215 protein-coding genes, 8 tRNA genes, 3 pseudogenes and 1 riboswitch (2 of these 227 cut by a window edge) are annotated in these 228428 nt (G+C 57.4%); of the genes and pseudogenes, 139 read left to right on the forward strand and 87 right to left on the reverse strand.

Going from position 1 to position 228428, the window contains the following annotated elements:
• From pocR to cobT, 20 genes are all read left to right on the forward strand, one after another.
• On the forward strand, positions 1 to 885 hold the 3' portion of the coding sequence (gene pocR / locus K7H21_RS05170) for a transcriptional regulator PocR (RefSeq protein ID WP_004124495.1). 27 nt of this gene lie to the left of the window's left edge; 885 of the gene's 912 nt are visible here — the last part of the coding sequence; its start codon lies off the left edge, out of view; its stop codon occupies positions 883 to 885.
• A 263-nt stretch (positions 886 to 1148) separates the two neighbouring features.
• Positions 1149 to 1353, forward strand: a riboswitch (cobalamin riboswitch).
• Positions 1354 to 1441: 88 nt separating this feature from the next.
• Positions 1442 to 2821, forward strand: coding sequence for a cobyrinate a,c-diamide synthase (locus K7H21_RS05175; RefSeq protein ID WP_223035639.1), 1380 nt, complete (start codon positions 1442 to 1444; stop codon positions 2819 to 2821).
• Entirely contained in the window at positions 2818 to 3777 is a 960-nt protein-coding gene (cbiB, locus tag K7H21_RS05180; protein WP_142445202.1) for an adenosylcobinamide-phosphate synthase CbiB, read from the forward strand. Before K7H21_RS05175 ends, cbiB begins: the two co-directional genes overlap by 4 nt.
• Positions 3778 to 3787: 10 nt before the next feature.
• Entirely contained in the window at positions 3788 to 4420 is a 633-nt protein-coding gene (locus K7H21_RS05185; protein WP_004124485.1) for a cobalt-precorrin-8 methylmutase, read from the forward strand.
• The gene (gene cbiD, locus K7H21_RS05190) at positions 4417 to 5556 is read left to right on the forward strand and encodes a cobalt-precorrin-5B (C(1))-methyltransferase CbiD (RefSeq protein WP_004124482.1); all 1140 of its coding nucleotides are present in this window, start codon (positions 4417 to 4419) and stop codon (positions 5554 to 5556) included. The genes K7H21_RS05185 and cbiD overlap by 4 nt, the downstream gene beginning before the upstream one ends.
• A complete protein-coding gene (locus K7H21_RS05195; RefSeq protein WP_004124479.1) occupies positions 5550 to 6155 on the forward strand; it encodes a cobalt-precorrin-7 (C(5))-methyltransferase in 606 nt (201 codons plus the stop codon). Before cbiD ends, K7H21_RS05195 begins: the two co-directional genes overlap by 7 nt.
• The gene (locus K7H21_RS05200; RefSeq protein ID WP_004124476.1) at positions 6145 to 6714 is read left to right on the forward strand and encodes a decarboxylating cobalt-precorrin-6B (C(15))-methyltransferase; all 570 of its coding nucleotides are present in this window, start codon (positions 6145 to 6147) and stop codon (positions 6712 to 6714) included. Before K7H21_RS05195 ends, K7H21_RS05200 begins: the two co-directional genes overlap by 11 nt.
• Positions 6707 to 7480 (forward strand): cobalt-precorrin-4 methyltransferase, encoded by a 774-nt coding sequence (locus tag K7H21_RS05205; protein WP_223035640.1) that lies wholly within the window; start codon positions 6707 to 6709, stop codon positions 7478 to 7480. Before K7H21_RS05200 ends, K7H21_RS05205 begins: the two co-directional genes overlap by 8 nt.
• Positions 7461 to 8516, forward strand: a complete 1056-nt coding sequence (gene cbiG / locus K7H21_RS05210; RefSeq protein WP_004124469.1) for a cobalt-precorrin 5A hydrolase — start codon at positions 7461 to 7463, stop codon at positions 8514 to 8516. The genes K7H21_RS05205 and cbiG overlap by 20 nt, the downstream gene beginning before the upstream one ends.
• On the forward strand, positions 8516 to 9241 hold the full coding sequence (locus K7H21_RS05215; RefSeq protein ID WP_004124467.1) for a precorrin-3B C(17)-methyltransferase: 726 nt from the start codon (positions 8516 to 8518) through the stop codon (positions 9239 to 9241). The genes cbiG and K7H21_RS05215 overlap by 1 nt, the downstream gene beginning before the upstream one ends.
• Positions 9238 to 10023, forward strand: coding sequence for a cobalt-precorrin-6A reductase (locus K7H21_RS05220; RefSeq protein ID WP_032741940.1), 786 nt, complete (start codon positions 9238 to 9240; stop codon positions 10021 to 10023). Before K7H21_RS05215 ends, K7H21_RS05220 begins: the two co-directional genes overlap by 4 nt.
• A 10-nt stretch (positions 10024 to 10033) precedes the next feature.
• Positions 10034 to 10828, forward strand: coding sequence for a sirohydrochlorin cobaltochelatase (cbiK, locus tag K7H21_RS05225; protein ID WP_004124462.1), 795 nt, complete (start codon positions 10034 to 10036; stop codon positions 10826 to 10828).
• Positions 10825 to 11538 (forward strand): cobalt-factor II C(20)-methyltransferase, encoded by a 714-nt coding sequence (locus K7H21_RS05230; RefSeq protein ID WP_223035641.1) that lies wholly within the window; start codon positions 10825 to 10827, stop codon positions 11536 to 11538. The genes cbiK and K7H21_RS05230 overlap by 4 nt, the downstream gene beginning before the upstream one ends.
• On the forward strand, positions 11535 to 12272 hold the full coding sequence (gene cbiM, locus K7H21_RS05235; protein ID WP_004124457.1) for a cobalt ECF transporter S component CbiM: 738 nt from the start codon (positions 11535 to 11537) through the stop codon (positions 12270 to 12272). Before K7H21_RS05230 ends, cbiM begins: the two co-directional genes overlap by 4 nt.
• A 1-nt stretch (position 12273) precedes the next feature.
• The gene (locus K7H21_RS05240; protein WP_004124454.1) at positions 12274 to 12555 is read left to right on the forward strand and encodes an energy-coupling factor ABC transporter substrate-binding protein; all 282 of its coding nucleotides are present in this window, start codon (positions 12274 to 12276) and stop codon (positions 12553 to 12555) included.
• Positions 12542 to 13219 carry an energy-coupling factor ABC transporter transmembrane protein gene (locus K7H21_RS05245; protein WP_004124452.1) on the forward strand — a complete coding sequence of 226 codons (678 nt, stop codon included), beginning with the start codon at positions 12542 to 12544 and terminating at the stop codon, positions 13217 to 13219. Before K7H21_RS05240 ends, K7H21_RS05245 begins: the two co-directional genes overlap by 14 nt.
• A gap of 8 nt (positions 13220 to 13227) precedes the next feature.
• Positions 13228 to 14043 (forward strand): energy-coupling factor ABC transporter ATP-binding protein, encoded by an 816-nt coding sequence (locus K7H21_RS05250; protein WP_223035642.1) that lies wholly within the window; start codon positions 13228 to 13230, stop codon positions 14041 to 14043.
• Positions 14040 to 15563, forward strand: a complete 1524-nt coding sequence (locus tag K7H21_RS05255) for a cobyric acid synthase (RefSeq protein WP_049112537.1) — start codon at positions 14040 to 14042, stop codon at positions 15561 to 15563. Before K7H21_RS05250 ends, K7H21_RS05255 begins: the two co-directional genes overlap by 4 nt.
• Positions 15557 to 16102 carry a bifunctional adenosylcobinamide kinase/adenosylcobinamide-phosphate guanylyltransferase gene (cobU, locus tag K7H21_RS05260; RefSeq protein ID WP_004124443.1) on the forward strand — a complete coding sequence of 182 codons (546 nt, stop codon included), beginning with the start codon at positions 15557 to 15559 and terminating at the stop codon, positions 16100 to 16102. Before K7H21_RS05255 ends, cobU begins: the two co-directional genes overlap by 7 nt.
• A gap of 74 nt (positions 16103 to 16176) precedes the next feature.
• Positions 16177 to 17232, forward strand: coding sequence for a nicotinate-nucleotide--dimethylbenzimidazole phosphoribosyltransferase (gene cobT, locus K7H21_RS05265; protein ID WP_223035643.1), 1056 nt, complete (start codon positions 16177 to 16179; stop codon positions 17230 to 17232).
• A gap of 99 nt (positions 17233 to 17331) precedes the next feature.
• Here the strand turns inward: cobT and K7H21_RS05270 are convergent.
• The 3 genes from K7H21_RS05270 to K7H21_RS05280 form a co-directional block, all read right to left on the reverse strand.
• Positions 17332 to 17408 (reverse strand) — tRNA-Met (locus K7H21_RS05270).
• Positions 17409 to 17452: 44 nt separating this feature from the next.
• Positions 17453 to 17529 (reverse strand) — tRNA-Met (locus K7H21_RS05275).
• 47 nt (positions 17530 to 17576) lie between these two features.
• A tRNA-Met gene (locus K7H21_RS05280) sits at positions 17577 to 17653 on the reverse strand.
• A gap of 211 nt (positions 17654 to 17864) precedes the next feature.
• Here K7H21_RS05280 and mltA point away from each other — a divergent pair.
• The gene (gene mltA, locus K7H21_RS05285) at positions 17865 to 18962 is read left to right on the forward strand and encodes a murein transglycosylase A (protein WP_004124438.1); all 1098 of its coding nucleotides are present in this window, start codon (positions 17865 to 17867) and stop codon (positions 18960 to 18962) included.
• A 105-nt stretch (positions 18963 to 19067) separates the two neighbouring features.
• Entirely contained in the window at positions 19068 to 19877 is an 810-nt protein-coding gene (gene tcdA, locus K7H21_RS05290; protein WP_004124436.1) for a tRNA cyclic N6-threonylcarbamoyladenosine(37) synthase TcdA, read from the forward strand.
• Positions 19878 to 19917: 40 nt separating this feature from the next.
• Here the strand turns inward: tcdA and csdE are convergent, their stop codons facing one another.
• Both csdE and csdA read right to left on the reverse strand, forming a co-directional pair.
• A complete protein-coding gene (csdE, locus tag K7H21_RS05295) occupies positions 19918 to 20355 on the reverse strand; it encodes a cysteine desulfurase sulfur acceptor subunit CsdE (RefSeq protein WP_004124433.1) in 438 nt (145 codons plus the stop codon).
• Positions 20355 to 21560, reverse strand: a complete 1206-nt coding sequence (csdA, locus tag K7H21_RS05300) for a cysteine desulfurase CsdA (protein ID WP_123828864.1) — start codon at positions 21558 to 21560, stop codon at positions 20355 to 20357. The genes csdE and csdA overlap by 1 nt, the downstream gene beginning before the upstream one ends.
• 198 nt (positions 21561 to 21758) lie before the next feature.
• Between csdA and K7H21_RS05305 the strand changes: the two genes are divergently transcribed.
• From K7H21_RS05305 to rlmM, 4 genes are all read left to right on the forward strand, one after another.
• Positions 21759 to 21983, forward strand: a complete 225-nt coding sequence (locus tag K7H21_RS05305) for a YgdI/YgdR family lipoprotein (RefSeq protein ID WP_032742197.1) — start codon at positions 21759 to 21761, stop codon at positions 21981 to 21983.
• A gap of 554 nt (positions 21984 to 22537) precedes the next feature.
• Positions 22538 to 23455, forward strand: coding sequence for a glycine cleavage system transcriptional regulator GcvA (gcvA, locus tag K7H21_RS05310; RefSeq protein ID WP_004124422.1), 918 nt, complete (start codon positions 22538 to 22540; stop codon positions 23453 to 23455).
• Between the two features lie 19 nt (positions 23456 to 23474).
• The gene (locus K7H21_RS05315) at positions 23475 to 23870 is read left to right on the forward strand and encodes a DUF423 domain-containing protein (protein WP_004105073.1); all 396 of its coding nucleotides are present in this window, start codon (positions 23475 to 23477) and stop codon (positions 23868 to 23870) included.
• Positions 23863 to 24963 carry a 23S rRNA (cytidine(2498)-2'-O)-methyltransferase RlmM gene (rlmM, locus tag K7H21_RS05320; protein WP_004124420.1) on the forward strand — a complete coding sequence of 367 codons (1101 nt, stop codon included), beginning with the start codon at positions 23863 to 23865 and terminating at the stop codon, positions 24961 to 24963. The genes K7H21_RS05315 and rlmM overlap by 8 nt, the downstream gene beginning before the upstream one ends.
• Positions 24964 to 25169: 206 nt before the next feature.
• On the opposite strand, the gene fucR is transcribed toward rlmM, so the two are convergent.
• The 5 genes from fucR to fucP all read right to left on the reverse strand — a co-directional run bounded on the left by fucR (position 25170) and on the right by fucP (position 30991).
• Positions 25170 to 25880, reverse strand: a complete 711-nt coding sequence (gene fucR, locus K7H21_RS05325; RefSeq protein WP_004124416.1) for an L-fucose operon activator — start codon at positions 25878 to 25880, stop codon at positions 25170 to 25172.
• A 57-nt stretch (positions 25881 to 25937) separates the two neighbouring features.
• Positions 25938 to 26360 (reverse strand): L-fucose mutarotase, encoded by a 423-nt coding sequence (gene fucU / locus K7H21_RS05330; RefSeq protein ID WP_142471577.1) that lies wholly within the window; start codon positions 26358 to 26360, stop codon positions 25938 to 25940.
• 1 nt (position 26361) lies between these two features.
• A complete protein-coding gene (gene fucK / locus K7H21_RS05335; RefSeq protein ID WP_142445198.1) occupies positions 26362 to 27780 on the reverse strand; it encodes an L-fuculokinase in 1419 nt (472 codons plus the stop codon).
• A gap of 93 nt (positions 27781 to 27873) precedes the next feature.
• Positions 27874 to 29649 (reverse strand): L-fucose isomerase, encoded by a 1776-nt coding sequence (gene fucI, locus K7H21_RS05340; RefSeq protein WP_049114096.1) that lies wholly within the window; start codon positions 29647 to 29649, stop codon positions 27874 to 27876.
• Between the two features lie 31 nt (positions 29650 to 29680).
• On the reverse strand, positions 29681 to 30991 hold the full coding sequence (gene fucP, locus K7H21_RS05345) for an L-fucose:H+ symporter permease (RefSeq protein WP_004124401.1): 1311 nt from the start codon (positions 30989 to 30991) through the stop codon (positions 29681 to 29683).
• Positions 30992 to 31550: 559 nt separating this feature from the next.
• On the opposite strand from fucP, the gene fucA reads away from it, so the two are divergent.
• Positions 31551 to 32198: an L-fuculose-phosphate aldolase gene (gene fucA, locus K7H21_RS05350; protein ID WP_004124398.1), complete on the forward strand. Its 648-nt coding sequence runs from the start codon at positions 31551 to 31553 to the stop codon at positions 32196 to 32198.
• 167 nt (positions 32199 to 32365) lie between these two features.
• Here the strand turns inward: fucA and xni are convergent, their stop codons facing one another.
• Positions 32366 to 33121 (reverse strand): flap endonuclease Xni, encoded by a 756-nt coding sequence (xni, locus tag K7H21_RS05355; protein ID WP_004124395.1) that lies wholly within the window; start codon positions 33119 to 33121, stop codon positions 32366 to 32368.
• 97 nt (positions 33122 to 33218) lie between these two features.
• Positions 33219 to 35162, reverse strand: a complete 1944-nt coding sequence (locus K7H21_RS05360) for a sigma-54-dependent Fis family transcriptional regulator (protein ID WP_223035644.1) — start codon at positions 35160 to 35162, stop codon at positions 33219 to 33221.
• A 271-nt stretch (positions 35163 to 35433) separates the two neighbouring features.
• Between K7H21_RS05360 and ssuD the strand changes: the two genes are divergently transcribed.
• The 3 genes from ssuD to K7H21_RS05375 all read left to right on the forward strand — a co-directional run bounded on the left by ssuD (position 35434) and on the right by K7H21_RS05375 (position 39525).
• The gene (gene ssuD / locus K7H21_RS05365; RefSeq protein ID WP_142445196.1) at positions 35434 to 36606 is read left to right on the forward strand and encodes an FMNH2-dependent alkanesulfonate monooxygenase; all 1173 of its coding nucleotides are present in this window, start codon (positions 35434 to 35436) and stop codon (positions 36604 to 36606) included.
• A gap of 41 nt (positions 36607 to 36647) precedes the next feature.
• Positions 36648 to 38045 carry an FAD/NAD(P)-binding protein gene (locus K7H21_RS05370; RefSeq protein WP_195321968.1) on the forward strand — a complete coding sequence of 466 codons (1398 nt, stop codon included), beginning with the start codon at positions 36648 to 36650 and terminating at the stop codon, positions 38043 to 38045.
• A gap of 73 nt (positions 38046 to 38118) precedes the next feature.
• On the forward strand, positions 38119 to 39525 hold the full coding sequence (locus K7H21_RS05375; RefSeq protein ID WP_223035645.1) for an LLM class flavin-dependent oxidoreductase: 1407 nt from the start codon (positions 38119 to 38121) through the stop codon (positions 39523 to 39525).
• A 169-nt stretch (positions 39526 to 39694) separates the two neighbouring features.
• Here K7H21_RS05375 and K7H21_RS05380 read toward each other — a convergent pair whose 3' ends face one another.
• From K7H21_RS05380 to queF, 5 genes are all read right to left on the reverse strand, one after another.
• Positions 39695 to 40636 carry an aliphatic sulfonate ABC transporter substrate-binding protein gene (locus K7H21_RS05380; protein WP_087829876.1) on the reverse strand — a complete coding sequence of 314 codons (942 nt, stop codon included), beginning with the start codon at positions 40634 to 40636 and terminating at the stop codon, positions 39695 to 39697.
• Positions 40637 to 40782: 146 nt separating this feature from the next.
• The gene (locus K7H21_RS05385; protein ID WP_004124379.1) at positions 40783 to 42150 is read right to left on the reverse strand and encodes an L-serine ammonia-lyase; all 1368 of its coding nucleotides are present in this window, start codon (positions 42148 to 42150) and stop codon (positions 40783 to 40785) included.
• A gap of 53 nt (positions 42151 to 42203) precedes the next feature.
• Positions 42204 to 43493 carry an HAAAP family serine/threonine permease gene (locus K7H21_RS05390; RefSeq protein ID WP_004124376.1) on the reverse strand — a complete coding sequence of 430 codons (1290 nt, stop codon included), beginning with the start codon at positions 43491 to 43493 and terminating at the stop codon, positions 42204 to 42206.
• 544 nt (positions 43494 to 44037) lie between these two features.
• Positions 44038 to 45405 (reverse strand): nucleotide 5'-monophosphate nucleosidase PpnN, encoded by a 1368-nt coding sequence (gene ppnN / locus K7H21_RS05395; RefSeq protein ID WP_004124374.1) that lies wholly within the window; start codon positions 45403 to 45405, stop codon positions 44038 to 44040.
• A 111-nt stretch (positions 45406 to 45516) separates the two neighbouring features.
• Positions 45517 to 46362 carry an NADPH-dependent 7-cyano-7-deazaguanine reductase QueF gene (gene queF, locus K7H21_RS05400; protein WP_139529041.1) on the reverse strand — a complete coding sequence of 282 codons (846 nt, stop codon included), beginning with the start codon at positions 46360 to 46362 and terminating at the stop codon, positions 45517 to 45519.
• Positions 46363 to 46431: 69 nt separating this feature from the next.
• On the opposite strand from queF, the gene syd reads away from it, so the two are divergent.
• From syd to K7H21_RS05440, 8 genes are all read left to right on the forward strand, one after another.
• The gene (syd, locus tag K7H21_RS05405) at positions 46432 to 46977 is read left to right on the forward strand and encodes a SecY-interacting protein (RefSeq protein ID WP_004124370.1); all 546 of its coding nucleotides are present in this window, start codon (positions 46432 to 46434) and stop codon (positions 46975 to 46977) included.
• Positions 46978 to 47610: 633 nt separating this feature from the next.
• Positions 47611 to 47940 (forward strand): YqcC family protein, encoded by a 330-nt coding sequence (locus tag K7H21_RS05410; protein ID WP_004124369.1) that lies wholly within the window; start codon positions 47611 to 47613, stop codon positions 47938 to 47940.
• Positions 47940 to 48734, forward strand: a complete 795-nt coding sequence (truC, locus tag K7H21_RS05415; protein ID WP_004853649.1) for a tRNA pseudouridine(65) synthase TruC — start codon at positions 47940 to 47942, stop codon at positions 48732 to 48734. The genes K7H21_RS05410 and truC overlap by 1 nt, the downstream gene beginning before the upstream one ends.
• Before the next feature lie 2 nt (positions 48735 to 48736).
• Positions 48737 to 49180 (forward strand): flavodoxin, encoded by a 444-nt coding sequence (locus K7H21_RS05420; RefSeq protein WP_004124364.1) that lies wholly within the window; start codon positions 48737 to 48739, stop codon positions 49178 to 49180.
• A gap of 485 nt (positions 49181 to 49665) precedes the next feature.
• On the forward strand, positions 49666 to 51024 hold the full coding sequence (gene gudP, locus K7H21_RS05425) for a galactarate/glucarate/glycerate transporter GudP (RefSeq protein ID WP_004124361.1): 1359 nt from the start codon (positions 49666 to 49668) through the stop codon (positions 51022 to 51024).
• A complete protein-coding gene (locus tag K7H21_RS05430) occupies positions 51021 to 52361 on the forward strand; it encodes an enolase C-terminal domain-like protein (protein WP_004124358.1) in 1341 nt (446 codons plus the stop codon). The genes gudP and K7H21_RS05430 overlap by 4 nt, the downstream gene beginning before the upstream one ends.
• Positions 52362 to 52380: 19 nt before the next feature.
• The gene (gene gudD / locus K7H21_RS05435; protein WP_004124355.1) at positions 52381 to 53721 is read left to right on the forward strand and encodes a glucarate dehydratase; all 1341 of its coding nucleotides are present in this window, start codon (positions 52381 to 52383) and stop codon (positions 53719 to 53721) included.
• 71 nt (positions 53722 to 53792) lie between these two features.
• Complete coding sequence (locus K7H21_RS05440) at positions 53793 to 54932, forward strand: glycerate kinase (protein WP_049113325.1); 1140 nt, start codon at positions 53793 to 53795, stop codon at positions 54930 to 54932.
• A gap of 40 nt (positions 54933 to 54972) precedes the next feature.
• Here K7H21_RS05440 and barA read toward each other — a convergent pair whose 3' ends face one another.
• Positions 54973 to 57726 (reverse strand): two-component sensor histidine kinase BarA, encoded by a 2754-nt coding sequence (gene barA, locus K7H21_RS05445; RefSeq protein ID WP_004124345.1) that lies wholly within the window; start codon positions 57724 to 57726, stop codon positions 54973 to 54975.
• Between the two features lie 123 nt (positions 57727 to 57849).
• Here barA and rlmD point away from each other — a divergent pair, with 123 nt between their 5' ends.
• The 5 genes from rlmD to eno all read left to right on the forward strand — a co-directional run bounded on the left by rlmD (position 57850) and on the right by eno (position 65623).
• Positions 57850 to 59193, forward strand: coding sequence for a 23S rRNA (uracil(1939)-C(5))-methyltransferase RlmD (gene rlmD / locus K7H21_RS05450; RefSeq protein ID WP_223035878.1), 1344 nt, complete (start codon positions 57850 to 57852; stop codon positions 59191 to 59193).
• Between the two features lie 97 nt (positions 59194 to 59290).
• A complete protein-coding gene (gene relA / locus K7H21_RS05455; RefSeq protein ID WP_004124338.1) occupies positions 59291 to 61528 on the forward strand; it encodes a GTP diphosphokinase in 2238 nt (745 codons plus the stop codon).
• A 59-nt stretch (positions 61529 to 61587) separates the two neighbouring features.
• A complete protein-coding gene (gene mazG, locus K7H21_RS05460; protein ID WP_004124331.1) occupies positions 61588 to 62379 on the forward strand; it encodes a nucleoside triphosphate pyrophosphohydrolase in 792 nt (263 codons plus the stop codon).
• Between the two features lie 227 nt (positions 62380 to 62606).
• Positions 62607 to 64244, forward strand: a complete 1638-nt coding sequence (gene pyrG, locus K7H21_RS05465; RefSeq protein WP_004124328.1) for a glutamine hydrolyzing CTP synthase — start codon at positions 62607 to 62609, stop codon at positions 64242 to 64244.
• Positions 64245 to 64324: 80 nt separating this feature from the next.
• A complete protein-coding gene (gene eno, locus K7H21_RS05470; protein WP_004124327.1) occupies positions 64325 to 65623 on the forward strand; it encodes a phosphopyruvate hydratase in 1299 nt (432 codons plus the stop codon).
• A 67-nt stretch (positions 65624 to 65690) separates the two neighbouring features.
• On the opposite strand, the gene K7H21_RS05475 is transcribed toward eno, so the two are convergent.
• Positions 65691 to 66800: an SDR family oxidoreductase gene (locus K7H21_RS05475; protein WP_004124324.1), complete on the reverse strand. Its 1110-nt coding sequence runs from the start codon at positions 66798 to 66800 to the stop codon at positions 65691 to 65693.
• A gap of 458 nt (positions 66801 to 67258) precedes the next feature.
• Here K7H21_RS05475 and queE point away from each other — a divergent pair, with 458 nt between their 5' ends.
• Together queE and K7H21_RS05485 are read left to right on the forward strand one after the other, a co-directional pair.
• Positions 67259 to 67930 (forward strand): 7-carboxy-7-deazaguanine synthase QueE, encoded by a 672-nt coding sequence (gene queE / locus K7H21_RS05480; RefSeq protein ID WP_004124321.1) that lies wholly within the window; start codon positions 67259 to 67261, stop codon positions 67928 to 67930.
• Positions 67931 to 68150: 220 nt separating this feature from the next.
• Positions 68151 to 68906 carry an SDR family oxidoreductase gene (locus tag K7H21_RS05485; RefSeq protein WP_228751080.1) on the forward strand — a complete coding sequence of 252 codons (756 nt, stop codon included), beginning with the start codon at positions 68151 to 68153 and terminating at the stop codon, positions 68904 to 68906.
• 112 nt (positions 68907 to 69018) lie between these two features.
• Here K7H21_RS05485 and K7H21_RS05490 read toward each other — a convergent pair.
• From K7H21_RS05490 to queD, 3 genes and pseudogenes are all read right to left on the reverse strand, one after another.
• Positions 69019 to 69486: pseudogene (locus K7H21_RS05490) on the reverse strand (FGGY-family carbohydrate kinase); the annotation flags it as partial.
• Positions 69483 to 69800 (reverse strand): annotated as a pseudogene (locus tag K7H21_RS05495) (FAD-dependent oxidoreductase); the annotation flags it as partial. The pseudogenes K7H21_RS05495 and K7H21_RS05490, both read right to left, overlap by 4 nt.
• A gap of 80 nt (positions 69801 to 69880) precedes the next feature.
• On the reverse strand, positions 69881 to 70243 hold the full coding sequence (queD, locus tag K7H21_RS05500) for a 6-carboxytetrahydropterin synthase QueD (protein ID WP_004853637.1): 363 nt from the start codon (positions 70241 to 70243) through the stop codon (positions 69881 to 69883).
• A gap of 459 nt (positions 70244 to 70702) precedes the next feature.
• On the opposite strand from queD, the gene cysJ reads away from it, so the two are divergent.
• The 8 genes from cysJ (at position 70703) to K7H21_RS05545 (ending at position 82013) form a co-directional block, all read left to right on the forward strand.
• Positions 70703 to 72502, forward strand: a complete 1800-nt coding sequence (gene cysJ, locus K7H21_RS05505) for an NADPH-dependent assimilatory sulfite reductase flavoprotein subunit (RefSeq protein ID WP_004124310.1) — start codon at positions 70703 to 70705, stop codon at positions 72500 to 72502.
• Positions 72502 to 74214: an assimilatory sulfite reductase (NADPH) hemoprotein subunit gene (gene cysI, locus K7H21_RS05510; RefSeq protein WP_004124307.1), complete on the forward strand. Its 1713-nt coding sequence runs from the start codon at positions 72502 to 72504 to the stop codon at positions 74212 to 74214. The genes cysJ and cysI overlap by 1 nt, the downstream gene beginning before the upstream one ends.
• 99 nt (positions 74215 to 74313) lie before the next feature.
• Complete coding sequence (cysH, locus tag K7H21_RS05515) at positions 74314 to 75048, forward strand: phosphoadenosine phosphosulfate reductase (protein ID WP_014226592.1); 735 nt, start codon at positions 74314 to 74316, stop codon at positions 75046 to 75048.
• Positions 75049 to 75760: 712 nt separating this feature from the next.
• On the forward strand, positions 75761 to 76495 hold the full coding sequence (locus K7H21_RS28900) for a hypothetical protein (protein WP_228751066.1): 735 nt from the start codon (positions 75761 to 75763) through the stop codon (positions 76493 to 76495).
• Positions 76496 to 76513: 18 nt separating this feature from the next.
• Positions 76514 to 77662, forward strand: coding sequence for a cysteine desulfurase family protein (locus K7H21_RS05530; RefSeq protein WP_154902712.1), 1149 nt, complete (start codon positions 76514 to 76516; stop codon positions 77660 to 77662).
• On the forward strand, positions 77659 to 78576 hold the full coding sequence (locus K7H21_RS05535) for a DMT family transporter (protein WP_048260287.1): 918 nt from the start codon (positions 77659 to 77661) through the stop codon (positions 78574 to 78576). The genes K7H21_RS05530 and K7H21_RS05535 overlap by 4 nt, the downstream gene beginning before the upstream one ends.
• Before the next feature lie 333 nt (positions 78577 to 78909).
• On the forward strand, positions 78910 to 79431 hold the full coding sequence (locus K7H21_RS05540; protein ID WP_112166465.1) for a DUF3304 domain-containing protein: 522 nt from the start codon (positions 78910 to 78912) through the stop codon (positions 79429 to 79431).
• Between the two features lie 98 nt (positions 79432 to 79529).
• Positions 79530 to 82013: a T6SS phospholipase effector Tle1-like catalytic domain-containing protein gene (locus K7H21_RS05545; RefSeq protein WP_228751067.1), complete on the forward strand. Its 2484-nt coding sequence runs from the start codon at positions 79530 to 79532 to the stop codon at positions 82011 to 82013.
• A gap of 186 nt (positions 82014 to 82199) precedes the next feature.
• Here K7H21_RS05545 and K7H21_RS28905 read toward each other — a convergent pair whose 3' ends face one another.
• The 5 genes from K7H21_RS28905 to K7H21_RS05560 all read right to left on the reverse strand — a co-directional run bounded on the left by K7H21_RS28905 (position 82200) and on the right by K7H21_RS05560 (position 85264).
• Positions 82200 to 82784 (reverse strand): hypothetical protein, encoded by a 585-nt coding sequence (locus tag K7H21_RS28905; RefSeq protein ID WP_224326042.1) that lies wholly within the window; start codon positions 82782 to 82784, stop codon positions 82200 to 82202.
• Between the two features lie 181 nt (positions 82785 to 82965).
• Positions 82966 to 83211, reverse strand: coding sequence for a hypothetical protein (locus tag K7H21_RS28910; RefSeq protein ID WP_224326050.1), 246 nt, complete (start codon positions 83209 to 83211; stop codon positions 82966 to 82968).
• 309 nt (positions 83212 to 83520) lie between these two features.
• Entirely contained in the window at positions 83521 to 83892 is a 372-nt protein-coding gene (locus K7H21_RS28915) for a DUF3142 domain-containing protein (RefSeq protein WP_328592382.1), read from the reverse strand.
• Positions 83862 to 84173 carry a hypothetical protein gene (locus tag K7H21_RS28920; RefSeq protein WP_228751068.1) on the reverse strand — a complete coding sequence of 104 codons (312 nt, stop codon included), beginning with the start codon at positions 84171 to 84173 and terminating at the stop codon, positions 83862 to 83864. Before K7H21_RS28920 ends, K7H21_RS28915 begins: the two co-directional genes overlap by 31 nt.
• 35 nt (positions 84174 to 84208) lie before the next feature.
• A complete protein-coding gene (locus K7H21_RS05560; RefSeq protein ID WP_112166461.1) occupies positions 84209 to 85264 on the reverse strand; it encodes an aminopeptidase in 1056 nt (351 codons plus the stop codon).
• Between the two features lie 246 nt (positions 85265 to 85510).
• Between K7H21_RS05560 and cysG the strand changes: the two genes are divergently transcribed.
• From cysG to rpoS, 13 genes are all read left to right on the forward strand, one after another.
• Entirely contained in the window at positions 85511 to 86917 is a 1407-nt protein-coding gene (gene cysG, locus K7H21_RS05565) for a siroheme synthase CysG (protein WP_176690204.1), read from the forward strand.
• A gap of 9 nt (positions 86918 to 86926) precedes the next feature.
• Entirely contained in the window at positions 86927 to 87835 is a 909-nt protein-coding gene (gene cysD / locus K7H21_RS05570; RefSeq protein WP_004104981.1) for a sulfate adenylyltransferase subunit CysD, read from the forward strand.
• A gap of 9 nt (positions 87836 to 87844) precedes the next feature.
• Positions 87845 to 89272 carry a sulfate adenylyltransferase subunit CysN gene (gene cysN / locus K7H21_RS05575; RefSeq protein ID WP_004124293.1) on the forward strand — a complete coding sequence of 476 codons (1428 nt, stop codon included), beginning with the start codon at positions 87845 to 87847 and terminating at the stop codon, positions 89270 to 89272.
• On the forward strand, positions 89272 to 89877 hold the full coding sequence (gene cysC, locus K7H21_RS05580; RefSeq protein ID WP_004124289.1) for an adenylyl-sulfate kinase: 606 nt from the start codon (positions 89272 to 89274) through the stop codon (positions 89875 to 89877). The genes cysN and cysC overlap by 1 nt, the downstream gene beginning before the upstream one ends.
• Before the next feature lie 53 nt (positions 89878 to 89930).
• Positions 89931 to 90257, forward strand: coding sequence for a DUF3561 family protein (locus K7H21_RS05585; RefSeq protein ID WP_004124286.1), 327 nt, complete (start codon positions 89931 to 89933; stop codon positions 90255 to 90257).
• Between the two features lie 140 nt (positions 90258 to 90397).
• Positions 90398 to 90715 (forward strand): cell division protein FtsB, encoded by a 318-nt coding sequence (gene ftsB, locus K7H21_RS05590; RefSeq protein WP_004124270.1) that lies wholly within the window; start codon positions 90398 to 90400, stop codon positions 90713 to 90715.
• Between the two features lie 19 nt (positions 90716 to 90734).
• Entirely contained in the window at positions 90735 to 91445 is a 711-nt protein-coding gene (gene ispD, locus K7H21_RS05595; protein WP_004124269.1) for a 2-C-methyl-D-erythritol 4-phosphate cytidylyltransferase, read from the forward strand.
• Positions 91445 to 91924 (forward strand): 2-C-methyl-D-erythritol 2,4-cyclodiphosphate synthase, encoded by a 480-nt coding sequence (ispF, locus tag K7H21_RS05600; RefSeq protein ID WP_004124268.1) that lies wholly within the window; start codon positions 91445 to 91447, stop codon positions 91922 to 91924. Before ispD ends, ispF begins: the two co-directional genes overlap by 1 nt.
• Positions 91921 to 92970 carry a tRNA pseudouridine(13) synthase TruD gene (gene truD / locus K7H21_RS05605; protein WP_087829858.1) on the forward strand — a complete coding sequence of 350 codons (1050 nt, stop codon included), beginning with the start codon at positions 91921 to 91923 and terminating at the stop codon, positions 92968 to 92970. Before ispF ends, truD begins: the two co-directional genes overlap by 4 nt.
• The gene (gene surE / locus K7H21_RS05610; protein WP_004124266.1) at positions 92951 to 93712 is read left to right on the forward strand and encodes a 5'/3'-nucleotidase SurE; all 762 of its coding nucleotides are present in this window, start codon (positions 92951 to 92953) and stop codon (positions 93710 to 93712) included. The genes truD and surE overlap by 20 nt, the downstream gene beginning before the upstream one ends.
• Complete coding sequence (locus K7H21_RS05615; RefSeq protein ID WP_004124265.1) at positions 93706 to 94332, forward strand: protein-L-isoaspartate(D-aspartate) O-methyltransferase; 627 nt, start codon at positions 93706 to 93708, stop codon at positions 94330 to 94332. The genes surE and K7H21_RS05615 overlap by 7 nt, the downstream gene beginning before the upstream one ends.
• 122 nt (positions 94333 to 94454) lie before the next feature.
• Positions 94455 to 95573 (forward strand): murein hydrolase activator NlpD, encoded by a 1119-nt coding sequence (nlpD, locus tag K7H21_RS05620; protein ID WP_004124262.1) that lies wholly within the window; start codon positions 94455 to 94457, stop codon positions 95571 to 95573.
• A gap of 158 nt (positions 95574 to 95731) precedes the next feature.
• Positions 95732 to 96724: an RNA polymerase sigma factor RpoS gene (gene rpoS, locus K7H21_RS05625; protein ID WP_004104962.1), complete on the forward strand. Its 993-nt coding sequence runs from the start codon at positions 95732 to 95734 to the stop codon at positions 96722 to 96724.
• A 65-nt stretch (positions 96725 to 96789) separates the two neighbouring features.
• On the opposite strand, the gene K7H21_RS05630 is transcribed toward rpoS, so the two are convergent.
• On the reverse strand, positions 96790 to 97167 hold the full coding sequence (locus tag K7H21_RS05630) for a DUF4440 domain-containing protein (protein ID WP_112166453.1): 378 nt from the start codon (positions 97165 to 97167) through the stop codon (positions 96790 to 96792).
• The gene (locus K7H21_RS05635; protein WP_049115118.1) at positions 97164 to 98378 is read right to left on the reverse strand and encodes an MFS transporter; all 1215 of its coding nucleotides are present in this window, start codon (positions 98376 to 98378) and stop codon (positions 97164 to 97166) included. Before K7H21_RS05635 ends, K7H21_RS05630 begins: the two co-directional genes overlap by 4 nt.
• Before the next feature lie 107 nt (positions 98379 to 98485).
• Here K7H21_RS05635 and K7H21_RS05640 point away from each other — a divergent pair, with 107 nt between their 5' ends.
• Positions 98486 to 99370, forward strand: a complete 885-nt coding sequence (locus K7H21_RS05640; protein WP_223035646.1) for a LysR family transcriptional regulator — start codon at positions 98486 to 98488, stop codon at positions 99368 to 99370.
• Here K7H21_RS05640 and K7H21_RS05645 read toward each other — a convergent pair.
• Positions 99367 to 99786: a MarR family winged helix-turn-helix transcriptional regulator gene (locus tag K7H21_RS05645; RefSeq protein ID WP_004124256.1), complete on the reverse strand. Its 420-nt coding sequence runs from the start codon at positions 99784 to 99786 to the stop codon at positions 99367 to 99369. The two genes, K7H21_RS05640 and K7H21_RS05645, sit on opposite strands and share 4 nt — an antisense overlap.
• Positions 99787 to 99956: 170 nt before the next feature.
• Between K7H21_RS05645 and K7H21_RS05650 the strand changes: the two genes are divergently transcribed.
• The 4 genes from K7H21_RS05650 to K7H21_RS05665 all read left to right on the forward strand — a co-directional run bounded on the left by K7H21_RS05650 (position 99957) and on the right by K7H21_RS05665 (position 102714).
• The gene (locus K7H21_RS05650) at positions 99957 to 100550 is read left to right on the forward strand and encodes a non-oxidative hydroxyarylic acid decarboxylases subunit B (RefSeq protein ID WP_004124253.1); all 594 of its coding nucleotides are present in this window, start codon (positions 99957 to 99959) and stop codon (positions 100548 to 100550) included.
• Positions 100550 to 101977, forward strand: coding sequence for a non-oxidative hydroxyarylic acid decarboxylases subunit C (locus tag K7H21_RS05655; RefSeq protein ID WP_004124250.1), 1428 nt, complete (start codon positions 100550 to 100552; stop codon positions 101975 to 101977). The genes K7H21_RS05650 and K7H21_RS05655 overlap by 1 nt, the downstream gene beginning before the upstream one ends.
• Positions 101978 to 101987: 10 nt before the next feature.
• Complete coding sequence (locus tag K7H21_RS05660; RefSeq protein ID WP_004124248.1) at positions 101988 to 102224, forward strand: non-oxidative hydroxyarylic acid decarboxylases subunit D; 237 nt, start codon at positions 101988 to 101990, stop codon at positions 102222 to 102224.
• Positions 102225 to 102561: 337 nt separating this feature from the next.
• Positions 102562 to 102714 (forward strand): Hok/Gef family protein, encoded by a 153-nt coding sequence (locus tag K7H21_RS05665; RefSeq protein ID WP_032742193.1) that lies wholly within the window; start codon positions 102562 to 102564, stop codon positions 102712 to 102714.
• A 118-nt stretch (positions 102715 to 102832) separates the two neighbouring features.
• Here K7H21_RS05665 and mutS read toward each other — a convergent pair whose 3' ends face one another.
• Complete coding sequence (gene mutS / locus K7H21_RS05670; protein WP_004124242.1) at positions 102833 to 105394, reverse strand: DNA mismatch repair protein MutS; 2562 nt, start codon at positions 105392 to 105394, stop codon at positions 102833 to 102835.
• A gap of 648 nt (positions 105395 to 106042) precedes the next feature.
• On the opposite strand from mutS, the gene K7H21_RS05675 reads away from it, so the two are divergent.
• The 19 genes from K7H21_RS05675 (at position 106043) to K7H21_RS05765 (ending at position 125146) form a co-directional block, all read left to right on the forward strand.
• Positions 106043 to 106582 carry a fimbrial protein gene (locus K7H21_RS05675; RefSeq protein ID WP_004124241.1) on the forward strand — a complete coding sequence of 180 codons (540 nt, stop codon included), beginning with the start codon at positions 106043 to 106045 and terminating at the stop codon, positions 106580 to 106582.
• A gap of 79 nt (positions 106583 to 106661) precedes the next feature.
• On the forward strand, positions 106662 to 107216 hold the full coding sequence (locus K7H21_RS05680) for a fimbrial protein (protein WP_004124239.1): 555 nt from the start codon (positions 106662 to 106664) through the stop codon (positions 107214 to 107216).
• Between the two features lie 75 nt (positions 107217 to 107291).
• Positions 107292 to 109760 carry a fimbria/pilus outer membrane usher protein gene (locus tag K7H21_RS05685; RefSeq protein ID WP_049115116.1) on the forward strand — a complete coding sequence of 823 codons (2469 nt, stop codon included), beginning with the start codon at positions 107292 to 107294 and terminating at the stop codon, positions 109758 to 109760.
• Positions 109761 to 109785: 25 nt separating this feature from the next.
• Complete coding sequence (locus K7H21_RS05690; RefSeq protein ID WP_004124233.1) at positions 109786 to 110529, forward strand: fimbrial biogenesis chaperone; 744 nt, start codon at positions 109786 to 109788, stop codon at positions 110527 to 110529.
• An 18-nt stretch (positions 110530 to 110547) separates the two neighbouring features.
• Entirely contained in the window at positions 110548 to 111177 is a 630-nt protein-coding gene (locus K7H21_RS05695; protein WP_049115114.1) for a fimbrial protein, read from the forward strand.
• On the forward strand, positions 111177 to 112229 hold the full coding sequence (locus tag K7H21_RS05700; protein WP_049115113.1) for a fimbrial protein: 1053 nt from the start codon (positions 111177 to 111179) through the stop codon (positions 112227 to 112229). Before K7H21_RS05695 ends, K7H21_RS05700 begins: the two co-directional genes overlap by 1 nt.
• A 9-nt stretch (positions 112230 to 112238) precedes the next feature.
• Positions 112239 to 112787 (forward strand): fimbrial protein, encoded by a 549-nt coding sequence (locus tag K7H21_RS05705; RefSeq protein WP_049115111.1) that lies wholly within the window; start codon positions 112239 to 112241, stop codon positions 112785 to 112787.
• 22 nt (positions 112788 to 112809) lie between these two features.
• Positions 112810 to 113481: a helix-turn-helix domain-containing protein gene (locus K7H21_RS05710; protein WP_004124220.1), complete on the forward strand. Its 672-nt coding sequence runs from the start codon at positions 112810 to 112812 to the stop codon at positions 113479 to 113481.
• Positions 113482 to 113585: 104 nt separating this feature from the next.
• Positions 113586 to 113795 (forward strand): DUF4762 family protein, encoded by a 210-nt coding sequence (locus K7H21_RS05715; protein ID WP_004124217.1) that lies wholly within the window; start codon positions 113586 to 113588, stop codon positions 113793 to 113795.
• Between the two features lie 70 nt (positions 113796 to 113865).
• Positions 113866 to 114534 (forward strand): DsbA family protein, encoded by a 669-nt coding sequence (locus K7H21_RS05720; RefSeq protein WP_213223134.1) that lies wholly within the window; start codon positions 113866 to 113868, stop codon positions 114532 to 114534.
• A gap of 2 nt (positions 114535 to 114536) precedes the next feature.
• Entirely contained in the window at positions 114537 to 115487 is a 951-nt protein-coding gene (locus tag K7H21_RS05725; protein WP_213223135.1) for a lysophospholipid acyltransferase family protein, read from the forward strand.
• A gap of 9 nt (positions 115488 to 115496) precedes the next feature.
• A complete protein-coding gene (locus K7H21_RS05730) occupies positions 115497 to 117608 on the forward strand; it encodes a peptidase domain-containing ABC transporter (protein WP_142446843.1) in 2112 nt (703 codons plus the stop codon).
• Entirely contained in the window at positions 117605 to 118765 is a 1161-nt protein-coding gene (locus K7H21_RS05735; protein ID WP_004124205.1) for an efflux RND transporter periplasmic adaptor subunit, read from the forward strand. The genes K7H21_RS05730 and K7H21_RS05735 overlap by 4 nt, the downstream gene beginning before the upstream one ends.
• Positions 118765 to 120708 (forward strand): ABC transporter permease, encoded by a 1944-nt coding sequence (locus tag K7H21_RS05740; protein ID WP_004124203.1) that lies wholly within the window; start codon positions 118765 to 118767, stop codon positions 120706 to 120708. Before K7H21_RS05735 ends, K7H21_RS05740 begins: the two co-directional genes overlap by 1 nt.
• Positions 120705 to 122102 carry a TolC family protein gene (locus K7H21_RS05745; protein ID WP_123828878.1) on the forward strand — a complete coding sequence of 466 codons (1398 nt, stop codon included), beginning with the start codon at positions 120705 to 120707 and terminating at the stop codon, positions 122100 to 122102. The genes K7H21_RS05740 and K7H21_RS05745 overlap by 4 nt, the downstream gene beginning before the upstream one ends.
• Positions 122089 to 123342: a beta-ketoacyl-[acyl-carrier-protein] synthase family protein gene (locus K7H21_RS05750; RefSeq protein ID WP_004124198.1), complete on the forward strand. Its 1254-nt coding sequence runs from the start codon at positions 122089 to 122091 to the stop codon at positions 123340 to 123342. Before K7H21_RS05745 ends, K7H21_RS05750 begins: the two co-directional genes overlap by 14 nt.
• Positions 123339 to 124145 carry a MaoC family dehydratase gene (locus K7H21_RS05755; RefSeq protein WP_004124195.1) on the forward strand — a complete coding sequence of 269 codons (807 nt, stop codon included), beginning with the start codon at positions 123339 to 123341 and terminating at the stop codon, positions 124143 to 124145. The genes K7H21_RS05750 and K7H21_RS05755 overlap by 4 nt, the downstream gene beginning before the upstream one ends.
• A 16-nt stretch (positions 124146 to 124161) precedes the next feature.
• Positions 124162 to 124413, forward strand: a complete 252-nt coding sequence (locus K7H21_RS05760; RefSeq protein ID WP_049115106.1) for an acyl carrier protein — start codon at positions 124162 to 124164, stop codon at positions 124411 to 124413.
• Position 124414: 1 nt separating this feature from the next.
• On the forward strand, positions 124415 to 125146 hold the full coding sequence (locus tag K7H21_RS05765; protein ID WP_123828879.1) for an SDR family NAD(P)-dependent oxidoreductase: 732 nt from the start codon (positions 124415 to 124417) through the stop codon (positions 125144 to 125146).
• A gap of 26 nt (positions 125147 to 125172) precedes the next feature.
• Here the strand turns inward: K7H21_RS05765 and K7H21_RS05770 are convergent, their stop codons facing one another.
• Genes K7H21_RS05770 through K7H21_RS05780 form a run of 3 tightly spaced genes read right to left on the reverse strand, consistent with a single transcriptional unit; the run spans position 125173 to position 127625 of the window.
• Entirely contained in the window at positions 125173 to 126438 is a 1266-nt protein-coding gene (locus K7H21_RS05770) for an HD domain-containing protein (protein WP_123828880.1), read from the reverse strand.
• Positions 126404 to 126892 (reverse strand): hypothetical protein, encoded by a 489-nt coding sequence (locus K7H21_RS05775; protein ID WP_004124189.1) that lies wholly within the window; start codon positions 126890 to 126892, stop codon positions 126404 to 126406. The genes K7H21_RS05770 and K7H21_RS05775 overlap by 35 nt, the downstream gene beginning before the upstream one ends.
• A complete protein-coding gene (locus K7H21_RS05780) occupies positions 126885 to 127625 on the reverse strand; it encodes a winged helix-turn-helix domain-containing protein (RefSeq protein ID WP_142469464.1) in 741 nt (246 codons plus the stop codon). Before K7H21_RS05780 ends, K7H21_RS05775 begins: the two co-directional genes overlap by 8 nt.
• 171 nt (positions 127626 to 127796) lie before the next feature.
• Here K7H21_RS05780 and K7H21_RS05785 point away from each other — a divergent pair, with 171 nt between their 5' ends.
• Positions 127797 to 128117 carry a FaeA/PapI family transcriptional regulator gene (locus tag K7H21_RS05785; RefSeq protein ID WP_223035647.1) on the forward strand — a complete coding sequence of 107 codons (321 nt, stop codon included), beginning with the start codon at positions 127797 to 127799 and terminating at the stop codon, positions 128115 to 128117.
• Between the two features lie 762 nt (positions 128118 to 128879).
• Positions 128880 to 130031, forward strand: a complete 1152-nt coding sequence (gene fucO, locus K7H21_RS05790; protein WP_087829831.1) for a lactaldehyde reductase — start codon at positions 128880 to 128882, stop codon at positions 130029 to 130031.
• Positions 130032 to 130142: 111 nt separating this feature from the next.
• Here the strand turns inward: fucO and K7H21_RS05795 are convergent, their stop codons facing one another.
• The 5 genes from K7H21_RS05795 to K7H21_RS05815 all read right to left on the reverse strand — a co-directional run bounded on the left by K7H21_RS05795 (position 130143) and on the right by K7H21_RS05815 (position 136206).
• Positions 130143 to 130922 carry a heme ABC transporter ATP-binding protein gene (locus K7H21_RS05795; protein WP_142445180.1) on the reverse strand — a complete coding sequence of 260 codons (780 nt, stop codon included), beginning with the start codon at positions 130920 to 130922 and terminating at the stop codon, positions 130143 to 130145.
• A complete protein-coding gene (locus K7H21_RS05800; protein WP_139529015.1) occupies positions 130915 to 131910 on the reverse strand; it encodes a FecCD family ABC transporter permease in 996 nt (331 codons plus the stop codon). Before K7H21_RS05800 ends, K7H21_RS05795 begins: the two co-directional genes overlap by 8 nt.
• Positions 131910 to 132728 (reverse strand): heme/hemin ABC transporter substrate-binding protein, encoded by an 819-nt coding sequence (locus tag K7H21_RS05805; protein WP_223035648.1) that lies wholly within the window; start codon positions 132726 to 132728, stop codon positions 131910 to 131912. The genes K7H21_RS05800 and K7H21_RS05805 overlap by 1 nt, the downstream gene beginning before the upstream one ends.
• On the reverse strand, positions 132725 to 133765 hold the full coding sequence (locus K7H21_RS05810) for a hemin-degrading factor (protein ID WP_112166437.1): 1041 nt from the start codon (positions 133763 to 133765) through the stop codon (positions 132725 to 132727). Before K7H21_RS05810 ends, K7H21_RS05805 begins: the two co-directional genes overlap by 4 nt.
• A 71-nt stretch (positions 133766 to 133836) precedes the next feature.
• Positions 133837 to 136206, reverse strand: coding sequence for a TonB-dependent receptor domain-containing protein (locus tag K7H21_RS05815; protein ID WP_112166435.1), 2370 nt, complete (start codon positions 136204 to 136206; stop codon positions 133837 to 133839).
• A 422-nt stretch (positions 136207 to 136628) separates the two neighbouring features.
• Here K7H21_RS05815 and K7H21_RS05820 point away from each other — a divergent pair, with 422 nt between their 5' ends.
• Both K7H21_RS05820 and K7H21_RS05825 read left to right on the forward strand, forming a co-directional pair.
• Complete coding sequence (locus K7H21_RS05820; RefSeq protein WP_004124173.1) at positions 136629 to 136913, forward strand: Rdx family protein; 285 nt, start codon at positions 136629 to 136631, stop codon at positions 136911 to 136913.
• 76 nt (positions 136914 to 136989) lie between these two features.
• On the forward strand, positions 136990 to 137340 hold the full coding sequence (locus tag K7H21_RS05825; protein WP_004124166.1) for a nitrous oxide-stimulated promoter family protein: 351 nt from the start codon (positions 136990 to 136992) through the stop codon (positions 137338 to 137340).
• 65 nt (positions 137341 to 137405) lie between these two features.
• Here K7H21_RS05825 and sitD read toward each other — a convergent pair whose 3' ends face one another.
• The 9 genes from sitD to K7H21_RS05870 form a co-directional block, all read right to left on the reverse strand.
• Positions 137406 to 138260, reverse strand: a complete 855-nt coding sequence (sitD, locus tag K7H21_RS05830; protein WP_049112340.1) for an iron/manganese ABC transporter permease subunit SitD — start codon at positions 138258 to 138260, stop codon at positions 137406 to 137408.
• Positions 138254 to 139102, reverse strand: coding sequence for an iron/manganese ABC transporter permease subunit SitC (sitC, locus tag K7H21_RS05835; RefSeq protein ID WP_004124162.1), 849 nt, complete (start codon positions 139100 to 139102; stop codon positions 138254 to 138256). Before sitC ends, sitD begins: the two co-directional genes overlap by 7 nt.
• On the reverse strand, positions 139099 to 139920 hold the full coding sequence (locus K7H21_RS05840) for a manganese/iron ABC transporter ATP-binding protein (RefSeq protein ID WP_004124160.1): 822 nt from the start codon (positions 139918 to 139920) through the stop codon (positions 139099 to 139101). Before K7H21_RS05840 ends, sitC begins: the two co-directional genes overlap by 4 nt.
• The gene (locus K7H21_RS05845) at positions 139917 to 140834 is read right to left on the reverse strand and encodes a metal ABC transporter substrate-binding protein (RefSeq protein ID WP_195729252.1); all 918 of its coding nucleotides are present in this window, start codon (positions 140832 to 140834) and stop codon (positions 139917 to 139919) included. The genes K7H21_RS05840 and K7H21_RS05845 overlap by 4 nt, the downstream gene beginning before the upstream one ends.
• Before the next feature lie 178 nt (positions 140835 to 141012).
• A complete protein-coding gene (locus K7H21_RS05850; RefSeq protein ID WP_004124158.1) occupies positions 141013 to 141975 on the reverse strand; it encodes a LacI family DNA-binding transcriptional regulator in 963 nt (320 codons plus the stop codon).
• 56 nt (positions 141976 to 142031) lie between these two features.
• The gene (locus K7H21_RS05855; protein ID WP_004124157.1) at positions 142032 to 142946 is read right to left on the reverse strand and encodes an ROK family protein; all 915 of its coding nucleotides are present in this window, start codon (positions 142944 to 142946) and stop codon (positions 142032 to 142034) included.
• A gap of 207 nt (positions 142947 to 143153) precedes the next feature.
• Positions 143154 to 143468 carry a PTS lactose/cellobiose transporter subunit IIA gene (locus K7H21_RS05860; protein ID WP_004104873.1) on the reverse strand — a complete coding sequence of 105 codons (315 nt, stop codon included), beginning with the start codon at positions 143466 to 143468 and terminating at the stop codon, positions 143154 to 143156.
• 23 nt (positions 143469 to 143491) lie between these two features.
• On the reverse strand, positions 143492 to 144814 hold the full coding sequence (locus K7H21_RS05865) for a PTS cellobiose transporter subunit IIC (RefSeq protein ID WP_004134311.1): 1323 nt from the start codon (positions 144812 to 144814) through the stop codon (positions 143492 to 143494).
• 9 nt (positions 144815 to 144823) lie between these two features.
• A complete protein-coding gene (locus tag K7H21_RS05870; protein ID WP_004104871.1) occupies positions 144824 to 145138 on the reverse strand; it encodes a PTS sugar transporter subunit IIB in 315 nt (104 codons plus the stop codon).
• 174 nt (positions 145139 to 145312) lie between these two features.
• Between K7H21_RS05870 and K7H21_RS05875 the strand changes: the two genes are divergently transcribed.
• From K7H21_RS05875 to K7H21_RS05890, 4 genes are all read left to right on the forward strand, one after another.
• The gene (locus K7H21_RS05875; protein WP_049113211.1) at positions 145313 to 146584 is read left to right on the forward strand and encodes a PTS sugar transporter subunit IIC; all 1272 of its coding nucleotides are present in this window, start codon (positions 145313 to 145315) and stop codon (positions 146582 to 146584) included.
• A gap of 223 nt (positions 146585 to 146807) precedes the next feature.
• Positions 146808 to 148145 carry a maltoporin gene (locus tag K7H21_RS05880; RefSeq protein ID WP_004124149.1) on the forward strand — a complete coding sequence of 446 codons (1338 nt, stop codon included), beginning with the start codon at positions 146808 to 146810 and terminating at the stop codon, positions 148143 to 148145.
• 12 nt (positions 148146 to 148157) lie between these two features.
• Positions 148158 to 150353 (forward strand): CBM35 domain-containing protein, encoded by a 2196-nt coding sequence (locus tag K7H21_RS05885; protein WP_142470338.1) that lies wholly within the window; start codon positions 148158 to 148160, stop codon positions 150351 to 150353.
• A gap of 54 nt (positions 150354 to 150407) precedes the next feature.
• A complete protein-coding gene (locus K7H21_RS05890) occupies positions 150408 to 151808 on the forward strand; it encodes a glycoside hydrolase family 1 protein (RefSeq protein ID WP_112167325.1) in 1401 nt (466 codons plus the stop codon).
• A gap of 230 nt (positions 151809 to 152038) precedes the next feature.
• Here K7H21_RS05890 and K7H21_RS05895 read toward each other — a convergent pair whose 3' ends face one another.
• The 7 genes from K7H21_RS05895 to hypA all read right to left on the reverse strand — a co-directional run bounded on the left by K7H21_RS05895 (position 152039) and on the right by hypA (position 159024).
• On the reverse strand, positions 152039 to 152986 hold the full coding sequence (locus K7H21_RS05895; RefSeq protein WP_087829805.1) for an alpha/beta hydrolase: 948 nt from the start codon (positions 152984 to 152986) through the stop codon (positions 152039 to 152041).
• Positions 152987 to 153103: 117 nt separating this feature from the next.
• Positions 153104 to 155176 carry a formate hydrogenlyase transcriptional activator FlhA gene (gene flhA, locus K7H21_RS05900; protein ID WP_004124140.1) on the reverse strand — a complete coding sequence of 691 codons (2073 nt, stop codon included), beginning with the start codon at positions 155174 to 155176 and terminating at the stop codon, positions 153104 to 153106.
• Between the two features lie 231 nt (positions 155177 to 155407).
• Positions 155408 to 156418, reverse strand: a complete 1011-nt coding sequence (hypE, locus tag K7H21_RS05905) for a hydrogenase expression/formation protein HypE (RefSeq protein ID WP_004124137.1) — start codon at positions 156416 to 156418, stop codon at positions 155408 to 155410.
• The gene (gene hypD / locus K7H21_RS05910) at positions 156415 to 157536 is read right to left on the reverse strand and encodes a hydrogenase formation protein HypD (protein ID WP_049113431.1); all 1122 of its coding nucleotides are present in this window, start codon (positions 157534 to 157536) and stop codon (positions 156415 to 156417) included. Before hypD ends, hypE begins: the two co-directional genes overlap by 4 nt.
• Positions 157537 to 157809, reverse strand: a complete 273-nt coding sequence (locus tag K7H21_RS05915; RefSeq protein ID WP_004104861.1) for a HypC/HybG/HupF family hydrogenase formation chaperone — start codon at positions 157807 to 157809, stop codon at positions 157537 to 157539.
• Positions 157800 to 158672 (reverse strand): hydrogenase nickel incorporation protein HypB, encoded by an 873-nt coding sequence (hypB, locus tag K7H21_RS05920; RefSeq protein WP_004124116.1) that lies wholly within the window; start codon positions 158670 to 158672, stop codon positions 157800 to 157802. Before hypB ends, K7H21_RS05915 begins: the two co-directional genes overlap by 10 nt.
• A 7-nt stretch (positions 158673 to 158679) precedes the next feature.
• Positions 158680 to 159024: a hydrogenase maturation nickel metallochaperone HypA gene (gene hypA / locus K7H21_RS05925; protein WP_139529008.1), complete on the reverse strand. Its 345-nt coding sequence runs from the start codon at positions 159022 to 159024 to the stop codon at positions 158680 to 158682.
• 208 nt (positions 159025 to 159232) lie between these two features.
• Here hypA and hycA point away from each other — a divergent pair, with 208 nt between their 5' ends.
• The 9 genes from hycA to hycI all read left to right on the forward strand — a co-directional run bounded on the left by hycA (position 159233) and on the right by hycI (position 167053).
• Complete coding sequence (hycA, locus tag K7H21_RS05930) at positions 159233 to 159682, forward strand: formate hydrogenlyase regulator HycA (RefSeq protein WP_004124100.1); 450 nt, start codon at positions 159233 to 159235, stop codon at positions 159680 to 159682.
• An 82-nt stretch (positions 159683 to 159764) separates the two neighbouring features.
• Positions 159765 to 160373, forward strand: a complete 609-nt coding sequence (locus tag K7H21_RS05935) for a 4Fe-4S dicluster domain-containing protein (RefSeq protein ID WP_004124097.1) — start codon at positions 159765 to 159767, stop codon at positions 160371 to 160373.
• Positions 160370 to 162196: a formate hydrogenlyase subunit 3 gene (gene hycC / locus K7H21_RS05940; protein ID WP_142470336.1), complete on the forward strand. Its 1827-nt coding sequence runs from the start codon at positions 160370 to 160372 to the stop codon at positions 162194 to 162196. The genes K7H21_RS05935 and hycC overlap by 4 nt, the downstream gene beginning before the upstream one ends.
• A gap of 2 nt (positions 162197 to 162198) precedes the next feature.
• Complete coding sequence (locus K7H21_RS05945) at positions 162199 to 163122, forward strand: respiratory chain complex I subunit 1 family protein (protein WP_004124092.1); 924 nt, start codon at positions 162199 to 162201, stop codon at positions 163120 to 163122.
• Between the two features lie 17 nt (positions 163123 to 163139).
• The gene (gene hycE / locus K7H21_RS05950) at positions 163140 to 164849 is read left to right on the forward strand and encodes a formate hydrogenlyase subunit HycE (protein WP_004124089.1); all 1710 of its coding nucleotides are present in this window, start codon (positions 163140 to 163142) and stop codon (positions 164847 to 164849) included.
• A 9-nt stretch (positions 164850 to 164858) separates the two neighbouring features.
• On the forward strand, positions 164859 to 165401 hold the full coding sequence (locus K7H21_RS05955) for a formate hydrogenlyase complex iron-sulfur subunit (RefSeq protein WP_004124086.1): 543 nt from the start codon (positions 164859 to 164861) through the stop codon (positions 165399 to 165401).
• On the forward strand, positions 165401 to 166168 hold the full coding sequence (locus tag K7H21_RS05960; RefSeq protein ID WP_004124084.1) for an NADH-quinone oxidoreductase subunit B family protein: 768 nt from the start codon (positions 165401 to 165403) through the stop codon (positions 166166 to 166168). The genes K7H21_RS05955 and K7H21_RS05960 overlap by 1 nt, the downstream gene beginning before the upstream one ends.
• Positions 166165 to 166575 carry a formate hydrogenlyase maturation HycH family protein gene (locus K7H21_RS05965; protein ID WP_049115891.1) on the forward strand — a complete coding sequence of 137 codons (411 nt, stop codon included), beginning with the start codon at positions 166165 to 166167 and terminating at the stop codon, positions 166573 to 166575. The genes K7H21_RS05960 and K7H21_RS05965 overlap by 4 nt, the downstream gene beginning before the upstream one ends.
• Complete coding sequence (gene hycI, locus K7H21_RS05970) at positions 166568 to 167053, forward strand: hydrogenase maturation peptidase HycI (protein WP_004124080.1); 486 nt, start codon at positions 166568 to 166570, stop codon at positions 167051 to 167053. The genes K7H21_RS05965 and hycI overlap by 8 nt, the downstream gene beginning before the upstream one ends.
• 215 nt (positions 167054 to 167268) lie before the next feature.
• Here hycI and K7H21_RS05975 read toward each other — a convergent pair whose 3' ends face one another.
• Together K7H21_RS05975 and ascF are read right to left on the reverse strand one after the other, a co-directional pair.
• Positions 167269 to 168693 (reverse strand): 6-phospho-beta-glucosidase, encoded by a 1425-nt coding sequence (locus tag K7H21_RS05975; protein ID WP_223035649.1) that lies wholly within the window; start codon positions 168691 to 168693, stop codon positions 167269 to 167271.
• 26 nt (positions 168694 to 168719) lie between these two features.
• Complete coding sequence (gene ascF / locus K7H21_RS05980; RefSeq protein WP_004124072.1) at positions 168720 to 170162, reverse strand: PTS cellobiose/arbutin/salicin transporter subunit IIBC; 1443 nt, start codon at positions 170160 to 170162, stop codon at positions 168720 to 168722.
• A 256-nt stretch (positions 170163 to 170418) separates the two neighbouring features.
• On the opposite strand from ascF, the gene K7H21_RS05985 reads away from it, so the two are divergent.
• The 4 genes from K7H21_RS05985 (at position 170419) to K7H21_RS06000 (ending at position 175351) form a co-directional block, all read left to right on the forward strand.
• A complete protein-coding gene (locus K7H21_RS05985) occupies positions 170419 to 171432 on the forward strand; it encodes a LacI family DNA-binding transcriptional regulator (protein ID WP_004124069.1) in 1014 nt (337 codons plus the stop codon).
• 134 nt (positions 171433 to 171566) lie between these two features.
• Positions 171567 to 172094 (forward strand): electron transport protein HydN, encoded by a 528-nt coding sequence (hydN, locus tag K7H21_RS05990; protein WP_004124065.1) that lies wholly within the window; start codon positions 171567 to 171569, stop codon positions 172092 to 172094.
• Positions 172095 to 172106: 12 nt separating this feature from the next.
• Entirely contained in the window at positions 172107 to 174326 is a 2220-nt protein-coding gene (gene hypF, locus K7H21_RS05995) for a carbamoyltransferase HypF (protein WP_223035650.1), read from the forward strand.
• 11 nt (positions 174327 to 174337) lie between these two features.
• Entirely contained in the window at positions 174338 to 175351 is a 1014-nt protein-coding gene (locus tag K7H21_RS06000) for a HoxN/HupN/NixA family nickel/cobalt transporter (protein WP_139529003.1), read from the forward strand.
• 122 nt (positions 175352 to 175473) lie between these two features.
• Here the strand turns inward: K7H21_RS06000 and norW are convergent, their stop codons facing one another.
• Both norW and norV read right to left on the reverse strand, forming a co-directional pair.
• Positions 175474 to 176607 carry an NADH:flavorubredoxin reductase NorW gene (gene norW / locus K7H21_RS06005; RefSeq protein WP_142446825.1) on the reverse strand — a complete coding sequence of 378 codons (1134 nt, stop codon included), beginning with the start codon at positions 176605 to 176607 and terminating at the stop codon, positions 175474 to 175476.
• Positions 176604 to 178049, reverse strand: coding sequence for an anaerobic nitric oxide reductase flavorubredoxin (norV, locus tag K7H21_RS06010; protein ID WP_004124052.1), 1446 nt, complete (start codon positions 178047 to 178049; stop codon positions 176604 to 176606). Before norV ends, norW begins: the two co-directional genes overlap by 4 nt.
• Before the next feature lie 187 nt (positions 178050 to 178236).
• On the opposite strand from norV, the gene norR reads away from it, so the two are divergent.
• On the forward strand, positions 178237 to 179781 hold the full coding sequence (norR, locus tag K7H21_RS06015; RefSeq protein WP_057173199.1) for a nitric oxide reductase transcriptional regulator NorR: 1545 nt from the start codon (positions 178237 to 178239) through the stop codon (positions 179779 to 179781).
• Here norR and gutQ read toward each other — a convergent pair.
• The 7 genes from gutQ to srlA all read right to left on the reverse strand — a co-directional run bounded on the left by gutQ (position 179744) and on the right by srlA (position 184744).
• Complete coding sequence (gutQ, locus tag K7H21_RS06020) at positions 179744 to 180709, reverse strand: arabinose-5-phosphate isomerase GutQ (RefSeq protein ID WP_004104827.1); 966 nt, start codon at positions 180707 to 180709, stop codon at positions 179744 to 179746. The two genes, norR and gutQ, sit on opposite strands and share 38 nt — an antisense overlap.
• Positions 180702 to 181475, reverse strand: coding sequence for a glucitol operon DNA-binding transcriptional repressor SrlR (gene srlR, locus K7H21_RS06025; RefSeq protein WP_004124044.1), 774 nt, complete (start codon positions 181473 to 181475; stop codon positions 180702 to 180704). Before srlR ends, gutQ begins: the two co-directional genes overlap by 8 nt.
• Before the next feature lie 68 nt (positions 181476 to 181543).
• Positions 181544 to 181903 (reverse strand): transcriptional regulator GutM, encoded by a 360-nt coding sequence (gene gutM / locus K7H21_RS06030; RefSeq protein ID WP_004124041.1) that lies wholly within the window; start codon positions 181901 to 181903, stop codon positions 181544 to 181546.
• A gap of 130 nt (positions 181904 to 182033) precedes the next feature.
• Positions 182034 to 182813 (reverse strand): sorbitol-6-phosphate dehydrogenase, encoded by a 780-nt coding sequence (gene srlD / locus K7H21_RS06035; RefSeq protein ID WP_004124038.1) that lies wholly within the window; start codon positions 182811 to 182813, stop codon positions 182034 to 182036.
• 17 nt (positions 182814 to 182830) lie between these two features.
• A complete protein-coding gene (srlB, locus tag K7H21_RS06040) occupies positions 182831 to 183193 on the reverse strand; it encodes a PTS glucitol/sorbitol transporter subunit IIA (RefSeq protein ID WP_004124022.1) in 363 nt (120 codons plus the stop codon).
• A gap of 13 nt (positions 183194 to 183206) precedes the next feature.
• Positions 183207 to 184184: a PTS glucitol/sorbitol transporter subunit IIB gene (srlE, locus tag K7H21_RS06045; RefSeq protein WP_223035651.1), complete on the reverse strand. Its 978-nt coding sequence runs from the start codon at positions 184182 to 184184 to the stop codon at positions 183207 to 183209.
• Positions 184181 to 184744 carry a PTS glucitol/sorbitol transporter subunit IIC gene (gene srlA, locus K7H21_RS06050; RefSeq protein ID WP_004104818.1) on the reverse strand — a complete coding sequence of 188 codons (564 nt, stop codon included), beginning with the start codon at positions 184742 to 184744 and terminating at the stop codon, positions 184181 to 184183. The genes srlE and srlA overlap by 4 nt, the downstream gene beginning before the upstream one ends.
• A gap of 262 nt (positions 184745 to 185006) precedes the next feature.
• Between srlA and mltB the strand changes: the two genes are divergently transcribed.
• From mltB to K7H21_RS06070, 4 genes are all read left to right on the forward strand, one after another.
• Positions 185007 to 186083 carry a lytic murein transglycosylase B gene (gene mltB / locus K7H21_RS06055; protein ID WP_009651581.1) on the forward strand — a complete coding sequence of 359 codons (1077 nt, stop codon included), beginning with the start codon at positions 185007 to 185009 and terminating at the stop codon, positions 186081 to 186083.
• 203 nt (positions 186084 to 186286) lie between these two features.
• Positions 186287 to 186997, forward strand: coding sequence for a metal ABC transporter ATP-binding protein (locus K7H21_RS06060; protein ID WP_223035652.1), 711 nt, complete (start codon positions 186287 to 186289; stop codon positions 186995 to 186997).
• Positions 186994 to 187857 (forward strand): metal ABC transporter permease, encoded by an 864-nt coding sequence (locus tag K7H21_RS06065; protein WP_004124010.1) that lies wholly within the window; start codon positions 186994 to 186996, stop codon positions 187855 to 187857. The genes K7H21_RS06060 and K7H21_RS06065 overlap by 4 nt, the downstream gene beginning before the upstream one ends.
• Positions 187858 to 187865: 8 nt before the next feature.
• Positions 187866 to 188744: a metal ABC transporter substrate-binding protein gene (locus K7H21_RS06070; protein ID WP_223035880.1), complete on the forward strand. Its 879-nt coding sequence runs from the start codon at positions 187866 to 187868 to the stop codon at positions 188742 to 188744.
• A gap of 38 nt (positions 188745 to 188782) precedes the next feature.
• Here the strand turns inward: K7H21_RS06070 and K7H21_RS06075 are convergent, their stop codons facing one another.
• On the reverse strand, positions 188783 to 189007 hold the full coding sequence (locus K7H21_RS06075) for a hypothetical protein (protein ID WP_004124007.1): 225 nt from the start codon (positions 189005 to 189007) through the stop codon (positions 188783 to 188785).
• 204 nt (positions 189008 to 189211) lie between these two features.
• On the opposite strand from K7H21_RS06075, the gene pncC reads away from it, so the two are divergent.
• The 16 genes from pncC (at position 189212) to K7H21_RS06155 (ending at position 200847) form a co-directional block, all read left to right on the forward strand.
• Positions 189212 to 189709 carry a nicotinamide-nucleotide amidase gene (gene pncC / locus K7H21_RS06080; RefSeq protein ID WP_004124005.1) on the forward strand — a complete coding sequence of 166 codons (498 nt, stop codon included), beginning with the start codon at positions 189212 to 189214 and terminating at the stop codon, positions 189707 to 189709.
• Positions 189710 to 189789: 80 nt separating this feature from the next.
• A complete protein-coding gene (gene recA / locus K7H21_RS06085) occupies positions 189790 to 190848 on the forward strand; it encodes a recombinase RecA (protein WP_004124003.1) in 1059 nt (352 codons plus the stop codon).
• A 70-nt stretch (positions 190849 to 190918) separates the two neighbouring features.
• Positions 190919 to 191419: a recombination regulator RecX gene (gene recX / locus K7H21_RS06090; RefSeq protein WP_004124002.1), complete on the forward strand. Its 501-nt coding sequence runs from the start codon at positions 190919 to 190921 to the stop codon at positions 191417 to 191419.
• A 130-nt stretch (positions 191420 to 191549) separates the two neighbouring features.
• The gene (gene alaS, locus K7H21_RS06095) at positions 191550 to 194177 is read left to right on the forward strand and encodes an alanine--tRNA ligase (protein WP_004124000.1); all 2628 of its coding nucleotides are present in this window, start codon (positions 191550 to 191552) and stop codon (positions 194175 to 194177) included.
• Positions 194178 to 194415: 238 nt separating this feature from the next.
• On the forward strand, positions 194416 to 194601 hold the full coding sequence (csrA, locus tag K7H21_RS06100) for a carbon storage regulator CsrA (RefSeq protein WP_000906486.1): 186 nt from the start codon (positions 194416 to 194418) through the stop codon (positions 194599 to 194601).
• 323 nt (positions 194602 to 194924) lie between these two features.
• A tRNA-Ser gene (locus K7H21_RS06105) sits at positions 194925 to 195017 on the forward strand.
• Between the two features lie 4 nt (positions 195018 to 195021).
• Positions 195022 to 195098 (forward strand) — tRNA-Arg (locus K7H21_RS06110).
• A 194-nt stretch (positions 195099 to 195292) separates the two neighbouring features.
• Positions 195293 to 195369: transfer RNA gene (locus tag K7H21_RS06115), tRNA-Arg, on the forward strand.
• A 192-nt stretch (positions 195370 to 195561) separates the two neighbouring features.
• Positions 195562 to 195638, forward strand: a tRNA-Arg gene (locus K7H21_RS06120).
• 121 nt (positions 195639 to 195759) lie between these two features.
• Positions 195760 to 195836 (forward strand) — tRNA-Arg (locus K7H21_RS06125).
• A gap of 448 nt (positions 195837 to 196284) precedes the next feature.
• Positions 196285 to 196599, forward strand: coding sequence for a BON domain-containing protein (locus K7H21_RS06130; protein WP_004123998.1), 315 nt, complete (start codon positions 196285 to 196287; stop codon positions 196597 to 196599).
• A gap of 127 nt (positions 196600 to 196726) precedes the next feature.
• Positions 196727 to 197293 carry a fructose-1-phosphate/6-phosphogluconate phosphatase gene (yqaB, locus tag K7H21_RS06135; protein WP_004123996.1) on the forward strand — a complete coding sequence of 189 codons (567 nt, stop codon included), beginning with the start codon at positions 196727 to 196729 and terminating at the stop codon, positions 197291 to 197293.
• Positions 197290 to 197718: a YqaA family protein gene (locus K7H21_RS06140; protein ID WP_004123993.1), complete on the forward strand. Its 429-nt coding sequence runs from the start codon at positions 197290 to 197292 to the stop codon at positions 197716 to 197718. Before yqaB ends, K7H21_RS06140 begins: the two co-directional genes overlap by 4 nt.
• 66 nt (positions 197719 to 197784) lie before the next feature.
• Complete coding sequence (gene gshA / locus K7H21_RS06145; protein ID WP_004123989.1) at positions 197785 to 199341, forward strand: glutamate--cysteine ligase; 1557 nt, start codon at positions 197785 to 197787, stop codon at positions 199339 to 199341.
• Positions 199342 to 199506: 165 nt separating this feature from the next.
• Entirely contained in the window at positions 199507 to 200022 is a 516-nt protein-coding gene (gene luxS / locus K7H21_RS06150) for an S-ribosylhomocysteine lyase (protein ID WP_004104795.1), read from the forward strand.
• Positions 200023 to 200079: 57 nt separating this feature from the next.
• The gene (locus tag K7H21_RS06155; protein ID WP_049113236.1) at positions 200080 to 200847 is read left to right on the forward strand and encodes an AraC family transcriptional regulator; all 768 of its coding nucleotides are present in this window, start codon (positions 200080 to 200082) and stop codon (positions 200845 to 200847) included.
• On the opposite strand, the gene leuA is transcribed toward K7H21_RS06155, so the two are convergent.
• From leuA to K7H21_RS06225, 14 genes are all read right to left on the reverse strand, one after another.
• A complete protein-coding gene (leuA, locus tag K7H21_RS06160) occupies positions 200826 to 202502 on the reverse strand; it encodes a 2-isopropylmalate synthase (protein WP_223035653.1) in 1677 nt (558 codons plus the stop codon). The two genes, K7H21_RS06155 and leuA, sit on opposite strands and share 22 nt — an antisense overlap.
• A 143-nt stretch (positions 202503 to 202645) precedes the next feature.
• Positions 202646 to 204184, reverse strand: coding sequence for a multidrug efflux MFS transporter permease subunit EmrB (gene emrB, locus K7H21_RS06165; protein ID WP_004123984.1), 1539 nt, complete (start codon positions 204182 to 204184; stop codon positions 202646 to 202648).
• A 15-nt stretch (positions 204185 to 204199) separates the two neighbouring features.
• Positions 204200 to 205372, reverse strand: coding sequence for a multidrug efflux MFS transporter periplasmic adaptor subunit EmrA (gene emrA, locus K7H21_RS06170; protein WP_004123983.1), 1173 nt, complete (start codon positions 205370 to 205372; stop codon positions 204200 to 204202).
• A 131-nt stretch (positions 205373 to 205503) separates the two neighbouring features.
• The gene (gene mprA / locus K7H21_RS06175) at positions 205504 to 206034 is read right to left on the reverse strand and encodes a transcriptional repressor MprA (RefSeq protein ID WP_004104785.1); all 531 of its coding nucleotides are present in this window, start codon (positions 206032 to 206034) and stop codon (positions 205504 to 205506) included.
• 91 nt (positions 206035 to 206125) lie between these two features.
• Positions 206126 to 206461: an L-valine transporter subunit YgaH gene (ygaH, locus tag K7H21_RS06180; protein WP_004123982.1), complete on the reverse strand. Its 336-nt coding sequence runs from the start codon at positions 206459 to 206461 to the stop codon at positions 206126 to 206128.
• Positions 206451 to 207197, reverse strand: a complete 747-nt coding sequence (locus K7H21_RS06185; RefSeq protein WP_049123156.1) for an AzlC family ABC transporter permease — start codon at positions 207195 to 207197, stop codon at positions 206451 to 206453. The genes ygaH and K7H21_RS06185 overlap by 11 nt, the downstream gene beginning before the upstream one ends.
• 241 nt (positions 207198 to 207438) lie before the next feature.
• Positions 207439 to 208434: a glycine betaine/L-proline ABC transporter substrate-binding protein ProX gene (proX, locus tag K7H21_RS06190; protein WP_014226500.1), complete on the reverse strand. Its 996-nt coding sequence runs from the start codon at positions 208432 to 208434 to the stop codon at positions 207439 to 207441.
• A gap of 62 nt (positions 208435 to 208496) precedes the next feature.
• Complete coding sequence (proW, locus tag K7H21_RS06195; RefSeq protein WP_004123967.1) at positions 208497 to 209561, reverse strand: glycine betaine/L-proline ABC transporter permease ProW; 1065 nt, start codon at positions 209559 to 209561, stop codon at positions 208497 to 208499.
• On the reverse strand, positions 209554 to 210756 hold the full coding sequence (gene proV / locus K7H21_RS06200; protein WP_004123964.1) for a glycine betaine/L-proline ABC transporter ATP-binding protein ProV: 1203 nt from the start codon (positions 210754 to 210756) through the stop codon (positions 209554 to 209556). Before proV ends, proW begins: the two co-directional genes overlap by 8 nt.
• 345 nt (positions 210757 to 211101) lie before the next feature.
• Positions 211102 to 212064 (reverse strand): class 1b ribonucleoside-diphosphate reductase subunit beta, encoded by a 963-nt coding sequence (gene nrdF / locus K7H21_RS06205; protein WP_004123962.1) that lies wholly within the window; start codon positions 212062 to 212064, stop codon positions 211102 to 211104.
• A 10-nt stretch (positions 212065 to 212074) separates the two neighbouring features.
• On the reverse strand, positions 212075 to 214219 hold the full coding sequence (nrdE, locus tag K7H21_RS06210; protein ID WP_223035654.1) for a class 1b ribonucleoside-diphosphate reductase subunit alpha: 2145 nt from the start codon (positions 214217 to 214219) through the stop codon (positions 212075 to 212077).
• The gene (gene nrdI / locus K7H21_RS06215) at positions 214192 to 214602 is read right to left on the reverse strand and encodes a class Ib ribonucleoside-diphosphate reductase assembly flavoprotein NrdI (protein WP_004123956.1); all 411 of its coding nucleotides are present in this window, start codon (positions 214600 to 214602) and stop codon (positions 214192 to 214194) included. The genes nrdE and nrdI overlap by 28 nt, the downstream gene beginning before the upstream one ends.
• Positions 214599 to 214844: a glutaredoxin-like protein NrdH gene (nrdH, locus tag K7H21_RS06220; protein ID WP_004123953.1), complete on the reverse strand. Its 246-nt coding sequence runs from the start codon at positions 214842 to 214844 to the stop codon at positions 214599 to 214601. The genes nrdI and nrdH overlap by 4 nt, the downstream gene beginning before the upstream one ends.
• A gap of 183 nt (positions 214845 to 215027) precedes the next feature.
• Positions 215028 to 215459: a carboxymuconolactone decarboxylase family protein gene (locus K7H21_RS06225; RefSeq protein WP_004123949.1), complete on the reverse strand. Its 432-nt coding sequence runs from the start codon at positions 215457 to 215459 to the stop codon at positions 215028 to 215030.
• Between the two features lie 87 nt (positions 215460 to 215546).
• Between K7H21_RS06225 and pdxR the strand changes: the two genes are divergently transcribed.
• Positions 215547 to 216905 (forward strand): MocR-like pyridoxine biosynthesis transcription factor PdxR, encoded by a 1359-nt coding sequence (gene pdxR / locus K7H21_RS06230; RefSeq protein WP_223035881.1) that lies wholly within the window; start codon positions 215547 to 215549, stop codon positions 216903 to 216905.
• Positions 216906 to 216968: 63 nt separating this feature from the next.
• Here pdxR and K7H21_RS06235 read toward each other — a convergent pair whose 3' ends face one another.
• Positions 216969 to 217295 carry a DUF883 family protein gene (locus tag K7H21_RS06235; RefSeq protein ID WP_004123945.1) on the reverse strand — a complete coding sequence of 109 codons (327 nt, stop codon included), beginning with the start codon at positions 217293 to 217295 and terminating at the stop codon, positions 216969 to 216971.
• Between the two features lie 149 nt (positions 217296 to 217444).
• Between K7H21_RS06235 and K7H21_RS06240 the strand changes: the two genes are divergently transcribed.
• Positions 217445 to 217795, forward strand: a complete 351-nt coding sequence (locus K7H21_RS06240) for a DUF2002 family protein (RefSeq protein WP_004123942.1) — start codon at positions 217445 to 217447, stop codon at positions 217793 to 217795.
• A gap of 41 nt (positions 217796 to 217836) precedes the next feature.
• Here K7H21_RS06240 and alaE read toward each other — a convergent pair.
• A pseudogene (gene alaE, locus K7H21_RS06245) lies at positions 217837 to 218287 on the reverse strand (L-alanine exporter AlaE).
• A gap of 704 nt (positions 218288 to 218991) precedes the next feature.
• Here alaE and stpA point away from each other — a divergent pair.
• Positions 218992 to 219393 carry a DNA-binding protein StpA gene (gene stpA / locus K7H21_RS06250; protein ID WP_004123936.1) on the forward strand — a complete coding sequence of 134 codons (402 nt, stop codon included), beginning with the start codon at positions 218992 to 218994 and terminating at the stop codon, positions 219391 to 219393.
• Positions 219394 to 219439: 46 nt separating this feature from the next.
• Here stpA and K7H21_RS06255 read toward each other — a convergent pair whose 3' ends face one another.
• The 4 genes from K7H21_RS06255 to K7H21_RS06270 all read right to left on the reverse strand — a co-directional run bounded on the left by K7H21_RS06255 (position 219440) and on the right by K7H21_RS06270 (position 222486).
• On the reverse strand, positions 219440 to 219619 hold the full coding sequence (locus tag K7H21_RS06255) for a YodC family protein (protein ID WP_004123934.1): 180 nt from the start codon (positions 219617 to 219619) through the stop codon (positions 219440 to 219442).
• 91 nt (positions 219620 to 219710) lie between these two features.
• Positions 219711 to 220232, reverse strand: a complete 522-nt coding sequence (locus K7H21_RS06260; protein WP_049114730.1) for a rhodanese family protein — start codon at positions 220230 to 220232, stop codon at positions 219711 to 219713.
• A 9-nt stretch (positions 220233 to 220241) separates the two neighbouring features.
• A complete protein-coding gene (locus tag K7H21_RS06265) occupies positions 220242 to 220541 on the reverse strand; it encodes an ArsR/SmtB family transcription factor (RefSeq protein ID WP_049114729.1) in 300 nt (99 codons plus the stop codon).
• A 157-nt stretch (positions 220542 to 220698) separates the two neighbouring features.
• Entirely contained in the window at positions 220699 to 222486 is a 1788-nt protein-coding gene (locus tag K7H21_RS06270) for a sigma-54-dependent Fis family transcriptional regulator (RefSeq protein WP_004123925.1), read from the reverse strand.
• A 250-nt stretch (positions 222487 to 222736) separates the two neighbouring features.
• Between K7H21_RS06270 and exaC the strand changes: the two genes are divergently transcribed.
• The 4 genes from exaC to K7H21_RS06290 form a co-directional block, all read left to right on the forward strand.
• Positions 222737 to 224257, forward strand: coding sequence for an acetaldehyde dehydrogenase ExaC (gene exaC / locus K7H21_RS06275; RefSeq protein ID WP_004123921.1), 1521 nt, complete (start codon positions 222737 to 222739; stop codon positions 224255 to 224257).
• 669 nt (positions 224258 to 224926) lie between these two features.
• Complete coding sequence (locus K7H21_RS06280) at positions 224927 to 225523, forward strand: fimbrial protein (RefSeq protein WP_004123918.1); 597 nt, start codon at positions 224927 to 224929, stop codon at positions 225521 to 225523.
• A gap of 148 nt (positions 225524 to 225671) precedes the next feature.
• Complete coding sequence (locus K7H21_RS06285) at positions 225672 to 226331, forward strand: fimbrial biogenesis chaperone (protein ID WP_004123915.1); 660 nt, start codon at positions 225672 to 225674, stop codon at positions 226329 to 226331.
• Positions 226332 to 226357: 26 nt separating this feature from the next.
• Positions 226358 to 228428: the 5' portion of a fimbria/pilus outer membrane usher protein gene (locus K7H21_RS06290; RefSeq protein WP_004123911.1), read on the forward strand. It continues 464 nt past the right edge of the window; 2071 of the gene's 2535 nt are visible here — the first part of the coding sequence; it begins with the start codon at positions 226358 to 226360; its stop codon lies off the right edge, out of view.

The raw sequence follows: 228428 nt of genomic DNA on the forward strand, positions 1-228428 counted from the left end.
GAACTCATTAATAAAATCGCACAGGATTTTGCGCAGGCCACCAGTCTGGCGGTTGTGGTTGTCAATATTCACGGTGATGAAATATCCGAACTGTTTAATTTCACTCCTTTCTGCCAGCTGATGCGCCAGCATCCCCAGCACAGCACCCGCTGCCGAATGAGCGACCGCTGCGGCGGACTCGAGGCCTCGAAAACCGATGCGCTCTGTATCTACCGCTGCCACGCCGGGTTAACCGATTTTTCCATTCCGCTGGTTATCGCCGGGCACCTTGTGGGCTTCGTGCTTTGTGGCCAGGTGCGCTTAAGCAACGACGTTGAACTGGTGGATATCCTCAACGTTGACGACCGCTGGCAGGCTGACCCCGAGCTGCTTAAAGCGTTCCGCGACGTGCCGGAGATGGACTACTCCAGAGTGATTGCCTCCGCGGATTTACTGAAGCTGATCGTCGAGAATTGCCTGAAAAAGCAGCTTAATTTTGTGGTGATTAAAGACAATCCCCTGCCGCCTGAACCCGCGCGCGCCAGCCGGGCGGTCAGCCCCCACGACAGTAAAATGAAGAAGGCGCTGCGCTACATTGACGCCCATTTATCCGACGAGCTTCGCCTGGAAGACGTCGCCGCCCACGTTTATCTCAGTCCCTACTATTTCAGTAAGCTGTTCAAAAAATATCAGGGAATCGGTTTTAACGCGTGGGTTAACCATCAGCGGATGGTGAGCGCCAAAGAGCTGCTTTGCCACAGCGACTGGAGCATCGCCAGCATTGCGCGGAATTTAGGATTTTCGCAAACCAGCTATTTTTGCAAAGTTTTTCGCCAGGCTTATCAGGTCACTCCGCAGGCCTATCGCCAGCAAATTAACGCCAGATCACAAACTGAGTCAATTTAAATGACAATATTTTGTTATTGCCGATTTTTGATATGCCCTCGTATCTGGCTCATTATAAAATGAAAATATCTCATTCAGAGCAATAAATTGTCATAGCGCAACAAAATAATAATGAGAGAACGATAAGCTGCACCAGTTTTTATTTATTTGATGGGATAGAGTGACAACTGAAATGCTTTTCAGAGCGCTATCGGCGTAATGAAGCAGCCTTTGCAATTAAAGATTAAACACGACGGGAGCCATCCAGCTTCCGTAAGATGTTCCTGAAAGCATTCGAGCCGGGCAGTCCCGCTCGAATCACGACGGACTAAACCGACAGGCGCCAGGGAAGGGGGTGTGAATCCCCCGCAGCCCCCGCTGCTGTGATGCTGACGAACCCATATTTAGCCACTGATCTGCTTACCGGATTGGGAAGGATGGGGGAGGACGACGCTAAGCCAGAAGACCTGCCTGCCGGTAATAATCAACAACTTCGGTGGGAAGTGGGTTGCTCAGATGCGTACAGTCGAAAGACTGGGAATGCACGCAGCCCTACCACCCGGCACAGGATCGGGGTATGGCAGCCAGGCAGCACGCATTTATTCTCGCAGGTACCGGCAGCGGTTGTGGTAAAACCACCGTTACGCTTGGTCTGCTCAGCCTGTTGAAGCAGCGCGGCATGCGGGTGCAGCCGTACAAAGTCGGCCCGGACTACCTCGACACCGGCTGGCACACCGCCGTCAGCGGCGTCGCTTCCTGCAACCTCGATGGCTTTATGCTCCCGGAGCCAGTGCTTAACGCGCTGTTTTGCGAACGGATGCAGCGGGCGGATATCGCGGTCATTGAAGGCGTCATGGGGCTGTATGACGGTTTCGGCGCCGACCCCGACTACTGCAGTACCGCCGCGATGGCCAAACAGCTCGGCTGTCCGGTCATTTTACTGGTAGACGGTAAAGCGGTTTCCACCTCCATCGCCGCCACGGTGATGGGATTTCAGCACTTCGACCCCAGCCTGAATATCGCCGGCGTTATCGTCAATCGCGTCAACAGTGACACCCATTATCAACTTCTCAAAGGCGCCATTGAACGCTACTGCGGGCTGCCGGTGCTCGGCTACGTGCCGCGGGTGGAAGGGGTGGCGTTACCGGAACGCCATCTGGGACTGGTTACCGCCCGCGAGTCGCTGGTTAACCAGCAGCCGTGGCGCGATTTTGCCCACACGCTGGCGCAAACGCTGGATATTGAACGGCTCCTTGCCCTTAGCCAACTCATTACCCTACCCGCCGGGGAGTGGTCCCCGCTGCCGTCGCCCGACGCCGGCGCGGGCCTGACGCTGGCGCTGGCCGACGACGAAGCCTTCAACTTTTACTACCCGGATAACCTCACGCTGCTCGAACGTTGCGGGGTGAATATCGTGCGCTTCAGCCCGCTGCGCGATAGCGAGCTTCCACCGTGCCAGATGATTTGGCTCGGCGGCGGCTATCCGGAAATTCATGCCGCCGCGCTGGCGGCGAACACGCGGATGCTGGCGCAGCTGCAGGAGGCGCACCGGCGCGGGGTGGCGATTTACGCCGAATGCGGCGGCCTGATGTATCTCGGCAGCACTCTTGAAGACGCCAGCGGCGACATCTATCCGATGGCCAACCTTATTCCCGGTCACAGCAAGATGGGCAAACGGCTCACCCGCTTTGGCTACTGTGAGGCGCGGGCGATGCGGCAAACGCTGCTGGCGGCGCCCGGCGAAATCCTGCGCGGGCACGAGTTTCACTACTCGGATTTTACCCCCGAGTCCCCTGCGGTCCTGGCCTGCCGCAAAGTTCGCGACGGCATCACTCTCCAGCAGTGGTCGGGCGGCTGGCAGGTGGGCAACACGTTCGCCAGTTATCTGCACCTGCACTTTGCGCAGCGTCCCATGATGCTTAACCACTGGCTGGCTGCGGCAAGGAGCGCGCTATGACGCTGCTGGCCTGGGGCGTTGCCTGGCTCCTTGATTTTTTCATCGGCGATCCGCAGAGCTGGCCGCACCCGGTGCGCTGGATTGGCAACCTGATCGCCGTCGTTCAGCGCGGCGTGCGTCGCTACTGTCACAGCGATGCGGCCCTGCGCCTCGGCGGCGCGATGATGTGGCTGGTGGTGGTCGGGCTGACGTGGGGCGTCTCCTGGGGCGTGCTGACCCTGGCGCAGGCGATCCATCCGTGGCTTGGCTGGCTCGTTGAAGTATGGATGATTTTCACCGTGCTGGCCGGACGCTGTCTGGCGCAGTCGGCGCGGGATGTCGAGCGTCCGCTGCGCGCGGGCGATCAGGTGGAGAGCCGTATCAAACTGTCGTGGATCGTCGGGCGAGACACGTCGCAGCTTGCGCCGCAGCAGATTAATCGCGCGGTGGTGGAAACCGTCGCGGAGAACACCGTCGACGGCATTATCGCGCCGCTCTTCTTTTTGCTGCTGGGCGGCGCGCCGCTGGCGATGGCCTATAAAGCGGTCAACACCCTGGACTCGATGGTTGGCTATAAGCACGAAAAATATCGTGCCATCGGCATGGTCAGCGCCCGCCTCGATGATGTCGCCAACTTTATCCCCGCCCGCCTGAGCTGGCTGCTTATCAGCCTCGCTGCTCTCCTCTGCGGTGAAGCGGGCGGCCGCGCGTTGCGCATCGGCTGGCGCGACCGCTACAACCACAGCAGCCCGAACTGCGGCTGGTCGGAAGCGGCGGTCGCCGGGGCGCTCGGCATCCGGCTTGGCGGCCCTAACGATTACTTTGGCCAGCGCGTGGAGAAGCCGTGGATCGGCGACGCGACGCGCGATATTTCCGTAGATGATATTTCCCGAACGATTCGACTGATGTGGGTGTCTTCGACCCTGGCGCTGGCGCTGTTTATGGCGGTCCGGTACTGGCTGGTCGGCGCAGCCTGAGGACAAATGAATGCACTATATCCAGCAACCGCAGGCGATTGAGGCGAAAAGCTTCGACATTATTGGCGACATTATTGCGCAGACCCGCCCGGACTACCGCTTTGCCAGCCCGCTGCACGAAGCCATTATCAAGCGGGTGATCCACACCACCGCCGATTTTGACTGGCTGGATATCCTGTGGTTTTCGCCCGACGTGCTTCCGCGCTTAAGCGCCGCCCTGAGCCATCCCTGCACGCTTTATACCGATACCACCATGGCCCTTTCCGGGATCAATAAAACTCTGCTGGCGAAATTCGGCGGCGAGTGCCGCTGCTATATCAGCGATCCGCGGGTGGTGGCGGAGGCCAAAGCGCAGGGGATGACCCGCTCGATGGCGGCGGTCGATATCGCGGTCGCCGAAGAGGGCGAGAAGGTGTTTGTTTTTGGCAATGCGCCCACCGCACTGTTTCGTCTGCTGGAGCATGACGTCGCGGTCAACGGCGTGATCGGCGTGCCGGTCGGTTTCGTCGGCGCGGCGGAGTCGAAAGAGGCCCTGACGCAGAGCGGCCTGCCGGGCATCGCCGCGCTGGGTCGTAAAGGCGGCAGCAACGTCGCCGCCGCCATCGTCAACGCCATTTTGTACCACCTGCAGGGGGCGCGATGAGCGAGCAATCCTTTGACGCCCCGGTGTGGCACAACGGCAAGGCGCTGCGCAAAGGCTATACCACCGGATCCTGCGCGACGGCGGCAGCCAAGGTCGCGGCGCTGATGGTGATGCGCCAGCATCTGATTCATCAGGTCTCCATTGTCACCCCTTCCGGCGTCACCCTGTGCCTTAACGTCGAGTCGCCGCACGTTGAAGGGCAGCAGGCGATCGCCGCCATTCGTAAAGACGGCGGCGACGATGTTGACGCCACCCACGGGATGCTGATTTTTGCCCGCGTGACGCTCGACGATTCCGGCGAGATTATCCTGCGCGGCGGCGAAGGTGTCGGCACGGTCACCCGCAAAGGAATCGGCCTGCCCATCGGCAGCCCGGCGATTAACCGTACCCCGCGCCACACTATTGAGTCGGCGGTGCGCGAAGCGATTGGCCCGTCGCGCGGAGCCGAAGTCGAGATTTTCGCCCCGGAAGGCGAGGCGCGGGCGCAGAAAACCTATAACTCGCGGCTCGGGATCCTGGGCGGTATCTCGATTATCGGCACCACCGGTATCGTGACGCCGATGTCGGAGGAGAGCTGGAAGCGTTCGCTATCGCTGGAGCTGGAAATTAAGCGCGCGGCGGGGCTGGAGCGGGTGGTGCTGGTGCCGGGCAACCACGGCGAGCGCTTCGTCCGCGAGCAGATGGGTATTGATGCGCAGGTGGTGGTCACCATGAGCAACTTCGTCGGCTACATGATTGAAGAGGCCGTGCGCCTCGGGTTCCGCCAGATTGTGCTGATCGGCCACCCTGGCAAGCTGATTAAAGTCGCCGCCGGGATCTTCCACACCCACAGCCATATCGCCGATGCGCGGATGGAAACCCTGGTCGCGCATCTGGCGCTGCTGGGCGCGCCGCTGGCGCTTCTGCAGCTGGTGAGCGAATGCGATACCACCGAAGCGGCGATGGAGCACATCGACGCGTACGGTTTTCAGCATATCTATCACCATCTTGCCGAACGCATCTGCCTGCGGGTGACGCAGATGCTGCGCTTTACCAAAGCGCCGCCCGTCTGCGACGCCATCATGTTCTCCTTTGATAACAAGGTCCTCGGCAGCAATCGGCCGATCGCCGAGATTGCGCGGGAGATGTCATGTTAACGGTCGTTGGCATGGGCCCGTCGGGCCTGCATCTGATGACGCCGGCGGCGCGGGACGCGGTCGCCAGTGCGGACGCGCTGGTGGGCGGCAAGCGGCATTTGCAGCAGTTCCCTGAGTTTGACGGCGAACGGTTTGCGCTGGGGGCCAATATCGCCGAACTGCTGGAATGGCTCGGCGAGCGTGACGCGCAGAAGGTGGTGGTGCTGGCCTCCGGCGACCCGCTGTTTTACGGCATCGGTACGCGGCTGATAGCCCACTTTGGCATCGAGCGCGTGCGCATTATCCCCGGCATCAGCGCGGTGCAGTATCTCTGCGCGAAGGCTGGTATCGATATGAACGATATCTGGCTGACCAGCAGCCACGGGCGGGAGGTCTGTTTTGATGAGCTGGCGCGCCAGCGCAAGGTGGCGATGGTGACCGACGGGCGCTGCGGGCCGCGGGAAATCGCCGCCCAGCTGGCGGCGCGGGGAAAAGGGTATCGCTGGATGGTGATTGGCGAAAATCTGGCGATGGATAACGAGCGGATCCGCTGGCTACCGGTCAGTGAGGTCAACGGTGAATATGAGATGAACGCGGTGGTGATCCTCGATGAAAGATGAGCTTTTTCTGCGCGGCGAGAAGGTGCCGATGACCAAAGAGGCGGTTCGCGCGCTGGCGCTGGCCAAACTTGAACTGCACCGGGCAAGCCACCTGATTGATATCGGCGCCGGTACTGGCAGCGTGTCGATTGAGGCGGCGCTGCAGTACCCCTCGCTGCAGGTAACGGCGATCGAACGCAATCCCGCGGCCCTGCAGCTGCTGGACGAAAACCGCCAGCATTTCGCCTGCGGCAACATTGAGATCCTGCCCGGCGAAGCGCCGATGGTGATGACCGAGCGGGCCGACGCCATATTTATGGGCGGCAGCGGCGGCCGCCTCGACGAGCTTATTGACTGGTCGTGGCAGCAGCTCTACCCCGGCGGTCGTCTGGTGATGACCTTTATCCTCCAGGAGAACCTGAATGCCGCTCTCGACTATCTGCGGCTGAAGGGAATCGAACAGGTTGATTGCCTGCAGCTGAACGTTTCAGCGCTGACCACGCTGGGCAGCGGCCACTATTTCAAACCGAATAATCCCGTTTTTGTTATCGCCTGTCAGAAGGAAGAAAACCATGGCTGAGACATTTGATCCCCGTAGTGTGTGGTTCGTTGGCGCAGGGCCGGGCGATCGTGAACTGATTACCCTCAAGGGGTACCGTTTGCTTCAGCAGGCCCAGGTGGTGATCTACGCCGGGTCGCTGATTAACACCGAGCTGCTGGAGTACTGTCCTCCTGGCACCGAGTGTCACGACAGCGCCGAACTGCATCTGGAGCAAATTCTCGACCTGATGGAAGCCGGGGTTAAAGCCGGGAAAACGGTGGTGCGTTTACAGACCGGAGACGTGTCGCTGTACGGCTCGGTACGCGAGCAGGGCGAAGAGCTGACTAAACGCGGCATCGACTGGCAGGTGGTGCCGGGCGTCAGCGCGTTTCTCGGCGCCGCGGCGGAGCTGGGGGTCGAATACACCGTCCCGGAAGTCTCCCAGAGCCTGATTATTACCCGCCTCGAAGGGCGCACGCCGGTGCCGGAGCGTGAGCAGCTTGAGTCGTTTGCCAGCCACCAGACCTCGATGGCGATTTACCTCTCTGTGCAGCGTATTCATCGGGTGGCGGAGCGCCTGATTGAAGGCGGTTACCCGGCAACCACGCCGGTGGCGGTGATCTATAAAGCGACCTGGCCGGAAAGCCAGACCGTACGCGGCACCCTGGCGGATATCGGCGACAAGGTGCGCGAGGCGGGGATCCGCAAAACGGCGCTCATTCTGGTCGGGAATTTCCTGGGCTCTGAGTATCACTACTCAAAACTCTACGCGGCGGACTTTAGCCATGAATACCGTAAAGCCTGAATCGATTGCGCTTTTCTGCCTGACCCCAGGCGGCGTCCGGCTGGCGAAACGGCTGGCGGCGATGCTGCCGTTAACCTGTTTTACCAGCGAGAAGCTGCTGGAGGAGGGGTTTCTTCCCTTTGAAAACGGTTTTGCCAGCGCCGCGCGCGAGGCCTTCAGCAGCTATTCGGCGCTGATCTTCATCGGCGCCACCGGGATCGCGGTACGCGTGCTGGCCCCGCTGGTGAATGACAAGTTTAGCGACCCGGCGGTGGTGGTGATTGACGAGCGCGGCCAGCACGTTATTAGCCTGCTTTCCGGCCATGCGGGCGGCGCGAATGCCCTGAGCCGCTATCTGGCCGGGATGCTCGGCGCCGACCCGGTGATCACCACCGCCACCGACGTCAACGAGATGGCGGCGCTGGATACCCTGGCGTTCCAGCTTAATGCCCGAATGGTCGACTTCCGCGCGGCGGTGAAAACCGTCAACCAGATGCTGGTCAGCCATCAACGCGTCGGCCTGTGGTGGGACGACGAGCTGGATGAAGACGTCAGCCGCTGCGACCGGCGCGGGTTTATTACCGTGACCGATCTGCACCAGCTTCCCGAGCTGGACGCGCTGGTCTGCGTCACCCTGCGCAACGAACTGCCGGCGATCGACGTGCCGCACTGGAAGCTGGTGCCGCAGCGGGTAGTCGCCGGAATTGGCTGCCGTCGCGATACGCCATTCCCGCTGTTAGCGGCGCTGCTGGCGCGCCAGCTTGAGGCGCAGCGCCTCGATCCGCTGGCGCTGAAAGCCATCGGCAGCGTCACGCTGAAGAAACACGAACAGGGGCTGATTCAGCTGGCCTCCTGCTGCCGCGTGCCGTTTGAAACCTTTACCGCTGATGCGTTGCGCGAGCATGAGCATCACTTTCCCGCTTCATCGTTCGTCAGAAACACCGTCGGCGTGGGGAGCGTATCCGGCCCGGCGGCCTGGCTGCTGAGCCATGGACAACTGTTGGGCGAAACCCTGCGCGAACAGGGCGTCACTATTACTTTGGGAGTTTCACACTGATGTTAAGCGTAATCGGAATCGGCCCTGGCTCGCAGTCCATGATGACCATGGAGGCCATTGAAGCGCTGCAGGCGGCGGAAATCGTCGTTGGCTATAAAACATACACCCACCTGGTGAAAGCCTTTACCGGCGATAAGCAGGTGATCAAAACCGGGATGTGCAAAGAGATTGAGCGCTGCCAAGCGGCGATTGAGCTGGCGCAGGCCGGGCATAACGTGGCGCTGATCAGCAGCGGCGACGCCGGTATTTACGGCATGGCCGGACTGGTGCTTGAACTGGTCAGCAAGCAGAAGCTGGATGTGGAGGTTCGCCTGATCCCGGGGATGACCGCCAGCATCGCCGCCGCCTCGCTGCTGGGCGCGCCGCTGATGCACGACTTCTGCCATATCAGCCTCAGCGACCTGCTGACCCCGTGGCCGGTGATTGAAAAGCGCATTGTCGCCGCCGGGGAAGCCGACTTTGTTATCTGTTTTTACAACCCGCGCAGCCGCGGCCGCGAAGGGCATCTGGCGCGCGCTTTCGAGCTGCTGTCGGCCAGCAAAAGCGCGCAGACCCCGGTGGGGGTAGTGAAGTCCGCCGGACGTAAAAAGCAGGAGAAATGGCTGACCACCCTGGGGGAGATGGATTTTGAACCGGTCGATATGACCAGCCTGGTGATCGTCGGCAACAAAGCGACCTATATCCAGGATGGCCTGATGATCACGCCGCGGGGCTACGTGCTGTGAGCCACGGCGAGGTGCTGGTGATGGGGGGAACCAGCGACGCGCGGGCGCTGTGCCAACAGCTTGACGCGGCGCAGGTTCGCTACACCCTGTCGGTAGCGACGCCGACCGGCCAGCAGCTGGCGGGGGATATTCGCGGCCGGGTGCGCTGCGGGCGTCTTGAGCTGGAGGAGATGATCGCCTGGCTGAAGGCTAACCGGACCCGCTGGGTGATTGATGCTTCGCACCCCTACGCCGAAGCGGTGAGCCGCAATATCGTCCAGGCCTGCGAAACCGCCGGCGTGCTGCTGAGCCGCTATCAGCGCCCTGAGCAGCTGAGCGGCCTGACCCATCCGCTGCTCTATACCGTGGAGAGCGTTGAACAGGCCTGCGAGGTCGCGCGGCGCTTCGGTCCGCGCGTGCTGCTCACAACGGGCAGCAAAGATCTGGCGCGCTGGCGGACGGGATTAGGCGAAAAAACGCTGCTGGCCCGTGTGTTGCCGGTAGCCGATGTCATCGCGCAGTGCGCCGCGCTGGGGTTTGGCGTTGGCGAGATCTTCGCCCTGTGCGGGCCGTTCAGCGCCGAGTTCAACGCCGCTTTCTACCGCCAGTGCCGGGCCGATGTGGTGATCACTAAGGCCTCCGGCGCCGAGGGCGGCTATCAGGAAAAAGTACAACCCTGTCTGGATGCCGGTATCCCCTGCATCGTGATTACGCGCCCGGCGCCGCTGGTGACCGGTGAAGAATTACTGGAAAGTCAGGCTGCCTTTGCCCGGCGCTTAGCGCGCTGGCTGGCCGCTGCTTAAGGAGTCAGAAATGAAAAAAGCGCTTCTGGTGGTCAGTTTTGGCACCAGCTATCCCGACACCTGTGAAAAGAACATCGTCGCCTGCGAGCGCGAGCTGGCGGCCAGCTGCCCGGACCGCGACATGTTTCGCGCCTTTACCTCCGGGATGATTATCCGCAAGCTCAAACAGCGCGACGGTATCGAGATTGATACGCCGCTGCAGGCGTTGCAGAAGCTGGCCGAGCAGGGCTACCAGGATGTGGCGATTCAGTCGCTGCACATTATCAACGGCGATGAGTATGAAAAGATCGTCCGCGAAGTGCAGAGCCTGCGCCCGCTGTTCCTCCGCCTGACGCTGGGGGCGCCGCTGCTGAGCAGCCATAACGATTACGTTCAGCTGATGCAGGCGCTGCGCCAGCAGATGCCGCCGCTTGCCGCCGATGAAACGGTAGTCTTTATGGGCCACGGCGCCAGCCATCACGCTTTCGCCGCCTACGCCTGCCTGGACCATATGATGACGGCGAAGGGATTTCCGGCGCGGGTCGGCGCGGTCGAAAGCTATCCGGAGGTCGATATTCTTATCGACAGCCTGCGCCGGCAGGGGGTGAAGGGCGTGCACCTGATGCCGCTGATGCTGGTGGCCGGCGATCACGCCATTAACGATATGGCCTCGGACGAAGAGGATTCCTGGAAAACGCTGTTCAACGCCGCCGGTATCACGGCGACGCCGTGGCTGAACGGGCTGGGAGAGAATCCGGCGGTGCGCGCGATGTTCGTCGCTCACCTGCAGCAGGCGCTGAGCCTGGCGATGGAGGAGGCGGCATGAGCGGCAAACTGTATGCCCTGAGCACCGGCCCCGGCGCCGCCGATCTGATCACCGTGCGCGCGGCGCGCGTGCTGGGCACGCTGGACATTCTCTACGCGCCCGCCGGACGTAAAGGCGGCGACAGCCTCGCGCTCTCCATCGTGCGTGAATATATCGGCGAGCAGACTGAAGTGCGCTGCTGCCATTTCCCGATGAGCGCCGACAGTGCGGAAAAAGAAGCGGTGTGGGACGAGGTCGCCGCCGCGCTAGTTGAGGAAGTGGCGGCGGGCAAGCAGGTCGGCTTTATTACCCTCGGCGACGCCATGCTGTTCAGCACCTGGGTGTTCTTACTCCAGCGCATCGGCTGCCCGGAGTGGCTGGAGATTGTACCCGGCGTCACCTCTTTCGCCGCCATTGCCGCGCGTTCAAAAACGCCGCTGGCCATGGAGCAGCAGTCGCTGGCGGTGATCTCCTGCACCGCGCCGGAAACGGAAATCGAACAGGCGCTGCGCCGGCATGAAAGCCTGGTGCTGATGAAAGTCTACGGACGCTTTACCCGCATTAAAGCGCTGCTGGCGAAAAATGGCCTGCTGGATGCCGCCCTGATGATGTCCGAAGCCACGCTGCCGGGCGAGCAGTGCTGGCGTCATTTGGCTGAAGTCAGCGACGACCAGCCGCTGCCCTATTTCTCGACCATTCTGGTCAACAAACAGTGGGAGTATGCAGAATGAAACTTGAACAACAGCTAAAACAGCTGTCTTTCAGCGGGTTAGCTGCAGCGCTATTGCTGATAGTGGTGCCCGAAAAGGCTTTCGCGATGCACATCATGGAGGGGTTTTTACCGCCGATGTGGGCCCTGGCGTGGTGGCTGCTGTTTTTACCCTGCCTGTGGTACGGGCTGGTGCGCCTGCGCCGCATCGTGCAGGAAGATAACAACCAGAAGGTGCTGCTGGCGCTGTGCGGGGCGTTTATTTTTGTCCTCTCGGCGCTGAAAATTCCTTCCGTTACCGGCAGCTGCTCGCACCCGACCGGCGTCGGCCTGGCGGTGATTCTCTTCGGGCCTGGCGTGGTGGCGATCCTTGGCGCCATTGTGCTGCTGTTCCAGGCGCTGCTGCTGGCGCACGGCGGGCTGACAACGCTCGGCGCGAACGGCATGTCGATGGCGGTCATCGGGCCGGTGGTCGGCTATATGGTGTGGAAAATGGCCTGCCGCGCGGGCATTCGTCGCGATGTCGGGGTATTTCTCTGCGCCATGCTGGCGGATCTGGTGACTTACTTTGTCACCTCGGTCCAGCTCGGCGTGGCCTTCCCGGATCCGACCGCCGGCGCGACCGGATCGATCGTTAAGTTTATGGGGATCTTCTGCCTGACCCAGATCCCGATCGCCATTGCTGAAGGGCTGTTAACCGTCATGATCTACGACCAGTTGACCAAACGTCAGCTGATTACCGCACAGGGGCATTAACATGAAAAAGACGCTGATATTGTTAGCCATGGTGGTGGCGCTGGTGATCCTACCGTTCTTTATCAATCACGGCGGCGAGTTTGGCGGCTCGGACGGCGAGGCGGAGAGCCAGATTCAGGTGGTCGCGCCGCATTATGAGCCGTGGTTCCAGCCGCTGTATGAACCGGCAAGCGGGGAGATTGAGAGCCTGCTGTTTACGCTCCAGGGCTCGCTTGGCGCGGCGGTGATATTCTATATTCTGGGCTACAGCAAAGGCAGACAGCGCCGTGATGACCGGGTTTGACCGACTTAGCTATCAGAGCCGCTGGTTTCACGTCGCGCCGGAGCGCAAGTTCCTGTTCTGGCTGCTGCTGATGGGACTGGCCTTTACCCTGCCCCCGCTGGGGCAGGGTATCGAAATGGCGTTGATTGCCGCCTTAACCTGCTGGCTGCTGCGGGTCTCGCCGTGGCGCTGGTGCCGCTGGATGGCGCTGCCGTTTGGCTTCCTACTGATCGGCGTGCTGACCATTCTGTTAAGCGTCAGCCGCGATCCGCAGGATCTGCTGGTGAGCCTGCCGCTGGGCAGCGTCTGGCTGGGCATCACGTCGGAGGGGCTGACGACCGCCAATCAGACCTTCTGGCGCAGCCTGGCGGCGCTGGCGTCCACCTTCTGGCTGGTGCTGAATCTGCCGTTCCCGCAGCTTATTGTGCTGCTCAAGCGCGGGCGGGTGCCGCGGCTGCTGACCGAGCAAATCCTGCTGACCTGGCGCTTTATTTTTATTCTGTTAGACGAAGCGCTGGCGATTCACCGTGCGCAAACATTACGTTTTGGCTACCGTAGCGTGCCGAAGGGCTATCGTTCGCTGGCGATGCTTGTAGGGCTGCTGTTTACCCGGGTGATGATCCGCTACCAGCAGATGAGCACAACGCTGGATATCAAATTGTATCAGGGTGATTTTCACCTCTAAGGATAAGTATGCTTGCCACGACCGATCTCTGGTTTCGCTATCAGGACGAGCCGGTGCTGAAGGGGCTGACGCTGGATTTTTCCCATCACGCGGTGACCGGACTGGTGGGGGCGAACGGCTGCGGAAAATCGACGCTGTTTATGAACCTGAGCGGTCTGCTGCGCCCGCAGAGCGGGGCGGTGCTGTGGCAGGGAAATCCGCTGGACTACAGCAAGCGCGGCCTGCTGGCGCTGCGTCAGCAGGTGGCGACCGTTTTCCAGGACCCGGACCAGCAGATTTTCTATACCGATATCGACAGCGATATCGCCTTTAGCCTGCGTAACCTGGGAGTTGCGGAAGAGGAAATTGCCCGCCGGGTGGACGATGCCCTGACTCTCGTCGATGCCCAGGGGTTTCGTCACCAGCCGATTCAGTGCCTGAGCCACGGGCAGAAAAAGCGCGTGGCGATAGCCGGCGCGCTGGTGCTGCAGGCGCGCTATTTACTGCTCGACGAGCCTACGGCAGGGCTCGATCCTTCGGGACGCGCGCAGATGATCGACATCATTAAGCGTATTGCCGATCGGGGCAACCACGTGGCGATCTCCAGCCATGATATCGATCTGATCTATGAAGTCAGTGATGCGGTTTACGTGTTACGCCGCGGCGAAGTGCTGGCGCATGGCGAACCCAGCGAGGTGTTTGCCCGCAGCGAACTGATGGCCCAGGCCGGGCTAACCCAGCCGTGGCTGGTGAAGCTGCACGCGCAGCTCGGGCTGCCGCTGTGTAAAACCGAAGAAGAATTTTTTACGCGGATGCGAAGCAACGCGATGAAGGAGGCGTCATGACGCTGGCAATTATGTTACAGGGCACCGCTTCCGACGTCGGTAAAAGCGTGCTGGTCGCTGGGCTGTGTCGTATTTTTTATCAGGACGGGCAGCGCACCGCGCCGTTTAAATCGCAGAATATGGCGCTCAATTCCGGTATTACGCCGGATGGCAAAGAGATGGGCCGCGCGCAGATTTTCCAGGCCGAAGCGGCGGGGATCGCGCCGGACGTGCGCATGAACCCGGTGCTGCTTAAGCCGACCAGCGACCGCAAAGCGCAGGTGGTGCTGATGGGCAAGGTGGCGACCGATATGGACGCGGTGAGCTATCACGAATACAAGCCGCGCCTGCGCGAACAGATCCTCGCGGTCTATCATAGCCTGGCCGCCGAACATGACGTGCTGGTGCTGGAAGGGGCGGGCAGCCCGGCGGAGATCAACCTGCGCGATCGCGACATCGTCAATATGGGCATGGCCGAGATGGCCCAGTGCCCGGTGATCCTCGTGGCCGATATCGATCGCGGCGGCGTATTCGCCTCTATCTACGGCACCCTCGCGCTGCTGCACGACCACGAGCGCGCGCGGGTCAAAGGGGTGATTATCAATAAATTTCGCGGCGACGTGGCGCTGCTATATTCCGGGATCGAGCAGATAGAAGCGCTCACCGGCGTCCCTGTACTCGGCGTGATGCCGTGGCTGGACGTCGATCTCGAAGATGAGGACGGCGTCGCGCTGCAAAAGGGCAAATATCTGCGCACCGACAGGCGCGACATTGAGATTGCCGTGGTTCAGCTGCCGCACATCGCCAATTTTACCGATTTCAACGCGCTGGCGGCGCAGCCGGACGTCCGCGTCCGCTATGTTCGCCAGCCGCAGGAACTGGCGGGCGTGGATATGGTGATCCTGCCGGGCAGTAAAAATACGCTTGGCGACCTGGGCTGGCTGCGCGAGAGCGGCATGGCGCACGCGGTGCTGCAGGCCCGGCATCGGGGCGTACCGGTGCTGGGGATCTGCGGCGGCTACCAGATGCTCGGCGAAACCATTATCGATGAGGTGGAGTCGGGGCTTGGCACGCAGCCGGGGCTGGGTTTGCTCAATACCGTCACCCACTTTGCGCACAGCAAAACGACCACCCAGGTGAGGGCGACCCTCGCTCCAGGGCTGCCGGCGTGGCTGGCGGCAACGGCGGGGCTGGCCGTACGCGGCTATGAGATCCATATGGGCGAAACTGAGCTGCGCGATGGCTGCCGTTCGCTGATGCAACTCCATAAAAATGGGCTGAGCGTAGCGGACGGCGCGGTCAGTGATGACGGCCTGGCGTTTGGCACCTATCTGCACGGCCTGTTTGATAGCGATGAATTTACCCGCGCGCTGGTTAACGGCCTGCGCCAGCGTAAAGGGCTGGCGGCGCTGGATAGCGATGTCGAATATGCGCAGTATAAATCCCGCCAGTTCGATCTGCTGGCCGACGCGATGCGCCAGCATATCGATATCGAAAAAATCTACGCCATCATGCGTCAACATCAGGAGCCCGTATGCTGACTTTAGTCACCGGCGGGGCGCGCAGCGGTAAAAGCCGTCATGCCGAAGCGCTGATCGCCCATGCGCCGCAGGTACTGTACATCGCTACCTCACAGATCTTTGATGACGAGATGGCGGCGAGGATCCAGCACCACCGCGATGGCAGGCCCGCACACTGGCGCACCGCCGAGCGCTGGCGGCAGCTTGATGAGCTGATAACGCCGGATATCGCCCCGGAAGAGGCGATTTTGCTGGAATGCATTACCACCATGGTGACCAACCTGCTGTTTGCGCTGGGCGGCGACAGCGCGCCGGACGATTGGGATTATGCGGCGATGGAGCGGGCGATCGACGCCGAAATCGACGTCCTGATCGCCGCCTGCCAGCGCTGTCCGGCCCGCGTGGTGCTGGTGACCAACGAAGTGGGAATGGGGATTGTGCCGGAGAATCGTCTGGCCCGCCATTTCCGCGACATCGCCGGGCGCGTCAATCAGCGCCTGGCGGCGGCGGCGGACGAGGTCTGGCTGGTGGTGTCGGGCATTGGTGTGAAAATCAAGTAAATCAGGCGCGCCGTACCGGGCGTTATTCTTCTTGCTGGCTCTGCCCTGAGCCAGCCAACATGACGAGAACCTCTATGCAAAGCTTAACCTCTCTACTGAGTGCGATCCCTGCGCCTGATGAAAAAGCGATGGCGTGCGCCCGGCTTCATATTGATGGTCTGCTGAAGCCGCCCGGAAGCCTTGGACGCCTTGAAGATCTTGCCGTGCAGCTGGCGGGCATGCCTGGCCTTGACGGCGTCCCGCAGGTGAAAAAGAAGGCGTTGCTGGTGATGTGCGCCGACCACGGCGTGTGGGACGAAGGGGTCGCCATCTCGCCAAAAGCGGTGACCGCGATTCAGGCGGCGAATATGACGCTGGGCAAAACCGGCGTTTGCGTACTGGCGGCACAGGCGGGTGCGAAGGTGCACGTGATTGATGTCGGGATCGATGCCGAGCTGATTCCGGGCGTTATCAACATGCGCGTGGCGCGCGGCTGCGGCAATATCGCCGTCGGTCCGGCAATGCGCCGCGGCCAGGCGGAAGAGCTGCTGCTGGAGGTGATGCGCTATACGCGAGGGCTGGCGCAGGATGGCGTCACGCTGTTTGGCGTCGGGGAGCTCGGAATGGCCAATACCACCCCGGCGGCGGCGATTGTCAGCGTTCTGACCGGTAGCGATGCCCAGGAGGTGGTCGGGATTGGCGCTAATCTGCCGTTGGCGAAAGTCGCTAACAAAGTGGAGGTGGTGCGTCGGGCAATTGCCGTCAATCGACCCGACCCGAATGATGGCCTGGATGTACTGGCGAAAGTGGGCGGTTTTGATTTATTGGGGATGACGGGCGTGATGCTGGGCGCGGCCTCCTGCGGCCTGCCGGTGGTGCTCGATGGCTTTCTCTCCTACGCGGCGGCGCTGGCGGCGTGCCGAATTGCGCCGGAAGTGAAACCCTATCTGATCCCGTCCCACTATTCGGCAGAGAAGGGCGCGCGTACGGCGCTGATGCATCTCGAACTGGAGCCCTACCTGAATATGGGAATGCGCCTGGGCGAAGGCAGCGGCGCGGCGCTGGCGATGCCGATCGTTGAAGCAGCCTGCGCGATGTACCACGAGATGGGCATGCTGGCGGCGAGCAATATTGTGTTGCCGAAGGGCTGAGAAAGGGCTGGGGAGCGGCGCTGCGCCGTTCCCTGAATCACATGGAAGATTTTGCGGAACGCAGAAACAAAAAAACACCCTTGAGGGTGTTTATGATGTTGGTTGCGGGGGCCGGATTTGAACCGACGACCTTCGGGTTATGAGCCCGACGAGCTACCAGGCTGCTCCACCCCGCGTCCGTCTTTACTCTTCATCGAGTAAACTTGCATCAGATTTTAATTGGTTGCGGGGGCCGGATTTGAACCGACGACCTTCGGGTTATGAGCCCGACGAGCTACCAGGCTGCTCCACCCCGCGTCCGTCATTACTCTTCCATCGAGTAACGTTACTTCTCTGATTTTAATTGGTTGCGGGGGCCAGATTTGAACTGACGACCTTCGGGTTATGAGCCCGACGAGCTACCAGGCTGCTCCACCCCGCGTCCGTGGAAGCGCACTATACTCCGCTAACGTTTTGATGCAACCCTTTTTGACAGAAATCGTCGATTTTGTAAAAAATGGTGCATACAGAAGCACTTCCCGCTTGTTTTTTGCGCAAAACTGCCTTTGCGGTGCCTAAGCGCATTTCATTAGCCCTGGCGGTTTGTTATCTTCATCACGCACCCGGGCTTAGCAGCATAAAGAAGAGATACCATGAAAGGACGTTGGGCAAAATATGCAGTAACAGGCGCGATGCTGGCAATGCTGGCCGCCTGTTCCTCAAAACCGACCGATCGCGGTCAGCAGTATAATGAAGGTAAACTCACCCAGCCGTTTTCGCTGGTTAACCAACCTGATGCGGTCGGCTCGCCGATTAACGCCGGCGACTTCTCCGAGCAGGTAAGACAGATTCGTAGCGCCTCTCCGCGTCTCTACACCAGCCAGAGCAACGTCTACAATGCGATTCAGGAGTGGCTGCGTTCCGGCGGTGACACTCGCACGCTGAGCCAGTTTGGTATCGACGCCTGGCAGATGCAGGGGACGGATAACTACGGTAACGTTCAGTTTACCGGCTACTACACGCCGGTGGTGCAGGCGCGTCATACTCGCCAGGGCGAGTTCCAGTATCCGATTTACCGGATGCCGCCGAAGCGCGGCAAGCTGCCGTCCCGCGCCAGCATCTACGCCGGCGCTCTGAGCGACAACTACATCCTGGCCTACAGCAACTCGCTGATGGATAATTTCATCATGGACGTGCAGGGTAGCGGCTACATTGACTTTGGCGACGGTTCGCCGCTGAACTTCTTCAGCTATGCCGGGAAAAACGGCTGGCCATATTACAGCATCGGTAAAGTGCTGATCGACCGCGGCGAAGTGAAGCGCGAAGATATGTCGATGCAGGCGATCCGCGAATGGGGCGAAAAGCACAGCGAGGCGGAGGTTCGTGAATTGCTGGAGCAGAACCCGTCGTTCGTCTTCTTTAAACCGCAGTCCTTTGCGCCGGTGAAAGGCGCCAGCGCGGTGCCGCTGATTGGCCGCGCGTCGGTGGCCTCCGACCGTTCCATTGTTCCTGCTGGCACCACGCTGCTGGCGGAAGTGCCGCTGCTGGACAATAACGGTAAGTTCAACGGCCAGTACGAGCTGCGTTTAATGGTGGCCCTCGACGTTGGCGGCGCGATTAAAGGCCAGCACTTCGATATTTACCAGGGCATTGGTCCGGATGCCGGACACCGTGCCGGTTGGTATAACCACTATGGCCGCGTATGGGTGCTGAAAAACGCGCCGGGCGCGGGCAACGTCTTTAGCGGCTAGTACTCACGTTCTTTTCCCCGGTCGCGCTGCGCTTACCGGGGCTACGGTAGCCCGGGTAAGGCGCTTGCGCCGCGGCCCGGGAATATCCACTTATTCTGAGGTTTTATGTCTGTTGTAATCAGCGATGCCTGGCGCCAGCGTTTTGGCGGCACGGCGCGTTTATATGGTGAAAAGGCGCTGCAATGTTTTGCCGATGCGCACGTCTGCGTGGTCGGCATCGGCGGCGTGGGCTCCTGGGCGGCGGAAGCGCTGGCGAGAACCGGGATTGGCGCGATAACCCTCATCGATATGGATGACGTCTGCGTGACCAACACCAACCGCCAGATCCACGCGCTTGGCGGTAACGTTGGCCTGGCGAAAGCCGAGGTGATGGCGGAGCGCATTCGCCTGATCAACCCCGAGTGCCGGGTCACGGTGGTGGACGATTTCATCACCCCGGAAAACGTCGCGGAGTATCTTGGAGTTGGTTTTAGCTACGTGATTGACGCCATCGACAGCGTGCGCCCGAAAGCGGCGCTGATCGCTTACTGTCGTCGCCATAAGGTTCCGCTGGTGACCACCGGCGGCGCGGGCGGGCAAATCGATCCGACGCAAATTCAGGTCGCCGATCTGGCGAAAACCATCCAGGATCCGCTGGCGGCAAAGTTGCGCGAGCGTTTGAAGAGCCAGTTCGGGGTGGTGAAGAACAGCAAAGGTAAGCTCGGCGTGGATTGCGTGTTTTCCACCGAAGCGCTGGTTTATCCGCAGGCGGACGGCAGCGTGTGCGCGATGAAAAGCACCGCTGAGGGGCCGAAGCGAATGGATTGCGCATCCGGTTTTGGCGCCGCGACGATGGTGACTGCGACCTTTGGTTTTGTCGCCGTCTCCCACGCGCTGAAGAAAATGCTGGCGAAGGCGGAGCGGCTGACGGCGTAAATTCCCGGGTCGCGGCGCAGGCGCCGCCCCCGGGATGAGCTTAAACCTCAACCTCGCGGGCGGCGGCGAGTACTGCCTCGCTCAGGGCGCTGAGCCCCTGGCTGCGCGAGGCGCTCAGTTGGCCGCGCATCCCCAGCGCATCAAACAGCGCCAGCGGATCCTGCGCCAGCAGCTCGGCGGCGCTTTTGCCTTCAACGGCGGTCAACAGCACCGCCAGCATGCCGCGCACGATACGGCCTTCGCTATCGCCGAAGAAATGCAGCTTGCCCTCGGCATCGACGGAATAGCCCAGCCAGACGCGGTTTTCACACCCGGCAATCTCTTTGGCCCGCGCTTTCTGGTCGTCCGGCAGGGCGGGAAGCTGCTTGCCCAGTAAAATCAGCTGGCGGTATTTATCCTCCCACTGGCTGAGCGGAGTAAAGGTCTGCCGTAGAAATGCCTCGGTGATGCGGGTTCCAAAAGGGTGAGAAGTCGTCATTAGTCCACCAGAATTTCCAGAGCGCGGTCAACGGCGTGCACCAGCGCGTAAACGTCGTCTTGCGTATTATAAGGCGCGAAGGAGGCCCGCAGCGTGCCGCTGACGCCAAGCGCCGCCAGCAGCGGCTGAGCGCAGTGCTGACCGGCGCGCAGCGCGATACCCGATTCCGCCAGCAGCGTCACCATATCGCTATGGTGAACGCCGTCAAAATCAAACGCCAGCAGGCTGGCGCCCTGGCAGCGGAACGAACGGAATCCCGGACGTTTCGCCAGCTCCTCTTCCGCCAGCGTGGCCAGACTGCGGCACCAGTTTTCCGCCTGCGCGATATCCGTCTCCTCCAGCCACTCCAGCGCCGCGCTCAGGCCAATCACCCCGGCGATATTGGGCGTCCCGGCCTCGAAGCGCCAGGGGGCGGGCTGGGTTTTGAAGCCGTCGAAGGTGACTTCGGTAATCATTTTTCCCCCGCCGAGCCACGGCGACATCTCCGCCAGCCGTTCGCGTTTGCCATACAGCGCGCCGATGCCGGTCGGCCCGTAGAGCTTATGGCCGGAAAAAGCATAAAAGTCGATATCCAGCGCCTGGACGTCCGCCGGGAAATGCACCGCCCCCTGCGCGCCGTCGACCATCACCACCATCCCGGCAGCGCGAGCCTGGCGAATCGCCAGCGCCAGGTCCGGGCAGCCGCCGGTGACGTTGGACATCTGGCCAATCGCCAGCACCCGACTGCGCGGCGTGATGAGCGCGCCAAGCGCCGCTACGTCCGGCAGACGGTTGCCCGCCAGCGGCAGCTTCACCACCCGCGCGCCGGTTTGCTCTGCAACCATTAACCACGGCACCAGGTTAGCGTGATGCTCCGCTTCGCTGACGATAATCTCATCGCCGGGTTTCAGACGCGGGCGCACGTAGCTCTGCGCCACCATATTAATGGCTTCGGTGGTGCCGCGCGTCCAGACGATATCTTCGCCGGATGGGGCATTAAGCAGCGCCGCCACGCGTTCGCGCGCGTTCTCATAGCGTTCGGTTAGCTGCCGGGCGGCGGCGAACTGGCTGCGATGGACGTTGCCGGCGCTAAGGCGATAGAACTGGTCGCTGGCCTCAATGACCGCCAGCGGTTTGAGGGTGGTCGCGGCGCTATCAAGATAGACGCCGGCGTCGGCCAGCGCCGGGAACTGGGCGCGAAATTGGACGGGGTTGAATGCGTTCATGAGATTCCTCGTATCGATATCAGGATCGTCGCGCAAATCGGCGGGTGATACAAGGTTTGTGCTAACGACTGGAATTTTCTGAATATGGCTTCGGGTGGGTAAAAGATAGTTATGCTGAATAGTGTTGGGTTTGCGTTTTAACCTGGTACAGAACGAATCATAAACAGTATAAATAGTCGAAAGGAGAGAAAGATGAAAATGAATAAGACTGCCGCAATTATTACTGCCTGTGTGCTGACCTTTGGCCTGAGCGCCTGCTCCTCTAACTACGTGATGCATACCAACGATGGGCGCACCATCGTGACCGACGGCAAACCGCAAACGGATAATGATACTGGCATGATTTCGTACAAAGATGCCTGGGGTAACAAGCAGCAGATTAACCGTTCTGACGTCAAACAGTTGGGCGAGCTGGATAAGTGATTAGCGTATATACCCTAATTAATTCGCGTTGCAGGAAGGGGGCAAGTGAGCGAACCCCAGGAGCTTAATCGAGTAAGTGACTGGAGTGAACGACAAATCTGCCGGGAGCAGATTTGAACGTCGCTTGCGACGGCCCGCCAGGGTGAGGCCCACGGATCGGCCGAGTAATCCGAGGCCAACGCACATGCAACTTGAAGTATGACGGGTATAGCAGGCAAAAAAAAAGCACCGCGCAGTGCGGTGCTACATTAAATCACTATGGACAGACAGGGTAAATGTACAGGAAGTGAAAAGGGGTAGCTGAGCTACCATGGTCCGCAAACCCGGACCAATTGCAAACACAACAACACAACATCACAACCGTAAGCCAAAAGCTTGTTGGAACACGCATTCCAAAAAAAGCTCTTCGTTCCGGCTCAGGAAGTGCCGCCACTATAGGTATTTGCTGGTAGAAGCTCAACGGACAAATTATAATAGCTCAGATAAAAAAAACTAATAGGTTAACTATTGTTTCCTGTTTGTTAAATTGCCTTAACATCTAAGCCAGAATAACTATGTCCAAGCGTTTGCCACCTCTGAATGCATTACGTGTTTTTGATGCTGCCGCCCGTCATCTTAGCTTCACTCGCGCCGCCGATGAGCTTTTTGTGACCCAGGCCGCAGTCAGCCACCAAATCAAGTCTCTGGAGGATTTCCTCGGCCTCAAGCTGTTCCGTCGACGCAATCGTTCTCTTCTTTTAACGGAGGAGGGGCAGAGCTATTTTCAGGATATCAAAGAGATTTTTTCGCAGCTCACCGAAGCGACCCGCAAGCTTCAGGCGCGAAGCGCAAAAGGGGCTTTAACCGTCAGTATGCTGCCCAGTTTTGCCATTCAGTGGCTGGTGCCGAGACTCACAAGCTTTAACTCAGCTTATCCGGGAATCGACGTCAGAATCCAGGCCGTGGACCGTCAGGAAGATAAGCTAGCCGACGATGTCGACGTGGCGATTTTTTACGGCCGCGGCAACTGGCCGGGGCTACGGGTGGAAAAACTGTACGCCGAATATCTGCTCCCGGTGTGCTCCCCGCTGTTACTCACCGGTGATAAAGCGTTGAAAATGCCTGCCGATCTGGCGCAACATACCCTGCTGCACGACGCTTCCCGCCGCGACTGGCAAACTTATACCCGTCAGTTGGGTCTAAACCATATCAATGTTCAACAGGGACCTATATTTAGCCACAGCGCAATGGTGCTGCAGGCGGCAATCCATGGACAGGGGGTCGCGCTGGCCAACAATGTGATGGCGCAGTCCGAGATTGAGGCAGGCCGTTTGGTCTGTCCGTTTAATGATGTTCTGGTCAGTAAGAATGCGTTTTATCTCGTTTGTCATGACAGTCAGGCAGAACTGGGTAAAATAGCCGCCTTCCGCCAGTGGATTCTGGCAAAAGCGGCTAATGAACAAGAAAAATTTCGCTTTCGTTATGAACAATAAATCATCGTAGGGTAAACACATGACCAGCCGTTTTATGCTGATTTTCGCCGCGATAAGCGGTTTTATCTTTGTGGCTTTGGGCGCTTTTGGCGCGCATGTTTTAAGTAAAACGATGGGCGTTGCGGAAATGGGCTGGATCCACACCGGCCTGCAGTATCAGGCTTTCCATACGCTGGCGATCTTTGGCCTGGCGGTGGCGATGCAGCGCCGGATCAGCATCTGGTTTTACTGGAGCAGCGTCTTTATGGCGCTCGGTACCGTTCTTTTTAGCGGCAGCCTCTACTGTCTGGCGCTCTCGCATTTACGCCTGTGGGCGTTCGTTACGCCGGTCGGGGGCGTCTGCTTCCTCGCCGGTTGGGTATTAATGTTAATTGGTGCAATTCGTCTGAAACGTAAGGGCGTTGTTCATGAATAAAGTTGTCCTCTATTGTCGCCCTGGGTTTGAGAAAGAGTGCGCAGCAGAAATTACCGATAAGGCCTCGCGCCTTGAGGTGTTTGGTTTTGCCCGAGTCAAAGACGACTCCGGCTATGTGATTTTTGAGTGCTATCAGGCCGAAGACGGCGAAAAGCTGGTGCGCGAACTGCCGTTCAGCTCGCTGGTGTTTGCCCGCCAGATGTTTGTGGTTGGCGAACTGCTGCGCGACCTGCCGCCGGAAGACCGTATTTCCCCGATCGTCGGTATGCTGCAGGGCGTGGTGGAGAAGGGCGGCGAGCTGCGCGTGGAAGTGGCCGATACCAACGAAAGCAAAGAGCTGATGAAGTTCTGCCGCAAGTTTACGGTACCGCTGCGCGCGGCGCTGCGCGAAGCGGGCGTGCTGACCAACTATGAAACGCCAAAACGTCCGGTGGTCCACGTGTTCTTTATCGCGCCGGGCTGCTGCTACACCGGCTATTCGTTGTCTAACAACAACTCGCCGTTCTATATGGGCATTCCTCGCCTCAAGTTCCCGTCCGATGCGCCAAGCCGTTCGACTCTCAAGCTGGAAGAGGCGTTTCACGTCTTTATCCCGGCGGATGAGTGGGATGAGCGTCTGGCGAACGGTATGTACGCGGTGGATCTCGGCGCCTGCCCCGGCGGTTGGACCTATCAGCTGGTGAAACGCAATATGTGGGTCTCCTCGGTGGATAACGGCCCCATGGCGCAAAGCCTGATGGATACCGGCCAGGTGACCTGGCTGCGTGAAGATGGCTTCAAGTATCGCCCAACGCGCAGCAACATCTCGTGGATGGTGTGCGATATGGTAGAGAAGCCGGCGAAAGTGGCGGCGCTGATGGCGCAGTGGTTGGTGAACGGCTGGTGCCGGGAAACCATCTTTAACCTGAAGCTGCCGATGAAAAAACGCTACGAAGAGCTATCGCGTAACCTGGCCTATATTCAGGAACAGCTCGACGAGCACGGTATCAACGCGCAGATCCAGGCGCGCCAGCTGTATCACGATCGCGAAGAGGTGACGGTTCACGTTCGCCGCCTGTGGGCTGCCGTCGGCGGTCGCCGCGACGAACGCTAGTTTGCCCGCTTGTAGGCCGGATAGGGCACTAAGAGCCTATCCCATTAGGGCTATTTTGTTTGCCATTTTGAACCTGGGCAGTGCTCAGAATCCTCACGTACTACGTGTACGCTCCGGTTCTTCCGCGCTGTCCGTGTTCAAACTGACTGCACCAATAACGCCTATTGGGATAGGCTCTAAGCCGCTATCCGGCGCTGCCATAGCCGTTATGACTGCGACACGTCCGAAACAATATGCGTCACATCATCCAGATGGCCGATCCGCGCCTCTCCTGAGCGATTAAATTTGCTCTTATCAATCAGCAATAACGATTGCGACGCCCGCTTGAGCAGCAGCGATTTGAACTCGGCGTTCACCGTGTTTGAGTCCCAGAGCGCGCCCTCGCTGTCGATACCCTCGCAGGAAAAAATGAACAGGTCGATCTCCAGCGCTTTGAGCTGTGGGATAAGCGACGCGCTGACGTAGCAGCCGTATTTTCGCTGGAGCGTACCGCCGGAGCAGGTGAGCTGAATGTTCTCTCGCTTGCTGAGCTCCTGGCAAATTGGCTGGCTGTTGGTAAAGACGTGAAGGTCGATATCAGGCAACTGGCGGGCCAGATACCAGCAGGTGGAACTGGCATCAAGGGCGATAACCATCCCCTCTTCTATCCACGCAAGCGCCTCGCGGGCGATATCCGCTTTGTGCGCGTAGTGGCTTTTCAAACGGATATGAAAAGGGTCGCCGCTATCCCGGCTTTGCCGGTGAATGACTTTTGCCCGGCCGTGGTTACGCAGCACTTTTCCCTGGGACTGGAGCTCGCTGAGATCGCGGCGGATGGTTTCTCTGCTGACGTTAAGCTGCAGCGATAAGGCTTCGGTGGTCAGGCTGTTATGGTTAATGAGCAGGTCTAGTATCGCTTGCTGTCGTGCCGCTTTCATTTTTCTCACCCTGGCGTTCGCTGAGCGCCCGCATCAGACGGGCGCTCCGGCATGAGATTACGGCGTTACTCCTTTTTTTAAAAGAATATTCCCGTACTTAGCGCGCTCACCTGTGATAACGATCGCAAAGGCTTTTTGCGCTCGCTCGTAGAAAGCAAAACGGTCGATGCGCGTGATATCCGGGCAGGGCGCGGGGCCGGAAAGCGCCTCGCGGTAGCGGGTTTCCACCTGCGGATCGAGGACGTCGCCGGTCACGGCGGCCATCATTACCAGCGGCGGAGCGTAGCTGTCTAACTCAAACAGCGGAATAATCGCCTGCAGCAGGTCGCTGACCTGCAGGCCGTCGGCGCGAATGACCTGTGGCCCCATGCTGTGCGCCGGGAAGTGGGCATCGGAAAAGACGATCTCATCTCCGTGCCCCATTTCCGCCAGCACTTTCAGTAGCTCCGGCGATATTAACGGGGAAATTGTTTTTAGCATCTCATACTCCCTCAATCAGTTCGGGATCGGTTTGCGGGTAAAAATAGCGATACTGATAGCTCACCTGCGCTCTGGCCTGCTCCGGGCTGCTGAATTCACCGACGCCATACCAGCCAAACATGGCGGCGCCGGCGACGGTGGTTTCGGCGTCATCCAGTACTTTAATCGGGATCTCCAGCCTGTTGGCCTTGATCTGATTCCACAGCGCGTTGCGGCTGCCGCCGCCGACCAGCAGCAGCTCGCTGGCGTTAAAGTGACCGATTTTTTGCAGCGTTTGTAGGTTGTTCGCCAGCTGTTCGGCTAATCCCTCCAGCGCGGCGAGGTAGAAGTGACCGCGAGTGGTATTCAGCGTGATGCCCTGCCAGCCCGCATTTGGGCTGGATAGCAGGTCGCACTGCATCTTCACTTTTTGAGCGCCGGCGGGGAGGGCGCGGGCCTCTTCAATCAACGTTTGCCACGGCGTTTCAGGCGTCCACAGCAGCTGGCGTATCCATTCCAGCACGCCGGAGGCCAGCCACTGCATGCCGGGGTTATAGCGTCCCGGCTGGCTATCCAGCTCGCAGGTGGATCCCGCGTAGTGGCTGAGTAGCGGCGTATTCACCTGAGCGCTGCGCACCATCAGGATTTCCCAGGTGCCGGAAGAGAGCACCGGTTCATCCTGCTCCGCGCCCGCGCCAAACAGCGCGAACTGGGTATCGTGTCCGGCGGAGATAACCGGAATGCCGACGGCTAAACCCAGCATCTTCGCGGCATCGCTTTGTAGCGTGCCGATCTGCTGGCCCGCCTCAACGAGCCGGGGAAACAGGCGGCGCGGCAGCCCCGTCGCCTGCAGGATCTGCGCGCTGAAATCCCGCTGGTGGATATCCAGCATCTGGCTGGTGCCCGCCATGGTGATATCGGTCGTGAATTCCCCGGTCAGACGCTGGTTGAGAAGCGAGGAGATGAACAGCCAGGCATGGGCCTGCTCCAGCAGCTGCGGGTGGTTCTCTTTCAGCCAGATCAGCTTATACAAGGTGTTGAAGGCAAATGCGCCGACGCCGGCAATCTGCTGGAGCTGCTGCGCGGGCATAAAGCGGCCGATATTGTCCATCACCGCCGCGGTACGCGGACATTTCCAGCTGATGACCGGATAGAGCAGCTTGCCCTGTTCATCCACCAGCGCGCCGTCGACGCCGAAGGTGGTGACCGTGATGCCGCGAACCGTGCAGGACGAGAGCGCATCGCTAATCTGCCGGCAGCACTCGGCGAAACGTTGCAGGATCGCCTCCAGCGACCACTGGTGCCATGCGCTGTTCTCCACGGCGATATCGCTGGCGTTGGCCGTTGCGGCGCGGGCGATAATGTTCCCCTGGCGGTCAACCGCAATCGCCCGCACGTTGGTGGCGCCGCAGTCGAGGACCAGGATGACGTCTTTTTTCATAGTGAACTCCATAAACGTCGCCGGATGGCGCCGCGCTTATCGGGCCTACGGTTCTGTAGGCCCGGTAAGCCTGCGCCACCGGGCAAAGCCGCATTAACGTTTATACAGCGGGCCGTAGTTCTCGCAGGCGCGGTAATCCTGGCCTTCGCTATCCATACCGTGCGCAGACCAACTGGAGGGGCGATAAATTTTCGCCTCTTCTACGTTATGCATGCAGACCGGGATCCGCAGCATCGACGCCAGGGTGATAAAGTCGGCGCCGACGTGCCCGATGGTCAGCACGCCGTGGTTAGCGCCCCAGTTCGCCATCACCGAGTAGACGTCGGAGAACGGGCCTTTACCGGTCAGGCGCGGCGCAAACCAGGTTGTGGGCCAGGTGGAGTTGGTGCGGGCATCGAGTTGGTCATGCATCGCTTTCGGCAGCTCTACGCTCCAGCCTTCGGCGATTTGCAGTACCGGGCCAAGACCTTTGATGATATTCACGCGGGTCATGGTGAACGGCACGCCGCCTTCGGTCAGGAAGCGGGAGGAGAAGCCGCCGCCGCGGAAGTATTCATGAATCGCCGGGCACCATTCGGTGGCCGCCAGGCAGGCGTCGGCCTCCTGCTGGCTGATTTCCCAGTGCGGTTTCATGGTTGGCTTGCCTTCCGCATCGCGCTGTTTGCAGGCGCCGTCCAGCGCCGCCGAACCGGAGTTGATCAGGTGGATGATGCCGTGCTCCGCCAGCCCGGTGAGCGGTTGGCCGGTGACGCGTTCTACCGCTTCCGGCGACCAGTAGGTGCGCACGTCGGCAAATACCTGAGCGGTGCCGGTCAACTGGTGGCCCATCAGCATTGCCACGCCGTTGAGGCTGTCGTTTTCCGTGGCGACGACAAAGGGTTCGCGTACGCCGTTCCAGTCGAACGAGCTATTGAGCAGCGCTTCGGCGGTATCGCCGTTGGGGTATTGATCGGTCCAGTGGCGCTGGCCCTGAAAACCCGCAGCGATGGCGTTATAGCCCAACGACTCTTCGACCAGCCCTTTTTCCGCCAGCTTGCTGTTGCCCTGCATCATGTCGCGAATGCACATCGCCATCAGCAGGCTCTCTTTCAGCACCGCGCGGCTCTGTTCGGCGTTGCGCTTATACTGTTGCGCGTTCTGGTCTTCGCCGTAGCGGAAGTTTTTATCCGCCCACGCCAGCGCCATTTCCAGCTCGCTTTCATCATAGATTTTCTGGTCGATGCGGCGGCGCAGTTCGGTCATGTCCACCGCCTGCACTTTCATACCGAGCCACGACTCGAAGAAGTTGTGATCGACGATAGAACCGGCAATCCCCATCGACACGCCGCCGACGGAAAGATAGCTTTTGCCCTTCATGCTGGCGACCGCTAAGCCGGCGCGGGCAAAGCGCAGCAGTTTTTCTTCGACATCCGGCGGAATGGTGGTGTCGTCGGCGTCCTGTACGTCGTGGCCATAAATGGAGAATGCCGGAATACCCTTCTGGCTATGCGCCGCCAGCGCCGCCGCAAGGTAAACCGCGCCGGGGCGCTCGGTGCCGTTAAAGCCCCAGATGGCTTTTGGCCGCAGCGGATCCATATCGATAGTTTCGCTGCCGTAGCACCAACACGGGGTGACGGTAATGGTGACGCCGACGTTCTGGCTGCTGAATTTCTCCTCGCAGGCAGCGGACTCCGCCATACCCGCGATGCAGCTGTCGGCGATGACGCACTCAATCTGCGCGCCGCAGGCGTGACGCAGTTTTTCCGCGATCAGCGCGGCGGTGGCTTTCGCCATGTTCATGGTTTGTTCTTCCAGCGACTCGCGTACTCCCATGCGGCGTCCATCGATCACCGGGCGAATGCCAATTTTCGGTAAGCTGATTTTTTTCATTACAGATTCCTCACGTTATTCGGATAAATGTTTAGTTAGCTGCCGTTTGCGAACGGAAACGGGCGAAAATGAAGATGACGGCAAAGCACAGGGCCGGAACCAGCTCCGCGGTGGGAATATTGCCGGCGGCGTCGCTGACAAAGCCCATCACCGGGGTGACGATCCCGCCGCCAATAATGGTCATGACGATAAAAGAGGAGCCGTATTTGGTGTCCTGCCCCAGGTTTTTGATGCCCAGCGAGAAGATGGTCGGATACTGAATGGACATAAAAGCGCTGCACAGCGTCAGGGCCAGCAGACCCACGTGGCCGCCGGTGAAAGCGGAAATCAGGCACAGGATCATGGAAAGCAGGGCGTAGGCCGCCAGCACTTTATGCGGCGCGAAGCGGCTGATGAGCCAGGTACCGGAGAAGCGGCCGATAAAGAAGCACACCATGGTGCCGGTCAGATAGTTGGCGGCGAAACCGGGCGTCATACCGGGGATTTCTTCGATAGCGTAGCGAATCAGATAGCTCCAGCAGGCGGTTTGCGCGCCAACGTAGCAGAACTGCGCCAGCACCGCCCAGCGCCAGTGGCGAACGCGGACCAGGCGAGCAAGGGAAGCGGAGAAAGAACTCTGGTTGGCGTCACTATGGTCGTCGCTCTGCAGGGCCGGAAATTTGGTCAACATAATCAACAGAGCGACCAGTAAGACAACCGCGACGATGATCATATACGGGGTTTGCACCGAGAGCACCAGGCTGTGCTTATAGGCGCTAAGCTGCTCCGGAGCCATTTTATCGAGCACATCCTGCGATTGATGCGGCACATTAGACAAAATAAGACTTTGCCCAAAAACCACCGCAATAATGGCGCCAAACGAGTTAAAGGTCTGGGCAAGATTAAGCCGGAAGTGACCACCGCTTTCTGGGCCTAAAACGGTAACAAACGGGTTTGCCGCGGTTTCTAAACACCCTAAGCCCGCAGCAATAATAAACAGGCCAATCAGAAATAAGGTGTAATTCATGACCTCGGCGGCGGGCCAGAATAGCGCGGCACCAAAAGCATATAAGAACAGTCCGGTAATAATACCGGCTTTATAACTTAACTTTTTCATCAAGATTCCGGCCGGAATAGGGATAACGAAATAGCCGAAATAAAAGGCGGATTGAATCAGTCCGGCCTGAAAATTCGTCAGCGTAAAGGCTTGTTGAAATTGTGGTAATAAAATATCGTTGAGATTATTAGCGACCGCCCAAAGAAAAAATAACGAGCACAGCAGGGCGAAGGGAATAATGTAGCGCTTGCTTTTCCCTGTCTCTACCGCACGAAAACTCTGCGTTTGTATTGTTGTGTTTCCCATAGCATCCTCATTGGTTCAGAAGCGTGTTCAGCGGCCGGCTTATGCCCACCAGACCACAATAATCAGGTGAGCTCTTGCGGCGACGTCAACAGTGAAATAAACATCACGGAATGAACTCATGAATGCATTTTCAAATTAAAAACGCCTTTTAATATGATGACGGTCACATTTAGCATCCCCTCGGTGATTTTATGTGATTATCATCACTTTAATTATCAGAAAAACATGACCGTTTGAGGAAGTTAATTCTAAAACCCACAGGTTGAATGCCCGATTTAATTTATAATAAAGAAAACGGTCAGTTGTTAAAACTATCAGCAAAATGCCCGTTTTTAAATCTATGAGTAAGAACGGGCATTTTTTTATCAGGCAAAAACGAGAGAACGCTTTTTTTAGCCTGAAATAAGTGAGGGGTATCACAGAACCGGTGAATGTAAATTCCTTTCTGATTATTCGGTATGAAGATGATGGGCAATTATTCGAGTTATTCAACAGCGTCGCGCGTCTTATCCGACGAGCCGTCTGTTGTGGCATTGCGCATCATAAAGAGAGGTAAAGAATGGAACGAAATAGACTGGCCCGGCAGATTATTGATACCTGCCTGGAAATGACCCGGCTGGGGTTAAATCAGGGGACCGCCGGCAACGTGAGCGTGCGTTATCAAGGGGGAATGCTGATCACGCCGACGGGTATTCCATACGAAAAGCTGACGGAGGCGCATATTGTGTATATCGATGCCGAAGGCCAGCACGAACAGGGTAAACTGCCGTCCAGCGAGTGGCGTTTTCATCTGGCGGCCTATCAGACCCGCCCTGACGCGCACGCGGTGGTGCATAATCACGCGGTTCACTGCACGGCGGTGTCGATCCTCAATCGCCCCATTCCCGCCATTCACTATATGATTGCGGCGGCGGGGGGCAACTCTATCCCCTGCGCGCCATACGCCACGTTCGGTACCCGCGAGCTGTCTGAACATGTGGCCGTGGCGTTGAAAAATCGTAAAGCGACGCTGCTGCAGCACCATGGACTGATCGCTTGTGAAGAGAATCTGGAAAAGGCCCTGTGGCTGGCGCATGAAGTTGAGGTACTGGCGCAGCTCTATCTCAGTACCCTGGCGATTATCGATCCGGTGCCAGTTCTTGATGATGAGGCCATCGCCGTTGTGCTGGAGAAATTCAAAACCTACGGATTGCGTATCGAAGAGTGATGCCGTAAGCGAAGGTTTCTGCCGACGGCTTCCGGGAAACAGATCCAGTGCGGCTTCGCTTATTCCCCCGGTGGCGGCTGGCGCCTTACCGGGGCTACTGGGTCATCACCGTCTGCGGATCGGTAGCCCGGACAGATGCGCAGCATTGCCTCCGGGAAGCCCCAGCGCTAGCGGGCCAGCCGCAGCTGCTGCAGGTTGCCGTCCAGCTGTAAATCGGTTTGCAGACGTGCGATTTCCCGGCAGGTGAAGGCCATCTCTTGCTGTTCTTCCAGCTTCTTGCGCCACTTCTCCGGCACGTCCGCCAGCCGCGCGTAGATTCCTTCCAGATCCTGGAAATCGGTTAATAGCTGGGCGGCGCTTTTTGGACCAATCCCCGCCACGCCGGGAACCTTTGAGCTGCTGATGCCCGCCAGCCCCCAGTAGTCGGGCAGCTGCTCCGGCGTCACGCCAAACTCTTTGGCGATAAACGGCGCGTCGAGCCAGCGCTTCTGGAAATAGTCGCGGATGCGAATCGTCGGCGACAGCAGCTGGCAGTAGCCTTTGTCGGTTGAAACGATGGTTGCCTGATGGCCGGCCTGCGCCACCTTTACCGCCAGGGTCGCGGCGAGATCGTCAGCTTCGCTGCCGCTGAGCGCCCAGCAGCGAAACCCGCGCTGCTCAAACGCCGCCCGCAGCGCCGGCATTTCCGCTTCGAGGGTCTCCGGCATCGGCGCGCGCCCGGCTTTATAATCGGGCAGGCGCTGATGCCGCCAGCCGTGGCCGCGGTCTTCATCATCAAATACCGCCACCACGTGGGTCGGCTGGCTATGAACCACCAGCTGTTCGAGCGCATGCAGGCAGGTATCGACGCAGGGTGACCCCTGCACCGCATGGATGCGGCGAATCAGATTAAGTGCGTCGACGATTAGCAAATGAACGGCCACGGATCCCCCTTATTCTCAACGTCTTTTAGGGTAACACCACCGCGCGGATGAGGCTATTGGCACCAGGAAAATCAGGAAGATGCCTCGCAGTTTCGGGCTAACCAACGTGCATCAGGAGGCGAGGATCGCCATGAGTGGCCTCGCCGTACCAGACCGCCTCGCGTACCGACACCGGTTTGTGGATCAGGCCCAGCGCGTAAAAACGATCGGCGATACTTTGCTGGGCGCGAATCACGTGGAGATCCATTGGCCGCGGTCGATGGCTGCGGCGCGCCAGGGCTCGGGCCAGAGAAGCGGCGTTAAGCCCCTGCTCGGCGGAGAGCAGTCCGACGGCTTCCTCCCGATGCTGGTCGATAAACTGCCCGGTCTGCGTCAGTTCCGCCAGCAGGCGCTGCATGATATCGCTATTGCGGCTGGCGTAGTCGCGGCGCGACAGGTAGAACTGGTGGTTATTGACGCGCCCCTCGCCGCTGGCGACAACCCGTAATTCACCGCTATATTCCGCGTCGCTGAGCAGCGGATCCCACATCATCCAGGCGTCCACAGCCAGGTAATCGCTGGCGGTCAGTGGATATTTCGGCGGTATATAGACCACTTTGACGTCATGTAATCCCAGCCCGGCCTCTTCCAGGATATGCAGCAGCAACCAGTGCACGTTAGAACCTTTATTCAGCGCGATACGCTTGCCGCGCAGGTCGGTAAGGGTGCGAATGTCGCTGTGCTGCGGGACGACCATCGCCACGCTTTGCGGCGCGGGTGGTTCCCAGGCGACGTAGACCAGTTCGCTGTTATTGGCCTGCGCGAAAACCGGCGGCGCTTCGCCGGTGGTGCCAAAATCGATTTCATCGCAGGCTAGCGCGTGCAGCAGCTGCGGCCCGGCGGGGAACTCGCTCCACAGCACGCTGACGCCGCGGCTGGCAAAAGCTTGCTCAAGACTTTGCCGCGCTTTCAGGATGCCAAGATTGCCGAAGCGCTGGAAGCCGATACGCAGTTCCCGGTCGCGAGAGATCTTTTTGACCGCCGCGCTGTAGCGGGGCTCCTGACGGCGGCGGCTTTTAATGATGCCTAAATTTGCCAGCTGCGTGCGCAGCGCGTGGCGGCTGATACCGAGCAGCGCCGCGGCCTGACTTTGATTATCGTCACTGTGGGCCATCGCGCCGCGTATCAGCGCCCCGGTGACCCTTTCCCATAGCGGTTCGCCCGGCAGGGAAAGCTGACGACGAATAAAATCGTCGAGTTCATTATCGCCAATTGCCGAGGGCTCGTTGTTCAGGGTCGTCAGCCGCAGCTGGGCGGGGCCGATCTCCTCTTCTTTACTCAGCAATACCGCGTTATGCAGGGTGTTTTCCAGCTCGCGAATATTGCCCGGCCAGGGGTACGCCATCAGCCTTGCCAGCGTCTCCGGGGCCAGACGGCGAACCGGGCGACCTAAGCGGCGGGCGTAGAGCGAGAGAAAATGGTCCGCCAGCACCGGAATATCCTGGCGACGCTGGCGCAGCGGCGGCAGCGGCACGATGGCGATATTCAGTCGATAGTAGAGGTCTTCGCGGAAACGACGCTCGCGGATGGCCTGCATCAGATCCACGTGGGTGGCGGCGATCACCCGCACATCGACCTTAATGGCCTTGCGCGAGCCGACGCGGGTGATTTCGCGCTCCTGCAGGACGCGCAGCAGTTTCACCTGGAGCGCCAGGCTAAGCTCGCCGATTTCATCGAGCAACAGCGTGCCGCCTTCCGCCGCTTCGAACCAGCCGGGATGGCTTTGTACCGCGCCGGTAAACGCTCCTTTTTCATGGCCGAACAGCTCCGCTTCCGCCAGGCTTTCGCTGAGCGCGCCGCAGTTGACGGCCAGGAACGGCCGGTGACGGCGCGGGCTATGGTGATGCAGGTAGCGGGCGACGACCTCTTTACCGGTGCCGGTTTCGCCGACGATCAGTACGGTCGCCTCTGTTGGCGCCAGTTTATCCAGCAGGCTCTGAAAAGCTTTCGACGCCGGGTCGATCAGCGTGGGCGTTGAGGGTGGAAATTCAGGATTCAGCATGGTTGACCTCCGGCTTTTGATGTCCTGAAGTTATCCTGTGCCGGGGACGGAAACCAGAGGGCTAACTCGCCGGTCTGTTGCAAATGCCGCAGTCCGAACGCATTGGCTGCGGCATTTGCAACAGCGGTATACGGTCCCGGTTTATCTAACCGACTGATTTTGTATTGTTAATTTTTTATTCACCATTGGCACGATTATCGCTAACACTCATATAACCAAATTAAAACAACTCTTCGATAAATATCGAATATGGTTATATAGGAAATCGATAATGACGCAAAAAACCGACGACAAAATCAATGTGTTCTGGTTTCTGCCCACCCACGGCGATGGTCGCTACCTGGGCACCGCGGAGGGCGGGCGGCCGGTTGATTTGCCTTACCTGCAGCAGGTAGCGCTGGCGGCCGACAGCCTCGGCTACTACGGCGTGCTGATCCCAACGGGGAAAAGCTGCGAGGACTCCTGGCTGGTGGCCTCGGCGCTGGCGCCGCTGACCCGTCGCCTGCGCTATCTGGTGGCCGTTCGTCCGGGCCTGCAGCCGCCGACGCTGGCGGCGAGGATGGCGACGACGCTCGACCGTCTGTCGGGCGGTCGGCTGCTGATTAACGTCGTCACCGGCGGCGATCCGGTGGAAAACAAAGGCGACGGTATTTTCCTCAGCCACGGCGAACGCTATCAGGTCACCCGCGAATTTCTCGACGTCTACTCGCGCCTGCTGAAAGGTGAAAAGGTGGATTATCACGGCGAGCATATCCACGTGGAAGGCGCGGAAGTGCTGTTTCCGCCGGTACAGGAAAACGGCCCGCCGCTGTTTTTTGGCGGCTCCTCTGAGGAAGCCATCGACGTTGCCGCCGATCAAATCGATACCTACCTGACCTGGGGGGAGCCGCCGGCGCTGGTGGCCGAAAAGCTGGCGGTAGTGCGCGAGCGCGCCGCCGCCCGGGGCCGCACGTTGCAGTACGGGATTCGTCTGCATGTGATTGTTCGCGAAACCGAAGAGGAGGCGTGGGCCGCCGCCGATCGGCTGATTTCTCACCTTGATGACGAGACCATCGCCCAGGCGCAGAAAATTTTTTCCCGTATGGACTCCACCGGCCAGGCGCGCATGAGCTCGCTGCATAAAGGATCGCGCGACAATCTGCGCATTGCGCCGAACCTGTGGGCGGGCGTAGGGCTGGTGCGCGGCGGGGCGGGAACGGCGCTGGTCGGCAATCCGCAGCAGGTGGCAGAACGCATTCGCGAATATCAGGCGCTCGGTATCACCAATTTTATCTTCTCCGGCTATCCGCATCTGGAAGAAGCCCATCGTTTCGCTGACCTGGTCATGCCGCTATTGCCGCTGGCAGGCCACGATCAGCCGAAGGCGCGTAGCGTCAATACCGGCCCGTTCGGCGAAACCATCGGCGGCGATAAGCGTCCGGTGAAACAGGTCAGCGCAAGCTGAGGAGGCGCGTATGTTACACCGGTTTCTGAAGGCGGTGGGCTATGCAAACTGAACCGCACGTGGTGATCGTCGGCGGCGGATTTAGCGGTGCGGCGGTGGCTATTCATCTCCTGCGCCTGGCGCCGACTGGCGTGCGGGTCACGCTGCTGGAGCCGCGCGAGGTGCCCGGTGCGGGCGTGGCCTACTCCACGACCGAACCGAGCCATCGGATTAACGTTCCCGCCGCACGGATGCAGCTTACCGGGGAAGAGGAGGGCGAATTCGACCGCTGGTACCGCAGCCAGCCTGCTTTTGCTGATGATCCGCAGGCTCTGTTGGAAGACGGCGCGGTCTATCCGCAGCGCGGCCAGTTTGGCCGCTACGTCGCCCAGCGTTTCGCCGAGAAGGCGCGCGCCAGCGGCGGGCGGCTGACGCATCTGCGCGAGCAGGCGCTAAGGTTTGAAGATGGCGAGATTATCACCGATGGCGGGCATCGGCTGCGGGCCGATCTGCTGGTGCTGGCCATCAGCCATCCGCCGCCCTCTCTGCCGTCGCTGGCGACGCCGTTCGCGACCCATCCGGCGCTCATCGCTAACCCCTGGCGAACGGGCGTGCTGGACGCTATCGCGCCGGAGGCGAGCGTCGCGGTCATGGGCACCGGCCTGACGATGGCGGATACCGTCGCGACGCTGACGCGGCTGGGACATCGGGGGCCGATAACGGCATTTTCACGCCGCGGGCTACTCTCCCGCAGCAACCTGAGCGGCAGCGCTGACCCCTGGGAAGGCGAGTATACCTACGGATCGCTGCGCCAGCGGCTGCGGCAAATCCGCCGGGATATCGACCGCGCCGCAGAGCGGGGGCAGGCCTGGCAGGTGGTGCTGGACGCGGTGCGTAATCAGGGGCAGGAGATCTGGCAGGCGCTGTCGGTGGCCGATCGTCAGCGCTTCCTGCGTCATTTACGCAGCTACTGGGACGTTCACCGCTACCGTATCGCTCCCCAGGTCGCCGGGATTCTTGAGCAGCGCCAGCGCAACGGCAGCCTGCGAGTGCTGGCGGCCAGGATTACTGCGCTGGCAGGCGACGCGCAAAAATTGACGCTCACCCTCTCGCCCCGGGGCGGTGAAGCGCAGCGGGTGAGCGTTGACCATTTTATTTTAACCACCGGCCCGGCGCACGGGGCCCTCACCGACAGCCAGCCGCTGCTGCGCCAGCTGAGCCAGGATGGGCTGATTCGCGCCGACGCGTTTGGCCTCGGGCTGGACGTTGATCGCCGCTCGCGGGCGATTGGCCGGGAAGGGCGGGTCGCGCCCAATCTGCTGGTCTCCGGGCCCGCCGCGCGGGCCCACTTCGGTGAACTGATGGGGCTACCGCAGGTAGCTGACCATGCCGCCGCCGTAGCTGCCGAAGCATTACTGGCGCTGGGCATTAAGCAATCCGCCCGATGTCCGGCGTTCTGAACGCCTTTTATCCCCTGATTCCTTTAATGATTATGCGCGCGTCCCGACAGCGGGGCGCGTCGTGGAGAGCGCTATGTCATCACAACGTGAAATTCGTCTGAACGCTTTTGATATGAACTGCGTCGGCCATCAGTCGCCGGGGCTGTGGGCCCATCCTCGCGACCGCTCCTGGCAGTATAAAGACCTTGAGTATTGGGTCGACCTGGCGCGTTTGCTGGAGCGCGGCAAGTTTGACGGGCTGTTTATCGCCGACGTGCTGGGCGTCTATGACGTGCTGAACGGCAACGGCGATGCGGCGCTCCGCCAGGCGGCGCAGGTGCCGGTCAACGATCCGCTGGCGCTGATTACGCCGATGGCGCTGGTGACGGAGCATCTCGGATTCGGTCTGACCGCTTCGCTCTCTTTTGAGCATCCCTATCCGTTCGCCCGCCGCCTGTCGACGCTCGACCATCTGACGAAGGGGCGAGTGGGCTGGAATATCGTGACCTCCTATCTGGAGAGCGGGGCGCGTAATATTGGCCAGAAAGCGCAGACCGACCACGATGCCCGCTACGACTACGCCGATGAGTATCTGGAGGTGGTCTATAAGCTGCTGGAAGGGAGCTGGGAGGATGGCGCGGTGCTACGCGACAGGGAACGTAAGATCTTCAGCGATCCGCGAAAAATTCATCCGATTAACCATCAGGGCAACTTCTTTTCGGTGCCGGGGATCCACCTCTGCGAGCCATCGCCGCAGCGTACGCCGGTGCTCTATCAGGCGGGCGCTTCCAGCCGCGGCAAGCAGTTCGCCGCCGGCCACGCGGAGTGCGTATTTGTCGGCGCGCCGTCGAAAGTGCTGCTGAAAAAGACGGTGGCGGATATTCGCCGTCGCGCCGAGGAGGCCGGGCGCGATCCGCGCAGCATCCTGATCTTCAATATGCAGACGCTCATTGTCGGCGAAACCGACCGTGAAGCTCAGGCGAAATGGCAGGAGTATAAACCGTACGTTAGCTACGAAGGGGCGCTGGCGCTGCTCTCCGGCTGGACCGGCATCGACCTTGGTCAGTATCAGCCGGATCAGGTGCTGGAGTATCTGCATACCAACGCGATTCAGTCGATGGTAGAGGCGTTTTCCACCGCCGATCCGAATAGCCAGTGGACCGTACAGAAGCTGGCGGACTGGGCGGGGATCGGCGGCTTCGGGCCACTGGTGGTCGGCAGCCCGCAGACGGTCGCCGATGAGCTGCAGTCTTGGGTCGAGGAGACCGACGTCGATGGCTTTAACCTCGCCTATGCGGTGACCCACGAAACCTTCCGCGACGTGGTGGATTTGCTGGTCCCGGAGCTGCAAAAGCGCGGCGTGTTTAAGCAGGAGTATCGCGAGGGAACCCTGCGCGAGAAGCTGTTTGGCGCCGGCCCGCGGCTGGCTGCGCCGCATCCGGGCGCAGGCTATCGCTACGGCGCGCAGGTCGTGGTCGGACGTGAAGAGAAGGTGAGTTAATTTTGCCGGTCCCCCTCTCCCCGAAGGGTGAGGGGCTGAACTGTGGGGCGGAAGGTTTTTCCCGGAGGCGGCGCTTGACAAGCCTGTCCGGGCTAAGGGTCTATCACCATCTGCGGGCCGGTAGCCCGGGTAAGGCGCTGGCGCCGCGACCCGGGAAGGAAGGGAAGGCTTACTGTTTATCCAGCGACCAGGTTGCGCTACGCACATCGACTTTCACCGGCAGCAGGCCGATACGGGTGAAGGTATCCGCCAGCGCCTGCTGTTCGTTATAGACCGCAGGCGTCATACGCTCTGCGCCATAAGGCAGACGCGCCAGCGTCTTCAGCCAGATAGCTTTATCCAGCCCGGTAGAGGTGGAGAGGATCCCGGCGGCATCGTCCTGATGACCGTTGGCCCATTCGCTCAGTTTACCCAGCTCATCCACCACCTGCTTTGCGGTATCCGGATACGTGTCGGCAAATTTGCGGCTGGCCAGGTAGAAGGTGTAGTGCGGCACCAGCCCTTCGGCATTGCGAATCTGCCGCGCTTTGGCGTTCGTTTCCACTTCGGCGAGGAACGGATCCCAGATAACCCAGGCGTCAATGGCGCCGCGCTGGAAGGCGGCGCGGGCGTCAGCAGGCGGCAGATAGACCGGCGTGATATCTTTATAACTCAGCCCGGCTTTCTCCAGCGCGGTCACCAGCAGATAGTTCACGTCGGAGCCTTTGTTGAGCCCCACGCGCTTGCCTTTAAGGTCGGCGACACTCTTAATCGTCGAGTTTTCCGCCACCACGATGGCTTCGGTTTTTGGGTTCGCCGGAGAGTGGGCTAAATAGACCAGATCCGCCTGCGCCGCCTGGGCAAAGGCCGGGGGCGCATCGCCGGTGGCGGCAAGATCGATGCTGCCGACGTTCAGTCCTTCCAGCATCTGCGGCCCGGCGGGAAATTCAATCCAGCGTACGGCGATACCCTGCTTTTTGAAGCTTTCATCGAGGGTGCCGCGATATTTAAGCAGCGCGAAGATATTCGCTTTCTGATAACCGATGTTCACGGTCTCCGGCGCCTTCGCCAGCGCGGAAGTGGATAAGCCTGCAAGCAGGAGTAGCAGCGCCGGGCGGGATAATCTGAGCATGATTTGTTCTCCTTGAGCGGTTTTCCGTAAGGTAACAAATCGTCTTTATAACTAATAAATAACTAAATTATCATTTATATAACATAAATGAAGGGTGAGGGCAGGGAAAAGACAGCCCGGCATACCGCAGCATACCGGGAGAGGGGTTAATCGCAGGCGACAATCTTCATTGCCAGGCCGCCGCGCGAGGTTTCACGATATTTGGCGTTCATATCTTTGCCTGTTTCGTACATGGTCTCGATGACTTTATCGAGGCACACCCGCGGCTCGCTGGTGCGGCGCAGGGCCATACGCGCGGCGTTGACCGCCTTGACCGCCGCGATAGCGTTACGCTCGATGCACGGCACCTGCACCTGGCCGGCAACCGGATCGCAGGTGAGACCGAGGTTGTGTTCCATACCAATTTCCGCAGCGATGCATACCTGACCCGGACTGCCGCCCAGCAGTTCAGCCAGACCGGCCGCCGCCATTGAACAGGCTACGCCGACTTCTCCCTGGCAGCCCACTTCGGCGCCGGAAATTGAGGCGTTCATCTTATAGAGCGAGCCAATGGCGCTGGTGACCAGCATATAGCGCGCCAGCGAGTTGGCGTTCACTTTGCGGATGAACTTGTCATAGTAGGCCAGCACCGCAGGTACGATACCGCAGGCGCCGTTGGTCGGCGCGGTCACCACGCGCCCGCCGGCGGCGTTCTCTTCGTTAACCGCCAGGGCGAACATATTAATCCAGTCAACGACCGCCATCGGGTCGCTGTTGGTATTGTCCTGGCTTACCAGCATCCGGCGCAGCGCGGCGGCGCGACGGGGAACCCGCAGCTTGCCCGGCAAAACCCCCTCGGTGGTAATGCCGCGCTCAATTCCGCTGCTCATCACCTCCCAGACCGCGGCAAAGTGCTGCTCCAGCGCTTCTTTACTGTGCAGCGCCAGCTCGTTTTGCATCATCAGGCCGGAGAGCGATAGCCCGCTTTCGCGGCAGTGGCGCTGCAGGTCGGCGGCGCTTTTATACGGATAAGGGACGGCGACAGGCGCTTCGGCGGTCACGCCGAAATGGTCTTCGTCGACGATAAAGCCGCCGCCGATGGAGTAGTACGTCTGGCTGTAGAGAACCTTCTCGCCGCCGAGGGCGGTAATACGCATGCCGTTCTCATGCCGCGACAGGTTGTCGGCGTGGAAATTCATGCACTGATCGACCGGGAACGCCACTTCCTGCTGGCCGTTCGCCAGCATCAGGCGGCCATGGGTATTGACGTCCTGGATAAAGCCGGGAATCGCGTCGATATCGACGGTATCCGGCAGGTTGCCCGCCAGGCCCATAATAATCGCGATGTCGGTATGGTGGCCTTTACCGGTCAGGGAAAGGGAGCCGTAGACATCGACGACGACTTTGGTTACCTCGGGAAGCAGCCCGCGCTCAATAAGATCGTCCGTGAATTGTTTGCCCGCTTTCATCGGTCCAACGGTGTGGGAGCTGGAAGGGCCAATGCCGATTTTAAAAATATCGAATACGCTGATCATGATGCATCCAGTGCTGTCGGGAGGCGCGCCGCCGTTAAGCGGCGCGGGGGATATTAGCTAAACAGAGAGTAGAAAATCGCGGAGATAGCAATCAGGCCCATAATCACTACGAATACGTTGCTGACGTGGCCGCTGTATTTGCGCATCGCCGGGACTTTCTGAATCGCGTACATCGGCATCAGGAACAGAATCATCGCGATAATCGGGCCGCCCAGGGTTTCGATCATCCCAAGGATGCTGGGGTTCAGCGTCGCCACAATCCAGGTGGTGACCAGCATGAACAGGGCGGTGATTTTGTTCAGTTTGTTGATTTCGATGGACTTGCCTTTACCGCGCAGGGATTTAATCACCATGCCGTTAAAGCCTTCGCGAGCGCCCAGGTAGTGGCCAAGGAAGGATTTGGTGATGGCGATCATCGCAATGATCGGCGCCATCCAGGCGATGATCGGCGCGTTAAAGTGGTTCGCCAGGTAAGACAGAATCGAGATGTTCTGATCTTTCGCCGCCGCCAGATCCGCCGGGGAGAGGCTCAGTACGCAACTGAAGACGAAGAACATCACGGTAAGCACCATCATAATGTGCGCGCGGGCCAGAATGCTGGAACATTTTTTCTCTGCGCCCTGGCCGTACTCTTCGCGTTTCGCCACGGCGAAGGAGGAGATGATCGGCGAGTGGTTAAAGGAGAACACCATGACCGGAATCGCCAGCCACAGGGTCATCCACAGGCCGTTGCCGGTCGCGGTCGCGCTGCTCAGGGAGAGTGTCTCCAGCGCCGCGCCGTTCCACTGCGGGATCAGATAAAAGGCCAGGATCATCAGCGCGACCACGAACGGGAACACCAGCACGCTCATCGCTTTCACAATCATCTGCTCGCCGAAGCGCACGATGGTCATCATGCCGACAATCAGAATCAGGGAAAGAATCGCGCGCGGCGGCGGCGTGATATGCAGCTGGTGCAGCATAAAGCTTTCGACGGTATTAGTGATCGCCACGCTGTAAACCAACAGAATCGGGTAGATGGCGAAGAAGTAGAGCAGGGTAATCAGCTTACCTGCGCCGACGCCGAAATGCTCTTCGACCACTTCGGTGATGTCTTCACCTGGATTCTTACCGGACAGCACGAAACGGGTCATCCCGCGGTGGGCGAAGAAGGTCATCGGGAAGGCCAGAATCGCCATGATGATCAGCGGGATCATACCGCCGACGCCGGCGTTGATCGGCAGGAACAGGACGCCCGCGCCGATAGCCGTGCCGTACAGGCCCAGCATCCACATGGTGTCCGTCTTACGCCAACCGCTACGGGTAGCATCCGAAACGATGGTGCTGGTTTGAGTGGTTTCCATCTGTATCTCCTGGAGGAAGCAACAAAATCTATTGAATAAAAAAGACCAAATAATATGAAATTCGTTTGTTTACGGTTTTTTAGGCATTTTCTCCGTAACAATTGGTGCGGGAAGATACATTTATATGGTGAATGCATCAGTGATCGCGATCTCAAATGCAATAATCCACTTTAAATGTAAGCAATTTTAGTCCAACAGCCTGTTTCTGGTGATCAGCCAGAGATTTGTGGCGCGGAGGCTATCATTTTCAGCATATGAGAGAATAGTGGCGGGACGTAATAACGAGGTTTTTACTGTAAAAATGCGATGTTCTCGACGTTTTTACGTTAAAAGTCATCTTTCCTGGTGATATTTATTGCCATTTTTGGAAACGCAAACGATTGGCTTTTGTGGAGATGGCGCTAAAAATTCATAAAAGGAATGATTTATTTGGAAAGCATTCGAGCGTATTGAGAACTGAAGACGCGGGGAAATATTGCGGCAAGGGCGGGGAGAAATGCCCGGGGGGCGTAAGCCGCCGCCCGGGAGAAGAGCACAAGAGAACTCAGGAACAGATTTCGTAGCAGGGGATGTAGGCGGTGCCGCCCGGCAGCTTCATACGATGCTGCGCCACAAAGCCCTGTAGCAAGTCATCCATGCGGCGCATCATCGCCGGATCGCCGTGAATCTTATACGGGCCGAATTTCTCGATAGCCTGGATACCCACCTCTTTAACGTTACCGGCGACGATACCGGAGAAGGCGCGGCGGAGATCCGCTGCCAGCACTTCCACCGGCTGGTCCGGATAGAGTTTAAGGTTGGCCATATTGTCGTGGGTGGGGTCGAACGGCATCTGCAGGTCCGGCGCAATACGCATCGACCAGTTGAAGCTGTAGGCGTCTCCGGTTTCGCGGCGGTTCTCTTTGACCATCGGCATCGCTTTTTTCATCTGACGGGCAACTTCTGCGGCGTCGTCGATGATGATGCGATAGTGACGACGGGCGGATTCGCCCAGCGTATGGACGATAAACTCATCCAGTACGCGGAAATAATCGGCGCTCTCTTTTGGCCCGGTGAGGATCAGCGGCAGAACCTGCGACTTGTTCGACGGGTGCATCAAAATGCCCAGCAGATAGAGCAGCTCTTCCGCCGTGCCCACGCCGCCCGGGAAGATGATGATGCCGTGGGCGATGCGCACGAACGCCTCCAGACGTTTTTCGATATCCGGCATGATGATCAGTTCGTTCACCAGCGGATTCGGCGGCTCGGCGGCGATAATTGACGGCTCGGTCATCCCGATAAAGCGGCTGTCTCTGTAACGCTGCTGCGCGTGGCCGACGGCGGCGCCTTTCATTGGCGCTTCCATCGCGCCCGGTCCACAGCCGGTGCAGATGTTAAGTTCGCGCAGACCCAACTGGGTGCCTACGCGGCGGGCGTACAGATACTCATTTTCGTTAATCGAGTGGCCGCCCCAGCAGACAATCATATTTGGCGCTTCGCCAACGTGCAGGGCGCGGGCGTTACGCAAAATGGAGAAGACCAGGTTGGTGATATGCACCGAGCTTTCAAGATCGAGGTTCGGGAAGCGGACGGTGTTGTGGATCTGGCCGTAGACGAACAGGATATCGCGCAGTACGGCAAACAGGTTGGCCTGCAGGGAACGGATAATACGCCCGTCAACGAAAGCGTCTTCCGGCGGGTTGATCAGTTCCAGCTTCACGCCGCGTTCGCGACGCAGCACGTTAATATCGAAGTTTTCAAAACGAGACAGAAGCTCCTTGCTGTTATCGGTCAGGCTCCCCGAGTTGAGCACAGCAAGCGAGCAGTTGCGAAAGAGTTGATACAGGTCACTGCTGGCGGTGCGTTTAAGCATATCCACTTCCAGCTGCGACAGCATATCCATTGAACCAAGCGGGCTAACATGTGTAATCAAGTGAACTCCTTACAGGACGATTATCGTCTTCCTGTGATTACAATAGCCCTGCTGATGGCGTTTTCACAACCTTGCGCGCGGGTTAACGCACGCAAATTGTGAAAATGTTGATTATTGACGGGCGAGGCGACCGGTGGCCGGCATAAAATCGGTATTGCTGCGCCACGGGTTGATGTCCAGACCGCCGCGTCGCGTGTAGCGCGCATAAACCGAAAGGACTTCCGGCTGGCAGAAACGCTGAATATCGTTAAAGATGCGCTCTACGCACTGCTCGTGGAATTCGTTGTGATGGCGGAATGACACCAGATAGCGCAGCAGTTTTTCGCGATCGATTTTCGCCCCGCGATACTGAATCTGCACCGAGCCCCAGTCAGGCTGATGGGTAATCAGGCAGTTGGACTTCAGCAGATGGCTGACCAGGGTCTCTTCGACCACTTTGCCGGCAGCGGCGTCCTGCAGGTAATCGGCGCTAAACTGGTAGTTATCGATTTCAATATCCTGGTCGTCGATGCAGGTGCCGTGCAGATGGGCCACCGGCTGGCCTTCGAGCTCATCAAGGCGATACAGCGACACCTTCACTTCCCCTTCGGCGCAGGCGCTGAGATCGCGCGCCAGCGTCGCCTCGACCGCCTGCCAGTCGGCAAAACGCGTCTGGTTAAAGCTGTTGAGATAGAGCTTAAAGCTTTTTGATTCCACCAGATTTACGGTGGTGTCGCTGAGCTCAACGTGGCCCACGGCGACCTGCGGCAGACCTTTGGCGTTCAGCCAGGAGAGCTCGTACAGCGTCCAGATATCGGCGCCGTGAAACGGCAGATTATCGGCGTGCAGATCCAGCGGGTCGCGGTTCAGGCTGCGCGGGACGCCCTGAAGCAGGCTGGCGTCGTAGGTATCGCGGTAATCGGTTGATTTTCCGAGCGTGAGGCCGGCCAGCGCCTGATGATTATCGTAAGAAGACATGTTTCACCATAGTTAAAGCGGTTACACTATATGCCAAGTGTATCCTGTCTAACGTGAAGAGAGAAACCGGTGGATCAGCAAACCGCAGAAGCGCTACAAGCATTTACCCAACGTTACTGTGAGGCGTGGCAGCAGCAGCGCTCCAGCCTGCCGCGTAGCGAAGAGCTTTACGGTATTCCGTCTCCGTGCGTCAACGGCACGGATGATGACGGTGTTTTCTGGCAGCCGCAGCCGTTTTCATTAGAACAAAACATTCACGCAGTTGAACGGGCGCTGGAGATTGTGGTACAACAACCGCTTCATGCTTATTATACCACTCAGTTTGCCGGTGATATGCAGGCGCGTTTCGCCGATGAAACCATGACGCTGCTGCAAACCTGGAGCCCGGATGATTTCCAGCGGGTGCAGGAAAATCTGATCGGTCATCTGCTGGTGCAAAAGCGTTTGAAGCTGTCGCCGACCCTGTTTATCGCCACCCTCGACAGCGAACTGGATGTCATTTCGGTCTGTAATATGAGCGGTGAAGTGATCAAAGAGACCCTTGGCACCCGAAAACGCGCGACCCTTTCCCCCTCGCTTGCGAGTTTCCTCAATTCCCTTAAGCCTGTTCTGTAATCCAGACTACTCAAATTTTTGTGAGAGATCTCTTACAAGACCTGTAAGAGATCGTCATCATTTAAGCCGATCCTTCAGGGACTATATTTTAAGAAATTTAAGATTTTTCAAGTGATTAATGATTTTCTTATTAAGGATACTGACGAATAATCTTAAGATATTGTCTTAACAAGGGTTGTAAGACAGGGCGGAATCAGGGATTCTATACACATCGACAGGGAGTTGATAAACGAAGTGAACATCAGGATGATGACGCTTCTGCAGGACCCGCCAGGACGGCGTTGCAAGGACAGGCTTCAGGATGAAGCACAGGATAACGCAGGATTGCGTAAAAGGACACCTCCAGGAAGGAGAACGAGAGCCGAGCGGGACGTTCGGTGGATCAGGAAGATCAGGATAGACTTAAGGATGAGTTATTTCGCATCGGGGTGGTGTGAAAGCAGGATGCAACTGTTTATGGATGAACATGGTCAGGAGACCTCAGGAAAAGTTTTCAAGGACGAGCAGGGAGCACCAATGTAGCTGGATTGCTGCAAAACGAACCGGGAGCACTGTTTTATACAGTGCTCCCTTTTTTTATTTCTCGTCTGAATTTGCTATTCTGCGCCGGTTTTCAACTCACCGAGGTTTCCCATGACTCTTGACCATCGCGTGCGCGAGCGCCTGCTCGCCATTGAAGCGCTGCTGCGCGAAACGGAACACTGGCAGGATAGTGCCCCCGATAGCCGCGCGTTTGCCAGCGAACAGCCGTTTTGCCTCGACACCATGGAGCCGATTGAATGGCTGCAGTGGGTATTGATTCCGCGTATGCGCCAGCTGCTGGAAAGCGGAATGCCGCTACCGCAGAACTTCGCCGTTGCCCCCTATTATGAGATGGCCCTCGATAACGCTCACCCCGTACGCGAGCGGTTGCTGGCCGAACTGGTCCTGCTGGATGCGCTGTTTGCCGGCGGCGAAGCCTGATGCTGGAAATTTTATATCAGGACCGTTGGCTGGTCGCGGTAAACAAACCTTCGGGCTGGCTGGTGCACCGTAGCTGGCTGGATCGTGATGAAAAAGTGGTGGTAATGCAGACCGTGCGCGACCAGATAGGCCAGCACGTGTTCACCGCCCATCGTCTCGACAGGCCGACGTCCGGCGTGTTGTTGATGGGGCTATCGAGCGAAGCAGGAAGATTGCTGTCGCAGCAGTTCGAGCAGCATCAAATGCAGAAACGCTATCATGCGATCGCCCGCGGCTGGCTCAACGACGAAGCGGTGCTTGATTATCCGCTGGTTGAGGAGCTGGATAAAATCGCCGATAAGTTCGCTCGCGAAAATAAAGACCCGCAACCGGCGGTGACGCATTATCGCGGCCTGGCGACGGTAGAGATGCCGGTGGCGACCGGACGTTACCCCACGACCCGCTATAGCCTGGTGGAACTGGAACCGAAAACCGGACGTAAACATCAGCTGCGTCGCCATCTTGCCCATCTTCGCCATCCGATTATCGGCGATAGCAAACACGGCGATTTGCGGCAGAATCGCAGCGCGGCGGAACATTTTGGCTGCGATCGGCTGATGCTGCACGCCAGCCAGCTCTCGTTAACGCATCCCTTTACCGGCGAACCGCTGGTCATTCGCGCCGGTCTTGACGACGTCTGGATGCGCGCGCTGTCGCAGTTTGGCTGGCGCGGCCTTCTCCCGCTAAATGAAAGGGTTGAGTTTGCCGACGACTGCGGTCAGGATGAAGAGATACAGGTCAATTCAGGGAGTTAGTCATGGCGGAAGTCGGAATTTTTGTCGGTACGATGTATGGAAATTCGCTCCTGGTCGCCGAAGAGGCGCAGGCTATTTTGAGCGGGCTGGGTCATCAGGCGAAAGTCTTTGAAGATCCTGAAGTCAAAGACTGGGAGTCATATACCGGGAAATATGCGCTAGTGGTGACTTCGACCACCGGGCAGGGCGATTTACCGGACAGCATTGTGCCCTTGTACGAAGGCATCAAAGATATGTACCAGCCGCATTTACGCTATGGCATTATCGCCCTGGGCGATAGCACCTACGCCAACTTCTGCGGCGGCGGTTTGAAGTTTGATGCGTTATTGCAGGAGCAGGGCGGCACGCGCGTGGGCGATATGCTGATGATTGACGCCAGCGAAGATCCGGAACCCGAAAGCGTCTCTAACCCATGGGTAACGCAGTGGGCGACGCTGCTTGATTAAAAAGTTTCGCCCTCTCCCTACAATAGAGGGCGCCCCTTTTATTACTGATGTTCAATGCCAGTGCCAGATTAACGGTCAAAAAGATCGTACCAATTCTCCGCGCGGCTGGCTTCGGGCATTTGCCTTAAAACCTGTGTTATGCCAGGGTCTTTACCGGGCTATTTCACGGGGTCAAGAGAGTTGATTCACACTCCTGTCTTTTGTACCGCCCTCTCCACCTCTCAACGGGCGCGGTTTTTCATTTCCGTGAACCATCCCCCATCTCGTTAGGCATACGCCATAAATCAGATTTGCTCAGCCGGTGAAAGCTGTGTATTTGCACGGTGAGCCCGGCAGCCCCTCTTTTTATACTTTCCCTGCCAGTTCCCAATGCAGTGCCAGATATAACGAAAACAATGAAAAACACTAACACGTCATTCTGAGTACCCTACAGGTTGTGCTGTTCAGAATGAACGTAGCTAACGCTATGATTCAGGAGTGCAACAATGAGTTCATTAAGTCAGGCGGCGAGCGGCGCTGAAAAGCGCACCAATGCTCGCTACTGGATAGTGGTGATGCTGTTTATCGTCACATCCTTCAACTACGGCGACCGCGCCACCTTATCCATTGCCGGATCGGAGATGGCCAAAGATATTGGTCTTGACGCCGTTGGCATGGGTTATGTTTTCTCCGCCTTCTCATGGGCCTACGTTATCGGTCAGATCCCAGGCGGCTGGCTGCTTGACCGATTCGGTTCAAAACGCGTCTATTTCTGGTCCATTTTTATCTGGTCCATGTTTACCCTACTGCAGGGCTTCGTCGATATCTTTAGCGGCTTCGGCATTATCGTCGCGTTGTTTACCCTGCGTTTCCTTGTCGGCCTGGCCGAAGCGCCATCTTTCCCCGGAAACAGCCGTATCGTCGCGGCCTGGTTCCCCGCCCAGGAGAGGGGCACGGCGGTGGCTATTTTTAACTCCGCGCAATACTTTGCCACCGTTATTTTTGCGCCAATCATGGGTTGGCTGACCCATGAGGTGGGCTGGTCGCACGTGTTCTTCTTTATGGGCGGCCTCGGGATTATCATCAGCTTTGTCTGGCTGAAGGTGATTCATGAACCGAACCAGCATCCGGGTGTGAACCAAAAAGAGCTGGATTACATTGCCGCAGGCGGCGCGCTGATCAACATGGATCAGGCGGCAGCCAAAGCCAAAGTGCCATTTAGCGTAAAATGGGGGCAAATCAAGCAGCTGCTGGGTTCCCGCATGATGATCGGCGTCTATATCGGCCAATACTGCATCAACGCTTTAACCTATTTCTTCATCACCTGGTTCCCGGTTTATCTGGTGCAGGCGCGCGGCATGTCCATTCTGAAAGCCGGTTTTGTCGCGTCGGTGCCGGCAATTTGCGGCTTCGCGGGCGGCGTGCTCGGCGGGATTATTTCCGACTGGCTGATGCGGCGTACCGGCTCGCTGAACATCGCGCGTAAAACGCCGATCGTGATGGGAATGCTGCTGTCGATGGTGATGGTGTTCTGTAACTACGTCAACGTGGAGTGGATGATCATCGGTTTTATGGCGCTGGCCTTCTTCGGTAAAGGCATCGGCGCGCTGGGCTGGGCGGTGATGGCGGATACGGCGCCGAAAGAGATCAGCGGCCTGAGCGGCGGTCTGTTCAATATGTTCGGCAATATCTCCGGCATCGTGACGCCAATTGCCATCGGCTATATCGTCGGAACCACCGGTTCGTTTAACGGTGCGCTGATTTATGTGGGTGTCCATGCGCTGGTGGCGGTGCTGAGCTATCTGGTGCTGGTCGGTGATATTAAGCGTATTGAACTGAAACCAGTGGCAGGACAATCATCATGACAACGCAATCGAGTCCCGTTATCACGGACATGAAGGTTATCCCGGTGGCCGGGCAGGACAGTATGCTGCTCAACATCGGCGGCGCCCATAACGCGTATTTCACCCGCAATATCGTGGTGCTGACCGACAACGCCGGCAATACAGGCGTCGGCGAAGCGCCAGGCGGCGAGGTGATTTATCAGACGCTGGTTGACGCTATCCCGCAGGTGTTGGGCCAGGAAGTCGCCCGCCTGAATAAAGTGGTTCAGCAGGTGCATAAAGGCAACCAGGCCGCGGATTTTGACACCTTCGGTAAAGGCGCCTGGACGTTCGAACTGCGGGTGAACGCGGTGGCGGCGCTGGAAGCAGCGCTGCTGGATCTGCTGGGCAAAGCGCTCAACGTGCCGGTTTGCGAACTGCTCGGGCCGGGCAAGCAGCGTGATGCGGTGACCGTGCTGGGCTATCTGTTCTATGTAGGCGATCGTACGAAAACCGATCTGCCCTACCTGGAAAGCACGCCGGGCAGCCACGCGTGGTATCGCCTGCGCCATCAGGAAGCGCTGAACAGTGAGGCGGTGGTGCGCCTGGCGGAAGCCGCGCAGGATCGCTACGGCTTTAAAGATTTTAAACTGAAAGGCGGCGTGCTGCCCGGCGAGCAGGAGATCGAAACCGCCCGCGCGCTGAAGAAGCGTTTCCCGGATGCGCGCATTACGGTCGACCCTAACGGCGCCTGGCTGCTGGACGAAGCCATCGCTCTGTGTAAAGGGCTGAACGATGTGCTGACCTACGCCGAAGACCCCTGCGGCGCCGAGCAGGGCTTTTCCGGCCGCGAAGTGATGGCGGAATTCCGCCGCGCTACCGGTCTGCCGGTAGCAACTAACATGATCGCCACCAACTGGCGCGAAATGGGCCATGCGGTGATGCTGAACGCCGTGGATATTCCGCTGGCCGATCCGCACTTCTGGACCCTGTCCGGCGCGGTGCGCGTGGCGCAGCTTTGCGATGACTGGGGCCTGACCTGGGGCTGCCATTCCAATAACCACTTTGATATTTCACTGGCCATGTTTACCCACGTCGGCGCGGCGGCGCCGGGTAACCCCACGGCCATTGATACCCACTGGATTTGGCAGGAGGGAGATTGCCGCCTGACCAAAAATCCGCTGGAGATTAAGCGCGGAAAAATCGCGGTTCCGGACGCGCCAGGACTTGGCGTTGAGCTGGACTGGGAGCAGGTACAGAAGGCACATGAGGCCTATAAAAGGCTGCCCGGCGGCGCGCGTAATGACGCAGGCCCAATGCAGTACCTGATCCCCGGATGGACTTTTGACCGTAAACGCCCCGTTTTCGGTCGTCACTGATTTGAATAAGGATTGAACTATGAGCGCACAATTTTCGACCCCCGTTGTTTCTTCTATGCAGGTCATTCCGGTCGCGGGCCACGACAGCATGCTGATGAACCTGAGCGGCGCGCACGCCCCGTTCTTCACGCGTAATATTGTGGTAATTAAAGATAATTCCGGCCATACCGGCGTCGGCGAAATCCCCGGTGGAGAGAAAATCCGCAAGACTCTCGAAGATGCGATCCCGCTGGTGGTTGGTAAGACGTTGGGTGAGTATAAAAACGTGCTGACCGCCGTGCGCAATACTTTCGCCGACCGCGACGCCGGTGGGCGCGGTTTGCAGACCTTCGATCTGCGTACCACAATTCACGTAGTGACCGGGATCGAAGCGGCGATGCTGGATCTGCTGGGCCAGCATCTGGGCGTGAACGTGGCGTCTCTTCTGGGCGATGGTCAACAGCGCAACGAAGTGGAAATGCTCGGCTATCTGTTCTTCGTCGGTAACCGTAAAGCCACGCCGCTGCCGTATCAGAGCCAGCCGGATGACAAATGCGACTGGTATCGCCTGCGTCATGATGAAGCGATGACCCCGGATGCGGTGGTGCGCCTGGCGGAAGCGGCGTATGAGAAATATGGCTTTAACGACTTTAAACTGAAAGGCGGCGTGCTGGCCGGGGAAGAGGAGGCGGAATCTATCGTCGCGCTGGCGAAGCGCTTCCCGCAGGCGCGCGTAACTCTGGATCCGAACGGCGCGTGGTCGCTGAATGAAGCGATTAAGATCGGCAAATATCTGAAGGGATCGCTGGCCTACGCGGAAGATCCGTGCGGCGCCGAGCAGGGCTTCTCCGGTCGTGAAGTGATGGCGGAGTTCCGTCGCGCCACCGGTCTGCCGACGGCGACCAATATGATCGCAACCGACTGGCGTCAGATGGGCCATACGCTGTCGCTACAGTCGGTGGATATTCCGCTGGCGGATCCGCACTTCTGGACCATGCAGGGTTCCGTCCGCGTGGCGCAGATGTGCCATGAGTTTGGCCTGACCTGGGGCTCGCACTCTAACAACCACTTTGATATCTCGCTGGCGATGTTCACCCATGTTGCAGCGGCGGCGCCGGGGAAAATTACCGCCATCGATACCCACTGGATCTGGCAGGAAGGCAACCAGCGTCTGACCAAAGAACCGTTTGAAATTAAAGGCGGGATGGTACAGGTACCGGCGAAACCGGGTCTTGGCGTAGAGCTTGATATGGATCAGGTGATGAAAGCCCATGAGCTGTACCAGAAACACGGCCTGGGCGCGCGCGATGACGCTATGGGCATGCAGTATTTAATCCCGAACTGGACGTTTGATAACAAGCGTCCCTGCATGGTGCGCTAAGGAAATATCGGTCCCTTCGGGGGCCGATTGACCGCACGGCATCGGGTCATCGTTCATTTTAAGGACAGCTTATGAAGATAGTGATCGCACCGGATTCATACAAGGAGAGCCTGAGTGCGCTGGATGTTGCTACCGCGATAGAGCAAGGTTTTCGAGAAATTTACGCCGATGCGGAATATGTCAAACTGCCAGTTGCCGACGGCGGCGAAGGGACCGTCGAAGCTATGGTCGCCGCAACCCAGGGATGCCGGATAGCGGTTACCGTCACCGGTCCCCTCGGCGAGCCGGTGGACGCTTTTTACGGCCTGTCGGGCGATAAACAGTGCGCGTTTATCGAAATGGCGGCGGCAAGCGGTCTGGAGAGCGTGCCGCCGGCGCGGCGCAATCCGCTGCTGACCACTTCGTGGGGGACCGGCGAGCTGATTCGCCACGCGCTGGACGCGGGTGTGTCGCAAATTATTATCGGCATCGGCGGCAGCGCGACGAACGACGGCGGTGCCGGAATGGTACAGGCGCTGGGGGCGAAGCTGCTGACTAAAGATAACCAGCAGATTGCCGCCGGCGGACGCGCGCTGGAAAACCTCGCGCGTATCGACGTTAGCGAACTGGATAAGCGCCTGGCCAGCTGTCGTATCGACGTCGCTTGCGATGTCACCAATCCGCTGACGGGGCCCGAGGGCGCGACGGCGGTATTTGGGCCACAGAAAGGGGCGACGGCGGAGATGATCTCCTGCCTGGATAGCGCGCTGGCCCATTTTGCCGAGATTATCCATCGTGATTTAGAAATGGATGTGCTGCATCTTGAAGGCGGCGGCGCGGCGGGAGGCATGGGCGCGGGCCTGTACGCCTTTTGCGGCGCAAAGCTGCGGCCGGGCATTGAGATCGTGACCGACGCTCTGCACCTTGCTGATATCGTGGCGGATGCGGACCTGGTGATTACCGGCGAAGGGCGTATCGATAGCCAGACGGTGCACGGCAAGGTGCCGGTTGGCGTGGCGAGGGTGGCAAAACGCTATAATCTGCCGGTCATCGGCATTGCCGGGAGCCTGACGCCTGACGTCGGCATCGTGCACCAGCACGGCCTGGATGCGGTATTCAGCGTGATTTATTCAATTTGTACGCTGGATGAGGCGCTGGAAAATGCCGCTGAAAACGTGCGTATGACGGCGAGAAACGTTGCCGCCGTGCTGAAAATGGGGCGGTTATTGTAGATTATCCCCCGGTCGCGAAGCGCGGACCGGGGCATGCGTTTTAAATTCCCAGTAGCTTACAGGCTTCCCGCGCGACGTTGTCCATTTCATCCAGCAGCTCCAGAAACTCTGGTTCCAGCTCCTCGGCGGCGGTGCCCGCGCGCAGCTGGCTCTCAATGGTGTGACACAGTTTCTTCAGACGCGGCACGCCGCTATAGCTACAGCTGCCGTGCAGCTTATGCACTAAATCCAGTACCCCTTCCGGCTGTTCTCCCACCAGCTGTTCTTCCACCTTGTTACGCACTTCAGGCATAAAGGCGAGCAGCATCTGCAGCATTTCCCGCGCCAGGTCCGGTTTCATCGCCGCCTGACGCAGCGCCAGCTGCCAGTCGAGAGTGACATTATGATTGACGGGCGGCTCCGCAGGCTCCGCGGCGACCTGCGGCGGCGCCGCCTTTCCCGGCTGATAGCGCAGCAGCAAGCTGTGGAGCTTATCTTCCTCAATGGGTTTCGCCAGATAGTCGTTCATTCCCGCTTTGAGTAATTTCTCACGCTGCCCCTCGAGGGCGTGGGCCGTCACGGCGATCACCGGCGTTTGCTGCTGGTGGGGGAGCTGGTGAATCAGTTCGCATGCGCGGATACCGTCCATTTCCGGCATTTGAATATCCATCAGAATCAGATCCTGCTGCGTTTCTCTGGCCTGTTCGACGGCGTGCTGGCCGCTGTCGCAGAGGATGACATGCTGGACTAAATCCTCCAACAGCGCGCCGATGAGTTTGAGATTTGCCGGATTGTCATCAACGGCCATGACCGTCATCGGTAGCTTCTTACTATCGGCACGCGGCGGCAGAGTCGTTGGCTGCGCCTGGCAGGAGGCCGTCAGCGCCGGCAGTAAGCGCGTTGAGGTCAGTGGCTTCAGCAAACAGGCGGCAATGCCGTCCTGGCGCAGCGTTTCGGCGCTGACCTGGGCGTGGCACGGCAGGGCCAGCACCAGGTGATCGGCAAGCTTGCAGGCCCTTGCCAGCTTATCGCGATGCTGGCTCAGGTCGCGTATTGATACGGGAATGCCCGCCAGCAGGATATCGTAGTGGGCATCCGGTAGGGCCGTCATCGTCGGACTATAGACCACCTCCAGCGGCGTTGTCGCCAGTAGCTCCATCGTGCTCTGCGCTGCCGCCGCATTGGCTTCGATATAGGCCAGTTTTTTACCCGCCAGGCACTGGGTCGGCACGCTATCGGGAACCGCGTTGGGGTTGAGGTCGAGGCTGATATGGAACCAGAACGTCGAGCCGCGATTAGGCTGGCTATGGAAGGAGATATCGCCGCCCATCTCCTTCACCAGCCGCTGGGTGATGACCAGCCCGAGACCGGTTCCGCCGTGGCGACGGGAAATGCTGGCGTCGGCCTGGCGGAACGCCTGGAACAGACGCGACTGATCGCGCTCCGGAATGCCGATACCGGTATCGTGGATCTGGACTTCGATTTGGACTCGCGAATTGCTGATGGCGCGCTGTTCCACCAGCACGTCAATATTGCCGTGTTCGGTGAACTTGATGGCGTTACCCATCAGGTTGGTAATAATTTGCTGCAGGCGCAGCGGGTCGCCAATGACGTTATCCGGGACATCATTTTTGATATTCAGCGTCAGCTCCAGTCCTTTGTCGTGCGCCGAGTGCGCCAGCAGCGTGACCACCTCGTCCAGCGAGGTGCGCAACAGGAACGGGATGCTCTCCAGAATGAGCTTACCGGCTTCAAGCTTAGAGAAGTCCAGAACATCGTTAATAATGGCCAGCAGATTGTTCGCGGAACGCTCAATGGTGGTCAGATGATCGCGCTGGGTGGTATTTAAATCGGTTTTCAGCGTCAGACGCGTAAAGCCAATGACGCCGTTGAGCGGAGTACGCAGCTCGTGGGACATATTGGCGAGGAATTCGGATTTGATGCGCGCTGCTTCCTGCGCGCGTTTTTTCGCCAGGTCCAGCTCGACATTCTGGATTTCCATCTGCTCAAGCGTTTCACGCAGGTCGGAAGTGGCCTGATCGACGTTATGCTGCATCTCTTCGTGGTAGGCCGCCAGCGACATCGCCATGGAGTTGATGCCGTTTTTGAGCATGTCCAGCTCGCCGAGCATAAAACCTTCAACGCGGCTATCAAGCTGGCCGCGGCGGATGCGGTCAACGGTATTCACCATATTGCGGATCGGCCCGGTCACGTCGCGCATAAGTCGCCAGCCGAAGATCAGCGCAATACCGATACAGAACAGCATCATCACGCTGGAGATAAAGATCTCTTTATACTGCTGCAGCCGCACCGATTTGAGATCCAGCTCCAGCGCCACGTAGCCGAGCATATTGCCCGGCATCTTGGCATCGCTTCCCGGTGATTCGTCTGGTGAATAGCTTTCCGAGACGATAGGGGTTCGCAAAATCATCAAATCGCCGTGGCGAAACACGCTTAAACGGCGGGGAAAGGGGATCCCTTTTGGTAGCTGCAGTTCGCCGGGATCGAGCTGAAAGTTAGAGGTGACAAACAGCCTGTTTTGCGAGTCGTAGATGGAAATGGCGCGCACAATATCGGAGTGGCGGCGATGCAGCACGCTGATAAGCTGCCCGATTGACTCGCGGTTTTGCAAATTCATGCCATATTCACTGGAGACCGCCAGCGGTTCGATAATACTGGCCCCGGCATCTTCTAACTGGCGCTGTAGGTCGTTATAGCGGTGTGCGACGAAGAAAATACTGAGCAGCAAACCGATCAGGACGGTAGGCGCCAGAATAAGAATCATCATGCGGGCACGAAGGCTGTAGTTGGTCATGCGGTTCCATTATGGGAGAATATACATATCATCTTTCAGGCGGCTGGTGCGTTGGTTACTCCGGCTGATCCTGACCGGACTCGTATACAGAGTCAGTATATTTAATTGAGACAAATCTCTACGATGGCGCAATTCTACTCTGCAAAACGGCGTGTGACGACGCGCCAGATCATAACCGTTACAGTAAATGACCTTGACCCCTTCGGCCAGGGCGTTGCGCGTCACCAGGGTAAAGCGCTGTTTGTGAGCGGCTTATTGCCGCAGGAGCAGGCTGAAGTTGTGGTGGTCGAAGATAAAAAACAGTACGCCCGCGCCCAGGTTAAACGCCGTCTTAGCGATAGCCCGCAGCGGCAGACGCCGCGCTGCCCGCATTTTGGCGTCTGCGGCGGGTGTCAGCAGCAGCATGCCAGCGTCGCGCTGCAGCAGCAGAGCAAACGCGCCGCGCTCGCAAGGCTAATGAAGCGCGACGTTGATGACATTATAGCCGCTGCGCCGTGGGGCTATCGTCGCCGGGCGCGTCTGAGCTTGAATTATCAGCCAAAGTCCCAACAATTACAGATGGGCTTCCGCAAGGCGGGCGCCAGCGAAATCGTCGATGTGGTGCAGTGCCCCGTTTTGGTGCCCGATCTTGGTGCGCTGCTGCCTGCGGTGCGTGAATGTCTTAACGAATTGCAATCGGTGCGCCAGCTTGGGCACGTGGAGCTGGTGCACGCGGATAACGGCCCGCTGATGGTGTTGCGCCATACCGCGGCCCTTCCGGCGGCGGATAAAGTAAAGCTGGAACGTTTTTCGCAATCTCACGGTCTTTCCCTGTATCTCGCCCCGCAAAGCGAGATACTGGAACATATTCGCGGGGAGGCCCCCTGGTACACCTCGGACGGTCTACGCTTAGTGTTCAGTCCGCGCGATTTTATCCAGGTGAACGATGGCGTAAACCAGCTGATGGTGCGCACGGCGCTGGAATGGCTGGATATCCAGCCTCAGGATCGCGTTCTGGACCTCTTTTGCGGCATGGGCAACTTTACCCTGCCGCTGGCGAAGCGTGCGGCGCAGGTGGTTGGCGTGGAAGGGGTTCCCGCGCTGGTCGTGAAGGCGAGAGAGAACGCGGCGTTGAACGCGTTACATAATGTGACTTTCTTTCATGAAAACCTGGAAGAGGACGTGACCCGCCAGGCGTGGGCGAAGCACGGTTTTGATAAAGTCCTGCTCGATCCGGCACGCGCCGGCGCGGCGGGCGTGATGTTACATATTATAAAATTAGCGCCGCGTCGGGTGGTGTATGTTTCATGTAACCCGGCGACGCTAGCGCGCGATAGCGACGTTTTATTGCAGGCGGGATATACCATTCAACGCCTGGCGATGCTGGATATGTTCCCGCATACCGGACATCTGGAATCAATGGTGTTGTTTGAGCACAACAATTCTTCAAATCGCATTGAAGCGGCATCCTCAGAAGCAGGTGACTGAGATAAAAAACGAAAGCCAACGTTGACGCGGTTTGAAGGATGAAGTGTAAAAGTTGAGGCTTGCCGACTTCGGCAGGCGGTCCCTTAAGGAGAGGACAATGGTTGCGGTAAGAAGTGCACATTTAAATAAAGCTGGTGAATTTGACCCGAAGAAATGGATCGCGAGTCTGGGAATTTCCAGCCAGCAGTCGTGTGAACGCTTAGCCGAAACCTGGGATTATTGTCGAGAGAAAACGCAGGGGCATCCGCAGGCCGACCTCCTGCTGTGGCGCGGCGTGGAGATGGTGGAAATTCTCTCCATGCTCAGCATGGATATCGATACGCTGCGGGCGGCGATGCTGTTCCCTTTGGCAGATGGCAACGTCGTCAGCGAAGAAATTATGCAGGAGAGCGTCGGGAAATCCGTCGTGACCCTGATCCACGGCGTGCGGGACATGGCCGCGATACGCCAGCTTAAAGCCACCCATACCGATTCGGTCTCCTCTGAACAGGTGGATAACATCCGCCGCATGCTGTTGGCGATGGTCGATGATTTCCGCTGCGTGGTGATTAAGATCGCCGAGCGTATTGCCCATCTGCGCGAGGTGAAAGATGCGCCGGAAGATGAGCGCGTGCTGGCGGCGAAAGAGTGTACCAACATCTACGCGCCGCTGGCCAACCGCCTGGGGATCGGCCAGCTCAAGTGGGAGCTTGAGGATTACTGCTTCCGCTATCTGCACCCGGCGGAATATAAGCGGATTGCTAAACTGCTGCACGAGCGGCGCATCGATCGTGAGCATTACATTGACGAATTCGTAGGGCACTTACGCACGGAGATGAAAACCGAGGGCGTCAAAGCCGAGGTCTACGGGCGTCCCAAGCATATCTACAGCATCTGGCGCAAAATGCAGAAAAAACATCTCGCCTTCGACGAGCTGTTTGACGTGCGGGCGGTGCGTATCGTCGCCGAGCGCCTGCAGGATTGCTACGCCGCGCTGGGGATAGTGCATACTCACTACCGCCACCTGCCGGACGAGTTTGATGATTACGTCGCCAATCCCAAGCCTAATGGCTATCAGTCAATTCATACTGTCGTGTTGGGTCCCGGCGGTAAAACGATTGAAATTCAGATCCGTACCCGCCAGATGCATGAAGATGCCGAGCTGGGCGTGGCCGCGCACTGGAAGTATAAAGAGGGTGCCAGCGCAGCGGCCAGCGGCGGGCGCGGCTATGAAGATCGTATTGCGTGGCTGCGTAAACTGATTGCCTGGCAGGAAGAGATGGCCGATTCCGGCGAGATGCTGGATGAGGTGCGTAGCCAGGTCTTTGACGACCGGGTTTACGTCTTTACGCCGAAGGGCGACGTGGTGGACTTACCTTCCGGTTCGACGCCGCTCGATTTTGCCTACCATATTCACAGCGATGTCGGCCACCGCTGCATCGGGGCGAAAATCAGCGGGCGAATTGTGCCGTTTACCTATCAGCTGCAGATGGGCGACCAGATTGAAATTATCACCCAGAAGCAGCCCAACCCAAGCCGCGACTGGCTGAACCCGAACCTCGGCTACGTTACCACCAGCCGCGGGCGTTCCAAAATACACGCCTGGTTCCGCAAGCAGGATCGCGACAAGAATATTCTTGCCGGGCGGCAGATCCTCGATGACGAGCTTGAACACCTGGGCATTAGCCTGAAGGAGGCGGAAAAGCATCTGCTGCCGCGCTACAACTTCAACGAGCAGGACGAACTGCTGGCAGCGATTGGCGGCGGCGATATTCGCCTCAACCAGATGGTTAACTTCCTGCAGGCGCAGTTTAATAAGCCCAGCGCGGCGGAGCAGGATGCGGCGGCGTTAAAGCAGCTGCAGCAGAAAACCCATGCTCCGCAGAATCGCAGCAAAGACAATGGTCGCGTGGTGGTGGAAGGGGTCGGCAACCTGATGCACCATATTGCGCGCTGCTGCCAGCCGATTCCCGGCGACGAGATCGTGGGCTTTATCACCCAAGGCCGAGGGATCTCGGTGCACCGCGCGGATTGCGATCAGCTCGCCGAACTGCAGTCTCACGCTCCCGAGCGTATCGTTGACGCGGTGTGGGGAGAGAGCTACTCGGCGGGCTACTCGCTGGTGGTGCGCGTGCAGGCCAACGATCGCAGCGGCCTGCTGCGCGATATCACCACCATTCTCGCCAATGAGAAAGTTAACGTGCTCGGCGTGGCCAGCCGCAGCGATACCAAACAGCAACTGGCGACGATCGATATGACCATTGAGATCTACAACCTGCAGGTGCTGGGCCGCGTGCTGGGTAAACTGAATCAGGTACCGGATGTCATCGACGCCCGTCGCCTGCACGGCGGTTAACTTCACTTTCTTTATGTCGGCCGGGGTCGCCCCGGCCTGATTCTTTAATGGAAACGACAATGAGCCAAATCGACCGCCTGCTCGGCATTATGCAGCGTCTGCGCGATCCGGAAAACGGCTGCCCGTGGGACAAAGAGCAGACTTTTGCCACCATCGCCCCGTATACCCTCGAAGAAACCTATGAAGTGCTCGACGCGATTGCCCGCGAAGATTTTGACGATCTGCGCGGTGAATTAGGCGACCTGCTGTTCCAGGTCGTCTTCTACGCTCAGATGGCGCAGGAAGAGGGGCGCTTTGATTTTAACGATATCTGCGCCGCGATCGGCGACAAGCTGGAGCGCCGCCATCCGCATATTTTCGGCGATGCGTCCGCCGGGAACAGCAGCGAAGTGCTGGCCCGATGGGAGCAGATCAAAAGCGCAGAGCGAGCGGAAAAGTCCCAGCACTCGGCGCTGGACGATATTCCGCATAGTCTGCCGGCGCTGATGCGCGCGCATAAAATCCAGAAACGCTGCTCGGCGGTAGGCTTTGACTGGACTTCTCTGGGGCCGGTGCTGGACAAAGTGCACGAAGAAATAGACGAAGTCATGCACGAAGCGCAGCAGGCGGTGGTGGATGAAGCTAAACTGGAGGAGGAAGTGGGCGACCTGCTGTTTGCGACGGTCAATTTATCCCGCCATTTAGGGGTAAAAGCCGAAGTTGCCCTGCAAAAAGCCAACCTGAAGTTTGAGCGTCGGTTCCGCGAAGTAGAGCGGATTGTCGCCGCGCGCGGCCTGGAAATGACCGGCGTTGACCTCGATACTATGGAGGAGGTATGGCAGGAAGTAAAACGCCAGGAAACTGATCTCTAAAGAGTTTTCGTGATCAAGCGCTATTTGTGTGATTTTTTAAATAACAAGCGCTTGATTTACGTCAAAAACATTTCGCCAAAAGCGGCTATTTTCTCACTCCCTGCGTTTGTGTGGGCCTGATGAAAAGGAGGGATAATGAAAGTTTGTGGCGTCAGTCATGATCGGGTATACTGCTTTCCCGTCCTGGTTATTCCATCGTCTTTTAAACCTAACTTCTCAGGTTCAGCATGACAACGAACTATATTTTTGTGACCGGCGGGGTCGTATCCTCTCTGGGTAAAGGCATTGCCGCAGCTTCCCTCGCAGCCATTCTCGAAGCCCGCGGGCTTAACGTGACCATGATGAAACTGGATCCGTACATCAACGTCGATCCGGGCACCATGAGCCCAATCCAACACGGGGAAGTGTTCGTTACTGAAGACGGCGCTGAAACCGATCTGGACCTGGGTCACTACGAGCGTTTCATTCGTACCAAGATGACCCGTCGCAACAACTTCACCACGGGCCGTATTTACTCTGACGTCCTGCGCAAAGAGCGTCGTGGCGACTATCTGGGCGCCACCGTTCAGGTTATTCCGCACATCACCAACGCGATCAAAGAGCGCGTGCTGGCGGGCGGCGAAGGCCATGATGTTGTGCTGGTAGAAATCGGCGGCACCGTTGGCGATATTGAGTCGCTGCCGTTCCTTGAAGCGATTCGCCAGCTGGCGGTAGATATCGGTCGTGAAAACGCGCTGTTTATGCACCTGACCCTGGTGCCGTACATGGCCGCCGCGGGTGAAGTCAAAACCAAGCCGACCCAGCACTCCGTTAAAGAACTGCTTTCCATCGGTATTCAGCCTGACATCCTGGTCTGTCGCTCCGATCGCGCCATTCCGGCGAACGAACGTGCCAAAATTGCATTGTTCTGCAATGTGCCAGAAAAAGCCGTTATTTCGATGAAAGATGTCGATTCCATTTATAAAATTCCGGGCCTGTTGAAATCGCAGGGGCTGGACGATTATATTTGTAAACGATTCAGCTTAAACTGTCCGGAAGCAAACCTGGCCGAATGGGAACAGGTTATCTATGAAGAAGCGAACCCGGCAGGTGAAGTCACCATTGGTATGGTCGGTAAGTATATTGAACTGCCGGACGCCTACAAATCGGTGATTGAAGCGCTGAAACACGGCGGTCTGAAAAATCGCGTTACCGTCAACATCAAGCTGATTGATTCGCAGGATGTGGAAACGCGCGGTGTCGAAATTCTGAAGAATTTAGACGCTATCCTGATCCCTGGTGGCTTCGGCTATCGCGGCGTTGAAGGTAAGATTGCCACCGCGCGCTATGCGCGTGAAAACAACATTCCTTATCTGGGCATTTGCCTGGGTATGCAGGTTGCGCTGATTGAGTTCGCGCGCAACGTAGCGGGGATGGAAAACGCCAACTCAACGGAATTTGTGCCAGACTGTAAGTACCCGGTTGTGGCCCTGATTACCGAATGGCGTGATGAAGACGGTAATGTCGAAGTGCGCTCTGATAAGAGCGACCTCGGCGGCACGATGCGCCTTGGCGCGCAGCAGTGCCAGCTGGGTGAGGATAGCCTGGTGCGCCAGCTGTACGGTGAGCCAACCATTACCGAACGCCATCGTCACCGCTACGAAGTCAACAATATGCTGTTGAAGCCGATTGAAAATGCGGGCCTGCGTATTGCGGGCCGTTCCGGGGATGATCAGTTGGTCGAGATCATCGAGGTGCCTAACCATCCGTGGTTTGTCGCCTGTCAGTTCCATCCGGAGTTTACTTCGACGCCGCGCGATGGCCATCCGCTGTTTGCAGGCTTTGTGAAAGCCGCTAGCGAGTACCAGAAGCGTCAGGCGAAGTAAAAGAGTTAGAACGGCAATGCACCCATCCGGGTGCATTGTTTGTCTGGAGTTTTAGTTTAACTTGTACTGAGGAAAACCTAATGTCCAAAATCGTTAAAGTCATCGGTCGTGAAATCATCGACTCCCGTGGTAACCCGACTGTTGAAGCCGAAGTACACCTGGAAGGTGGTTTCGTCGGTATGGCAGCTGCTCCGTCAGGTGCTTCTACTGGCTCCCGCGAAGCGCTGGAACTGCGCGATGGCGACAAATCCCGTTTCATGGGTAAAGGCGTACTGAAAGCCGTTGGCGCTGTTAACGGCCCGATCGCTCAGGCAATCCTTGGCAAAGACGCCAAAGATCAGGCTGGCATCGACAAAATCATGATCGACCTGGACGGTACTGAAAACAAATCTAACTTCGGTGCGAACGCTATCCTGGCCGTATCTCTGGCTAACGCCAAAGCTGCCGCTGCTTCTAAAGGTCAGCCGCTCTATGAGCACATCGCTGAGCTGAACGGCACCCCGGGCAAATACTCCATGCCGGTTCCGATGATGAACATCATCAACGGCGGCGAGCACGCTGACAACAACGTCGACATCCAGGAATTTATGATTCAGCCGGTTGGCGCTAAATCCCTGAAAGAAGCCGTACGTATGGGTTCTGAAGTGTTCCATAACCTGGCTAAAGTTCTGAAAGCTAAAGGTATGAACACCGCTGTTGGCGACGAAGGCGGCTACGCGCCGAACCTGGGTTCCAACGCTGAAGCGCTGGCTGTTATCGCTGAAGCGGTTAAAGCTGCTGGCTACGAGCTGGGCAAAGACATCACTCTGGCGATGGACTGCGCGGCTTCTGAATTCTACAAAGACGGTAAATACGTTCTGGCCGGCGAAGGCAACAAAGCGTTCACCTCTGAAGAATTCACCCACTTCCTGGAAGAGCTGACCAAACAGTACCCGATCGTCTCCATCGAAGATGGCCTGGACGAATCTGACTGGGACGGTTTCGCATACCAGACTAAAGTACTGGGCGACAAAATCCAGCTGGTTGGTGACGATCTGTTCGTAACCAACACCAAGATCCTGAAAGAAGGTATCGAGAAAGGCATCGTTAACTCCATCCTGATCAAATTCAACCAGATCGGTTCTCTGACCGAAACTCTGGCTGCGATCAAAATGGCGAAAGACGCTGGCTACACTGCCGTTATCTCTCACCGTTCAGGCGAAACTGAAGACGCTACCATCGCTGACCTGGCTGTTGGTACCGCTGCAGGCCAGATCAAAACCGGTTCTATGAGCCGTTCTGACCGCGTTGCTAAATACAACCAGCTGATTCGTATCGAAGAAGCGCTGGGCGAAAAAGCACCGTACAACGGTCGTAAAGAGATCAAAGGTCAGGCATAAGCCTGTCTTTCTCTGATATGAAAAAGCCAGCCTTCGGGCTGGCTTTTTTTTGCCCCGAAACCGGTGACTACTTAAAATCTACCGCCATTTGCTGCGGAATAGAAAGCCCGCGCGTGGTCTGTACGCAACGGTCAATGTAATCGGTAAAGCGCGGCGGTTTCGGCATGCCCATGCTGAGCAGCTTGTCGTTGCTGAATCGTACGTTAAGCGTGGCGAAGGCGCCGTAAAGGCGCATGGCTTTTAGCATCAGCCGTTCGTTGCAGGGGCCAAAAATAGTCTTCAGCTCACGGCGCATTTTGACCAGCGTTTCATAGCTGACCTGGGCGTATTTATCGCCGACCGGCGCCTGCTCTAGGGCGGAGGCCATAGCGTTATCGATATCCGCAAACCTTACGCTGTTTTCCTCTCCCGCTGAAATATGCACTACCTCTCCGCGCGCCAGCGGGCTGATAAGCAGCATCAGCAGCGCATCGGCGCAGTAATCGACGGGAATCACATCGATGCGATCTTCCATTGAACACATAAATTTTTGCAGCATCAGCCCCATGCTGAACACCCAGAAGATGCTGCTGGAGGGCTGACAGCCGTGATGAGTGTGGCCAACAACAATCGAGGGGCGGGCAATCGCCAGCGGTAGCGTTGGGCACTCCTGCCGCATGAGACGTTCAATTGTTGATTTAGAGTGTGTGTACTCGACCAGATGCTCGGCGCGTTCACGAAACGCCGTGCTTTCCGCTACCAGCGAATCGGGATCTGGCGAGCAGGACATCGCGGTGCCCACGTGCAGAAAGCGCTGAAGGCTGTTGACCTGAGCCATCCGCCGGGCAAACTGCAGCGTACCTTCGACGTTGACTTTCCAGATAAGCGGATTGTTACCAAATGAGGCGACGGCGGCGCAGTTGAGCACGTGAGTAACCTGATTCAAGCGCGGGTCGTCGAGAAAGGGCTGCGGATTGGCCAGATCCCCCAGCAGAATGTTGCCGGGCGTCAGGGCCGTTAATCTCTCTTCGCTAATATTGAATTTTCGCAGGTTTTCCTTAACCCGTTCTACGGCGGCTACACTATTATCAGCACGAACTAACAGTAATAGATTAGGCACATTCATTTTATTAAGAATGCTTTCTAACACTGCTCCACCCAGAAATCCGGTCGCGCCAGTAATTAATAATGTATTCATGAATGCAGTCTCAGTAGTATTGGTTGACTGGATTCTAGACGCGGAAAATTAAACGGATATTAAATGGAGAATGAACATAACGTGCGGTTTATTAAGGTTATTTTAAGGAAAGATATCGCCGCGAATCGAATTTGACCCCGAGATAATCCTATAAATTCATTATTTCATGTATCCATTTGTACATCGTTGAAATTTATTATTTTTAAGTTGGTTTTTTTTATTTTTAGCATTCAGAGTTATACATATTTTGTTACACCAAAAATTTTATCCATACCGTTTAATAGTAGCCTGATGATTATCAAGCTAATAAAAAAACGTCGCTGAATAATATCATCTGTCTGCGGCCGGGGAGTATCATCCTGGCGTATTTTTAATCGATCACTCAGCGCAGCGCGGGACAAGATCTGCGCGGGCAAATCTGCGATAATGCGCGTTCACAACCCTAAGCAGAGATGATTATGCAGTACCCGATTAACGAGATGTTCCAGACCTTGCAAGGCGAAGGTTACTTCACCGGCGTTCCCGCCATTTTTATTCGTTTACAGGGATGCCCGGTTGGTTGCGCCTGGTGCGATACCAAACATACCTGGGATAAGCTTGCCGATCGGGAAGTGTCGCTGTTCAGCATTCTGGCGAAAACCAAAGAGAGCGATAAATGGGGCCCGGCGAGCAGCGAAGATCTGCTGGCTATCATCGGGCGTCAGGGCTGGACGGCCCGCCACGTGGTGATTACCGGCGGTGAACCCTGCATTCATGATTTAACGCCGTTAACCTCTTTACTGGAGCAAAACGGATTTAGCTGCCAGATTGAAACCAGCGGCACCCATGAAGTTCGCTGTACGCCTCATACCTGGGTGACGGTGTCGCCAAAGGTGAACATGCGCGGCGGTTATGACGTGCTCTCGCAGGCGCTACAGCGGGCTGATGAAATTAAACATCCGGTTGGACGCGTGCGCGATATCGAAGCGCTGGATGAATTGCTGGCAACGCTGGCCGATGAAAAGCCGCGTATTATCGCGCTTCAGCCGATTAGCCAGAAAGATGACGCGACACGCCTGTGCATCGAAACTTGCATTGCCCGCAACTGGCGCTTATCGATGCAGACGCACAAGTATCTGAATATTGCCTGATCCCTGATTTCTTGCCGGGCAACTGAACACTGCCCGGCAAGAAACAAATTCATAGATGAATTCATCAAATGGTATTGTTTCAACCCTGTGCTTAAGATCCCTCCTCCCTGCGGCAATGATATCATCGGCTCTTAAATCAGCCGCCAGAGCGTGCTGTCCCTATGGTGACTTAAGGATCGAGTTAAACATGCTGCCATTTGTTCCATCCAGTGCTTTTTCCATGGAATTCTTCTCCCTCAAAGGGAAAACTGCCATTGTTACCGGCGGCAATAGCGGTCTGGGGCAGGCTCTCGCTTTTGCCCTGGCGACGGCGGGAGCCAATCTGTTTATCCCAGGCCGACGTGTCGATAACGCTCAAACCCGAGCGCTTATTGAGCAACAGGGGGCAGCGGTGGAATTCATGCCAGCGGATATTACCGATCACGGCATGCCGCAGCGTATTATCACCGAGTGTTGCCAGCATTTCGGTACGGTCGATATCCTGGTGAATAATGCCGGAATTTGTCGCTTAAATAAGGTACTGCGCTTTGGGCGTGCAGACTGGGACCCGATGATTGAGACTAACCTGACGGCAGCTTTCGAACTGAGCCATGAGGCAGCTAAAGTTATGGTCCCGCGTGGTAGTGGTAAAATTATTAATATTTGCTCGGTGTTCTCTTATTTAGGCGGTAGCTGGTCACCGGCCTATGCCGCAACCAAACATGCGCTGGTGGGTTTAACGAAAGCCTATTGTGAAGAACTGGGCCCGTATAATATTCAGGTTAACGGCATTGCCCCCGGCTATTATGAAACCGAAATGACAGCGGTCGTTCACAACATGCCTAAGGAAAACCGACGGGTTCTGGCGCATATTCCAGCCGGTCGTTGGGGAGAGGCGGAGGATCTCATGGGGGCGGCAGTCTTTCTGGCGAGCCGGGCATCGGATTACGTTAATGGTCATATCCTGGCGGTGGATGGGGGGTATCTGGTGCGTTGAGTTAACATAAAAACTCAGGATATAGCGACATATCGGCAATAGTAGCGCGTTTGTTGACGCCAACGAAAAATGTTGCCGGGTGAGCTTTCACCCGGCGCAAGTAGGCATAGCGTTATGCGTTCGACCAACTTTGAATCGCGTCAACGTTCTCCAGATTTCCGTGCATCACTTGATATGACTTTTTCAAAATGACGTCGGTATACTGCGTCAACTCTCTGAATATGCCTTTATTGAGAGCCTCATAGCGACTGGCGTTTTGTTCAACTGGCATAAACACATCTTTTACCCGGACCATTTTTTCAATTGCTGTTTCGTAAGATGGGTACAAGCCTGACCCAACAGCCGTGTTGATTGTAGCCCCGAGACTTGCACAGCCGTTGATGGCATTGCGTTGGGCCGGAAGGTTGAACACGTCAGCAAAGATTTGCATAAAAAGGTCACTGTTAGAGCCGCCGCCGGTGATGATGATATGTTTAGCGAAATGATTCATTTCATTGCACATATTGTCGTAGTTATTTTTCAGTGTCAGCGCAATGCTCTCCAGAATAGAGCGGTAGATCCATGCATAGTCCATACTGGAGTGAACCGCGCACGCAGTAAACTCCATGAATCACCGTTAGGCTGTAGACTGGAGCAGGTTGTTGCGCTGCTGTCAGCCAACAGCACCAGGCTCTCATGGGTAATTCGGCGCTCAAGGGGGGCGGATTGCTCAAAATCAGGGAGGAGTTTGGCAAGGGCGTGACAATGAAGAGGGCCGCCGGAGAGATTTTTACTGCCGGGAAGTTCGCCACGTTCAAGCTGCAGGACCAAAAGCCCTGCTCGTACGCAGCGTGAAGCACAAGCGGTGCCAGCTATCCCTGCACCGATGATAATAATATCAAAATCGTCAGCCATTTTGCGCCCCAGATATCCAGAGCGCTTAAGCTAAAATGATGTTATTTAAGGAATATCTACCGCCGACACAAACGCTTTAATCACTCGCCGCGATAGACGCAGCCTGCGGTGCAGGTCTCTTTGATCATCACCGCGCTCAGCAGCGGAACCCGCGGTTTCATCTGCTCCCAGATCCATTTGGCCAGCACTTCGCTGGTCGGATTGGACAGTCCTGGAATATCGTTCAGATAGTAATGGTCGAGGCGATCGTAGATGGGTTTAAACGCGGCCTTCAGCTCGGCAAAATCCATGATCCACCCGGTATGGGGATCGACTTCACCGGTAATCTCCAGGCGCACCATAAATGAATGGCCGTGCAGACGACCGCATTTATGGCCTTCCGGCACGTGCGGCAGGTGGTGAGCGGCTTCGAAGGTGAAATCTTTAAACAGCGTGGTGGACATCTTTTATTCTCAATATGGCAAAAAAACCGCCGTAGGGTACCGGAAAGCACATTTTTTCGCATTAACTAAAACGGCCCTGAACACAAAATAGACGCATTCATCCAGCATATGCAAATTAAGTTCTTATATTTCATGTGCTTATTTAATCGATTTTGTTGTTAATAACTATAACTAAAACAGGTTAGTTCATTTGGTTATTTGTTATTTCCATCCCTTATTTAGTTGTTACTATTTGCACCGTTAACCTACCAACTCGTCATACTTCGAGCCGCATGTGCGTTAGCAATACTCGGCGCATCCTTGGGCCTCGCCCAGCCCGGTCCCTTACTCAGGTAAGCTCCCGGGGGGCGCTGTGTCGCTGCCTGCAACTCGAATTATTTAGAGTAAATACATTTTCTTCTGTTTTATCGCGCTGACAGGGCGTGAATCACAGCTTTGCTTACTGGAACATAACGACGCATGACGACACAGGCCCCACCTTCAAATTTGCTACCGCTGAGTCCGGAGCAAATGGCGCGCCTTCAGGCGGCCACGACCGACTTCACGCCCACCCAGCTGGCCTGGGTTTCCGGTTACTTCTGGGGCGCGCTGAATCAGCAGCCCGGCGCGGCGGCTGTCGCGCCAGCCCAGGCGGCGGAAGTTCCGTCCATCACCCTGATTTCGGCATCGCAAACCGGCAACGCCCGCCGCGTGGCTGAAGCGCTGCGTGACGATCTGCAGGCCGCGCAGCTGAACGTGAAGCTGGTTAACGCAGGCGACTATAAATTCAAACAAATTGCCTCCGAAAAGCTGCTGGTCGTGGTGACGTCAACGCAGGGTGAAGGTGAGCCGCCGGAAGAAGCCGTTGCGCTGCATAAGTTCCTGTTTTCGAAGAAAGCGCCGAAGCTGACCGATACCGCATTTGCCGTGTTTGGCCTCGGCGATACCTCCTATGAATTCTTCTGCCAGTCCGGCAAAGATTTTGATAACAAGCTGGCCGAACTGGGCGGCGAACGCCTGCTCGACCGGGTTGACGCTGATGTCGAGTATCAGGCCGCCGCCGCCGAATGGCGCACTCGGGTGGTTGAGGTGCTGAAAGCGCGCGCCCCTGCCGCCGCGCCGTCTCAGCTGCTCACCAGCGGGTCGGTGAATGAGATCCACACCAGCCCCTATACCAAAGAAGCGCCGCTGACCGCGACGCTGGCGGTGAATCAAAAAATTACCGGCCGCGATTCTGAAAAAGATGTGCGCCATATTGAAATCGACCTCGGCGACTCTGGCCTGCGCTATCAGCCGGGCGATGCGCTGGGCGTCTGGTACCAGAACGATCCGGCTCTGGTGAAAGAGCTGGTGGAACTGCTGTGGCTGACGGGCGCGGAGCCGGTCACGGTTGACGGCAAAACGCTGCCGCTCGCCGAAGCGCTGGAGTGGCACTTCGAGCTGACGGTCAACACCGGTAACATCGTGGAAAATTATGCCACCTTAACCCGCAGCGAATCCCTGCTGCCGCTGGTGGGCGATAAGGCGCAGCTCCAGCATTACGCCGCGACCACGCCGATTGTCGATATGGTGCGCTTCTCCCCGGCGCAGCTGGATGCCCAGGCGCTGGTCGACCTGCTGCGCCCGCTGACGCCGCGCCTGTACTCTATCGCCTCTTCGCAGGCGGAAGTGGAAAGCGAAGTCCATGTCACCGTTGGCGTGGTGCGATATGACATTGAAGGCCGCGCCCGGGCCGGCGGCGCTTCCAGCTTCCTGGCTGACCGCGTCGAAGAAGATGGCGAAGTGCGCATCTTTATCGAGCATAACGATAACTTCCGTCTGCCCGCTAACCCGCAGACGCCGGTGATCATGATTGGCCCCGGCACCGGCATCGCGCCGTTCCGCGCCTTTATGCAGCAGCGCGCGGCGGAAGGCGCGGAAGGTAAGAATTGGCTGTTCTTCGGCAACCCGCATTTTACCGAAGATTTCCTTTATCAGGTGGAGTGGCAGAGCTACGTCAAAGAAGGTGTGCTGAGCCGCATCGACCTGGCCTGGTCCCGCGATCAACAACAAAAAGTCTACGTTCAGGACAAGCTGCGCGAGCAGGGGGCCGAACTGTGGCGCTGGATTAACGACGGCGCCCATATTTATGTCTGCGGCGATGCCAATCGTATGGCAAAAGACGTTGAGCAGACGCTACTGGAAGTGATTGCCGAATACGGCGCGATGGACGCCGAAGCGGCGGACGAATTTTTAAGTGAGCTGCGCGTTGAGCGCCGTTATCAGCGAGATGTCTACTAATGAGCGAAAAACATCCAGGCCCGCTGGTGGTCGAAGGTAAACTGACTGACGCCGAGCGCATGAAGCTCGAAAGCAACTACCTGCGCGGCACCATCGCGGAAGATTTGAACGACGGCCTGACCGGCGGTTTTAAAGGCGATAACTTTCTGCTGATCCGTTTTCACGGTATGTATCAGCAGGATGACCGCGATATCCGCGCCGAGCGCGCGGCGCAGAAGCTGGAACCGCGTCACGCGATGCTGCTTCGCTGCCGCCTGCCGGGCGGGGTGATCACCACTAAACAGTGGCAGGCGATCGATAAATTCGCCGGCGATAACACCATTTACGGCAGCATCCGTCTGACCAACCGTCAGACCTTCCAGTTCCACGGCATTCTGAAGAAGAACGTCAAGCCGGTGCATCAGATGCTGCATTCGGTGGGGCTGGACGCGCTGGCGACCGCCAACGATATGAACCGTAACGTGCTCTGTACTTCTAACCCGTACGAGTCTCAGCTGCATGCTGAAGCCTACGAGTGGGCGAAGAAGATCTCCGAGCACCTGCTGCCGCGCACGCGCGCTTATGCCGAAATCTGGCTGGATCAGAAGAAAGTCGCCACCACCGATGAAGAACCGATCCTCGGCCAGACCTATCTGCCGCGTAAGTTCAAAACCACCGTGGTGATCCCGCCGCAGAACGATATCGATCTGCATGCGAACGATATGAACTTCGTGGCCATTGCTGAAAACGGCAAACTGGTAGGCTTTAACCTGCTGGTCGGCGGCGGTTTATCGATTGAACACGGCAATAAGAAAACCTACGCCCGTACGGCGAGCGAGTTTGGCTATCTGCCGCTGGAGCACACCCTGGCGGTGGCGGAAGCGGTGGTCACGACCCAGCGCGACTGGGGTAACCGCACCGATCGCAAAAACGCGAAAACCAAATACACCCTCGAACGCGTGGGCGTTGAGACCTTTAAGGCGGAAGTGGAGCGTCGGGCGGGCATCAAGTTTGAGCCGATCCGTCCGTACGAGTTCACCGGCCGCGGCGATCGTATCGGCTGGGTGAAAGGTATCGACAATAACTGGCACCTGACGCTGTTTATTGAAAATGGTCGTATTCTTGATTATCCGGGTCGTCCGCTGAAAACCGGCCTGCTGAAGATTGCGAAGATCCACAAAGGCGAGTTCCGCATTACGGCGAACCAGAACCTGATCGTTGCCAGCGTACCGGAAGATCAGAAGGCGAAGATCGAGAAGCTGGCGCGCGATCATGGTCTGATGAACGCCGTTACGCCGCAGCGCGAAAACTCGATGGCCTGCGTTTCGTTCCCGACCTGTCCGCTGGCGATGGCGGAGGCCGAGCGTTTCCTGCCGTCGTTTACCGATAAAGTCGAGGCGGTGATGAGCAAACATGGCGTTGGCGACGAGCATATCGTTACCCGCGTCACCGGCTGCCCGAACGGCTGCGGCCGTGCGATGCTGGCGGAAGTGGGGCTGGTCGGTAAGGCGCCGGGCCGCTACAACCTGCACCTGGGCGGTAACCGCAGCGGGACGCGTATTCCGCGTATGTATCGGGAAAATATTACCGAGTCGGAAATCCTCGACTCGATCGACGAACTGGTAGGGCGCTGGGCGAAAGAGCGCGAAGCGGGTGAAGGCTTCGGCGATTTTACGGTGCGTGCGGGCATCATTCGCCCGGTGCTCGACCCAGCCCGTGATTTCTGGGAATAACCATCCAGCTGCCCGGTGGCGTTTCGCTTACCGGGCCTGTGGGTTTTGTAGGCCGGGCAAACGCAGTCCCGCCCGGCGAAACAGACAAACGAGGTTCTTATGTCCGTACTCGATCTAAACGCGCTGAACGCATTACCGAAGGTCGATCGTGTTTTGCAGTTGGCGGAAACCAATAGCCAGCTGGAAAAGCTCAGCGCGGAAGCACGCGTCGCGTGGGCGCTGGAAAACCTGCCGGGCGAATACGTGCTCTCTTCAAGCTTTGGTATTCAGGCGGCAGTGAGCCTGCATCTGGTCAATCAGGTGCGCCCGGATATTCCGGTCATTTTGACCGATACCGGCTATCTGTTCCCTGAAACCTACCAGTTTATCGACGAATTAACGGACAAACTCAATCTGAACCTGAAGATCTATCGGGCGAAGGAGAGCGCTGCATGGCAGGAGGCGCGCTACGGTAAGCTGTGGGAGCAGGGCGTTGAGGGCATTGAAAAATATAATGACATCAACAAGGTCGAGCCGATGAACCGAGCGCTGGAAGAGCTGAATGCGCAAACCTGGTTTGCGGGCCTGCGCCGCGAGCAGTCCGGCAGCCGCGCCCACTTACCGGTGCTGGCGATCCAGCGCGGCGTGTTTAAGGTGCTGCCGATCATCGACTGGGATAATCGTACCGTCTATCAGTATCTGCAAAAGCACGGCCTGAAGTATCACCCGCTGTGGGATCAGGGCTATTTGTCGGTGGGGGATACCCACACCACCCGTAAATGGGAGCCGGGGATGGCGGAGGAAGAAACGCGCTTCTTTGGCCTGAAAAGAGAGTGCGGGCTGCACGAAGGCTAATGTAGCCCTGTGGGATTTCCACAACATCCGGCTAAAACAGCAGAACCCTTTTTTGACCTGGTAAGCCATATTGGCGACGGTTTTACAGTAAAAAGGGTATCTGCTATCTGATTCTTCCGGCTTCAGCACACTGTTGTCATGATGAAGCCTGGCGCTATGGTCATTCACCAGAATATAACCGCTGACTTGTCGCCGGGCCTCGTCCTTGTCTGCGTGGAAGGCTGAAAGATGGGCTGCCGGGATTTGCCTCGATTTTCAGTCTCCCGGCGTCATGGATTTTTCTGCAACTACAAATCCGCTTTGACAAAATCTCCATCGATCATGAATTATTATTCCTGGTCTTTTAAACTATACCCATTAGAAATATGGGTGATTTATGTTTCATTACGATATTATCTCATAATTATCCGTTGTGATTGAGGTTCTCATTTGTACCTGGCTTGACACAGGCCACAAATTGTATTTATATTTTGAGTCAGGGCGAATGCAGAAAGAATATATTTCGGATTTTCTCTCATCATTCGAATACCCCAATATTTTCTGAACGCCTCGACTTCCCCGTTTTACTGGCTGTTGCTGGGGAGTTTTTTCTTAAATAAAGCGCAAGGCAGCGTCACGTCATTAGAAAAGGAAATAGTACCTAAAGGTGATTATCATTCTTCCCTGGAAGTTATAGTCGAAAATTGTTACGCCGCAAGTACCGGTAAGTTCGTTGTCTATCTTGAAGGTGGTCATTTCAATCGGCAATTTGGCGCAGACGAGTTTGCGCTTAACACGTTATCTGATGCCGTTGCTTTCGGAAAAAAACTTATCAGTAAATATCAAACTCGTTTACGGTATTCTGGTAGACGATCTCGGGATTGCCTGTTCTGAAGATAGCTGTACTCTCCCTCAACTCGAAAAGATATCAGAACCGCAAGCGGCTGGAGAACTTCCTGAGGAAATTGAATTTTTTATCCAAAAAAATACTCTCATCAAACGCGATAAATTAATGGTTTTTTCCGAGCGAACCAGTAAAAATCGGTCCATCGAAAGTATAAAAAAGAAACTCAAGGACAATACGGAAGGATTATTGATTACTGAAAATGGATCTCATACTGAAATAAAGTTATCAGTCCCTGATGTCATTCCTTTTGTCTTAGCAAGAAAAAATGGTGACGTTTTTACTGCTAAATATCCAGCTATCATTTTCCAACACTATAAAGATATACTTTTCAAACTGAAACAGCGATTTACAGAATCCCGTGACTTTGTGATCATCGACTGGTCTGATTTTTCAGATCACAATAAGGTGGTACAAGGCCGCACCGCATTAACTGTTATGCAAAAACCGCAAAATCATAATCTCACCATCGCTAATATATTTTTTGGCGATGATGAAGGCCACATCGCTAAAATGGAATACAGTGCCGTATCGTCTATAAAAGCAGACCCTATGGTTGTCTAACAGGAAGTGGATATAAACATGATTTATCTGGATAATAACGCAACAACCAACATGGCTCCTGAAGTCCGCGCTACTGTTATACACTGCTTTGACGAATACTTCGCCAATGCATCTTCTGTCAGTCATTATGAAGGGATCAGAGCGCAAAATTATTTAGAAGAGTGCAGGGCCATTGTGGCACAAATGATTGGGGCTAATGCGGAATTTATCACTTTCAATTCTGGTGCTTCTGAAGCAAATAACACGGTTATTCGAGCGGTGTCTGATTACTTCTTACACACCGGCAAGGTTCATATCATTACCAGTTCGATCGAGCACGAATGCCTGCTAAAAGTTTGTGAGTATGTCAGGCGACACGGTGTCGACATTACTTTTCTGCCTGTCGATCGTCTGGGACGCGTCTCCATTGAGGCTCTAAAAGAGGCTATCCGTCCAGAAACTCGACTAATTTCTGTCATGGCAGCGAATAATGAAACTGGTGTTCTACAGCCTCTGGATCAAATTGGAATTATAGCGCGCCAGCACGGTATATTATTCCATAGCGACGCCGCCCAGTTCGTGGGGAAACTCCCCTTCTCGGTGACACAGTCCAGCCCTGATTTTGTCAGTTTTTCAGCTCATAAATTCTATGGCCCCAAAGGCGTCGGCGCACTCTACAGCTCACGGCCTGACATCCTTCGGCACTCGCCACTCATTCATGGAGGAGGTCAGGAGTCAGGCATCCGTAGCGGCACAGTGAATCTTCCTGCTATTGCTGGAATGGCAAAGGCTGCTGAGCTGTTTATCTCCTCATATCCGCAGCGCATTGCGTTTCAAAAAGAGATGAAGAGTTATTTTATCGATCTCCTCGAATCAATAATGCCGGACGTTGTGATAAATGGCTGTAGGACGCAAAGCCTGCCTAATACCGTGAACTTCTCTTTGCCTTGCATTAAGTCCAGTATGCTTCTGAAAAAACTCAAAATGAAAGTTGCGCTCAGTAGTGCCTCAGCCTGTCATTCAACGGAACAAAAACCCAGCCATGTTTTAAGCGCTATGGGGCTGGATGATGCCTTGCTTCAAGGGGCAATTCGCATGAGCTTTAGCCATATGACGGAGCGTGAAGAACTTAAAACAGCAGTGGAGTTGCTTGCCGGTACAGCACAGCGCCTGGGGGGGATTAAATGAAGCCCAGAGTGCCAAAACGCTGGGTTGCCGAGCTATTGCTGGCCGTTGTCGCGGCGGGTTGGGGGATTGGTTTTCCGGTTATGAAAATGGTGGTCAATACCTATCCGGTAATGATGGTGTTAGGGCTACGCTTTCTGCTTTCGGCCTTCTTTTTGCTGCCGTTCAGCTTGAGAGGATTGGGAACATTATCGCGACAAACATTTCTGTCTGGTCTACTACTGGGTCTGCTATTGGGAACTTCATTTGTGTTCCTTATTTATGGTCTTCAGTTAACAACGGCCTCAAATACCGGTTTTCTTGCGGGGCTCAGCGTCATTTGGGTGTTATTGCTCACGGGACCATTGATGGGGAAACGCCCCTCTTTTGACGCGATATTAGCGACATTGTTTGGTCTTGCGGGTTTATATCTGATGGCCGATATCCAGGGATGGCAGCTCCATCTGGGAGATGGGTTGGTCGTTATTGGATCGTTGTTCACCGCCATACATATTATTGCGCTCGATCGTTTCTGCGCGCGTCATAATAATATGACACTAACGTTTTTACAGATCTCTACGATGGCCGTAATCTTTCTGGGACTACAGCACATCAGCGGAGGTGAGATTCTCCCTCGTAACTGGAGTAGCAAGCTTGTCATCGCGTTAGGGATAACGGCAGTCTTTTCTACTGTCATTGCTTTTTGGGTTCAGGCGCATTTCCAGCGGTATTCAACGCCAACGCGAGCCGTTCTGATTTACAATCTGGAGCCGGTGTTTTCCGCACTATTCGCACTCTGGTTATTGCATGAAACGTTTTCCGCCAATGTTATTTTCGGGGGAGGATTGATTCTGATAGGGATGTGCCTTCCGGGTATTCTGAAGATATTTTCGAAGCGCTCTAACGTAAATCCAACGGATCGGTTACGCGGATTGTAGCGGTGTGTTCAGGCGGTGCTTGCGCCGTCCAGGCAACAGGACGGTGCCCAGTCAACGGTACAGGAAAACCCCTTTTCCCCGCAGGTTGGCCAGCAAGCTGAATGACTTCTGGCAGTGGAGACGGCGAAGGACATCTTACCCTGTCATCAAATTAAGGTTACCGCCACCTGCCACGGCGTGACGCATCCTGTCTACCCGATTAAAGACCCCGGCCATCAGCAGGAGCCTGCCCGGTGCCCGCCAGAAAACCATAATTAAGTTATGGTAACTTGTGCGTTTTATACCCGCAGTAGATACTGCGCGTTTAGTGTGACATGAAAGGGAGTTCGTAATATGCAAGGAGTATTTAAAGCAGCTCCGCTGTTATGTTTTTTACTTTTGGGCTGTGGCCCGATTGAAAAAGAAGAATCACGCGGCAACGGGAAGACCAGCTACGTAGCGGCCGATCTACAGGGCTATAACCATGTGGCAGACACGAATATCAACTGGTTCTCCGTCAACGGCTACCGGGGACACGCCGGGGGATTTACCTGCTGCATATCGCTGCCGGAAAAATGGCGGCCCGATATGCAGGTGGCAGTGGAGTGGGAGGTGGATCCTGACCCGTTTCCGAAGGATATGCCCCGCTTGGGAACAAAAGAGTTTCGCGATTATGCGAAAGCTCACGAAGCAAATTATCGCCATTATAAAGCGGTGGCCACCATTCCTGAATATGAAGAGTCCTGCGGACTGCAGGTTCATTTTTTACCCTGTCAGCAGGTTAAAGTTACCGCGACCTGCCACGGCGTGACGCATCCTGACCACCCGATTAAAGAGCCTTTCGATCTGCCGGAGTCTGCCCAATGCCCTCAATAATAGAATCCCTTCGGGAACGTTTTGGGAATAACCAGTTTACCACCACGGGCGATCCGTGTTGGGTTCCCCCCGCCTTTCCGAAAGACGGAAGGTTGCTTTTGAGCCAGCAGCAGGTCAACGCAAATATAATAAAAACCGGCAGGGAGGAGGCGCTGTTTCGCCAGGAATCCCGTCAGAATAAAGGCAGCCTGTGCTGCAAAAGCCTGCATATCAGCCTGTTTTTTGACGGCACCAATAATAATGAGCCAAAAGATACTGCCAGCACGCCGCCGCATCCGTCCAACGTGGCAAAACTTTACCACGCCTGTGCGCCTGATGATCGCAAGGGAAACGAGCGCGGTTTTTATGCCTTTTATATACCCGGCGTCGGTACGCCCTTTCCGCGGATTGGCACCTATGACTATTACTCGTCGGGATTGCAGTTTGCTGTCGGAGGAGAGGACCGTATCAACTGGGGGCTGGTTCAGCTATGTAATGCCCTGAGTCACACTGTTACAAAAGATTTCCTCAGCAACGGCAAAATGAAAACGGCGGTTCAGGCGATGAACAGCTCCAGCACTCTTGCGGGCGCGGAACTGGGTTTATTCGCGGGCAGTATGGCGATGTCTTACAACCGTGAAAAAGTTAACCAGGCCTATTTAGACTCGCGGGAAGCGATGCATGACCAGAAGCGGGTGCGGCTGCGTACGCTCGAAAAACTATTAAGCCCGATGCAGGAAAAATTCGTGCGCGCGCAGTGTAAGACGGTAGCAATAAAGCTGTTTGTGTACGGCTTTTCCCGCGGCGCGGCAGAAGCCCGCGCTTTTGTCAGCTGGCTGGATGAGGCGCTGGCGGAGGGGGTGCTCGGCTTCCCGGCGGGAACGCTGCTGGGCGTGAAGGTCTCGGTGGAATTTTTGGGTCTGTTTGATACCGTGCCGGCAGTGGGCATTGCCAACGTGGTGCCGGGTTTCACCGGTCACAACGGCTGGGCGGGGCAGACGCAGCCGCTGCCGCAGTCGGGGTTAATCAAACGCTGTTATCACCTTGTGGCGGCTCACGAGCAGCGTCAGGCGTTTTCGCTGGACTCCATCCGTACCGCCGCAGGCCGCTATTTGCCCAATACTCAGGAAGTGGTCTACCCCGGTATGCACTCCGACGTTGGCGGGGGGTATCCTACCGGCGACCAGGGCAAAGGTCGCGGCGGGGAGGGCGATCTGTTATCGCAAATTACCCTGCATGATATGTATGCGGCCGCGATTGATGCCGGGGCGCCGCTGTCGTTTCATCCTGATGTTTTTGCCCTGTTGCACCCGGATTTCAGGCAAATGTATATCTTTCGGGAAATGAGTTTTGCTTCAGTTAGGGAATTTGATTTTTATCCCGCACTGCTAGACACCTTTAACAACTGGCGGTCGACCCTCTCCCTTGACAATCAGCAGGAGGATCCGCTGTCTGACGATGCTATCTACGCGCCGTTTCGTTTTGAGTCAGTCTGTCTGGAAGAGATGCTGGAAGCGGAAATGATCTGGATGACCGGCTGGCGTATCGCACGTTTTGCTTCGTCCAGGACATCGCCGATGAATCTCACGTCGCAGCCTTTCTTTCAGAACGCATCCCAGCACCCGGAGATTACCGCCCAGCCGTATGAGGCAGGGTTCAGCCAGCAGGCGCAGCGCGCACTTGCCCGCGAGTGGTCACTCCTGCAATGTAAAGCGGAAGCTATAGCGCAGGCGCGTAAAAATGAGGAATCCAGACACAAGGGAGATGAAAACTGGTTTCCGGGGGCAGACCTCATTGGGGAGCCGTTGTACGATGCCAATAATGCCCGCGGCCAGCTCTGGGAAGCCGCCATCGAGTTTGCGGCGGACTACACGCGCACAGTTCGTCCTGACGCATTGTTTAAACCTGCTACGAATCAAAAAACGCAGGGGGCGATCGATTCGGCCACCTGCAGTATTGCGACAAACGCAGAAATCGGCTTTTCCCGGAAGGTGAGCACGACGGCGACGCTTTTACAGATGCTGGATCCGATGCTTGCCACAACGGCCTATATATATACCCATCAGAATGAAGCGTATGAATATCTTCGGTTTAAGAAGGCAGGTGAATACAGATTCCGTCAGCATATTGAGCCGTGCCTGTTGAAAAGAGAGAAGAACGATAAAATCAGCGGGTTGATCAATCTGTATGATAACTATATCCATGATTCCCGGGCCTGGTTTATGCACTCAGAAAGCGGCGTCAGGGAGCCGTTTGGCAGCTACTTTTTATCCAGAATGATCTATTTTGGCGATAAGTGGAGCAAGGCCGTCCAGCTGCGCTTTGATGGGCAAACGATGTCAGGTATTGGCGAAGCACTGCAGGATAAGGCCGTTTTTGCTCATGTGCCAATCTACGGTGTAAAAGTCTTTAACCGTGATACCGGGCAAGAAATCCCCGTTGACGAAAGCACTCTGCCAGCGCCCACCCATGAGTTTATTGCGCAGCTTAAACCCCTGGTCAAACAGCGTCAGATGGAAAGGGAAACAGTCAGGCGCGAGCGCATCGCAACTGCGCTCAACGACTTATGGGACTCCGAAATACTCCACTCACCTCAGGTGTAATTTTACAGAGGTGAGATGTCAGCGGTGGCGTATTTGTTATCTGAACAGGTTCGGGGCAGCGTTTTTTTCAGCTACCTTTAGTCGAAAGGCAGGCCACAGGATGCAAAATCGCCGACCCTGTCCTCAGCATATTTGACCTCGTGATAACGTTGACTTCAGAAAGGGAGAGTCTCGTGCTCTCCCTCCTTATTCCCTTTCCTTTCTGCCAACCCCGGACGCTGTAAAGTCCGGCTCCGGGCAATTCTGGCCAAAGTTTTCCGCCCAAGGGAACGACGCACCGTTTTTAACATAGCGCTTATAGAGACGTTTTACCTTGGCCGGGTCCTGAGCCCAGATCCACCCCGCTGCGTGACACAGCACGGCGGCATAGGTCTGCGATTTACGCGGCAATAGGTCGGCGGATTTTTCGGCAAGCTTCACCGCCTGCCAGCGATAGTGCATAAAGTGATTATCCTGCTTGGGCTGAGAGAGCTGAACGCGCTGACGTTCGCCGGCACTTATCCACGATTTGGTCATCGGACTGCCTTCCGGGCCCCAGCCGTAATACGGCGATGAATACCAGCCATCATAGACCGCAAAATCCGGCGCCATCTCATAGCCCGTCAACGCCATGCCCTGATGGCGAAGAATTTGCGCGGCTTGCCACCATGCCTGCGCCTGGGCTGTTTTGGGCCCATTTTTCGGCAGGGTAGTGATAAACGTCTGCGCGGCATCACGATTCTCCGCAAGGACAAAATAGGTCAGCGCCTTTTGATACTGCTCTGCGCGCATCAGGCGGCGGGCAAGCAGGCAGCGTATCTATGGTAATTTTTGATCTCTTTCGGGCTAAAGGGTCTGGGTTTTGGCTCGTATAACGCGTTAGAAGAACGCGTGAAAAAACTCACAATAAGCAACTGCTGAATAAGCGGATCGTCAAGGCTCTGCAGCAGAAAGTTTTTGTTTTCAGGATGGCTCAGAACGTCGGCGGTGTAGCGTAAAGATGGGCTGCGGCAACGGGGTCGCTTTGCCAGTGCTTAATGCGTCCCTGTTGGCCAAGGCTTGCCAGGGAGAGCTGCTCCGGGTCCTCGTGTCCCGTGCGCACGGCGTCGATGATCTGCTGATAAAGTTCGAAAGCTTCGCGTAACTCCTGCTGCCTGTAGCGTAATTTTTTCCGGCAGCATGGCATCAATATTACCTGCGTTTTTAATCGCCAGCTCATAGTGCGTGGACTCCGCGTTGGTGTTAGCGCTGTCGGGATTCGCCAGCCACTGCCAGAGTGTGGTTAATGGCTGATGACAGATAACTGCCGCCAGCGTGCTGAGTGACCAGGCGCGGCTATCGTTGTCCAGAGGCAGACGGAACCAGACGATACCCGAAAAATGCATCGGCGGATTTTTTCCAACTGGCGAATAAACGCGTCGATTTGTTGTGGTGAGACTCTCAGTTCCTGCTTCTCAGCCACCACCCTCAACGCTGACTCGCTTTCTACGCTTAACGGCTGCCCTGGATAGGAAATCAGCGCGGAGCCTTAGGCCGGCAGCGCCAGATAAAACGGATGTGGAGAGATAAGAGCATATTGTGTGCTCCAGCGCTGAGCCAGAATCGGGTCAAACAAACCCTGCTTCGGCGATTGTACGCTGTGGAGCTGCAGCACTGTGCTATCAACCACAGCCAGCATGGGAAGAAGCAATGGCGACGAGATCCAGGTGGGGAGCTCGGTGATGCTGAGCGTTATGTCTGAAGGCAGCTCCTGGCGCAAGGCTCTCAAGAGTTTCTGGTAATCGGCAAGTCGCGATGTGGGGGCATCGTAATCAATTTCTATTGCCGTGAGGTTAACGCCATCGCTGCGCCAGCGGGCAATAATACTTTTTATTTGCGGAAGAATAGCTGCCGCGTCCAGCTACCATCCAGGCGGACCACCAGCCATACCGGACGACCATCCCGCTGTAATAAGGAAGTATTCACCCGGGCAATGCGCGCGCCCTCCCTGGGATAAATCTGCAGCCCCAACACACGCAGGGTGGAAAACAGATCGTGGCTCTCGCGCAGCGCCGCTGCGTGCCCGCCCTGCCAGACGCGCTGCCAGACGCGCTGCCAGATATAAACCAGGCTGTCGGCGATGGACCGCGCGCTGGTAGCCAGTAGTAGAAGCAACGGTATTAAAAAGCGAAAACGCATCATGGCGACAGTCCTTGTTGCCGGATTTTATCGTTAGTCTATTTTGAGGCGGGCTTCTTCTCCGCCTTCGCCAGCTCTTTCACCAGCGGCAGCATCACTTTCATCACATCGCGTCCGCGATGCTCAATCCGCCCTGGCAGCGCTTTATCAATATACTGCAGGTTATCCAGCTGAATCTTGTGCCAACTGGTGCCGTCCGGGAAGCTGCGAGATTTGCTCCGCTGCTGATAACCGTCTTTCTTACCTAATGACCAATTGGTCGCTTCCACCGACAGTACCGGGATCCCGGCGGTATCAAAAACGCTGGCGTCGTTGCAGCAGCCGGTGCCTTTCGGAAAGTCCCGGTTCAGTCCTGGATTGGTGAAGGCCGCGATGCCGTGGCTATGGGCGATAGCCAGCGCCCGGTCGCGGGTGAGCTTGCGCACCGACGCTGGCGTGCTGCGGCCGCTATTAAAGTACAGCTTATCGCCCACGACAAGGTTATCGAGATTAATCACCAGCAGGGTGTTTTTCTTTTCCGCGTCGCTCATGCGCTTGAGCAGATTCTGCGCCCCAAGCCGGCCCTCTTCTTCGCCGCTGGTGGCAACGAAGCGAATACCGTAACGGGTAGGAACGTTCTTTAACTGTTCAGCAAGTTCCAGCATGACGCCCAGCCCCATCGCGTTATCGTCGATCCCCTGTAGGGTCAGGCCGCCGAGGTTATTTTCAACATCTTTATCGCTCTGCGGCGCGTAGGTATCCAGGTGCGCCATGATAATGATCTGCTGGCGAGATTGGCCTTCATGAGCGGCGATCACCGTACTGCCGGTGACGTTATGCCAGTTTTTACGCTGACTGCTATCGGTATAGACGTAGCGGGTATTGAAGCTGCGTACATCGCTCTGGTAACCCATCTGGGCGAACTGCTGGCGGAGGTAATCGGCTGACAGCATCTCGGCCGGCGTACCGGTCATTCTTCCGGGAAAAAAGGTGGCGATATGACGAGCCTGGGCATTGGCGGTTTCGCCCGGGGCGCTGAATGCCGGGGCGGCGGAGAAGACAAAACCTGCGCCCAACGCCAGGGGAAGCAGGCGACGGCACAATGCGGAAAACATAGGGGGTCCTTTAGCACTTAAAACAATTTCACCCGCGTAGTATGAAACTGTGACCGGGGTTAAACAATTTCAATCGCTCTTAAATGGTGGAAAAACCGCGTGTTAAGCACTTTTTGATATTTGCTTTCCCAGGTCGTTATTCTTTTGAGTAACAACTCATTCCATTTCGTAATTTCATTTGCTCTAAACCGCACCCTATAGTCGCTCTATTGCTGATTGTAAGAGAGTTGTTGCGCAGTGGAATACTTGCCGATATTTGCCGAAGTGAAAGAGAGACCCGTGCTGGTGATCGGCGGCGGCGAGATAGCCGCGCGTAAGATTACGTTTTTGCTGCGCGCTGAAGCGAAGGTGCACATTGTCGCCGAAACGTTGATGCCGGAACTTGCCGAAAAGGTCGAGCGCGAGGAAATTCAGTGGCGGGCAACCGTTTTTGAAGAGCAGCAGCTTGATGACGTATTTCTGGTGATTGCCGCCACGGAAGATGACGAGCTGAACCAACGCGTTTATGTCGCGGCGAACGCGCGCTATCGGCTGGTCAACGTCGTGGATAATCAGGCGCTGTGCTCGTTTGTCTTTCCATCCATTGTCGATCGCTCTCCGCTGCTGGTGGCTATCTCTTCCAGCGGCAAAGCGCCGGTGCTGTCGCGGATTTTGCGCGAAAAAATCGAAGCCCTGCTGCCCACCAACCTGGGGCGGCTGGCTGAAACGGCGAGCTACTGGCGTCACCATATTAAAACCCATCTGAAAACCACCGCCGAACGCCGCCGCTTTTGGGAGCGCGTGTTTACCGGTCGTTTTGCCAGCCTGATGCTGGCTGGCAACAAAGCCGAAGCGGAAAAAGCGCTGGAAGATGAACTTCGGCAGCCGGACAAACGCCCCGGTGAAATTATCCTCGTCGGAGCGGGGCCTGGTGATGCCGGATTGCTGACCCTGCGTGGCCTGCAGGCCCTTCAGCAGGCGGACGTGGTGTTTTACGACAACCTGGTCACCCCGGAGGTACGCGAACTGGTACGCCGAGACGCGGAGACAATCTGCGTCGGTAAAAGCGCTTCCGGCGTATCCGTACCGCAGCAGGAGATCAACCGTTTGCTGGTGGATGCAGCGAAAGAGGGCAAAACGGTGATTCGCCTGAAGGGCGGCGACCCGTTTATTTTTGGCCGCGGCGGCGAAGAGCTGCAGGCCGCGGCCGAAGCGGGCATTCCGTTTCAGGTCGTCCCGGGCGTGACGGCGGCGGCGGGCGCAACGGCCTATGCCGGAATTCCGCTGACGCATCGTGATTATGCCCAGAGCGCCACCTTTATTACCGGACACTTCGGCGCGGAAAACTCGCCGCTCGACTGGGCGCGGCTGGCGCAAAGCGGCCAGACCCTGGCGATTTATATGGGCAGCCTGAAAGCGGCGGAAATCAGCGCGCAGCTGATCGCCAACGGCCGCGATGGCGACACCCCGGTAGCGGTGATCTCGCGCGGAACCCGCGCCGATCAGCAAACGAAGACCGGCACATTACAACAGCTTGAAAACCTGGCGAAAGACGCCCTGATGCCCGCCCTGATCGTGGTAGGAGACGTGGTGCAATTACATCAACAGCTCGCCTGGTATCAACACACCTCATCCTCAGAGGCCTTTAAGGCTTCTGTAGTAAATCTGGCTTAAGGAACGGTTATGGACCAAAAACGACTCACTCACCTGCGGCAACTGGAGGCGGAAAGCATCCATATCATTCGTGAGGTGGCCGCCGAATTCTCTAACCCGGTGATGATGTACTCCATCGGTAAAGACTCCAGCGTAATGCTGCATCTGGCGCGTAAAGCGTTTTATCCGGGCACCCTGCCGTTCCCGCTGCTGCACGTCGATACCGGCTGGAAATTCCGCGAAATGTATGAGTTCCGTGACCGTACCGCTAAAGCCTACGGCTGCGAGCTGCTGGTGCACAAAAACCCGGAAGGGGTGGCGATGGGGATTAACCCGTTTGTCCACGGCAGCGCCAAGCATACCGATATCATGAAAACCGAAGGCCTCAAGCAGGCGCTGAACAAATACGGCTTCGATGCCGCGTTCGGCGGCGCGCGCCGCGATGAAGAGAAATCCCGCGCCAAAGAGCGTATTTACTCCTTCCGCGACCGCTTCCACCGCTGGGACCCGAAAAACCAGCGCCCGGAGCTATGGCACAACTATAACGGCCAGATTAACAAGGGCGAAAGCATCCGCGTCTTCCCGCTCTCCAACTGGACCGAGCTGGATATCTGGCAGTACATCTATCTGGAGAATATTGAAATTGTACCGCTGTACCTGGCGGCAGAACGTCCGGTGCTGGAGCGCGACGGGATGCTGATGATGATCGATGACGATCGCATCAATCTACAGCCCGGCGAGATGATCAAAAAACAGATGGTGCGCTTCCGCACCCTCGGCTGCTGGCCGCTGACCGGCGCGGTGGAGTCCAATGCGCAAACGCTGCCGGAGATCATCGAAGAAATGCTGGTGTCGACCACCAGCGAACGACAGGGGCGCGTGATTGACCGCGACCAGGCAGGCTCCATGGAGCTGAAGAAACGTCAGGGTTATTTCTAAGGAGCCGCCATGAACACCACAATTGCACAACAAATTGCCAATGAAGGCGGCGTAGAAGCCTACCTGCATGCCCAGCAGCACAAAAGCCTACTGCGCTTTCTGACCTGCGGCAGCGTCGATGACGGTAAAAGTACGCTGATTGGCCGGCTTCTGCACGATACCCGTCAGATTTACGAAGATCAGCTCTCCTCTCTGCATAATGACAGCAAACGTCACGGTACGCAGGGCGAAAAACTCGATCTGGCGCTGCTGGTTGACGGTCTGCAGGCCGAGCGCGAGCAGGGGATTACCATCGATGTCGCCTACCGCTACTTCTCTACCGAGAAGCGCAAATTTATTATCGCCGACACCCCGGGGCACGAGCAGTACACCCGTAATATGGCGACCGGCGCGTCAACCTGCGACCTGGCGATCCTGTTGATTGACGCCCGCAAAGGCGTGCTCGATCAGACTCGCCGTCACAGCTTTATCTCGACGCTGCTGGGGATCAAACACCTGGTGGTGGCGGTGAACAAAATGGACCTCGTCGATTTTAGCGAAGAGACCTTTAACACTATTCGTGAAGCGTATCTGACCTTTGCTGAACAGCTGCCGGGCGATCTCGACATTCGCTTTGTCCCGCTTTCCGCGCTTGAAGGGGATAACGTCGCCAGCCAGAGCGATAAAATGCCGTGGTACAGCGGCCCGACGCTGCTGGAAGTGCTGGAAACCGTTGAGATTCAGCGCGTGGTGGAAAGCCAGCCGCTGCGCTTCCCGGTGCAGTACGTCAATCGTCCGAACCTCGACTTCCGCGGGTTTTCCGGGACGGTTGCCGCTGGCCGCGTGAGCGTAGGACAGCGTCTGAAAGTGCTGCCGTCGGGGGTGGAATCCACCGTGGCGCGCATCGTCACCTTTGACGGCGACCTGCCGGAAGCGGCGGCCGGGGAGGCGATCACTCTCGTGCTGAAGGATGAAATTGATATCAGCCGCGGCGACCTGCTGGTGGACGCGGCGGTCTCTCTGCCTGCGGTGCAAAGCGCTAGCGTTGATGTGGTATGGATGGCGGAGCAGGCCCTAACGCCTGGCCAGAGCTATGACATTAAAATCGCCGGTAAGAAAACCCGCGCCCGCGTGGATGGCGTTCGCTACCAGGTTGATATCAACAACCTGACCCAGCGCGAAGTAGAATCGCTGCCGCTCAACGGCATCGGGTTGGTAGATCTGACTTTCGATGAGCCGCTGGTGCTGGATAAATACCAGGATAACCCGGTCACCGGGGGGCTTATCTTTATCGACCGTTTAACCAACGTCACCGTTGGCGCGGGCATGGTACGCGAGCCGAACGAACAGGCGCAGGCGGGCGCTTCCCAGTACAGCGCGTTTGAGCTTGAGCTGAATCAGCTAATTCGCAAGCACTTCCCGCACTGGGACGCTCGCGACCTGCTGGGAGGCAAGTAATGGCCCGGCATGACGAAAACGTCGTCTGGCATGCGCATCCTGTCACCCAGGAGCAGCGCGAGCAGCATCACGGCCATCGCGGCGTGGTGCTGTGGTTCACCGGGCTTTCGGGCTCGGGGAAATCCACCGTTGCCGGCGCGCTGGAAGAGGCGCTACATCGGCTCGGCGTGAGCACCTATTTGCTGGATGGCGATAACGTGCGTCACGGCCTGTGCAGCGATCTTGGCTTCAGCGACGACGACCGCAAAGAGAACATTCGACGCGTAGGTGAAGTGGCGAAGCTGATGGTGGATGCCGGACTTGTTGTATTGACCGCGTTTATATCTCCGCATCGCGCAGAACGGCAGATGGTTCGCGAGCGTTTAGGCGAAGGACGTTTTATCGAAGTCTTTGTCGATACGCCGCTGGCGATCTGCGAAGCGCGGGATCCGAAAGGCCTGTATAAGAAAGCGCGTGCCGGGGAGCTGCGCAACTTTACCGGAATTGATTCAGTGTATGAATCCCCGGAGCGCGCTGAAATTCACCTCGACGGCGAACAATTGGTAACAAATTTGGTGCACCAATTATTAGACCTGCTACGACAGAGCGATATTATCAGATCCTGAAACGGCTGCGGCATCATCACAGGATGCCGATCGCCAGGTCAACAGGATTCGATATGCGCAATACCCAGAACATCAGTATTATTCGTTCAGAACCGCCGCCGGCAGTCAGCGACGAGACCACCTGGTCTCTGTCGGGTGCTGCCGTTGGCTTTATTTCATGGCTGCTGGCGCTGGGTATTCCCTTCCTGATCTATGGCAGTAACACGCTATTTGTCCTCCTCTATACCTGGCCGTTCTTTCTGGCATTAATGCCGGTTGCCGTCGTGGTTGGCATCGCGCTGCATTCGCTGATGGACGGTAAACTTCAGTACAGCGTCTGCGCGACGATTTTGACCGTCGGACTGATGTTCGGTCTGCTGTTCCTCTGGCTACTGGGGTAGTCCTTTTTACGAATGAATCTAGCCTGGGTATCAACGGTAAAAATGTGGTACAGTCCCCGCGTTACGCGGCGTCGTCCGCGCGCCAGAGTAGAGAACTCGGGCGAGTTATGGGATGATGATGCCGTTTTTCAGGGGGCAGGATGGGTAAACTAACGCTGCTGTTATTGGCTTTGCTGGTCTGGCTACAGTACTCGCTGTGGTTCGGCAAAAATGGCCTGCACGACTATAGCCGGGTTGATGACGATGTCTCCGCGCAGCAGGCAACTAACGCTAAATTAAAAGCACGCAACGATCAGCTATTCGCCGAAATTGACGACCTCAACGGCGGTCAGGAAGCTATCGAAGAGCGCGCACGCAATGAACTCAGTATGACCCGCCCGGGCGAAACGTTTTATCGTCTGGTGCCGGATGCGTCAAAACGCAACCAGGCTGCGGGGCAACAGCAGAATAATCGATAAACAGGCCCAGGATTACAACATGGCAGCCACTTTTCCGGGCGTTTGCGCCGTGGTGCCGGCAGCCGGTTTTGGCCGCCGCATGCAAACGGAATGCCCTAAACAATATCTCTCAATCGGTAACAAAACGATTCTCGAGCACGCGGTCGCCGCGCTGCTGGCAAACCCGCGTATACGGCGGGTGGTCATCGCCGTCAGCCCGGGTGACGTGCGCTTTAGCCAACTGCCGTTGGCGAACCATCCTCAAATCACCGTCGTTGATGGCGGGACAGAACGCGCGGATTCCGTTCTCGCTGGCCTGAAGGTGCTTGGCGAGGCTGATTGGGTGCTGGTGCACGATGCCGCGCGCCCCTGCCTGCACCAGGATGACCTCAGCCGCCTGCTTCAATTATGCGACACCAGCCGTACGGGCGGCATTCTGGCCGCCCCGGTTCGCGACACGATGAAGCGCGCGGAGCCGGGCAGGGCGGCCATCGCCCATACCGTTGAGCGTAATGATTTATGGCATGCGCTGACGCCGCAATTTTTCCCTCGCGAACTGCTTGTTGATTGCCTGACGCGGGCGCTTAATGAAGGGGCGACTATCACCGACGAAGCCTCGGCGCTGGAGTACTGCGGCTTCCATCCTGAACTGGTCGCCGGACGAGCTGATAATATAAAAGTGACGCGCCCGGAAGACCTGGCGCTGGCCGAATTTTACCTTACCCGTTCCCGACACCAGGAGAAGGCTTAATGCGAATTGGACACGGTTTTGACGTACACGCTTTTGGCGGTGAAGGCCCAATCATCATCGGCGGCGTGCGCGTGCCCTACGAGAAAGGGCTGCTGGCGCACTCCGACGGCGACGTCGCGCTGCACGCGCTGACCGATGCGCTGCTCGGCGCGGCGGCGCTGGGCGACATCGGCAAGCTGTTCCCGGATACCGATCCGGCCTTTAAAGGCGCCGACAGCCGCGAACTGCTGCGCGAAGCGTGGCGGCGGATTCAGGCGAAAGGCTATACCCTTGGCAACGTTGACGTCACTATCATCGCCCAGGCGCCGAAAATGCTGCCGCATATTCCCCAGATGCGCGTCTTTATCGCCGAAGATCTCGGCTGCCATATGGACGATGTGAACGTCAAAGCCACCACCACGGAAAAGCTGGGCTTTACCGGCCGCGGCGAAGGCATTGCCTGTGAAGCGGTGGCGCTGCTGCGTAAGGCGGAGAAATGATCGCTTTTGACGAACTCACCTACCTACATGGAAAACCGCTGAGCCAGGGGCTGCTAAAAGCCAGCCCGGAGGACTTTTTGGTGGTGGAAGATCTCGGTTTTGCCCCCGATGGTGAAGGCGAGCACGTGCTGGTGAGGATTCTGAAAAACGGCTGCAATACCCGTTTTGTTGCTGACTCACTGGCAAAATTCCTTAAAATTCATGCGCGTGAAGTGAGCTTTGCCGGGCAGAAGGACAAACACGCGGTGACTGAACAGTGGCTGTGTGCCAGAGTGCCGGGCAAAGAGATGCCCGACCTGAGCAAATTTCAGCTCGAGGGTTGCCAGGTTCTGGAGTACGCGCGCCATAAGCGCAAGCTGCGCCTCGGGGCGCTGAAGGGGAACCAGTTTACTCTGGTACTGCGCGAAGTCAGCGCCCGCGACGATGTCGAAAAGCGTTTACAGGCGATTGCCGAGCATGGCGTACCCAACTATTTTGGCGCCCAGCGCTTCGGTATCGGCGGCAGTAACCTGCAGGGGGCGCTGCGCTGGGCCGAGAACGGCGCGCCGGTGCGCGATCGCAATAAACGCAGTTTTTGGTTGTCGGCGGCCCGCAGCGCATTGTTTAATCAACAGGTTGGTATTAGATTAAAAAAACCGGAATTTAATCAGGTTGTTGATGGCGATGCGCTACAATTAGCGGGGCGCGGAAGCTGGTTCGTTGCGGCCTCTGAAGAACTGACGGAACTCCAGGCGCGGGTAGATAACCGCGAGCTGATGATTACCGCTGCGCTTGTGGGCAGCGGCGACTGGGGAAGCCAACGGGGCGCGCTGGCCGCTGAACAGGCGGCAGTGGCCGAAGAGACGCAGCTACAGGCGCTGCTGGTGCGTGAGAAAGTAGAGGCCGCCCGCCGGGCGATGCTGCTCTATCCCCAGCAGATGAGCTGGAACTGGTGGGATGACGTTACCGTTGAACTGCGTTTCTGGCTGCCCGCAGGCAGCTTCGCCACCAGCGTAGTAAGGGAGCTTATCAATACAACGGGTGACTATGCGAATATTGCTGAGTAACGATGACGGGATTCATGCGCCGGGCATTCAGACCCTGGCAAAGGCCTTACGAGAATTCGCTGAGGTTCAGATAGTTGCACCCGATCGTAACCGCAGCGGAGCGTCGAATTCCCTGACGCTGGAATCTTCGCTACGTACTTTCACTTTTGATAACGGCGATATCGCCGTACAGATGGGCACCCCGACGGACTGCGTTTACCTCGGCGTGAACGCCCTGATGCGGCCGCGTCCGGATATTGTGGTTTCCGGCATTAACGCCGGTCCCAACCTCGGTGACGATGTCATCTATTCCGGCACCGTTGCCGCCGCGATGGAGGGCCGTCATCTCGGCTTTCCGGCGCTGGCCGTCTCGCTAAACGGCTATCAGCATTATGATACCGCCGCCGCGGTCACCTGTTCGATTCTGCGGGCTTTAAGCCGCGAGCCGCTGCGCACCGGGCGCATTCTGAATATCAACGTGCCGGATCTGCCTCTTGAGCAGATTAAAGGTATCCGCGTGACCCGCTGCGGCAGCCGTCATCCTTCGGATCAGGTGATCCCGCAAAAAGATCCGCGCGGCAATACGCTGTACTGGATTGGACCTCCGGGCGAGAAGTACGACGCCGGGCCGGATACCGACTTCGCCGCCGTGGATGAAGGCTATGTGTCGGTCACTCCGCTACATGTCGATTTAACCGCCCACGGCGCACATGAGGTGGTGAGCGGTTGGCTGGATCGCGTTGGGGTTGATACGCAATGGTAAGTAAACGTGTTGAAAGTCTTCTCAATCAGCTCCGCACGCAGGGCATTATTGACGAGCGCGTGCTGAACGCGATCGCGCTGGTGCCGCGAGAAAAGTTTGTTGATGAAGCCTTTGAACATAAGGCGTGGGAAAACACGGCGCTGCCGATTGGCCAGGGGCAAACCATCTCGCAACCCTACATGGTGGCGCGGATGACCGAGCTTCTGACGCTAACGCCGGAGTCAAGGGTGCTGGAAATTGGCACCGGATCTGGCTATCAGACGGCGATCCTGGCGCATCTGGTGCATCACGTATGCTCGGTTGAGCGTATTAAGAGTTTGCAGTGGCACGCGCGGCGTCGCCTTAAACAACTTGATTTACATAATGTTTCAACCCGTCACGGCGATGGATGGCAGGGTTGGCAGGCACGCGCGCCGTTCGACGCGATCATCGTTACCGCCGCGCCGCCGGAAATTCCGGCTGCGCTGCTGGCGCAGTTGGACGATGGCGGCGTACTGGTGCTGCCGGTAGGCGAAGAGCACCAGTTCCTGAAGCGAATCCGTCGGCGCGGCAACGAGTTTGTCATTGATACTGTCGAAGCCGTGCGCTTTGTACCCCTCGTGAAAGGGGAGTTGGCCTGAACCCGGATTATTCCAGGTTTTTTTGCCTGCATTTAGGCATAGGGTGGACGCATTTTTCGTGTCCTGGCCGGGCGCCGTCCGGTGAGCAAGATATTGGTAGTTAACATATTCCTGGGGGATAAATGAGCGCGGGAAGCCCAAAATTTACCTTAAGCCGCATTGCGGCTTTGTCACTGGTGTCACTCTGGCTGGCAGGCTGCAGCAGCTCCAACAATCCGCCTGCGCCGGTCAGCTCGGCTGGCGGGGCTTCGTCTTCCAGTACGAATTCCGGAATGCTGATCACGCCTCCGTCAAATAACGTCCCACAGGCGCGCCCGGTACAAACGCAACCGGTGCAGACGCAGCCCGTTCAGGTTCAGCCGATGGCTCAGGAGCCGGTGCAAACGGTGAACGGTAAAATTGTCTACAACCGTAAGTATGGAGATATTCCGAAAGGTAGCTATACCGGCGGCAGTACCTATACTGTTAAACGCGGCGACACGCTATTCTATATTGCGTGGGTCACCGGGAACGACTTCCGCGACCTGGCGCAGCGAAATAATATCCCGGCGCCGTACGGTTTGAACGTTGGTCAGACGCTGCAGGTTGGCAACGCATCCGGCCAGCCAATCACCGGTGATAACCCTGTCGCCCAGGCCAGCGTGAAGGCCAGCAACGGCGGGATGTTAACCGCAAATTCTGCACAAAAATCCACCGCGGTGGTTGCGTCCCAACCAACTATTACGTATTCTGAATCCTCAGGTGAACAGAGTGCTAATAAGATGTTGCCGAATAACAAGCCTGCGACGACAACAACCGTCGCGCCAGTTACGGCCCCAGCTGTCAGCACAACCCAATCGACTGCAAGCAGTACGTCAACCAGTTCGCCGATCTCTTCATGGCGCTGGCCGACTGATGGCAAGGTTATCGAGAACTTTAGTGGTGCCGAAGGTGGCAATAAAGGTATTGATATCGCAGGCAGTAAAGGACAGGCTATTGTCGCGACCGCAGATGGGCGCGTCGTCTATGCCGGTAACGCACTGCGCGGTTACGGTAATCTTATTATCATCAAACACAACGATGATTACCTGAGCGCCTACGCCCATAACGATACGATGCTCGTAAAAGAGCAACAAGATATCAAGGCGGGGCAGAAAATCGCTACCATGGGTAGCACAGGTACTAGCTCTACACGTTTGCATTTTGAAATTCGTTACAAGGGGAAATCCGTCAACCCGCTGCAGTATTTACCGCAGCGATAATTTGGCAAAGTACGGATAAGCTCAATATCGCTAACAAAGGCGCCAGGGCGGCCGCGATGCCTTCTTCACCGGGGCAGAAAAGGTTATCGTCCTGGCGTCTTTTGAGTGATGTTTAGCGAAGATGCTTTGCTTAGGGATCACGGGTAGGAGCCATCTTTATGAGTCAGAATACGCTGAAAGTTCATGATTTAAATGAAGACGCGGAATTTGATGAGAACGGAGTCGAGGTTTTTGATGAGAAAGCCTTAGTTGAAGAGGAACCCAGTGATAGCGATCTGGCTGAGGAAGAGCTTCTTTCGCAGGGAGCCACCCAACGGGTGCTCGATGCGACGCAGCTTTATCTTGGAGAGATTGGTTATTCCCCGCTGCTGACGGCCGAAGAAGAGGTTTATTTTGCGCGTCGCGCGCTGCGTGGTGATGTTGCGTCACGCCGCCGGATGATCGAAAGCAACCTGCGTCTGGTCGTCAAGATAGCCCGTCGTTACGGCAATCGTGGTCTGGCTCTGCTGGATCTGATTGAAGAAGGTAACCTGGGGCTGATTCGCGCAGTTGAGAAGTTTGATCCGGAACGTGGGTTCCGTTTTTCGACTTACGCGACCTGGTGGATTCGTCAAACGATTGAACGGGCGATCATGAACCAAACCCGTACGATCCGTTTACCGATCCATATCGTCAAAGAGCTGAACGTCTATCTGCGTACCGCACGCGAGTTGTCCCATAAGCTGGACCACGAGCCAAGCGCGGAAGAGATAGCCGAACAGCTGGATAAGCCAGTTGATGACGTGAGCCGGATGCTGCGTCTGAACGAGCGCATTACCTCGGTGGATACTCCACTGGGCGGTGACTCGGAAAAAGCGCTGCTGGATATTCTGGCCGATGAAAAAGACAACGGTCCGGAAGACACCACGCAGGACGATGATATGAAACAAAGCATCGTCAAATGGCTGTTCGAACTGAACGCCAAGCAGCGTGAAGTGCTGGCTCGTCGCTTCGGCCTGCTGGGCTATGAAGCCGCGACGCTTGAGGATGTGGGCCGCGAAATTGGCCTGACCCGCGAACGCGTGCGTCAGATCCAGGTAGAAGGCCTCCGCCGCCTGCGGGAGATCCTGCAAAGCCAGGGGCTGAATATCGAAGCGCTGTTCCGCGAGTAAGACACCTTTCTTAAAAAAGGCTCAATCGTTTGATTGGGCCTTTTTCTTTTTTGGGCCTCCGCCGCTTATGCGAGCGCCGTCTCGTGGAGGTGCAGCCAGATGATTTTCCCTTCCTGCAGACGGAAAAGAACCGTCGACCAGCGTGCGGTGTCCGCTTTGCCGGGTAAAGCGTGGATTTCCCGATAGAGCACCGCTGCGCCATCGTGCCATTCGGCAAGTATGGCGGCATTGTCGATGACAATCTTCAAGCCCGGGCGGCTGGCGCGAGCCTCGCGAAAAAAAACGCTGACCGACTGATGGTCCATGCGCATACCGTTTATCGGGATCATGCTAAATTCCTGGCTAAAGCGATGCAGCAGCGCTTCGGCGCTCCCTTCCCCCTGATTCAGCCAGTTTTCTATAGCCACGTGGGCCGTAATAACTTCCGCAATATAGCGATTCATTTGTTCTCCATTTTACCGTGCAGGCGTAAGACGAGCGCCCGATTATCGAATTTTAGGCAACCCAGCAGCGGCACCAGGGTCAAAACGGCGGCGGCGATAAATACGCCGCGCCACGCCAGCGGGGTTGGCCAGTAAAGTAAAAAAACGCTCAGTAAAGCCGCCAGTAGCGCAGATCCTATCAGGAAACTGAGCTGGCGATTGAGGTTCCACAGCGCGCTGGCGTCCGGCATATCGGGGTTCGCCACGTTAAGAAACGCGCTGCTCTGGGCCGTACTGCTGCACAGGCTGCCGCCTGCGCCCATCAGGATAAACGCCGCGATCAGCGCGCTGCTGGCGGTATGCGCATTGACGCCAGCCAGGATGATTATTCCGGCTGCCTGGAGAAGGCAGCCCAGCGCAATCAGGGGGCGGGGGCCGAGACGATTAAAATAGCGGCCGGTCGTCGCGATCGCCACAAATGAGGCCAGCGACCACGGAAGCATCAGGGAGCCGATGGTGGAGGGCGCCATCCCTGTCACGCTTTGCAAATAAAACATCCCGACGACATTAATTCCTATAAACGTCCCCGGCACGCAGAGATAGACCAGCATAGAAAAGCGCAGCAGCGGGTCGCGCAGTAACGAAATATGTAAAAAGCCGCCCGGCCGCGCGATGCTCTTCTCATCCCTGAGCCACAGCGCGGCCAGCCCGAACGTCAGCAGCGCTATCGGCAGGCTGGCAAAGAAAACCCAGCGCCAGCTCAACGACTGCACCAGTACTCCGCCGAGCGCCGGAGAGCACGCCGGCGCCAGCAGCCCAACCAGCATCACCGCGGCGGAAAGTTTCGCCCGTTCGTGAGGCTTGAATTGTTGCCAGGTTAACGCCTGTCCTAGCGGAATCAGCAGCCCGCCGCCCATCCCCTGCAGGGCGCGCCACATGACGAGGCTTATCAACGAGTCGGCCATCCCGGCAGCCAACGCTCCGAGGCTAAACAAGGTAAGCGAAAGCAGGAATACCCGCCGGGCCCCAAACTGCTGGCTGAGCCAGGCGCTAAACGGCAGCACCAGGGTGAGCCCGGCAATATAGCCATTGCTGACCCACGCCAGCTCGCCCACCGACGCGTGTAGCGTCCGGCCCATCGCCGGAAAGGCGACGCTGGCGATAAACATATTGATTAAGTCGAGAAAGAAACCCAGCAGAAAAACGGTTGCGACCTTGTTGCGATACGTCATTGATGAAATCCCCCGTGAAGGCCGCTACTGTAAACCTCAGTATCAGGGCGAATAAACACGACATTCGGAGATATACTGTCGTAAATATTTTGACAATGGGCGGCGCGATGCTGAATCTGCAGCGAATGAACATGTTTGTGGCGGTAGTCGATAGCGGGAGTTTTACTGCGGCGGCGGCTCTGGGGCAGACCAAGGCGGTGGTGAGTTTCAACGTCCGCCAGCTGGAGAGCGAGCTGGGGGTCACGCTGCTGTTGCGATCGACCCGGCGGCTGACGCTTACCGAAGCCGGTTCGCTGTTCTATCATCGCGGGGTCGCGCTGCTGAAAGCGGCGGAAAACCTGCAGGACGACGTCCGGGGCAGCCACGTGGGGTTGAGCGGCGAGCTGCGGATCACGACGACGCCTGAATATGGCGCGCAGGTGATTATTCCGGCGCTGGCAGAGTTCAGCCTGCGGCATCCTGCGCTCCACGTACGCCATGTTTCCTCGTCTCATCACGCGGATTTAATCTCAGAACGGTTTGACGTGGCGATTCGCCTCGGCACGCTGGCGGATTCGCGCTACCGCGCGGCGCTGATCTCGCGCTTTGCCATCGTCCCGGTTGCAGCCCCGTCATGGCTGGCGCAGCATCCTGTAAAGACGCTTGATGATCTGGCGAAATCGGCGTGGATTATTCATGAACGTCTGACCGCGCCGCTCCGCTGGCAGCTTAGCGGGCCCCATGACGAGAGTATTGCCTTCGAGATTAAACCGGCGCCGCGGCTGTCGGCGGATAGCGCCAGCGCGCTGATGGCTTTTGCGCTGGCAGGGAGCGGCATCGCGCTGCTACCCGAATGGCTGGTGGTCGCTGCGCTGGCGGATGGCGCACTGGCGAAGGTAATGCCGGCGTTTAGCTTTCCGCCCCAGGGGGTATACGCGGTTTACCCGGACGCGCAGCATATTCCTGCCAGGGTGCGGGCGTTTATTGATTTTTTACGCGAACGCCTGGGTTAACGCTGTTGTTCTTGCGCCATCAGCTTGTGGATGATGTGCGAAAACTGTTGGCGCTCCTCATCGCTCAGCCGACCTAAAAACTCTTCGTCGACGGCGTGACCAAGCGGCATTGAGCTTGCCAGTAACGCTTCGCCTTCCGCGGTTAAATAGACAAACCGACGGCGTTTGTCCGCCGGGTCGTGTTCGCGGCGAACCAGACCGCGGCTCTCCATTCGGCTCAGCATCTCCGCCAGTGTCGCTTTGGTGCTGACCGCCGCTTCCGTTAACGTCACCTGTTCAATGCCGGGATGCTCGGCAATAGAACGCATCACCGCATACTGCGGTTTGGTGAGGTCCGGCAGTTCAAGCTGCCAGCGGGCGGTGTGCTGCTGAAAAAGCTGGCGCAGCAGGTGGAACGCCTCGTTTTTTAACTCCATGACCACTCCCAAAAAAAACCGTCGGTTCTATGATAGCCGTTCGAAGGGCGTTTGAGCATTTTTCCTGTTTTGATGAAAAATGCGGCCGTGTACGAACGAACTTGCAAGAAAAGCTTATCAAGCGTAGCTTTAATAAAAATGTTCGTATACGAACAAAATGTGAGGCGATGATGAAGCTAATAGTAGGGATGACCGGAGCGACGGGCGCTCCGCTGGGCGTTGCGCTGCTGAAAGCGCTTCGTGAGATGCCGGAAGTGGAAACGCATCTGGTGATGTCAAAGTGGGCCAAAACCACCATTGAACTGGAAACGCCGTACAGCGCCCGTGAAGTGGCGGCGCTGGCCGATTTCTCGCATAGCCCGGCGGATCAGGCCGCCATCATCTCATCAGGTTCATTTCGTACCGACGGCATGATCGTTATCCCCTGCAGTATGAAAACGCTGGCCGGTATCCGTGCCGGTTATGCCGAGGGGCTGGTTGGGAGGGCCGCGGACGTGGTGCTGAAAGAGGGGCGTAAGCTGGTGCTGGTACCGCGCGAAATGCCGTTGAGCACTATCCATCTGGAAAACATGCTGGCTCTGTCGCGCATGGGCGTGGCGATGGTGCCGCCCATGCCCGCCTATTACAACCATCCCAAAACCATTGAGGACGTCACTGACCACGTTGTCACGCGGGTGCTGGATCAGTTCGGTCTGCAATATCACAAAGCGCGCCGTTGGAACGGGTTACGGGCGGTAGAGAATATTTCACAGGAGAATGAATAATGGCTTTTGATGATTTGCGCAGCTTTTTGCAGGCGCTGGACGAGCAGGGGCAACTGCTGAAAATTAGCGAAGAAGTGAACGCGGAGCCGGATCTGGCCGCGGCGGCAAACGCCACCGGGCGCATCGGCGATGGCGCTCCCGCGCTGTGGTTTGACAATATTCGCGGTTTTACCGATGCGCGCGTGGCAATGAACACCATCGGCTCCTGGCAGAACCACGCTATCTCGCTAGGTCTGCCGCCGAATACGCCAGTGAAAAATCAGATCGACGAATTTATTCGTCGCTGGGATAAATTCCCGGTGACGCCGGAGCGGCGGGCAAACCCGGCGTGGGCGGAAAATACCGTCGACGGTGAGGCGATTAATCTGTTCGATATTCTGCCCCTGTTCCGTCTCAACGACGGCGACGGCGGCTTTTATCTCGACAAAGCCTGTGTGGTTTCTCGCGATCCTCTCGACCCGGACAATTTTGGCAAGCAAAACGTCGGCATTTACCGTATGGAGGTGAAGGGCAAACGTAAACTGGGCCTGCAGCCGGTACCGATGCACGATATCGCTCTGCATCTGCACAAAGCGGAAGAGCGCGGTGAAGACCTGCCGATTGCCATCACCCTGGGAAACGATCCGATTATTACCCTCATGGGCGCTACGCCGCTGAAATACGATCAGTCGGAATATGAGATGGCCGGCGCGCTGCGCGAAAGTCCTTATCCTATCGCGACCGCTCCGCTGACCGGCTTTGACGTGCCGTGGGGCTCAGAGGTGATCCTCGAAGGGGTGATTGAAAGCCGCAAGCGTGAAATCGAAGGCCCGTTCGGCGAATTTACCGGCCACTACTCCGGCGGCCGTAATATGACGGTGGTACGAATTGATAAAGTCTCTTACCGCAGCAAACCGATCTTCGAGTCCCTCTATCTCGGCATGCCGTGGACCGAGATCGACTATCTGATGGGCCCGGCCACCTGTGTGCCGCTGTATCAGCAGCTGAAGGCTGAGTTCCCCGAGGTACAGGCCGTCAACGCGATGTACACCCACGGCCTGCTGGCGATTATCTCCACCAAAAAACGCTATGGCGGCTTTGCCCGCGCGGTAGGCCTGCGGGCGATGACCACGCCGCATGGTTTGGGCTACGTGAAGATGGTGATCATGGTTGATGAGGACGTCGACCCGTTCAACCTGCCGCAGGTGATGTGGGCGCTGTCGTCGAAGGTCAACCCGGCCGGGGACCTGGTGCAGTTGCCTAATATGTCGGTACTGGAGCTCGATCCAGGCTCCAGCCCGGCGGGGATCACCGACAAACTGATTATCGACGCCACCACGCCGGTTGCGCCCGATCTGCGCGGCCACTACAGCCAGCCGGTACAGGATCTCCCTGAAACCAAAGCCTGGGCTGAAAAACTGACCGCCATGCTGGCCAACCGTAAATAAGGAGAAAAAGATGATTTGTCCACGCTGCGCCGATGAACATATTGAAGTGCTGGCAACGTCGCCGGTAAAAGATGTCTGGACGGTATTCCAGTGCCAGCACTGTTTCTACACCTGGCGTGATACGGAACCGCTACGCCGTACCAGCCGCGAACATTATCCGGAAGCGTTCCGCATGACCCAGAAGGATATTGATGACGCGCCGATGGTGCCGCATATTCCGCCGCTGCTGGCGGAAGATAAACGCTAAAATCAACGGGGTCCGCTTAGTCGGGCCTTTTTTATATTGAGTTAATCAATGCAAAATATTTATTAATTAATTTTCAAATTACATAAAAGGTTAATAAAGCAGATATATTTGCGAGTTATCTCCAGTTTATAATAAACTCAACGAGTTTGATAAATTACCGATAAGCTTCGCAGCCGGGAAAATATAGAATAGCGGCGGGTGCTTGAGGTTATCTGGCTTTGAGCATTTATAAAGATTCAGATAAACGAAAGCCCCAGAAGATATTTCTATCAACTGAGGCTGACGGATGAACCTGAACAATTCAGATGTTAGTCTCTTCTTTGCAGGGAGGCAAGACATGCTAACAAAATATGCCCTTGTGGCAATCGTCGTACTGTGTATTGCGGTACTGGGATTTACGCTTTTGGTGCGCAGCTCGCTGTGCGAACTCAGTATTAAAGAGCGTAGTATGGCGTTTAAAGCTGTTCTCGCTTACGAATCGAAGAAATAGCATCAGCGCGGGGGCAACCCCGCGTATTGGTTGTCAGGATGCATCCTCTCGCACCCAGTTTGCATTTATTAAAACGGCAGCACCGCAGGACGCTGCCGTTTTTCACGTTAAACGAGAACTATACCAGGCTCTTCAGGCGATAGATCCACTCCAGCGCCTGGCGCGGAGTCAGCGAATCCGGGTCAAGATTCTCCAGCGCTTCAACCGCGGGCGAGGTCTCTTCCGGAGCGGAAAGCAGCGACATCTGGGTACCGTCCACCTGCGTGGCGGCAGCGCTCGGCGCGATGCTTTCCAGCTCGCGCAGCTTCTGCCGCGCGCGCTTAATCACCTCTTTTGGCACTCCGGCCAGCGCGGCAACCGCCAGACCGTAGCTCTTACTGGCCGCACCATCCTGCACGCTGTGCATAAAGGCAATAGTATCCCCGTGCTCCAGGGCATCAAGATGGACGTTGGCCACGCCTTCCATTTTCTCCGGCAGTTGGGTCAGCTCGAAGTAGTGGGTGGCAAACAGGGTCAGGGCTTTGATCTTATTCGCCAGATTTTCCGCGCAGGCCCACGCCAGCGACAGGCCATCGTAGGTCGAGGTACCGCGTCCAATTTCATCCATCAGCACCAGACTATGCTCGGTGGCGTTATGCAGAATATTAGCGGTTTCGGTCATCTCTACCATAAAAGTTGAGCGGCCGCTGGCCAGGTCATCCGCCGCGCCGACGCGGGTGAAAATACGATCGATAGGGCCGATGTCGACTTTTTCCGCCGGAACGTAGCTGCCGATATACGCCAGCAGGGCGATCAGCGCGGTCTGGCGCATATAGGTACTTTTACCGCCCATATTCGGACCGGTGATAATCAGCATTCTCCGCTGCGGGGCGAGGTGCAGCGGGTTGGCGATAAACGGCTCTTTCAGCACCTGCTCAACCACCGGATGGCGGCCTTCGCTAATCCGAATGCCCGGCTTATCGCTAAAGGTCGGGCAGCAGTAGTTGAGGGTCTCCGCGCGCTCGGCGAGGTTCACCAGCACATCGAGCTCCGCCAGCGCGCTGGCGCTCTGCTGCAGGTCGCCAAGATGCGGCAGCAGCATATCGAAAAGCTCATCGTACAGCTGCTTTTCCAGCGCCAGCGCCTTCCCTTTGGAGGTCAGCACTTTGTCTTCATACTCCTTCAGCTCAGGAATAATATAGCGCTCGGCATTCTTGAGGGTCTGGCGACGGACGTAGTGGATCGGCGCGTGCTGGCTCTGGCCGCGGCTAATCTGGATGTAGTAGCCGTGGACGGCGTTGTAGCCCACCTTCAGCGTGTCCAGCCCCAGACGCTCGCGCTCGCGAACTTCCAGTCTGTCGAGATAATCGGTCGCGCCATCGGCCAGGCCGCGCCACTCATCGAGTTCCGCATTATAGCCGGGGGCGATAACGCCGCCGTCGCGAACCAGCACCGGCGGCGCATCGATAATCGCCCGTTCCAGAAGTTCGCGCAGCTCGCTAAATTCCCCCATCTTTTCCCGGAGCCGCTGCACCGGCGCGCAGTCGACGTCGGCCAGCATGGCGCGCAGCGCCGGCAGCTGCTGGAAAGCGTAACGCATACGCGCTAAATCGCGAGGGCGGGCGGTGCGCAGCGCCAGGCGGGCCAGAATACGTTCGAGGTCGCCGACCTGACGCAGTACCGGCTGCAGTTCGGTGTAATGTTCCTGCAGCGCGCCGATGGTCTGCTGGCGCTCTACCAGCACGGTGGTGTCGCGCGCCGGCATATGCAGCCAGCGCTTCAGCATACGGCTGCCCATGGGGGTCACGGTGCAGTCGAGTACCGAGGCGAGGGTATTTTCAAAGCCGCCGGCCAGGTTCTGGGTTATCTCCAGATTGCGGCGCGTGGCCGCATCCATAATGATGCTGTCCTGCTGGCGCTCCATCGTGATGGAGCGGATATGCGGCAATGACGTGCGCTGGGTGTCTTTGACGTACTGCAGCAGGCAGCCGGCGGCGCACAGGCCGCGCGGGGCGTTTTCAACGCCGAAACCAACCAGATCGCGCGTGCCGAACTGGAGATTGAGCTGCTGGCGCGCGGTGTCGATTTCAAATTCCCACAGCGGACGACGGCGCAGGCCGCGGCGACCCTCAATAAGCGACGACTCGGCAAAATCCTCCGCGTACAGCAGCTCGGCGGGGTTGGTGCGCTGGAGCTCGGCAGCCATCGTTTCGCGGTCAGCGGGCTCGCTCAGGCGAAAACGCCCGGAGCTGATATCGAGGGTGGCGTAGCCAAAACCTTTGCTGTCCTGCCAGATGGCGGCCAGCAGATTGTCCTGGCGTTCCTGCAGCAAGGCTTCATCGCTGATGGTTCCCGGGGTCACGATGCGGACGACTTTGCGCTCCACCGGCCCTTTGGTGGTTGCCGGATCGCCAATCTGTTCGCAAATGGCCACCGACTCGCCCTGATTCACCAGTTTGGCCAGATAGTTTTCCACCGCGTGGTGCGGGATCCCGGCCATCGGAATCGGTTCGCCCGCGGAAGCGCCGCGCTTCGTCAGCGAGATATCCAGCAGCTGCGACGCGCGTTTCGCATCGTCATAGAACAGTTCGTAAAAATCACCCATCCGGTAAAACAGCAGGATCTCCGGGTGCTGGGCTTTCAGCTTGAGATACTGCTGCATCATGGGGGTGTGGGCGTCGAAATTCTCTAATGTACTCATCTGTTATTGATGTCCATTTTCTTACGTTTTAACGCGTTAGCGGAGTTTATTGTTTTCATGACGTCGCGCTATTGTTCATCGGTTCCCGTGACATTGTGCTTTTCTTTTCATTGACACATAGGCCGCATGATAACGGAGTCTTCAGGTCAGGAAAACAAGAAGGCGCGATGGGCCCATGAATCGACTTCCCCGCCTCTTAGCCGCTGCGTAATGTCCATTGCGTGGGCTGCTTTTTACTATCCCTATATCAGGAAAAGCCATTTGTTAATAAATTGTGATCTATGTTACAATTGCTTTACTGCGAATGTCGGTCCTCTATCATTTATTAATTACCTGACGCAATTTGTTTTTAGGATATATCTCAGGGCTCTGCGAGTTAATTTCCTATGGTGGCATTGTTCGCGAGGTTAAATCTTTTTTTAATTCCCCTGTAAATGTATCTCTTTTTACCTAAAAAATGATTTGTTAGTATTTTTGTCGACCAGGGGATCTGGCTTTAATTAAATTATTAATATTAATTAATAGTCTAATTATTGAAACGGATTTTTCGGTGATGCGGAGGGCTGGAAATTGTTGGGTGAATAGACTTCGGCAATTTTATAGCTCCTTACTCTTTTAGGATAAAAATTTATAACGCAGGAATTTTCTATGAAACTGAATAAAGTTGCTATGGCTGTGGCATTAACTGCTGCTCTCGGCTCAATGTCTGCACTGGCTGATACCACGAATGGTCAGATTGAGCTTCAGGGTGAGCTGGTGAATACCGCGTGTGGTTTAGCTCCGTCGTCCAGCCCGGTAACCGTTGATTTTGGTCAGGTTCCAGTTTCCCTGCTGCAAGGCGGTGGTCAGGCAACTGAAACCAAAAACATCGAGCTGCAGTATTGCGATACCACTATCGCCAGCAGCGCCGTTGTTTCCTATACCCCGACTTCGGTTAACCCGAACGATCCTACTCTGGCTGCATTTACTTCTGGTACTGCATCCGGTGCAGGTATCGGCCTGAAAGACAGCGCTAGCCAGACTGTAACCTGGGGCGCGCAGACCACTCCGGTCACCCTGGTTGATGGTACTAACACCATTCCTTTCGTGGCATTCCTGAAAGCGGAAGCGGCAGCGAGCGGTTCTACCACCACCGTAACTGCAGGCGCATTCCAGTCAACGATCAATTTCACTATCGATTATCAATAATCGATTTTGAATTATCGCTCGCGGGGAGATTTCTCCCCGCGATATTGGAGTAGGTGCCAGATAATATGGAATTCTGAGTATGGTTAAGGATACAGAGAAAAAGAGACTGATGGCGTTATTGGTATCGGGATTACTCTTTTCCGGACATGCTTCGAGTACTAGTTTTACGCCTGGACAGCTGGCTCTTTCGGGGGAGCTGGTGGCTGCCGCATGCGATATTGATCCTAATTCACGGGAGCTATGGGTAGATTTCGGTAACATTTCCGCTCGCGATATTAATAGCGATCAAGAAAGTAAGCTTATCCGGCCTTTTTTAGTGCGCTTAATTGGCTGCGCCTCTTTCGGCAGCGTAAATCAATCAACGCCAGGCGCTTATGCCACGATTACTTTTACCGGAAATGCTTCATCACAGGACCCGACAGTATTAATTCCGGATGGTGAAGGAAAGGGTTTTGGTATCCAGATTCGCGATCGCCATGGGGAAATTTTAACGTTTGGAGAACCCTCATCGGGATATCTCCTGAGTGATGAGAATAATACGCTGAAATTTACCGCTACGCTGGTGCCGGTTCAGCAGCATATTAAGGCCGGGGATTTTTACGCCGTCACTCGTTTTTTTATGGATTACAACTAGAAACAAGCCAGCGATTGCTGTTGGAGCTTGTTTGTCGCGCACGATATTTTACTGAATGATTCGGGATGAATAGTCATGTCAGCAGAACAAAAAATAAAAACAATCCTCTCTCAGATGCTTTTTTTCTGCTGTACCTCTATGGCATACGCCTCAACCGACGTCGAATTTAATACTGACGTACTGGATGCGGCCGATCGCGACAATATCGATTTAACCCGTTTCGCCACCGACAACTATGTCCCGCCGGGCGAGTACTTATTAGATATTAAAATAAATGGCCAGGCGGTCGGGCAGCAAAAGGTTCGCTATCTGGCTTCTAAAGACCAGAAGCATACCCAGGCCTGCATTAACGGCGAAATTCTTGCCAGATTGGCGTTGAAAGAGGAAGCGCAGCAAAAGGTTGCACAGCCGTTTGCCGATTGCTATGACCTGCTGAGCCTTCCTGGCGCCACCCTCAGTAACTACGCCGGGGTGCTGGACATCACCGTCCCGCAGGCGTGGATGAAATACAACGATCCGAACTGGACGCCGCCGGAGCGCTGGGACCAGGGGATCGGCGGATTTTTGCTCGATTATAGCCTGACCGGGCAATATACCCGCCAGCTTGATATGCATGAAGATTACAGCACCCTGAGCGGATACGGTCAGACCGGGGTTAACCTCGGCGGCTGGCGCCTGCGCGGCGAATATCAGACCAGCTATTACAGCGCGACGCATCAATTTGATTTCGATATGAATCAGATCTACGCCTACCGTCCGCTGCCGATGATGGCGGCAAAGCTGACGGCGGGAGAGATCTATCTTGATTCTCAGGTCTTCGACACCGTGCGCTTTACCGGGCTTAATCTCGCCAGCGATGAGCGTCAGCTACCGCCAAACCTGCAGGGGTACGCGCCGGAAATTCGCGGCCTGGCCAAGACCAACGCCAAAGTGACGGTGAAGCAGAGCGGGCGCATCATTTATGAAACGACGGTGCCAGCCGGGCCGTTTAATATTCAGGATTTACGCAGCTCGGTGCGCGGTACGCTGGATGTGCAGGTGGAAGAGCAGGATGGCTCAATTTCGACTTTCCAGGTTAACACCGCCAACATTCCTTATCTTACGCGTCCCGGCTACGTGCGCTACAACGTGGCCATCGGCGCGCCGTCCCGCTATAGCCATAAAATTCAGGGCCCCGGTTTTGCTTCCGGCGATTTCTCCTGGGGGATCACCAACGCCTGGTCGCTGTACGGCGGGTTACAAAGCGCAGGGGCTGAATATACCGCAGTCTCCGCCGGTATTGGCCGCGATCTCAGCGTACTTGGCGCCCTCTCGCTGGACGCCACGGAGTCCTACAGCCAGCAGTCAAACCAGAAACGGCTTAAAGGAACCTCGTTTAAGCTGAGCTATGCGAAAACGTTCGACGAATATAATAGTTCCATTACCTTCGCCGGATATCGCTTCTCGCAGGAGGACTTCCGCTCTTTCTCGCAATATCTCAACGAGCGCTATGAGGGTTACGACAGTCTTGGGCGTGAAAAAGAAGTCTATACCATCACCGGGAATAAAACGTTCTGGGCCGATGAGCCAGGCAAAGCAACCACCGTTTTTCTGACCTATACCCATCAGAATTACTGGAATCGAAGCAGCCAGGATCGCTACGGCATCTCGTTAGGGCGCTCGTTTAACGTCGGTAATATTCGCGGGATCACCACCAATATTTCGGCCTACCGTTCGGATTACGAAGGGCGGAAAGACGACTCTATTGCTTTCTCGCTTTCCATTCCGGTTGGCGATAGCAAATGGAGCGGTCTCGACGTGCAGACCAATAACGGCAAAACCAGCCCGATGCTCTCCTATACCGACAGCAGCGACTACAACAACCTGTGGCGTCTGCGTGCCGGAGCGAGCCAGAGCGGCTATGCCAACGTCGACGGCTACTATCAGCGTCGCTCGCAGTACGCTGAAATCAACAGCAACGCCAGCTATCAGCAGGATCACTATCTCTCTCTGAGCAGCACCCTGCGCGGCGGCTTTACCGCGACCCGGCACGGGGCGGCGATCCACAACAGCGGCGCGACGCTCAACACGGCGCGCGTAATGGTGAACACCAACGGCATAGGCGACGTGCCGCTCAATGACGGTAAATCAAGAACCAATAATTTCGGCATCGCCGTTATTCCGGACATCGTGAGCTACAACAGCTTTGATACCCGGGTTGACGTTGATGCGATGTCGGAATCCATCGAACCGGCAAAAGCCATCAGCACCGCCACGCTGACCGAAGGCGCTATTGGCTATCAGACCTTCGGCATGGCGCAGGGCGAAAAAATGATGGGCATTATCCGCCTGGCTGACGGTACCTATCCGCCGTTCGGCGCCGAGGTTATCAACGGCGATGGCGTAAGCGTATCGATGATTATGGAAGGTGGGCAGGGATGGCTGGCAGGGGTTAATCCTCAGGAACTGCTAAGCGTAGTGTGGAGCGGGAAAAAGCAGTGTCAGATTGCCATCCCGCCGACCATAGAGCGTCGTTCGACAGCCGCGCTATTGCCGTGTAAATGACAGTGACAGTAATAAAAGGCCAAAAATGAGCATAACAAGCAACAAACTCTGCTGGATAGGCGTTCTGATGCTGGCGGCGGTAAGCGGTACCGCGCAGGCGGGGGTTTCGCTGGATCGCACGCGTCTTATCATCACCGGTAAAGATAGCTCGGCGAGCGCCAATTTAACCAACACCAGCCCGGATATTCCGTTCCTGGCGCAATCGTGGGTGGAGGATAGCAAGGGTAACAAGATCACCTCTCCGCTGGTGGTGCTGCCGCCTCTGCAGCGGATTAACGGCGGGCAAAAAGGGGTAGCGCGGGTCACCAAAACTGACGGTATTAATCAATTACCGCAGGATCGGGAAAGCCTGTTTTATTTAAGCGTGCGCGAAATTCCGCCCAAGCCGGATAAAGCTAACGTCCTGCAGTTAGCCATGCAGTCGCGGATTAAATTATTTTTCCGCCCGACCGCCATTATTCCCAAAAGCAAAAGCGAGATTTGGCAGGACCAGGTCGTCTTTCAAAAGAGCGGCAATAAGATGACTGCGCAAAACCCGACGCCTTACTACATCACCATTATTAGCCTGTCCCGCGTTAAGGGTGAAAAAATCACTAAGTTCCCGGGAATTATGATTGCGCCGAAGTCCAGTCTGGAGTTCAGCGTGACCGATGGCGGCGTTAGAGATTTTGCGATGATGTACGTGAACGATTATGGCGGACATCCAGAGCTGAAGTACCGCTGTGAAGGAAACACCTGTAAAGCGCTGCCGCCATCGCAGCAAGGGTAATTAAAGAGGAACCTGATGATGAAAACGCGCCTATCGCTTTTAGCACTGTTTGTATTCGGTATCAGTATGCCAGCGCTGGCCGACGCTGATATTCCGCTACAGCCGCAGCACTACAACCAGGATCATCAGGGGGAAGATGGCGGTAACGTGATATTCAATGGCTCCGTTTATGCCTCGCCGTGCGTGCTGGCGCCGCAGAGCCGCCTGCAGATTATTGAGATGGGCGAAATCAGCGCCCGTCGTTTCCATCAGGCCGGCGATCGGAGCCAGCCGGTGCTGGTTCGCGTCGAGCTGAGGGATTGCCTGAAAGGCGCATCGCAGGCGCGCGACAGCATCGCCTCACGGACGACGGGTAGCAGCAAGCATCTCTACACCACCGGCGAGCAGGCGGTTCAGCTCACCTTTATCGGCGAGTCGGATGAGCATAATCGCCAACTGCTGCGCCTGACCGGCAGCATCTCAGGAGCCGGTATTCGCCTGCTGGATGTCAAAGAGCGGGCGCTGGATATTAATCAAACGCAGCCGCCGTTTATCGTGAAAACCGGCGACAGCAGCCTGACGTTTATTGCCGTGCTGGAATCGACCGGGCGAAACGTGACCGCAGGAAACTTTAGCGGACTGCTGCGTTTAAAAATGGAGTATCTCTGATGGCGACGAGGGTTATCGGGCGGAAATCTTGCATCACGCTATTACTCTGCGGCGGCTTATTCTCTCTCGACGCCAGCGCGGCGGTGGAAGGGGAAATTACGCCGGTTGGCGGACCTAAAATGTACAATATCGACGTCGCCAACCAGGATATTACCAATAACAGCATTGGGGCGACGATTCCTTATGTCTTTTCATTGGGCGGACAATATTCTGGTATCGCCAGCTGCACTATTCCAATGGAAGACCAGGCGATTTATTACTCTGCGACCGCCTCGCTGCTGCAGCAGGGCAGCTCGCCGGGGTATTTAAAACTCAATGATTATATGGATGTGAAAATTGAGATTTATATCCGCGGCCAGCGCATGGAATATCTTCCGGTCCCTTTTAATAATGAGTCAAACCAGGCTTATCAAAATAAATGCGTACCGCCAACTACCCAGTTTAACAACTTCGAGTCCGGCGCTCAGGGGCGGGTAACGTTTATGATCACCAAGCCGATTGTCAACGGCGTTAACCTGCTGGGTACTGAAATCGCCAAGCTTTATGGGCGCCTTGGGAATTACAGCGCAGGGATGGGCAGCACTCCCATGTCAATTGTCTCGATTAATTCCGGAGTCATTACCGTTCCGGATAAATGTATTGTCAACTCAGGATCGCCGATCGTCGTTGATTTTAATACCATCCCCAGCGCGGGCTCGCTGCTTAACGGCAGCAATTACAGCCAGTCCGTGCCGATTCAGGTGAAGTGCGAAGGGGGGAGTTTCGCCACCGGCAATTTAAATATTCGCCTCGGAATTCAGCAGGCCAATACCGCCAGTTTTAACAGCGATTATTTAGGCACCACCGGCGCCGTCGACCGCTCCAATCTTGGCATTATCCTGAAAGATTCCGGCGGCAGTTTAGTCGCCGCGAATAAGTTTTATGACGTGCCGGGTTTTAATAACAATCAGGGAACCTGGAATTTGACCGCCGCGCCGATTGCCAATGCCGGAACCAACGTTCTCGAAGGGGATTTCCAGGCATCGGCCACCGTGGTCGCTGAGTTTCAGTAAGGGGACAGCATGCGTCAACTCATCGCATCAATGATACTCATATGTTCGCTACCCGCGGCCGCTCCTGCGCATGCCATCGGGGAACTGATCGGCGGCGATTTAAACTTCAAAGGAACCGTCGTTGCCCATGGTTGCAGTATTGTGCCTTCATCAAAAAACATCACCGTGGATTTTGGCCAGATTTCAACCCGCACGCTTTATGCGGAGGGAAAATCGCAGCCCAAAGCGTTTGTTATTGAACTCCAGGATTGCAGCACCGATGTTTTTAATTCCGTCACCGTGACCTTTAGCGGGACGGAAAATGCCAATATGAGCGACCGCCTGGCGATTACGCCGATCGCGCCGCAAACCGCCAGCGGTATAGGCATTGGTTTTGAAGAAAGTAACGGCACTGCGATTTTACTCAATACGCCGACGACCGCCGTCGCGATTTCCGATGCCAACATGCAGCTAAATTTTAAAGCGTTTGTTGAAGGGGAACCGGACGCCTTGAGTAACAAAACCCTGGAAACCGGCGCCTTCCAGGCAACAGCGAATTACACCCTTAATTACCAGTAGAATAGATCAAGGATGATGATAAATGAGCCGTCGTTTCTTTCTCTACGATAAAAACATCTTTTTCGCCGAAGGCGTGCGTTCTGTGGTTGACGATCTTGCCATGCATGAAGGCGACTGCGCGTTCACAAGGCTCGACCATTTCTCTGAGTTGATTAACACCCTGCGTCTGCCTAAGCAGAAAGATGAACTGCGCTGGGTCCTCTGCGATGTCGACAGCTTGCCGGACGAGCGTTTTAACGCGCTTTACACCATTAAAGAGCACTACTGCCGGGAGAATCAGCAACTGGTTATTTTATTAAGCGAGAACAATATTTCTCTGTTCTTTGCGCTGCATTCGCTACTTCCGGAGGCAAGTTGGTTATTAAAAAATGAATCGCTGGATAACTTTTTTAAATTTATTGAAAATGCGGACGCTATGGTGGCAAAGCAGATCTTTTTTAGCCGCTCGTTAATTAACTATACTCGACAGAAATGGTTAGCCAGAGATTTTAATAACAGTATCTCCAGTGATGACTGGTGGTTAATGGAAGAAATATTCAAAGGGAAATCATTGTCACAAATTTCCTCTGAACAAAAAATTGATGTTCGTCGCCTGAGCCGCTGTAAACGGGGGCTAATGAAAAAGTTAAACGTTAAAAACAACGTAGAGCTGTTTAATATTTTCAAGTGCATCGTCGCCACCCCCTGCGTATAGCAGCGTATAAATTCTGACATCGAAAGAATTACTGGCAGGTATCTAAGCCAGTAGGTAAGTGTAAGAAAAATACATTTTAATATAAATAGTTAAGGATCTAACAAATGCAAAAATTAAGTATGATTGAAGCATCAGCGATTATTGGTGGATGCTGCAAGGAAACTTGCACCAGCTCGTATGAGACCGTGGTGGTGGGCGGTGTTTCAACCTGTAAACAAGTAACCACCTGTACCGATAAGCACGGCAACTCAACCGTGACCATGAAAGATGCGTCCGACGGTATGTGCGTAGTGCCGAATCGCATCCGTCAGTAATTTCTGCTGCGGTATATGGAGGGGAAACCCTCCATATATTTCTCCGTCGTTTTCGCGAGCCTGGTATCAAATGAAGATAAAACCTATTACCGCTGTTGGCTATACGTTTCTGGTGGCATTAATTTCGTCGCTGATTACCGTGCTGTGCTATCACATTTTTGTATTTAATACGTTTGCATCGGACAGCAGCGAGCCTTCGGCCCTGCGGGAAATTGACAGCGCAATCGTTGCCAGTAGCCCAATAAAACATGACAGCAGCATTATTGAAGTGATGTCCTATGGCTGTCACTACTGCGCGTCGAACGAGGAAGATATCGAAAAATTCGCTGCCTCATTACCGGCGAAGAGTACCTTTGAAGTTATCCATATCACCGCCGAAAGAAACGGTCTGGCAATTTATGCGCCGGTTTTTGCCACCCTCGAAGTCATGGGTATTGAGCGCCAGATGCGCGACCAGGCTTTCAACGCGGTAATGACCCGTGGAGTAAATTTAGCTGATGATGAAGCGCTTAACGGCTGGCTGAAAAAGAACAATATTGATGTCGCGAAATACCATCAGTTACGCCAAAGCAAAGCCGTGGCCGAGCGTCTGGAATATATGGCCAAAATCACCGAACTCTATGATATTAACGCGACGCCGCTGTTTATTGTGAATAAAAAATACGTCGTGGCGAAGGATCGTCAATTTCCTGAGTTTGCCGATTATATGCGCCAGCTGTTAACTCAGGACAAGGAGTAAGCGTGACGCGCTTTCTGATCGTCTGGAGCGTCTTCAGCGTAAGAAAATGGTCCGCGCAGCTGAGCTGGCGCTATCGGCCCTTTACCGGCCACGGCCAAAAGGTGGTGCGTTGGGTCATGCGTTTCATCCCTATGCCGCTGCTGTTGCTGACGGCTCGCGCGCTATGCAGGCTGCGTCTATTGGGGGGGCAATACCGCGGGCGCACCGCCGTGGCGACGCAAAACTACCGCTGCCTGACGGGGGCTGATGGTCGAATCGATGCCGCATGGATAGCCATGCGCCGCCAGCTGCTGGAGATGGGGGCAACCTGGGGACAACACCCGGCCACCCTGGCCCAGATGCAGGCATGCACGCGAGCGCTTGATGCCGTTGTCGCCCCGCTGGCGGCGCAAAAGATCCCGGTCGTTCTGGCGCCGCTGCACTGCGTTTCCGATATTTTAGCGGCGATGGTCGGGGCCGGCGTGACGCCGGGGAAGGCCAGCGTGGTGGTCTCTTCCAGCGCGGAGAGCTATACCGTCGCCAGCCGTAAAATGGGCGGCGTCGCGCTCTCTTATTGCTCCATCCACCAGGATAATACGTCGCTTGCCAGCGAGCTTATGGCGTTAATGAGCAACGTATCGGAAGGGCGGGAAAATATGATTATTTTCCCCGATATTCCTGCCGATTATACCGTGCAGACCCCTGAAGCGCAGTCCGGAAAAATAAGCTGCCGGATCTTTGGCCGCCCGGCGAAATTGCATAGTGGGGTACAGCGCTTTTCTCGCATCGTATCGGCGAAGGTGGTTTTTTATCACCTCTATTATCAGCAGGGGATAAAAATAAAAATCTATTCCCCACTGGCGCCAAAAGAGGTCGCGGCGAATCTACCGTCGATGCTTGAAAACACCCTGCGTGATTATCCGCAGGATTGGCTTTTATGGCACAGCCATTCGCTCTATTTTATTAATCACTGACCCATCATCATGAAAAAGATTATCCCTGATATGGTTTTCCAGGAAGAGACCAATGAATGCGGTCTCTCCTGTATTGCGATGCTGGCGCAAACCCAGAATATTCAGTGCTCTCTCCCGGCTTTGCGGGAGATTTTCCCGGCCTCCGACCATGGGACATCGTTAAGCGATTTATCCGTTATCCTGCAACAGCTCGGCATCGCCACCGCGCCGGTGTTGTTCGATCACGATGAAATCCATGCGCTGCCGTTCCCCTCCATTTTGCACTACGGCGCCAGCCACTATGTCCTGCTGGCCTGGCGAAAAGGGGATTACGTCTGCGTCATGAATCCGGCGATTGGCCAGCAGTGGCTGCCTTTCTCGGCGTTGAAAAAAGAGATAAGCGGCTACGCGCTGATCCTTGAAGAGTCTCCCGGCGTTATTGATCAGCAGGCGCCTGTTATTGCCGGCGCGCAGCAGGAGATGCCGCGGGCGATGAGCCTGAAGGAGACCGCGGCGGTGCCGGGCATTTATAAACTGATGCTCTTGACCTTCCTGGTGTCGCTCACGCTGTTTTTAATGCCGACGATGGTCAGCCGGGCGATCAATCAGGCCTTCTCTGACGTTCAGAATACGTCGTTTCCTTATTTATGGTTCATCCTCGCTTTTGTCATCTCCACGCTGTTAGCGCTGGGCGTCAGGGTCATTAGCGAGCGTTTTATCCGCCGCTTTGTCCTGCTGAAGAGCGATATCGGTTTTTCCCGCTTACTCAATAATCCGCTGCATTTTTTTGAAAAACGCGCGCCGGGGGATGTGTTCAGCCGCTTTATCGCCTGGCAGGGCGGGATGCTGCAAAAAATCGAGCTGGATAATGGCCTCCGCTCGGACTGGATCATCTGCGTTATCGCTATCGGCATCATGTTCTGGATCTCTCCGGTGCTGGCGCTGATTTCCGCCGTGGGCATTGTGGCGATGGGGCTGATTAGCGTCTGGGCTATCTTTCGCGACCGCTGGTATACCCAGCAGCTGCAGCTGAAAAGCGCGACGCTGAATGACTTTTTTATGGAAACGCTACAGGGCGTGTTAACCATCAAAACCGCCGGGCTGGAAACGCAGCGTAAAGCGCAGTTTGCCCGCCTGTCCCATGACCTTTTCACCTGCCTCCAGCGGCAGAAAGTCTACCAACAGGTCAAAGAGGGACTGTATCAGCTGACCGGCAGCCTTGAGATGGTGGTCTTTATGCTGGTGGTGCTGCCGCTGGTGCACGCCAGGCTTATCTCTCTGGGCGACTTTTTCGCCTATAGCTTTTTACGGCAGATTTTTACCTCCTACGTCACGCGCATCTTCTATGCCGTGATTCGCAAATCACAGCTGCACGTGATCGATACCCGCGCGCAGGGCCTGTTTACCCGCCATGAGCTGGCCGCGCCCCTGTTTGCTTCGCTCAGCGGTGGGACGGTTCCGCGGCTGGCGTTTGAGCAGGTGAGCTTTCATTACAGTCCGCAGCGTCCGGTGCTTAATGCCGTCGATCTCGCGCTGGAGCCCGGCGATCGGGTGGCGATCGTCGGCGATTCCGGCGCCGGTAAAAGCACCTTGCTGCGGCTAATGGCCGGTCTTTTTTCCGCACAGCATGGACGAATTCTGCTGAACGGCGATGAGGCGAGCGCGCAGCAGCTGGCGTCTCTGGTGTGGCTGCAGAGCCAGGAAGACATCCTGTTTAACGCCTCGGTGCTGCAAAACATCACCCTGTTTGACCCGTGGTACAGCGACGGCGATCGCGGGCGGGTGGAAGCCCTGGTCAACAAAATGGCGCTGGGACCGGTGGTTCAGGCGCTGCCGGGAGGGATGGAAGCGCTGATCCGCGAAAGCCATTCGGCGCTCTCGTTAGGCCAGCGCCAGCGGCTGATGCTGGCGCGGGCGCTCTACAGCACTCGACCGATATTGCTGTTCGACGAGCCGACCGCCAATCTTGATGATGAAACCGCGGAAACGGCGATCGCCGCGCTGTGTCAGCACTGCCGCGAGCATGGCAAGACGCTGATCGTGGTGACGCACAGCGAATCGATCCTGCATCATTTCACGCGGGTTTATCGTCTGAATGAAGGCGAGCTGCACGATATCGCACAGGGAGAGGTGGGCCAATGAAGACAGGACTATTACGCCGCCGTAAGACGTGGCTGTTGGCGTTGGTCGCGATCCTCGCCGTTATCGCCGCTGTTTTTTACCCGCGCGCGTTTCCGGCCCAGGCCGAGGCGCTCGATACCGTGGCGCTCGATCGCGGGGATATCGAAAAGGTGGTGCTGGCGAGCGGGATTATCAAACCCGCCGTCCAGGTGAACGTCGGCGCCCAGGTGAGCGGTCAGCTGCGCAAGCTGTACGTGCGACAGGGCGAACGAGTGCGCAAAGGGCAGCTGCTCGCCGAAATCGACCCGACGCTGCAGCTTTCCGACTTACGCAACGCCACCGCGCAGCTGGCCAGCGCCAGAGCGCAAAAGCTGGCGTCCGAGGCCACGCTGGTGCAGTACCGCAAAGCGCTGGCGCGCGAGCGGGCGATGAACCGCGATGGCTCCGGGGTGAGCAGCGATCTTGAGCAGGCGCAGGCGCAATATGCTGCGCAGGTTCAGCAGATCGCGGTCAATGAGGCGCAGATAGTGCAGGCGGAAATGAGCGTGCAGACCGCCAACGCCAATCTCGGCTATACCCGCATTCTCGCGCCCATGGATGGCGAAGTGCTGGGCATCGTCACCCGTGAAGGGCAAACCATCGTCTCCTCGCAAATTGCGCCGACCATTCTGGTGCTCGCCGATCTCGATAAAATGCAGGTCCAGACCCGCATTTCCGAAGCCGATATCCAGAAAATCCATCCGGGACAGCCGCTGTGGTTTTACGTTATTGCCGATCCGCAGACGCGTTACGAAGGGGAGCTGGGCTATGTCCAGCCCGCGCCGCAGGAGGCGCTGGAAGATCAAAACGCCGGCGCTTCCGCCGGCAATCAGCAGAGCAGCGCCATTTACTATAACGGCACCTTTGAGGTGGATAATCGCCAGCGATTGTTGAAAACCTCGATGACCGCCCAGGTGTTTATCCGTATCGCGCAGGCGAAAGATGCGCTGCGCGTGCCGGTTGCCGCGCTGGGGCGTTCGCTCGGCGATGAGCGCTACCTGGTGATGGTGCAAAAGGAGAACGGCAGCGAGGAGCGAACCGTCCGTATCGGGATTAACGACCGCCAGTATGCGCAGGTTCTTGAAGGGTTGCAGCCCGGCGAACGGGTGGTGATCCCCCAGGACGCGGGGTCTGTGTGATGGTTAAGCCGTTAATTATGCTGAACAACGTCACGCGTCATTTTGTTGCCGGGACGCAAATTATTCCGGTGCTGAAATCCGTCTCCCTGACCATTATGCCCGGCGAAATGGTGGCGATTATGGGCGCTTCCGGCTCGGGTAAATCGACGCTGATGAACATTATCGGCTGTCTGGATAAGCCCAGCGGCGGTGAGGTGTATATCAACGACATCGCCATCCACCAGGCTGATAGCGCGGCGCTGGCGGAGCTACGCAGCCGCTGGCTGGGGTTTATTTTTCAGCGCTACCACCTGATGCCTTATTTGACGGCGGAAGAGAATATTGCCATCCCCGCGCTCTATACCGCGATGCCCGCCGCGGAACGCCAGGCGCGCATTGCGCTGCTGGCAGAAAAGCTGGGCATTGATGGGCGCTTACAGCATAAACCCGCGCAGCTTTCCGGCGGCCAGCAGCAGCGGGTCAGCGTCTGTCGGGCGCTGATCAACGGCGCGCAAATTATTCTCGCCGATGAACCCACCGGGGCGCTGGATAGCGTCAGCGGCCGGGCGCTGATGGACGTTCTGCACCAGTTGAACGCCGACGGGCACACGGTGATTATCGTGACCCACGATCGCGAGGTGGCGCAGCAGGCGCAGCGGATCGTCGAGATTAGCGATGGGCAGGTGGTCGCTGACCACGCCTATAGCGCGCGGGATAACCGTGACGTCCAGCGGCTGCCCGCGGTACAGGATAACGGCCGGGCTTCGCTATCGCGCAGTATCGGCGAGTCGGTGCGCATGGCCTGGCGCTCACTGCTGGGGCATCGGATGCGCGCCTTTCTGTCGATGCTGGGGATTATCATCGGCATTTCGTCCGTGGTTTCCTCAATGGCGGTGGGAGAAGGCGCCAGGCAGAGCATCATGAACGAGATCGGCAAGCTGGGTAATACCACGCTTGAAATCCGCCCCGGCACCGGCTGGGGCAGCAAGCGCACGGATATGGAGCGGGCGCTGTCGCTGGACGATATCGCCAGCCTCGGCAAGCAGCCCTGGGTGCTGGGGGTATCGCCGATCGTCTCCAGCATGACCACCGCGGTGCGCCGGGGTTTTGATTCCTCGATTATTCTCTCCGGGGTTTCCGCCGACTATTTCTCACTGCAGGGGATCCGTTTTCTGCACGGCAACGGCTTTACCCGCCGCGATGTCGACGATCGGGAGCCGGTACTGGTGCTGGATGAAACCAGTAAAGAGACGCTGTTTCCCGGCAATGAAGATCCGCTGGGCAAAATTGTGCAAATCGCCGGCGCGCCGTGGCGGGTGATCGGTATCGCCAGCAAGCCTGGGCCGAAGGTGGTCAGCGGATTTATGTCGGCCTGGATCCCCTATACCTCGCTACTGCAGCGGATTTCCGGCGACAAGCCGCTGGAGGCGCTGACGCTGCGCTTTCAGGAAACCCTGTCGCCGCAGGATGCGGCGCGCCGTGCGGAAAGGCACCTTATCCGCGAGCACGGCAAAAAAGATTTCTTTGTCCAGACCGACGAACAGCTCGCCAAAGCGCTGCAAAAAACCTCCGACTCCATGTCGCTGCTGATCACCGCGATTGCCGCTATTTCATTGCTGGTCGGCGGCGTCGGGGTGATGAACATCATGCTGGTTTCGGTAACCGAACGTACCCATGAGATTGGCATCCGGCTTTCGGTCGGCGCGCGCCCCTCGGACATCATGCATCAGTTCTTAATTGAGGCGGTGATGATCTGCGCCCTCGGCGGGCTAACGGGCGTTTTAGGATCCTGGGCCGCCGGCAATCTGTTCGCCCTGCTGACGCAGGAGTTTTCCATGGTCTTCACCTGGCTGCCGGTAGCGATGGCCTGCGGCTTTTCCGCCCTGATTGGCCTGACGTTTGGCTATTTTCCAGCGCGCCGGGCGGCGCGGCTGAACCCTACGGAGGCGCTGGCCCGCGAATGAGACCGCTGACATTATTACCGTTCATTGTATTGCTAACGGGCTGCGGCAATTTGACCCGTAGCGACTATCAGCGCCCGCTGCTGTCGGTGCCGGAAAGCTGGCAGCGGACGGAGGGGCAAAGCAACGCGCTCCCGCCGGAGAAAGCGCCACGCTGGTGGGATCGTTTCGGAGACCAACGCCTATCGCGGGTGGTGGATCAGGTGCTGGAAAGCAACAATGATCTGGCCGCTGCCGCCTTAACCCTTAAACAGGCGCGCCTTTCCGCCGGGCTAACCCAGACCAATATCAGCCCCGACGCGACCCTGAGCGGCACCGGCAGTAACTCAAAGCCGCTGAACAGCGGCGGGTCGCAGGAGAGCTATAGCGCCTCACTGTCCCTGAGCTATGAGCTGGATCTGTGGGGCAAGCTGGCGCGGATCCGCGAACAGAGCGAATGGGAGGCGATAGCCAGCGAGCAGGACTACCGGGCGACGATCCTCTCGACGATTGACACCACCGCGCAGCTGTACTGGAACATCGCGCTGCTGAATCAGCAAATGACCTGGCAGGATGCGAGTCTGGATATCGCCAGGCAGACGCTGGCGCAGATTGAGTCCTGGCAGCGAGCGGGGAAAGTGGGCCTGCTCGATGTGCTGCAGGCGCGGCAGACGATCATCAGTCGCCAGAATCAGCTGCTGAGCCTGAAGCAGCAGCGGGCGATTTCCCGCAACGCGCTGGCGCTGCTGCTCAACAGACCGCCTGCTCAGCACACCGATGAGTCCTCCTCGCTGGATGTGCGTCAGCATATCGCCATTGCCAGCAGCACGCCGCTGGCCGCGCTAGCCAGTCGGCCGGACCTGCAGGCGGCGGAATCCCGCCTGCGGGCGGCGCTGGCGGGCTCAGATGCCGCGCGGCTGAGCTTCTATCCCACGCTGTCGCTGCAGGGAACCCTGAGCGCCGGCAGCCAGATCTTTCACCAGTGGTTTAACGACCCGCTGCGCACCGTGGGCAGCAGCGTTTCTGCGCCCTTTATCCAGTGGAACACGGTACAGCTCACCGTCGAGCAGGCCAGCGTGAAGGTGCAGCAGGAGGCGGTTAACTTTCGCCGCACCGCCTATACCGCGCTATCGGAGGTGGATAACGCGATGGAGAAGCGGCTGAACGCCGATGAGCAGCGCGAACGCCTGCTGCAATCACTGCAGCTGGGCGAACAGCGCCTGGCGCTCACCGGGAGCCGCTACCGCTCCGGAGCGGTGGATTATCAGACCCTGCTGAACGCCCAGGATGCGCTGCTTGATGTACAGAACAGCCTCGCGCAAAACCAGTACGACTATCTTTATGCCACTTTGCAGCTTTGGCTGGCGCAGGGAGGCAATTACCCGCAACAGAGGACATCCCAGAATGAGTCACAGTAACTCCCCTTATCGCGTGGTGATAACCGGCTATGGCGCGGTGACTCCCCTTGGCGATAGCGCGGCCGAAAGCTGGCAGGCGATCGTGGATTATCGACGCGGTTACCGCTATGTGGATCTCTCGGCTAACGGCATTCACACGCATTTCATTGGTCAGGTGGAGAACGAACCCAGCCTCAAGGGCGTACCTGCCGCCATTCGCCGGCGTCTGCCCCGTCACGCGCGCCTGGCGCTGGGCGCCGCGCGGGAAGCGATAGCGATGGCCTTTGCTGGCGAAGCCCCCACCGGCTTTTACGATCCGCTGATGTGCGGCGCCATCATCGGTTCCGGTTGGGCGGGGCTCGATGAAAGCTACCTCGCGGTACCGGAGTTCGAGAAAACAGGCGTTGCATCGCCTTTCAGCTGCTTCTTTTCCATGCCGAACGTGACCACCGCGGCCTGTAGCCAGCTGTGGAATTTACGCGGTTATCAGAATACCCCGGTCGCCGCCTGCGCCACCGGCACTATTGCTATTGGCGAGGCCTATGATGCGATTCGCTTTGGCCGCGCCAGCATGATGCTCGCCGGCGCCGGGGAGTCGTTAAACAGCGTTTGCGCCATCTGGAATATTGATGTGCTCGGGGCGCTGAGCCGGGAAACGGAATCGCCGGAACGGGCCAGCTGCCCGTTTAGCCTGCAGCGCAGCGGATTTGTGCTTTCAGAGGGCGGAGCGGTGCTGTGTCTGGAAGAGCGCGAGAGCGCCCTCGCGCGCGGGGCGACGATCCTGGCGGAAGTCACCGGCTACGCCAATTTTTCCGACGCGGTGGATTTTACCTCCCCGGCGGAAGACTGCGTGGCCCGCGAGCAAACTATCCGTTGGGCGCTGCGCGCCGCGGATCTCCAGCCCGCCGACCTCGACTATATCAACGCCCACGGTACCTCCACGCCGCTCAACGATATTAACGAAACGCGGTCGCTGAAAAAGGCGCTGGGCGACGAGGCGTATCGCATCCCGGTCTCCAGCACCAAAGCCTACTCCGGGCATCTGATCGCCGCCGCGGGGAGCTTCGAGACCATCGTCTGTCTGCAGGCGATGGCGGCGGGGCTCATGCCCGCGACGGCGCATTTAACCCAGCCAGACCCGCAGTGCGATCTCGACTATATCGCCGAAGGGCATCGTCAGGGTGAGATCCGCCGGGCGCTAAATCTGAGTTTTGGTTTCGGCGGCGCGAACGCCGCGCTGGTACTGGAGAAGCACGCGTGACGCGGCTGCGCTATACCCTTGCGGACGCCAGGCAGTGGGCGGCGTTTTCCGGCGACGATAACCCCATTCACTTCGACCTCGCGGCAGCGCGCGCGATGGGCGACGGCCGGCTGAGCGTCCACGGCATGCGCGCGCTGCTCGACGTGAAGCGCGACGTCCAGTTGCGGCTGACGAACCCACCCTCCGGTCCTGAACGTTACCTGAAATGCGTGGTTCGCCTGCGCAGGCCGCTATGGTGCGATAGCGACTGGCTGCTAACACCCGGCGCCGCGAAAAATCGCGTCTTGTCCGCCGCGTTGGTCAGCAGCCCGCAGGATGATGAAGTCTGTTTGTCATGCCAGATGAGCCTCGCCGCCGGGCCGGAATCGCTGGTGGGTAAGCAGCCCAGCGGCGTTGCGCCAAAGACGCTGCTCGCGTTGCAGTCCCACTTCAACAGCACATGGCCCGACCTGGCGCAGTGGCAGTTTCTTGACGCGCTGCTGTTTCGCCAGCTTATTAACGATCCCGCGCTGCTGCGTCAGGAGAACATCGCGGCCCTGCTCGGGCCCGGGGAAACCTCATTGCAGCAAATATTTACCCGCTATCCGGTGCTGCAAACCCACCAGGAGGTGGTATTCGATGCTCGTCTTGCGGGCAAAGCGACGCCGATCTGGCCCGAATCACTATCGCTCTGGCTGCTGCCCTCGCTGGTGGTCGGCCAGGTTGAGCAGGGCGCGCTGGTACGCATCGCGGCGGCGGCGCAGTTGGATAATCTGATAATGACCAATATGGTCACGCTCAAAGTTGGCCCAATGACGAATTGATAATTAAGGATAATTTATGATTGCCTATGATGATGTTCTACAAAAAGTGTGTGAAATGATTTGCGATGCGAAAGACCTGGAACCGGATGAGGTGGATGAGAATACGCCGCTGGTTCGGCTGAAGTTGGACAGCCTCGACTACGTCGAGCTCATGGTGCTGGCAAAACGTGAATTCAATATCACCCTGGAGGCGGACTGGTTTATTCACAATCCAGGGATAACGCTTGGCGAACTCTGCCAGCACATCAGTAAAGAGTCAGGCAGCTAATATGGCACAAAAATGGATACTGATTACCGGAGGCAGCCGCGGCATCGGTCGGGCGCTGGTCACCGGCCTGGCGCAAACCTGGAACGTGGTATTTACCGGACGCGATGAGGAGGCGATGAACGCCACCCTGGCGGAGTGTGAAAATTCAACCCACCGGGTGCGGGGATACGCCTGCGACGGCAACGACGAATCGCGGGTGGAGCAGCTTGCGCAGACGCTGCTGGCCGAGCGGGGGGCGCCGGAAGCGATTATCCACAATGCCGGGATAGCTCGCGACGGCCTGCATATTCACCAGAACGCCGCGCTCTGGCGCGAGGTTTTGGACACCAATGTGATCTCAATGCTGAACTGGAACCGGGTGCTGCTGCCGGCGATGCTGATGCAGCGGCGCGGCTCCATCGTGATGATGTCGTCGGTCAGCGCGGTAAAGGGCAACGTCGGCCAGACGGCGTATGCCGCGAGTAAAGCGGCGATGGGCGGCATTGCGCGCTCGCTGGCGCTGGAGGTTGGGCGCTTCGGTATTCGCGTCAACTGCCTGGCGCCGGGCCTGATTCGCACGGAAATGCTCGAAGAGATACCCGCGCAAAAATTAAAAGAGATGCGCCAGGCGATACCGCTGCGCAGATTGGGCGAAACCCACGATGTGCTGCAGGCGGTGGCGTTTTTAATCGGTGAGGGGAGTCAATATATGACCGGGCAAACCCTGGTTCTGGACGGCGGATTGAGCGCCTGAGTCGTGCGATCAGACCGTTTTAGCCTCTAAACGGAGTGAGTGAGTTGCGCAATGCGATTCACTAACTTTTTTATTTCGCCCGCGGTAGCACGGTAGATCTGAATAATCTGTGAAGAATATTGCGCAATCAGAGACAACATCAACGGGGGAATTTCCTCTCCCGGATTATTTTTAATTAACTGCGCCAGCGATTTCTCTTCCGCTTTTGGCCCATTGAGCGCATGGACCACCCGTCGACTTACCGCAATAAGCATGGCTTCCGGTTGCAGGGCTTTATTATGCCACTGCGCCGACGCGGGATCATTTTGCATGGCCAACCACTCAGAAATATCATCAATACCTTCAATGAGATAAAAATAACGCTGGGCTTTATCCGATGACCCCACCCGCTTTGGCGGCGGGCTATGATCCAGGCAGGAAATATTATGCAGTAATCCGCCAATCTCTACTTTTAGGGCTTGCGTGGCGCTCATCTCCATTTTTGTTGCCAGATAACCGGCAATATGTCCGACGGCCGCGGAGTGCCACGGCGTCTGCTGGCTGAACTGATCGATAATAAAAGAGACCAGCTCGGCAATGTCGCGAAGGTTGTGCAAAGAGAGCGTGTCGTTATGGACGCCGGAGATCGCTTTAATGTAATCGCGATAGTCGGTGGAGGCCATAACCGACCAGAAATAGTCATCGGCGGAGAGGATTCGGAAGGCCTGAATATATTCTTGCTTATAGAGAGTGGGGGCGCCGGCGGCGGCGATGTCGACCAGCCTTTTGCTTAATAATGGGATATGTTCGGTGCGGTGCTGGCAATACAGAACATCCAGTCGGTCCGCGAAGAATAACAAATGGCTCTCTTCGGGCACCTGCTCGCCTTCACTATAATGCCCGAGACCGTTGCGCCAGTGGGTATGGTGATAGCGAACGATTTTGTTGAGCGGACGAAACAGCGGAATGCGGCTAAGTAATTCGCTGCCGATGAGCGCATGATGGTTGTCTTCGTTATCAATATAGTTAAGCGGTTCAAGACGCGATTTTTCATTTAATCCTCCGACATCATGAATGAGCGCCGCCAGAATGGTTTTACGCCGCTGGGCCGCAGAAAAATCGACTAACTTAGCCAGATGCGATGCGATAAACGCCGTTCTGACATGGTGCAGATTGAGCCGGGGGTTAATCATATCAATGATATTCGCGATGCTGCCTAAGGTTGGTAGTAAATGTATCGTCATGATATCGGCATAATTAAAATTAATGAGTTGAATCTCAATCAATGATTGTATTCTGACGCTGGCAACCATATTGTGGGAACGTTTGATTGCCGAATAAAATAATATCATCATTAACGTGATTGATATAGATGATTTGATCATTAGTTTGGTTGCCAAAGAGATTTTGCCGGGCGATATTTTCAGGCGTATTGTCGGCGTGATGGCGAGTGATTTGCGAATCAATGATATAAAAGAGATGACTGGTCGCGGTGGTTCTTTTTAATGTGATAGCGATGGTGCGGGAGACAATGTATTTATCGCCATTGCTGGTGAGCAAACCCTCAAGGCTGATTAAAAGACGGTTATTAGAAAGCTGGGCGGATAGCAAGCCCTGTGAGCGGAGAATATTCTCATTTATATCCTCAGTGAGATCGTACTGTGATTTACAGGAAAAGGTGTCATGGCTGTGGATATCTATATAGAGGGACGCAGCGAATACCAGCGTCAGGGCAGTGGCCAGAAATATTACAGCGTATTTACGCATTTTTTATTTCCTTATAGTAGTAACTGTGGCATTGCTGGTCCTTCATATCACATTTGAGGATGAATATATCCATATAAATACCTAAACCTTGTTGCTGATTTAATTGTCGGTTGAAAAGGTAGATTTTCTTAGGCGTCGAACAATCAAGCCCAGAGGGGAACAGTTTTTTATTGCTGAGTATTTCGTGCGTGCGCTGGGCGCCAGAGCCATAAATAGTACATTTATCCTGGATGAAAACCAGCGTAGAGGGCTGTTTTTTAAACATAAAAAAAGATGAAAGCAGCAGCAGGCCTGTCAACGCCAGGATAAAAGATATGACCGCTTTGCGATGCTGCAATAGCAAACTACGCTGGGGCAGTTCGGCGGTAAGCATCGGGAGCGTGAAGGAGGATGAATAATCATTATCGCTGGTGATAATGACTTCCTCAGAAATCTTAAAGCCGATTCGCGGTACCGTAATAATCACATTTTTCTCAATGCCCAGATCGGCAAGACTACGACGCAGCGTTGAGATGTATTGATTAAGATTGCTATTTGAGGGCCTGGCGCCATATTTCTCAAACACCGACTGAAAAATATCAACGCGAGAAATAATATCCCCTCGGTACTGTAACAGATTGGTAAGGAGGCGAGTGGAAGTCGCAGAGAGTTCAATACAATCACCGGTCAGCAGATTGACCAGGGATGCTTCCTCAGTATCAAATGTAATAAATCCCTCTATATCGAACCGCATTTTTATCTCCGCACGGAATTAAAAATTCACTCTTTATACCAGGGTTTTTATCATAAAAAAAAGTGAATTTCAGATAAATGTACTGTTTAAGTTGAAATTTAAAGCTAATGTTGCCGTTTTCGTGGGGTCAATCCATACTGCTGTGTACTGAATGACAGAAGGAGCTGACTCATGAAGATTTCATTTTCATCCTGTACCCCACATTCAAATCAAAATTCTGTAACCGCAGTTGAGAGTTTGCGCTCATTGGTGAGCTCAATGGGCATCAATAAATTCTCCGGGGTCGTCGTACCAGAGCAGGAGTATATTCTTTATGTTTTAAAAGAACATGGACCTGAGGGGTTGCTTACTCGGGAATTAGCGGACAGGTGCGAAATGTCAATATATAAAGTCAGACATTTACTACTGCCGTTGGAAAAGTTTGGTCAGGTGAACAGGATAAAAGTTAATAAGCATCATAAATGGTATTTTTATAATAAAAATGTTGACTAATAGGCATACTAACAAGAGGCTATGATGTTTGCAATAAATATAGATCTCTTAGGCGTTTTTTTTAATTTTTTATGATTTTTGAGAATTAATATCTCGCAAATAACAGAGAATATTCTTAATAATGAAAATTTCGTAACTCTTAAAAAATCTGCTGCGCTATCCGCAGGGTGATAAGCAATTATCCATAATGACAGATAAATCTTATGCGATGTTTGTAAGCGATGGCCAGCGCCGGGGATAGCCGCTTTTGTTGAATAAATAACCTTTTTGTTAAATAAGTGTTAAGTTTGCGGTGTGCAATCTGCGGCGGCGTACGCCGGGAGTGTATGGATAAGGCGGTGGGGAGTAAGCAACGGATGTGCAGAATAATCGCAGAGCGTGGGCATAAAATATCGGTGTCGTCTGCGCGACGCTAGCCTGTTCATTTTGCGCCGCGGTATAAACGACTTTTTTGCTACACGGACAAATACCGGTGGTAAAAGAGAAATAGTGTGATCAACTTCAATAATATTCATCGTGAGTTAATGTTCTTTTGCCAGCTTATATTGTTGTGAGGTTTAGCGATGTCATTAAATTTGCGGGTGATGATGTCCAGTATGCTGGACAAAGCTGATGGCAAATGTGCGATGGGTTAATTACTGAGATTGCGTGTAGGGCAATTAGGGCGTTATTTGATATTAAATAATAAAACGGCTACGTCAGTCACGTTACTGTAGGGCTAAATATTATGGTTATCAAACACTCAGATTGAGGGAAGCACGCATGGCTTACAGAATGATTTTAAACGAAACCTCTTATTTTGGTCCCGGCTCGATTCGCTGTATTGTCGATGAAGTCAAAAAACGCGGCTTCAAAAAAGCGCTGGTGGTCACTGATAAGGATCTGATTCGTTTTAACGTTGCGACAAAAGTCCTGGCTATTCTCGACGGAGCCGGGCTGCCTTACAGCATTTTTGATGACGTTGTTCCGAACCCCACCATTGAGGTTGTGCAGCAGGGCGTAGAGACGTTTAAGCAGTCGGGCGCCGACTACCTGATCGCCATCGGCGGCGGATCACCGCAGGATACCTGTAAAGCAATAGGCATCATTATTAATAACCCCGAGTTTGCCGACGTTCGCAGTCTCGAAGGCGGGGCCGATACCAAAAACGCCGCCGTACCGATGATCGCGATCCCAACCACCGCCGGTACGGCGGCGGAAGTGACCATCAACTACGTGATTACCGATGTCCAGAACCGCCGCAAATTTGTTTGCTATGACCCGCACGATATCCCGTTGGTGGCGATTATTGACGCCGAAATGATGGCCAGTATGCCTGCCAGCCTGAAAGCGGCGACCGGCGTCGATGCGCTGACCCATGCGATCGAAGGTTACATTACCAAAGGCGCATGGGAACTCACCGACATGCTGCATCTGAAGGCCATTGAGGTGATTGGCCGCTCGCTGCGCGCTTCGGTACAGGGCGACGCGCAGGGCGCGGAAGGCATGGCGCTGGGGCAATATATTGCTGGGATGGGCTTCTCAAACGTCGGTTTGGGGCTGGTCCACGGCATGGCCCACCCGCTGGGCGCATTTTACGGCACGCCGCACGGCGTGGCCAACGCGGTGCTGTTGCCGCATATCATGGCCTATAACGCCGAATGTACCGGCGAGAAGTATCGTGATATCGCTGTTGCACTGGGTAATCAGTCGGCGGCAACGATGCCGATTGACGCAGCGCGACAGGCGGCGATAGAGGCGGTGGCGCAGCTGAATCGCGACGTGAATATTCCGGCGCGTCTGCGCGACGTGGGCATGAAAGAAGAAGATATTGATGCTCTGGCCGCCGCGGCCCTGGCGGACGTATGTACCGGCGGCAATCCGCGCGATACCAATCTGGAAGAGATTAAAGCGCTGTATCGGCAGATCTTCTAATTTGCCAATCACAACGAAGCCGGTAAACGTATCGGCTTCGTTGTTTATAAAGGAACGTTTTCACAGGACGGGCAGAGCGTTAGCCGCCGTCGGCACAATCATTTCCTCGGCTCACGGCGCCAGATAGACCTGCGGAACGGCCGCATCGGGATGTTCGCCTGTGCTGACCTCCGCGCCGTACCAGCGGCTGATAATCGGCTGCTGGATCACTTCCTGCGGCGTGCCCTGCGCCACCAGTTTCCCCTGATGCAACAGCAGAATCCGATCGGCCCACAGCGCCGCGAGGTTAAGGTCGTGCAGCACTATGCAGACGTGCAGGCGGCGGCTGCGGGTCAGGCGTTTGAGCAAGCGCAGCAGGTGCTGCTGGTAATAGAGATCCAGCGCTGAAGTGGGCTCATCGAGAAACAGCCAGCCCTCGGGCGCGCCATCGCGCCACAGCTGCGCCAGACAGCGGGCCAGCTGCACCCGCTGCTGTTCGCCGCCGGAGAGGGAAGGGTAGCGTCTCCCGGCCAGATGATCGCAGCCGGTCTCTTCCATTACCCGGCGGATCATCTCCTCATTTGGCGTGCCGCCCCACGGCGAGCGGCCCATGGCGATAACCGTTTCGATCGGCCAGTCGGCGTGCAGCTGGGTTCGCTGCAGCATCACCGCCCGGCGACGGGACAGCGCCTCTGCCGACCAACTCTCCAGCGGGCGGCCTTCCACCAGCCGTTCGCCGTCGTCGGGGGTTAAAAAACCGGTCAACAGGCGCAGCAGGGTCGACTTACCGGCGCCGTTGGGGCCAATCAGCGCCGCCATCTCGCCGCCGCGGAGCTGGAGCGAGACATTGTTAACAATCTGGCGGTGACCCAGACGCAGCGACAGCGAACGCGCGCTATAGCGGTTATCCATGCGTCTCTTTCTCCCGACGAAAAATCAGCCACAGAAACCACGGCGCGCCAAGTACGCTGGTCAATAGCCCGACCGGCATCTCCGCGGGAGCGGCAACGGTGCGCGCCAGCGTGTCGGCCAGCAGCAGTAGTATCGCGCCGCACAGCAGCGAACCGGGGACCAGGCCGCGATGGTCCGGCCCCAGCCACATCCGCATCAAATGCGGCACGACCAGGCCGATAAAGCCGATAATTCCGCTGATGGCCACCGCCGACGCTACCAGCAATGCGCTGCACAACAGCAGTAGCCGCTGCAGGGCGCGAACGTTGACGCCCAGATAGTGCGCCTCTTCATCGCCCAGCTGCAGCAGGTTAAGCCGCGAAGCCATCGCCCACACCACGAGGGAGGCCGGGATCATCAACGTGGCCGCCACCAGCAGCGTCGACCATTCCGCCTGCCCGAGGCTACCCATACCCCAGAGGGAAAGCTGGCGCAGCTGAGTATCGTTGCTGATCCACGCCAGTACTCCGACCAGCGCGCCGCACAGGGCGTTAATGGCGATGCCGACCAGCAGCAGGCGCGACAGCGAGGCGTCTCCCGCCCGGCTGAGGATAAAAATCACCACCATCACCGCCGTGCTGCCGATAAACGCCGCCAGCATCGGCGCGTATAGCGCCACGATCAGCGGCACCGACAGGGGCAGCACCAGCCAGCAGGCCACCGCCAGCGCCGCGCCGCCGCTGATCCCTAACAGTCCCGGATCGGCGAGGGGGTTGCGAAACAGCCCCTGCATCACGCAGCCGGAGAGCGCCAGCGCGGCGCCGACCAGCAGCGCCAGCAGCACACGCGGCAGGCGAATGGTCAGCCAGATGTTCCTCAGGATCTCATCGCCGGTGGGCAGCAGGCTGGTCAACGGCAGGCGCATGGCGCCCAGGGTCGTGGCGAGCAGCGTCAGGACAATCAGCAGCAGCGTCATTAACCACAGATGACGAGCAGGGCGGGAGCGCATCAGGGCAGTTGCTCCGCTTTTTGCCGCAGCGCGAGCACCGCCTGCGGAGTGCGCGGACTAAAGCCGAGCAGGGCCATATCATCTATCACCAGTACCTGCTTATGGCGTCCCGCAGGCGTCTGCGCCAGCCCGTGCAGCTTCCATAGCCCTGCTTCGCCGCCCATGCCTTTCAGCCCATCGGCGGAGATCACCACCAGGTCCGGATTACTTGCGATAACGCCCTCCTGCGACATGCTGCGATAATGGTCGAAGCTCTGCATGGCATTTTGCAGCCCGGCCGCCCTGATTGCGCCATCCGCCGCGGTTAGTTTCCCGGCCACCATGGTATTCATACCGCCGTGGCTGAGAATAAACAGCACCCGCTTGTTCACGGGCTGGGAAGGAATTTGCGCAATCTGCTGATGAACCTTCTGGCGCAGGGCGTTACCTTCGCTCTGCTTACCAAGGGCGTCGGCAATCACGGCAATTTTTGTCTCGATAGCCGGAAGGTCGTAGCCGCCCGGTACGTTGATTACCTTAACCTTATTCTCTTCAACCTTTTTCAGCACCAGCGAGGGCTGCGCCTGGGCGCTGGCCAGCACCAGCGTCGGCCGCAGGGAGAGGATCCCCTCGGCGCTCAGCTGGCGGATATAGCCGACATCCGCCAGGCTCTGCGCGGCGGCAGGCCAGGTGCTGGTGCTGTCTTTCGCCACCAGTTGCTGCTGGGCATCAAGCGCATAAACCACTTCCGTGACGTCGCCGCCGAGCGACACAATCCGCTCGGCGGCGGCGCTGGCCAACAGCGGGAACGCCGCAAGCAATATCAGCCAGCGCTTCATACCAGTAGCCCTTCGGTGGTCAAACGATCGACCTGCGCACGCCACTGCGCCTGCTCCGGGTGGCCTTCGCTGCGTTGACCGAACAGCTGTGCGATCTGCGTGCCGTCTTTGGCGAACAGCTCGACGCTGGTGACGTGGCCATCAGAGGTCGGTTTGCGGGTCACCCAGATCTCATCCACGCTCTCCTCGCGCAGATGCAGGGTAAACGCGGTGTTGAAGATATTCAGCCAGCCGCGCATCGGGGCGACCTTTTCCAGCGCGCCGGTGAAGATCTGCACGCAGCCGCGGTTGCCGACAAAAATCATGATCTCGTTGCCATCCTGGCGGATGGTTTCCAGCAGGCCCGGCAGCGTCCGGGTGTCAATGCGGCAGGCGAGGTCGTCGCTGACCAGGCGGAAAGCCTGCTGGCGCGACAGGTTATATTTTCTCAGCAGGCCGAAGAACTGGTGAACGTCGGTCATGGCGCGCCATTCGTTTTCCAGCGCCTCGCCGTCGGCGGAATCAGCATATTTCAGCGGAGCGGCGGGGCGAATCGCCAGCGGGGTAGGCGATTGCTGCGTATGCTCGGCAATCAGCGCATCCCAGGCCGCCATGTCGGTATTCCCGGTGGTGTAAACCTTGAGCAGCGCGTCGCCGTGCGGATCGAAGAACTGGATGCTCTGGCGGCCGTTGTCGTTCAGGCGAAAAGCGCTGGCCCACTGGCTGAGAAACAGGCGCAGATCGAGGGCGCGCGGGTTGAGCACCAGCCCGGCGTGGCCGCTCAGATGCTGATGCGTAAATTCGCCAACCTGCTCATGCACTGCGTATTCGTTGCGGCAGATGCATTTGGTTTCCCCCACGGCTTCGAGCGCCGTCAGAATGGCGCGGGCATCGTCCCGCAGACGTACGGCATCGTAGCCCTGGCGGGCTTCGGTCAGTTCGGCTTCACTAATCCCCATTTCGGCGGCGATATCCCGGGCGTATTTCGCGGAAGATTGCGCTTTCGTGGCAAGATAGCGCTGCCACAGCGGGAGATGTTGCGCTTGGGTGTTGTGCATAATTCACATCCTTCTCTACGATGAGTTTCCCCGGCGCGCGGCCGGGGAGCAGGTTTCTTATTATTGGCCGGTCAGAAATCGACGTTAACGCCCAACTGCCAAGTGCGGCCAGGCATCACCGCCAGCGCTCTGTCGTTGGCGTCCTGATTCGTCGCCGTTTCGATATTGCGGCTGCTCAGATAATCCCAGTATTTACGGTCGGTAATGTTGTATACGCCGCCGTTGACGCGCACGTTCTTCGCGACTTGCCAGTACGCGGTCCAGTCCAGCATGCCGTAGCCCGGAACGCGCATATATTCGCTGGTCGAATCGGTAATCGCGGAGCCGGAGTTGGTATAGCTTTCACGGTTGGTGGCGGTGGCGCGCTTGCCCTTAACAAAGGTGGCGGTCAGCGCGGTGCCGTACACTTTTGCCGGATCGTCCCACGCCACGCCGACGATGGCTTTCATTGGCGCGACGCTATCAAGGTCGACGTACTTATCGCCGCTGTAGCTGGATTTCGATTGCCCTTCACTATAGCCGTAAGCGAGGGTGGCGCTCAGGCCATTAACTTCTTCAAACCAGCTGCCAAAGTTGAATTTAGCGCTGATTTCGCCGCCGTAGATATACGCTTTATCGCGGTTTTCCGCCTGGTAAATGGTGTAGATGTTCGACGGTACGTTAGTGAACTGCGCCGGATTATTGGCGCGGGTGTAGCGCGTATAGGCGATAAAGTTCTTATAGGTGTTGTAGAACAGCGCGGTGCGCATGGTGATGCCTTCCGCCACTTCGCCCTTCATCCCCCACTCAACGTTATCGCTGGTTTCGGTTTTCAGATCGGTGTTGCCGATCAGCGCATACTGGCCGCGTCCGGCGTAGCTGGAGCCGAGGTTCCACGAACCGTACAGCTGGCTGGCGTTCGGGAACTGCGCGCCGCGCTGATACTGCAGATAGGTCATCAGGCGCGGGGTGATATCGTACTGCAAGACCAGCGACGGCAGCGCCTGGGTATCAGCGTTCTTACCGTACAGATTTGACACGTCGGAACCGGTCAGCACGCTGCTATTGTTTGCCAGATCGGAGACGTTCTCCGGCCTGGTCGACTGATGCATCACGCGAATGCCCGGGATAACCGCAAAGTTATGCTCGTCGAGGTCGAAATTAATTTTGTCCTGCAGGAAGCCGGCGACGATATAGCCGCGGCTGTCGGCGTCCGGTTGCATGATCTGGCTAAAGGCGCTCGGGGTGGGCGACTGGGTTAACGGACGCTGGGTTTTGGTGGTGCTGGCGTTAAAACCGGCGCTCAGATCGTGGCGGCCTATCGATTTCGCCAGCGCGCTCTGAATGCCCCAGGTGTCGGTATCGTAGTCGGAGCTCACCGTTTGCATTGCGCGGGTGACGCTGTCCGGCATATAGGTCCAGTCATGGGCCTCGGTATGCTGGTAGTAGACCTTGGTCGATACGCTGTCGATATAGTCGTTCATCGGCGTCCAGTCGTCCTTCAGGCTCAGTCCCCAGCGGCGGGTCTGGCTGGTCTGGTTTGACGTGCCGATAACGCTGTTGCCGCTGGAGTCCCAGGCGTCATAATGCGTGTGGTTCGTTTTATGGTAATAATCGAAGGTGCTGGTGAGCTTATGTTCGTCATTCGGCTGCCAGATCCCCGAGGCCATAAAGGCGTTGGAGTGCCAGTTTGCCGGATAGGAATCAACGGTCCCGCTGTTATTCTCCGTCTCCTGACCGTCGCGACGGCTGTAGACGAAGATCCCGCGCAGGGTCTCGTCGCCGCCGGCAACGGTGACGCCGTTGTGCCAGCTGCGATCGGATGAGTCATAGCCGCTGCGGTAGCCGAAGGCGCTGGTTTTGCCCGGATGCAGGTAGTCATCCGCGGATTTCGGACGGAAAGAGACGTTGCCGCCGATGGCGCTGTTGGCGGTATCGGTTGATGTCGCCCCGGACTGAATATCGATGCTGCCGTACATGTAGGGGTCAATGTAGTCGCGGCCCATACCGAAGGTATTGAGGCCCGCGCGGCTGGCGTAGCTGCGCCCGGTGGCGTTCGGCTGGGCGATACCGTCGACGTCGATCCCGACGCGGTTGCTCTCCATGCCGCGTATGTTGTAGCCGGTATAGCCGCCGCGGTCGAAGCCGCTTTTGCCGTTGCCGGAACCGCCGCTGGCGCCGGTGGCGCTAATGAGCGGCTCGTAGCGCATGATGGAGCCAAAGTCGTTGGCCCCTTTATCCTGCAGCTCCTGAGCGCCGATCGAATGTTCGCTGCCCGCTTTCAGCAACGGCGCCGGCGCGGTAACGGTCATCCGTTCCGAGCTGTCATCAGTCGATGCGCTGCTGGTGGTTTTCGCGGTGGTATCAGCCGCCCCGGCGGAAGTCTGATAAATTGCTGTAAGCAAAGAAGTCACCAGCAGGCTTTTCTTGAACCATGCTGTTGATTGAGTGGAGTTATACATAGTAGCCACGCCTTAATAATTATTAGAACCTATCTCATTAGGGCTATTTTGCTTGCCATTTTGAACCTGGGCAGTGCTCAGACAAAACTCATAGAGTTTTGAACGCCTTCAGGGCGGCACGAAGGGGGAGCGTAGCGAATAATCCTCACGTACTACGTGTACGCTGCGGTTCTTCCGCGCTGGCCGTGTTCAAACTGTCTGCGCCAATGACGCCTACTGGGATAGGTTTTGAGTATTGGCTCACGCGTTACTTCCAGAGTGCAGGTGTGTCCGGTTATTCCGTTACTGGACGTTTTTTCTCCATGCTTATTGATTGCGAATGGTAATGATAGGTATTATCGTTTGCAACAAAATAATCATGTTATCTTCAATTAATCTGCAAGTTGTTTACAATTTGCCCTTTTACCGACAGCGAGAAGCCGATGAGCCACAAAGCCGCGATTACCATCACCTACTGTTCGCAGTGCAACTGGATGCTGCGCGCCAGCTGGATGGCCCAGGAACTGCTGCACAGCTTTAGCACCGACATTGCTTCGGTCACGCTGATTCCGGGAACCGGCGGGATCTTCGTGGTAGCCGTTGATGATGTGCAAATCTGGGAGCGCAAGCAGGATGGCGGTTTCCCTGACGCGGCTGAGCTCAAGCGCCGGGTGCGCGACGTTTGCTTCCCGGAAAAATCGCTGGGGCACGTGGACAAACCGGCATAATCCTCAGGGAGTATGTGGCTGCATCGCTCTCTCTGAATGTGTATTATGAATGCATCTTTTTCGGGAGGAACAGGCGATGGCAGGCAAACGTATTGCGCGGGAAAAAAAGACCATTAGCAGCATGATCGCGCTCTATCAGCGCCGCTGCCCGGAGGCCCGCGACGATACCGAACACTATCAGGCGCTCAACGCCTATGCCGACAAGCGGCTGGATAAATGCGTCTTTGGCGAAGAGAAGCCCGCCTGCAAGCAGTGCCCGGTGCACTGCTACCAGCCCGCAAAACGCGAAGAGATGAAGCGGATTATGCGCTGGGCAGGGCCGAGGATGCTCTGGCGGCACCCGATTCTGACAATTCGCCACCTGATCGATGACAAACGCCCGGTACCGGAGTTACCGGAAAAGTATCGGCCCAAAAAGCCGCAATAAACTCCCCGGCTCGCGCTGCGCTTAGCCGGGCTACAATTCGCGCGGTCTGTAGCCCGGGTAAGGCGTCAGCCGCGACCCGGGGCCTCGCCGGAACGGGCCGTGGTTTGACTATCGCGAACCGAGGTCCAGACAAATGCGATAACGAACAGGGCGGTAAACAACACCACAATGGTCGGCGCCGGCGCGCTGTCGAGATAAAACGACAGCCACACGCCGCCCAGCGAACAGCTTAATGCCATCGCCACCGCCAGCAGCAGGGCGCTGACAAAACGCCGGGTCAGCAGCAGAGCAATCGCCCCCGGCGCTATCAGCAGCGAAATCGACAAAATGATCCCCACCGCTTTCAGCGTCGCCACGATGGTCAGCGCAATCATGCACAGCAGCCCATAATGCAGCAGCCCGCAGCGCAATCCGCTGGCCTTCGCCTGCTGCGGATCAAAGGCGTGCAGCAGAAAATCACGCCACTTAAGCCCGATTATCAGCGCAATCGCCAGCGCAATCAGCGACGTTTGTACAATATCGCTGGCGGAAATACCCAGCATGTCGCCAAACAGAATATGATCGAGATGGACCTCCGACTGAATCGACACGTACAGCACCAGGCCTGCGCCAAACATCCCGGAAAATACGATGCCCATGAGGGTATCGCGCTTAATGCGGCTGTTATCGTCGAGATAACCGGTGGCGATGGCGCAGAACAGCCCGGCGATAAACGCGCCGATGGCGAAGGGGATACCGAGGATATACGCCACCACCACGCCCGGAAAAACCGCGTGGCTCATGGCATCGCCCATCAGCGCCCAGCCCTTGAGTACCAAAAACACCGACAGCAGCGCGCAGGGGATGGCAACGATCGCCGCCACCAGCATGGCGTTGACCATAAAGGAGAACTGGAAAGGTTCAAGCAGCGCGCTCAGCATGAGGCCTCCCTGGCGCGGCGACGGCTGGCGAGCAGGCCGTGCTTCGGCGCGAAAACGAACGCGGCTAAAAACAGCAGCGTCTGGGCGACGACGATAATTCCGCCGGTCGCCCCGTCCAGATAGTAGCTCAGCCACGCGCCGAAAAAGCTGGTCAGGCTGCCAATCGCGACGGCAATCGCCAGCAGGCGCGGGAAGCGGTCGGTCAACAGCCAGGCGGTGGCGCCGGGCGTCACCACCAGGCAAATCACCAGAAACGCGCCGACGGTTTGCAGCGCCGCCACGGTACAGGCCGCCAGCAGGGTAAAGAACAGCAGCTTCAGCCCGCTGGTGTTGAGGCCAATCGAGCGGGCGTGATTCTCATCGAAAAAGGTCACCATCAGGTCTTTCCACTTCAGCAGCAGAATCGCCATCGAAATAAAGCCAATTGCCGCCAGCTGAATAATATCCTCTGGAGCAATAGCCAGAATATTGCCGAGAATAATGGTCTGGATATTCACCGAGGTCGGGTTCAGCGACACCATAAACAGGCCGATACCGAAAAAAGAGGAGAAGATCAGGCCGATAATTGCATCTTCCTTCAACTTCGAACGCTGGTTAAGAAACAGCATGCTGCCCGCCGCCAGCCCGCCGGAAAGAAACGCCCCCAGCGCGAAAGGCAGGCCGAGCATATAAGCGCCCGCTACGCCCGGCACGATAGAGTGGGAGAGGGCATCGCCAATCAGCGACCAGCCTTTGAGCATCAGGTAGCAGGAGAGAAACGCGCACACTCCGCCCACCAGCGCTGAAACCCACATCGCGTTCAGCATATATTGATAACCAAACGGCTCCAGCAGCCAGCTCATCTTTCGCCTCCCGCCGCCCGGCGGCTGATAAACGGCCGCTCATCGTCGGTAATAATCCTCTCTTCCGCGCCGCTCAGCACCACGTGGCGCAGCACGCCGCTAAAAGCCAGTTCGAGGTTTTCGGCGGTAAAGGTGCTTTCCGTCGGGCCGCTGGCCAGCACGGTGCCTTTGACCATCACCGTGTAGTCGCAGAACTCGCTCACCGAGCCGAGGTTGTGGGTGGAAACCAGCATGGTGCAGCCTTCGTCGCGCAGCTCCCGCAGCAGCTCGATGATGCGCGCTTCGGTCTGCACGTCGACGCCGGTGAAGGGTTCATCCAGCAGAATAACTTTTCCCTGCTGAGCGATAGCGCGGGCCAGAAACACGCGCTTTTTCTGCCCGCCGGAGAGCTCGCCGATCTGGCGCTGCCGGTACTCGCTCATGCCGACTCGCGCCAGGGCGGCATCGACAATCTCATGGTCGCGCGCTTTAGCCCGCCGCAGCCAGCCCATATGGCCGTAGCGCCCCATCATCACCACATCTTCCACCAGCACCGGGAAAGACCAGTCCACCTCTTCCGCCTGCGGAACGTAGGCGACGAGGTTCTGCCGCAGGGCGCGGTTAACCGGCTGGCCGAGGATCGCGATATCGCCTTTACCGACGCGTACAAAGCCCATCAGCGCTTTAAACAGCGTCGATTTGCCCGAACCGTTCACCCCGACCAGCGCGGCGATGGCGCTGCGCGGCACGCGGAACGAGGCGTCGCGCAAGGCAGTATGACCGTTGCGATAGGTCACGCTGACATTGTTGACCGCGAGACCCGGTAGCTCGTGACTCATGCCTGTTTCCTTAGTCCGTCGTTGATGCCCTGGACGATGGTTTGGGTGGTGACGCGCAGCAGGTCGAGATAGGTCGGCACCGGGCCATCGGCGGCGCTCAGGGAGTCGACGTACAGGACGCCGCCATAGTGGGCGCCGGCTTCTCTTGCCACCTGACGCGCCGGTTTATCGGAAATGGTGCTTTCGCTAAAGATAGTCGGGATATGCGCTTTCTTCATGGTGTCGATGGTTTTCCGCACCTGCTGCGGCGTGCCCTGCTGGTCGGCGTTGATCGGCCACAGATAGAGCTCCTGCAGGCCGTTATCGCGGGCCAGATAGGAGAACGCCCCCTCGCTGGTTACCAGCCAGCGCTTATCCTGCGGTAGCTTCGCCAGTTCCGCCTTCAGCGGCGCCATGGACTGGCGGATCTTCTCTTTATAGGTCTCAGCGTTATGGCGATAGGCGTCGGCATTTTCAGGATCGTACTTCACCAGCGCGTCGCGAATGTTATCGACATAGATCAGCGCATTGTCGGCCGACATCCACGCGTGCGGGTTGGGCTTACCGTTATACGGCCCCTCGCTGATGCCCATCGGCTGAATGCCGTTGCTGACCACCACTTCCGGTACGCCGTTCAGGTGCTGATAAAAGCGGGCGAACCACAGTTCAAGGTTCAGGCCGTTGGCGAGGATCAGCTGTGCGCCCTGCGCGCGTTTGATATCGCCGGGCGTTGGCTGATATTCGTGGATCTCGGCTCCCGGTTTGGTGATGGAGCTGACGTCGGCGGCGTCGCCCGCAACGTTTTGCGCCATGTCGGCGATCACCGTGAAGGTGGTAATCACTTTAAATTTCTCTTTTGCCTGGACGGGGGCGACGGCCAGCAGCGCCAGCGTGGCGGCAAACATCAGATGCTTCAGGGGTGGCAGGTGCAGCATAAGGTCCCTCACAACGTTGCGGTTAATTAATCATCATTTATAGCCATTGCTATGTTATATAGCACAAGCTATTTATAAATGAAAATAATTCTTATTTAGATGTAAGGCGAATGATTAGCGTGCGAACCCGCGGCGGGAGAGAAAAAGGCCCGGCCACGCGGAAGGCCGGACGCTGAAATCAGGAGAGATCGGCCACCGACTGGCGGGGGATCAGGCGGCCCGCCAGCGTACGCCCTTCGGGAGAGAAGGTGGGGCGCTCGTCAATCAGGTTGCGGATACGCTGCAGGCAGTTCTCCATCAGCTGCTCCAGCGGCCAGGAGATGCACGTCAGCGGCGGATTGAGCAGCGAGGCAAGGGGAGAATCTTCCAGGCTCAGCAGCGAGACCTCCTGCGGTACGGCAACGTTGAACTCGCGCAGCAGGCGCATCGCTTCGGCGGCGTAGCGGTCCCGTTTCACGATAATCACCGAGTATTTGCTGAAGCTGTTAATCAGCGTCAGCAGCGCCTGTTCAACGTTATCGTTGGCCGCCAGCATCAGCTGCCGGTTAAAAGGGATGGAGTAGTTTTGCAGGACGTTGCGATAGCCTTCGAGCATCTGGCGGCTGGCGTCATCGCTGTCGTTATCAACGAGCAGCGCGATATTGCGATGGCCCTTGCCGATCACGTAGCGGCAGGCGCTCTCGGTGGCAAAAGCGTAGTCGTAGCCCTGATTATTGACCCCGGCAATGCTGAAGCGGTCAAAGGAGATCACGTTGCGCGGCGCATCCGCCGGGACGGCGCCGAGCACCACCACCGCCACGCACTGGCGCTGTAAATCGTCGACGACCGCCGCCTGTTCCGCCGCATCCGTCACGTACTGAACAATCAGGTTTTTATTCAGCCCCTTCAGCGCAAGCGAGAGCATCGGTAGCAGGCGCGCGCCGCTGCTGTCATCGTTCGCCGGGATCACCAGCCCCACGTGATTGGATGTCTGACTGGCGAGGTTTTGCGCGGCAAAGCTCGGGCGGTAGTTCAGTTCCTCTACCGCGCGCAGCACCGCTTCCCGGCTCTCTTCGCGCACGCCCCGCGTGCCGGTCAGCACGCGGGATACCGTCGCTCGGGAGACATTCGCTAATCTTGAAACATCATCAATGGTTGGCATGGCATTTTCTGTCTGAATATTTTCGCCTAGCTTAGCATACCTGCTGAAAAAAGTGTCTACCGCCGACCGGCTTCAGCATCGGCCAGAACCGGCAGCCAGGCCGCGCCGCGCACGCCACTGGCGTCACCGAAGCGGGCCTGTTTGATCTGCGTTCGGCAGCTATCGGAGAAGAGATACGGGACGATCGCCGACGGCAGTTGCTCATAGATTTGCCCGACGTTGGAGAGCCCGCCGCCCAGCACAATCACCTGCGGATCGAGGATATTGATTACCGACGCCAGGCTGCGGGCGAAAGCGTCGATAAAATGCCGCCAGTGGGCCAGCGCCTGGGGATCGCCGTTTTGCGCGGCGGCGATAATCGCTTCGGATCGCGCCTGCGCGCCGTAGCGGCGGGCAAAGCCGGTGCCGGAAATAAAGCTTTCGATGCAGTTCTCTTTTCCGCAGTAGCAGGGCTGTGCCGGGCCGTCGCGATCGGGGCAGTAGCCCGGCAGGGGATTGTGTCCCCATTCGCCAGCGATGGCGTTAGGCCCGCTGAGCAGCTGTTGGTTCACCGCAACGCCGCCGCCGCAGCCGGTGCCGATGATAACGCCGAAAACGGTCATCGCCCCCGCGCCCGCGCCGTCCACCGCCTCAGAGAGGGTGAAGCAGTCGGCATCGTTCGCCATCCATACCGGCTGGCCGAGCTCCCGTATCAGGTCATGACGCAGGTCGTGGCCGTTAAGCACCAGACAGTTACAGTTTTTAATCAGGCCGCTTTGTGGGTCGATAGCCCCCGGCAGGCCGATACCAAGGGTAAACGGACGCTCGCTCCAGGCGCGGACGCTCTCAATTAGCCCGAGCAGCTGCTGCATAAACGCGTCGTAGCTCTCTTTATGCGTCGGACGGCGCTGGCGATAGACGCATTCGCCCGCCGCGTTGAGCAGGACGGCTTCCATTTTGGTGCCGCCGATGTCTAAACCGAGATGTAGCATGGTTGTCCTTAATCGTGGTAGCCGGTTTCCCGGGGCCAGCCGGTTTTCTCCGAGAGGGAGCTACGCGTGCTGTCCAGGTAGCCCGGCTAAGCGCAGCGCGAGCCGGGAAGTCAGCCAGGTGACATGAGCATTTACCGTTTTCCCGGGTCGCGGCGTAAACGCCTTACCCGGGCCAGGTCATCTCCTCACTCCTGGAGAGGAGGAACTCTACGCGTGCAGCGGTCGCGAGCGGTAAATGGCGATCAGTTCGCCGATCAGCTCTTTCGCCAGAATCGAGGTCATCAGATGATCCTGAGCGTGAACCATCACCAGGGTCATTTTGGTTTTACCCTCTCCCTCGTCGGCCTCAATCAGCTGGGTCTGCACCCGATGCGCCTCGCGGGCGAAATGCGCCGCTTCTTTCATTTTTTCGTCGGCGGCGGCGAAATCCCCCGCTTTAGCGCAGCTCAGCGCTTCGTAGCACAGGCTACGCGACTGGCCGGCGTTGATGATGATACCCATCACCTGTTCTTCTAATTCCATGATAACCCTCTGAATAGTATGAATTATGCGGACTGCGGCGCGCTTTCGGCCTGGGCGGCCGCGTTAGCGTGTTCCTGCTCCAGCAGCTGTTTTTCGTAGGCCTTGAGGAACGGCAGGTACATCACCATCGCCGTTGCCATACAAATCAGGCACATGATCACCGGGCTAAAGCTCCAGTTCGCCGCCCACGAGGCGCCGATAGGGGCGGGCGTCGTCCACGGCGTCATCGACACCACGCGGCTCACCAGGTCCAGCTTCAGCGCAAAGTAGGCCAGGGTCGCGTTGATCATCGGCACCAGCACGAACGGCAGGAAGAATAGCGGGTTCATGATGATCGGCGCGCCAAACAGAATCGGCTCGTTGATGTTAAATACGCCCGGCACCACGCCCATCCGGCCAATCGTTCGCAGGTGCACGGCCTTGCTGCGCAGCAGCATCAAAGCCAGCGGCAGGGTGGATCCGACGCCGCCGATCAGCAGGTAGTGATCCCAGAAGCCCTGGACGTAGATATGCGGGATCGCGGTGCCTGCGGCCATTGCCGCCTGGTTGATCGACAGGTTCGCCATCCAGAACGGATTCATAATCCCGGTGACGATCAGCGCCCCGTGGATCCCGGCAAACCACAGCACCTGGCACACCAGCACCGACAGCAGGATCGCTGGTAGGGTATCGGAGGCCGCCACCAGCGGTTTCACCAGCGACATGATCGCTTCCGGGATAATCATCCCCAGCTGCGCTTCGATAAACAGATTCAGCGGATGCAGCGTCAGCACGATCGCCAGCACCGGGATCAGGATTTCAAACGAGCGCGCCACGCCCGCCGGGACTTCCGGCGGCAGACGAATGGTAATGTTGTGACGCTTGAGGAAGGCGTACAGTTCGGTGGAATAAATCGCCACCAGAATCGCGGTGAAGATCCCCTGGCCGGAGAAGTAGGCGGTGGAGATCTGGCCATCCTTCAGCGGCGCGGCCACCAGCAGAAACGACATCAGCGACAGCATTCCGGCGGTCAGCGAGTCCAGATTGTGGTGTTTCGCCAGGCTGGCGGCGATCCCGACGGCGATAAACAGCGTCATTACCCCCATGCTGAAGTTAAACGGCAGCATCAGCGCATCGCGATGATCGAGAGAAAATTGCAGCCAGGCGCGGGCAAATCCCCACGTCGTATCCGGAGAAAACGGCGGGAAAATAAAGACCAGCAAAAACGATCCGACGATCATAAAGGGCAGGGCGGTAATAAAACCGTCGCGGATGGAGGTGACGTATTTTTGCTGGCCAATCGCACCCGCCATAGGCGTGATCTTCTGTTCAATCACGGCGATCAGCTTCGCGTACAGAGAGCTCATGATCTTTCCTTAGTTTTTGTTATCGATAAGGGAAAGCGCGAAATCGAGTACGGCGCCGCCTTTCTGCATGCCGTAATCCATCATGTTGATGGGTTCCACGCGGATACCGTATTTATCAGCCTGCTTTTGCAGATCTTTCTGCATGTATTTCACCTGCGGCCCCAGCAGGACCACCTGGTAATGGCCGACCTGTTGATCGAATTCCGCGACGCCGAAGGCGTTGATCTCCACCGGCAGACCGCGCTGCTCGGCTTCGGCGATCATTTTCTTCACCAGCAGGCTGGTGGACATGCCCGCGGAACAGCACAACATTATCTTTTTCATATATCGCTCCTGATGAGATGGATGCGCCGACTATAGTCATAATGGATATAAAACGGAAAGCGCTTTCCTTTTGTGGATTTATTTATTGTGACAACGATCACCTATGGCGGGCTTTTACTTTATCCGGGAGTGCGCGATCATCCTGGCGATAAACTATTCCTATAAGGCAGGACTATGAACATTCAGTTGATGAATGTTGTCGTCGATATCATCGAGCAGCGGCTGGCGCCGCTGGCCAACGTTCTGACGCGCAATAACCACATCACGGCGATGCGCGACAGCTTTGCGCTGGCGATGCCGTTTGTGATTGTCGGAAGTTTGCTGGTGCCGATTTTGTTTCCGCCCGTTTCCATCGACGGCGCATCGTTTTTCGGCCAGTTCTATTTCCAGCTACGGCCCATTCTGCTGCCGACCTTCGAACTGACCATCGGGCTAGTGGCGCTGATTGTGGCCTTCGGCGCCAGCGCCAGTCTTGCCAAGCAGTACCGGCTGCCTGAGCGGCTCTGCGGGCTGACCGGCTGCCTGGCGTTCTTGCTGTTTATCGGCTTTCGCGGCAACGGCGCGACCAATATTTTCCTCGGCGGGATGGGGATTTTTACCGCTCTGATTTCAAGTACTTACTCCATTGAGATCGTGCGCTTCTTCTACAAGAAAGGCTGGTGCATCCGCCTGCCGGAAGAGGTGCCGGTGATGACCCGCAACGGCTTTCAACTGCTGATCCCGCTGCTGGTGGTGATGCTCTCCATCAGCGTCATCAACGCGCTGCTGCTGCAGAGTACCGGGCGCATTTTACCGGAGCTGATTAGCGAAGCGGTGCGGCCGCTGGTGGTGGCGTCCGACACCTTAACCGCGGTATTAATTTCTTTATTTATCTGTAACCTGCTTTGGTTTGTCGGCATTCACGGCGCGCTGATTATCACCGGGATTATGAACCCGTTCTGGATGACCTATCTGTTTGAAAACCAGCAGGCGCTGGCCGCCGGTTCCGCCACGCTGCCGCATATTTACCTGCAGGGGTTCTGGGATTTTTACCTGCTGATCGGCGGCATCGGCTCCACTTTACCGCTGGTGTTTATGGCGATGCGCAGCCGTTCGCGGCAGCTGAAAAGCGTGGGGAAAATTGGCCTGCTACCCTCGCTGTTTAACATCAATGAGCCGATACTGTTTGGCTTTCCGATTATCATGAACCCGGTCTTTCTGCTGCCGTTTCTGTTTGTTCCGCTGATAAATGCTTGTATAGCATGGTATTTAACCCAGCTGGGGATTCTCGATCGGGCGGTGGCGATGCTGCCGTGGTCGATGCCGGCGCCGCTCGGCGCGGCGTGGTCAGCTAACGGCAGCTGGAAAAACCTCTGCATGTGCCTGTTCGCCATTTTTAACGCCTGGATGCTCTATCGTCCGTTCTTCAAGGTCTATGAACGGCAGCTCGCCGACGCCGAACGCTAAGCTTTTCGCCTGCCTGCCACAGCCCGCTGCGTGTGGGCTTTTTTATATCTGCCAGATTATGTGAACCTCATCACAAATATTCGCCAGCTCTCGTTAAAATTGTGAACTCATCCGGCAATTACGGAAAGCGCTTTCCGTTAACGGATGTACATTTCCGTTTTTGATCCGTAAATTTCCTCCCGTTCTCAGGCAGTGTTAATAAAAAAATAACCAAGGAATAAAAATGATCAGGCTAAATCATTCAATACCTCTGTCTTTACTCGCCCTTGCGGTGATGAGCGACTGCGCCATCGCCGATCCGAAGTACGATTTTATGCTCCACGGCTATATCCGTTCAGGGATCCTCGCCAACGCCGACGGCAACCGCGCCGACTCGGTTGGTCTGATGCCGGACGGCAAGTGGCGTCTGGGCAACGAGGAGGACACCAAGATCGAACTGATCCCGACGGTGACGTTAACCTCGGACAGCGGCGTGGTGGCTAAAGTCCAGGCCAACATTACCCATCAGTCGAAATGCACCTCCGACTGGAACTGTCAGGACGACGACGGGCATGATGTGCAGTTCCGTGAAGGTTTTGCCGAACTGTCAAACCTCGACTTCGCCCCGGAAATGACCTTCTGGGCCGGTAAGCGCTACAGTAGCTCCAACACCTCCAGCCACCAGTTCGACTGGGAGTACATTCAGTACAACGGCACCGGCGGGGGCTTCGACAATATGGATCTCGGCTTCGCGCGCTTCGATGCCGGGGTATACGCCTTCTCGCCAACCGACGAAACCAAAGCCTACCCGGTCGACAAAGGCGATCAGGGCTATCCGGATGACTACTCGCTCAATCTGTGGCTGAAAAAGATCGGCGGCACCGGCTTCGACCTTGAGCTGATTGGCCATCATATGAACCGCAACGAGAAGCACCCGACCTCGGCGGAAAAGGGCTACGGCGTGACCGGCGTCTACAACTTTGACGGCTTTTACGGCCTGACCGGCGGCTACTCTCGCGTGGTCTTCCAGTACGGGCGCGGTCTGGCGGCGGGAGACTCGCTGGGGAAAAACGGCTGGGGCTGGGCAAACCTCGACGATACCCAGTCCTGGCGCGTGGTGCTGGATAACATGGCCTCGCTCGGCGACTGGGAAATCTCCACGTTTGCCTACTATCAGAAAGACAAAAACTACCGCTGGTGGACGGAAGATGCCAACGGCTGGGGACGCACCAGCTGGGTGGCGGGGATCCGCCCGTATCAGCAGATCACCAAAAACTTCGCCATGCAGTACGAGCTGGGCTACGAATATCTCGACGATAAAAACTACAAAGGCGTGGACGGTAAAGGCAAAGGCGGCCTGACGAAAGTGACCATCGCGCCGACCCTGACCTTTGATTCCGGCTTCTGGACCCGCCCGCAGCTGCGCTTCTTCGTCACTTACGCGAAGTGGGATAAAGGCGTGTCCGACGCGCTAGACGGCAACTATAACTGGGACACCAATACTATTTCCGCAGGCGGCTACTCGCGCAGCGGCGACACCGACACGCTGAACTTTGGCGTGCAGGCCGAAGTCTGGTTCTAAGGAGAGATAACGATGATTAAGCCGGTGACAAAACTGATGCTCGTCGCGCTGCTTTCGGCGCTGGGAAGCGCAGGAGCGATGGCCGCAGAGCGCTCGCACTTTGAACACTTTATTACCCGCGACGGTGCGACGCTAAAAGACGGCGACAAGGTTTTCCGCTTTGCGGGCATCCACGCGCCGGAGCTGCACCGTATTGAGGACGATGCGCGCGGTACCTGCAAGGCCGACTCGCGCGGCTGGGGGCAATATTTCCGCTGGCCGACGGCGGAAGAGCAGGAAAACTGGATTAAGGCGCTGGTGCAAACCGGCGCCAGGGCGCAGCGGGTATACGTGCTCTCGGTGCAGCAGGCGTTTGACGAGGCCTGCGGTCGCGAAACCCATATTCTGGCCCCGGAAACCGCCGACGGCATGCCGCGCCTGAATGAAAAGGCAATGCGGGTATACGACAACATGATCGCCGAGGCGGACAAACAGGGGCTGCGCCTGATCCTGCCGTTTATCGATCACTGGTGGTGGTGGGGCGGTCGCGAGCAGCTGGCGGCGTTCTACTACGAAAAGCCGGAGGATTTTTACCGTACCGACAGTAAAACCTTCAAGGCCTATCTGGACGTGATTCGCCAGGTCATCACCCGTACCAACAGCGTGACCGGTCGTCCTTATTACGACGAAAAAGCGATTATGGCCTGGGAGACCGGCAACGAACTGGAAGACACCAACGCGGCGTTTCTTCAACAGACCGCCGCGTGGATCAAAAAGTGGGCGCCGCATCAGCTGGTGGTCGATGGCACCTACAAGAAAATTAACGGGTTTGCGCTTAACGATCCCCATGTCGATATCGTCAGCAACCACTACTACACCAATGCCGATAACAACCATCCCGATCAGGTGAAAAAAGACCTGACGGCGGCAGCGGGTAAGAAAGTCTATATGGTGGGCGAATTCGGCCTGCTGGACGCGCAGCAGCTTAACGCCATTATGCAGTCGATCGTCCATAGCGAAGTCAACGGCGCGCAGGCGGCGGGCGGTTTAATCTGGGGCTTCCGCGGTCATCGTCACGACGGCGGCTTCTACTGGCATAAAGAGTCCACCGGCCACTACAGCTACCATCTGCCGGGCTTTCCGGTGGAAGGTAAGGCCAATCAGGAGATGGAAGTGGTCGACCTGGTGCGCACCGCCGCGGCGCAGATGACCGGGCTGGAGAAAGCGCCGCCGCTGCCGAAGCCGGATGCGCCGACGCTGCGGGCGACGGATTCACCTTTTGCGATCAACTGGCTGGGGGCGGCGGTAGGGCGCGCCTACGATGTTGAGCGCGCCGATTCGGCATCCGGGCCGTGGAAGGTGGTGGGGCGCGACATTTCCGACGGCGTTAACGAATGGAACCCGCAGACGATGGATCTGTTCCGCGATGACTATCGCAGTCTGCGGCTGGGGAATACCTACTATTACCGCGTCATCGCTAAAAACGAGAGCGGCAGTTCATCGCCTTCGAACGTGATTAGCGTGAAGCATACTCAGGCGAATCAGGCGCCGGAAGTCACGCTGGCGGAGAGGCTCACCACCAGCCAGGATCAGGGCGTGCAGCTGAGCGCGAGCTGGCGCGATGACGGGCTCCCGGACCGCGACGTAAAGGTGAACTGGAGCAACGGCGGCAGCGCGCAGGCTCATTTTTGCGCGACGGATAAAGCCGAAACCCGCGCCTGGTTCAGCGCCCCCGGTGAATACGCGCTGACCTTTAGTGCCGATGACGGTCTGCTCAAAAGCAGCAAAACCGTTAAGGTCACGGTGACGGAAGCCGTCGGTAAAGTCCCCGCCGACTACTGCCGTTTTGGCGGCGGGGTATTGAACGTGACCGATGGCAAAATTGCGGCGGCGAAAAGCGAGAAAGACGCGCTGACGATTGACGAAGACGGCTTCCTCGGGCCGTTCGCCAACGACGGCGATAAGGTGAGCTGGCAGGTTTCCGCGCCGTGGGCCGGCAAGTATCAGCTGCGGGTGACGTTCAGCGGCAAATGGGGCGGCAAGAAAAACTCGTTTATCGTCAACGACGGCGCGCCAATCGCGGTTGAGTTCCCGCAGACCGATGAACAGGGCCAGCAGCTGCTGGTGCCGGTTGAGCTGAAGGCCGGCGATAACCGCATCGACTTCGGTAAATTCGCCGGCGACTGGGGCTACATGTTTATCAAATCGATTGAAGTGGTTGCAGAGTAGTGCTTATTGGCTGCGCCCGTTGGGTGCGGCCTTTTTTAACTTACAGGAGGCGTTATGACCCGGTATCAGTTTCCGGAAGGCTTTTTTTGGGGCGCGGCGGCATCCGGCCCGCAAACGGAAGGGATAAGCAACAAGCCGCACCGTTCTATTTGGGATAGCTGGTTTGCCGAACAGCCGGAACGTTTTTATCAGCAGATTGGGCCGCAAACCGTTTGCGACACCTATCATCAGTATCCCCAGGACGTGGCGTTGATGAAGCGGACCGGGTTCAACTCCTTCCGCACGTCGATTCAGTGGTCGCGGCTGATTGATGACTTCGAAACCGGCGCGCCCAATGCGGACGCGGTGCGTTTTTATCATGCCTACCTTGATGAGATGATTGAAAACGGCATCGAGCCGATGATTAACCTCTACCACTTCGACATGCCGGAAGCGCTGCAAAAGCAGTACGGCGGCTTTGAGTCGGCGCACGTGACGGATCTCTTCGCGCGTTTTGCCCGCACCGCATTCGAGCTGTTTGGTCACAAAGTGAAATACTGGATCACCTTCAACGAGCCGATTGTGCCGGTTGAGGGCGGCTATCTGTACGACTTCCACTATCCCTGCAAGAAAGACGGCAGGCTGGCGGCGCAGGTGGCGTTTAACATTATGCTGGCCCACGCTAAAGCGGTGCGCGAGTTTCGCGCGCTGGCGCTGGAAAGCGAGATTGGCGTGGTGCTGAATCTGACGCCGTCCTATACCCGCAACGACAGTGCGGAGGATAAAAAAGCGGCGTGGTATGCGGATCTGTTCTTCAACCGCAGCTTTCTCGATCCGCTAGTGAAGCATCAGTTCCCGAAAGAGTTGTGCGAAATTCTGGCCGCGCGCGACTGCCTGCCTGAGGTGACAAAAGCCGACGTGGAGCTGATTACCGGATCGCGCGTCGATTTTCTCGGGGTTAACTATTACGTTCCGCGGCGGGTGAAGGCGCGCGAAAGCGACTATACGCTGGACTATTTCACCCCGGAGTTCTATTTCGAAAACTATGTGAATCCAGAAGGGCGCTTTAATCCTTATCGCGATAATAATGAGATTCTGCCGCAGGCGATTTATGACATTGCCGCCAATATTCGCGATAACTACGGCAATATAAAGTGGTTCCTCGCGGAAATCGGTATTGCGATGGATATTGAGTCGGAAGGCGAACCGGGCGAAGACGGGGTCATTGACGATTCGTTCCGCATCGGCCTGATGGAAGAGCATCTGGTGCAGCTGCACCGCGCGATAGCCGACGGCGCGAACTGCTTTGGTGTGCATCAGTGGACCTTTATCGATAACTGGTCATGGATTAACTCGTTCAAGCGCCGCTACGGTTTCTGGCGGCTCGACCTGCAAACCGGAGAGCGGCAGATAAAGCGCAACGCGCTGTGGTTTGCCGAACTGGCGACCAGCAACGGCTTCAGTTCTGATAAATAGCTCGGCAAAATCCCCCGGAGGCGGCGCTTGGCGCGCCTGTCCGGGCTACCAAACCACACGAACTTGTAGCCCGGACTGATGTGCAGTATCGCCTCCGGGAAGTCATACCTACAGGGGCTTCAGATGATCTCCCCGGTGGCGGCTGACGCCTTACCGGGGCTACGGGTCACCGCAGTTTGCGGACAGGTAGCCCGGCTAAGGCGTCAACCGCGAGCCGGGGGTTATCGGCGCTATTTTTTTATTTCCGCCAGCGAGGCTATCCAGTTCATCGCCAGCTGCGGCCACTCGGCGGCGGGCAGGCCCGTTGTCCCACGGATGCCAAACCCGTGTTTCCCCTCGGCGAACAGATGCAGCTCGGTCGGCACCTGCTGCGCGCGCAGGGCGTTAAACATCACCAGCGCGTTATCCACCGGCACGGAAGGATCGTCCACCGCGTGAAAAATAAAGGTCGGCGGCGTCTGCGGCGTGACGTTCTGTTCCGGTGAATAACGACGCTGCCGCTCTGCCGTCGGCGTTTCGCCAATCAACGCCTTGCGCGATCCGGGATGGGCAATCGCCGGAACCATAGAAATAACCGGATAGCCGAGCACCGCGAAATCCGGCCGCGCGCTCTGCTGGTCGATAACATCCACGGCGGCGTAAGCCGGTTCGCTAAAACGGGTCTCCAGGCTGGCCGCCACGTGTCCGCCGGCGGAAAAGCCCATAATACCGATTTTTTGCGGGTCGATACGCCACTCGGCGGCCCGCGCCCGCAGGGTACGCAGCGCGCGCTGGGCATCGGCCAGAGGCGCATCGCTGCCCTCCGCATGACCGTCCGCGGGCATCCGGTAGGTCATCACAAACAGGGTATAGCCCCGGGCGTTAAACACCGGGGCAAGATCGCTGCCCTCTTTATCCAGCACCACCCGCTGATAAGAGCCGCCCGGCGTCACCAGCAGCGCGATACCGTTGGGCTTCTCCGGCGCGTAAACGGTAATTGTCGGAGCGCGAACGCCGGTGACCGCGCGATCGGGCAGCGAGGGGTCTTTGCTGCGCTCCACCAGCGATTCGCTCGCCGGGCTGTTTTTCGCGCCGGGCGCTTCACCGCCGGGCCAGACAGAAAAGGTGGGCAGAGAGGAAAATGCAGCCTGAGAGGAGAAAAGCAAAGCGATGGCGGCGGCCAGAGGTAAACGCGTCATAAGCATCTCCATTAAGGAAAAGGCTTATTTATCATTGATGAGCGGCGGGTAACGCGAGTTGTCTCACAGAACGCTGTTTCATTAAAATCAAAATGAAACAGCGTTCTGAAGATGTGCCTACTGCAGCTGGTCTTTATGAATACCCAAGCGTTTCATGCGCGAAAGCAGAGTAGTGCGCTTTAACCCCAGGCGCTGGGCCGCGCCCTTCGGTCCGGCGACCACGCCGTTGCTCTCTTTCAGCACCCGGACAATCAGCTGGTATTCATCTTCGCCTTCCTCCGGCAGTACTTCCGCCGCCAGCGGCTCCGGCTCGATGCTCATTTCCGGCAAGGAGAGCTGCAGCACGCTGCCGCGGGTCAGCAGCACCGCGCGCTCAATGACGTTTTCCAGTTCACGCACGTTGCCCGGCCACTCCATGCGGCTGAGAAGGCGCAGCGTTTCCGCCGGAATGCTGTCGATATTGCGTCCCAGACGGCGGGCGATTTTAAAGGTGAAGGCCTTCACCAGTAGCGGAATATCGTCCGGACGCTCGCGCAGCGGCGGCAGGTGGATCGGAAAAACGTTCAGCCGATAGTAGAGATCGCTGCGAAATTCGCGATCGGCGACCATCTGCTTAAGATCGCGGTTGGTCGCGGCGATCAGGCGCACGTCGGTATGAATCAGCTTATTGCTGCCGAGACGCTCGAACTCCTGCTCCTGCAACACGCGCAGCAGCTTCGGCTGTAGCTCAACCGGCATATCGCCCACTTCATCAAGGAAAAGCGAGCTTTTGTCCGCCAGTTCGAAACGGCCGATACGCTGGGCGCTGGCGCCGGTGAAAGCGCCGCGCTCGTGGCCAAACAGGTCGCTTTCCAGCAGCCCGGCGGGCATCGCCGCGCAGTTCATTTTGACCATCCGCCGGCTATTGCGGCCGCTCAGATTATGAATAGCGCGGGCAATCAGCTCCTTACCGGTGCCGGTTTCGCCGAGGATCAGCACCGTGCTGTCGCTCTGCGCCACCATCTCCACCTGCTTGAGCACGCTGTTCATCGCCTCGCTGCGGCCAATGATTTCGCCAAACTCGCTCTCCACGTTGTTGAGCTGTTCGGTCAGGGCGAGGTTCTCATCGACCAGCCGCTCTTTCAGGCGCTGAATTTCGCGGTAGGCGAGGGCGTTGTCGATGGCGATCGAGACGCGCTCGGCGATTTGCCGCAGCAGCTTAAGGTTGGTGGTGGTGAAGACTTTCTCATCGCACTGCGCCAGCTTTAGCACCCCGAGCAGGGTATTGCCGGACATTAACGGCAGCAGGCACAGGGTCTGAATTTTGTTATCCCACATCTCGAAAAGCATTTTTTCGTATGGCGCCAGCGGATCATGCTCGTGCAGATTGAGCAGCAGCATCTCTTTGCTTTTGAAGACCCGCTCGGTCAGGGTGCCGGCTTCATCCACTTCGCTCTGGTCGTGCACCGGATGGCTGGCGTCGAGGTAGTGGGTGGAGTAGATGTTGAGCTTGCCTTTGCGGTTGCTGCGCAGCACCACGCTGATGGCGTCGATGCGGAAGTAGCGGTGGATCTCTTTGGCCACTTCGCTGACCAGCTCGTCGATATCCAGCCGCGAGAGCACGGCGTTGGTGATCGCCACGAGGATGCGGAAGTTATCGCGCTCGTGGCACAGCAGGTCGTAATCGACGTTGTTGCTGACCCGGCTCTGGATCTGCTCGGTGACCACGGCGACGATTTGCGTAAAAGTGTGTAGCCGCTGGTACTCTTTTTCAGTCCATGGGCGGTTGTCGTCGCGAATAAATTCGCAGCCGCCGAAGATGCGGCCTTCCGCCGCCAGCGGCAGCAGGCAGTAATAGCCAAAGGTGGGATAGAGTCCGCTTCGGGCGAGCTGCGGCCATGTCTCGGCAAAGGTGGCGCGATCGCAATGCAGCGCATCCGGTCGGGATAGCAGGCGTCGAACCGGGCCGTTGGCGAGGACGGTTTCATCTTCGTAGCTCACCGGATGTCCGGCATCGTCGCAGGCGTGCCTTGTCGCGCGATGGTTGCCGGAATGCCACAGAATAATCGCCGCCCGGTCGGCGAGCGCGGACTGCTGCACCAGGCCGGTCAGCGTCTCGCTCAGCGCGGCCAGATCCGGCTGCTGTAATAAAATGCGGGTGATATCAAACAGACCCTGCTGCCCAAGATCGCCCATCGGTGTATACGACATTGCTTAAGTCCAAAAGCGCCGCAAAGCGGCGCAGAAGAAAGTGATGACACAAATAATAGTCTGTTTATAAAGCGGTTGTTACCGCCGTCCACCCATCCGCGGTTGCCCGCGGGTTTGGGCGGGATAATCATGCTGGTTTTGCCCGGCTCGCGCTGCGCTTAGCCGGGCTACAGGTGTGCGCAGTTTTGTAGCCCGGATAAGGCGTTAGCCGCAATCCGGGGTCCCGCACCGTTAACAAATTCTCGGCAGCGGCTCGGCGTGAGGAAGATCCAGCGTACGTTTGACGCCGTACAGGCCGATGGAGCGCACGCCCGCGCGCGGCACGACCTCGCCGATTATCGCCGCATCGCGGCCTAACGGATGGGACCGTAAATGCGCAAGTACGCTTTCCGCCGCCTCGCGGGCGACGGCGATCAACAGCTTGCCTTCGTTGGCAAAATTAAGCGCGTCCAGCCCCAGCAGCTCGCAGACGCCGCGCACGGTCTCGTTCACCGGCAGCTTATTCTCATGCAGCTCAATCCCGCAGCCGCTGGCGGCGGCGAACTCGTGGGCCACCGCGTTAACCCCGCCGCGGGTGGCATCGCGCAGGGCTTTCACGCCAGCGACGTCGCGCAGCGTCTGAATCAAGGGCGTCAGCACCGCGCAGTCGCTGGACAGCGCGCCGTCCAGCCCCATCTGCTCGCGCAGGTTAAGAATCGTCGCCCCGTGATCGCCAAGCGTACCGCTGACCAGCAGCACGTCGCCGGCGCTAATCTGCTGCGCCCCCCAGCGAATACCGGTGGGGATCACGCCGATCCCGGCGGTATTGATAAACAGCTTATCCGCCGCCCCGCGCGGCACCACTTTGGTATCGCCGGTAACAATGGCGATACCGGCCTCCCGGGCGGTCTGCGCCATGCTGTTCACCACCGCTTCGAGGGTGGCCATCTCCAGCCCCTCTTCGAGAATAAACCCGCAGGAGAGATAGCGCGGCAGCGCGCCGCTCACCGCTACATCGTTCGCCGTACCGCACACCGCCAGCTTGCCGATATTACCGCCGGGGAAAAACAGCGGATCGATAACGTAGCTGTCGGTGGAGAAGGCGAGCCTGTCGCCCTGCGCGCTAAGCTGAGCGAGATCGAGACGCGCCTGATCTTCCTGCTCCGCCAGCCAGGGGTTGGCGAAAGCCTGCATAAACAGGTCGCCGATCAGCTGCTGCATCGCCTGACCGCCGCTACCGTGGGCTAACTGAACGCTTTTCATGCTTCGATTTCCTGACTGCGATATTGATACCAGGCGGCGCAGGCGCCTTCCGATGAGACCATCAGCGCGCCGAACGCGCTCTGCGGGTTGCAGGTCTTGCCGAACAACGGGCACTGGTGCGGCTTACAGCGGCCGGTCAGCACCTCGCCGCAGCGGGCGCGAGGGTCGTCGCTGACCCGCTGCGGCGCCGGGCGGAAATGCGCCTCGGCGTCGAAACGCTGGTATGCCGTCGTCAGATGCACGCCGGAGTCGCTAATCACCCCCAGCCCGCGCCACTCGCTATCGCCGCTAAGGCAAAACACCTCGGCGATGGCTGACTGCGCCAGCGGATTGCCCGCATCGGGCACCACCCGGCGATACTGGTTCTCCACGTTGCTGTGCCGCGCTATTGTCTGCTCAACCAGCATCACCGCGCCTTGCAGTAGATCAAGCGGTTCGAATCCTGCCACCACCAAAGGACGATGATAGTCGCTGGCGATAAAACCGTAGGCGTCGGTACCAATCACCATGCTGACGTGACCGGGGGCGAGAAACGCGTCGATACCGTTATCCGGCTGGTCGAGCAGGCTGCGCAGGGTCGGCAGCAGGGTGATGTGCTGGCAGAAAAAGTAGAAGTTGGCGACGCCGCGCTCGCGGGCCTGACGCAGGGTCAGGGCGGTGGCGGGCATCGTCGTTTCAAAACCGAGTCCGAAGAACACTACTTCACGCTCGGGGTTCTGCTGCGCCAGCTTAAGGGCATCCATCGGTGAATAGACGATGCGGACGTCGGCGCCGCGCGATTTCGCCTGCAGCAGCGAGCCGTTTTTTCCCGGCACGCGCATGGCGTCGCCAAAGGTGCAGAAAATCACCCCCGGACGGCTGGCGATATCGATACAGGCGTCAATGCGTCCCATCGGCAGCACGCACACCGGGCAGCCGGGCCCGTGAATAAACTCGATATTTTCCGGCAGCAGCTGGTCGAGGCCAAATTTAAAAATGGCGTGGGTATGGCCGCCGCACACTTCCATAATGCGCAGCGGACGGTCGGCGGTATGCGGTAGAAGGCGCGCGCGCTGCCGGAGATGTTCCACCAGCTGCATCACCTGTTCCGGGGCGCGGTATTCATCGACATAACGCATTTACCGCTCCTCGCCGTACAGCAGTGCGCCGACGTCCGGCTCGACTTCAAACATATTTTGCAGCGCTTCGAGGGTGTCGCGGGCTTCGGCTTCGTTGATGACGCTCATGGCGAAACCCACGTGGACCAGCACCCACTGGCCGAGACGCGGCTGGCCGCGATCGTCGACCGCGCCCACCAGGGTCAGGTCGACTTCGCGCTGAATACCGCACACTTCTACCTTCGCCAGATTGCCGTCAATGGCGCAGATTTGTCCGGGAATGCCTATGCACATTGTTGCGTCTCCAGCCAGCTAAGCCACTGGTCCATGCCTTCGCCGCTGGTGGCGGAGAGCAGGATGATGTCAATATCCGGGTTCACCTCGCGGGCGCAGGCCAGACACTTCTCCACGTCAAAGTTGAGATACGGCAGCAGGTCGATCTTGTTAAGCACCATCAGGCTGGCGGCGGCGAACATATGCGGATATTTCAGCGGTTTGTCTTCGCCTTCGGTGACCGACAGTACTGCCACTTTATGACGTTCGCCGAGGTCAAAGCTCGCCGGGCACACCAGGTTGCCGACATTTTCGATAAACAGGATCCCACGGTCATTCAGCGGCAGGCGCGGCGCGGCGTCGGCGATCATTTGCGCGTCGAGATGGCAGCCTTTGCCGGTGTTGACCTGAATAGCAGGTGTGCCGGTGGCGCGGATGCGCGCGGCGTCGTTCACCGTTTGCTGATCGCCTTCAATCACCGCGCAGGCGGTTTTCGCTTTCAGCCGCAGCAGGGTTTCCGTCAGCAGGGTAGTTTTGCCGGAGCCGGGGCTGGAGACCAGGTTCAGCACCAGCTGGTTTTTAGCGGCGAAGCGCGCGCGGTTGCGGGCGGCCAGACGGTTGTTTTTATCCAGCACGTCGATTTCCACTTCCAGCATCCGCCGCTGGCTCTGGCCCGGCGCGTGGGTACCCGCCTCGCCGTGACCGTAGTGCAGGTCGCCCACCGCCGAGCGGGTAGGGGAAAAGTTATCGGTTTTCACGCCGGTAATGTTCATCATCCGGCGCGGGGCGGGCGCGAAGGGGGCGCTGCGAAACGCCGAATGCGGGTTATGTTCATCGCCTTCTATATAAAGGTTGCCTTCACCGCAGCCGCAGGTTGTACACATAATCTTATTACTCCACTTCTAGTCGCTGAATCTGTAAGCCGTCATCCGCCACGATTTGCAGCCGGTCGCTCTGACACTGCGGGCAGCGGCGCACGTGCTGCGAGATGAGATGCACGTACTGCTGGCAGGTTTCACACCAGCATTCAGCCTGTTGTTCGGCGATATGCAGCTCGCAGCCTTCCGCCAGCGTGCCGCGGCACACCAGCTCAAAGCAGAAGGCCAGCGCGCTGGCCTCCACGCAGGAAAACGCCCCGACCTTCAGCCACACGCCGGTGACCCGACGCGCGCCGGCCTGCTGCGCCTGCTGTTCGATAATTTCCAGCGCCCGCTGGCTAAGGGTGATTTCGTGCATGGTGCCTCCGTATCGCGATGGCCCTTTAATGCAATAACGATGCCAGGTCACAAGTAATGTCACGAAAATGTCGATGACGCGCGTCAGACATCGTCATCGACATGTCTTTCTGCCGGCCGGTATTTAATAAATTATTTTAAAATCAACTAATTAAATATTGGCATGAAAAGTGCTTAACCGGTGAATCTCATACAACGGGGGATCCGGGATGACTATTTGGGAATTAAGTGAAAAGGCGGACTACATCGCCGATCGTCACCGCCAGCATCAGGAGCAGTGGCACACCTATTGCAACTCGCTGGTACAGGGAATAACCCTGTCGAAAGCGCGTCTGCATCACGCCATGAGCTGCGCGCCGGATAAAGAACTGTGCTTCGTACTGTTTGGCCATTTTCAGGTCTACGTCGCGCTGGCGGAAGGGTTTAACAGCCACACCATCGAGTATTACGTGGAAACCAAAAACGGCGACGACAGGCATCTGATCGCTCAGGCCACGCTGGGCGCGGATGGCACTATCGATGGCCGGATCAGCAACCGCGATCGCGAGCAGGTTCTCGAGCACTATCTGGCGACTATCGCCAGCGTTTACGACCGTCTCTACGAGGCTATCGAACAAGACCAGCCGGTGGATTTAAGCCACCTGACGCTGGCCCGTTAATCGTCAGGTGTCGACAAGTGTCGAAGCTGACACCTGCGCAACCTGTTTTCGTCAAAAATGACTTTCACCTGAGGATGACCCGGTGAACCGTTTTGTAATTGCTGACTCCACCGTCTGTATCGGCTGTCGCACCTGCGAAGCCGCCTGCGCTGAGACTCACCGCCAGCATGGCCTGCAAGCCATGCCCCGGCTGCATTTAATGCGCAATGAAAAAGAATCCGCGCCGCAGATGTGCCACCAATGTGAAGATGCGCCCTGCGCCGCCGTCTGCCCGGTTAACGCCATTAATCGCGTCGATGGCGCGGTGCAGCTCAATGAGAGCCTGTGCGTAAGCTGCAAGCTGTGCGGCATCGCCTGTCCGTTCGGCGCCATTGAGTTTTCCGGCAGCCGTCCGCTGGATATGCCGGCTAACGCCAATACCCCCCTGGCCCCCGCCGCGCCGCCGGCGCCGGCCCGCGTCAGCTCGCTGCTCGACTGGGTGCCGGGCGTGCGCGCCATCGCCGTCAAATGCGACCTGTGCCACTTCGACGAGCAGGGCCCGGCGTGCGTTCGCACCTGCCCGACTAACGCGCTGCTGCTGGTGGATATCCGCGATATCGCCCAGGCCAGCAAGCGTAAGCGGCAGCTGACCTTTAATACCGATCTCGGCGATCTGTCGCTGTTCCAGGCGCAACAAGGGGACGTGAAATGAGTGTGATTTCCTTAGTGAATCAGGCGGTGGCCTGGTACGCCGCCAGCGCGGTGCTGGCGTTTCTGTTCGCCCTGCGCAAACCGCTGAGCGGGGCGATCGCCGGGATCGGCGGCGCGGTCGCCAGCGCGATGCTGGTGCTGGCGGGCGGAACGGCGCTGCTGATGCCGGAGCGCGTCAGCGGCGGTATGCTGCAGATGCTGCACCTGACCCTGCGCGCGGGCGGCGTCAACGCGCTGTGGCTGTTGGCGATCGGCCTCTCGGCGCTGCCGATTTCGCTGTTCAATATCGCCTGGCATCGCCATCCGCAGGTCAAAGCGAACGGCCTGCTGGTGAACCTGTTGCTGGCCGCTGCGACCTGCGCGGTGGTGGTGACGAACTTCGGCGCGCTGGTGGTGATGGCGGAGATTATGGCGCTCTGCGCCGCGTTTCTTACCGGCTGCGCGCAGTCCGGCAAGCTGTGGTTTGCGCTGGGGCGTCTGGGTACGCTGCTGATGGCGTGGAGCTGCTGGCTGGTCTGGTCGTCCTACGGCACCCTTGAGCTGGCGCAGATTACCCAACAGGCGATGGCGGCGCCGCAGAACGCGCTGCTGTGGCTGCCGGGCCTGGTTGGTTTTGCGCTGCTGGCTGGGGTCATTCCGCTGCACGGCTGGGCGCCGCAGGCTCACGCCGGCGCCAGCGCGCCAGCCGCCGCGCTGTTTTCCACGGTGGTGATGAAAGTCGGTCTCTACGGCATCCTGACGGTGTCGCTGGCCGGTAGCGTACCGCCGCTGTGGTGGGGGGTAATGCTGCTGGTGCTGGGCATGATCACCGCCTTCGTCGGCGGACTATACGCCCTGATGGAGCACAATATTCAGCGCCTGCTGGCGTACCACACCCTGGAAAACATCGGCATTATCCTGCTCGGCCTCGGGGCGTTCGTCACCGGCGTGGCGACCCATAACCCGACCCTGATGGTGCTGGGTTTTATCGGCGGCATGTATCACCTGATCAACCATAGCCTGTTTAAAACCACCCTGTTCCTCGGCGCGGGGGCGGTGTGGTTCCGTACCGGCCATCGCGATATCGAGAAGCTCGGCGGCATCGGCAAGAAAATGCCGCTGATTTCGCTCTCCATGCTGGTGGGCCTGATGGCGATGGCCGCGCTACCGCCGCTGAACGGTTTTGCCGGGGAGTGGGTGATCTATCAGTCCTTCTTCAAGCTAAGCACCGGCGACGCGTTTGTTGGCCGCCTGCTCGGACCGCTGCTGGCGGTGGGCCTGGCGATTACCGGCGCCCTGGCGGTGATGTGTATGGCGAAAGTCTACGGCGTCACCTTCCTCGGCGCGCCGCGTAGCAAAGAGGCGGAAAACGCCACCTGCGCGCCGGGGCTGATGACCTTTAGCGTGGTGCTGGCCGCCGTCTGCTGCGTGATTGGCGGGGTTGCCGCGCCGTGGCTGCTGCCGCTGGTGAGCGGGGCGTTTCCGGTGCAGGCGGAGGTCTCCAGCGTGGTGTCTCAGCCGCTGATCGCCATTCTGCTGATCGCCTGCCCGCTGCTGCCGCTGCTGCTGATGATCTTCTTTAAGGGCGATCGCCTGCCGGCGCGCTCCCGCGGCGCGGCCTGGGTCTGCGGCTACGACCATGAGAAATCCATGGTGGTGACCGCCCACGGTTTCGCCATGCCGGTGAAAGAAGCCTTTGCGCCGATCCTCAAGCTTCGCCACTGGCTGAATCCGGTGCGCCTGGTGCCCGGCTGGCAGAGCGCCTCCGCGCCTGCGCTGTTTCGCGGCATGGCGCTGGTTGAGCTGGCGGTACTGGTGGTGATTGTGATTTCCCGAGGAGCCTGAGAATGAGCGTATTAATTGCATTGCTGCAGGCGCTGGTGCTGTTCGCCGCCGCGCCGCTGTTGTCCGGGGTGACCCGCGTCGCCCGCGCGCGTCTGCATAACCGCCGCGGTCCGGGCGTGCTGCAGGAGTACCGGGATATCGTGAAACTGCTGGGGCGCCAGAGCGTTGGCCCGGACGCCTCCGGCTGGGTCTTCCGCCTGACGCCGTACGTGATGGTCGGCGTGATGCTGACCATCGCCACCGCGCTGCCGGTGGTGACCGTTGATTCGCCGATGTCCGGGCTGGGCGACCTGATCACCCTGATCTACCTGTTCGCTATCGCCCGCTTCTTCTTCGCTATTTCCGGCCTTGATACCGGCAGCCCGTTTACCGCTATCGGTGCCAGCCGCGAAGCGATGCTCGGCGTGCTGGTGGAGCCTATCCTGCTGCTCGGCCTGTGGGTCGCGGCGCAGGTTGCCGGTTCCACCCATATCAGCAGCATCACCGACACCATTTACCACTGGCCTGTCGCCCGCACTCTTCCGCTAATTCTGGCGCTGTGCGCCTGCGCCTTCGCCACTTTTATCGAAATGGGCAAGCTGCCGTTCGACCTGGCGGAAGCGGAGCAGGAGCTTCAGGAAGGCCCGCTCTCGGAATACAGCGGCAGCGGCTTCGGCGTGCTGAAGTGGGGCATTAGCCTCAAACAGCTGGTGGTCCTGCAAATGTTCGTCGGCGTATTTATCCCGTGGGGACAGATGACCAGCTTTAGCGTCGGCGGTCTGCTGCTGGCGCTGGTGGTTGCCGTCATCAAGCTGGTGCTTGGCGTGCTGGTGATTGCGCTGTTCGAAAACAGCATGGCGCGTCTGCGCTTTTGCGCCACCTCCCGCGTCACCTGGGCCGGGTTTGGTTTTGCCTTTTTAGCCTTCGTCTCCTTGCTGGTGGCGTGATTTAAGAGAGTTTGAGCATGTCTGAAGAAAAAATCGGTCAACACTATCTCGCCGCGCTGCATCAGGCCTTTCCGGGCGTGGTGCTGGATGAAGCCTGGCAGACCAAAGACCAGTTGACGGTCACGGTAAAGGTCAACTACCTGCCGGAAGTGGTCGAGTTCCTGTACTACAAGCAGGGCGGCTGGCTGTCGGTGCTGTTCGGCAACGACGAACGCAAGCTCAACGGCCACTACGCCGTCTACTACGTGCTGTCGATGGAGCAGGGCACGAAGTGCTGGATCACCGTGCGCGTGGAAGTGGACGCCAATAAACCCGAGTATCCGTCGGTGACGCCGCGCGTGCCTGCCGCCGTGTGGGGCGAGCGCGAAGTGCGCGATATGTACGGTCTGATCCCGGTCGGTCTGCCGGACGAGCGCCGGCTGGTGCTGCCGGACGACTGGCCGGATGAACTCTATCCGCTGCGTAAAGACAGCATGGACTACCGCCAGCGTCCGGCGCCGACCACCGACGCGGAAACCTACGAGTTTATCAACGAGCTGGGCAGCAAGAAAAACAACGTGGTGCCGATTGGCCCGCTGCATGTCACCTCCGACGAACCGGGCCACTTCCGCCTGTTCGTTGACGGCGAAAATATTATCGATGCCGACTACCGCCTGTTCTACGTCCATCGCGGGATGGAAAAGCTGGCGGAAACCCGGATGGGCTACAACGAAGTCACCTTCCTGTCGGACCGCGTGTGCGGTATCTGCGGCTTCGCCCACAGCACCGCCTACACCACCTCGGTGGAGAACGCGATGGGCATTGTGGTGCCGGAGCGCGCGCAAATGATCCGCGCCATTCTGCTGGAGGTGGAGCGCCTGCACTCGCACCTGCTGAACCTCGGCCTCGCCTGCCACTTTACCGGCTTCGACTCCGGGTTTATGCAATTCTTCCGCGTGCGCGAAACCTCGATGAAGATGGCGGAAATTCTTACCGGGGCGCGTAAAACCTACGGCCTGAACCTGATTGGCGGCATTCGTCGCGATCTGCTGAAAGAGGACATGATCCAGACCCGCCAGCTGGCGCAGCAGATGCGCCGCGACGTGCAGGAGCTGGTGGATATGCTGCTCAGCACGCCGAATATGGAGCAGCGTACCGTGGGTATTGGTCGTCTCGACCCACAAATCGCCCGCGACTTCAGCAACGTTGGCCCGATGGTGCGCGCCAGCGGCCACGCCCGTGATACCCGCGCCGACCACCCGTTTGTCGGCTACGGCCTGTTGCCGATGGAAGTGCACAGCGAGCAGGGCTGCGATGTCATCTCGCGCCTCAAGGTGCGCATCAACGAAGTTTACACCGCGCTGAACATGATCGACTTCGGCCTCGATAACCTGCCGGGCGGCCCGCTGATGGTGGAAGGCTTCACCTATATTCCGCACCGCTTCGCGCTCGGCTTCTCGGAAGCGCCGCGCGGGGATGATATCCACTGGAGCATGACCGGCGACAACCAGAAGCTGTACCGCTGGCGCTGCCGGGCGGCGACCTACGCCAACTGGCCGACCCTGCGCTATATGCTGCGCGGCAATACCGTCTCCGACGCGCCGCTGATTATCGGCAGCCTCGACCCGTGCTACTCCTGTACCGACCGCATGACCGTGGTCGACGTGCGCAAGAAGAAAAGCAAAGTGGTGCCATACAAAGAGCTGGAGCGCTACAGCATCGAGCGTAAGAACTCGCCGCTGAAATAAGGAATCGCCATGTTTACCTTTATTAAAAAAGTCATCAAAACCGGCACCGCGACGCACTCATACCCGCTGGAGCCGATGCCGGTGGATAAAAACTTCCGCGGCAAACCGGAGCATAATCCGCAGCAGTGCATCGGCTGCGCCGCCTGCGTTAACGCCTGCCCGTCGAACGCCCTGACGGTGGAGACCGATCTGGCCACCAATCAACTGGGGTGGCAGTTCAACCTCGGGCGCTGCATCTTCTGCGGACGCTGCGAAGAGGTCTGCCCGACGGCGGCGATTAGGCTCTCTCAGGAGTACGAGCTGGCGGTGTGGAAAAAAGAGGATTTCCTCCAGCAGTCGCGTTTTGCCATCTGCCACTGTCGGGTATGTGAACGACCGTTCGCCGTACAGAAAGAGATCGACTACGCCATCGCGCTGCTCAAACACAACGGCGACAGCCGCGCCGAGCTGCATCGCGAAAGTTTTGAGACCTGCCCGGAGTGTAAACGCCAGAAGTGCCTGGTGCCGTCCGACCGTATTGAACTGACTCGCCATATGAGAGAGGCCAGCTGATGAGCAATTTATTAGGCCCGCGCGATGAAAACGGCATTCCGGTGCCGATGACGGTGGATGAATCCATCGCCAGCATGAAGGCCTCGCTGCTGAAAAAAATTAAGCGTTCCGCCTACGTCTATCGGGTGGACTGCGGCGGCTGCAACGGCTGCGAAATCGAGATTTTCGCTACCCTGTCGCCGCTGTTCGACGCCGAGCGTTTTGGTATCAAAGTGGTGCCGTCGCCGCGTCACGCCGATATTCTGTTGTTTACCGGGGCGGTGACCCGGGCGATGCGTTCTCCCGCGCTGCGCGCGTGGCAGTCCGCGCCGGACCCGAAAATCTGTATCTCCTACGGCGCCTGCGGCAACAGCGGCGGCATTTTCCACGACCTCTACTGCGTGTGGGGCGGGACCGATAAAATCGTGCCGGTAGACGTCTATATTCCCGGCTGCCCGCCGACGCCTGCCGCGACGCTGTACGGCTTCGCGATGGCGCTGGGCCTGCTGGAGCAGAAAATCCACGCCCGTCTGCCGGGCGAGCAGGATGAACGGCCGACCGAGCTTCTGCACCCGGATATGGTACAGCCGCTGCGGGTGCGCATTGACCGCGAAGCGCGTCGCCTGGCGGGCTATCGCTATGGTCGCCAGATTGCCGACGACTATATGCGCCTGCTGGCGCAGGGCGATAGCCAGGTGGTGCGCTGGCTGGAGGCGGAAAAAGATCCGCGTCTGACCGAGATCGTCACCCACCTGAACCAGGTGGTCGAGGGAGCGCGTATCCGATGAGCGAGACGGTGGTGTTCAGTCAGCTGAGCCGTAAATTTATTGATGAGAACGACGCGACGCCTGACCAGGCGCAGCAGGTGGTCTATTACAGCCTGGCGATTGGCCACCACCTCGGCGTCATCGACTGCCTCGAGGCGGCGCTGAGCTGCCCGTGGCAGGCGTATCTGGCGTGGATTGCGACCCTCGAAGAGGGCAGCGTCGCGCGGCGTAAAATGGAAGGCGTGCCGAAGTACGGCGAGATCGTGATCGATAGCAATCATGTGACGATGCTGGCCAACGCTTTTGATAAAGCGCAGGCCCGGCAGACCCCCGAGCAGCAGGCGTGGAGCAAAACCCTGCTCAGCATGCTGCATGATATTCACCAGGAAAGCGCCATCTACCTGATGGTGAGGAGACTCCGTGACTGACGTTTTACTCTGTGTTGGCAATAGCATGATGGGCGACGACGGCGCAGGCCCGCTGCTGGCGGAGATGTGCGCGGCTAATCCCGTCGGCGAGTGGGTGGTGATTGACGGCGGCAGCGCGCCGGAAAACGATATTGTCGCCATTCGCGAGCTGCGCCCTGAGCGCCTGCTGATCGTCGATGCCACCGATATGGGGCTGAATCCCGGCGAGATCCGCATCGTCGACCCGGATGATATTGCCGAGATGTTTATGATGACTACCCACAATATGCCGCTCAACTATCTGATCGATCAGCTAAAAGAGGATATCGGCGAGGTGATTTTCTTAGGCATTCAGCCGGATATCGTCGGCTTTTATTACCCAATGACCCAGCCGATTAAGGACGCGGTCGAGGTGGTGTACGCGCGGCTTGATGGCTGGCAGGGGCAGGGCGGTTTTGCGGCACTTGAAGCCGCAGAAGAGCCGGCGTTCCCCGGCTAAGCGCAGCGCGAGCCGGGAGTTTGGTCAGGGGGAGCAAGTTTACTTTTTTCCCCGGGTCGCGGCGTAAACGCCCTACTCGGGCTACGGCTACTGTCCGGGCTACCGGTCCGCGAGCGTTGATGAACCTGTAGCCCGGCTAAGCGCAGCGCGAGCCGGGGAAATTTCCGTGTTGCAGGTGTTTGCCAGGCTGAGCATCCCTCAGTCCGCGGGGCACACTACGCCAAATCTTCCCCGTTGCTGGCAATCACCTTCTTATACCACCAGAACGACTTCTTACGTCTCCGCGCCAGCGTGCCGTGACCGGCGTCGTCGCGGTCGACGTAGACAAAGCCGTAGCGCTTGCTCATCTCGCCGGTGGAGGCGGACACCAGATCGATACAGCCCCAGCTGGTGTAGCCCATCACCGGAATGCCATCCGCGATGGCGTCGCCCATCGCCTTAATATGCTCGCGCAGATAGCTGATGCGGTAGTCGTCGTTAATCTCGCCGTTAGCGTCAATCTCATCCCGCGCGCCGAGACCGTTTTCCACAAGGAACAGCGGTTTCTGGTAGCGGTCATACATCATATTCATGGTGATGCGCAGGCCGAGCGGGTCGATGCCCCAGCCCCATTCGCTGGCCTGAATATGCGGGTTCTTCAGTGACTTAACAATATTGGCGGCGTTGGTGTTGCCGGCGTTCATCTCCGCCGACGCGCAGCGCGAAGCGTAGTAGCTGAAGGAGACGAAATCGACGGTATGGCGCAGGATTTCATCATCGCCCGCTTCTTTGGCGATGGTCACACCTTTCTCGCGGAATACCCGCGCCGCCCACACCGGATACGCGCCGCGCGCCTGGACATCGATAAAGAACAAGTTCTCGCGATCTTTCTCCAGCGCCATCCACACGTCTTCCGGCTTACAGGAGTAAGGGTAGAAATTGCCGCCCGCCAGCATACAGCCGACCTGATTTTGCGAATTCACCTCGTGGGCGATTTTGGTCGCTAAGGCGCTGGCGACCAGTTCATGATGGGCGGCCTGGTATTTCACCTGCTCCTGATTTTCCCCCTCTTCAAACACCAGACCGGCGCCGGAGAATGGGCTATGCAGCATAATGTTGATTTCATTGAAGGTAAGCCAGTACTTCACTAACCCATCAAAAGCTTCAAAACAGGTACGGGCGTAGCGGGTGAAGAACTCCACCATTTTTCGATTGCGCCAGGAGCCGTATTCGGTAACCAGGTGCATCGGCACGTCGAAATGGCACAGCGTCACCAGTGGCTCGATATTATGCTTTTTACACTCCTCGAACAGCGAGCGATAAAAGGCGATCCCTTCCGGGTTCGGCTCTTGTTCATCACCTTTTGGAAACAGGCGGCTCCAGGCGATAGAGGTGCGGAAGACGCTAAAGCCCATCTCGGCCATCAGGGCGATATCTTCTTTATAACGATGATAAAAATCGATCGCCTCGTGGCTCGGGTAGAACTCATAGTCGCGCAGCGCGAAGCGTTTCTCCTGCCCCAGCTTGACCGCCAGGCGGTGCGCGCCGTGGGGAATCATATCGACGGTGGTCGGCCCTTTGCCGCCCTCCAGATATGCCCCTTCGGACTGGTTGGCGGCCAGTGCGCCGCCCCATAAAAATCCCTGTGGAAAAGTCGCCATGCATTACCTCGTTAATAAAATGGTGTTCAGGCGTGAGAAGCCTGGGCGCCGGCCTGACGCTGTCTGGCGTCGGCGGCGGCTTCTTCTTGCGGAATATCTTCAAAGCCGAGCATCAGCGTCAGGACAAACGACAGCACTACCGCCAGCGCCATGACGCCAAAGACCCAGACGATGGTCATCGGATTGGCCGGGTCGAAAAACTGGACGCTGGTAAACAGGCCCGGCGCCGCCATTGAGTGGCTGGCGAGCCCGGCAATGCCGGCCACCGCGCCGCAGATAAAGCCGCTGATCAGGCTGGCGATTAGCGGTCGCTTCAGCCGCACCGCCACGCCGTACAGCGCCGGTTCGGAAATCCCCGCCAGAATCGCGGAAGCCGCGGCAGCCAGCGCCGTCTGGCGCAGCTCCGGGTTTTTGGTTTTCCACGCCACCGCCAGCGATGAGCCGCCCAGCGACAGGTTGGCGCCGATTTCCGACGGCATCACCATGCCCTCTTTGCCGGTTTCGGCGATGGTCTGAATGATAGTCGGCGTGAAGACGCGGTGCATCCCGGTCATCACCAGCAGCGGCCACAGGGCGCCCATAATCGCCACCGACAGCCAGCCGAGGTAGCTGTGGATCGTATAGACCAGCGCGGAAATGGCGCTACCGATCCAGATGCCGAGCGGGCCAATCAGCAGAATCGACAGCGGGGCGGCAATCAGCACAATCAGCATCGGCTTGAGGAAGTTTTTCGTCACCGCCGGGGTGATACGGTCGACCCAGCGTTCGATATAAGAGAGGCACCATGTCATCACCAGCGCCGGGATCACGGTATAGGTGTATTTCACCGCCGTCACAGGAATAAAGGCGAACTCCACGTGCTCGCCCTGGGCGGCTTTGGCCATCAGCTCGATAAAGCTCGGGTGCACCAGCACCCCGGCAATCGCAATCGCCAGCGACATATTGGTTTTGAACTTCACCGCCGCGGAAGCCGCAACCATCAGCGGCAGGAAGAAGAACGCGCCGTCGCCGATAACCGTCAGAATAGTCAGCGTTGGCGCGCCTTTGGGCAGCGCGCCGGTCATCTCTAAGATCATCGCCAGCAGCTTGACCATCGATCCGCCGATAATTGCCGGGATCAGCGGCGACATAGTGCCGATCAGCGCATCAAGGATCCCGGCACCGATGCGCTTCAGGGTGATCGGCGGTTTTCCCTGCGGTTCGGCAGGGCGCAGTTCTCCCGGCAGCAGGGCGACCACCTCGCGGTAGGCCTGGGAGACGGTATTGCCGATGATGACCTGGCACTGGTTATCGCTACGCACGACGCCGAGTACGCCTTTTAGCCCTTTGAGGGTGGCGCTGTCGACCCGCTCGTTGTCTTTGACCACAAAACGCAGGCGGGTCATGCAGTGGGTGACGGCGGCCACGTTATCTGCGCCGCCAATTGCAGCCACAATCTGCTGCGCCAGAGCTGCATAATTTTTAGACATCGGATTTTATCCTGTTTATCAATGGGATACTGGCTTGTCACCGCGCCGGAAAGCGGAGCGGCATCATGCATACATAGGAAACCGGTTCCACAAAATCATGATTAGTTTCATGAATGCATACAAGAAATAAAAAAATAAGATCTCGATTTTGTGATTTTGATCGCTGTGTGCGCATCAGCGCGGGAGACGCACAAATGCTGAAAAAGCGCAGCGCGTGCAGTACACTGCGGGCAACATTGGCAACAGGAATAACCACATGGCAACGATGCTGGAGGTAGCGAAGCGCGCGGGGGTGTCGAAGGCCACCGTTTCGCGGGTGCTGTCGGGGAACGGCTATGTCAGCCAGGAGACCAAAGATCGCGTCTTCCAGGCGGTGGCCGAAAGCGGTTACCGGCCGAATCTGCTGGCGCGCAACCTGGCGACGAAAAAGACGCAGACCCTCGGGCTGGTGGTGACCAACACCCTTTATCACGGCGTCTATTTCAGCGAACTGCTTTACCACGTGGCGCGGATGACCGAAGACAAAGGGCGGCAGCTGATCCTCGCCGACGGCAAGCACAGCGCGGAGGAGGAGCGCGAGGCGATTCAGTATCTGCTCGATCTGCGCTGCGATGCGATTATTATCTATCCACGCTTTCTCAGCGTTGATGAGATGGATGAGATTATCGAAAATCATGAGCGGCCGATTATGGTGCTCAACCGCCGCCTGCGCCGCAACGCCAGCCACTGCGTCTGGTCCGATCAAAAAGCCTCGGCGATGATGGCAGTGGAAAAGCTTATCGCGCTGGGTCATCGGCAAATCGCGTTTATTACCGGTTCGCTGGATTCGCCAACCGGCGTTGAGCGTCTCTCGGGCTATAAAGACGCGCTGGCCCGCCACGGCATTACGCCGAATAACGATCTGATCGTCGAAGGGCGCTGGACGCCGGAAACCGGCGCGGCGGGAGTCGAGACGCTGCGCCAGCGCCGCGTCGGCTACAGCGCGCTGGTGGCGAGCAACGACGATATGGCGGTTGGCGCGATGAAACAGCTGCATCAGCTCGGCGTTAAGGTGCCGGAGCAGGTTTCGGTGGTGGGCTTTGACGATATCGCGCTGGCGCCGTTTATGGTGCCGGCGCTCTCCAGCGTCAAAGTCCCGGTGACGGAGATGATCAAAGAGAGCATCAACCGGCTGATCTTTATGCTCGACGGCGGCGATTTTAAATTTCAGCAAACCTTTTCCGGCGAGCTGATTGAACGCGACTCAATGGTCCCCGGCCCGCACGCCTGACGTCGTCAGCTGTCATCGTCACAACTGACGATGACAGTCTCTCCCGTATTTATCTCCTTTAATATCAGTATCATAAAAATTGGAACGCATTATGCATACTCCGGCGCGTAACCTTCTTACAGCTGGAGAAATGGATGAACCGTTTCATTATCGCCGACGCGAGCAAATGCATCGGCTGCCGCACCTGTGAAGTGGCCTGCGTGGTCTCTCATCAGGAAAATCAGGACTGCGCCGCGCTGACGCCAAAAACCTTTTTACCGCGTATTCACGTGATCAAAGGCGTCAACGTGTCGACGGCCACCGCCTGTCGTCAGTGCGAGGACGCCCCGTGCGCCAACGTCTGCCCGAACGGCGCTATCAGCCGCGACCAGGGCTTCGTCCACGTGATGCAGGAGCGCTGCATCGGCTGCAAAACCTGCGTGGTGGCCTGTCCGTACGGCGCCATGGAAGTGGTGGTGCGCCCGGTTATTCGCCACAGCGGCGCGGGGCTGAACGTGATAGCGGAAAAAGCCGAAGCTAACAAATGCGACCTGTGCTATCACCGTGAGGAAGGCCCTGCCTGTATGGACGCCTGTCCGACCCACGCGCTGATTTGCGTCGACCGCAACAGGCTCGAACAGATGAATATCGAAAAACGCCGCCGCACCGCGCTGGCCTGGTAATCCGGCCGCGCAATGAACGGGGTGCAAATCCGCATTCGCGGTAAAGTGCAGGGGGTGGGGTTCCGCCCCTTCGTCTGGCAGCTGGCGCAGCAGCTGGGGCTGCGCGGCGACGTGTGCAACGACGGCGACGGCGTACTGGTGCGCCTTGTCGGCGATGATGCGGCCTTTCTCAGCGCGTTAACCCAGCGCTGCCCACCGCTGGCGCGTATCGACAGCGCGGCGGCCGCGTCATTCGTCTGGGCCGCCGAGCCGCCGGGCTTTACCATTCGCCAAAGCGGAGCCGGAAGCATGCGCACGCAGATTGTGCCCGATGCCGCTACCTGCCCGGCATGCCTGGCTGAGATGAACAACCCGCGAGAACGCCGCTACCGCTATCCGTTTATCAACTGCACCCACTGCGGGCCGCGCTTTACCATTATTCGCGCTATGCCCTACGACCGCCCACTGACCTCTATGTTGCCGTTTCCTCTTTGCTCCGCCTGTGCGACGGAATATGGCGATCCTGCCGATCGCCGCTTTCACGCGCAGCCGGTGGCCTGCGCCGAGTGCGGCCCGCAGCTGGAATGGCGCGGCCCGCAGGGGCATTTATTTGGCGAGGCGGCTCTTGAAGCGGCGACGGCTCGCCTGCTGGCGGGCGATATTGTGGCGGTGAAGGGGTTGGGCGGTTTCCATCTGCTGTGCGATGCCGGAAACCCTGAGGCCGTCGCGAAGCTGCGGGCGCGCAAGCATCGCCCGGCGAAACCGCTGGCGGTGATGCTGGCGACAACGGCGGGGCTCAGCAAACCGGCGCTGACGCTGCTGACCTCTCCCGCCGCGCCGATCGTGTTGCTGGAGAAAACGCAGGTGGCCGGCCTGTGCGACCAGATTGCGCCAGGGCTTGCGGAAGTAGGGGGGATGCTGCCATCTAATCCACTGCAGCATTTACTTTCGCAGGCGCTGGCGCGCCCATTAGTGATGACCTCCGGCAACCTCAGCGGCCGCCCGCCGGCGTTAACCAACGCCGGGGCGCTGGCGGATTTAGCCGGAATTGCCGACGGTTTTCTGCTGCATAATCGCGAGATTGTGCAGCGGATGGACGATTCCGTGGTGCGGCAAAGCGGCGAGATGCTGCGCCGCGCCCGCGGCTACGTGCCGGACGCGCTGGCGCTGCCGCCGGGTTTCCACGACGTACCGCCGCTGCTGGCTCTCGGCGCGGATATGAAAAATACATTCTGCCTGCTGCGCGGCGATGAAGCGGTGCTCAGCCAGCATTTTGGCGATCTCGACGAGGAGGGCGTCGAGGCGCAGTGGCAGCAAGCGCTGCGTCTGATGCAGGAGATTTACGCTTTTACCCCGCAGCGGGTGGTTGCCGACGCCCATCCCGGCTACCGCGCTTCGCGGTGGGCGGCGTCGCTGGCGCTGCCGGTGGAGCGCGTGTTGCATCATCATGCCCACGCTGCCGCCTGCCTGGCCGAGCACCGCTGGCCGCTGGAGGGCGGCGACGTGATTGCCCTGACGCTCGACGGTATCGGGATGGGGGAAAACGGTGAGCTGTGGGGCGGCGAGTGCCTGCGGGTCAACTATCGCGAGTGCGAGCATCTCGGCGGTCTGCCGGCGGTGGCGCTGCCGGGCGGCGACCTCGCGGCGCGTCAGCCGTGGCGCAATCTGCTCGCTCACTGCCTGGCGTTCGTCCCTGAATGGCAGAATTATGCCGACACCGCCGCACTACGCCAGCAAAGCTGGCCGCTGCTGGCGCGGGCAATCGAGCGCGGTATTAATGCGCCGCAGGCATCGTCGTGCGGGCGTCTGTTTGACGCCGTCGCCTGCGCGTTGGGCTGCGCCCCGCTCACCCTGAGCTATGAAGGGGAAGCGGCGTGCCGTCTGGAAGCGCTGGCGGCGACCTGCGAAGGGATTGATCATCCGGCGATGCTGCCGTGGCGCGATGGAAAACTGGACCTGGCGACGTTCTGGCAGCGGTGGCTGAGCTGGCAGGCGAGCCCGGCGCAAAAAGCCTGGGCCTTTCATGATGCGCTGGCCCGCGGGCTGGCGGCCATGATGCGCGATTGCGCGAACGCACGGAATATTCACACGCTGGCCTTCGGCGGCGGGGTACTGCACAACCGCCTGCTGACGGCGCGATTGACCTTTTATCTGGCCGATTTTACTCTGCTCTTTCCGCAGCAGCTGCCCGCAGGCGATGGCGCGATTGCCCTCGGTCAGGCGGTTATCGCTGCGGCCCGCCTGCAGGCTTAAAGGACACCGATATGATAGTGACGATTTTGCGTCAGCAGCCGCGCGCAGCGGCGCTGGTGCTGGCATTGATTGCCGCCAATTTGCTGGCCTGGGGCTGGGCATTTGCGGCGTTCGGCGGTAGCGGCGCGCTGATGGCCGCCAGCCTGCTGGCCTGGGGTTACGGTCTGCGCCACGCGGTGGACGCCGACCATATCGCGGCGATCGACAACGTGACCCGCAAAATGATGCAGCAGGGGAAGCGACCTTTTGCCGTTGGCGCGTGGTTCTCGCTGGGTCATTCGTCGATTGTGGTGCTGGCGTCGGCGGCGATTGCCGCGACCGCCACCGCGTTTGGTCAGCAGATGAGCTGGTTTCACGAGACCGGCAGCGTTATCGGTACCGCCGTATCGGCGCTGTTCCTGCTGGTGATGGCCTTTATCAACCTGGTTATTTTGCGCAGCGTCTGGCGCAGCTTTCGGGCGTGGAAGCAGGGCGAAAAGGTGAGCGATGAGGTCATGACCGGCGGCGGCATGATGAGCTGGCTGTTCGGTAAAACCTTCCGCCTGATTAGCCGCAGCTGGCAGATGTATCTGGTGGGCTTTCTGTTTGGCCTCGGCTTTGATACGGCGACGGAAATCGGCGTGCTGGGGATTTCGGCGGCCAGCGCGTCGAGCGGGATGTCGATTTGGTCGATTATGATTTTTCCGGCGCTGTTCGCTAGCGGGATGGCGCTGGTGGATACGCTCGACAACGTGCTGATGGTCGGCGCCTACGGCTGGGCGTTCAGTAAGCCGCAGCGTAAGCTCTATTACAATATGACCATTACCGGCACCTCGGTGGTGGTGGCGCTGTTTATCGGCGGTCTGGAAGCGCTGGGTCTGTTGATGGATAAGTTCTCCCTCAGCGGAGGCGTCTGGCGCTGGGTCGGCGCATTGAACGACCATCTCGGCGACGCCGGTTTTGTGGTGGTCGGGCTGTTCGTGGCCTGCTGGGTGCTGTCGGTGCTCAACTACCGCTGGCGCGGATACGATAACCTGGCGCGGTAGGTTGGGCATTTCCCCGGCTCGCGCTACGCTTAGCCGGGCTACCAAACCCGAGCGCCTTGCCATTGGGTAGCCCGGGTTAGGCGTTTACGCCGCGACCCGGGAATAACGTCATATCCTCCCGGTTAACTCACCAGCTGTTTGAGCAGGGCAAAAGCATCTTTCATGCGATCCTCGCTGACCACAAAAGCGCGCAGCTGGTTTTCGGCGTCAACGCCTTTCGCGACCAGGCCGTCTTTGGCGGCAACGATATTCCACGTCAGATCCTCGCGTCGGGTATCGCCCGCCAGGTGCAGCGGTAAATCCGGCGTTTTAACCTTCACCAGCATCGGCGGCAGCTTCAGTTCCCCCTGCTGAGCCAGCAGATTTTTACCCAGGCACATGGCGCTCAGCAGAATCGGCTGCAGAAAAGGCAGGACCATACCGTTGATTTCCGCGCAATCGCCGAGGGCGTAAATCGCCGGATGGCTGGTTTGCAGCTGGCTGTTCACTACCACGCCACGGTGAGTTTTCAGACCCGCATGCCGCGCCAGCGCCGTTTCCGGGCGTAAACCGGCGGCGGCGACCACCGCATCCACCGTCACCGTACGCTGGCGGTCAAGAGTGACGCGAATCCCGTCGGCGCTCTGCGCCAGGCTTTCCAGCTGGGACTTCAGCATCAGATGCACGCCCATGTCGGTCAGACGATGCTGCAGTCGGCTGCTGGCCTCGGGCGGCATCAGGGCAGACAGTACGCTGGCGGAGTTATCCACCACCGTCACCGCTTTGCTGGCGCGGCAGAAATCCATCGCCAGCTCGCAGCCAATCAGCCCGCCGCCGACGATCAGCACTCTTTTTGCATCGCGCAGCTGGCTTTGCGCCGCACCGTATTCCCGCTGGCTGTTGAGGGTCAGCATCAGTTCGCGGCCCGGCACCGGTGGGATAAACGGCGTTGCGCCGGTGGCCAGCACCAGTTTGTCATAGCGCCACTCGCGGTCCTGGCTCTTCACAACCTGATTATCGGCGTCGATATCGCTGACCCAGGTATGCGGAAACAGGCGCAGATTGTACTGCTCGGCAAACTCGCCCGCCGTTTGCAGGGTCAGGTCGTCGGCGTTCTGCCCGCGGCTAACCACATGGCTGAGATCCGGTTTGTTGTACTCATCCATGCTGTCGGCGGCGATCAGGGTCAGCGGGATATTCGGGTCCTGCTTGCGAATATTTTTCACCAGCTGACGGGCCGCGAAGCCCGAGCCGATGATGACGATGCCATCACTCATTTTGCCTCCGATGCCAGAACGTCAAACACATCTTTACCCAGCGAACACTCAGGGCAGAGGAAGTTATCCGGGACTTCGCTCCACGGCGTACCCGGCTGGACGTCCTGGTTCGGTTCGCCCTGTTCGGGGTCGTAAATCCACTGGCAAACGCTGCACTGCATTTTCGGGCCGAGATCGGCTGCCGCTGGCGCGGCGCAAGGCGTTGCCACAGGCGCGGCGTGTTTAGCCGGGCTCGCCGGCAGCGGGGAGAGGGCCCACTGCCGGGCGATTTCGCGGCCGTGCTCGCGGCACACTTCCAGCGCGTCGAGATCCGGGCGCCATTTGGCCTTCAGGCTCAGGGACATTTCAAAGCCCGCATCCTGTAAACGCGTGGACAGGCGGTCAACCGCACCGCCGCTCCAGCCGTGGGAGCCAAAGGCGCTGGCGCGCTTGTTACGGAAACGCAGGCCGGTCATCTCTTCCACCAGCCCGGCGATTTTCGGCATCATCACGTTATTCATGGTTGAGGTGCCGACCAGCACGCCCTTCGAGCGGAACACGTTAGTCAGGATTTCATTTTTATCGCTGCGGGCGACATTGAAAATTTTCACCGCCACGCGCGGATCCACGTCGGTAATGCCCTGGGCTATCGCGTCAGCCATCATGCGGGTGTTGTTGGACATGGTGTCGTAGAAAATGGTGATGCGGTCTTCCTGATAATCCGCCGCCCACTCGAGATATTTTTCGACGATCTGCGTCGGGTTATCGCGCCAGACCACGCCATGGGAGGTCGCAATCATATCCACCGGCAGATTAAAGCCGAGGATTTCGGTAATTTTCGGCGTCACCAGGCGGCTGAACGGAGTCAGAATGTTGGCATAGTAGCGCTGGCACTGCTCATAAAGTTCAATCTGATCAACTTCATCATTAAACAGATGCTCATCGCAGTAGTGCTGGCCGAAGGCGTCATTGCTGAACAGCACCGCGTCGCCGGTCATATAGGTCATCATGCTATCCGGCCAGTGCAACATCGGGGTTTCCACGAAAATCAGCTGTTTGCCGTTGCCGATATCCAGGCTGTCGCCGGTTTTCACCACCTTAAAATTCCACTCCGGGTGATGATGGTGTCCGTTGATAGAGTCGATGGCGTTGGCGGTACAGTAAATCGGGGTGTCCGGGATCTGCGTCATCAGTTCGGTCAGCGCGCCGGCATGGTCCTCTTCCGCATGGTTAATAATGATGTAATCGATATCGGCGAGATCGATTTCGCCGCGCAGGTTCTGCACGAATTCGCGGCTGAATTTATGATCGACGGTATCGATCAGCACATTTTTCTCTTCGCGGAGGAGATAGCTGTTGTAGCTGCTGCCGCGCAGCGTTTTGTATTCCGTCCCGTGGAAATCACGCACTTCCCAGTCGCGCTGGCCAACCCAATGAATGTTATTTTTAACCAGAATAGACATAGCAACCTCAATTAATTCAGCAGTGTTCAAATAAGATGTTTTGCTTATATCAAGTTGCGTGCCAAATTTTTAACTAATTGAATTTAAAGTTTTTTGTGTTTTTTGTTAAATCTGTTGATGTCAAAATGACAATGGTTAAAATAGTCGATATGACTATGTGGGTTGTCAGAATGACTATGAGGCGACAATGAGTTTCTCCGTCGAGGCCCTGGCGAAAATAGCCATTGATTTACAAAGCGATCTCGGCCACGCCGACCGTTTTTCGCGGCTGATTACCACCCTGCGGCAGATACTTGGCTGTGATGCTTCGGCGCTGCTGCGCTACGAAGCGCACCAGTTTGTGCCGCTGGCGATTGATGGCCTGGCCCAGGACGTTCTTGGCAGGCGCTTTGCCCTTGAAGGCCACCCGCGGCTGGAGGCGATTGCCCGCGCGGGGGACGTGGTGCGTTTCCCGGCGGACAGCGATCTACCGGACCCTTACGATGGCCTGATCCCCGGTCAGGAGAGCCTGAAGGTACACGCCTGCGTCGGCCTGCCGCTGTTTGCCGGGCAAACCCTGATTGGCGCGCTCACCCTCGACGGCATGGATGCGGACCGTTTTGACAGCTTCAGCGACGAGGAGCTGCGCCTGATTGCCGCCCTGGTGGCCGGGGCGCTCAATAACGCGCTGCTGATCGCCCGGCTGGAGAACCAAAACGTGCTGCCGGAGCAGGCTATCGTTTACCCGCCGGCCGAACGTCAGGAGATCATTGGCCTGTCGGCGCCGATGCTGCAGCTCAAGAAGGAGATCGACATCGTCGCGGCTTCCGACTTAAACGTGCTGATTAGCGGCGAGACCGGCACCGGCAAAGAGCTGGTGGCGAAAGCGGTACATCAGGGATCGCCGCGAGCGGCCAATCCGCTGGTCTATCTCAACTGCGCGGCCCTGCCGGAGAGCGTGGCGGAGAGCGAGCTGTTTGGCCACGTCAAAGGGGCGTTTACCGGGGCGATCAGCAACCGCAGCGGCAAATTTGAAATGGCGGACAACGGGACGCTGTTCCTCGATGAAATCGGCGAGCTTTCGCTGGCGCTGCAGGCCAAGCTGCTGCGGGTGCTGCAGTATGGCGATATTCAGCGCGTCGGCGACGATCGCAGCCTGCGGGTTGATGTGCGGGTGCTGGCGGCCACCAACCGCGACCTGCGTCAGGAGGTAGTGGAGGGGCGTTTTCGCGCCGACCTGTATCATCGTCTGAGCGTGTTTCCGCTGTCGGTTCCGGCGCTGCGCGAACGGGAAAATGACGTGGTGCTGCTGGCTGGTTATTTCTGCGAACAGTGCCGTTTACGCATGGGGCTGGCGCAGGTGATTTTAAGCGAGGCGACGCGGGCCAGACTGCTGGCCTGGCCATGGCCGGGCAACGTGCGCGAGCTGGAGCACGCTATTCATCGGGCGGTGGTGCTGGCGCGGGCGACGCAGGCGGGTAATGACATCGCGCTGGAGCCGCAGCACTTTCAACTGGCCGGGGAAGCGCCGGTCTTGCCGAGCGTCAGTCCGCATCCGGCGGCGGAAGCGGTGAGCCTGCGCGAGGCGACGGAGGCGTTCCAGCGCGAAGCGATAGCCAGCGCGCTGGCGGCTAATGGCCGCAGCTGGGCCGGCGCCGCCCGCGCGCTGGGGCTCGATGTCGCCAACCTGCACCGGCTGGCGAAGCGTCTGGGGCTTAAAGGATCCCGGCCTGATAAAAATTCTGCAGGTTAATCGCGCCGACCAGTTGGCCGTTTTCATCCACCACCGGAGCGGCGCTGATTTTGTGCTTCATCAGGCGCTCTTTGGCTTCTATCGCGCGGCTTTCCGCCTGCAGAGTAACGCCGTTGCGGGTCATCGCCTGGCTGACGATATCCTGTAAGCTGCCGCCGCCCACCAGCCAGCGGCGCAGGTCGCCGTCGGTAAACACGCCCTGCACGTGATTACGTTCATCGCAGACTGCCACCAACCCCAGGCCGGTGCGGCTGAGTTCGAGCATCGCGTCCATCACGCTGGTGTCGTTGGCGACGCGCGGCACGTCGCCGTCGCGGCGCATCAGATGGTGAACTTTGTTCAGCAGCCGCGCGCCCAGCGCGCCGGCCGGGTGCGAACGGGCGAAATCTTCTTCGTTAAAGCCGCGGGCCTGCATCACCGCCATGGCCAGCGCGTCGCCGAGCATCAGGGTATTGACGGTACTGGAGGTCGGCGCGAGGTGCATCGGACAGGCTTCACGCTCTACGGCAATATCAAGCACCGCTTTAGCCGCCAGCGCCAGCGGCGAAGTGGATTTACCGGTCATCGCCAGCAGCGGAATGGATTTTTCCTCCAGGCGCGGGACGATAAGATCCAGCTCTTTGGCGCTGCCGGAGTAGGAGATAAACAGCATCACGTCGCGGCTGTCGAGCATTCCGAGATCGCCGTGCAGCGCTTCCGCCGGGTGGACGAAAAATGCCGGGGTGCCGGTGCTGGCGAAGGTGGCGGCCAGCTTTTTACCGATATGGCCCGATTTGCCGATACCGGAGACCACCAGTTTGCCCTCGCAGTGGATGATGGTTTCCGCTGCGCGGATGAAGTCGTCGCCCAGGCGTTCAGGCAGGCGGCTCGCCTCCTGAAGCTCCAGCATTAGGGTCTGGCGTCCGGCTTCTAACAGAAAGTTACTCATGATGTTCTCCAGTAATAATGACTTCGATGCCTTTGTCTTCCAGCGCCCGCTTAAATTCCGGGCTGATATCGGCATCGGTAATCAGTTTGTCCACGCTCTCGAGGCCGCAGACGATATTGGGACTTTTGCGGCCAAACTTTGACGAGTCAGCCATCAGGATAACTTCGCGGGCGGCATTGCACATCGCTTTGCTAACCGTATAAACCTCATTAAAGGTGGTGACGCCGGCGATTAAATCAATGCCGTCGGTGCCCATAAACAGGCGGTCGAAGCTGAATTGTTCGAAGGCATTTTCCGCCAGTTGGCCGTGAAAAGAGGCCGATTTTTTGCGAAACGTGCCGCCCGGCATCAGGATGGTTTGTTCATTATCCAGTTCGGAGAGGGCGTTGACGATATGCAGGCTGTTGGTCATCACGGTGATGTTGTTGAAGCGGCTGAGCATCGGCACCATTTGCAGCACCGTACTGCCGGCATCAAGAATGATCGAGTCGCCATCGTGAATAAAGCTGACCGCGGCTTCGGCAATCCGCTCTTTTTTATGGGTGTTGATCAGCGTTTTGTGGTCGATGGGCGGATCGGCCTCGTCTTTATTTAACACCACGCCGCCGTAAGTGCGGATAACGGTACCGGCATTCTCAAGGATCACCAGATCCTTACGGATGGTGGTGCCGGTGGTGTCGAAGTGTTGCGCCAGCTCTTCGACCGAGCATTTACCCTGCGTTTGCAGGTGCTCGAGAATGGCTGCCTGGCGCTGACGTGGTTTCATAGGCGTTGTATCCTGCGTTTAAAGTTTCGAAATGATAATTTCGCAAGATATTAACGTTCACAACGAAATTATCCATGTTTCGGATTAAGCGCTAATGATAGTGCATTCTGACAGAGCGGATCATTGGGAAAGATCACATCAGGCTGCAATTCCTTGAGATGCTTACCGGTGAGGGCGGGAATTTTTTGCGGCCTGGCGAAGACGGTGAGGCCTTTCATTAACAGCGTATCGCAGATGCGGTCGTCTTCGTCGACGGCAATGGCGACGACGGCCCGCGGCTTGAACCGCCCCGAGGAACGGCCCACGCCGACGCGGCCCTGCTGGCACAACCGGTCGAACGCGCGATTGAACTGCCGGATTTGCCAGCCGCCAAAGGCGAGCTGGGTTATCCAGGCGATGGCGGCGACGGTGATAAGTACGGTAACCATAAAAGTCTCCATAAAGTGTGGTGTAGGGAAGACCCGGGTCGCGGCGCGTGCGCCTTACCCGGGCTACGGACCGGCGCGGGTTGCCGGTTTTGTAGCCCGGGTAAGCGCAGCGCAATCCGGGAATCCTGTTTTAAAACATCACCTGCCCGCCGGTGACGTTAATGGACTGGCCGGTGCAGTACGAAGCCTGCGGACTGGCATAAAACATCAACACGTTAAGTACGTCCTGGTAATCGCAGCCGCGCTTCAGCGGGACTTTGTCGATGTAATACTGCTCGACCTGCTCCTCCGGGATCCCCAGCTTGGTGGCGTACTGCGGCAGGAGAGACTGGAACATCGGCGACTTCAGCAGGTTGCCGAGCATCAGGGAGTGCACGGTAATCCCGTACTCCGCGAGGTCCAGCGCCAGCGACTGCGTCAGCCCCACGCCGCCGAACTTCGCCGCGCTATAGCCGGAGTTATGCTTGCTGCCCACTTTGCCGGATTTAGAGTTGATCTGAATAATGCGTCCTTTAATGCCGTCGCGGATCATCAGGCGGGAAAACTCGCGGGCGCAAAGGAAGTAGCCCACCAGATTCACCTGCAGCGAGCGGTCGAAATCCCCCAGTGCGAAATCGCTGATAAACGCCGCTTTAGCGATCCCGGCGCTATAGACCAGCAGGTCGACGCGGGAAAAAATGTCGTCCACCCCGCGGGCGAGGGCGACGACGCTGGCTTCGCTGGTGGCGTCCGCGCCGAAGCCCCACGCCGTTCCTTCGCCATATTCCGCGTTAATTGACTGCGCGACGCGGGACGCTTTATCGCTTTGAATATCGACCACCGCCACGCGATAGCCTTCCGCGGCAAGCCCGCGACACAGAAACTCCCCTAAGGTTTGTCCCCCACCGATGACAACAGCAACCTGATTCATACTTTTCTCCTTACAGCTTAAGCAACAAATTTCAGTACGCAGCCGGCGGCGATGCCTTCCGGCACCGGGCCAGCCACGTGTACGGTTCCGGGGAATTCCGCTTCGCGGTGACCGTCAAAGCGCAGCGTGATATGGCCCAGCTCGCGCAGGTTCTGCTCGGCGACGTCGCCGACGGCGGTGACCGGGTAGCGCATCTCGCCAAGCTGCAGCTCCGCACCCGGCACCAGCGCGCCGGACAGCTCGCCGTGGTTGTGAATAAAGCAGTACTCTTCGATATCGGCCGGGGCGCCTTCGCGGAAGGTGATCAGCATCTGCTCGTCCAGCGCCATCGCCGCGCTGGCGCCGATATGGGTAATGGTGGTCTGGTAAATCACGGTCATCTTCAGGAACCTCTTATTGGTAAATAAATCCGGAAACGAACCAGGCGATCAGCACCGTTGGCGCGCCGGTCAGGAAGCGGCTCACCAGTACCGACGGTACGCCGACGCGCACGGTGTCCTGGCGCGCTTCCGCCAGCGACAGGCCAACCGGGATAAAGTCGCAGGCGGCCTGGGCGTTAATGGCGAACAGCGCGGGCAGGGCGAGGTGCGGCGGAATATTGCCAAGGCCAATCTGTACGCCAATCAGCACGCCGATGACCTGGGCGATGACCGCGCCGGGGCCGAGAAACGGCGACAGCAGCGGGAAAGAGCAGATCAGCGCCAGGGTGACGAGGCCCAGCGGATGGCTGGCGAGCGGCGCCAGGCCGTGGGCAATCCAGTCGCCGATGCCGGAGGCCATGATGATGCCGATCAGCGCCGCGACGAAGGCCATAAACGGCAGAATGGTTTTCAGCACCGTATCGATGGTGTCGCGACCGGCCTGGAACAGCACCGCCACGACCGAACCCATCCCCATTCCAACTTTGGCCAGCAGGCCGTCGCTCTGCTCGGTTATTTTCTTGCTGGTGTCATAGTCGCGGGCCGCCGGCTGAACAGGCGCGGCCTGCGGGGCCGGGGAGTCGCCATCTTCCAGCGCGATAATGTTCTCCTCTTTGACGCCGGAAACGTAAATATCTTCGACGATGTACTGCGCCAGCGGACCCGATTTGCCGGTCGCGTGAATATTAATGGTCGGGATGCGGCGCTTCGGGTAGATACCGCAGCGCAGGGTGCCGCCGCAGTCGATAATCGCCACGCCGATTTCCGCTTCCGGCGGTTCGCCCTCTTTGAAGCCATCGACCGCCTGCCAGCCGGTGAGGCGGGCAATTTTATCGACGATCGCCGGGCGGGTGCCCGCGGTGATATAGACAATCTTTTTACCGGCAACGGCGTCGAGTTCGAGCGGGCCGCCCCAGCCGCCGGCGCCTTTTTCAATGCGAATATGGGTCATGATGTCGCTCCTGACAGATGCACTTTCTGCTCAAGCTGGATAGCCATTTTTTTCTCAAAAATCGACGTGGTCAGGTCGGTCACCCAGCCGCGGAAGAAGTTCGTCACCAGGCCCACCAGCAGATAGCTCACCGCCAGCGGCCCTAACGGCAGACCGAGGGTGGTTAGCCCGTTGGCAATCCCCAGATAGACGAACAGTTCGCCGGGGTTGATGTGCGGAAACAGGCCGTTCATTGAGTGGCAGCTGTAGGAGGCCGCCGCGTAGTAGCTCGGTTTGTATTTCTCGGGCATAAAGCGCCCAAGGCTCAGGGTCATCGGGTTACAGAAAACGAAGGTGCCGATGCAGGGCAGCAGCAGGTAGCGGGAGATCGGATTACCGGCGCAGCGCTGCGCCAGCTTTTCGATCCGCTGCTGACCAATAAAGTTGATCAGCGCATTCATGATCACCAGCAGACTGATCAGCAAAGGCAGGATCCCGGTGACCATACCGGTGAACACCTCGCCTCCCTTCTGAAACAGGCCGATAAACCATTCGGCGCCGTGGGTAACGACTTCAATCATTGTTCTCTCCTTCAGCGTGTTATTTTTCTTGCTAACTGGCAGCTAATTTTAATCATTTTAAAAGGTTTGAAATTGTTATATTGATCGCAAAATGAAAGATAAATATTTTATTTTGAAAGATTGTGGCTGAAGTGAACGAAGGATCCGACGGGGCGAGAGGAAAAAAGGCGATAAAAAAGAATTTACATTGCCGCCGCTTCCTTGTGAGCGGGCGCATGCTTTACCATAATTACCCCTTGCCGATTTGTTAAATGGATGTCCCATGTTGAAGCGTCGTTCCCTGGCTTTACTCCCCCTGTGCGTTCTCCTCGCTGCCTGCAGCAGCAAACCTCAAACTCCTGCGGAAAAGGAAATGGCGGGCGGTACGGGCGGTTTTTTACTCGAGCCGCAGCATAACGTGATGGAGATGAGCGGCGATTTCGCCAATAACCCGGCGGCGGAACAGTTCATTGATAAAATGGTGAGCAAGCACGGCTTCGACCGACAGCAGCTGCATCAAATCCTCTCCCAGGCCAAACGCCTGGACTACGTGCTGCGTCTGATGGACCGTCAGGCGCCCACCGGACTGCCGCCGTCAGGGCCAAACGGCGCCTGGCTGCGCTACAAAAAGCAGTTTATTACCCCGGATAACGTGCAGAACGGCGTGGCGTTCTGGAACCAGTATCAGGATGCGCTCAACCGCGCGTACCAGGTATACGGCGTGCCGCCGGAGATTATCGTCGGGATTATTGGCGTCGAGACCCGCTGGGGGCGGGTGATGGGGAAAACCCGCATCCTTGATGCGCTGGCGACGCTGTCGTTTAACTATCCGCGCCGCGCCGAGTACTTCTCCAGCGAGCTGGAAACGTTCCTGCTGATGGCGCGCAGCGAACAGGACGACCCGCTCGATCTGAAAGGCTCCTTCGCCGGCGCGATGGGCTACGGTCAGTTTATGCCTTCTTCTTACAGGCAGTACGCGGTGGACTTTAACGGCGACGGGCATATCAACCTGTGGGATCCGGTCGATGCGATTGGCAGCGTGGCGAATTACTTCAAGCAGCACGGCTGGGTGAGCGGCGATCTGGTGGCGGTACAGGCGCTGGGCCAGGCGCCTGGGCTGAACAATGGGTTCAAAACCAAATACAGCGTCTCGCAGCTGGCGGCGGCAGGACTTACCCCGACTCAGCCGCTGGGTAACCATCAGCAGGCGAGCCTGCTGCGTCTGGATATCGGCACAGGCTACCAGTACTGGTACGGCCTGCCGAACTTCTACACCATCACCCGCTATAACCACAGCACCCATTACGCGATGGCCGTCTGGCAGCTGGGGCTGGCGGTTTCTCAGGCCCGCATGCAGTAATCCCGCCTTCTGCGCTCCTCTCCGTGCGGAGAGGAGTCTGTAACATTTTGCAGCATTTCCTTTTGTTGACGCCAATTTACATTCCGCGCTTCTTTTAATATTGTTATGTTATAACATTTTATTGAGGCGTTAACATTGACTTCCTTATTGATGACATCAGGTATAGCCCGGCTGGGGATGGCCTGCGTGCTGCTGGCCGCTCTGTGGCTGGCAACCTGGTGGGCGGTATCGCTGCCATGATTGAGCTCGATCATCTGGTGGCTGGCTATGAAGGGCTGGCGATCACGCCGTCGCTGAGCGGCGCGATTGCAGCGGGGAGTATGACCGCTATCGTCGGCCTGAACGGCTGCGGCAAATCGACGCTGTTAAAGACGCTGGCCGGATTTATTCCGCCGGTCAGCGGCCGCCTGAACTGGCGCGACGGACGGCCGGTTATCGGCTGGCTGGCGCAGCGGCATGCGCTGGAGTCGCAGTTTCCGCTCACGGTGCAGGATGTCGTCAGCCTGGGGACCTGGCCGTGCGTATCGCTGCTGCGTGGGCTCGGAGGAGGGGGGCGTCAGCGCATCGTCGCAGCCATAGAGCGGGTGGGGCTGTTAACGATGGCGAAAACGCCGATTGAGGAGCTCTCCGGCGGTCAGTTTCAGCGCATGCTGTTCGCGCGGGTGATGGTGCAGCGCGCGCCGCTGGTGATGCTCGACGAACCGTTTACCGGCATCGACGAAGCCACCTGCCGCGAGCTGATGGCGCTGATCCTGGAAATGCATCAGCAGGGGCAGACGATTCTGGCGGTGCTGCACGATAACCAGCGGGTCGCCGACTATTTCCCGGAAACGATGCTGCTGACGCCGCAGCGCGCCCGCTGGGGCAGTACGCCTGATGTGCTGCCCGCCTTTCACGGCGCGAGGCTGGCATGATCTGGCATACCTTCATTCAGCCCTTTATCGAATTTGGCTTTATGCGCCGCGCGCTGGTGGTGTGCCTGGCGTTGTCCCTGAGCACCACCATGCTCGGCGTCTTCTTGCTTTTACGCCGCATGAGCCTGATGGGCGATGCGCTCTCGCATGCGATTTTGCCGGGTGTGGCCGCGGGCTATCTGCTTAACGGGATGTCGCTGCTGGCGATGACCGTCGGCGGTTTTATCGCCGGGATTGCGGTCGCGCTGGTGGCGGGGTGGGTCAGCCGACGCACGCCTTTAAAAGAGGATGCCAGCTTTGCCGGATTTTATCTTGGCTCCCTGGCGCTGGGCGTGACGCTGGTCTCGCTGCGCGGCTCTAACGTCGATCTACTGCATCTGCTGTTCGGCTCGATTCTGGCGGTGGACAGCGATTCTGCGTTGTTTGTGAGCGGCGTCGCCAGCCTGACGCTGATCTGCATCGCCCTGTTTTATCGCGGCCTGGTCAGCGAAGCCTTCGACAGCGTCTGGCTTCAGGTCAATGCACGAAGGTTGCCTGCGCTGCTGCACGGCCTGTTCCTCGCCCTGCTGGTTCTCAATCTGGTGGCCGGGTTTCAGGTGCTCGGCACGCTGATGGCGGTGGGGGTCATGATGCTGCCCGCGGTCGCGGCGCGATGCTGGGCGCGGACGCTGCCGGGCATTCTGCTGCTGGCGGCGCTCATTGGCGGTTTTTGCGCGTGGATGGGGCTGAGCCTGTCGTGGGCGGCAAACCTGCCTGCCGGGCCCGCCATTGTGCTGACCGCCAGCGGCATCTTTTTTATATCGGTGTTTTTTGGCACGCGCAGCCGGCTGGTTGTCGGCTGGCGCAAATTAATGGGGTAAGGAATATGATGAAACGTACCGGGATATGGCTAGCGCTGGCGCTGGGTTTGGCATCGCACGGGGTGATGGCGAAAACCCTAAACGTGGTGAGTAGTTTTTCCGTATTAGGCGATATGGTGCAGCAGATTGGCGGCGAACATGTGCATGTGGATACGCTGGTAGGGCCGGACGGCGACCCGCACACCTTTGAACCCTCGCCGAAAGACAGCGCGCTGCTGAGCAAAGCCGATGTGGTGGTGGTGAACGGCCTGGGGCTGGAAGGCTGGCTGGACAGGCTGATTAAGGCATCGGGGTTTAAAGGCGAGCTGGTGGTGGCTTCCGACGGCGTAAAAACCCATACGCTGGAAGAAGATGGCGCAACGGTAACCGATCCGCACGCGTGGAACAGCGCCGCGAACGGTGCGCTGTATGCGCAGAATATCCTCAACGCCCTGGTGAAAGCCGACCCGGAAGATAAGTCGGCGCTGGAGGCATCCGGTCAGCGCTATATCAGCCAGCTCAATGAGATCGATCGCTGGGCAAAAGATCGGTTCAGCACCATTCCGCAGGCAAAGCGTAAGGTTCTGACCAGCCACGACGCGTTCGGCTATTTTGGCCGCGCCTATGGTGTGACCTTCCTCGCGCCGCAGGGATTGTCTTCGGAAAGTGAAGCCAGCGCGGCGCAGGTGGCGGCCTTAATCAAACAGATTAAAGCCGACGAGGTGCATACCTGGTTTATGGAAAATCAGCTTGATCCAAGACTGGTTAAACAGATTGCCAGCGCAACGGGCGCGCAGCCGGGGGGAGAGCTCTACCCTGAAGCGCTCTCTAAACCGGGCGGCGTGGCGGACAGCTACGTGAAAATGCTGCGTCACAACGTGGAGCTGATTGCGGCGAGTATGAAATAAATGAAGCCGGCCCGCGGCGGGCCGGTTATCTGACCTGATTATTCTTCAAGTATCTTTTTGATTTTTTTGGTTAATGTGAAACCAAAGACAATACAGCCCACCCCCAGCAGGATCTGTACGCCTTCGTACAGCGGGTTGAATGAGCGGGTAAATATATTCAGTAGCGCGGTAAACAGTGACACGACGCCACAGATAAACAGGCACAAGCGCACCTGGCGTATTTTTTTCACGTTCTGCTCTGAGGTAAGCGGTGTTTTGACCATTCCTGGTAACCTCTTATTTCACTCTTCCTGATATGTGCGGTGAATTGTGACACCGGCGACCCCTGGCGGCTATCCGAAAATGCGTCGTCGGGCGTGGTCGATGTTTTTCTGAAGCAGACTCGTAAATTCGTTACCTCATCCCCATATCTCTACTGGAAGTGCTATCTTTGATGGCCTGGTTGTACAGCTTACGTGGGGCGACGAATGACAGATTCCGAATTAATGCAGCTGAGCGAGCTGGTGGGGCAGGCGCTGAAAGCGCGCGGCGCGACGGTGACCACGGCGGAGTCCTGCACCGGCGGCTGGGTCGCCAAAACCCTTACCGATATCGCCGGTAGTTCGGCATGGTTTGAGCGCGGTTTTGTGACCTACAGCAATGAAGCGAAATCGCAGATGATTGGCGTCAGCGAAGCGACGCTGCTTGAGCATGGCGCGGTGAGTGAACCGGTGGTCGTGGAGATGGCGATTGGCGCCCTGCGCGCGGCCCGCGCGGACTATGCCATTTCGGTCAGCGGCATTGCCGGACCGGATGGCGGCAGCGCGGAAAAGCCGGTGGGAACCGTCTGGTTTGGCGTCGCCAGCGCCAGCGGACAGGGCGTGACCCGGCGCGAATGCTTTGCCGGAGACCGCGAGTCGGTACGCCGCCAGGCCACGGCCTATGCGCTAAATCTCCTCTGGCAACAATTTCTACAAAACACTTGATACTGTATGACTATACAGTATAATTGCTTCAACAGAACAGAATTCACTACCCGGTTACACCCGGCATGAGAGGAGTAATAATGGCTATCGACGAAAACAAACAGAAAGCGTTGGCGGCAGCACTGGGCCAGATCGAAAAACAATTCGGTAAAGGCTCCATCATGCGCCTGGGTGAAGACCGTTCCATGGATGTGGAAACTATCTCCACCGGCTCGCTTTCCCTTGATATCGCCCTGGGCGCAGGCGGCCTGCCGATGGGCCGTATCGTCGAGATCTACGGGCCTGAATCTTCCGGTAAAACTACGCTGACGCTGCAGGTTATCGCCGCCGCGCAGCGCGAAGGCAAAACCTGTGCGTTCATCGATGCGGAACACGCGCTGGACCCGGTTTATGCACGCAAGCTGGGCGTCGATATCGACAACCTGCTGTGCTCCCAGCCGGATACCGGCGAACAGGCTCTGGAAATCTGTGACGCGCTGGCGCGTTCCGGCGCGGTAGACGTTATCGTCGTCGACTCCGTTGCGGCGCTGACGCCGAAAGCGGAAATCGAAGGCGAAATCGGCGACTCTCACATGGGCCTCGCGGCGCGTATGATGAGCCAGGCGATGCGTAAACTGGCGGGCAACCTGAAGCAGTCCAACACGCTGCTGATCTTCATCAACCAGATTCGTATGAAAATTGGCGTGATGTTCGGTAACCCGGAAACCACCACCGGCGGTAACGCGCTGAAGTTCTACGCCTCCGTTCGTCTGGACATCCGTCGTATCGGCGCGGTGAAAGAGGGCGATAACGTTGTCGGCAGCGAAACCCGCGTTAAAGTGGTGAAAAACAAAATCGCCGCGCCGTTTAAACAGGCTGAATTCCAGATCCTCTACGGTGAAGGGATTAACTTCTATGGCGAGCTGGTCGATCTCGGCGTGAAAGAGAAGCTGATCGAGAAAGCCGGTGCCTGGTACAGCTACAACGGCGATAAAATTGGTCAGGGTAAAGCGAACGCAATCTCCTGGCTGAAAGAGAACCCGGCTGCGGCAAAAGAGATCGAGAAGAAAGTTCGTGAACTGCTGCTGAGCAATCAGGACTCCACGCCGGACTTCGCGGTTGATGGCAACAGCGAAGCGGAAACCGAACAGGATTTCTGATATCGTCTGAACAGACTAACAAGGGGCCGCTTACGCGGCCCTTTTGCTTTTTTGATTAGCGAGGCTGCCCGTGACTGAAACTTCATCCCGCCGCTCTGACTACGCCAGGCTGCTGGATCGCGCGATTCGCATTCTGGCAATGCGCGACCACAGCGAACAAGAGCTAAGGCGCAAACTGGCCGCGCCGGTTATGAGTAAAAATGGGCCTGAAGCGCTGAACGTGACGCCGGAAGAGGTCGATAAAGTTGTTGAATGGTGCATTGAGAACCGCTACCTGGACGACGAACGCTTTGTTCGTCAGTTTATTGCCAGCCGTAGCCGCAAGGGATACGGCCCGGCGCGCGTCCGCCAGGAGCTAAAGCAGAAGGGGATTTCCCGCGAGACGATAGAGTCAGCCATGCGCGAGTGCGTAATCGACTGGGCGCAGCTTGCTAAAGAGCAGGCGCAGCGAAAATATGGCGAACCCCTGCCCACCGTATTTGCCGAAAAAGTCAAAATTCAGCGCTTTTTGCTCTATCGCGGTTATCTGATGGAAGATATTCAGGAAATCTGGCGAAATTTTGCAGATTGACCCATCCGGGATTTTACTTCCCCGTGAAGAAAACTTATCTTATTCCCACTTTATTTTCGTGAGTAGCCTGCCGGTCGATACTGGGCAGTGGCTGCCAGCGACATTTCGTTAGCTTGATTTCAGGATAATTATGAGCAAGAGCACCGCTGAGATCCGTCAGGCGTTTCTCGACTTTTTCCATAGTAAAGGACATCAGGTAGTTGCGAGCAGCTCCCTGGTGCCGCATAACGACCCGACCCTGCTGTTTACCAACGCCGGGATGAACCAGTTCAAGGATGTCTTCCTTGGTCTCGACAAACGTAATTATTCGCGCGCGACCACCGCGCAGCGTTGCGTTCGTGCGGGTGGTAAACACAACGATCTGGAAAACGTCGGCTACACCGCGCGTCACCACACCTTCTTTGAAATGCTGGGCAACTTTAGCTTCGGCGATTACTTCAAACAGGACGCCATCAAATACGCATGGGAACTGCTGACCGGTGAAAGCTGGTTCGCCCTGCCGAAAGAAAAACTGTGGGTGACCGTTTACGAAACCGACGACGAAGCGTTCGACATCTGGGCAAATGACGTTGGCGTACCGCGCGAGCGTATTATCCGCATCGGCGACAACAAAGGCGCGCCGTTTGCTTCCGATAACTTCTGGCAGATGGGTGACACCGGGCCGTGCGGTCCCTGTACCGAAATCTTCTTCGACCATGGCGACCATATCTGGGGCGGCCCTCCGGGAACACCGGAAGAAGACGGCGACCGCTATATTGAGATCTGGAACATCGTCTTTATGCAGTTCAACCGTCAGGCTGACGGGACTATGGAACCGCTGCCGAAGCCGTCCGTGGATACCGGTATGGGCCTCGAGCGTATTGCCGCCGTTCTGCAGCACGTGAACTCCAACTACGATATCGATTTGTTCCGCGATCTGATTAAGAACGTGGCGAAGGTTACCGGCGCCACGGATCTGTCTAACAAGTCGCTGCGCGTTATCGCCGACCATATTCGTTCCTGCGCGTTCCTGATTGCCGATGGCGTTATTCCGTCGAATGAAAACCGCGGCTACGTGCTGCGCCGCATCATTCGTCGCGCAATTCGCCATGGTAATATGCTGGGCGCGAAGGAGACCTTCTTCTGGAAACTGGTTGCCCCGCTGATTGACGTAATGGGTTCTGCCGGTGATGAGTTGAAACAGCAGCAGGCTCAGGTTGAGCAGGTGCTGAAAACCGAAGAGGAGCAGTTCGCCCGTACTCTGGAGCGCGGACTGGCGCTGCTGGATGAAGAGCTGGCTAAACTGCAGGGCGACACGCTGGACGGTGAAACCGCTTTCCGCCTGTACGATACCTACGGCTTCCCGGTTGACCTGACCGCGGACGTTTGCCGCGAGCGCAACATCAAAGTTGATGAAGCGGGCTTTGAAGCGGCAATGGAAGAGCAGCGCCGCCGCGCGCGCGAATCCAGCGGCTTTGGCGCGGACTACAATGCGATGATCCGCGTTGACGGCGCCTCTGAGTTTAAAGGCTATGACAGCCTGGAACTGAACGGCAAAGTCACCGCGCTGTTTATCGATGGCAAAGCGGTTGATGCGGTTAACGCGGGCCAGGAAGCGGTGGTCATTCTGGATCAGACGCCGTTCTACGCGGAATCTGGCGGCCAGGTGGGCGACAAAGGCGAACTTAAAGGCGCCGGTTTCTCCTTCCACGTCAATGACGCGCAGAAATACGGACAGGCCATTGGTCATATCGGTAAAGTCACCAGCGGCTCGCTGAAAGTCGGCGACGCCGTGCAGGCCGATGTTGATGAGGCTCGTCGTCAGCGTATCCGCCTCAACCACTCCGCGACGCACCTGATGCACGCGGCGCTGCGCCAGGTACTTGGTACGCACGTTGCGCAGAAGGGGTCTCTGGTTAACGACAAAGCGCTGCGCTTTGACTTCTCGCATTTTGAAGCGATGAAGCCGGAGGAGATCCGCGCGGTAGAAGATCTGGTGAACGCGCAAATTCGTCGCAACCTGCCGATCGAAACCAATATCATGGATATTGACGCTGCGCGTGAATCCGGCGCGATGGCGCTGTTTGGCGAGAAGTATGACGATCGCGTTCGCGTACTGAGCATGGGCGATTTCTCCACCGAGCTGTGCGGCGGTACTCACGCCTCGCGCACCGGTGATATCGGCCTGTTCCGCATTACCTCTGAATCCGGCACCGCCGCGGGCGTGCGCCGTATCGAAGCGGTCACCGGCGAAGGCGCGATGGCGATGCTGCATGCGCAGAGCGATCTGCTGGGCGATATCGCGCAGCTGCTGAAAGGGGATACCCACAGCCTCGGCGACAAAGTCCGCGCCGCGTTAGAACGCAGCCGTCAGCTGGAAAAAGAGCTGCAGCAGCTGAAAGAGCAGGCTGCTGTGCAGGAGAGCGCAAATCTCTCCAGCAAAGCGGAAGAGATTAACGGCGTTAAGCTGCTGGTCAGCGAGCTGGCCGGCGTTGAGCCGAAAATGCTGCGTACTATGGTTGACGATCTGAAAAATCAACTGGGTTCAACGATTGTCGTGTTGGCCACGGTCGCAGAAGGTAAGGTTTCTCTGATTGCTGGTGTGTCTAAGGATGTGACAGACCGCGTGAAAGCAGGGGAACTGATAGGTATGGTCGCCCAGCAGGTGGGCGGTAAAGGGGGCGGTCGTCCGGATATGGCGCAAGCCGGCGGTACCGATGCGTCTGCTCTCCCTGCTGCGTTGGCCAGTGTGAAAGGCTGGGTAAGCGCAAAACTGTAATAACTATAATTGCATAGATGCTGTGATTCTCGGATTACAGCATCTTGCGCGAGAAGCACTGATAACGATAAAGTCGGGTTGAAGTTGTGTATATCGGCTAAACTTAGGTTTAACAGAATGTGATGCCGTGACTGCTTACACCGTAGGGTGTTTGTCATCGCTTACTTTTTGGCGTTATATGATGGATAATGCCGGGATACGAGAGACCCGACTCTTTTAATCTTTCAAGGAGCAAAGAATGCTGATTCTGACTCGTCGAGTTGGTGAGACCCTCATGATTGGAGATGAGGTCACTGTGACAGTTTTAGGGGTGAAGGGTAACCAGGTACGTATTGGCGTTAATGCCCCTAAAGAAGTCTCCGTGCATCGTGAAGAGATCTACCAGCGTATCCAGGCTGAAAAATCCCAGCAGTCCAGTTACTAAGGTTTTCGCGCCTCGCTGTTCGGTGAGGCGCCTCCTTCTATCCCCCATTTGTGCCACTTTTCCTCTCCGATAGCTTCTCTTTTTTGTCTCTTTCTCAGCGTCCGCGACAGTTATCTTTTGCGTTAGCCGCGGCGTAATCGCCAATTTCTTGTTGATAAAATACTCTTTTTGCCGTTTTCACAGGCTAATTGCGCGGGAAGTGTGCAAACGAAAAAAAGGTCTCGAAAAAAGGTTTGACTTATAAGTACCAGAAAGTAATATGTGCGCCATCGCAGCGACGAAGAGCAGAAACAAGTTCTTCGAAGCACTCGTAAGAGGCGTGTGGTGAGGTGGCCGAGAGGCTGAAGGCGCTCCCCTGCTAAGGGAGTATGCGGTCAAAAGCTGCATCCGGGGTTCGAATCCCCGCCTCACCGCCATTTTGCATCCGTAGCTCAGCTGGATAGAGTACTCGGCTACGAACCGAGCGGTCGGAGGTTCGAATCCTCCCGGATGCACCATATTCTCCATACCTTCAGCAACGAAAGTGTGGATGAGGTGGCGGTATTAGCCGCAAGCACCAGAGAGGATAACGTTGCTTTAGCAACGGCCCGAAGGGCGAGCCGCAAGGCGAGTCATCCTCCCGGATGCACCATCTTACTTGATACGGCTTTAGCAGCGGTATCAAAATCTGCAGTAAAGTAAGTTTCCCGATGCATCCGTAGCTCAGCTGGATAGAGTACTCGGCTACGAACCGAGCGGTCGGAGGTTCGAATCCTCCCGGATGCACCATATTCTCCGAGATAGCAGCCACGCTGTTGTTTCACGGTCTGCGAGATAATCGCCAGCACCAGGGAGGATAACGTTGCTTCAGCAACGGCCCGAAGAGCGAACCGAGTGAGTCATCCTCCCGGATGCACCATCTCTTACTTGATACGGCTTTAGTAGCGGTATCAATATCGGCAGTAAAGTTAGTTTCCCGATGCATCCGTAGCTCAGCTGGATAGAGTACTCGGCTACGAACCGAGCGGTCGGAGGTTCGAATCCTCCCGGATGCACCATATTCTCCGAGATAGCAGCCACGCTGTTGTTTCATGGTCTGCGAGATAATCGCCAGCACCAGAGAGGATAACGTTGCTTCAGCAGCGGTATCAATATCGGTAGTAAAGCAAGTTTCCCGATGCATCCGTAGCTCAGCTGGATAGAGTACTCGGCTACGAACCGAGCGGTCGGAGGTTCGAATCCTCCCGGATGCACCATCTTCTCCGAGATAGCAGCCACGCTGTTGTTTCACGGTCTGCGAGATAATCGCCAGCACCAGGGAGGATAACGTTGCTTCAGCAACGGCCCGAAGGGCGAACCGAGTGAGTCATCCTCCCGGATGCACCATCTTCTCCGAGATAGCAGTCACGCTGTTGTTTCATGGTCTGCGAGATAATCGCCAGCACCAGGGAGGATAACGTTGCTTCAGCAACGGCCCTGAGTCATCCTCCCGGATGCACCATCTTCTCCGAGATAGCAGCCACGCTGTTGTTTCATGGTCTGCGAAATAAGCTCCAGCCACTCTCTTTGTCTCAAAACCTCTTAAGCGCAATAATACACCTCCCCCTTCAGCACTTTTTTCATTGGCAACTCCCTATTTCCACTATAATTTATTCCTGTTAACCGACCTGATACTGGGTGGGATAAGTGCAAGGAGAGAAATCCATGAAATGGTTCAAGGCAATATCTGCGTTTTGCGCGACGCTTCTGGTCGCCGTATCGCTGGCGGGCTGCGCAGGTTCGTCCACAAAGGAAAGTACCGGAGGGTATATTGACGATACCGTCGTGACCACCAAAGTCAAAACCGCGCTCTTCAATGACAAAGAGATTAAGTCTTCGGAAATTAGCGTCCAGACTTTTAAAGGTCGTGTACAGCTCAGCGGCTTTGTCTCATCCGCCGATAGCGCTAAACGAGCGGTAGAAGTGACGCGAAAAGTGCAGGGCGTTCGTATGGTTGAGAACGATTTAAGAATCAAATAAACGCACCACACTGCATCTGTATCAACAAGGGCGCCATCGAGCGCCCTTGTTGTATCTACCGCTGGCAGCGACAAAGCAGACCTTTTGCGTTACAGTAACTCCTCCTTAACAGGTTGGTGAGAAGACGATGTACGAACGTTACGCAGGACTGATTTTTGATATGGATGGCACGATCCTCGATACCGAGCCTACGCATCGTAAGGCATGGAACGAGGTTCTGGGACGTTACGGTATGCGTTTTGATATGCAGGCTATGGTCGCGCTTAACGGTTCTCCAACCTGGCGGATCGCTCAGGCCATTATCGAATTAAATCAGGCTGATTTAGATCCTCACTCTCTGGCGCAGGAAAAAACGGACGCCGTGAAAGCGATGCTGCTTGATAGCGTCCGCCCTTTACCGCTGATTGAGGTGGTCAAAGAGTGGCACGGTCGTCGTCCGATGTCGGTCGGTACCGGCAGCGAGAGCGCCGTTGCTGAAGCGCTGCTGGCCCATCTGGGCCTGCGCCACTACTTCTCGGCGGTGGTTGCCGCCGATCATGTCGCCAACCATAAACCCGCGCCTGATACTTTCTTACTCTGCGCTGAACGCATGGGCGTTGCGGCGGAGAAATGCGTGGTCTTTGAAGATGCGGACTTCGGTCTGCAGGCGGCAAAGCGCGCCGGAATGGATGCCGTGGACGTGCGATTGCTGTGAGCGACTCGCTGTCGCTGATATCGCTGTTTGCCAGCAGCTTTTTGAGCGCCACGCTGCTTCCCGGCAATTCGGAAGTGGTGTTAATTGCTATGCTGCTGGCGGGGGTGAGTCAGCCGTGGTTACTGGTTTTAATAGCAATAATCGGTAATAGCCTTGGAGGGGTAACTAACGTTATTCTGGGGCGCCTGTTTCCGCTGCGCAAAACATCGCGCTGGCAAGAGAAGGCGTCCGGCTGGCTGAGGCGCTACGGCGCGGCCGCGCTATTATTAAGCTGGGCGCCTGTTATAGGCGATTTGCTGTGTTTACTGGCGGGATGGATGCGCATTTCCTGGGGACCAGTGCTCTTTTTTTTATGCCTTGGCAAAGCAATACGCTATATCGTCGTTGCGGCGATAACGCTTCAGGGCATGACGTGGTGGCACTAATTGGACTGATTGTTCAACCATTACAATTATGCTAATTCAAACGATTTCGACAGGCGGGAGGTCAAATTGATCCCGGACGTATCACAGGCGCTGGCCTGGCTGGAAAAAAATCCGCAGGCGCTGCAGGGTATTCAACGTGGTCTTGAACGCGAAACGCTGCGCGTCAACGCTGACGGCACGCTGGCCACTACCGGTCATCCGCAGGCACTGGGTTCAGCGCTGACTCATAAGTGGATTACCACCGATTTTGCCGAAGCTTTGCTGGAATTTATTACGCCGGTTGATGGCGATATCCAGCATATGCTCACCTTTATGCGCGATGTTCATCGCTATACCGCACGTCATATTGGCGACGAGCGCATGTGGCCGCTGAGCATGCCTTGCTATATCGCGCCCGGCCAGGATATTGAACTGGCGCAGTACGGCACCTCTAATATCGGTCGCCTGAAAACGCTGTATCGTGAAGGGCTGAAAAATCGCTATGGCGCGCTGATGCAAACCATCTCCGGCGTGCACTATAACTTCTCGCTGCCGATGGCTTTCTGGCAGGCTAAGTGCGGCGTTGAGGATGCGGAAAGCGGTAAAGAAGCGATTTCAGCGGGCTATTTCCGCTCCATTCGCAACTACTACCGTTTTGGTTGGGTGATTCCGTACCTGTTTGGCGCTTCCCCGGCGATCTGCTCGTCGTTCCTGCAGGGCAAACCGACGTCGCTGCCGTTTGAGAAAGCCGGCAACGGCATGTACTACCTGCCGTATGCGACCTCGTTGCGTCTGAGCGATCTGGGCTATACCAATAAATCGCAAAGTAATCTCGGAATTACGTTTAACGATCTCTACGAGTATGTGGCAGGATTGAAGCGGGCGATTAAAACGCCTTCCGAAGAGTATGAAAATATCGGGCTGGAGAAAGACGGTAAGCGTCTGCAAATCAACAGCAACGTGCTGCAGATTGAAAACGAGCTGTACGCGCCGATTCGCCCGAAACGCGTGACCCGCAGCGGCGAAACGCCTTCCGACGCGCTGCTGCGCGGCGGTATTGAGTACATTGAGGTTCGCTCCCTGGATATCAACCCGTTCTCGCCGATTGGCGTTGACGAGCAGCAGGTGCGTTTCCTCGATCTGTTTATGGTCTGGTGCGTGCTGGCTGATGCGCCGGAGATGAGCAGCGACGAGCTGCTGTGCACGCGCACCAACTGGAATCGGGTGATTCTGGAAGGCCGTAAGCCGGGCCTGACGCTGGGGATTGGCTGCGAAACCGCGCAGTTCCCGCTGGCTCAGGTCGGCAAAGATCTGTTCCGCGATTTACGCCGTGTGGCGCAGACCCTGGATAGCATCCACGGATGCCAGGCCTATCAGCAGGCCTGCGATGAGCTGGTCGCCTGCTTCGACAACCCGGAATTAACCTTCTCGGCGCGCATTCTGCGTTCTATGCTTGAAGAGGGGATTGGCGGCACCGGCAGAGAGCTGGCCGATCGCTATCGGACGATGCTACGCGAAGAGCCGCTGGAAATTTTAAGCGAGGCGGATTTTGTTGCCGAGCGTGAGGCATCGCTACAGCGACAGAAGAAGGTGGAAGCGGCGGATAGCGAGCCGTTTGAAGCGCTGCTGGCAAGGCACGCGTAGCTTTACGCGCCGTAAAAAAGAAAACGGCCACATCACTGTGGCCAAACTTTCATCTCTGATTCAGGGATGATGATGATAATAAATGCGCGTCTTTCATATACTCAGACTCGCTGCCTCAAAAAGAGTTCATTTTATTTTTAAAAAAATCACTATCGGAGGTGAAGAATGCCGTTGTTAGATAGTTTCACAGTCGACCATACCCGAATGGAAGCGCCTGCGGTGCGTGTCGCGAAGAAAATGAACACGCCTCACGGCGATGAAATCACCGTTTTCGATCTGCGATTCTGCGTGCCAAACCAGGAAGTGATGCCGGAAAGAGGCATTCATACCCTTGAGCACCTGTTTGCCGGCTTCATGCGCGATCACCTGAACGGTAATGGTGTGGAAATTATCGACATCTCTCCGATGGGCTGCCGCACCGGGTTCTATATGAGCCTGATCGGTACGCCGGACGAGCAGCGCGTCGCGGATGCCTGGAAAGCGGCGATGGCCGACGTGCTGAAGGTGAAAGATCAGAACCAGATCCCGGAGCTGAACGTTTACCAGTGCGGAACCTACACCATGCACTCGCTGGAAGAAGCTCAGGAAATCGCTCGCCATATCATCGAGCGCGATGTCCGCGTCAACAGCAACGATGAGCTGGCGCTGCCGAAAGAAAAACTGCAAGAACTGCACATCTAGTGCTTCTGCTACGGCCCGGCGAACTCCGTCGGGCCGCTATTCCCTGACGCCGCGGCGATGTCGACGACCTTAACCTTCAATTTTCAACACCGTTCGCTGGTGCCTTTTGCCCATGATTACGCCCATGGCGATAGCGAACCCTGGCATCAGCACGATTGCGCCCAGCTGCTGCATATTCTCAGCGGCGTGGTGCGGGTAGAAACCGAGCATGGCTACTGGGTTGTGCCGCCGGGGCGAGGCGTCTGGCTGCCCGCCGGTACCCCACATACCCTACGGGTTACCGGCGCTGCGGCTGCGCGAACCCTGTTTATCGATCCTCTCGCGCGTGCCGATCTTCCCTCTGCCTGCCAGATAGTGCAGGTGACTCCGCTGCTGCGTGAACTGATTGTCGCGTCGCTGACGCTGGCGGAATCCTACGCGCCGGGCAGCCGCGATGAACGCATCTACGAACTGATCCTTGATGAAATTCGCGGTATGGCGGTGCTGCCGTTTGGCCTGCCGGAGCCGCAAAGCGAAGCCCTGCGCCGTTTATGCCAGAAGGTAAGAGAAGCGCCCGGCGACTCGTGGAGCAGCGCCGAGGCGGCGAAAGAGAGCAGCATGAGCGAGCGCACGCTGAATCGTCATTTTCAGCAGCAGACCACGCTCACCTGGAGCGAATGGGTGCGCCGGGCGAAGCTGATGGAAGCGCTGGTTCGCCTGGCGCAGGGGCAGTCGGTACTGCGGGTGGCGCTGGATCTCGGCTACGGTAGCCACAGCGCTTTTAGCGCCATGTTTCGCCGGGTAACAGGCGTTGCCCCCAGCGACTACTTCCGTTCACCGGAATAATGACCTGCGCTCATCGCATTACACAGCGCCTGCAGCGAGGCGCGCGCCACGTCGTTATCAATTCCCACCCCCCAGCGGCTGTCGCCATTCGGGAAGACGCAGCGAATATAGGCTACTGAACGGCTGTCGCTACGTTCGCCGAGGGTATGCTCGTGATAATCCTTAATCACGAAGTTCTGTTTTAACAGGCCGCTCAGCCCGCTGGCGGCGGCGGACAGCAGGCCGTTGCCGCGGCTCTGCAGACGTCGCGTTTCGCCGGCGATACGCAGGGAGGCCTGCAGAGAAAGCTGACCGTCCTGCTGGCTATCACTTTGGTAATCCAGCAGCGCCAGCGGCGGCTGGGGGAGCAGCCCATAGCGGGCGCGAAACAGCTGCCACAGCGCGTTGTGGGTCATCTCTTTACCATGTGTATCGGTTTCGCGCTGGACGTGCAGGCTAAAATCCTGCTGCAGCGCGCGCGGCAGCTTCAGACCATGATTCTGCTCAATCAGCCACGCGCTGCCGCTTTTGCCGGACTGGCTGTTAACGCGGATCACCGCCTCGTAGCTACAGCCGATATCCTGCGGGTCGATGGGCAGGTAGGGCATTTCCCAGCGATCGCCGGGCCGGCGGGCATCGAACCCTTTTTTGATCGCATCCTGATGCGAGCCGGAAAAGGCGGTATAGGCCAGGCTTCCCGCCCATGGGTGGCGCGGATGAACCGGGATCTGGTTGCAGCTTTCGACGATCTCGACCACCCGGTTCATCTCAGTGAACCTGAGTCGGGGATCGACGCCCTGGCTGTAGAGATTCATCGCCAGTGTCACCAGACAGACGTTACCAGTGCGCTCGCCGTTGCCGAACAGGCAGCCTTCGACGCGGTCGGCGCCGGCCATCACCGCCAGCTCCGCGCTGGCGACGCCGGTTCCCCGGTCGTTATGTGGATGGACGCTGATGCACACATCGGCGCGGCGCGAGAAGTGACGACAAAAAAACTCAATTTGATCGGCATAAACGTTAGGCGTGTTGACTTCCACCGTCGCGGGCAGGTTGATAATCATCGGCCGTTCGGCGCAGGGCTGCCAGATTTCCGCCACCGCTTCGCAAATTTCCAGCGCGAATTCCGGCTCGGTAAAACAAAAAGTTTCCGGGGAGTACTCGTATTGCCAGCGGGTCTGCGGCTGCTGTTCGCATTGCTGGCGGATAAGGCGGGTGGCTCGGGTCGCCAGCTCGACGATCTGCGCTTTGTTCATCCCGAATACCCGCTCGCGGAACAGCGGAGCGGTGGCATTATAGAGGTGGACGGTGGCGCGGCGGGCGTCGCGCAGCGATTCGAAGGTCCTGAGGATTAAATCTTCCCGTGCCTGGGTTAGCACCTGAATCGTCACATCCTGCGGGATACGCCGTTCTTCAATCAATTGACGCACAAAGTTGAAATCGGTTTGCGAGGCCGAGGGAAAGGCCACTTCGATCTCTTTAAATCCGCACTCCAGCAGTAAGTCCCAGAACTGCAGCTTGCGCGCGCTGTCCATCGGCTCGGCCAGCGCCTGGTTGCCATCGCGCAGGTCGGTGGAGAGCCAGCGCGGGGCGCGGGTAATTTGCTGCTCCGGCCAGCGACGGTCGGGCAGGGCAATAGGCGGATAGGGACGGTATTTTTCACCAGGTTGAGTCAGCATGATTTTCTCCTTCTAAGCGGATCTTTATCGTGCATGACAAGGCGAAGAGGCATCTCCAGCGAACTGGACATAAACTAGCGCAAACTGGACAACCTGCGCGGCGGCCATAAAAAAGGGATCCGTAGATCCCTTCAGGTCAAACCTTAGTGCGCGCCGCCACCGCCGCCGCCGGCGCTGAACGGCGGTCTGGCAAACCATACCAGCCCGAGCAGAAGGATAAATATCGCCGCCGAGAACCAGAAAATTTCGTTGGCGGAGATAATCAGCCCCTGGTTGGTTATCTGCTGCGCGATCCAGCCGGACGCCTGCTGCTGCGTCATCCCTAATCCCTGCAGTTGGTCATACATCTGCTGGGCGTTGGGATTATACGGCGTCACCGACTCGGTAAGCTGAGCATGGTGAAGCGCCTCGCGGTTCGTCCACATGGTGGTGGTAATCGAGGTGCCGATGGAGCCCGCCAGGGTACGCGTGAAGTTCGACAGGCTCGATGCCGCCGCTAGCCTTTCCGGCGGCAGGCCGGACAGCGTAATGGTGGTCAGCGGCATAAAGAAGCAGGCTACCGCGAAGCCCTGGATAAACTGCGGCCACGCCGAGGCGCCGAAATCCATACCCGGTTCGAAGGTCCACGCACGCCAGTAGAAGCAGACCGCGTACATAATAAAGCTGAAGGTGACTAGCCGACGCATATCCAGCTTATGCGCGAAGCGGCCGATAATCGGCGACAGGATAACCGGGATCACCCCGACCGGCGCCGAAGCCAGACCGGCCCAGGTGGCGGTATAGCCGTATACCTCCTGCAGTAGCTGCGGCAACAGCACGATAGCGCCGAAGTAGAGCATATAGGCGAGGCTGATACACAGGCAGCCGATGGTGAAGTTTCGCGACTTAAAGAGCGACAGGTCGACTATCGGGTTGTCGTCGGTTAACTCCCAGACGATCAGGAAGCTTATCGCCACCACCGCGACAATGGTCAGGATGATGATTTCGTTCGAGGCGAACCAGTCCAGCTCTTTACCCCGGTCGAGCATCACCTGCAGGCTGCCGATACCGATGATCAGCAGCGCCAGGCCGACGCCATCAATCCGCCGCTGCTCGGTGCGGGTTTCGCGATTGCGCAGGGTCTGTAGCGTCATCACCACCACGGCGATGCCAATCGGCACGTTGATAAAGAAGATCCAGCCCCAGTGGTAGTTGTCGCTGATATAGCCGCCGAGGATAGGGCCGCAAATCGGCGCGACGATCACCGTCATTGACCACAGCGCCAGCGCGATAGAGCGCTTGGCAGGCGGGTAGTTGCTGAGCAGCAGACTTTGCGATAGCGGGATTAGCGGACCGGCGACGATCCCTTGAATCACGCGGAAGAAGATCAGCATCGTCAGGCTGTTTGACATGCCGCAGGCCCAGGAGGCGATGGCGAACGCCACCGTCGACCAGAGGAACAGCTTCACTTCGCCAACGCGCTTTGCCAGCCAGCCGGTAATCGGAATGGAGATAGCGTTCGCCACCCCAAACGAGGTGATAACCCAGGTCCCCTGGCTCAACGATGAGCCAAGGTTACCGGCGATGGTGGGGATGGCCACGTTGGCGATGGTGGAGTCCAGCACCTGCATAAAGGTCGCGAGCGACAGCGCAATGGTCATAATGACCAGCTGCGCGCCTTCCAGCGGTTTTTGCTGTTGCATTACGCTCACCCCGAATTATCCGGCGTTGGCCTGGATGATGTCGTTTATCAGCTTATTGACCGGCTCAAGGCCGATTTCACGGGCATTACTTTCGTAAACCGGGGAGCTACGCACCTGGCTTGCCAGCATCTCGCCGCCGCGGTCGGTGGTGTTTACCTCAACGAGGGTCGAAAGGCCGATGCGCAGCGGGTGCTCTGCCAGCTGTTTTTCATCCAGCTCGATACGTACCGGCAGGCGCTGAACCACTTTGATCCAGTTGCCGGTGGCGTTCTGCGCGGGCAGCAGCGAGAAGGCGCTACCGGTACCCATATCGAGTCCGACCACTTTACCGGTGTATTTCACATCGTCGCCGTAAATATCGCTGATCACGGTGGCCGGCTGACCGATACGCATATGCGCCAGCTGCGTTTCTTTAAAGTTGGCGTCAATCCACAGATTGGTCGCCGGAACGACGGCCATCAGCGGCGTGGTGCTGCTGATTTGCGCGCCGGGCTGTACGGAGCGACGCGAAACGTAGCCGCTAATCGGGCTGACGATTTTCGTCCGCTGCAGGGCCAGCCAGGCGTTACGCACTTCAGTGGCCGCCTGCAGTACCGCAGGCTGCTGTTCCAGCTTCGTGCCCAGCACGATCGCCTGGTTGGCGTTGTACTGCTGAATCGCCACGTCCAGTTCGGCCTGGGCGCTGGCAACCGTGTCGCGGGCGTGCTGCAGCTCTTCGCGGCCAATCAGGTTGGCGGCCCCCAGCGGAATACGGCGGTTAAGGTCGGTCTGCGCCTGGGAGAGCGCGGTTTTTTTAACCTCAATGCTGGCCTGCAGTTGCTTGCTGTTGATCATCTGCTGGCGAGTTTGACGCACGCTGGCGGCCAGCTGGGTTTGCGCTTTTTCAAACGCCTGCTGGGCATCGGTCTGGTCGAGGGTGACCAGCGGATCGCCTTTTTGCACGTAGTCAGTATTGTCGGCCCAGACTTTCGTCACGCTGCCGGACACCTGCGCCATAATTTGAACCTGATTCCCTGCCACGTACGCGTCATCGGTCTCTTCGAAGTGACGCAGTACTAAAAACCAATAAATCCCGTATGCCACGGCAACAATAATAAAGAGCAAGGTCAGCAGCAGTAGGGCGCCTTTACGCTTCCCTTTTTTGCTGCCCGGTTGCTGCGGGGTTTGGCTCTCCGCATTTGCGCTCATGTTATTCTCCACGATCTTATTATTTCACATCGGCTGAGCCGACCTGTTTATCAGAAAGGCCAGCAGAAGATCTGCTGGCCTGTTCGTTTCCTTGTCAATCCAGAAAAAGCGTTGAGCGGCTGGTTCCGCGCTTAGCGCAGAGACTCCGCAAGCACGCCATCCTCTTCCATTTGGTCGAGGCGACCAAGCAGCTTACGGGTGATGTGCTCGAGCTGATCTTTTTCGCTGGTGCTTAAAGAAGACCAGAGCTGATGCAGGCAGTTGTGCTGCGGCGGTAACACTTCGCGCAGGAACTGATGCCCCTTTTCGGTGAGCTGTAAATGCAGGCAGCGACGATCGTTATCGCTTTCGCGGCGCTCAATCCAGCCGCGTTTTTCCAGCTCGTCGGCAATGCGCGTGGCGTTGGTGCGCGAAGAGCCCAGCGCGCAGCTCAGCTCGGAAGGCTGAATGCTGTGGTTTTCCTGAGACTCAAGCGTGATCAGCGCCATAAACAATGTCTCGTTAATCCCTTGCGCTTTCAGCATCTTGTTACGGTTTTCCAGCAGCTTTCCCTGCATATGCATGCAAAGGCGGGTGAGCAGAATTTCCTGAAAAGGAAAGTCTTCGTGACGGCTGGCGCGGAACTTGAGCATTTGCTCAATGGGAGTAAACGAACTATCCATTTTGGTTATGACCTCATTAATTACAGTCGATATAATAACTATTGTGACAAATAAATCAAATGAATTATTGACAAAAATTGATACTTTAGGCTTATAGCCACAGGCCGATTTTCCAGACAACACCGTAGGTTAGAGCGCTTAACAGCGTAGGCAAAATAATGCTGCGCGTTCTCCAGAAGGTCAGGCCAAGTACGGCGAAGCCAGCCAACGTAGGCAGCAGGCGGCGGGCATCGTGGAGAATTTCCGGCACGCTGGAGACCACCAGCAGCGCGCAAATAGAGGCGATGCCGATGGTATCGAGCAGCACGCCGATCGGACCGCGACGCGTCGGACGCGCGTTAGCGGCACGCAGGCGCAACGGCAGATAGCGAAACAGATAGTTTACGCAGCCGACCACAACGCCGATCGTCAGGACATCACTGTTCATCGGGCATCCCCTGTATGCTGGCCTGTACCAGAGCGGTCAGGCAGCCGCAGACAATCCCGGCCAGAATGGCGGCGGGTATGGAAAACAGAATCATTCCCCCCAGCGCCCCTGCCAGCGCGGCGGTCACGCTAAGCGACTGCTTGCGCTGGAAAGAAGCCAGTAAAAAACTCATAAACAGCGCGGGAAGCATAAAACCCAGCGCCGCCTCCACCGCCGGAAAGTCGGTCAGCAGGCCGCTACCTGAATACGCGCCGATCAGCGTGCCGAAGACCCACGACGCCCATGACAGAAAAGCGATACCGATCATCCAGCTTTCGCTCCAGCGTCGACCGTCGCGTACCAGTTTAGCGGTGGCGGCGGCAAAGACCTCATCGGTCAGGCCGAACGCCCAGATCGCGGTTTTTTTGTCGCTCAGCGCGCGCTGGATGCGGCTGCGCAAGGAAGGGCCGTAGAGCACGTGACGAACGTCCATCGCCATGACGGTGAGCGCGGCGACCCACAGCGAGCTTCCCGCCGCCAGCATTGCGACGATCACGAACTGGCTGGCGCCCGCGTAAATAATGCAGGAGAAGAACAGGCTTTCCAGGGGAGTGAAACCGAGCTTCGTAGCGTTGAGGCCGAAGGCGAAGGCCACGGGAATATAGCTAATGACGATCGGCAGGCTGTCTTTCAGGCCTTCAGCCAGCGTGGCCGCGTCAGCGGGAGGAGAGTGCGTCAATGCGTCAGGATTTTCCATAGGAATTGCTTATTAATCACTCACGTGAAAATCACATGATTAAACAGGTAGATTTACCTTAGCAGAGAGCCGTGCGGCTTAACAGCCGCTAACAGGCCGACGCTTAAAGTTATGCACTTTTTTTGCATATAAAACCATCGAGCGGGAAGGGCGGGGCGATGATAGCGAAGGTTGAGTCTGTACGTTCTGATGGCCCGGAAAGGCGGGAGCCTTTCCGGGGAAACGCGATAAAAGCGGGAGATTATTTCTGCGCGGCCAGCGCTTCGTTTACCCAGCCGTCAAACTGCTGCTGGTGGGCTTTGATCCAGCCGTCGACGTGGCCCTGAATATCCGCTTCCGAACCATGCCCCTCGTGCATCATGGCATTCTCGGCGTTGATATCGGCAATCGGCAGCTTCATGATGCTAAACAGCTTCGCCGCCGCTGGGTTTTTCTCGGCCCAGGCTTTGTTGGCGACGATATGCATGGTGCTGACCGGGAAGCCGTAGTTGGCGCCATTAGAGAGCTTCGTGTCGATATTTTTTTGCACGCCCGGCAGGGAGGAGAACGGTACCTGCAGCCAGACGACGTCTTTACCCGGTTTCAGCACATCGCTGACCCAGTAAGGCGTCCAGGTGTAGTAGATGACCGGCTTGCCCTCTTTATAACGGGCAATGGTGTCGGCCATCATGGCGGCATAGTTCCCCTGATTGTGGGTGACGGTGTTATTCAGACCATAGGCATCAAGCTGATGGTTAATCACCGCTTCACAGCCCCAGCCAGGCGTACAGCCGGTCAGGTCGGCTTTGCCGTCGCCGTTGGTGTCGAATAGTTTGGCGATTTTCGGATCTTTTAGCTGATCGATAGATTTGATGTGGTACTGCTCGGCGGTTTTCTTATCAATCAGATAGCCCTGCGCCGCGCCGTTCACAAACACGCCTTCGCGGTAGAACTTTTTATCGCCGCCGGCGGCAGCGTACATATCGTCGTGCAGCGGCTGCCAGTTGACGGCGGTAAAGGTGGCGTCGCCGGAAGCGAGCGAGGTATAGCCGACGTTGTAATCCACTTCGCTCGGCTTATCGACGGTATAACCGAGTTTCTCCAGCGCGCGGCTGACCAGCAGGGTCTGGAAGGTCTCTTCCGAAATGGTGCTCTGAATTGGCTTAACGGTAATGCCTTTGCCAGGCAGATCCGCCGCGAAGGCGGTGGTGGAAATGAGGGCGGTTAACGCTGTGGCAAGGATCGCTGTATGTCGCATCGTTGTTCCTTTTACTTATCAGAAGGGAAGTCTATCCCCCCGGCTCCCGGGGGGATGGGCTCTTATTTACAGAAAGGGCGAGTAATCAGCCCCAGAGGGCCGGTTGCATACCAGCGGCGGTTGCCGCGGCTGCGCGAGTCCCGTCCTACGGCCTGAGTCAGACGGTCAAGAATAATGGCGAGGATAACAATCCCGACGCCGCCAACGGTGGCCAGGCCCATATCAAGGCGACCGATGCCGCGCAGTACCATCTGGCCGAGACCGCCAACGGCAATCATCGAGGCGATGACCACCATCGACAGGGCCAGCATCAGCGTCTGGTTGACCCCGGCCATAATCGTCGGCATGGCCAGCGGTAGCTGAACCTTAAACAGCAGCTGACGCGGGCTGGCGCCGAAGGAGCGCGACGCCTCAATCAGATCCGCCGGCACCTGGTTAATCCCCAGAATGGTCAGGCGGACAATCGGCGGCAGAGCGAAGATAATGGTGACCACCACGCCCGGAACGTTGCCGATACCGAACAGCATCACAATGGGCACCAGGTAGACAAACGCCGGCGTGGTCTGCATCGCGTCGAGCAGCGGACGGATGATTTTCGCCGCCCGCGGGCTCCTCGCCAGCCATATCCCAAGCGGCAGGCCGATCAGCATACAAAACAGCAGCGCGGTCAGCACCAGCGCCAGGGTTACCATCGCCTGCGACCAGGCGCCGATAGCACCGATAGCGATCAGCGAAATCAGCGTCGCCGCGCCCATGCCGATGCTGGAAATCTGCCAGGCAATCAGCGAGAAAATAATAATCGCCACCGGCGCCGGCATACCCAGCAGCAGCTGCTGGAAGGCGCTCAGGATGTAATCCACCGGTACGCGAATCCCCTGGAATAGCGGACGGAAATGCATCACCACCCAGTCGATACCGTGCGTGACCCAGCTGTCGAGCGGGATCAGCGTGTTATGGAACGGGTCCATAATATTGAAGTGTTCCGGCTGCGGCGCGGGCGCGCTGCTCAGCCAGTCGGCGCCGCCGCCGTTGGTCGGCGCTGGCGTAGAGGTGCCCCAGGCATCGGCGGATTGCGCTGCGCTATCCGCCGCCGGTGCGGTGTCCCACGGGTTAGATTGATCAGCCATTGTTTGCCCCCTCGCGATCTAAAGCCTGCAGCAGCATTCGTTTGGAAATGATGCCGATATACTGGTGCCCCTCGTCGACAACCGGCACCGCGCACGGTGCATGGCCGACGTGAGAGAGGAGTTCGCTGAGCGGCGTTTGCGCATCCACCGCCTGCGGGGAGTCGATTAACGCCGCATCGATTCCCTGGCCTTCGCTCAGCGCGGCTTTGAGAGAATCAATGGAGACAATGCCAACAAATTTATTCCCGCGTTCAATGACGTAGCCATATTCGCGGTCTTCATCCTGCAATAATTTCAGCGCGGAGCGCGGGCCGAAACCGGGCGTTTTACGAATCAGACCCACCGGGCTGCGGCGGGCAATATCTTTGGCGCTGAATACCTGGCTAATATCGACGCCGCGGAAGAAGGTTCTGACATAATCATTGGCCGGATTATTGAGTATTTCATCCGGCGTGCCGACCTGAACCACTTCACCATTTTGCATAATGGCAATACGATCGCCAATACGCATGGCTTCATCAAGATCGTGGGAAATAAAGACCACGGTACGCTGATGTCTGGCCTGTAATTTAGTTAGCTCATCCTGCATCTCGGTACGAATTAATGGGTCGAGCGCCGAGAAGGCTTCATCCATTAACAGAATATCGGGATTAATCGCCAGCGCGCGGGCGAGACCAACGCGCTGGCGCATACCGCCGGAGAGTTCGTCCGGGTATGCATGAGCATAGTTTTCCAGGCCGACCTGACGCAGCGCCTCCAGCGCTTTTTCCTGGCGTTCCTGAGTCGGCACGCCGGCCAGCTCCATACCGAAACCGGCGTTGTCGAGCACGGTCATATGCGGCATAAGCGCAAAGGATTGAAAAACCATTGCAATCTTTTTTCTGCGCACCTCGCGGAGCTCGGCGTCAGAGATTTTAGCGATATCGACGCCGTCGATCAGGACCTGGCCGCGGGTGGGTTCAATCAGGCGATTGAGAAGGCGAACCATGGTGGATTTCCCCGATCCGGAGAGCCCCATGATGACGAATATCTCGCCTTCTTCAATGGTCAGACTGGCGTTCTTTACGCCAAGCGATAGCCCCGTCTTTTCCAGTATTTGTTCTTTCGATAGTCCTTTATCGATATATTTGAAAGCCCTCTGCGGGTGCTCGCCAAATATCTTATAGAGATTCTTGATTTCTAATTTAATTGCCATGCAATAGAGTGTTTCCTGTTATTTATTAATATCGATACGGTACCCGATGGTGATAATTGCTTTTTTACACCCTAACATACTGAGAATCTGTGACAACTCTTTATGTGGAGCTGCCAGGGAAATGCGCAGGGGAGAATTCCGGTTCATCCCCCGTGATATAAGGGCTGAGCCTGAATGACCTGTGGTTGATATTTTTTAGTTATGTTGCCTTAATTCAGGCAGAAATCGCGGACATACTGTTGAATATGACACGGTGATGACCGAAAGATATTGAGTGAGGCGAAAACAAATAATGTGAAATAAATCACCAGGAAATATGCTGATATATTCCTGGTGAAAGTAGGGCTAAAAGTCCCAATCGCCGTCGACGGTTTCTTCCGCTTTTCCCATCACATACGATGAACCTGAACCGGAAAAGAAGTCGTGGTTTTCGTCGGCATTCGGCGAGAGCGCGGCGAGGATCGCCGGATTGACGGCGGCCATTTCCGCCGGGAACAGCGCATCGTAGCCGAGGTTCATCAGCGCCTTATTGGCGTTGTAGCAGAGAAAGGCGTTGACCTCCTCAATCCAGCCGCTATCGGCGTACAGTTCGCGGGTGTAGGCCAGTTCGTTGTCATACAGATCCATCAACAGGTCGAGGGCGAAGTTTTTCATCTCCTCGCGCTTCTCGGCGCTGACTATTTCCAGCCCTTTCTGGAATTTGTAGCCAATGTAATAACCGTGTACTGCTTCATCGCGGATGATCAGACGAATCAGATCGGCGGTGTTGGTCATTTTCCCCCGGCTGGAGAAGTACATCGGCAGCCAGAAGCCGGAATAGAAAAGGAAGGATTCGAGAAAGACGCTGGCGATTTTTTTCTTCAGCGGTTCATCTGCCTGATAGTACTCCAGTATCAGCTGCGCTTTGCGCTGCAGCGGCGCGTTTTGTTCGCTCCAGGCATAGGCGGCATCGACGTCTTTGCTCTGGCAGAGCGTCGAGAAAATGGAACTGTAGGAGCGGGCGTGCACCGCCTCCATAAAGCTGACGTTCGACAGCACCGCTTCCTCATGCGGGGTGAGGGCGTCGGCCATCAGCGCCGGGGCGCCGACGGTATTCTGGATGGTATCGAGCAGCGTCAGCCCGGTGAAGACGCGAATCGTCAGCTGCTGCTCCGCCGGAGTGAGGGTTTGCCAGGCGGGGATATCGTTGGACAGTGGCACCTTCTCCGGCAGCCAGAAGTTGCTGGTCAGCCGATTCCAGACCTCCAGATCCTTATCGTCTTCAATCTTGTTCCAGTTGATGGCGCTGATGCGCGATAAATGGGTCATCCTGTTCTCCTTACAGCGCGCAGGACACGCAGCCTTCGATTTCGGTACCTTCCAGCGCCAACTGGCGCAGACGGATGTAATACAGCGTTTTGATGCCTTTCTTCCACGCGTAGATTTGCGCTTTATTGATATCGCGCGTGGTGGCGGTATCGGGGAAGAACAGGGTCAGCGACAGCCCCTGATCGACATGGCGCGTCGCCTCGGCGTAGGTGTCGATGATCTTCTGCGGTCCGATTTCGTAAGCATCCTGATACAGCGCCAGGTTGTCGTTGGTCATAAACGGCGCCGGATAGTAAACGCGCCCGGTTTTCCCTTCTTTGCGGATCTCAATCTTCGACACGATCGGGTGGATGCTGGAGGTCGCGTGATTGATGTAGGAAATCGAGCCCGTCGGCGGCACCGCCTGCAGGTTGCGGTTATAAATGCCGTAGCGCATCACGTCATCGCGCAGCTGCCGCCACATATCGCGGTCGGGCAGGGCAATACCGGCACGGGCGAATAGCGCGCGGACTTTCGCCGTTTTCGGCTGCCAGTCGCCTTCCAGGTAGGGGCGGAAATAGTCGCCGCTGGCGTACCGCGACTGCTCGAATCCGGCAAAACGCGTGCCTTTTTCCCGTGCTATCAGCATCGAGGTGCGCAGCGCGTGCCAGGTGATGGTATAGAAATAGAAATTGGTGAAATCCAGTCCCGCTTCGCTACCGTAGGCAATACCTTCGCGTGCCAGATAGCCGTGCAGATTCATCTGCCCAAGGCCGATGGCGTGCGAAGCGGCATTGCCCGCCGCCACCGACGGTACTGAACGGATATCGCTCATTTCGGACACCGCGGTCAGACCGCGCACCGCGACCTCGACCGTGCGGGCGAAATCAGGAGAGTCCATGGTGTGGGCGATATTCAGCGAGCCGAGGTTGCAGGAGATATCCTGGCCGATGCTGGCGTAATCCAGGTTTTCGTCAAAGGTAGAAGGCGCGTTGACCTGCAGGATCTCCGAGCACAGGTTGCTCATATTGATGCGCCCGGCAATCGGGTTCGCACGATTCACCGTGTCTTCAAACATGATGTACGGATAGCCGGACTCAAACTGAATTTCCGCCAGCCGCTGGAACAGATCGCGGGCGCGGATCCAGCGCTTGCTGACCCGCTCGTCGGCCACCAGTTGCGCATACATTTCGCTCACCGCGATATCGCCGAACGGTTTACCGTACAGACGCTCAACGTCGTAAGGGGAGAACAGCGCCATCTGCGCATCTTCTTTCGCTAGCTGAAAGGTGATATCCGGAATCACCACCCCGAGCGAGAGCGTTTTGATGCGGATTTTTTCATCGGCGTTTTCGCGTTTAGTATCCAGGAAACGCAGGATATCGGGATGATGGGCGTGCAGATAGACCGCGCCGGCCCCCTGGCGCGCGCCAAGCTGGTTGGCGTAGGAGAAGGCGTCTTCCAGCATTTTCATCACCGGCACCACGCCGGAGGACTGATTCTCGATGCGCTTGATTGGCGCACCGGCTTCGCGAAGAGTGGAGAGCAGAAACGCCACGCCGCCGCCGCGCTTAGATAGTTGCAGCGCCGAGTTCACCGCCCGGCCAATGGATTCCATATTGTCTTCGATGCGCAGCAGAAAGCAGGAGACCAGTTCGCCGCGCTGCTGTTTACCGGCGTTGAGGAACGTCGGGGTGGCGGGCTGAAAGCGCCCGGAGAGGATCTCATCGGTCAGCTGATGGGCCAGCGTCTCGTTACCCTGCGCCAGGGTCAGGGCCACCATGCAGGTACGATCGGCAAAGTCTTCAAGGTAGCGCTTACCATCGAAGGTTTTTAGCGCGTAGCTGGTATAGAACTTCCACGCGCCGAGAAACGTCTGGAAGCGAAAGCCGTAGCTGTGAGCGTGCGCGAACAGCGCAAGAATAAACGAGCGAGGGTAGCGGGTCAGCACCCTGGCATCGTAATAGCCTTCGGCGACCAGCCACGTCAGCTTGTCGTCCTGAGTGGTAAAGGGCACGGTCTTCGGCTCAACGTGGCTGGTCATAAACGCCGCCACCGCCTGATGGTCTTTGTCAAACGGGATGCGGCCGTTGCTGTCGTAAAGATTCAGCATCGCGTTGAGAGCGTGGAAATCCGGCGCCTCGGTGGTTATATGTTCTGCGGTTGTCGTTGCCAAAATTCGCTTACTCCTTTACGCACGTTGTCGACATCTTGCGGGGTGCCCATTAGCTCAAAGCGATAGAGATACGGTACGCCGCATTTCTGCTTGATGACGTCGCCAGCCCGGCCATAGGCCTCGCCAAAATTGCGGTTGCCCGCGGCGATGACGCCGCGAATGAGCTGGCGGTTGTGCGGATCGTTGAGGAAACGGATAGCCTGTCGGGGAACCGCGCCCGCCGTGCCGCCGCCGCCATAGCTGGGGACGATGAGAATGTAGGGTTCGTCTACCTGGATGCGCTCGCGCTCGTTAAGCGGAATACGCACGGCGGGCAGTCCCAGACGCTGGACGAACCGGTGCGTATTTTCGGAACTGCTGGAGAAGTAGACGATCAGGCTCATACGCTGGCCGTTGTAACTGTCGGGCGTAGGCGGTTGATCATATCGGGACGAAAGCCGGACCAGCGGGTCTCTCCGGCAATCACCACTGGCAGCTGACGGAAACCCTGCTCGCGCAGCATATCGACGGCTTCAGGATGGTGGTCGATGTTGATCATGTCGAATTCAAACCCGCCGGTTTCCATGGCCCGTTTAGTGGCATGGCACTGTACGCAGTCGTTTTTAGTGTAAATAGTAATGCGCATGATTCGTATTTCCATTTAAGATAGCGGTACGGCGCTCAAACAGACGTCGCTTGCTATGGGTTATCGATGAAGGAAATACTAGATGTAGTTATTTAAAAGTTCAACAGCGCAATATATATGGTTTTTGTAAAGGTTAGCCCCCGCAAAAGGATCCTGCGGGGGGCGGGACTTTGTGACGTGAAATTACAGGCGCATGCTCACCGCCAGGCGGTTAAAGGCGTTCATCAGGCTGATGGCGAAGGTTAGATCGCTAATCTGGCGGGCGCTAAAATGGTCCAGCAGCGGCAGATAAACATCGTCTTCCGCATGGCTTTCGGCGATATAGGTGACCGATTCCGCCCACCCCAGCGCCGCGCGTTCGGCATCGCTGAAATGGGCGCTCACCCGCCAGCCTGCCAGCGCGTCCAGCTTATTCTGCGCCACGCCGGATTTACGCAGGGCTTTGCTGTGCATCTCCAGGCAGAAGGCGCAGCCGTTGATTTGCGACACCCGCAAATACACCAGCTCTATCAGCGCGCCATCCAGCTCGCTTTTTTCCAGCGCAATTTTGGCCTGAACCAGGGCGTTATAAACTTCCGGGCTCAGTTCATTGTACGGCTGACGTAGTGTGTTCATTTTACTCTCCTCATTAAGACGCGAGGAAAATAGCACTATAATGGACTGCATAAGATAGCCATATTGTGATGAAAAAAGCAGACCATGATGGACGGTAAAAAAATTCCGCACTACCAGCGCATTGCCCGACAGCTTAAGCAGGCGATTGAGGGCGGCGAGCTGGCTCCCGGCAGCAGACTGCCTGCGAGTCGGGTATATGCTCAGGAGCTTGGCGTGTCGCGGGAGACCATTGAGAACGCCTGGGGGGATCTGGTCGCGCAGGGGTGGCTGGAGCGGCGCGGACAGGCGGGGACCTTTGTCAGCGAGCGGCTTATTCCGCAGCAAAACGCGCTCGTTCAGACTGTCGCGGGCGATGAGCCCGCGGCGGCGCTGCCGTTTCAGCTGGGGTTGCCCGCGCTGGATCTGTTTCCACGCGGCCTGTGGGCGCGCGTAATGGGGCGTCGTCTGCGTACGCAAACGCGTTTTGACCTTGCGCCAGGCGATCCCTGCGGTGAACTGACGCTTCGCCGGGCGATCGTCGATTATTTGCGCCTGTCGCGCAGCATTGAGTGTCGGCCTGAGCAGGTCTTGATCACCGGTAGCTACGCGGCCTCGATGCGCCTTATTTTGCGCACGCTGGCGCGGCCTGGCCAGCAAATGTGGATGGAAGATCCGGGGTTTCCGCTGATCCGGCCGGTCGTGAACGACGAGGGGGTGGCGATCAGCCCCGTTTCGGTCGACGGAGACGGGATGGATATTGCCTGGGCGCAGCGGCATTACCCGAATGCCCATTTCGCACTGCTGACCCCGGCTCATCAGAGCCCGCTTGGCGTGGCGCTCTCGCTGTCCAGGCGCAGACAGCTCCTGTTATGGGCGGCGCAGAATAACGCGTGGATTGTCGAAGATGATTACGATAGCGAATTCCGCTATCACGGTAAGCCGCTACCGCCGCTGAAAAGCCTCGACGCCCCGCAGCGGGTTATCTATGCCGGGACGTTCAGTAAGTCTTTGTTTCCGGCATTACGCGCCGCCTGGCTGGTGGTGCCTGCGCAACTGGTGGCGCAGTTTCGTGAACAGGCCGCGCTAATGAGCTGTAGCGCACCGACGCTGTGGCAGCAGACGCTGGCGGATTTTATTCGCGAAGGCCACTTCTGGCGCCATCTGAAGAAAATGCGTGCCGGCTATGCGCAGCGCCGCCTGTGGCTTGAGTCGGCGCTGCGCGCGCAGGGCTTTACCGTGGTGCCTCAAGCGGGCGGGATCCAGATGGTGGTCAGGGTGGCCGGTGACGATCGCCTACTGGCGCAGCTCGCCAGGCAGGCCGGTCTGGCCGTCCAGGCGCTAAGCGACTGGCGAATGGAGAGTCGAGGAGAAGGGGGGCTGATAATGAGCTTCACCAACCTGACGTCGGCAGAAGTGGCGAATCAGGCTGTGCGTATGCTGGATGCCGCGCTTTACGCGAAGAGATAACAAAAACCCCTGCAGTGCAGGGGTAGACGCGTATTTGTTATCTTCATGGGTCTGGCAGCTTAATTATCGACGTAGATTCAGTAATACGCCAATAAATACCCCAACGGCTGCTGCGGCGCCGACGCTTTGCCACGGTTTGTCGCGCACGTAGCTGTCAGCGCAGCCCATGGCGTCGCATGCCGCCTGCTGGACGCGGTTGTTGCCGTTAAGCCGGGCGCGGGTCTCTTTGAGCAGCGCCTGCGCTTTTTTGCGCGCGGCCTCCGCTTCATCTTTGGCGTCGCTGCCCCACGATTTCAGCACCTCTTCCAGCGTATCCGCTAATTGGCTGACATCGTTATGGATATCTTCAGCGCTCTCTTCTACGTTGTTGCGGTTTGCTCGGTTGGCCATTGGTTTCTCCCTTAATTCCATTGAGACTATAAGTGTAGGACAAGATTTTGAATTATGCTGTAAATAGCCCTTTATGGAATATTCCGAAAGCGTTGACTTTAATGAATAAGGTAAGGTTAACGTGCGGTAAAAGATAATGAGGAATGAGTATGTATTTAAGACCCGATGAGGTGGCGCGTGTTCTTGAAAAAGCCGGCTTCACCATGGATGTTGTGACGCAAAAAGCGTACGGCTATCGCCGTGGCGATAATTATGTTTATGTGAACCGTGAAGCTCGTATGGGGCGTACCGCGTTAATTATTCATCCGGCTTTAAAAGAGCGCAGCACAACGCTTGCGGAGCCCGCGTCGGATATCAAAACCTGCGATCATTATGAGCAGTTCCCGCTCTATTTAGCGGGTGATGCTCAACAGCATTATGGTATTCCACACGGGTTCAGTTCGCGAATGGCGCTTGAGCGTTTTCTGAGTGGCCTGTTTGGCGAAACGCAGTATAGCTGACAAAAAGCGGCTGGCGGAACCAGTCGCTTTTTTGTATCAACTCAGGCTTTGGCCTGCAGGTAGGGGGCTGACGCGGAACAGGCGACGGCAGTAGTCGAGGAAATAACCGTACGCTGCGCCCATCATCATTGATACCACGATATTGGAACTTACCGCCGCGGCGATCTGATGCCAGTCGGCGCCAACAACCAGCAGAATCGCCACGTATACCGGTGACTGGAACGTCACATAGGCCACTACATCGGCAATATTCTTCATCCAGCCGGACGCGCTGATGCGGCGCGCCTGGCGCATCGCGAAATCGCGATAAAAGCCGTAAGGCACGGCAATAATAATGTTCACCGGAATCGCCACCAGTCGCGAAGATAACGACTGCTGGAAGGTCATTCCGGAGAGAAAAATTTCGATCATCATGTTCACAACGGTGCAGTAAACCACCATCGCAAAGGTGTCTGCTACCGCATGACGCAAGCGGGACTGCGCAGAGAACATCGGTGTGCTCCTCGAAAATGAAGTCGATAATGCCAAAAGACCGGCCGTTAATCAGCGTTTTTGGGTGCCTGTTTTGATGTGCGTAGATTATATCTCTGCATTAAAAGAGGCAACTAGCTATAAATTTTTATTTAAAGGCTTTTGGTCGATAAAATACTCTGCTTCAGGCTGTTTTTTGTTCGTTACGCTACTTTTGTTCCTGGTGTTTATTTTTTTAATATTTTTCAAAGAGATAGTTTATTATTGCGCCGTGGGGATCGGCGGGAGGCAGGGCGGAAGAGGACGATTGCGCGACAGAATCGCGTCGCGGTGGGCAGTGCATCACTTTTGGCATTTTTTACTCTTCAAAAAGCAAATTGTCAGCATGATATGCTGATTTAATTGCTGGGTGAGCATTCAGATTTTTTGCATGACTATTCCGCCAACGACAGTGCCGCCTTGTGATGGCCTGGCCGGGGTATACGGATAACTTGCTGAGCATGCAGGTAATAAGCTAAAGGCATTGGCTGGTTGATATTTCTCTTTTTGACCGGGTTTATTCACTGTGGGAAATTTCGCTTTTATCGATTTGTTTATCTTATTTATTGTCAAATATAGCTGATGGTATATCCGCAATTAGTGAAAGGCTGGAAATAAATAATTGTATCAATTAAACTAGCGTCGTAATCTTTGTTTCATTTGCTATTTGGGAATTTTTGAATTATATGTCATTACTATTAGAGAAGCTGAATAATATACGTTCACTCCGCGCCATGTCCCGTGAATTCTCCATTGACGTGCTTGAAGATATGCTGGCAAAGCTAAGGACCGTCACTGAAGAAAAACGTGCTGAAGAGCAGGCTGCTCAGGCACAGCGGGCAGAACATCAGGAAAAACTAAATACCTGGCTGGAGTTAATGATTGCTGATGGTATTACCCCTGAACAATTAGTGGGCCACAATAGCGCTTCCTCGAAAGGGAATAAAAAGCGCCAGCCGCGTCCGCCTAAATATCGTTTTACCGATCATACCGGCGCCGAGAAAACCTGGACCGGACAGGGACGTATGCCGAAGCCGCTTGCGAAAGCGATGGCTGAGGGAAAATCCCTTGATAGTTTCCTAATCTAATCGTTAAAACGGTGGGGAGACCCACCGTTATTGTTACCCGGCTTGATCAGCACACGCCAAAATCGCCGTCTTCTTTATATGCCGTCACATCGGCAGCCTTCAGCGTATATTTCTCGCCCTGCTCGTTGCTTGCCTGAACGGCAATAATGCGATCGTCCTCGACTTCAACGACTTTAAGTTTTGGCCCACCCGCGCGCGGTTGTACCAGGTCACCGACTGAAAACATACTGCTTCTCCTGTGTGCTGATAAATCTTTCGCTGACAATAACCATAGCTCAGCAAAAGCGTTACCAACAACTGACCAAAAGAGGTAGAGGCTAGCGACGGTTCCAGGGCATCAAAGCCAAAAGACGCGCCATACCGCAAAAACCGGTGATCCCGGCGAAGGTTAATCCGGCGCCGACGAAGGCGCTAAGCAGAAAAAAGCCGCTATTAAAAGCGTAACCTAAAGCGACGCCAAGCAAGATCAGAACCCCGGCGGCGATCTGGACCTGGCGCATCAGCGGTAGCGGCTGAGATTTATCCTCTTTCACCGGCAGACCCGCCGCTTTCCACGCCTGAATTCCGCCAGCCAGTAGTTTTGCCTGCGCCGGTGCGGCGGCCTGCGCCAGACGGGAGGCATTATTCTGGGTGCGCGATCCCGCCTGACAGTGAAAAACGATCGTTTCTTCAGGGTTGGCGCGCAGCGCCGAGCCATTTGTCAGGGTTGCCAGCGGCATGAGTTCCGCTCCGGGAATATGCTCGCGGGCGTATTCATCGGCATCGCGGATATCGATCAGCCGCGCGCCGCGGCCGATGAGGTCCCGGGCTTCGGCGGGAGAAAGAGTGGCAATAGTCATAAACGCTCCTTAAGGGCAATAGATTGACTTCAGCGCGGCGACGATGTGCTGAACCGCTGGCCGGGTAATGAAGTAGTGAATGCGCTGCGCCTGGCGTTCGCAGCCGATCAGGCCTTCATCGCGCATCCGCGCCAGATGCTGGGAGGTAGCGGAGGGGCTCAGTCCGGTGATGCGCGCCAGTTCGCCGGCGCTGGTGCCCGGCGCATCGCATAGCATGCACAGAATCAATAGCCTGCTGGGATGGCTCATGGCTTTCAGCAGCGCGGCGGCTTCGCCGGCGCTGGCCTGTAGCTGTTCGGGTGTATTCATTTATTTTAGTCTTTTCTAAATTTAGTAAAGTCTAAAATAAAAAAGCGTCTAACGCCAGCAATGAATGCTGCAGTGACAAAATGGCGCGGCTGAAACCTGGTAACGCTAATGCCGGTAATATGGCCACCGCGCTTCACGCCCTGAGCGAATCAGAAGGCTATGCGCTATGGCTCCCGCGACGGGCGGCGCGGCGATACAGCGTGCTGCGCGCGACGCCTAAAGCCTGCGCGGCTTTACTGATATTGCCGTTATAGCTTGCCAGCGTATCGGCAATCAGCTGCGCATCGTGCTGCTGAAGCCCGCGCGGCGGGCGGGGGACGGGAGAACTTCGGTATTCCTGGGGCAAATCATCCACCGTCAGCGTTTCACCCTCTTCGGCGAGCGCCAGCAGTACCCTCATTAAGCTTTGCAGCTGGCGGACGTTGCCTGGCCAGGGTTGAGTCGCCAGGTGTTGCACAACCTCCGGGGCCAGCGCGACGCGACGTTTTTCTCCGCCGAGCTCGCGCCACAATCGCTGGATAAACGCCGGGCGTTCAGGCCACTCGCGCAGCGGCGGCAGCGTCAGAGCAAACTCGCGCAGGCGGTAGAGCAGGTCTTCGCGGAAGGTACCTTCGGCGACGCGCTGCGCCAGGTTGCGGTGGGTGGCGCAAATCACCGCGAAGTTAACCGGCGAGCTCCGGCTGGCGCCAAGGGGCGTGACCTCTTTCTCCTGTAAGATCCTCAGCAGCCGGGTCTGCAGCGTTAACGGCATATCGCCGATCTCGTCAAGAAACAGCACGCCGCCGTCGGCCTCGCGAATCTTGCCGATATAGCCGTTTTTGTTTGCGCCGGTAAACGCCCCGGGCTGGTAGCCAAACAGCTCGGATTCAATCAGCGATTCCGGAATGGCGGCGCAGTTGATGGCGACGAACTTGCCGCCGCTCCAGCGGCTGTGCCGGTGCAGGGTGCGGCTGACGTACTCTTTGCCGCAGCCGGTTTCGCCTTCGATACACAGACCGATCCCGGCGTTAAGCAGGCGCAGCAGCTTCTCCCCTTCGCGCTGGCTGGAGAAGGGCAGATCGATACCTGGGCGTGGGGTCACCGCGACGCTTGCGGTAGCGGGCGCGCGCAGACGGAAATAGTAGTGACGATCCCCGGCGGCGAGCGGCAGCGGTATGCTGACGGCGGTTTGCCGCAACCGTGGAAAAAGCTGCTGAAAAGTGAGATGGCCGAACTGTTCTGCGTTGAGCGAGAATTCGCGCATCGCCAGCCGGTTGGCGGCCGTCAGAACTGCGTCCGTAAACACCAGCAGCAGTTCATCGACGCCGTCGAGTTTCTCCGGCTGAGGGTGAAGGCTCATCAGCCACTGCTGTGGATGCAGACTCTGCTTAAACCACAGATACTCTATCTGCTTCGCGGCGCCTTTCACCCACGCCAGCGTTCGCGCGTGCGGATAGTGAGCCGGGCCGGAGATATCCAGCACCCCGGCTATATTGCCCTCGGGACTTTGCAGCGGCACGGCGGCGCAATAAAGTCCCCGGTTGCTGGCCAGGAAATGCTGGCGGCCATCGATTTCGCAGCTGTCGTCAATCGCCAGCGCGGTGCCAATGGCGTTGGTTCCGCGTCCGCTTTCGCTCCACAGATTGCCCGGCGCTAAAGCGAAGCGCTGCGCTTTCTGCATGGCGTGCGTATCGCCAAAGGTTTGCAAAACCAGACCGCTGGCGTCGGAGAGAACCACGACGGATTGCAGGTCGTTGACTTTGCGGGAAAGCGCATTGACGACCGGCTGGGCCAGCGTTTGCAGGCGGCTATGGTTGGCGAGCCTCTCGGCCAGTTCGCTGGCGTGCAGGCGAGGGAAGTCATCCGTGGCGGGGTCGAGGCCATAGCGCTGGCTGCGGCACCAGGAGTCGCTCAGCAGCGGACTCGCTTCGATCTCTGGCGTCAGGGCAAACGGATTTCCTGGCACGGGACACCTCATGGTTTTATTTGTGTTGCAATATTGTAGCTATAAGGTTTTTGTAGTGTTGCGATTTGCGACACATAAGAGACATTCCATGCGACAGAACGAAAAGTGAATCCATTAAGTAATTGAAAATAAATAATTATTTAAAATAAGGAAAAATGGCATAACCCCTGCAATAGGGGAGAGGCGCAGCGAGCAGCCGTACAAAACTAATACGCCGCTGCGCTTCAACCCTACATGAAGGAGATTCGCGATGCGTTATGCACATCCTGGCACGCCGGGCGCTTTGGTAGCACTGAAGTCAGCCTACGGTAACTTTATTGACGGTAAATTTGTCGAACCGATCGGCGGTGAATTCTTTATGAATACCTCCCCGGTCGACGGTAGCAACATCGGGCAGTTTCCGCGTTCTGATGCCAAAGATATCGACTTCGCCCTTGATGCGGCGCACCGGGCTGCCGACGCCTGGGGCAAAACGTCGGCTCAGCACCGCGCGAATCTGCTGCTGCAGGTTGCCGACCGTATTGAAGCCAATCTGGAATATCTGGCGGTGGCGGAAAGCTGGGATAACGGTAAGCCAATCCGCGAAACCCTTAACGCCGATCTGCCGCTGGCGGTCGATCACTTCCGCTATTTCGCCGGCTGCCTTCGCGCGCAGGAGGGAAGCACGGCGGAGATTGATGAAACGACGGTGGCTTACCATTTCCATGAGCCTCTCGGCGTGGTCGGGCAAATTATTCCGTGGAATTTCCCGCTGCTGATGGCCGCCTGGAAGCTGGCTCCGGCGCTGGCGGCGGGCAACTGCGTGGTACTTAAACCGGCGGAGCAGACGCCGCTCAGCATTACGCTGCTGCTGGAGATTATTGGCGATCTGTTCCCGGCGGGCGTGCTTAACGTGGTGCAGGGTTTTGGCAAAGAGGCGGGCGAAGCGCTGGCAACCAGTAAACGCATCGCCAAAATCGCCTTCACCGGCTCCACGCCGGTTGGCCGGCATATTATGGCCTGCGCGGCGGAAAATATTATCCCCTGTACAGTTGAGCTGGGCGGTAAGTCGCCGAATATCTATTTTGCCGACGTGATGGAAGGCGAAGAAGAGTATATCGAAAAGGCGGTAGAGGGCCTGGTTCTGGGCTTCTTTAACCAGGGCGAGGTCTGCACCTGCCCGTCCCGCGCGCTGATTCAGGAGTCTATCTACGAGCCATTTATGGCGCGGGTCATGGACAAGGTAGCGCAAATTCGCCGCGGCGACCCCTTTGATACCGACACGATGATTGGCGCTCAGGCGTCGCGTCAGCAGTTCGATAAGATCCTTTCCTATATTAAGATCGCCCGCGATGAAGGCGGTAAGATCCTGACCGGCGGCGAACGCGCCAGCATCTCTGCCGAACTGGATAACGGTTTCTATATTCAGCCGACGCTGATTCAGGGCCGCAACGATATGCGCAGCTTCCAGGAGGAGATCTTTGGCCCGGTTATCGGTGTCACCACCTTTAAAGATGAAGCCGAGGCGCTGTCTATTGCTAACCAGACCCAGTTTGGCCTTGGGGCCGGGGTGTGGACGCGGGATACCAATCTGGCCTATCGCATGGGGCGCGGCATTAAGGCCGGCCGGGTGTGGACCAACTGCTATCATATTTACCCTGCGCACGCCGCGTTTGGCGGTTACAAACAGTCCGGCGTAGGGCGCGAAACCCATAAGATGGCGCTTAACGCCTATCAGCAGACGAAAAACCTGCTGGTGAGCTACGGTACGGCGCCTCTGGGTCTGTTCTGATCGGTAACGTCAGCTATTTATTTTAGTAAAACCCGCAATCTTCAGCATAGATTGCGGGTTTATTATTCCATAAAGAAAGTGTTGTTATTTGTTTTGCCTCCCTTGCTTTCACATGAAATACCCTTGGCATTGATATTCTCTATATATAATTACTCAGGTGATTATTGTTTTTTTGGTTACGAAAATAAGATAGAAACCAACCTAGGATTTATCCTAATATTGTGTAAATTCACGGTCCGCTCACAGAATGATTGCCGAAAAATCGCGGTAAATTCTAGGGTAATTGTTAAATTACACTGTCTGATGTTGATTTTTAATGTTGTTGTCTCGTGATTTTTGGTTGCGTTAATTAACAAACGGCGCAATGTTTTGAATATTATTCTTATATGTAAAATAAAACAGCATTTCATTAACATAACAAAATATTGCGAATTGTAATGGGTAAGGATAGTATTTATTTGTTCCCTTAATGAATGGTTGATCAATTACGCCGAAGTAACTTTCTTTTTTAATAAAAGATTCGAATAAGCAGCTCAGTTTTTTGCTGCCTGCTATCCTGCGGACGGAACGCGAATATTATTAACATGGAGGATCTGTACGCAGATTAGCCCGAGGCTTAAGCCATCGCGCTCAATCTGTCGAAAATATAAGTTAGAGATGAGATGAATAATGAAAACGCAATTTCGTATTATGGCAATGTTTGTCGGTGCTCTGGTTTCCGCTAGCGCATTATCCAGTCCTTCACAATCGGCCAGTTCAGTAATGACCGTTAACCCCGGCTTTAGTGCGGGAACGCAGGGCACGGGCGGTCAGGTAGAATTTACCGGCTCCATTACTGACTCCTCTTGTAATGTCGATAGCACCAGTGCGAACCAAAGCGTCGATCTGGGAAAATGGGCGAGCAGCTATTTTACCGGAGCAGGTTCTGAAACGACGAAAACCGCCTTCCATATCAAAGTAAAAGATTGTCCTTCCACCGTCACCACCGTCTCGGTACTGTTTGACGGTACCCGTGATACCAACAATAGCGATCTGCTGGCGATTAACGGTACCGCAAGCGGGGTGGCGATAAAGCTTTACGAAGACGATAAGTCAACACCGGTTGATCTCGGCGCCGTATCACGTGGCCACAGCGTTACCGCTGGCGCGAGCGGGGCGGCAACAGGTACCGCCGATCTGGAATTCTTTGCCGACTATGTCTCAACCAGCGCGGTTTCCGCCGGTTCTGCCAACGGTACGGCCAACTTCAATATGATTTACAACTAATACCCTAAAAGCGGGTAAAGCTGCGGTTATTTATGGCTTCCCATGCTGGGCCGCTGCCTGGCTGAAATACGGATGCATCATTTCTGCAGATTTTTTATCAGCTTCAGGTAGCGATACCCGCTTTTATTATTCCCGGACGGTAGTCATTATGAAACGAACGATCGCCGCGATAGCCTTTTTATTGCTATCAACTGCGGCACAGGCCGGTATTGTCATGGGAGGAACCCGTGTTATTTATCAGGAAGGGAAGCGTGAAGCCGCAATATCGGTCACCAACGCTGATACTCATTCACCTTATCTGGTGCAATCGTGGGTGGAAAACTATGCGGAAAACAATAAAAGCCGCGTGCCTTTTATTGTGACGCCGCCGCTTTTCCGTCTCGATCCCGAACAGCAGAACGTATTGCGTATTAACTATATTGGTGGAACGCTGCCCACCGATCGCGAATCCGTTTTTTGGCTCAACGTAAAAAGCATTGCGCCCACGAAAAAAGATGAAGCGAATAAGCTTCAGGTTAATATTAAATCAAAATTTAAGATTTTCTATCGTCCGAATGGTCTCCCGGGGGAGCCTGCCGATGCATGGCGCAAGCTGACGTTTAAAATTGAAGGTTCCAGACTGGTTGCCCAAAATCCGACGCCCTATTTTGTCTCCTTTTTTGTTATTTCGGTTGGCGCGACAGAAATTCCCGAACCCGGCATGATTGGCCCCCTTGACCATAAAGAGTGGCCAATTACTCATTCCGGGGCAGTCAAATGGCGCGCCATTAATGACTTCGGTGGTATTACGGATTACGCGCAACAGTAATTTTTGTTTGGCCTGGTCAGGATATTGTGAAAAATACAACCTCGGGTATGACTTCCGTTTATTCGGCGATCGCTGCGCCAACCGGTGGGATTTTATTATTGCCGACGGCGCTTATTTTACTATGCCAAAGCGGTATCGCGCGGGCGGAGGACTACTTTGATCCGGCGGCATTAGAATTTGCCAATCCGCAGCAAAAGACCGCTGATTTACACTATTTTGCTAAAACAGGCGGCCAGCAGCCCGGGACATATCCAGTCAGCATCTGGGTAAATAACCAGGAAATAGCCCAGAGCGAGGTGACATTTGTCGACAGCAACGGCGCGCTGCAGCCGCAGTTAACCCCGGCGCAGCTGGCGGAATATGGCGTCAACGTCAGCGCTTTCCCGGCGTTTAATACCCTGCATGAGGGAGAGCCGTTCACCCGCATCGAGCGTTATATCCCTGATGCCAGCAGCCGTTTTGACTTCGCCACTCAGCGCCTGAACTTAAGCATTCCCCAGGCGGCAATGAACGTGCAAAGCCGCGGGTACGTCGATCCGGCGCGCTGGGATGAGGGGATTCCGGCGGCATTTGTTAACTATAACCTGACCGGGTCGCAAACCCGGCAGTCGGATGACAACAGCCGCTCCAGCTACCTGAATTTACGCAGCGGAGTGAACTTTGGCGCCTGGCGACTGCGTAACGTCTCGTCGATGGAGTATGACCGGACCCGGCGCTGGAATTCACAGAGCACCTGGCTGCAGCGCGACCTGAAGTCACTCAAAAGCCTGCTGCGGATGGGCGATACTTTTACGAGCGGCGACGTTTTCGACAGCGTGCAGTTTCGCGGCGTTCAGCTGATGTCGGATGATGAAATGCTGCCGGATAGCCAGCGCGGCTTTGCCCCGACGATCCGCGGTATGGCGCACAGCAATGCGAAAGTCACCATCTCCCAGCATGGCTACGTTATCTATGAAACGTTTGTCTCGCCGGGAGCGTTCGCCATTAACGATCTCTATCCGACGGCGCAAAGCGGCGACCTCGAAGTCCAGGTTAAAGAGAGCGACGGTTCGGTGCGGACCTTTACCCAGCCCTTTTCAGCCGTACCGTTTATGCTGCGCGAAGGACGAGTGAAATTTAGCCTGAGCGCCGGGCGCTACCATTCGGGGCAGAGCCAGACGCCATCGCCGACATTTTTGCAGGGGACGCTATTTTATGGGCTGCCGGCCGAGTTCACGCTCTACGGCGGTAGCCAGCTGGCGCAGGATTACCAGTCCTGGGCGCTCGGCGTCGGACGTGGTTTTGGCGAGCTGGGCTCGCTTGGGGGCGATGCAACATGGGCGAATACCAAAACGCCTTCGGGAAAGCGCTCGGCGGGCCACTCGCTGCGCGTGCAGTACCAGAAGGATTTTGCCGGAACCGGCACCTCATTTAGCCTCGCCAGCTATCGCTACTCCTCTGGCGGTTATTACGACTTTAGCGAGGCCAACGCGCTTGAAAGCCGCAATGGCCTTGTGGACAACAAGCGCAGCCGGGAGGAAATCTCCGTATCGCAGGCGTTTGGCGGTATGAGTAGCCTGGCGATTTCCGCCTGGTCACAGGAGTACTGGCACCGCCAAAGCCGCGATGAAACAATCCATCTCGGATTTTACAGCGCCTGGCGAGGCGTTTCGTGGGGCGTGGGTTATTACTACACCCAGTCTTCCGATCGCCAAAAAGCCGATCGCTCATGGTCCTTCAACCTGAGCATTCCGCTTGGCGGCCCGCTTGCCGAGAGCGCGATTAGCTATAGCACCACTTCCGACAATAACGGACGCACCTCGCAGCAGGCGTCGCTGTACGGTTCGATTCCGCGTAATCCCCATCTCTATTATTCCCTTCAGCAGGGCTACGCTAACGGCGGACAGGGCAGTAACAGCAGCGCATCGCTGGATTACCATGGCGGCTACGGAACCGCGCAGCTCGGCTATCGCCAGGATAGCGGAAGCCATCAGCTGACCTGGGGCGCTGCGGGCTCCATCGTCGCCCATCCTCATGGCGTGACGCTGGGGCAGACCGTCGGCGATAGCTTTGCCATCGTACGAGCGCCGGGAGCCGCCGATGTGGCGATTCAAAACG

The sequence above is a fragment of the Klebsiella sp. CTHL.F3a genome (assembly GCF_019890895.1).
GTDB lineage: Bacteria > Pseudomonadota > Gammaproteobacteria > Enterobacterales > Enterobacteriaceae > Klebsiella > Klebsiella grimontii.

Excerpts from the sequence above, each read along its gene's own strand:
- K7H21_RS05305 (WP_032742197.1), top strand. The coding sequence starts at position 21,759 with ATGAATAAGACTGCCGCAATTATTACTGCCTGTGTGCTGACCTTTGGC.
- nlpD (WP_004124262.1), top strand. The coding sequence starts at position 94,455 with ATGAGCGCGGGAAGCCCAAAATTTACCTTAAGCCGCATTGCGGCTTTG.
- K7H21_RS06070 (WP_223035880.1), top strand. The coding sequence starts at position 187,866 with ATGAAACGTACCGGGATATGGCTAGCGCTGGCGCTGGGTTTGGCATCG.
- surE (WP_004124266.1), top strand. The coding sequence starts at position 92,951 with ATGCGAATATTGCTGAGTAACGATGACGGGATTCATGCGCCGGGCATT.
- stpA (WP_004123936.1), top strand. The coding sequence starts at position 218,992 with ATGTCATTACTATTAGAGAAGCTGAATAATATACGTTCACTCCGCGCC.
- K7H21_RS05440 (WP_049113325.1), top strand. The coding sequence starts at position 53,793 with ATGAAGATAGTGATCGCACCGGATTCATACAAGGAGAGCCTGAGTGCG.
- K7H21_RS05215 (WP_004124467.1), top strand. The coding sequence starts at position 8,516 with ATGTTAAGCGTAATCGGAATCGGCCCTGGCTCGCAGTCCATGATGACC.
- truD (WP_087829858.1), top strand. The coding sequence starts at position 91,921 with ATGATCGCTTTTGACGAACTCACCTACCTACATGGAAAACCGCTGAGC.
- fucK (WP_142445198.1), bottom strand. The coding sequence starts at position 27,780 with ATGAAAAAAGACGTCATCCTGGTCCTCGACTGCGGCGCCACCAACGTG.
- ispD (WP_004124269.1), top strand. The coding sequence starts at position 90,735 with ATGGCAGCCACTTTTCCGGGCGTTTGCGCCGTGGTGCCGGCAGCCGGT.
- K7H21_RS05875 (WP_049113211.1), top strand. The coding sequence starts at position 145,313 with ATGAACATTCAGTTGATGAATGTTGTCGTCGATATCATCGAGCAGCGG.
- alaS (WP_004124000.1), top strand. The coding sequence starts at position 191,550 with ATGAGCAAGAGCACCGCTGAGATCCGTCAGGCGTTTCTCGACTTTTTC.
- K7H21_RS05640 (WP_223035646.1), top strand. The coding sequence starts at position 98,486 with ATGCTGAATCTGCAGCGAATGAACATGTTTGTGGCGGTAGTCGATAGC.
- K7H21_RS05780 (WP_142469464.1), bottom strand. The coding sequence starts at position 127,625 with ATGCGGTTCGATATAGAGGGATTTATTACATTTGATACTGAGGAAGCA.
- K7H21_RS05985 (WP_004124069.1), top strand. The coding sequence starts at position 170,419 with ATGGCAACGATGCTGGAGGTAGCGAAGCGCGCGGGGGTGTCGAAGGCC.
- K7H21_RS06255 (WP_004123934.1), bottom strand. The coding sequence starts at position 219,619 with ATGTTTTCAGTCGGTGACCTGGTACAACCGCGCGCGGGTGGGCCAAAA.
- ygaH (WP_004123982.1), bottom strand. The coding sequence starts at position 206,461 with ATGAACAGTGATGTCCTGACGATCGGCGTTGTGGTCGGCTGCGTAAAC.
- fucP (WP_004124401.1), bottom strand. The coding sequence starts at position 30,991 with ATGGGAAACACAACAATACAAACGCAGAGTTTTCGTGCGGTAGAGACA.
- K7H21_RS05735 (WP_004124205.1), top strand. The coding sequence starts at position 117,605 with ATGAAGACAGGACTATTACGCCGCCGTAAGACGTGGCTGTTGGCGTTG.
- K7H21_RS05370 (WP_195321968.1), top strand. The coding sequence starts at position 36,648 with ATGCAAACTGAACCGCACGTGGTGATCGTCGGCGGCGGATTTAGCGGT.
- K7H21_RS06075 (WP_004124007.1), bottom strand. The coding sequence starts at position 189,007 with ATGGTCAAAACACCGCTTACCTCAGAGCAGAACGTGAAAAAAATACGC.
- gutQ (WP_004104827.1), bottom strand. The coding sequence starts at position 180,709 with ATGAGTAACTTTCTGTTAGAAGCCGGACGCCAGACCCTAATGCTGGAG.
- K7H21_RS05410 (WP_004124369.1), top strand. The coding sequence starts at position 47,611 with ATGACTCTTGACCATCGCGTGCGCGAGCGCCTGCTCGCCATTGAAGCG.
- gcvA (WP_004124422.1), top strand. The coding sequence starts at position 22,538 with ATGTCCAAGCGTTTGCCACCTCTGAATGCATTACGTGTTTTTGATGCT.
- K7H21_RS05870 (WP_004104871.1), bottom strand. The coding sequence starts at position 145,138 with ATGAAAAAGATAATGTTGTGCTGTTCCGCGGGCATGTCCACCAGCCTG.
- K7H21_RS05895 (WP_087829805.1), bottom strand. The coding sequence starts at position 152,986 with ATGACGCGTTTACCTCTGGCCGCCGCCATCGCTTTGCTTTTCTCCTCT.
- nrdH (WP_004123953.1), bottom strand. The coding sequence starts at position 214,844 with ATGCGCATTACTATTTACACTAAAAACGACTGCGTACAGTGCCATGCC.
- K7H21_RS06260 (WP_049114730.1), bottom strand. The coding sequence starts at position 220,232 with ATGACTATTGCCACTCTTTCTCCCGCCGAAGCCCGGGACCTCATCGGC.
- eno (WP_004124327.1), top strand. The coding sequence starts at position 64,325 with ATGTCCAAAATCGTTAAAGTCATCGGTCGTGAAATCATCGACTCCCGT.
- K7H21_RS05680 (WP_004124239.1), top strand. The coding sequence starts at position 106,662 with ATGGTTAAGGATACAGAGAAAAAGAGACTGATGGCGTTATTGGTATCG.
- K7H21_RS05745 (WP_123828878.1), top strand. The coding sequence starts at position 120,705 with ATGAGACCGCTGACATTATTACCGTTCATTGTATTGCTAACGGGCTGC.
- mltB (WP_009651581.1), top strand. The coding sequence starts at position 185,007 with ATGTTGAAGCGTCGTTCCCTGGCTTTACTCCCCCTGTGCGTTCTCCTC.
- sitD (WP_049112340.1), bottom strand. The coding sequence starts at position 138,260 with ATGCTGAGCGCGCTGCTTGAACCTTTCCAGTTCTCCTTTATGGTCAAC.
- relA (WP_004124338.1), top strand. The coding sequence starts at position 59,291 with ATGGTTGCGGTAAGAAGTGCACATTTAAATAAAGCTGGTGAATTTGAC.
- K7H21_RS05760 (WP_049115106.1), top strand. The coding sequence starts at position 124,162 with ATGATTGCCTATGATGATGTTCTACAAAAAGTGTGTGAAATGATTTGC.
- mazG (WP_004124331.1), top strand. The coding sequence starts at position 61,588 with ATGAGCCAAATCGACCGCCTGCTCGGCATTATGCAGCGTCTGCGCGAT.
- fucO (WP_087829831.1), top strand. The coding sequence starts at position 128,880 with ATGGCTTACAGAATGATTTTAAACGAAACCTCTTATTTTGGTCCCGGC.
- K7H21_RS05240 (WP_004124454.1), top strand. The coding sequence starts at position 12,274 with ATGAAAAAGACGCTGATATTGTTAGCCATGGTGGTGGCGCTGGTGATC.
- K7H21_RS05820 (WP_004124173.1), top strand. The coding sequence starts at position 136,629 with ATGAGCCACAAAGCCGCGATTACCATCACCTACTGTTCGCAGTGCAAC.
- K7H21_RS05855 (WP_004124157.1), bottom strand. The coding sequence starts at position 142,946 with ATGCTACATCTCGGTTTAGACATCGGCGGCACCAAAATGGAAGCCGTC.
- srlB (WP_004124022.1), bottom strand. The coding sequence starts at position 183,193 with ATGACCGTGATTTACCAGACCACCATTACCCATATCGGCGCCAGCGCG.
- csdA (WP_123828864.1), bottom strand. The coding sequence starts at position 21,560 with ATGAACGCATTCAACCCCGTCCAATTTCGCGCCCAGTTCCCGGCGCTG.
- K7H21_RS05810 (WP_112166437.1), bottom strand. The coding sequence starts at position 133,765 with ATGCACAACACCCAAGCGCAACATCTCCCGCTGTGGCAGCGCTATCTT.
- norR (WP_057173199.1), top strand. The coding sequence starts at position 178,237 with ATGAGTTTCTCCGTCGAGGCCCTGGCGAAAATAGCCATTGATTTACAA.
- truC (WP_004853649.1), top strand. The coding sequence starts at position 47,940 with ATGCTGGAAATTTTATATCAGGACCGTTGGCTGGTCGCGGTAAACAAA.
- K7H21_RS05535 (WP_048260287.1), top strand. The coding sequence starts at position 77,659 with ATGAAGCCCAGAGTGCCAAAACGCTGGGTTGCCGAGCTATTGCTGGCC.
- proV (WP_004123964.1), bottom strand. The coding sequence starts at position 210,756 with ATGGCAATTAAATTAGAAATCAAGAATCTCTATAAGATATTTGGCGAG.
- K7H21_RS05675 (WP_004124241.1), top strand. The coding sequence starts at position 106,043 with ATGAAACTGAATAAAGTTGCTATGGCTGTGGCATTAACTGCTGCTCTC.
- K7H21_RS05965 (WP_049115891.1), top strand. The coding sequence starts at position 166,165 with ATGAGCGAGACGGTGGTGTTCAGTCAGCTGAGCCGTAAATTTATTGAT.
- mprA (WP_004104785.1), bottom strand. The coding sequence starts at position 206,034 with ATGGATAGTTCGTTTACTCCCATTGAGCAAATGCTCAAGTTCCGCGCC.
- K7H21_RS05665 (WP_032742193.1), top strand. The coding sequence starts at position 102,562 with ATGCTAACAAAATATGCCCTTGTGGCAATCGTCGTACTGTGTATTGCG.
- leuA (WP_223035653.1), bottom strand. The coding sequence starts at position 202,502 with ATGCTGACTCAACCTGGTGAAAAATACCGTCCCTATCCGCCTATTGCC.
- csdE (WP_004124433.1), bottom strand. The coding sequence starts at position 20,355 with ATGACGACTTCTCACCCTTTTGGAACCCGCATCACCGAGGCATTTCTA.
- K7H21_RS05585 (WP_004124286.1), top strand. The coding sequence starts at position 89,931 with ATGCGCAATACCCAGAACATCAGTATTATTCGTTCAGAACCGCCGCCG.
- K7H21_RS05230 (WP_223035641.1), top strand. The coding sequence starts at position 10,825 with ATGAGCGGCAAACTGTATGCCCTGAGCACCGGCCCCGGCGCCGCCGAT.
- K7H21_RS06000 (WP_139529003.1), top strand. The coding sequence starts at position 174,338 with ATGATAGTGACGATTTTGCGTCAGCAGCCGCGCGCAGCGGCGCTGGTG.
- K7H21_RS05715 (WP_004124217.1), top strand. The coding sequence starts at position 113,586 with ATGCAAAAATTAAGTATGATTGAAGCATCAGCGATTATTGGTGGATGC.
- K7H21_RS05380 (WP_087829876.1), bottom strand. The coding sequence starts at position 40,636 with ATGCTCAGATTATCCCGCCCGGCGCTGCTACTCCTGCTTGCAGGCTTA.
- tcdA (WP_004124436.1), top strand. The coding sequence starts at position 19,068 with ATGTCTGTTGTAATCAGCGATGCCTGGCGCCAGCGTTTTGGCGGCACG.
- K7H21_RS05530 (WP_154902712.1), top strand. The coding sequence starts at position 76,514 with ATGATTTATCTGGATAATAACGCAACAACCAACATGGCTCCTGAAGTC.
- K7H21_RS05635 (WP_049115118.1), bottom strand. The coding sequence starts at position 98,378 with ATGACGTATCGCAACAAGGTCGCAACCGTTTTTCTGCTGGGTTTCTTT.
- K7H21_RS05175 (WP_223035639.1), top strand. The coding sequence starts at position 1,442 with ATGGCAGCCAGGCAGCACGCATTTATTCTCGCAGGTACCGGCAGCGGT.
- K7H21_RS05700 (WP_049115113.1), top strand. The coding sequence starts at position 111,177 with ATGGCGACGAGGGTTATCGGGCGGAAATCTTGCATCACGCTATTACTC.
- K7H21_RS06280 (WP_004123918.1), top strand. The coding sequence starts at position 224,927 with ATGAAAACGCAATTTCGTATTATGGCAATGTTTGTCGGTGCTCTGGTT.
- cbiD (WP_004124482.1), top strand. The coding sequence starts at position 4,417 with ATGAGCGAGCAATCCTTTGACGCCCCGGTGTGGCACAACGGCAAGGCG.
- cbiB (WP_142445202.1), top strand. The coding sequence starts at position 2,818 with ATGACGCTGCTGGCCTGGGGCGTTGCCTGGCTCCTTGATTTTTTCATC.
- K7H21_RS05880 (WP_004124149.1), top strand. The coding sequence starts at position 146,808 with ATGATCAGGCTAAATCATTCAATACCTCTGTCTTTACTCGCCCTTGCG.
- K7H21_RS05860 (WP_004104873.1), bottom strand. The coding sequence starts at position 143,468 with ATGGAATTAGAAGAACAGGTGATGGGTATCATCATCAACGCCGGCCAG.
- K7H21_RS05695 (WP_049115114.1), top strand. The coding sequence starts at position 110,548 with ATGAAAACGCGCCTATCGCTTTTAGCACTGTTTGTATTCGGTATCAGT.
- K7H21_RS05915 (WP_004104861.1), bottom strand. The coding sequence starts at position 157,809 with ATGTGCATAGGCATTCCCGGACAAATCTGCGCCATTGACGGCAATCTG.
- cysD (WP_004104981.1), top strand. The coding sequence starts at position 86,927 with ATGGACCAAAAACGACTCACTCACCTGCGGCAACTGGAGGCGGAAAGC.
- cysC (WP_004124289.1), top strand. The coding sequence starts at position 89,272 with ATGGCCCGGCATGACGAAAACGTCGTCTGGCATGCGCATCCTGTCACC.
- cobT (WP_223035643.1), top strand. The coding sequence starts at position 16,177 with ATGCAAAGCTTAACCTCTCTACTGAGTGCGATCCCTGCGCCTGATGAA.
- nrdF (WP_004123962.1), bottom strand. The coding sequence starts at position 212,064 with ATGACCCATTTATCGCGCATCAGCGCCATCAACTGGAACAAGATTGAA.
- proX (WP_014226500.1), bottom strand. The coding sequence starts at position 208,434 with ATGCGACATACAGCGATCCTTGCCACAGCGTTAACCGCCCTCATTTCC.
- K7H21_RS05420 (WP_004124364.1), top strand. The coding sequence starts at position 48,737 with ATGGCGGAAGTCGGAATTTTTGTCGGTACGATGTATGGAAATTCGCTC.
- hycC (WP_142470336.1), top strand. The coding sequence starts at position 160,370 with ATGAGTGTGATTTCCTTAGTGAATCAGGCGGTGGCCTGGTACGCCGCC.
- csrA (WP_000906486.1), top strand. The coding sequence starts at position 194,416 with ATGCTGATTCTGACTCGTCGAGTTGGTGAGACCCTCATGATTGGAGAT.
- K7H21_RS05360 (WP_223035644.1), bottom strand. The coding sequence starts at position 35,162 with ATGCTGAATCCTGAATTTCCACCCTCAACGCCCACGCTGATCGACCCG.
- K7H21_RS05865 (WP_004134311.1), bottom strand. The coding sequence starts at position 144,814 with ATGAGCTCTCTGTACGCGAAGCTGATCGCCGTGATTGAACAGAAGATC.
- K7H21_RS05750 (WP_004124198.1), top strand. The coding sequence starts at position 122,089 with ATGAGTCACAGTAACTCCCCTTATCGCGTGGTGATAACCGGCTATGGC.
- hypE (WP_004124137.1), bottom strand. The coding sequence starts at position 156,418 with ATGAAAAGCGTTCAGTTAGCCCACGGTAGCGGCGGTCAGGCGATGCAG.
- K7H21_RS05850 (WP_004124158.1), bottom strand. The coding sequence starts at position 141,975 with ATGCCAACCATTGATGATGTTTCAAGATTAGCGAATGTCTCCCGAGCG.
- K7H21_RS05705 (WP_049115111.1), top strand. The coding sequence starts at position 112,239 with ATGCGTCAACTCATCGCATCAATGATACTCATATGTTCGCTACCCGCG.
- rlmD (WP_223035878.1), top strand. The coding sequence starts at position 57,850 with ATGGCGCAATTCTACTCTGCAAAACGGCGTGTGACGACGCGCCAGATC.
- K7H21_RS05655 (WP_004124250.1), top strand. The coding sequence starts at position 100,550 with ATGGCTTTTGATGATTTGCGCAGCTTTTTGCAGGCGCTGGACGAGCAG.
- K7H21_RS05975 (WP_223035649.1), bottom strand. The coding sequence starts at position 168,693 with ATGGCGACTTTTCCACAGGGATTTTTATGGGGCGGCGCACTGGCCGCC.
- ssuD (WP_142445196.1), top strand. The coding sequence starts at position 35,434 with ATGACGCAAAAAACCGACGACAAAATCAATGTGTTCTGGTTTCTGCCC.
- K7H21_RS05540 (WP_112166465.1), top strand. The coding sequence starts at position 78,910 with ATGCAAGGAGTATTTAAAGCAGCTCCGCTGTTATGTTTTTTACTTTTG.
- pdxR (WP_223035881.1), top strand. The coding sequence starts at position 215,547 with ATGGACGGTAAAAAAATTCCGCACTACCAGCGCATTGCCCGACAGCTT.
- emrB (WP_004123984.1), bottom strand. The coding sequence starts at position 204,184 with ATGCAACAGCAAAAACCGCTGGAAGGCGCGCAGCTGGTCATTATGACC.
- K7H21_RS05765 (WP_123828879.1), top strand. The coding sequence starts at position 124,415 with ATGGCACAAAAATGGATACTGATTACCGGAGGCAGCCGCGGCATCGGT.
- K7H21_RS06155 (WP_049113236.1), top strand. The coding sequence starts at position 200,080 with ATGTCGACGACCTTAACCTTCAATTTTCAACACCGTTCGCTGGTGCCT.
- srlD (WP_004124038.1), bottom strand. The coding sequence starts at position 182,813 with ATGAATCAGGTTGCTGTTGTCATCGGTGGGGGACAAACCTTAGGGGAG.
- K7H21_RS05430 (WP_004124358.1), top strand. The coding sequence starts at position 51,021 with ATGACAACGCAATCGAGTCCCGTTATCACGGACATGAAGGTTATCCCG.
- K7H21_RS05825 (WP_004124166.1), top strand. The coding sequence starts at position 136,990 with ATGGCAGGCAAACGTATTGCGCGGGAAAAAAAGACCATTAGCAGCATG.
- K7H21_RS05960 (WP_004124084.1), top strand. The coding sequence starts at position 165,401 with ATGAGCAATTTATTAGGCCCGCGCGATGAAAACGGCATTCCGGTGCCG.
- K7H21_RS05255 (WP_049112537.1), top strand. The coding sequence starts at position 14,040 with ATGACGCTGGCAATTATGTTACAGGGCACCGCTTCCGACGTCGGTAAA.
- cbiG (WP_004124469.1), top strand. The coding sequence starts at position 7,461 with ATGAATACCGTAAAGCCTGAATCGATTGCGCTTTTCTGCCTGACCCCA.
- K7H21_RS05560 (WP_112166461.1), bottom strand. The coding sequence starts at position 85,264 with ATGTTTTCCGCATTGTGCCGTCGCCTGCTTCCCCTGGCGTTGGGCGCA.
- K7H21_RS06240 (WP_004123942.1), top strand. The coding sequence starts at position 217,445 with ATGTATTTAAGACCCGATGAGGTGGCGCGTGTTCTTGAAAAAGCCGGC.
- K7H21_RS05200 (WP_004124476.1), top strand. The coding sequence starts at position 6,145 with ATGAAAGATGAGCTTTTTCTGCGCGGCGAGAAGGTGCCGATGACCAAA.
- gudD (WP_004124355.1), top strand. The coding sequence starts at position 52,381 with ATGAGCGCACAATTTTCGACCCCCGTTGTTTCTTCTATGCAGGTCATT.
- srlR (WP_004124044.1), bottom strand. The coding sequence starts at position 181,475 with ATGAAACCACGTCAGCGCCAGGCAGCCATTCTCGAGCACCTGCAAACG.
- K7H21_RS05195 (WP_004124479.1), top strand. The coding sequence starts at position 5,550 with ATGTTAACGGTCGTTGGCATGGGCCCGTCGGGCCTGCATCTGATGACG.
- K7H21_RS05205 (WP_223035640.1), top strand. The coding sequence starts at position 6,707 with ATGGCTGAGACATTTGATCCCCGTAGTGTGTGGTTCGTTGGCGCAGGG.
- K7H21_RS05645 (WP_004124256.1), bottom strand. The coding sequence starts at position 99,786 with ATGGAGTTAAAAAACGAGGCGTTCCACCTGCTGCGCCAGCTTTTTCAG.
- K7H21_RS05805 (WP_223035648.1), bottom strand. The coding sequence starts at position 132,728 with ATGAAGCGCTGGCTGATATTGCTTGCGGCGTTCCCGCTGTTGGCCAGC.
- proW (WP_004123967.1), bottom strand. The coding sequence starts at position 209,561 with ATGGCTGATCAATCTAACCCGTGGGACACCGCACCGGCGGCGGATAGC.
- recA (WP_004124003.1), top strand. The coding sequence starts at position 189,790 with ATGGCTATCGACGAAAACAAACAGAAAGCGTTGGCGGCAGCACTGGGC.
- rlmM (WP_004124420.1), top strand. The coding sequence starts at position 23,863 with ATGAATAAAGTTGTCCTCTATTGTCGCCCTGGGTTTGAGAAAGAGTGC.
- K7H21_RS06065 (WP_004124010.1), top strand. The coding sequence starts at position 186,994 with ATGATCTGGCATACCTTCATTCAGCCCTTTATCGAATTTGGCTTTATG.
- K7H21_RS06235 (WP_004123945.1), bottom strand. The coding sequence starts at position 217,295 with ATGGCCAACCGAGCAAACCGCAACAACGTAGAAGAGAGCGCTGAAGAT.
- K7H21_RS05475 (WP_004124324.1), bottom strand. The coding sequence starts at position 66,800 with ATGAATACATTATTAATTACTGGCGCGACCGGATTTCTGGGTGGAGCA.
- fucU (WP_142471577.1), bottom strand. The coding sequence starts at position 26,360 with ATGCTAAAAACAATTTCCCCGTTAATATCGCCGGAGCTACTGAAAGTG.
- queF (WP_139529041.1), bottom strand. The coding sequence starts at position 46,362 with ATGTCTTCTTACGATAATCATCAGGCGCTGGCCGGCCTCACGCTCGGA.
- K7H21_RS05770 (WP_123828880.1), bottom strand. The coding sequence starts at position 126,438 with ATGGTTGCCAGCGTCAGAATACAATCATTGATTGAGATTCAACTCATT.
- cysI (WP_004124307.1), top strand. The coding sequence starts at position 72,502 with ATGAGCGAAAAACATCCAGGCCCGCTGGTGGTCGAAGGTAAACTGACT.
- norW (WP_142446825.1), bottom strand. The coding sequence starts at position 176,607 with ATGAGTGATGGCATCGTCATCATCGGCTCGGGCTTCGCGGCCCGTCAG.
- K7H21_RS05385 (WP_004124379.1), bottom strand. The coding sequence starts at position 42,150 with ATGATCAGCGTATTCGATATTTTTAAAATCGGCATTGGCCCTTCCAGC.
- rpoS (WP_004104962.1), top strand. The coding sequence starts at position 95,732 with ATGAGTCAGAATACGCTGAAAGTTCATGATTTAAATGAAGACGCGGAA.
- K7H21_RS05720 (WP_213223134.1), top strand. The coding sequence starts at position 113,866 with ATGAAGATAAAACCTATTACCGCTGTTGGCTATACGTTTCTGGTGGCA.
- K7H21_RS05660 (WP_004124248.1), top strand. The coding sequence starts at position 101,988 with ATGATTTGTCCACGCTGCGCCGATGAACATATTGAAGTGCTGGCAACG.
- K7H21_RS05785 (WP_223035647.1), top strand. The coding sequence starts at position 127,797 with ATGAAGATTTCATTTTCATCCTGTACCCCACATTCAAATCAAAATTCT.
- K7H21_RS05685 (WP_049115116.1), top strand. The coding sequence starts at position 107,292 with ATGTCAGCAGAACAAAAAATAAAAACAATCCTCTCTCAGATGCTTTTT.
- hypF (WP_223035650.1), top strand. The coding sequence starts at position 172,107 with ATGAACGGGGTGCAAATCCGCATTCGCGGTAAAGTGCAGGGGGTGGGG.
- K7H21_RS28905 (WP_224326042.1), bottom strand. The coding sequence starts at position 82,784 with ATGCGCGCAGAGCAGTATCAAAAGGCGCTGACCTATTTTGTCCTTGCG.
- fucI (WP_049114096.1), bottom strand. The coding sequence starts at position 29,649 with ATGAAAAAAATCAGCTTACCGAAAATTGGCATTCGCCCGGTGATCGAT.
- exaC (WP_004123921.1), top strand. The coding sequence starts at position 222,737 with ATGCGTTATGCACATCCTGGCACGCCGGGCGCTTTGGTAGCACTGAAG.
- gutM (WP_004124041.1), bottom strand. The coding sequence starts at position 181,903 with ATGGTTACCGTACTTATCACCGTCGCCGCCATCGCCTGGATAACCCAG.
- cobU (WP_004124443.1), top strand. The coding sequence starts at position 15,557 with ATGCTGACTTTAGTCACCGGCGGGGCGCGCAGCGGTAAAAGCCGTCAT.
- K7H21_RS05890 (WP_112167325.1), top strand. The coding sequence starts at position 150,408 with ATGACCCGGTATCAGTTTCCGGAAGGCTTTTTTTGGGGCGCGGCGGCA.
- K7H21_RS06185 (WP_049123156.1), bottom strand. The coding sequence starts at position 207,197 with ATGGAAAATCCTGACGCATTGACGCACTCTCCTCCCGCTGACGCGGCC.
- norV (WP_004124052.1), bottom strand. The coding sequence starts at position 178,049 with ATGTCTATTCTGGTTAAAAATAACATTCATTGGGTTGGCCAGCGCGAC.
- cysN (WP_004124293.1), top strand. The coding sequence starts at position 87,845 with ATGAACACCACAATTGCACAACAAATTGCCAATGAAGGCGGCGTAGAA.
- K7H21_RS05615 (WP_004124265.1), top strand. The coding sequence starts at position 93,706 with ATGGTAAGTAAACGTGTTGAAAGTCTTCTCAATCAGCTCCGCACGCAG.
- K7H21_RS05800 (WP_139529015.1), bottom strand. The coding sequence starts at position 131,910 with ATGCGCTCCCGCCCTGCTCGTCATCTGTGGTTAATGACGCTGCTGCTG.
- K7H21_RS05390 (WP_004124376.1), bottom strand. The coding sequence starts at position 43,493 with ATGGAAACCACTCAAACCAGCACCATCGTTTCGGATGCTACCCGTAGC.
- gudP (WP_004124361.1), top strand. The coding sequence starts at position 49,666 with ATGAGTTCATTAAGTCAGGCGGCGAGCGGCGCTGAAAAGCGCACCAAT.
- K7H21_RS05315 (WP_004105073.1), top strand. The coding sequence starts at position 23,475 with ATGACCAGCCGTTTTATGCTGATTTTCGCCGCGATAAGCGGTTTTATC.
- K7H21_RS05815 (WP_112166435.1), bottom strand. The coding sequence starts at position 136,206 with ATGTATAACTCCACTCAATCAACAGCATGGTTCAAGAAAAGCCTGCTG.
- hypD (WP_049113431.1), bottom strand. The coding sequence starts at position 157,536 with ATGCGTTATGTCGATGAATACCGCGCCCCGGAACAGGTGATGCAGCTG.
- queE (WP_004124321.1), top strand. The coding sequence starts at position 67,259 with ATGCAGTACCCGATTAACGAGATGTTCCAGACCTTGCAAGGCGAAGGT.
- srlE (WP_223035651.1), bottom strand. The coding sequence starts at position 184,184 with ATGACCCATATTCGCATTGAAAAAGGCGCCGGCGGCTGGGGCGGCCCG.
- pncC (WP_004124005.1), top strand. The coding sequence starts at position 189,212 with ATGACAGATTCCGAATTAATGCAGCTGAGCGAGCTGGTGGGGCAGGCG.
- K7H21_RS05375 (WP_223035645.1), top strand. The coding sequence starts at position 38,119 with ATGTCATCACAACGTGAAATTCGTCTGAACGCTTTTGATATGAACTGC.
- barA (WP_004124345.1), bottom strand. The coding sequence starts at position 57,726 with ATGACCAACTACAGCCTTCGTGCCCGCATGATGATTCTTATTCTGGCG.
- pyrG (WP_004124328.1), top strand. The coding sequence starts at position 62,607 with ATGACAACGAACTATATTTTTGTGACCGGCGGGGTCGTATCCTCTCTG.
- flhA (WP_004124140.1), bottom strand. The coding sequence starts at position 155,176 with ATGTCGTATACACCGATGGGCGATCTTGGGCAGCAGGGTCTGTTTGAT.
- K7H21_RS06225 (WP_004123949.1), bottom strand. The coding sequence starts at position 215,459 with ATGAACACACTACGTCAGCCGTACAATGAACTGAGCCCGGAAGTTTAT.
- K7H21_RS05955 (WP_004124086.1), top strand. The coding sequence starts at position 164,859 with ATGTTTACCTTTATTAAAAAAGTCATCAAAACCGGCACCGCGACGCAC.
- K7H21_RS05710 (WP_004124220.1), top strand. The coding sequence starts at position 112,810 with ATGAGCCGTCGTTTCTTTCTCTACGATAAAAACATCTTTTTCGCCGAA.
- K7H21_RS05650 (WP_004124253.1), top strand. The coding sequence starts at position 99,957 with ATGAAGCTAATAGTAGGGATGACCGGAGCGACGGGCGCTCCGCTGGGC.
- hycA (WP_004124100.1), top strand. The coding sequence starts at position 159,233 with ATGACTATTTGGGAATTAAGTGAAAAGGCGGACTACATCGCCGATCGT.
- queD (WP_004853637.1), bottom strand. The coding sequence starts at position 70,243 with ATGTCCACCACGCTGTTTAAAGATTTCACCTTCGAAGCCGCTCACCAC.
- sitC (WP_004124162.1), bottom strand. The coding sequence starts at position 139,102 with ATGAGCTGGCTGCTGGAGCCGTTTGGTTATCAATATATGCTGAACGCG.
- K7H21_RS05840 (WP_004124160.1), bottom strand. The coding sequence starts at position 139,920 with ATGAGTCACGAGCTACCGGGTCTCGCGGTCAACAATGTCAGCGTGACC.
- K7H21_RS05885 (WP_142470338.1), top strand. The coding sequence starts at position 148,158 with ATGATTAAGCCGGTGACAAAACTGATGCTCGTCGCGCTGCTTTCGGCG.
- nrdI (WP_004123956.1), bottom strand. The coding sequence starts at position 214,602 with ATGAGCCTGATCGTCTACTTCTCCAGCAGTTCCGAAAATACGCACCGG.
- fucR (WP_004124416.1), bottom strand. The coding sequence starts at position 25,880 with ATGAAAGCGGCACGACAGCAAGCGATACTAGACCTGCTCATTAACCAT.
- K7H21_RS28910 (WP_224326050.1), bottom strand. The coding sequence starts at position 83,211 with ATGAGCTGGCGATTAAAAACGCAGGTAATATTGATGCCATGCTGCCGG.
- K7H21_RS06285 (WP_004123915.1), top strand. The coding sequence starts at position 225,672 with ATGAAACGAACGATCGCCGCGATAGCCTTTTTATTGCTATCAACTGCG.
- cysH (WP_014226592.1), top strand. The coding sequence starts at position 74,314 with ATGTCCGTACTCGATCTAAACGCGCTGAACGCATTACCGAAGGTCGAT.
- mutS (WP_004124242.1), bottom strand. The coding sequence starts at position 105,394 with ATGAGTACATTAGAGAATTTCGACGCCCACACCCCCATGATGCAGCAG.
- K7H21_RS05630 (WP_112166453.1), bottom strand. The coding sequence starts at position 97,167 with ATGAATCGCTATATTGCGGAAGTTATTACGGCCCACGTGGCTATAGAA.
- K7H21_RS06130 (WP_004123998.1), top strand. The coding sequence starts at position 196,285 with ATGAAATGGTTCAAGGCAATATCTGCGTTTTGCGCGACGCTTCTGGTC.
- K7H21_RS05730 (WP_142446843.1), top strand. The coding sequence starts at position 115,497 with ATGAAAAAGATTATCCCTGATATGGTTTTCCAGGAAGAGACCAATGAA.
- K7H21_RS28920 (WP_228751068.1), bottom strand. The coding sequence starts at position 84,173 with ATGATGCGTTTTCGCTTTTTAATACCGTTGCTTCTACTACTGGCTACC.
- cysJ (WP_004124310.1), top strand. The coding sequence starts at position 70,703 with ATGACGACACAGGCCCCACCTTCAAATTTGCTACCGCTGAGTCCGGAG.
- K7H21_RS05795 (WP_142445180.1), bottom strand. The coding sequence starts at position 130,922 with ATGGATAACCGCTATAGCGCGCGTTCGCTGTCGCTGCGTCTGGGTCAC.
- mltA (WP_004124438.1), top strand. The coding sequence starts at position 17,865 with ATGAAAGGACGTTGGGCAAAATATGCAGTAACAGGCGCGATGCTGGCA.
- hypA (WP_139529008.1), bottom strand. The coding sequence starts at position 159,024 with ATGCACGAAATCACCCTTAGCCAGCGGGCGCTGGAAATTATCGAACAG.
- yqaB (WP_004123996.1), top strand. The coding sequence starts at position 196,727 with ATGTACGAACGTTACGCAGGACTGATTTTTGATATGGATGGCACGATC.
- K7H21_RS05245 (WP_004124452.1), top strand. The coding sequence starts at position 12,542 with ATGACCGGGTTTGACCGACTTAGCTATCAGAGCCGCTGGTTTCACGTC.
- cbiM (WP_004124457.1), top strand. The coding sequence starts at position 11,535 with ATGAAACTTGAACAACAGCTAAAACAGCTGTCTTTCAGCGGGTTAGCT.
- ascF (WP_004124072.1), bottom strand. The coding sequence starts at position 170,162 with ATGTCTAAAAATTATGCAGCTCTGGCGCAGCAGATTGTGGCTGCAATT.
- K7H21_RS05250 (WP_223035642.1), top strand. The coding sequence starts at position 13,228 with ATGCTTGCCACGACCGATCTCTGGTTTCGCTATCAGGACGAGCCGGTG.
- fucA (WP_004124398.1), top strand. The coding sequence starts at position 31,551 with ATGGAACGAAATAGACTGGCCCGGCAGATTATTGATACCTGCCTGGAA.
- emrA (WP_004123983.1), bottom strand. The coding sequence starts at position 205,372 with ATGAGCGCAAATGCGGAGAGCCAAACCCCGCAGCAACCGGGCAGCAAA.
- K7H21_RS05845 (WP_195729252.1), bottom strand. The coding sequence starts at position 140,834 with ATGCTGCACCTGCCACCCCTGAAGCATCTGATGTTTGCCGCCACGCTG.
- cbiK (WP_004124462.1), top strand. The coding sequence starts at position 10,034 with ATGAAAAAAGCGCTTCTGGTGGTCAGTTTTGGCACCAGCTATCCCGAC.
- K7H21_RS05775 (WP_004124189.1), bottom strand. The coding sequence starts at position 126,892 with ATGCGTAAATACGCTGTAATATTTCTGGCCACTGCCCTGACGCTGGTA.
- hypB (WP_004124116.1), bottom strand. The coding sequence starts at position 158,672 with ATGTGTACAACCTGCGGCTGCGGTGAAGGCAACCTTTATATAGAAGGC.
- K7H21_RS06265 (WP_049114729.1), bottom strand. The coding sequence starts at position 220,541 with ATGAATACACCCGAACAGCTACAGGCCAGCGCCGGCGAAGCCGCCGCG.
- hycE (WP_004124089.1), top strand. The coding sequence starts at position 163,140 with ATGTCTGAAGAAAAAATCGGTCAACACTATCTCGCCGCGCTGCATCAG.
- K7H21_RS05485 (WP_228751080.1), top strand. The coding sequence starts at position 68,151 with ATGGAATTCTTCTCCCTCAAAGGGAAAACTGCCATTGTTACCGGCGGC.
- K7H21_RS05690 (WP_004124233.1), top strand. The coding sequence starts at position 109,786 with ATGAGCATAACAAGCAACAAACTCTGCTGGATAGGCGTTCTGATGCTG.
- ispF (WP_004124268.1), top strand. The coding sequence starts at position 91,445 with ATGCGAATTGGACACGGTTTTGACGTACACGCTTTTGGCGGTGAAGGC.
- srlA (WP_004104818.1), bottom strand. The coding sequence starts at position 184,744 with ATGATTGAAGTCGTTACCCACGGCGCCGAATGGTTTATCGGCCTGTTT.
- K7H21_RS05185 (WP_004124485.1), top strand. The coding sequence starts at position 3,788 with ATGCACTATATCCAGCAACCGCAGGCGATTGAGGCGAAAAGCTTCGAC.
- K7H21_RS05945 (WP_004124092.1), top strand. The coding sequence starts at position 162,199 with ATGAGCGTATTAATTGCATTGCTGCAGGCGCTGGTGCTGTTCGCCGCC.
- ftsB (WP_004124270.1), top strand. The coding sequence starts at position 90,398 with ATGGGTAAACTAACGCTGCTGTTATTGGCTTTGCTGGTCTGGCTACAG.
- luxS (WP_004104795.1), top strand. The coding sequence starts at position 199,507 with ATGCCGTTGTTAGATAGTTTCACAGTCGACCATACCCGAATGGAAGCG.
- K7H21_RS05740 (WP_004124203.1), top strand. The coding sequence starts at position 118,765 with ATGGTTAAGCCGTTAATTATGCTGAACAACGTCACGCGTCATTTTGTT.
- hydN (WP_004124065.1), top strand. The coding sequence starts at position 171,567 with ATGAACCGTTTCATTATCGCCGACGCGAGCAAATGCATCGGCTGCCGC.